Annotated in this window: 215 protein-coding genes, 2 tRNA genes, 1 other RNA gene, 3 pseudogenes and 1 other annotated feature (1 of these 222 running past the window's edge); of the genes and pseudogenes, 96 read left to right on the top strand and 125 right to left on the bottom strand. The window is 56.3% G+C overall.

All coding sequences use genetic code 11. The features are described 5' to 3' along the window. Both M2433_RS06235 and M2433_RS06230 read left to right on the top strand, forming a co-directional pair. A protein-coding gene (locus M2433_RS06235) for an ABC transporter ATP-binding protein (RefSeq protein ID WP_429053488.1) crosses the window boundary here: on the top strand, positions 1-299 show its 3' portion. Its footprint begins 538 nt before the window's first position; 299 of the gene's 837 nt are visible here — the last part of the coding sequence; the start codon falls outside the window, past its left edge; it ends in the stop codon at positions 297-299. Then, positions 286-990, top strand: coding sequence for an ABC transporter ATP-binding protein (locus M2433_RS06230; protein ID WP_429053489.1), 705 nt, complete (start codon positions 286-288; stop codon positions 988-990). Before M2433_RS06235 ends, M2433_RS06230 begins: the two co-directional genes overlap by 14 nt. 69 nt (positions 991-1,059) lie before the next feature. Here the strand turns inward: M2433_RS06230 and M2433_RS06225 are convergent, their stop codons facing one another. The 4 genes from M2433_RS06225 to budA form a co-directional block, all read right to left on the bottom strand. After that, positions 1,060-1,533: a cold-shock protein gene (locus tag M2433_RS06225; protein WP_109081117.1), complete on the bottom strand. Its 474-nt coding sequence runs from the start codon at positions 1,531-1,533 to the stop codon at positions 1,060-1,062. Between the two features lie 131 nt (positions 1,534-1,664). Continuing rightward, positions 1,665-2,435 carry a (S)-acetoin forming diacetyl reductase gene (locus M2433_RS06220; protein WP_429053490.1) on the bottom strand — a complete coding sequence of 257 codons (771 nt, stop codon included), beginning with the start codon at positions 2,433-2,435 and terminating at the stop codon, positions 1,665-1,667. 20 nt (positions 2,436-2,455) lie between these two features. Beyond that, positions 2,456-4,177 carry an acetolactate synthase AlsS gene (gene alsS / locus M2433_RS06215; protein ID WP_429075879.1) on the bottom strand — a complete coding sequence of 574 codons (1,722 nt, stop codon included), beginning with the start codon at positions 4,175-4,177 and terminating at the stop codon, positions 2,456-2,458. Next, positions 4,149-4,928 (bottom strand): acetolactate decarboxylase, encoded by a 780-nt coding sequence (gene budA / locus M2433_RS06210; protein WP_411777061.1) that lies wholly within the window; start codon positions 4,926-4,928, stop codon positions 4,149-4,151. The genes alsS and budA overlap by 29 nt, the downstream gene beginning before the upstream one ends. Positions 4,929-5,033: 105 nt before the next feature. On the opposite strand from budA, the gene M2433_RS06205 reads away from it, so the two are divergent. The 10 genes from M2433_RS06205 to M2433_RS06160 all read left to right on the top strand — a co-directional run bounded on the left by M2433_RS06205 (position 5,034) and on the right by M2433_RS06160 (position 13,560). Next, a complete protein-coding gene (locus M2433_RS06205; RefSeq protein ID WP_429053493.1) occupies positions 5,034-5,915 on the top strand; it encodes a LysR family transcriptional regulator in 882 nt (293 codons plus the stop codon). Positions 5,916-6,112: 197 nt separating this feature from the next. Beyond that, positions 6,113-6,703, top strand: coding sequence for a hypothetical protein (locus tag M2433_RS06200; RefSeq protein ID WP_429053494.1), 591 nt, complete (start codon positions 6,113-6,115; stop codon positions 6,701-6,703). Positions 6,704-6,718: 15 nt separating this feature from the next. Beyond that, on the top strand, positions 6,719-7,195 hold the full coding sequence (locus M2433_RS06195; protein ID WP_116341321.1) for a GNAT family N-acetyltransferase: 477 nt from the start codon (positions 6,719-6,721) through the stop codon (positions 7,193-7,195). A gap of 153 nt (positions 7,196-7,348) precedes the next feature. Continuing rightward, complete coding sequence (locus M2433_RS06190) at positions 7,349-8,206, top strand: MurR/RpiR family transcriptional regulator (RefSeq protein WP_429053495.1); 858 nt, start codon at positions 7,349-7,351, stop codon at positions 8,204-8,206. Between the two features lie 128 nt (positions 8,207-8,334). Then, entirely contained in the window at positions 8,335-9,663 is a 1,329-nt protein-coding gene (locus M2433_RS06185; RefSeq protein WP_429053496.1) for an aspartate aminotransferase family protein, read from the top strand. Next, on the top strand, positions 9,660-10,214 hold the full coding sequence (locus M2433_RS06180) for a carboxymuconolactone decarboxylase family protein (RefSeq protein WP_429053497.1): 555 nt from the start codon (positions 9,660-9,662) through the stop codon (positions 10,212-10,214). Before M2433_RS06185 ends, M2433_RS06180 begins: the two co-directional genes overlap by 4 nt. 125 nt (positions 10,215-10,339) lie before the next feature. Next, on the top strand, positions 10,340-11,092 hold the full coding sequence (gene glnH / locus M2433_RS06175; protein ID WP_429053499.1) for a glutamine ABC transporter substrate-binding protein GlnH: 753 nt from the start codon (positions 10,340-10,342) through the stop codon (positions 11,090-11,092). A gap of 51 nt (positions 11,093-11,143) precedes the next feature. Next, positions 11,144-11,800: a glutamine ABC transporter permease GlnP gene (gene glnP / locus M2433_RS06170; protein WP_234084123.1), complete on the top strand. Its 657-nt coding sequence runs from the start codon at positions 11,144-11,146 to the stop codon at positions 11,798-11,800. Between the two features lie 2 nt (positions 11,801-11,802). Continuing rightward, entirely contained in the window at positions 11,803-12,525 is a 723-nt protein-coding gene (gene glnQ / locus M2433_RS06165) for a glutamine ABC transporter ATP-binding protein GlnQ (RefSeq protein ID WP_220119980.1), read from the top strand. Between the two features lie 21 nt (positions 12,526-12,546). Continuing rightward, positions 12,547-13,560, top strand: a complete 1,014-nt coding sequence (locus M2433_RS06160; protein ID WP_429053500.1) for a C45 family autoproteolytic acyltransferase/hydolase — start codon at positions 12,547-12,549, stop codon at positions 13,558-13,560. On the opposite strand, the gene gstA is transcribed toward M2433_RS06160, so the two are convergent. Continuing rightward, the gene (gene gstA / locus M2433_RS06155) at positions 13,554-14,159 is read right to left on the bottom strand and encodes a glutathione transferase GstA (protein ID WP_153907816.1); all 606 of its coding nucleotides are present in this window, start codon (positions 14,157-14,159) and stop codon (positions 13,554-13,556) included. The two genes, M2433_RS06160 and gstA, sit on opposite strands and share 7 nt — an antisense overlap. 120 nt (positions 14,160-14,279) lie before the next feature. Between gstA and M2433_RS06150 the strand changes: the two genes are divergently transcribed. From M2433_RS06150 to M2433_RS06135, 4 genes and pseudogenes are all read left to right on the top strand, one after another. Beyond that, on the top strand, positions 14,280-15,164 hold the full coding sequence (locus M2433_RS06150; RefSeq protein ID WP_429053501.1) for a LysR family transcriptional regulator: 885 nt from the start codon (positions 14,280-14,282) through the stop codon (positions 15,162-15,164). Between the two features lie 442 nt (positions 15,165-15,606). After that, the gene (locus M2433_RS06145) at positions 15,607-16,062 is read left to right on the top strand and encodes a hypothetical protein (protein ID WP_429053502.1); all 456 of its coding nucleotides are present in this window, start codon (positions 15,607-15,609) and stop codon (positions 16,060-16,062) included. 488 nt (positions 16,063-16,550) lie between these two features. Next, a complete protein-coding gene (locus M2433_RS06140; RefSeq protein WP_429053503.1) occupies positions 16,551-18,368 on the top strand; it encodes an ATP-dependent nuclease in 1,818 nt (605 codons plus the stop codon). Between the two features lie 364 nt (positions 18,369-18,732). Beyond that, positions 18,733-18,905, top strand: a pseudogene (locus M2433_RS06135) (type II toxin-antitoxin system HigB family toxin); the annotation flags it as partial. A gap of 242 nt (positions 18,906-19,147) precedes the next feature. Here the strand turns inward: M2433_RS06135 and M2433_RS06130 are convergent. The 8 genes from M2433_RS06130 to M2433_RS06095 form a co-directional block, all read right to left on the bottom strand. Beyond that, positions 19,148-19,534, bottom strand: a complete 387-nt coding sequence (locus tag M2433_RS06130; RefSeq protein WP_429053504.1) for a hypothetical protein — start codon at positions 19,532-19,534, stop codon at positions 19,148-19,150. A 23-nt stretch (positions 19,535-19,557) separates the two neighbouring features. Further along, positions 19,558-20,079 (bottom strand): SMI1/KNR4 family protein, encoded by a 522-nt coding sequence (locus M2433_RS06125; RefSeq protein WP_429053505.1) that lies wholly within the window; start codon positions 20,077-20,079, stop codon positions 19,558-19,560. A gap of 130 nt (positions 20,080-20,209) precedes the next feature. Beyond that, positions 20,210-20,740, bottom strand: a complete 531-nt coding sequence (locus M2433_RS06120; protein ID WP_429053506.1) for an SMI1/KNR4 family protein — start codon at positions 20,738-20,740, stop codon at positions 20,210-20,212. 2 nt (positions 20,741-20,742) lie between these two features. Continuing rightward, on the bottom strand, positions 20,743-24,990 hold the full coding sequence (locus M2433_RS06115; protein ID WP_429053507.1) for an RHS repeat-associated core domain-containing protein: 4,248 nt from the start codon (positions 24,988-24,990) through the stop codon (positions 20,743-20,745). 17 nt (positions 24,991-25,007) lie between these two features. Continuing rightward, positions 25,008-25,445 (bottom strand): DcrB-related protein, encoded by a 438-nt coding sequence (locus tag M2433_RS06110; RefSeq protein ID WP_047347183.1) that lies wholly within the window; start codon positions 25,443-25,445, stop codon positions 25,008-25,010. 72 nt (positions 25,446-25,517) lie between these two features. Continuing rightward, positions 25,518-26,381 (bottom strand): efflux RND transporter periplasmic adaptor subunit, encoded by an 864-nt coding sequence (locus tag M2433_RS06105; RefSeq protein ID WP_429053508.1) that lies wholly within the window; start codon positions 26,379-26,381, stop codon positions 25,518-25,520. Further along, positions 26,378-26,593, bottom strand: a complete 216-nt coding sequence (locus M2433_RS06100) for a DUF1656 domain-containing protein (protein WP_429053509.1) — start codon at positions 26,591-26,593, stop codon at positions 26,378-26,380. Before M2433_RS06100 ends, M2433_RS06105 begins: the two co-directional genes overlap by 4 nt. Continuing rightward, positions 26,586-28,547 carry an FUSC family protein gene (locus M2433_RS06095; protein ID WP_429053510.1) on the bottom strand — a complete coding sequence of 654 codons (1,962 nt, stop codon included), beginning with the start codon at positions 28,545-28,547 and terminating at the stop codon, positions 26,586-26,588. The genes M2433_RS06100 and M2433_RS06095 overlap by 8 nt, the downstream gene beginning before the upstream one ends. Before the next feature lie 79 nt (positions 28,548-28,626). Between M2433_RS06095 and M2433_RS06090 the strand changes: the two genes are divergently transcribed. The 4 genes from M2433_RS06090 (at position 28,627) to M2433_RS06075 (ending at position 31,165) form a co-directional block, all read left to right on the top strand. Further along, complete coding sequence (locus M2433_RS06090) at positions 28,627-29,418, top strand: AraC family transcriptional regulator (RefSeq protein ID WP_429053512.1); 792 nt, start codon at positions 28,627-28,629, stop codon at positions 29,416-29,418. 457 nt (positions 29,419-29,875) lie between these two features. Then, positions 29,876-30,367 carry an Hcp family type VI secretion system effector gene (locus M2433_RS06085; RefSeq protein WP_429053513.1) on the top strand — a complete coding sequence of 164 codons (492 nt, stop codon included), beginning with the start codon at positions 29,876-29,878 and terminating at the stop codon, positions 30,365-30,367. Between the two features lie 10 nt (positions 30,368-30,377). After that, the gene (locus M2433_RS06080) at positions 30,378-30,734 is read left to right on the top strand and encodes a tlde1 domain-containing protein (protein ID WP_320386163.1); all 357 of its coding nucleotides are present in this window, start codon (positions 30,378-30,380) and stop codon (positions 30,732-30,734) included. Continuing rightward, complete coding sequence (locus tag M2433_RS06075) at positions 30,731-31,165, top strand: hypothetical protein (protein ID WP_429053515.1); 435 nt, start codon at positions 30,731-30,733, stop codon at positions 31,163-31,165. Before M2433_RS06080 ends, M2433_RS06075 begins: the two co-directional genes overlap by 4 nt. Before the next feature lie 51 nt (positions 31,166-31,216). Here the strand turns inward: M2433_RS06075 and M2433_RS06070 are convergent, their stop codons facing one another. Further along, positions 31,217-32,107 carry an oxidoreductase gene (locus tag M2433_RS06070; protein ID WP_429053517.1) on the bottom strand — a complete coding sequence of 297 codons (891 nt, stop codon included), beginning with the start codon at positions 32,105-32,107 and terminating at the stop codon, positions 31,217-31,219. A gap of 105 nt (positions 32,108-32,212) precedes the next feature. Here M2433_RS06070 and M2433_RS06065 point away from each other — a divergent pair, with 105 nt between their 5' ends. Then, positions 32,213-33,334 (top strand): YbdK family carboxylate-amine ligase, encoded by a 1,122-nt coding sequence (locus tag M2433_RS06065; protein WP_029741715.1) that lies wholly within the window; start codon positions 32,213-32,215, stop codon positions 33,332-33,334. Here M2433_RS06065 and M2433_RS06060 read toward each other — a convergent pair. The 3 genes from M2433_RS06060 to M2433_RS06050 all read right to left on the bottom strand — a co-directional run bounded on the left by M2433_RS06060 (position 33,285) and on the right by M2433_RS06050 (position 40,313). Further along, positions 33,285-36,419 (bottom strand): efflux RND transporter permease subunit, encoded by a 3,135-nt coding sequence (locus M2433_RS06060; protein ID WP_429053518.1) that lies wholly within the window; start codon positions 36,417-36,419, stop codon positions 33,285-33,287. The genes M2433_RS06065 and M2433_RS06060 overlap by 50 nt on opposite strands. A 9-nt stretch (positions 36,420-36,428) precedes the next feature. After that, positions 36,429-37,493: an efflux RND transporter periplasmic adaptor subunit gene (locus M2433_RS06055; protein ID WP_429053520.1), complete on the bottom strand. Its 1,065-nt coding sequence runs from the start codon at positions 37,491-37,493 to the stop codon at positions 36,429-36,431. 111 nt (positions 37,494-37,604) lie between these two features. Next, positions 37,605-40,313, bottom strand: coding sequence for a cation-transporting P-type ATPase (locus tag M2433_RS06050; RefSeq protein WP_429053522.1), 2,709 nt, complete (start codon positions 40,311-40,313; stop codon positions 37,605-37,607). Positions 40,314-40,792: 479 nt separating this feature from the next. Here M2433_RS06050 and M2433_RS06045 point away from each other — a divergent pair, with 479 nt between their 5' ends. Next, positions 40,793-41,041, top strand: coding sequence for a DUF1158 domain-containing protein (locus M2433_RS06045; protein ID WP_429053524.1), 249 nt, complete (start codon positions 40,793-40,795; stop codon positions 41,039-41,041). Here the strand turns inward: M2433_RS06045 and M2433_RS06040 are convergent. Next, positions 41,027-42,595, bottom strand: coding sequence for an alpha/beta hydrolase-fold protein (locus M2433_RS06040; protein WP_429053526.1), 1,569 nt, complete (start codon positions 42,593-42,595; stop codon positions 41,027-41,029). The two genes, M2433_RS06045 and M2433_RS06040, sit on opposite strands and share 15 nt — an antisense overlap. Positions 42,596-42,718: 123 nt before the next feature. Between M2433_RS06040 and M2433_RS06035 the strand changes: the two genes are divergently transcribed. Beyond that, positions 42,719-44,863, top strand: coding sequence for a TonB-dependent siderophore receptor (locus tag M2433_RS06035; protein ID WP_429053528.1), 2,145 nt, complete (start codon positions 42,719-42,721; stop codon positions 44,861-44,863). A 106-nt stretch (positions 44,864-44,969) separates the two neighbouring features. Here M2433_RS06035 and M2433_RS06030 read toward each other — a convergent pair whose 3' ends face one another. Continuing rightward, positions 44,970-45,311: a RamA family antibiotic efflux transcriptional regulator gene (locus M2433_RS06030; protein WP_429053817.1), complete on the bottom strand. Its 342-nt coding sequence runs from the start codon at positions 45,309-45,311 to the stop codon at positions 44,970-44,972. 32 nt (positions 45,312-45,343) lie between these two features. Continuing rightward, positions 45,344-46,447: an MBL fold metallo-hydrolase gene (locus M2433_RS06025; protein ID WP_429053530.1), complete on the bottom strand. Its 1,104-nt coding sequence runs from the start codon at positions 46,445-46,447 to the stop codon at positions 45,344-45,346. A 189-nt stretch (positions 46,448-46,636) separates the two neighbouring features. Between M2433_RS06025 and M2433_RS06020 the strand changes: the two genes are divergently transcribed. The 3 genes from M2433_RS06020 to nfsB all read left to right on the top strand — a co-directional run bounded on the left by M2433_RS06020 (position 46,637) and on the right by nfsB (position 48,359). Next, positions 46,637-47,227: a TetR/AcrR family transcriptional regulator gene (locus M2433_RS06020; RefSeq protein ID WP_429053531.1), complete on the top strand. Its 591-nt coding sequence runs from the start codon at positions 46,637-46,639 to the stop codon at positions 47,225-47,227. Further along, positions 47,217-47,585, top strand: a complete 369-nt coding sequence (locus tag M2433_RS06015) for an MmcQ/YjbR family DNA-binding protein (protein ID WP_429053533.1) — start codon at positions 47,217-47,219, stop codon at positions 47,583-47,585. Before M2433_RS06020 ends, M2433_RS06015 begins: the two co-directional genes overlap by 11 nt. A gap of 120 nt (positions 47,586-47,705) precedes the next feature. After that, complete coding sequence (gene nfsB, locus M2433_RS06010) at positions 47,706-48,359, top strand: oxygen-insensitive NAD(P)H nitroreductase (protein WP_108415769.1); 654 nt, start codon at positions 47,706-47,708, stop codon at positions 48,357-48,359. 36 nt (positions 48,360-48,395) lie between these two features. Here nfsB and M2433_RS06005 read toward each other — a convergent pair whose 3' ends face one another. From M2433_RS06005 to M2433_RS05995, 3 genes are all read right to left on the bottom strand, one after another. Further along, positions 48,396-48,683: a helix-turn-helix domain-containing protein gene (locus M2433_RS06005; protein ID WP_089599386.1), complete on the bottom strand. Its 288-nt coding sequence runs from the start codon at positions 48,681-48,683 to the stop codon at positions 48,396-48,398. Next, complete coding sequence (locus tag M2433_RS06000) at positions 48,664-48,993, bottom strand: type II toxin-antitoxin system RelE/ParE family toxin (RefSeq protein ID WP_429053535.1); 330 nt, start codon at positions 48,991-48,993, stop codon at positions 48,664-48,666. Before M2433_RS06000 ends, M2433_RS06005 begins: the two co-directional genes overlap by 20 nt. Before the next feature lie 138 nt (positions 48,994-49,131). Then, the gene (locus tag M2433_RS05995) at positions 49,132-50,001 is read right to left on the bottom strand and encodes a helix-turn-helix transcriptional regulator (protein WP_429053538.1); all 870 of its coding nucleotides are present in this window, start codon (positions 49,999-50,001) and stop codon (positions 49,132-49,134) included. 107 nt (positions 50,002-50,108) lie between these two features. Between M2433_RS05995 and M2433_RS05990 the strand changes: the two genes are divergently transcribed. Together M2433_RS05990 and M2433_RS05985 are read left to right on the top strand one after the other, a co-directional pair. After that, the gene (locus M2433_RS05990; RefSeq protein WP_429053541.1) at positions 50,109-51,545 is read left to right on the top strand and encodes an MFS transporter; all 1,437 of its coding nucleotides are present in this window, start codon (positions 50,109-50,111) and stop codon (positions 51,543-51,545) included. Positions 51,546-51,610: 65 nt separating this feature from the next. After that, entirely contained in the window at positions 51,611-52,855 is a 1,245-nt protein-coding gene (locus M2433_RS05985) for a mechanosensitive ion channel family protein (RefSeq protein ID WP_429053544.1), read from the top strand. On the opposite strand, the gene M2433_RS05980 is transcribed toward M2433_RS05985, so the two are convergent. The 8 genes from M2433_RS05980 to M2433_RS05945 form a co-directional block, all read right to left on the bottom strand. Next, positions 52,856-53,827: a LacI family DNA-binding transcriptional regulator gene (locus tag M2433_RS05980; RefSeq protein WP_429053546.1), complete on the bottom strand. Its 972-nt coding sequence runs from the start codon at positions 53,825-53,827 to the stop codon at positions 52,856-52,858. A 75-nt stretch (positions 53,828-53,902) separates the two neighbouring features. After that, entirely contained in the window at positions 53,903-55,045 is a 1,143-nt protein-coding gene (locus M2433_RS05975) for a Gfo/Idh/MocA family protein (RefSeq protein WP_429053547.1), read from the bottom strand. Beyond that, positions 55,038-56,063 (bottom strand): sugar phosphate isomerase/epimerase family protein, encoded by a 1,026-nt coding sequence (locus M2433_RS05970; protein ID WP_429053548.1) that lies wholly within the window; start codon positions 56,061-56,063, stop codon positions 55,038-55,040. The genes M2433_RS05975 and M2433_RS05970 overlap by 8 nt, the downstream gene beginning before the upstream one ends. 9 nt (positions 56,064-56,072) lie before the next feature. Next, on the bottom strand, positions 56,073-57,317 hold the full coding sequence (locus M2433_RS05965) for an MFS transporter (RefSeq protein WP_429053550.1): 1,245 nt from the start codon (positions 57,315-57,317) through the stop codon (positions 56,073-56,075). 258 nt (positions 57,318-57,575) lie between these two features. Further along, positions 57,576-58,961: a phenylalanine transporter gene (pheP, locus tag M2433_RS05960; protein WP_429053551.1), complete on the bottom strand. Its 1,386-nt coding sequence runs from the start codon at positions 58,959-58,961 to the stop codon at positions 57,576-57,578. A gap of 103 nt (positions 58,962-59,064) precedes the next feature. Continuing rightward, positions 59,065-61,251: a TonB-dependent receptor gene (locus M2433_RS05955; protein ID WP_429053553.1), complete on the bottom strand. Its 2,187-nt coding sequence runs from the start codon at positions 61,249-61,251 to the stop codon at positions 59,065-59,067. A 165-nt stretch (positions 61,252-61,416) separates the two neighbouring features. Continuing rightward, the gene (locus M2433_RS05950; protein WP_429053555.1) at positions 61,417-61,881 is read right to left on the bottom strand and encodes a hypothetical protein; all 465 of its coding nucleotides are present in this window, start codon (positions 61,879-61,881) and stop codon (positions 61,417-61,419) included. Next, complete coding sequence (locus M2433_RS05945; RefSeq protein ID WP_429053557.1) at positions 61,868-62,659, bottom strand: winged helix-turn-helix domain-containing protein; 792 nt, start codon at positions 62,657-62,659, stop codon at positions 61,868-61,870. Before M2433_RS05945 ends, M2433_RS05950 begins: the two co-directional genes overlap by 14 nt. Positions 62,660-63,229: 570 nt before the next feature. On the opposite strand from M2433_RS05945, the gene M2433_RS05940 reads away from it, so the two are divergent. The 3 genes from M2433_RS05940 (at position 63,230) to M2433_RS05930 (ending at position 66,653) form a co-directional block, all read left to right on the top strand. Then, on the top strand, positions 63,230-63,670 hold the full coding sequence (locus M2433_RS05940) for a winged helix-turn-helix domain-containing protein (protein WP_429053560.1): 441 nt from the start codon (positions 63,230-63,232) through the stop codon (positions 63,668-63,670). A 128-nt stretch (positions 63,671-63,798) separates the two neighbouring features. Beyond that, positions 63,799-65,736 carry a methyl-accepting chemotaxis protein gene (locus M2433_RS05935; protein ID WP_429053562.1) on the top strand — a complete coding sequence of 646 codons (1,938 nt, stop codon included), beginning with the start codon at positions 63,799-63,801 and terminating at the stop codon, positions 65,734-65,736. Positions 65,737-65,789: 53 nt separating this feature from the next. After that, on the top strand, positions 65,790-66,653 hold the full coding sequence (locus M2433_RS05930) for an EAL domain-containing protein (RefSeq protein WP_429053564.1): 864 nt from the start codon (positions 65,790-65,792) through the stop codon (positions 66,651-66,653). Between the two features lie 2 nt (positions 66,654-66,655). On the opposite strand, the gene yahO is transcribed toward M2433_RS05930, so the two are convergent. The 7 genes from yahO to M2433_RS05895 all read right to left on the bottom strand — a co-directional run bounded on the left by yahO (position 66,656) and on the right by M2433_RS05895 (position 72,424). Continuing rightward, complete coding sequence (yahO, locus tag M2433_RS05925) at positions 66,656-66,931, bottom strand: DUF1471 family periplasmic protein YahO (protein ID WP_023310654.1); 276 nt, start codon at positions 66,929-66,931, stop codon at positions 66,656-66,658. Positions 66,932-67,079: 148 nt separating this feature from the next. Continuing rightward, on the bottom strand, positions 67,080-68,111 hold the full coding sequence (locus tag M2433_RS05920; RefSeq protein WP_429053565.1) for an ABC transporter ATP-binding protein: 1,032 nt from the start codon (positions 68,109-68,111) through the stop codon (positions 67,080-67,082). 1 nt (position 68,112) lies between these two features. Beyond that, positions 68,113-69,687 carry an ABC transporter permease gene (locus M2433_RS05915; RefSeq protein ID WP_429053568.1) on the bottom strand — a complete coding sequence of 525 codons (1,575 nt, stop codon included), beginning with the start codon at positions 69,685-69,687 and terminating at the stop codon, positions 68,113-68,115. A 24-nt stretch (positions 69,688-69,711) separates the two neighbouring features. Continuing rightward, complete coding sequence (locus M2433_RS05910) at positions 69,712-70,728, bottom strand: iron ABC transporter substrate-binding protein (protein ID WP_063429326.1); 1,017 nt, start codon at positions 70,726-70,728, stop codon at positions 69,712-69,714. Between the two features lie 356 nt (positions 70,729-71,084). Beyond that, positions 71,085-71,915 (bottom strand): CPBP family intramembrane glutamic endopeptidase, encoded by an 831-nt coding sequence (locus tag M2433_RS05905; RefSeq protein ID WP_429053570.1) that lies wholly within the window; start codon positions 71,913-71,915, stop codon positions 71,085-71,087. 79 nt (positions 71,916-71,994) lie between these two features. Continuing rightward, positions 71,995-72,070: transfer RNA gene (locus M2433_RS05900), tRNA-Thr, on the bottom strand. Between the two features lie 277 nt (positions 72,071-72,347). Then, positions 72,348-72,424, bottom strand: a tRNA-Arg gene (locus tag M2433_RS05895). Positions 72,425-72,703: 279 nt separating this feature from the next. Between M2433_RS05895 and M2433_RS05890 the strand changes: the two genes are divergently transcribed. The 3 genes from M2433_RS05890 (at position 72,704) to fimZ (ending at position 75,588) form a co-directional block, all read left to right on the top strand. Next, positions 72,704-73,402: an EAL domain-containing protein gene (locus tag M2433_RS05890; RefSeq protein WP_429053572.1), complete on the top strand. Its 699-nt coding sequence runs from the start codon at positions 72,704-72,706 to the stop codon at positions 73,400-73,402. 24 nt (positions 73,403-73,426) lie between these two features. Continuing rightward, positions 73,427-74,143 (top strand): helix-turn-helix transcriptional regulator, encoded by a 717-nt coding sequence (locus M2433_RS05885; protein ID WP_429053574.1) that lies wholly within the window; start codon positions 73,427-73,429, stop codon positions 74,141-74,143. Between the two features lie 812 nt (positions 74,144-74,955). Next, complete coding sequence (fimZ, locus tag M2433_RS05880) at positions 74,956-75,588, top strand: fimbria biosynthesis transcriptional regulator FimZ (RefSeq protein WP_429053575.1); 633 nt, start codon at positions 74,956-74,958, stop codon at positions 75,586-75,588. Between the two features lie 51 nt (positions 75,589-75,639). Here the strand turns inward: fimZ and sfmF are convergent, their stop codons facing one another. From sfmF to fimA, 6 genes are all read right to left on the bottom strand, one after another. Then, a complete protein-coding gene (sfmF, locus tag M2433_RS05875) occupies positions 75,640-76,164 on the bottom strand; it encodes a fimbria assembly protein (protein ID WP_429053577.1) in 525 nt (174 codons plus the stop codon). A 9-nt stretch (positions 76,165-76,173) separates the two neighbouring features. After that, positions 76,174-77,178, bottom strand: coding sequence for a type 1 fimbria D-mannose specific adhesin FimH (gene fimH, locus M2433_RS05870; protein WP_262804942.1), 1,005 nt, complete (start codon positions 77,176-77,178; stop codon positions 76,174-76,176). Between the two features lie 13 nt (positions 77,179-77,191). Then, positions 77,192-79,756: a fimbrial biogenesis usher protein gene (locus M2433_RS05865; protein WP_429053580.1), complete on the bottom strand. Its 2,565-nt coding sequence runs from the start codon at positions 79,754-79,756 to the stop codon at positions 77,192-77,194. A 14-nt stretch (positions 79,757-79,770) separates the two neighbouring features. After that, complete coding sequence (gene fimC / locus M2433_RS05860; RefSeq protein WP_429053582.1) at positions 79,771-80,463, bottom strand: type 1 fimbria chaperone FimC; 693 nt, start codon at positions 80,461-80,463, stop codon at positions 79,771-79,773. Between the two features lie 34 nt (positions 80,464-80,497). Further along, positions 80,498-81,043 (bottom strand): type 1 fimbrial protein subunit FimI, encoded by a 546-nt coding sequence (gene fimI / locus M2433_RS05855; protein WP_429053583.1) that lies wholly within the window; start codon positions 81,041-81,043, stop codon positions 80,498-80,500. 68 nt (positions 81,044-81,111) lie between these two features. Further along, a complete protein-coding gene (gene fimA / locus M2433_RS05850; protein ID WP_429053584.1) occupies positions 81,112-81,675 on the bottom strand; it encodes a type 1 fimbrial major subunit FimA in 564 nt (187 codons plus the stop codon). Positions 81,676-81,985: 310 nt separating this feature from the next. On the opposite strand from fimA, the gene folD reads away from it, so the two are divergent. The 5 genes from folD to M2433_RS05825 all read left to right on the top strand — a co-directional run bounded on the left by folD (position 81,986) and on the right by M2433_RS05825 (position 86,490). Further along, entirely contained in the window at positions 81,986-82,852 is an 867-nt protein-coding gene (gene folD / locus M2433_RS05845) for a bifunctional methylenetetrahydrofolate dehydrogenase/methenyltetrahydrofolate cyclohydrolase FolD (RefSeq protein ID WP_008499332.1), read from the top strand. A gap of 1 nt (position 82,853) precedes the next feature. Then, positions 82,854-83,066 carry a ribosome-associated protein YbcJ gene (gene ybcJ, locus M2433_RS05840; protein WP_010428256.1) on the top strand — a complete coding sequence of 71 codons (213 nt, stop codon included), beginning with the start codon at positions 82,854-82,856 and terminating at the stop codon, positions 83,064-83,066. Between the two features lie 226 nt (positions 83,067-83,292). Then, positions 83,293-84,792 carry a PTS transporter subunit EIIC gene (locus M2433_RS05835; protein ID WP_429053586.1) on the top strand — a complete coding sequence of 500 codons (1,500 nt, stop codon included), beginning with the start codon at positions 83,293-83,295 and terminating at the stop codon, positions 84,790-84,792. A gap of 86 nt (positions 84,793-84,878) precedes the next feature. Beyond that, positions 84,879-85,895 (top strand): Mal regulon transcriptional regulator MalI, encoded by a 1,017-nt coding sequence (gene malI / locus M2433_RS05830; RefSeq protein WP_429053588.1) that lies wholly within the window; start codon positions 84,879-84,881, stop codon positions 85,893-85,895. Positions 85,896-85,968: 73 nt separating this feature from the next. Then, positions 85,969-86,490, top strand: coding sequence for a metal-dependent hydrolase (locus M2433_RS05825; protein ID WP_429053589.1), 522 nt, complete (start codon positions 85,969-85,971; stop codon positions 86,488-86,490). Between the two features lie 92 nt (positions 86,491-86,582). Here M2433_RS05825 and cysS read toward each other — a convergent pair whose 3' ends face one another. Continuing rightward, positions 86,583-87,968, bottom strand: coding sequence for a cysteine--tRNA ligase (gene cysS / locus M2433_RS05820; RefSeq protein WP_429053590.1), 1,386 nt, complete (start codon positions 87,966-87,968; stop codon positions 86,583-86,585). A 174-nt stretch (positions 87,969-88,142) separates the two neighbouring features. Between cysS and ppiB the strand changes: the two genes are divergently transcribed. From ppiB to mnmH, 6 genes are all read left to right on the top strand, one after another. Next, a complete protein-coding gene (ppiB, locus tag M2433_RS05815; protein ID WP_010428247.1) occupies positions 88,143-88,637 on the top strand; it encodes a peptidylprolyl isomerase B in 495 nt (164 codons plus the stop codon). 3 nt (positions 88,638-88,640) lie between these two features. After that, complete coding sequence (gene lpxH, locus M2433_RS05810) at positions 88,641-89,363, top strand: UDP-2,3-diacylglucosamine diphosphatase (protein ID WP_429053591.1); 723 nt, start codon at positions 88,641-88,643, stop codon at positions 89,361-89,363. 139 nt (positions 89,364-89,502) lie between these two features. Further along, a complete protein-coding gene (locus M2433_RS05805) occupies positions 89,503-89,712 on the top strand; it encodes a YdgH/BhsA/McbA-like domain containing protein (RefSeq protein WP_429053592.1) in 210 nt (69 codons plus the stop codon). 171 nt (positions 89,713-89,883) lie between these two features. Further along, positions 89,884-90,393, top strand: coding sequence for a 5-(carboxyamino)imidazole ribonucleotide mutase (purE, locus tag M2433_RS05800; RefSeq protein ID WP_006809824.1), 510 nt, complete (start codon positions 89,884-89,886; stop codon positions 90,391-90,393). Continuing rightward, on the top strand, positions 90,390-91,457 hold the full coding sequence (gene purK, locus M2433_RS05795; protein WP_252000664.1) for a 5-(carboxyamino)imidazole ribonucleotide synthase: 1,068 nt from the start codon (positions 90,390-90,392) through the stop codon (positions 91,455-91,457). The genes purE and purK overlap by 4 nt, the downstream gene beginning before the upstream one ends. An 85-nt stretch (positions 91,458-91,542) precedes the next feature. Continuing rightward, positions 91,543-92,613 carry a tRNA 2-selenouridine(34) synthase MnmH gene (gene mnmH / locus M2433_RS05790; protein WP_429053594.1) on the top strand — a complete coding sequence of 357 codons (1,071 nt, stop codon included), beginning with the start codon at positions 91,543-91,545 and terminating at the stop codon, positions 92,611-92,613. A 93-nt stretch (positions 92,614-92,706) separates the two neighbouring features. Here mnmH and M2433_RS05785 read toward each other — a convergent pair whose 3' ends face one another. The 3 genes from M2433_RS05785 to ybbA all read right to left on the bottom strand — a co-directional run bounded on the left by M2433_RS05785 (position 92,707) and on the right by ybbA (position 97,133). Beyond that, complete coding sequence (locus M2433_RS05785; RefSeq protein ID WP_429053596.1) at positions 92,707-93,852, bottom strand: porin; 1,146 nt, start codon at positions 93,850-93,852, stop codon at positions 92,707-92,709. A gap of 183 nt (positions 93,853-94,035) precedes the next feature. Then, positions 94,036-96,450 (bottom strand): putative ABC transporter permease subunit YbbP, encoded by a 2,415-nt coding sequence (gene ybbP, locus M2433_RS05780; RefSeq protein WP_429053597.1) that lies wholly within the window; start codon positions 96,448-96,450, stop codon positions 94,036-94,038. Then, positions 96,447-97,133, bottom strand: coding sequence for a putative ABC transporter ATP-binding protein YbbA (ybbA, locus tag M2433_RS05775; protein ID WP_023617272.1), 687 nt, complete (start codon positions 97,131-97,133; stop codon positions 96,447-96,449). The genes ybbP and ybbA overlap by 4 nt, the downstream gene beginning before the upstream one ends. Here ybbA and tesA point away from each other — a divergent pair. Genes tesA through M2433_RS05760 form a run of 3 tightly spaced genes read left to right on the top strand, consistent with a single transcriptional unit; the run spans position 97,104 to position 99,439 of the window. Continuing rightward, positions 97,104-97,727 (top strand): multifunctional acyl-CoA thioesterase I/protease I/lysophospholipase L1, encoded by a 624-nt coding sequence (gene tesA / locus M2433_RS05770; protein ID WP_429053818.1) that lies wholly within the window; start codon positions 97,104-97,106, stop codon positions 97,725-97,727. The genes ybbA and tesA overlap by 30 nt on opposite strands. A 28-nt stretch (positions 97,728-97,755) precedes the next feature. Next, positions 97,756-98,526, top strand: coding sequence for an SDR family oxidoreductase (locus M2433_RS05765; RefSeq protein ID WP_429053598.1), 771 nt, complete (start codon positions 97,756-97,758; stop codon positions 98,524-98,526). 58 nt (positions 98,527-98,584) lie between these two features. Beyond that, entirely contained in the window at positions 98,585-99,439 is an 855-nt protein-coding gene (locus M2433_RS05760) for a co-chaperone YbbN (RefSeq protein ID WP_063955349.1), read from the top strand. 50 nt (positions 99,440-99,489) lie between these two features. Here M2433_RS05760 and fetB read toward each other — a convergent pair whose 3' ends face one another. Continuing rightward, complete coding sequence (fetB, locus tag M2433_RS05755) at positions 99,490-100,272, bottom strand: iron efflux ABC transporter permease subunit FetB (RefSeq protein ID WP_059311183.1); 783 nt, start codon at positions 100,270-100,272, stop codon at positions 99,490-99,492. Next, positions 100,265-100,936: an iron efflux ABC transporter ATP-binding subunit FetA gene (fetA, locus tag M2433_RS05750; RefSeq protein WP_059311184.1), complete on the bottom strand. Its 672-nt coding sequence runs from the start codon at positions 100,934-100,936 to the stop codon at positions 100,265-100,267. Before fetA ends, fetB begins: the two co-directional genes overlap by 8 nt. A 143-nt stretch (positions 100,937-101,079) precedes the next feature. On the opposite strand from fetA, the gene M2433_RS05745 reads away from it, so the two are divergent. The 3 genes from M2433_RS05745 to M2433_RS05735 are packed head-to-tail and all read left to right on the top strand — an operon-like array spanning position 101,080 to position 103,339. After that, positions 101,080-101,931, top strand: a complete 852-nt coding sequence (locus tag M2433_RS05745; protein WP_429053600.1) for a hypothetical protein — start codon at positions 101,080-101,082, stop codon at positions 101,929-101,931. Between the two features lie 44 nt (positions 101,932-101,975). After that, a complete protein-coding gene (locus M2433_RS05740; protein ID WP_047347235.1) occupies positions 101,976-102,890 on the top strand; it encodes an SPFH domain-containing protein in 915 nt (304 codons plus the stop codon). Next, a complete protein-coding gene (locus tag M2433_RS05735; RefSeq protein ID WP_063429295.1) occupies positions 102,887-103,339 on the top strand; it encodes an NfeD family protein in 453 nt (150 codons plus the stop codon). The genes M2433_RS05740 and M2433_RS05735 overlap by 4 nt, the downstream gene beginning before the upstream one ends. Here M2433_RS05735 and cueR read toward each other — a convergent pair. Then, positions 103,336-103,746 (bottom strand): Cu(I)-responsive transcriptional regulator, encoded by a 411-nt coding sequence (gene cueR / locus M2433_RS05730; RefSeq protein ID WP_063429293.1) that lies wholly within the window; start codon positions 103,744-103,746, stop codon positions 103,336-103,338. The genes M2433_RS05735 and cueR overlap by 4 nt on opposite strands. A 108-nt stretch (positions 103,747-103,854) precedes the next feature. On the opposite strand from cueR, the gene copA reads away from it, so the two are divergent. The 3 genes from copA to ybaK all read left to right on the top strand — a co-directional run bounded on the left by copA (position 103,855) and on the right by ybaK (position 107,877). Then, positions 103,855-106,353, top strand: a complete 2,499-nt coding sequence (gene copA / locus M2433_RS05725) for a copper-exporting P-type ATPase CopA (protein ID WP_429053602.1) — start codon at positions 103,855-103,857, stop codon at positions 106,351-106,353. Positions 106,354-106,403: 50 nt separating this feature from the next. Beyond that, entirely contained in the window at positions 106,404-107,198 is a 795-nt protein-coding gene (locus M2433_RS05720) for a TraB/GumN family protein (RefSeq protein WP_429053604.1), read from the top strand. A 199-nt stretch (positions 107,199-107,397) separates the two neighbouring features. Further along, positions 107,398-107,877 carry a Cys-tRNA(Pro)/Cys-tRNA(Cys) deacylase YbaK gene (ybaK, locus tag M2433_RS05715; protein WP_429053605.1) on the top strand — a complete coding sequence of 160 codons (480 nt, stop codon included), beginning with the start codon at positions 107,398-107,400 and terminating at the stop codon, positions 107,875-107,877. Positions 107,878-108,054: 177 nt separating this feature from the next. Here the strand turns inward: ybaK and ushA are convergent, their stop codons facing one another. Continuing rightward, a complete protein-coding gene (gene ushA, locus M2433_RS05710; RefSeq protein WP_429053607.1) occupies positions 108,055-109,707 on the bottom strand; it encodes a bifunctional UDP-sugar hydrolase/5'-nucleotidase UshA in 1,653 nt (550 codons plus the stop codon). Between the two features lie 169 nt (positions 109,708-109,876). Here ushA and M2433_RS05705 point away from each other — a divergent pair, with 169 nt between their 5' ends. Beyond that, on the top strand, positions 109,877-111,097 hold the full coding sequence (locus tag M2433_RS05705; RefSeq protein WP_429053610.1) for an MFS transporter: 1,221 nt from the start codon (positions 109,877-109,879) through the stop codon (positions 111,095-111,097). 229 nt (positions 111,098-111,326) lie between these two features. Next, positions 111,327-113,003, top strand: a complete 1,677-nt coding sequence (gene ybaL, locus M2433_RS05700) for a YbaL family putative K(+) efflux transporter (protein ID WP_429053613.1) — start codon at positions 111,327-111,329, stop codon at positions 113,001-113,003. A gap of 106 nt (positions 113,004-113,109) precedes the next feature. Here the strand turns inward: ybaL and M2433_RS05695 are convergent, their stop codons facing one another. From M2433_RS05695 to M2433_RS05655, 9 genes are all read right to left on the bottom strand, one after another. After that, positions 113,110-114,414, bottom strand: coding sequence for an inosine/guanosine kinase (locus M2433_RS05695; RefSeq protein WP_047347244.1), 1,305 nt, complete (start codon positions 114,412-114,414; stop codon positions 113,110-113,112). A gap of 62 nt (positions 114,415-114,476) precedes the next feature. Next, positions 114,477-115,439, bottom strand: a complete 963-nt coding sequence (gene hemH / locus M2433_RS05690) for a ferrochelatase (protein WP_063429283.1) — start codon at positions 115,437-115,439, stop codon at positions 114,477-114,479. A 125-nt stretch (positions 115,440-115,564) separates the two neighbouring features. Beyond that, positions 115,565-116,209 (bottom strand): adenylate kinase, encoded by a 645-nt coding sequence (adk, locus tag M2433_RS05685; RefSeq protein WP_006809841.1) that lies wholly within the window; start codon positions 116,207-116,209, stop codon positions 115,565-115,567. Positions 116,210-116,405: 196 nt separating this feature from the next. Beyond that, complete coding sequence (htpG, locus tag M2433_RS05680) at positions 116,406-118,280, bottom strand: molecular chaperone HtpG (RefSeq protein ID WP_429053617.1); 1,875 nt, start codon at positions 118,278-118,280, stop codon at positions 116,406-116,408. 110 nt (positions 118,281-118,390) lie between these two features. Then, entirely contained in the window at positions 118,391-118,996 is a 606-nt protein-coding gene (recR, locus tag M2433_RS05675) for a recombination mediator RecR (protein WP_008499298.1), read from the bottom strand. Then, on the bottom strand, positions 118,996-119,328 hold the full coding sequence (locus tag M2433_RS05670; RefSeq protein ID WP_003858972.1) for a YbaB/EbfC family nucleoid-associated protein: 333 nt from the start codon (positions 119,326-119,328) through the stop codon (positions 118,996-118,998). The genes recR and M2433_RS05670 overlap by 1 nt, the downstream gene beginning before the upstream one ends. 54 nt (positions 119,329-119,382) lie before the next feature. Then, positions 119,383-121,308, bottom strand: a complete 1,926-nt coding sequence (dnaX, locus tag M2433_RS05665; protein ID WP_429053621.1) for a DNA polymerase III subunit gamma/tau — start codon at positions 121,306-121,308, stop codon at positions 119,383-119,385. After that, positions 119,989-120,053: a sequence feature (DnaX frameshifting element), on the bottom strand. Its footprint overlaps the gene before it by 65 nt. An 88-nt stretch (positions 121,309-121,396) precedes the next feature. Further along, a complete protein-coding gene (apt, locus tag M2433_RS05660) occupies positions 121,397-121,948 on the bottom strand; it encodes an adenine phosphoribosyltransferase (RefSeq protein ID WP_429053622.1) in 552 nt (183 codons plus the stop codon). A 151-nt stretch (positions 121,949-122,099) separates the two neighbouring features. Then, entirely contained in the window at positions 122,100-122,477 is a 378-nt protein-coding gene (locus M2433_RS05655) for a DUF454 family protein (protein ID WP_429053624.1), read from the bottom strand. 50 nt (positions 122,478-122,527) lie between these two features. On the opposite strand from M2433_RS05655, the gene priC reads away from it, so the two are divergent. Together priC and rsmS are read left to right on the top strand one after the other, a co-directional pair. Next, entirely contained in the window at positions 122,528-123,055 is a 528-nt protein-coding gene (gene priC, locus M2433_RS05650) for a primosomal replication protein N'' (RefSeq protein ID WP_047347248.1), read from the top strand. A 14-nt stretch (positions 123,056-123,069) separates the two neighbouring features. After that, a pseudogene (rsmS, locus tag M2433_RS05645) lies at positions 123,070-123,268 on the top strand (pleiotropic regulatory protein RsmS). Positions 123,269-123,278: 10 nt separating this feature from the next. Here rsmS and mscK read toward each other — a convergent pair. Both mscK and acrR read right to left on the bottom strand, forming a co-directional pair. Further along, on the bottom strand, positions 123,279-126,626 hold the full coding sequence (mscK, locus tag M2433_RS05640; RefSeq protein WP_429053627.1) for a mechanosensitive channel MscK: 3,348 nt from the start codon (positions 126,624-126,626) through the stop codon (positions 123,279-123,281). 112 nt (positions 126,627-126,738) lie between these two features. Next, positions 126,739-127,392, bottom strand: a complete 654-nt coding sequence (gene acrR / locus M2433_RS05635) for a multidrug efflux transporter transcriptional repressor AcrR (protein WP_429053630.1) — start codon at positions 127,390-127,392, stop codon at positions 126,739-126,741. A gap of 140 nt (positions 127,393-127,532) precedes the next feature. Between acrR and acrA the strand changes: the two genes are divergently transcribed. From acrA to M2433_RS05605, 6 genes are all read left to right on the top strand, one after another. Beyond that, entirely contained in the window at positions 127,533-128,726 is a 1,194-nt protein-coding gene (gene acrA, locus M2433_RS05630; RefSeq protein WP_023310601.1) for a multidrug efflux RND transporter periplasmic adaptor subunit AcrA, read from the top strand. 22 nt (positions 128,727-128,748) lie between these two features. Further along, complete coding sequence (gene acrB / locus M2433_RS05625) at positions 128,749-131,895, top strand: multidrug efflux RND transporter permease subunit AcrB (protein ID WP_429053632.1); 3,147 nt, start codon at positions 128,749-128,751, stop codon at positions 131,893-131,895. Positions 131,896-132,405: 510 nt separating this feature from the next. Further along, the gene (gene tomB, locus M2433_RS05620; RefSeq protein ID WP_008499288.1) at positions 132,406-132,780 is read left to right on the top strand and encodes an Hha toxicity modulator TomB; all 375 of its coding nucleotides are present in this window, start codon (positions 132,406-132,408) and stop codon (positions 132,778-132,780) included. A 27-nt stretch (positions 132,781-132,807) separates the two neighbouring features. Then, a complete protein-coding gene (locus M2433_RS05615) occupies positions 132,808-133,026 on the top strand; it encodes an HHA domain-containing protein (RefSeq protein WP_008499287.1) in 219 nt (72 codons plus the stop codon). Between the two features lie 208 nt (positions 133,027-133,234). After that, positions 133,235-133,786, top strand: coding sequence for a maltose O-acetyltransferase (maa, locus tag M2433_RS05610; RefSeq protein ID WP_429053635.1), 552 nt, complete (start codon positions 133,235-133,237; stop codon positions 133,784-133,786). Positions 133,787-133,904: 118 nt separating this feature from the next. Then, positions 133,905-134,372 (top strand): YlaC family protein, encoded by a 468-nt coding sequence (locus tag M2433_RS05605; protein ID WP_047347255.1) that lies wholly within the window; start codon positions 133,905-133,907, stop codon positions 134,370-134,372. Here the strand turns inward: M2433_RS05605 and M2433_RS05600 are convergent. Further along, complete coding sequence (locus tag M2433_RS05600) at positions 134,344-135,804, bottom strand: PLP-dependent aminotransferase family protein (RefSeq protein ID WP_429053637.1); 1,461 nt, start codon at positions 135,802-135,804, stop codon at positions 134,344-134,346. The two genes, M2433_RS05605 and M2433_RS05600, sit on opposite strands and share 29 nt — an antisense overlap. Before the next feature lie 101 nt (positions 135,805-135,905). Here M2433_RS05600 and M2433_RS05595 point away from each other — a divergent pair, with 101 nt between their 5' ends. Next, positions 135,906-136,616 carry a GNAT family N-acetyltransferase gene (locus M2433_RS05595; RefSeq protein ID WP_429053639.1) on the top strand — a complete coding sequence of 237 codons (711 nt, stop codon included), beginning with the start codon at positions 135,906-135,908 and terminating at the stop codon, positions 136,614-136,616. On the opposite strand, the gene ykgO is transcribed toward M2433_RS05595, so the two are convergent. Then, complete coding sequence (gene ykgO / locus M2433_RS05590; RefSeq protein ID WP_003859006.1) at positions 136,613-136,753, bottom strand: type B 50S ribosomal protein L36; 141 nt, start codon at positions 136,751-136,753, stop codon at positions 136,613-136,615. The genes M2433_RS05595 and ykgO overlap by 4 nt on opposite strands. 2 nt (positions 136,754-136,755) lie before the next feature. Next, the gene (locus M2433_RS05585) at positions 136,756-137,016 is read right to left on the bottom strand and encodes a type B 50S ribosomal protein L31 (protein WP_047347258.1); all 261 of its coding nucleotides are present in this window, start codon (positions 137,014-137,016) and stop codon (positions 136,756-136,758) included. Positions 137,017-137,235: 219 nt separating this feature from the next. Here M2433_RS05585 and M2433_RS05580 point away from each other — a divergent pair, with 219 nt between their 5' ends. Continuing rightward, entirely contained in the window at positions 137,236-138,801 is a 1,566-nt protein-coding gene (locus M2433_RS05580) for an EAL domain-containing protein (protein ID WP_429053644.1), read from the top strand. Here the strand turns inward: M2433_RS05580 and M2433_RS05575 are convergent. After that, complete coding sequence (locus tag M2433_RS05575; protein ID WP_024906840.1) at positions 138,794-139,066, bottom strand: metal/formaldehyde-sensitive transcriptional repressor; 273 nt, start codon at positions 139,064-139,066, stop codon at positions 138,794-138,796. The genes M2433_RS05580 and M2433_RS05575 overlap by 8 nt on opposite strands. Before the next feature lie 135 nt (positions 139,067-139,201). Between M2433_RS05575 and M2433_RS05570 the strand changes: the two genes are divergently transcribed. Further along, positions 139,202-140,020 (top strand): nickel/cobalt efflux protein RcnA, encoded by an 819-nt coding sequence (locus M2433_RS05570; protein WP_429053646.1) that lies wholly within the window; start codon positions 139,202-139,204, stop codon positions 140,018-140,020. A gap of 35 nt (positions 140,021-140,055) precedes the next feature. On the opposite strand, the gene M2433_RS05565 is transcribed toward M2433_RS05570, so the two are convergent. From M2433_RS05565 to M2433_RS05555, 3 genes are all read right to left on the bottom strand, one after another. After that, positions 140,056-143,148, bottom strand: coding sequence for a beta-galactosidase (locus tag M2433_RS05565; RefSeq protein WP_429053649.1), 3,093 nt, complete (start codon positions 143,146-143,148; stop codon positions 140,056-140,058). A gap of 103 nt (positions 143,149-143,251) precedes the next feature. Next, complete coding sequence (locus tag M2433_RS05560) at positions 143,252-144,322, bottom strand: LacI family DNA-binding transcriptional regulator (protein WP_429053652.1); 1,071 nt, start codon at positions 144,320-144,322, stop codon at positions 143,252-143,254. Between the two features lie 76 nt (positions 144,323-144,398). Then, complete coding sequence (locus M2433_RS05555; RefSeq protein ID WP_429053654.1) at positions 144,399-145,010, bottom strand: YczE/YyaS/YitT family protein; 612 nt, start codon at positions 145,008-145,010, stop codon at positions 144,399-144,401. 86 nt (positions 145,011-145,096) lie between these two features. Between M2433_RS05555 and M2433_RS05550 the strand changes: the two genes are divergently transcribed. Then, positions 145,097-146,518 carry a PLP-dependent aminotransferase family protein gene (locus tag M2433_RS05550; RefSeq protein ID WP_429053656.1) on the top strand — a complete coding sequence of 474 codons (1,422 nt, stop codon included), beginning with the start codon at positions 145,097-145,099 and terminating at the stop codon, positions 146,516-146,518. An 84-nt stretch (positions 146,519-146,602) separates the two neighbouring features. On the opposite strand, the gene M2433_RS05545 is transcribed toward M2433_RS05550, so the two are convergent. From M2433_RS05545 to ffs, 3 genes are all read right to left on the bottom strand, one after another. Beyond that, complete coding sequence (locus tag M2433_RS05545) at positions 146,603-146,818, bottom strand: hypothetical protein (RefSeq protein WP_008503298.1); 216 nt, start codon at positions 146,816-146,818, stop codon at positions 146,603-146,605. Then, a complete protein-coding gene (locus M2433_RS05540; RefSeq protein ID WP_059311203.1) occupies positions 146,815-147,066 on the bottom strand; it encodes a hypothetical protein in 252 nt (83 codons plus the stop codon). The genes M2433_RS05545 and M2433_RS05540 overlap by 4 nt, the downstream gene beginning before the upstream one ends. A gap of 261 nt (positions 147,067-147,327) precedes the next feature. Next, positions 147,328-147,424, bottom strand: an RNA gene (ffs, locus tag M2433_RS05535) — signal recognition particle sRNA small type. Between the two features lie 84 nt (positions 147,425-147,508). Between ffs and M2433_RS05530 the strand changes: the two are divergent. Continuing rightward, positions 147,509-147,906 (top strand): annotated as a pseudogene (locus M2433_RS05530) (MGMT family protein). 35 nt (positions 147,907-147,941) lie between these two features. On the opposite strand, the gene M2433_RS05525 reads toward M2433_RS05530, so the two are convergent. Next, the gene (locus M2433_RS05525; protein ID WP_029741632.1) at positions 147,942-148,469 is read right to left on the bottom strand and encodes a YbaY family lipoprotein; all 528 of its coding nucleotides are present in this window, start codon (positions 148,467-148,469) and stop codon (positions 147,942-147,944) included. A 203-nt stretch (positions 148,470-148,672) separates the two neighbouring features. Here M2433_RS05525 and tesB point away from each other — a divergent pair, with 203 nt between their 5' ends. Then, entirely contained in the window at positions 148,673-149,533 is an 861-nt protein-coding gene (tesB, locus tag M2433_RS05520) for an acyl-CoA thioesterase II (protein WP_047347265.1), read from the top strand. Positions 149,534-149,612: 79 nt separating this feature from the next. Here tesB and amtB read toward each other — a convergent pair whose 3' ends face one another. From amtB to M2433_RS05495, 5 genes are all read right to left on the bottom strand, one after another. Next, positions 149,613-150,902 carry an ammonium transporter AmtB gene (gene amtB / locus M2433_RS05515; protein ID WP_429053659.1) on the bottom strand — a complete coding sequence of 430 codons (1,290 nt, stop codon included), beginning with the start codon at positions 150,900-150,902 and terminating at the stop codon, positions 149,613-149,615. A 35-nt stretch (positions 150,903-150,937) separates the two neighbouring features. Next, a complete protein-coding gene (glnK, locus tag M2433_RS05510) occupies positions 150,938-151,276 on the bottom strand; it encodes a P-II family nitrogen regulator (protein WP_008503304.1) in 339 nt (112 codons plus the stop codon). Positions 151,277-151,496: 220 nt separating this feature from the next. Then, complete coding sequence (locus M2433_RS05505; RefSeq protein ID WP_429053662.1) at positions 151,497-153,278, bottom strand: SmdB family multidrug efflux ABC transporter permease/ATP-binding protein; 1,782 nt, start codon at positions 153,276-153,278, stop codon at positions 151,497-151,499. After that, the gene (locus M2433_RS05500) at positions 153,271-155,025 is read right to left on the bottom strand and encodes a SmdA family multidrug ABC transporter permease/ATP-binding protein (RefSeq protein WP_429053664.1); all 1,755 of its coding nucleotides are present in this window, start codon (positions 155,023-155,025) and stop codon (positions 153,271-153,273) included. Before M2433_RS05500 ends, M2433_RS05505 begins: the two co-directional genes overlap by 8 nt. Before the next feature lie 30 nt (positions 155,026-155,055). Further along, positions 155,056-155,514, bottom strand: a complete 459-nt coding sequence (locus M2433_RS05495) for an Lrp/AsnC family transcriptional regulator (RefSeq protein WP_047347269.1) — start codon at positions 155,512-155,514, stop codon at positions 155,056-155,058. 115 nt (positions 155,515-155,629) lie between these two features. Between M2433_RS05495 and M2433_RS05490 the strand changes: the two genes are divergently transcribed. After that, positions 155,630-156,676, top strand: coding sequence for a PLP-dependent cysteine synthase family protein (locus M2433_RS05490; RefSeq protein WP_429053666.1), 1,047 nt, complete (start codon positions 155,630-155,632; stop codon positions 156,674-156,676). A gap of 40 nt (positions 156,677-156,716) precedes the next feature. On the opposite strand, the gene cof is transcribed toward M2433_RS05490, so the two are convergent. Then, a complete protein-coding gene (cof, locus tag M2433_RS05485; RefSeq protein ID WP_429053669.1) occupies positions 156,717-157,535 on the bottom strand; it encodes an HMP-PP phosphatase in 819 nt (272 codons plus the stop codon). A gap of 101 nt (positions 157,536-157,636) precedes the next feature. Here cof and M2433_RS05480 point away from each other — a divergent pair, with 101 nt between their 5' ends. Both M2433_RS05480 and queC read left to right on the top strand, forming a co-directional pair. After that, positions 157,637-159,337, top strand: a complete 1,701-nt coding sequence (locus M2433_RS05480) for an SgrR family transcriptional regulator (RefSeq protein ID WP_429053671.1) — start codon at positions 157,637-157,639, stop codon at positions 159,335-159,337. 66 nt (positions 159,338-159,403) lie between these two features. Continuing rightward, positions 159,404-160,099 (top strand): 7-cyano-7-deazaguanine synthase QueC, encoded by a 696-nt coding sequence (gene queC, locus M2433_RS05475; RefSeq protein ID WP_032646166.1) that lies wholly within the window; start codon positions 159,404-159,406, stop codon positions 160,097-160,099. 2 nt (positions 160,100-160,101) lie between these two features. Here queC and M2433_RS05470 read toward each other — a convergent pair whose 3' ends face one another. From M2433_RS05470 to bolA, 11 genes are all read right to left on the bottom strand, one after another. Next, on the bottom strand, positions 160,102-160,431 hold the full coding sequence (locus M2433_RS05470; RefSeq protein WP_050511259.1) for an addiction module antidote protein: 330 nt from the start codon (positions 160,429-160,431) through the stop codon (positions 160,102-160,104). Next, positions 160,418-160,771, bottom strand: a complete 354-nt coding sequence (locus M2433_RS05465) for a type II toxin-antitoxin system RelE/ParE family toxin (protein WP_429053672.1) — start codon at positions 160,769-160,771, stop codon at positions 160,418-160,420. The genes M2433_RS05470 and M2433_RS05465 overlap by 14 nt, the downstream gene beginning before the upstream one ends. 48 nt (positions 160,772-160,819) lie before the next feature. Then, positions 160,820-161,218, bottom strand: a complete 399-nt coding sequence (locus tag M2433_RS05460) for a YbgC/FadM family acyl-CoA thioesterase (RefSeq protein WP_047347276.1) — start codon at positions 161,216-161,218, stop codon at positions 160,820-160,822. A gap of 99 nt (positions 161,219-161,317) precedes the next feature. Next, positions 161,318-161,698: a helix-hairpin-helix domain-containing protein gene (locus tag M2433_RS05455; protein ID WP_429053675.1), complete on the bottom strand. Its 381-nt coding sequence runs from the start codon at positions 161,696-161,698 to the stop codon at positions 161,318-161,320. A gap of 148 nt (positions 161,699-161,846) precedes the next feature. Next, a complete protein-coding gene (gene ppiD, locus M2433_RS05450; RefSeq protein ID WP_429053677.1) occupies positions 161,847-163,718 on the bottom strand; it encodes a peptidylprolyl isomerase in 1,872 nt (623 codons plus the stop codon). 212 nt (positions 163,719-163,930) lie between these two features. After that, the gene (hupB, locus tag M2433_RS05445; protein ID WP_002444653.1) at positions 163,931-164,203 is read right to left on the bottom strand and encodes a nucleoid-associated protein HU-beta; all 273 of its coding nucleotides are present in this window, start codon (positions 164,201-164,203) and stop codon (positions 163,931-163,933) included. A 210-nt stretch (positions 164,204-164,413) separates the two neighbouring features. Continuing rightward, entirely contained in the window at positions 164,414-166,768 is a 2,355-nt protein-coding gene (gene lon, locus M2433_RS05440; protein WP_023334706.1) for an endopeptidase La, read from the bottom strand. A gap of 182 nt (positions 166,769-166,950) precedes the next feature. Then, complete coding sequence (gene clpX / locus M2433_RS05435; protein WP_024906819.1) at positions 166,951-168,225, bottom strand: ATP-dependent protease ATP-binding subunit ClpX; 1,275 nt, start codon at positions 168,223-168,225, stop codon at positions 166,951-166,953. A gap of 127 nt (positions 168,226-168,352) precedes the next feature. Then, positions 168,353-168,976, bottom strand: coding sequence for an ATP-dependent Clp endopeptidase proteolytic subunit ClpP (clpP, locus tag M2433_RS05430; RefSeq protein WP_010428105.1), 624 nt, complete (start codon positions 168,974-168,976; stop codon positions 168,353-168,355). A 260-nt stretch (positions 168,977-169,236) separates the two neighbouring features. Further along, positions 169,237-170,535 carry a trigger factor gene (gene tig / locus M2433_RS05425; RefSeq protein ID WP_429053687.1) on the bottom strand — a complete coding sequence of 433 codons (1,299 nt, stop codon included), beginning with the start codon at positions 170,533-170,535 and terminating at the stop codon, positions 169,237-169,239. A 330-nt stretch (positions 170,536-170,865) separates the two neighbouring features. Further along, positions 170,866-171,183: a transcriptional regulator BolA gene (gene bolA / locus M2433_RS05420; protein WP_013095855.1), complete on the bottom strand. Its 318-nt coding sequence runs from the start codon at positions 171,181-171,183 to the stop codon at positions 170,866-170,868. Between the two features lie 302 nt (positions 171,184-171,485). On the opposite strand from bolA, the gene M2433_RS05415 reads away from it, so the two are divergent. From M2433_RS05415 to M2433_RS05380, 8 genes are all read left to right on the top strand, one after another. Then, positions 171,486-172,064, top strand: a complete 579-nt coding sequence (locus M2433_RS05415; RefSeq protein ID WP_023310568.1) for a lipoprotein — start codon at positions 171,486-171,488, stop codon at positions 172,062-172,064. Positions 172,065-172,110: 46 nt separating this feature from the next. Next, positions 172,111-173,586 (top strand): muropeptide MFS transporter AmpG, encoded by a 1,476-nt coding sequence (gene ampG / locus M2433_RS05410; protein WP_429053690.1) that lies wholly within the window; start codon positions 172,111-172,113, stop codon positions 173,584-173,586. A 478-nt stretch (positions 173,587-174,064) separates the two neighbouring features. Further along, positions 174,065-175,012, top strand: coding sequence for a cytochrome o ubiquinol oxidase subunit II (cyoA, locus tag M2433_RS05405; protein ID WP_014882770.1), 948 nt, complete (start codon positions 174,065-174,067; stop codon positions 175,010-175,012). 16 nt (positions 175,013-175,028) lie between these two features. Next, a complete protein-coding gene (cyoB, locus tag M2433_RS05400; protein ID WP_014168864.1) occupies positions 175,029-177,020 on the top strand; it encodes a cytochrome o ubiquinol oxidase subunit I in 1,992 nt (663 codons plus the stop codon). Beyond that, the gene (locus M2433_RS05395; protein ID WP_047347281.1) at positions 177,010-177,624 is read left to right on the top strand and encodes a cytochrome o ubiquinol oxidase subunit III; all 615 of its coding nucleotides are present in this window, start codon (positions 177,010-177,012) and stop codon (positions 177,622-177,624) included. Before cyoB ends, M2433_RS05395 begins: the two co-directional genes overlap by 11 nt. Then, positions 177,624-177,950 (top strand): cytochrome o ubiquinol oxidase subunit IV, encoded by a 327-nt coding sequence (locus tag M2433_RS05390; RefSeq protein WP_006176899.1) that lies wholly within the window; start codon positions 177,624-177,626, stop codon positions 177,948-177,950. Before M2433_RS05395 ends, M2433_RS05390 begins: the two co-directional genes overlap by 1 nt. An 11-nt stretch (positions 177,951-177,961) precedes the next feature. After that, a complete protein-coding gene (gene cyoE / locus M2433_RS05385; RefSeq protein ID WP_013095848.1) occupies positions 177,962-178,849 on the top strand; it encodes a heme o synthase in 888 nt (295 codons plus the stop codon). Positions 178,850-178,998: 149 nt separating this feature from the next. Further along, positions 178,999-180,360, top strand: a complete 1,362-nt coding sequence (locus M2433_RS05380) for an MFS transporter (RefSeq protein WP_429053693.1) — start codon at positions 178,999-179,001, stop codon at positions 180,358-180,360. A 32-nt stretch (positions 180,361-180,392) separates the two neighbouring features. Here the strand turns inward: M2433_RS05380 and M2433_RS05375 are convergent, their stop codons facing one another. Beyond that, positions 180,393-180,884: a YajQ family cyclic di-GMP-binding protein gene (locus M2433_RS05375; RefSeq protein ID WP_023334701.1), complete on the bottom strand. Its 492-nt coding sequence runs from the start codon at positions 180,882-180,884 to the stop codon at positions 180,393-180,395. 121 nt (positions 180,885-181,005) lie between these two features. On the opposite strand from M2433_RS05375, the gene panE reads away from it, so the two are divergent. Together panE and yajL are read left to right on the top strand one after the other, a co-directional pair. Then, a complete protein-coding gene (gene panE, locus M2433_RS05370) occupies positions 181,006-181,917 on the top strand; it encodes a 2-dehydropantoate 2-reductase (protein WP_047347283.1) in 912 nt (303 codons plus the stop codon). Further along, complete coding sequence (gene yajL, locus M2433_RS05365) at positions 181,880-182,470, top strand: protein deglycase YajL (RefSeq protein ID WP_059310520.1); 591 nt, start codon at positions 181,880-181,882, stop codon at positions 182,468-182,470. Before panE ends, yajL begins: the two co-directional genes overlap by 38 nt. 124 nt (positions 182,471-182,594) lie before the next feature. Here yajL and thiI read toward each other — a convergent pair whose 3' ends face one another. Continuing rightward, positions 182,595-184,043 carry a tRNA uracil 4-sulfurtransferase ThiI gene (gene thiI, locus M2433_RS05360; RefSeq protein WP_047347285.1) on the bottom strand — a complete coding sequence of 483 codons (1,449 nt, stop codon included), beginning with the start codon at positions 184,041-184,043 and terminating at the stop codon, positions 182,595-182,597. A 191-nt stretch (positions 184,044-184,234) separates the two neighbouring features. Between thiI and xseB the strand changes: the two genes are divergently transcribed. The 4 genes from xseB (at position 184,235) to M2433_RS05340 (ending at position 188,300) form a co-directional block, all read left to right on the top strand. Then, complete coding sequence (gene xseB, locus M2433_RS05355) at positions 184,235-184,477, top strand: exodeoxyribonuclease VII small subunit (protein WP_008503331.1); 243 nt, start codon at positions 184,235-184,237, stop codon at positions 184,475-184,477. Further along, the gene (gene ispA / locus M2433_RS05350) at positions 184,478-185,377 is read left to right on the top strand and encodes a (2E,6E)-farnesyl diphosphate synthase (protein WP_429053695.1); all 900 of its coding nucleotides are present in this window, start codon (positions 184,478-184,480) and stop codon (positions 185,375-185,377) included. 24 nt (positions 185,378-185,401) lie between these two features. Beyond that, entirely contained in the window at positions 185,402-187,264 is a 1,863-nt protein-coding gene (dxs, locus tag M2433_RS05345; protein ID WP_429053696.1) for a 1-deoxy-D-xylulose-5-phosphate synthase, read from the top strand. 61 nt (positions 187,265-187,325) lie between these two features. After that, complete coding sequence (locus M2433_RS05340; RefSeq protein ID WP_429053697.1) at positions 187,326-188,300, top strand: aldo/keto reductase; 975 nt, start codon at positions 187,326-187,328, stop codon at positions 188,298-188,300. Between the two features lie 74 nt (positions 188,301-188,374). On the opposite strand, the gene thiL is transcribed toward M2433_RS05340, so the two are convergent. From thiL to nrdR, 5 genes are all read right to left on the bottom strand, one after another. Then, positions 188,375-189,346: a thiamine-phosphate kinase gene (gene thiL, locus M2433_RS05335; protein WP_116341632.1), complete on the bottom strand. Its 972-nt coding sequence runs from the start codon at positions 189,344-189,346 to the stop codon at positions 188,375-188,377. A 77-nt stretch (positions 189,347-189,423) separates the two neighbouring features. Continuing rightward, the gene (gene nusB / locus M2433_RS05330) at positions 189,424-189,843 is read right to left on the bottom strand and encodes a transcription antitermination factor NusB (protein WP_006809908.1); all 420 of its coding nucleotides are present in this window, start codon (positions 189,841-189,843) and stop codon (positions 189,424-189,426) included. 21 nt (positions 189,844-189,864) lie between these two features. After that, positions 189,865-190,335, bottom strand: coding sequence for a 6,7-dimethyl-8-ribityllumazine synthase (gene ribH, locus M2433_RS05325; protein WP_006176874.1), 471 nt, complete (start codon positions 190,333-190,335; stop codon positions 189,865-189,867). An 87-nt stretch (positions 190,336-190,422) separates the two neighbouring features. Beyond that, a complete protein-coding gene (ribD, locus tag M2433_RS05320) occupies positions 190,423-191,526 on the bottom strand; it encodes a bifunctional diaminohydroxyphosphoribosylaminopyrimidine deaminase/5-amino-6-(5-phosphoribosylamino)uracil reductase RibD (protein ID WP_429053701.1) in 1,104 nt (367 codons plus the stop codon). Between the two features lie 4 nt (positions 191,527-191,530). Beyond that, positions 191,531-191,980 (bottom strand): transcriptional regulator NrdR, encoded by a 450-nt coding sequence (nrdR, locus tag M2433_RS05315; protein WP_006176872.1) that lies wholly within the window; start codon positions 191,978-191,980, stop codon positions 191,531-191,533. A gap of 152 nt (positions 191,981-192,132) precedes the next feature. Here nrdR and M2433_RS05310 point away from each other — a divergent pair, with 152 nt between their 5' ends. Beyond that, the gene (locus M2433_RS05310; protein WP_429053703.1) at positions 192,133-192,672 is read left to right on the top strand and encodes a DUF3251 domain-containing protein; all 540 of its coding nucleotides are present in this window, start codon (positions 192,133-192,135) and stop codon (positions 192,670-192,672) included. Between the two features lie 270 nt (positions 192,673-192,942). Next, entirely contained in the window at positions 192,943-193,827 is an 885-nt protein-coding gene (locus tag M2433_RS05305; protein WP_025756198.1) for a nucleoside-specific channel-forming protein Tsx, read from the top strand. Between the two features lie 119 nt (positions 193,828-193,946). Here the strand turns inward: M2433_RS05305 and M2433_RS05300 are convergent, their stop codons facing one another. The 7 genes from M2433_RS05300 to queA all read right to left on the bottom strand — a co-directional run bounded on the left by M2433_RS05300 (position 193,947) and on the right by queA (position 200,615). Continuing rightward, a complete protein-coding gene (locus M2433_RS05300) occupies positions 193,947-194,627 on the bottom strand; it encodes a helix-turn-helix transcriptional regulator (protein WP_429053706.1) in 681 nt (226 codons plus the stop codon). Positions 194,628-194,641: 14 nt separating this feature from the next. Next, positions 194,642-195,007 carry a VOC family protein gene (locus M2433_RS05295; RefSeq protein WP_429053707.1) on the bottom strand — a complete coding sequence of 122 codons (366 nt, stop codon included), beginning with the start codon at positions 195,005-195,007 and terminating at the stop codon, positions 194,642-194,644. A gap of 142 nt (positions 195,008-195,149) precedes the next feature. Then, complete coding sequence (gene secF / locus M2433_RS05290; RefSeq protein ID WP_063429239.1) at positions 195,150-196,121, bottom strand: protein translocase subunit SecF; 972 nt, start codon at positions 196,119-196,121, stop codon at positions 195,150-195,152. A gap of 10 nt (positions 196,122-196,131) precedes the next feature. Beyond that, positions 196,132-197,979 (bottom strand): protein translocase subunit SecD, encoded by a 1,848-nt coding sequence (gene secD, locus M2433_RS05285; RefSeq protein WP_063429237.1) that lies wholly within the window; start codon positions 197,977-197,979, stop codon positions 196,132-196,134. A gap of 27 nt (positions 197,980-198,006) precedes the next feature. Beyond that, the gene (yajC, locus tag M2433_RS05280; RefSeq protein WP_042320789.1) at positions 198,007-198,339 is read right to left on the bottom strand and encodes a preprotein translocase subunit YajC; all 333 of its coding nucleotides are present in this window, start codon (positions 198,337-198,339) and stop codon (positions 198,007-198,009) included. Positions 198,340-198,361: 22 nt separating this feature from the next. Then, positions 198,362-199,489 (bottom strand): tRNA guanosine(34) transglycosylase Tgt, encoded by a 1,128-nt coding sequence (gene tgt / locus M2433_RS05275; protein ID WP_047347295.1) that lies wholly within the window; start codon positions 199,487-199,489, stop codon positions 198,362-198,364. Between the two features lie 55 nt (positions 199,490-199,544). Next, positions 199,545-200,615, bottom strand: coding sequence for a tRNA preQ1(34) S-adenosylmethionine ribosyltransferase-isomerase QueA (gene queA, locus M2433_RS05270; RefSeq protein ID WP_237845945.1), 1,071 nt, complete (start codon positions 200,613-200,615; stop codon positions 199,545-199,547). 92 nt (positions 200,616-200,707) lie between these two features. On the opposite strand from queA, the gene acpH reads away from it, so the two are divergent. Next, on the top strand, positions 200,708-201,289 hold the full coding sequence (gene acpH / locus M2433_RS05265) for an ACP phosphodiesterase (protein ID WP_429053711.1): 582 nt from the start codon (positions 200,708-200,710) through the stop codon (positions 201,287-201,289). A 127-nt stretch (positions 201,290-201,416) separates the two neighbouring features. Further along, the gene (locus M2433_RS05260; RefSeq protein ID WP_010428037.1) at positions 201,417-202,019 is read left to right on the top strand and encodes a peroxiredoxin C; all 603 of its coding nucleotides are present in this window, start codon (positions 201,417-201,419) and stop codon (positions 202,017-202,019) included. 43 nt (positions 202,020-202,062) lie between these two features. Here the strand turns inward: M2433_RS05260 and M2433_RS05255 are convergent, their stop codons facing one another. The 7 genes from M2433_RS05255 to phoB all read right to left on the bottom strand — a co-directional run bounded on the left by M2433_RS05255 (position 202,063) and on the right by phoB (position 213,300). After that, a complete protein-coding gene (locus M2433_RS05255) occupies positions 202,063-203,448 on the bottom strand; it encodes a DUF3999 domain-containing protein (protein WP_429053713.1) in 1,386 nt (461 codons plus the stop codon). Then, the gene (locus M2433_RS05250; protein ID WP_429053716.1) at positions 203,445-206,060 is read right to left on the bottom strand and encodes a DUF2339 domain-containing protein; all 2,616 of its coding nucleotides are present in this window, start codon (positions 206,058-206,060) and stop codon (positions 203,445-203,447) included. Before M2433_RS05250 ends, M2433_RS05255 begins: the two co-directional genes overlap by 4 nt. A 91-nt stretch (positions 206,061-206,151) precedes the next feature. After that, a complete protein-coding gene (malZ, locus tag M2433_RS05245; protein WP_429053719.1) occupies positions 206,152-207,969 on the bottom strand; it encodes a maltodextrin glucosidase in 1,818 nt (605 codons plus the stop codon). A 140-nt stretch (positions 207,970-208,109) separates the two neighbouring features. Beyond that, entirely contained in the window at positions 208,110-209,483 is a 1,374-nt protein-coding gene (gene proY / locus M2433_RS05240) for a proline-specific permease ProY (protein WP_429053721.1), read from the bottom strand. A gap of 81 nt (positions 209,484-209,564) precedes the next feature. Then, positions 209,565-210,884: a branched-chain amino acid transporter carrier protein BrnQ gene (brnQ, locus tag M2433_RS05235; protein WP_047347302.1), complete on the bottom strand. Its 1,320-nt coding sequence runs from the start codon at positions 210,882-210,884 to the stop codon at positions 209,565-209,567. Between the two features lie 409 nt (positions 210,885-211,293). After that, on the bottom strand, positions 211,294-212,589 hold the full coding sequence (gene phoR, locus M2433_RS05230) for a phosphate regulon sensor histidine kinase PhoR (RefSeq protein ID WP_429053723.1): 1,296 nt from the start codon (positions 212,587-212,589) through the stop codon (positions 211,294-211,296). Between the two features lie 21 nt (positions 212,590-212,610). Further along, a complete protein-coding gene (phoB, locus tag M2433_RS05225; protein WP_008503265.1) occupies positions 212,611-213,300 on the bottom strand; it encodes a phosphate response regulator transcription factor PhoB in 690 nt (229 codons plus the stop codon). A 187-nt stretch (positions 213,301-213,487) separates the two neighbouring features. Here phoB and sbcD point away from each other — a divergent pair, with 187 nt between their 5' ends. Continuing rightward, positions 213,488-214,693, top strand: coding sequence for an exonuclease subunit SbcD (sbcD, locus tag M2433_RS05220; RefSeq protein WP_429053725.1), 1,206 nt, complete (start codon positions 213,488-213,490; stop codon positions 214,691-214,693). Beyond that, the gene (gene sbcC / locus M2433_RS05215) at positions 214,690-217,821 is read left to right on the top strand and encodes an exonuclease subunit SbcC (protein ID WP_429053727.1); all 3,132 of its coding nucleotides are present in this window, start codon (positions 214,690-214,692) and stop codon (positions 217,819-217,821) included. The genes sbcD and sbcC overlap by 4 nt, the downstream gene beginning before the upstream one ends. Before the next feature lie 96 nt (positions 217,822-217,917). Here the strand turns inward: sbcC and mak are convergent, their stop codons facing one another. Continuing rightward, complete coding sequence (gene mak / locus M2433_RS05210; protein WP_429053728.1) at positions 217,918-218,823, bottom strand: fructokinase; 906 nt, start codon at positions 218,821-218,823, stop codon at positions 217,918-217,920. A 123-nt stretch (positions 218,824-218,946) separates the two neighbouring features. On the opposite strand from mak, the gene rdgC reads away from it, so the two are divergent. Continuing rightward, positions 218,947-219,861: a recombination-associated protein RdgC gene (rdgC, locus tag M2433_RS05205; RefSeq protein ID WP_023310540.1), complete on the top strand. Its 915-nt coding sequence runs from the start codon at positions 218,947-218,949 to the stop codon at positions 219,859-219,861. Positions 219,862-219,906: 45 nt separating this feature from the next. Here rdgC and ppnP read toward each other — a convergent pair whose 3' ends face one another. From ppnP to M2433_RS05180, 5 genes are all read right to left on the bottom strand, one after another. Beyond that, positions 219,907-220,194 (bottom strand): pyrimidine/purine nucleoside phosphorylase, encoded by a 288-nt coding sequence (gene ppnP, locus M2433_RS05200; protein WP_008503270.1) that lies wholly within the window; start codon positions 220,192-220,194, stop codon positions 219,907-219,909. Between the two features lie 71 nt (positions 220,195-220,265). Next, entirely contained in the window at positions 220,266-220,943 is a 678-nt protein-coding gene (locus M2433_RS05195) for an AroM family protein (RefSeq protein WP_023334676.1), read from the bottom strand. A gap of 237 nt (positions 220,944-221,180) precedes the next feature. Next, complete coding sequence (gene yaiA / locus M2433_RS05190; protein ID WP_032638425.1) at positions 221,181-221,372, bottom strand: protein YaiA; 192 nt, start codon at positions 221,370-221,372, stop codon at positions 221,181-221,183. Positions 221,373-221,416: 44 nt separating this feature from the next. Beyond that, the gene (gene aroL, locus M2433_RS05185) at positions 221,417-221,941 is read right to left on the bottom strand and encodes a shikimate kinase AroL (RefSeq protein ID WP_047347308.1); all 525 of its coding nucleotides are present in this window, start codon (positions 221,939-221,941) and stop codon (positions 221,417-221,419) included. 144 nt (positions 221,942-222,085) lie between these two features. Next, positions 222,086-222,544 carry a YaiI/YqxD family protein gene (locus M2433_RS05180; RefSeq protein ID WP_047347309.1) on the bottom strand — a complete coding sequence of 153 codons (459 nt, stop codon included), beginning with the start codon at positions 222,542-222,544 and terminating at the stop codon, positions 222,086-222,088. Between the two features lie 97 nt (positions 222,545-222,641). Here M2433_RS05180 and proC point away from each other — a divergent pair, with 97 nt between their 5' ends. Then, entirely contained in the window at positions 222,642-223,451 is an 810-nt protein-coding gene (gene proC, locus M2433_RS05175; RefSeq protein ID WP_111963440.1) for a pyrroline-5-carboxylate reductase, read from the top strand. A 16-nt stretch (positions 223,452-223,467) separates the two neighbouring features. Here the strand turns inward: proC and adrA are convergent, their stop codons facing one another. The 6 genes from adrA to M2433_RS05145 all read right to left on the bottom strand — a co-directional run bounded on the left by adrA (position 223,468) and on the right by M2433_RS05145 (position 229,134). Next, a complete protein-coding gene (gene adrA / locus M2433_RS05170; RefSeq protein ID WP_429053732.1) occupies positions 223,468-224,571 on the bottom strand; it encodes a diguanylate cyclase AdrA in 1,104 nt (367 codons plus the stop codon). A gap of 102 nt (positions 224,572-224,673) precedes the next feature. Continuing rightward, positions 224,674-224,994, bottom strand: coding sequence for a phosphate starvation-inducible protein PsiF (psiF, locus tag M2433_RS05165; protein ID WP_047347312.1), 321 nt, complete (start codon positions 224,992-224,994; stop codon positions 224,674-224,676). Between the two features lie 89 nt (positions 224,995-225,083). Beyond that, positions 225,084-226,499, bottom strand: a complete 1,416-nt coding sequence (gene phoA, locus M2433_RS05160) for an alkaline phosphatase (protein ID WP_429053734.1) — start codon at positions 226,497-226,499, stop codon at positions 225,084-225,086. Between the two features lie 99 nt (positions 226,500-226,598). Continuing rightward, complete coding sequence (gene iraP, locus M2433_RS05155) at positions 226,599-226,859, bottom strand: anti-adapter protein IraP (RefSeq protein ID WP_024906786.1); 261 nt, start codon at positions 226,857-226,859, stop codon at positions 226,599-226,601. A 208-nt stretch (positions 226,860-227,067) separates the two neighbouring features. Continuing rightward, positions 227,068-228,282 carry a multidrug efflux MFS transporter gene (locus M2433_RS05150; RefSeq protein ID WP_429053737.1) on the bottom strand — a complete coding sequence of 405 codons (1,215 nt, stop codon included), beginning with the start codon at positions 228,280-228,282 and terminating at the stop codon, positions 227,068-227,070. 168 nt (positions 228,283-228,450) lie between these two features. Continuing rightward, positions 228,451-229,134, bottom strand: a complete 684-nt coding sequence (locus tag M2433_RS05145; protein WP_429053739.1) for an extensin family protein — start codon at positions 229,132-229,134, stop codon at positions 228,451-228,453. 103 nt (positions 229,135-229,237) lie between these two features. Between M2433_RS05145 and ddlA the strand changes: the two genes are divergently transcribed. Beyond that, complete coding sequence (gene ddlA, locus M2433_RS05140; RefSeq protein ID WP_429053741.1) at positions 229,238-230,338, top strand: D-alanine--D-alanine ligase; 1,101 nt, start codon at positions 229,238-229,240, stop codon at positions 230,336-230,338. Here ddlA and M2433_RS05135 read toward each other — a convergent pair. Then, on the bottom strand, positions 230,335-230,562 hold the full coding sequence (locus M2433_RS05135; RefSeq protein ID WP_429053742.1) for a DUF2754 family protein: 228 nt from the start codon (positions 230,560-230,562) through the stop codon (positions 230,335-230,337). The genes ddlA and M2433_RS05135 overlap by 4 nt on opposite strands. Between the last annotated feature and the right edge of the window lie 124 nt (positions 230,563-230,686).

Here is a 230,686-nt window from a genome sequence, read left to right as displayed (position 1 = left end):
ACGCCCGCCTGCGCAACCAGATCCTCGAACTGCTGGTGCAGCAGTGCGAAGAACGCCAGATGGCGATGCTGCTCATCAGCCACGATCTGCCGCTGGTGGCGGAGCACTGCGACCGCGTGCTGGTGATGTATCAGGGCGAAAAGGTCGATGAGATGGCGGCAAGCCAGCTCCCGCAGGCGACGCATCCGTACACGCGCACCCTGTGGACCTGCCGTCCGAACGTCAGTACCTATGGACAGATGCTGCCGACGCTGGACCGCTCGCAGCCGTGGAAGGAGGTGAACAATGGCTCTCGTTGACGTAAACCAGCTCCAGGTGAGCTTCGGGGAGAAAACGGCGGTCTCCGCCGCCAGCTTTGCTATTGAGAAAGGCGAGACCTTCAGCCTGATCGGTGAATCCGGCTGCGGGAAATCAACACTTCTGCGCGTGCTGGCGGGGCTGCAGCGCGAGTGGAACGGCCGTATTTCGATCCTGGGAGAAGCGTTACGGCCAGGACGACGTTTTGAAGGCGAGCTTCGCCGCAACGTGCAGATGGTGTTTCAGGATCCGTGGGCCTCTTTGCACCCGAACCACACCGTTGCGCGCACCCTGTCAGAGCCGTTAAACATCCACGGTGAAACTCAGGTTGCCGAAAAGGTGGCAGATGCGCTGCGGCAGGTGGGGCTTTCCGCCGACGCGGGTAAACGTTATCCGCATCAGCTTTCCGGCGGCCAGCGCCAGCGCGTTGCCATTGCCCGCGCGCTGCTGCTGCGCCCGCAGCTACTCCTGCTGGACGAGCCCACTTCGGCGCTGGATATGTCGGTGCAGGCGGAGATCCTTAACCTGCTCAACCGCCTGAAAGTCGAGCACGGCATGACCTATCTGCTGGTGAGCCACGACGCGGACGTGGTTGCGCATATGTCCGACCGGGCAGCGTTTATGGCGCACGGGGAGATCCAGCGTGTGTTTGACCGGGAGGCGATGTTAAGGGGCGAGCACAGGATGGGATAAACCGTGTGGCGGCGAGCGCCGCACGGGTTTGGTAGGCCGGGTAAGGCGCAGCCGCCACCCGGCAAAAATTCACTTCAGCAGCTTCACCGTGGCATCGATGTCGATCTCATCTTCGGTGAAGATCAGCGTCGTATTCTGGAAGGTGGTGATCGCCAGCTTCTTCACCGAACGCGTTTCGCCCGGCTTTTTATCGGACTTCGGCTTGATGCTATTCATCAGTAGCCCGACCGACAGCACCGCGTTCTCTTTGTCGATTTTGGCATCAACCGGCTCTTCTTCGCTGAACACCACGAAGGATTTGATCGAGGTGAGCTTCACGCGCTCGCCCGCAATATAGAGGTGCTTGCTTTCGGGGATCACCTTCACCGCGTAGGCGGAAAGGCCTTTATTGTTGGTGGTTGGCTCGAAGGTCACCGCGGCATCTTTCTTAATCAGATCGGGGTTCGCGACCTTAATCACATGAAAATAGCGGTTATCGCCGTTTTCATCTTTGATAAATCCAAAGCCTTTATCTTTAAACCACGTTGTGATTGTACCGTTCATCGCTGTTACCGCCTGTCAGATCGTAATGACTAAAGTTTTGCAGCGCGCAGTGTAATGCACAATGGCGGAGGAGACAAAAAAAAGCCCCTGCACGGGGGCAGGGGAAAACTCATGTCAGAGCTTATTAGTATTTAGTTGAACACCATTCCACCGTCGATCAATAAGGACTGGCCGGTCATATAGTCAGAGTCTGGCCCGGCGAGGTATGAAACGCAGGCGGCGACGTCTTCCGGCTCGGACAGGCGGCCAAGCGTAATACGTTTGGCAAAGGTTTCGGTCCCGTAGCCGAGCGGTTTACCCGCCGCCTCGGACACCTGACGGTCGATCTCCGCCCACATCGGCGTTTTGACGATGCCCGGGCAGTAGGCGTTAACGGTGATCCCCAGCGGCGCGAGATCCCGCGCGGCGGTCTGGGTTAAGCCGCGCACCGCGAACTTGCTGGAACTGTAGACGGCCAGCTCCGGGTTACCGGTGTGTCCCGCCTGGGAGCAGGCGTTGATGATCTTGCCGCCGTGCCCCTCTTTACGAAACGCGTCAATTGCGGCCTGAATGCCCCAGATCACCCCTTTCACGTTGATGTTGTAGACCTTGTCGACAATCTCCGGCGTGATGGATTCGATGGGCGTAGACGGCGCAACCCCGGCGTTGTTAACGATCACGTCGAAGCCGCCCAGCGCGGTACGCGCTTTCTCCACCGCCGCAAACACCTGCTCGCGGTCAGAAACATCGACCTTCACGGCGACGGCGTTGCCGCCGTTGCGGATGATTTCGTCGGCAACGGCTCTCGCCGTCGCGTCGTTATAGTCGGCGATGGCGACGGCAAAGCCGTCCTTCACCAGGCGAAGCGCAATCGCTTTACCAATCCCCTGGCCTGAGCCCGTTACGAGAGCAACTTTTTGCATTTCTCTGTCCTTATATTGATTCACAAAATCTGGCTGAGATGGAGCTGGCCCATCAGCAGCGGGTTATCGCTGTAGTCGACGGGAATGGCCACCACGGCGGGGCCGTCGACATCCATTGCCGCGCGCAGCGTCGGCTCGAGCGCCTCGGCGCTCTCCACGGCAAAGCCCTTCGCGCCGAACGCGTCGGCATACACTTTGAAATCGACCGGGCCGAACTCGACGCCGGAAAGACGCTGGTATTTTTTTTCTTCCTGAATCGCCACCATGTTGTAGCCGTTATCCACCCAGATGATGTGCAGCACGTTGGCGTTGAGGCGCACCGCGGTTTCCAGCTCCATGCTCGACTGCAGGAAGCCGCCGTCGCCGGAGACGGACACCACTTTGCGCCCCGGATTCACCAGCCACGCGCCGATCGCCCACGGCAGCGCGACGCCCATGGTCTGCTGACCGTTGGAGATCATCACCTGACGCGCCCGGAAGCTGTAGAGGTAGCGGGCGATCCAGATGTGGAAGCTGCCCATGTCCACGGTGAGCGTTACGTCGTTATTCACGATGTCCTGCATGGCGCGCACGATGCGCAGCGGATGCAGGGCAAACTGGTTGAGCGACGCGCCACGTCGGTCGAGCAGATCGCGCTGATGCTGGCGATCGACCAGAATCTCTGATGCCCGCTGGCTCAGCTCCAGCTTACGATCGATGCGGTTAGCGAGCAGGTTCAGGGTTTCGGCGATGTCCCCCACCAGCTCCAGATCCGGCACGTAGTTACGTTCTTCATAGGCGGGCAGCACGTCAATGTGCACCAGCGTGGCGTCGCCGCTGTTCCACATGGACGGCTCGTACTCCACCGGGCTGTAACCGATGCAGATAATCAGGTCCGCCAGGTGCAGCAGCCGGTCGCCCGCCTGGTTATTGAACAGGCCGACGCGTCCGGCGAAGCGGGTGAAGTGCTCCTGGTTTACCGCCCCGGCGGCCTGATAGGTGCTGGTCACCGGAATGCGGCTTTTCTCCAGCAGCGTGCGCAGCGCGGCGCTGTTCGCGGGCTGGCTGGCCATCAGGCCGAGTAAGATAACCGGATTTTTGGCGTTCTCGATAAGTTTCGCCACGTCGTTAATGGCGGATTCCGGCGCCGGGCCCATCAGCGCCGGGCCGCTGGCGGGTAAAATCGCCCCCGTCGCGGGCTGGTCGACAATATCCTGCGGCAGGCTGACGAACGCGCCCCCCGGCCTGCCGTGCTCGGCGGCGCGAAACGCGTTCGATACCACCTCGGCAATCGCGTCCGGCGAGCTGACTTCTACAGCGTATTTGGTGACCGGGCTGAACATGGCGACGGTGTCCATGCTCTGGTGCACCAGCTTGGCTTTATCCGCCCGCTTCACCGCCCCGCCCAGCGCCACCACTGGGTCGCCCTCGCTGTTGGCGGTGGCGATGCCGGTGATCAGGTTGGAACAGCCCGGCCCGGAGGTGACCAGTGCGACCCCGGCCTTGCCGGTCAGCCGCCCTACCGCCGCCGCCATAAACGCCGCGTTAGCCTCGTGGCGCACCGGGATGATCTCGATGGAGGAGTCCAGCAGGGAGTCAAAGACCTTGTCGATTTTCGCACCCGGGATGCCGAACACCTGCTTCACGCCCTGCGCTTCCAGCTGGCCGACAACCATATCGGCGCCGTGCGCCCACTGACGTGACTGTTTCTCACTGTTCACGGTAGTTCTCCTGTTAATTTTCGACGGAACGGATCGCTGCATCAAGATTGCTGGGGTGAAGGTTGGCCTGTAAAAACGCGCTGTCGGCGGGCAGGTCAATCATGAGCTTGTGAATTTCACCGAAGGTGAGCACGCCGCTCTCCAGCTGGTAGTCGAGCAGATGTCCCCCGCCCTGACGGTCATCGGTGATGAAATGCTCGTGATAGCCCGCCACGTTGATGCCCTGCATATGCTGCGGCGTGCGGAACCCGACCAGCACCCCTTCGCGCTGGTTAAAGCGGAACACCGGCTGGTCGTCCAGCACGTCGGTCATCGCGCGGTACGGCGGCGTCTGGCGCGGCACGGTGCGGGTGTGGGCATGGCGGAAGTTGCCGTCGATGCGCAGCGCGCAGAACAGGTTGTCGGAGGGGATTTGCTGGTCGATCGCGTCGTGGATCTGCTGACGGCTGACCGGCGCATTGAAGGTTATCCTGTACTGCGGCTGGAACCAGGTCATCACCGCGAACGGCGTTTTCTGCTCCGGCTTCGCCGCCCGGGCGCTGCCGTCGGCGCGCAGCTGGTACACTTTGCTGCTGAAGGCAATCATTTCGCCGTCCAGCTCGTTGAAGGTGCCCAGACCAAAATCACCGTGTGCCAACAGATCGGCGATGGTGGTCTCCCCCTCGTACACGCCGCTTAGCAGGGCGCTCATTAGCGATGTCTGATAGATCACGCTGTCAGGATGCTGGGCGGAGAACCCGCGCAGGGTCTCGCACAAGCTGGCCTCACAGTCGCAGGCAGATGAATGCATCATCACGCTCGTCCTCTTCAACTTTATTTAGAAAGGTTAAATAAATGTTGACCCGATTCAGCAGAGAGTTCCAATATAGAATCCATGGTGGTTTGAGACGTTTTTGATATGGAACTTCGTTATCTGCGGTATTTTGTCGCGGTTGCACGCGAGCGACACTTCACCAGGGCGGCCGAAGCGCTGGGTATTTCACAGCCTCCTCTGAGTCAGCAGATCAAACGGCTCGAAGAGGAAGTGGGCACGCCGCTGTTCAGACGCCTGACGCGGGGCGTGGAGCTGACCGAAGCGGGAGAAGCCTTCTACGAGGACGCCTGCAAGATCCTGGCGCTGAGCGACGCCGCGCTGGAGAAAGCCCGCGGCATCGCGCGCGGGCTGAACGGCAGCCTGTCGATTGGGATTACCAGCTCCGACGCTTTTCATCCCAAAATTTTCGCGCTGATCCGTCAGTTTCAGGTGCAGAACATGGCGGTGCAGGTTCACCAGGTGGAAGCCAATATGTCGTCGCTGACGACGATGCTGGCGGAGGGGGAACTGGATATTGCCTTCGTGCGCCTGCCGTGTGAGAGCAGCAAGGCGTTCGAGTTAAAAGTCCTCGACCGGGAGCCGATGGTGGTGGCGCTGCATCGCGACCATCCGCTGGCGACGTGCGATTCGCTGGCGTTAGAGCAGCTTCGGGATACGCCGGTGGTGCTGTTCCCGCAGGAGGTCGCGCCGGGGCTATACGAACGGGTTCACGGCTGCTGCGAACGGGCCGGGATTGACGTGCAGCACGCGCTGCAGTCGTCACAGCTTTCATCCTCCCTGAGCATGGTTTCCGCCGGCGGCGGCTTCGCGCTGGTGCCGAAGTCGATGGCGGCCATTTCTCCGCCGAATGTCACCTACCACGCGCTAAGCTCACCGGAGCTTTATACCGATATCGCGCTCTGCTGGCGACGCTTTGAACGCTCGCGGACGGTGAAGCGGTTTCTGGCGATGATGAGCGAGGGGTGACGGCGCAGCGCTGCTGGTTTGTAGGCCGGGTAAGGCGTAGCCGCCACCCGGCAAGTCAGCCTTTGTTGTCAAATCACGGGATCCTGGAACGGTAAAGGTCTTACTGATGCACGCTTCGGTACTACGCTTTCCTGGTAATTGTCTGCCGCAAACCATCTGTTACTCTGGCAGGACTCAAAGGATGACAAGGAAGAGGAATGCTGAACCCCGGCTTCGTTACCCGCAAAGCGCTTGCTCAGTGGCAGGATGTTCCCGCTTTTCTCCCCCAGTTCCAGTTTCATGAAAAACACCGAGCGGTCATTCATACCGCGCATCCTGAAAATATTCTGCCGTTGATTGCAAACTTTGACGTCCGGCAAGATGCCGTGATTCGTCGACTGATGGCTTTACGGCAATTACCGCAAAAATTACTACGTAATCAGCAGGCTGACTCAATCAGCAACTTTGGCCTGCACAGTTTTACCCTGTTGAAAAACTCTGCATCAGAACTCTGCTATGGCTTAAAAGGACAATTCTGGCGGACTAATTTCGGTCTGGAAAACGCACCGGACGCCATGGCTTTTCAGTCGCCAGCCGCGCCGGGTAGCGCGACATTGCTGCTGCGCTACCAGGTAACGGAACTGGCGCCAGGTCAACATGAACTCTGTACGGAAACCTTCGTCTATTGTCCGGACAAACGTACTCAACTCAAAATGGCAGCCTACTGGCTGGCAATACGGGCCGGGAGCGGCTGGATCCGTAAAAGGACGCTGAAAGCGGTTAAGTCGAATATTGAAGGGCTGGAATGAGCGAGGAGCGAAGCTATGCTTCACAGAAAACCCTATCAGGTTTCAGAGAAATACGAATGCTATAAGAATAACTATCTGGTGAGTACAGACAGAGAAAAGCTTGATGTACAGGCTATTCATCAATATCTGACGAGGTCAACCTGGGCAAAAGGCATTCACCTGGACATTGTTTCTGCCTCAATAGAAAACAGTCTTAACTTTGGCCTTTATCATAATGAACACCAGATTGGTTTCGCGCGTCTGATAACAGATTATGCGACCTTCGCCTACCTTTGCGATGTCTATATCCTTGAAGAACATCAGGGCAAAGGGCTTGGAAGATGGGTTATGGAATGCATACATCATCACCCTGTGTTTGAGCAGCTTCGCAGGATCATGTTATTTACCACGACTGCACCCTGGCTCTATGAAAAATTTGGCTACGAGCCCGTTAACAGAAAAAACTATGCATGGACGATTACGCGGCCTGATATCTATTTGAATGAAAAATAGCCTGACTGATAATCCCTGTTCAGCTCCCCGTTGACTTATTGACTCTGTGTTTTCATCATCCGTTTCCGGGACAACGCGAACCCGTTCGGTCTGTGAAGATCGAACGTACGCTAACGACAGCAGCGCTAACCTTAAAGAGCGGGACTATTTGCTATGAATCCAAGGGAAAATATTGTCAGTACATTCAGCGAGTTGTCTGCAGAATTACAGCGTGCTGCCGAGTTCTCGCTACAGAATACCAATCAATTGGTTGTGCTATCAATGCGTGCCTTCGCCAGTGAAGCCGGTGTAAAACCCGCCACGTTGCTGCGGTTGGCGCAGCGATTGGGTTACAACGGCTGGGGTGAACTCAAGGACGCTTTCATTGATGAACTCGGGCTGCGCAATGATACATATGTCTCCAAAGCCGAGAAACTGATCGCCAAAGGCACTCAGCCGCAGCTGTATGAAGAGGTATTTCAGGCACATCAGAGAAATTTGGCTTTTACACAGCATGAAAACCATCAGGCCATGGAGCAGGCTGTATCGCTGTTGGACGCGGCCGAGAATGTCTATATTTGCGGCTTCCGGGCCAGTTTCCCTATCGCATGGTCGCTGTTTTATGTCTATCGACTGTTCAATCGGCAAGTCTCGCTCATTGATGGGCTGGCGAGCAATATCGAGGTGTTCACCCGCGAATTAACAGCACAAGATTGCCTGTTACTCACCAGCTTTGCGCCCTATTCACGTGAGTCGCTCGATGTCCTGCGCGCGGCTCAGCAGGCGGGCGTGACAATCGTCGCCATCACGGATTCTCCCGTCTCGCCATTAGCACAGGCCGCCGACTGCACGCTGCTGTTCTCTATCGACAGCCCGTCGTTTTTCCCTTCTGTGGTGTCTGGCATGGGCCTCGCCGAGTGTTTACTGGCGATGCTGGTCGCGCGCCATGGTCGGGACGCAGTGAATAAAATCGAAAATGCTGAACGCTATCTTAATGACTCTGGCGCCTATGTGGCGCCCGGAAAACCCTGAAAAATGATTCATATGCATCTGGCATAAGAAAACAGAATGCACTTGTATCAAAAATGAAATTGACGTGATACAAATGGATCCTGCAAGATGCGCTTCATTAGCACAGCGTATTCAGGAGCAAGACCAGCATGAGCCATATTATTCACCGCAGTCTACGCAACACGCCTGCCGTGGCGGTACGCGCCCAGGGGGCGTACATTTTCGATGCACAGGGAAAACAGTATCTGGATGCCTGCGGTGGCGCCGCCGTGTCCTGTTTAGGTCACGCGCATCCTGACGTGCTGGCTGCGATGCATCGCCAGATCGATCAACTGGCCTATGCCCATACCAGTTTTTTTACCAGCGACACCGTTGAACAGCTTGCTGAACAGTTGACGCGTACGGCGCCAGGCGATCTTAACTATGCTTATTTCGTTTCGGGCGGTTCGGAAGCGGTCGAAACCGCGCTCAAGCTGGCGCGTCAGTATTTTGTTGAGATCGGCCAGCCGTCGCGCACCAAATTTATCGCCCGTAAACAGAGCTATCATGGCAATACCCTTGGGGCGCTCGCAGTGGGAGGCAACGAATGGCGCCGCCGCCAGTTTGCTCCCTTGTTGATCGACGTGATCCGCGTTTCGGCCTGCAATGAGTATCGCGACCGCCGCGCAGACGAAACCCAGCAGCAATACACCACGCGTCTGCTCAACGAGCTGGAGCAGGCTATCATTGAGGCCGGTCCCGACACCATTATTGGTTTCTGTGCAGAAACCGTGGTAGGGGCCACCACTGGCGCCTCCCCGCCTACCCCGGGCTATCTTAAAGGTGTACGCAACCTGTGTGATAAATACGGCATCCTCTATATCGCGGATGAAGTCATGTGTGGCATGGGACGCACCGGCACATTGCACGCCTTTGAACAGGATGATGTGGTGCCGGATTTGGTGACGATCGCGAAGGGGCTGGGAGGCGGCTATCAGCCGATTGGCGCAGTATTAGCGAGCGAGAAGATTGTCTCAGCCCTGCAGGCCGGTAGCGGTCTGTTCCAGCACGGGCACACCTACATTTGTCACGCGACCGCCGCTTCCGCAGCCCTGGCAGTGCAGCAGGTGATTGCGCGCGATAATTTGCTGCAGGCGGTTAAGCAACAGGGGGCTTACCTGCACAACGCATTGCGTGAGGTACTGGGGGAATTACCGCACGTCGGTGATACGCGTGGACGCGGCTTGTTTGCCGGCGTTGAGCTGGTACGCGATAAAGCCAGCAAAACCCCCTTCGATCCTGCCCTGAAGCTGCATGCAGCAATCAAAGCAAACTGTATGTCACGTGGGCTGATGGTCTATCCAATGGGTGGAACAATTGACGGGCAATATGGCGACCATATCCTGATCGCGCCACCGTTTATTGTCACGCCTGGCCAGCTCGACTTTGTGGTGGAGACGCTGAACACCGTGATTCGCGAAGAGACCAGCAGATTATGATCAATCGTTTACCGCCGCTGGCGGAACATGAGTGGGACGACCAACAGCGTACTTTGGCCGAAGAGATAATCAACGGGCCCCGCGGTGCGCTGCTGCCCCCTTTCGAGCCGCTGCTGCGCAGCCCAGAGCTGATGGCCCATGCACAACGCATGGGAGAATACCTGCGTTATCGCAGCGCGCTGGGACAGCGCCTGTCGGAACTGGCGATTTTGATGACCGCGCGGCACTGGTCGCAGCCTGTAGAGTGGGCGATTCATGCGCCGATAGCGCGTGAGAGGGGTATTTCTGCTGCGGCGGTGCAGGCGATTAATGAAAAACGTCTTCCAGAGGATCTGCAGCCGGATGAATGGGTGATTTATCACTTTTGTAAGGAGTTACATGAGCAGCAGAAGGTCAGCGATGCCACCTGGCAGCACGCTATCGCGCTGTGGGGCGAGAAAGGCGTGGTAGATCTGATCGGAATCAATGGTTATTACAGTTTTCTCTCAATGATGATGAACGGCGCACAGACGCCGGTACCCGACACCTGGGATGAGATTATTTCCGCATAAGTTTTCGCTTTAAATTTGGCGCATGAAAGTGCGCCCTGCATATCAACGTTTTATTTTCCCACCCCGCCGATGTATTTCGCCGGGTGACATTCATGCACGCTACTTCACTGACGCCGAGGGTTATTATGTCCGGATTATTGACTAAATTAAAAGTTACGTTAGCGCTGGTCGCTTGCTCCGCCAGTTTTGTGGCACAAGCGCAGGATAAATTAACGGTTGGCGTTGATACCGCGTTTGTCCCCTTTGAATTTAAACAAGGCGATAAATACGTCGGCTTCGATATTGATTTGTGGGATGCCATCGCTAAAAAAATGAATGTCAGCTACGAATTACGCCCGATGGACTTCGGCGGGCTAATTCCGGGGTTGCAATCACGGAATCTGGATGTCGCCATGGCGGGCATTACAATAACCGACGCGCGTAAACAGGTCGTCGATTTCAGCGACGGTTATTATGATGCTGATTTATTAATGGCGGTTAAAAGCAGCGACAATACCATTACTAAATTCAGCGATTTAGCAGGAAAGAAAGTAGGATTAAAGCAGGGAACGGCGGCGGCCAGCTTTATGAAAAGCAAATATAAGGCGAATTATGTCGAATTCCCGAATATTGATAACGCCTATCTTGATTTGCAGGCAGGTAACCTTGACGCCGTGGTGCATGATTCCCCCAACGTGCTCTATTACGTAAAAACGGCAGGTGATGGAAAAGTGAAATCAACCGGCGAAACTGACAGCATTCTGCCGCAGCAGTACGGCTTTGCGATGCAGAAAAACAGCAATCTGACGCCAAAGATCAACGCAGCGCTGCAGGCGTTACGTGCAGACGGAACTTACAGCAAGATTTACGTGAAGTGGTTTGCTAAACAGCCAAAATAATCCCGCCAGGTCGGAACGATCCGACCTCGTTGCATCTTAACGGGTAACATGATGAATTTCGACAGTAAATATATTTGGGAGTCCCTGCCGCTGTTGTTGCAAGGGCTACAGCTGACGCTGGTTATTTCACTATCAGGTTTATTGGGTGGTTTTGTTATTGGCCTGCTGGCGGGAACCTGCCGGGCGCTCGGAGGGAAAATATCAAAGACAGTCTCGTTAATCTTTGTCGAGTTAATCCGCGGAACGCCTATTATGGTGCAAGTGATGTTTATTTACTTCGCACTCCCCATGGTGCTACCGATTCATATCGACCCGGTAACCGCGGCCATTACGACCATTGTGATTAACTCGGGTGCCTATATTGCAGAAATCACCCGAGGGGCGATCCTCTCAATTAATAAAGGATTTAGAGAGGCCAGCCTGGCAATGGGATTATCCCAACGCAGCACGCTATGGCATGTCATTATGCCGCTGGCATTGCGCCGTATGATCCCGGCGTTAGGTAATCAGTGGATTATCAGTATTAAAGACACCTCGCTGTTTATTGTGATTGGTGTAGCGGAATTGACTCGTCAGGGGCAAGAAATTATTGCCGGTAATTTTCGCGCGCTGGAAGTCTGGACCGCCGTGGCAATGATCTACCTGCTGGTGACGCTGTGCCTGAGTTTCTTGCTGAAGCAACTGGAGAAGAGGATCCATATTTTATGAGCATGGTTGAGTTTAGCGCAGTGTCGAAAAATTTCGGCGCCACTCAGGTGCTGCACGACATCAATTTAAAAATTGACGCCGGCGAAGTGGTGGTGATCATCGGCCCTTCCGGGTCGGGTAAGTCGACGCTGCTGCGCTGCATTAATAAGCTGGAGGAAATTTCCTCCGGCACGCTGCTGGTAGCGGGAATGCATCTTACCGATCCTCACGCTAACGAGTGTGATATCCGCCGTGAAGCCGGGATGGTGTTTCAGCAGTTCCATCTGTTTCCCCATCTGACGGCGCTGGAGAATGTGATGTTTGGTCCGGTTCGCGTACGCAAACAGAGCAAAGCTGCCGCGCGGGAACAGGCACTCGCGTTACTGGACCGCGTTGGCTTACGCGAACGCGCCAGCCACTACCCATCAGAGCTCTCTGGCGGTCAGCAGCAACGCGTGGCCATTGCCAGAGCTCTGGCGGTGAAACCGAAAATGATGCTGTTCGATGAGCCGACCTCAGCGCTGGACCCCGAATTACGGCATGAGGTACTGAAAGTCATGCGCTCGCTGGCCGAAGAAGGCATGACCATGGTGATTGTGACCCATGAAATCGGCTTCGCCCGCGATGTGGCATCGCGGCTAATCTTTATTGATGGCGGCACCATTGCCGAAGATGGTCCACCTGATATGCTGCTGAATAGCAGTCCCAATCCACGCCTGAAAGAATTTTTGCAACACGTATCCTGAACAGAAGTGAATGATAACACTATGAAAAAAATCGACATTCGTGGTTCCGCTTTTGCAGTAGGTCAGGCGCTTGGCGCGTTCGGCCGCGAAGCCTGGCATGCAAAACTGACGCAAACGGCGTTGTGGCAAACCGTTACCGCCATGAAAGACGCAGAACAGACCCGGAGCATGCGCTCGCTGGTCCAGTCTCAGTATCCCCTTATCTGGCAGGAACTGGAGGGATTAGCCGAGGGTCTGGAAGCACCGTTTGATGAGGTGTTTGCCTGGAACTGCCGCGGCGATCTGGTGCGCTCGACCTCTGACGGCTGTACCACAGTAGCGGGAAGCACCGCTGAGGGAGAGCTGATTATTGCGCATAATGAAGACGGTTTCCCACAGCTTCGGCATGACTGCGCCATCGTCAGCATTACCCCGGATGACGGCCTGGCGTTTACCAGTTTTGCCTACCCGGGATCGATTTGCGGACATACCTTCGCCGTAAACGAAAAGGGCGTGGTGAATACGGTGAATAACATACGCGCTTTGCACCGTCCACGCGGCATACCGCGTCAGGTATTAGCCCGCGCCGCGCTGAATGCCGCCACGCTTGCTGAAGCCATCTCCATCCTGACGACCGAGCCACGCGCCGGTGCATTTCACCATACGGTGGGACAAATGGGAGACAGCCGACTGTTTAGCGTGGAGGCTACGGGAACAGGCTGTTCCGTTATGCCGCTGCGGGAGGTTTTCGCCCATGCTAATCACCTTATCCACCCTCAGCTTGATGCGGTTGAGCAGGTGATCACTGACAGCTCCCGGTCACGCCAGCAGCGGCTAAACGCCTGGCTGGAGACGCAATCTCACCTTGATGGTGCGGCAGCACTGGGTATTCTTTCAGACCAGCATGATCCCGCGCTCCCGATTTATCGTCTCTCGCCACAGGACCCGGATGAAGAGAACACGCTGGCCACTGCCGTCTTTACCCTGAGCACGTCGGACATAAAATGGCAGATATTCACTCACGATCGGCAAAAACCCGCTTTAGCGTCTTACTGAGTCGCTTCCGCAACTAATGCGGCCTGCACCGCTGGACGGGCACTGATTTTTTCCCTGTATTCCAGCAACGCAGGCCAGGGGCTCAGCTCAATGGCGAAGAACCTGGCCCACCCCAGCACGGTGAAAAGATAGGCATCTGCCACGCTGAATGACGCTCCCGTCAGATAAGCGCTTGTGGAGAGCGTCTCCTGAAGAAAATCGAACCGCCTGAACAGCTTCTCGCGAAAAATAGTTTTGACCTCTTCGGGCAGCGCGCGGTTGAAAAGAGGTGCCGATCCGGCGTGTATTTCACTGGTGATAAAGTTAAGCCATTCCTGAAGCCGTACCCGCTCCCAGCTATCTGCTCGCGGTGCCAGCCCCCTCTCCGGCTTGAGGTCCGCGAGGTACTGCAAAATCGCTGGCCCTTCGGTCAGTATTTTCCCGTCATTCAACTCAAGCGCAGCGACATACCCTTTAGGGTTAATGGTCAGGAAGTCGCGCCCGTCAGCGGTAAGCTTGCTCCTGTTGTCCACTTTAACCAGTTCAAACTCAATCGCCAGTTCGCGAAGCACGATATGGGGTGAGAGTGAACAGGTGTCCGGGGCGTAATAGAGTTTCATAATCTCTCCGTTAAAGCGGCTAAGTGATAAAGATTCGGTTTGCCTACACTGTGCTTAAAGCCTCTCTCACTGTAAAATTAATGATTCATAAATTATCTATTAGCTGAGCTACTGATACCAATGATGAATCTTTTGCACTGGCGCTTACTGGTTGCAGTGGCCGATGCCAGTAATATTTCGCGTGCCGCTGAAGAGGTTGGCATGACGCAGTCGGGTGCCAGCCAGGCGATCGCCCAGTTAGAGGCCTCATTAGGATTTGCGGTATTCACGCGTGAGCGTCGGCACATCGGCGTAACTGCCCTGGGTGAGCGGGTTGTTAAAGAAGCAAGAAGTATGCTGGCGCGGCTGGACGCCATCCGCGTACTGGCGGATGAGAGCCGGGGGCTGAATGGCGGGCGCATTCGTCTAGCCAGCTTTCCTTCGGTGACATCCACATTTTTGCCAGGACTGCTGCGGGAATTTAAGCGGCTGCATCCTGAAATCGAGGTGGTTGTACTGGAAGGGACGGACCAGGAAGTCGAGGAATGGATTGCAGCAGATACGGTTGATCTGGGCGTGGTCATGAACCCTACTCCCGGACGCGCTGAAGCGATCTTAGGACAAGATGCGTGGGTCGCGGTGCTGCCGGCCAGTCACCACCAGGCTCGTTATGCACGCGCACGCGGCATCACCCTTGAGGAACTGGCAGACCAGCCTTTTGTACTCGCTACAGGCGGTTGTGCCGTTAATGGAAAAAGCCTGATGGAACAGGCAGGCTTGCGGTTGTCTGACGTACGCGTGACCGTCCGCGACTGGATCAGCGCCTGCCTGCTGGTACGCGAAGGCATGGGCGTCGCGCTTATACCCGAATCCGCCCTGCCGGGTGAATTACGCGGTTTGTGCGTCGTGCCCGTGATGCCTTCGCTGTGCCGGGAGTTTGGGGTGGTTTGTTCGCAGGCGGGCAAATCTTCCCGCGCGACGCAGGCGTTATTAGAAGGGTTGAGCAAAATGAAAAGGTCTGCGTAAGGAGTTACGGCGGTGCAAACTGTGCCCGGCGGCGCTGCGCTTGCGCGGGCCTACGGTTCGTGTCGCGGGGAGGTGTAGTGTTAGGTTTTGTAGGCCGGGTAAGGCGTAGCCGCCACCCGGCAATGCCCTTCTGGAAGCCGCCTCGCAAAGCTGCAAGCAACCTTATGTAATTCAGGGGCATCTCTTTTCATCCTTTTTTCGCCGCCGTAAAGTGCCTGCGTTGCGGCACATCCGTAACCGGGCGTAGGAACCCGTTTAACATGACTCGGCAATTATTTTTGTCGCGACAGCGCTCATCCCGTTAAAATACGGTCGCGCTGGCGGAGCAACCGAAAGGTTGGCCGTTTTGTCATGTGCGGCATTCCTACCTCCGTCAGCGCTACCACCCATGAGCGTAGGAACTTATGTGGTGGTCTGGATTTTTTTTGAAAAGGAATACTACATGACAACTATCCCTACCCTGACTTACGCACTTTCTGAGGAAAGCGCTGTTTATCACCTTCTCCACCTGCAACTTCCCGATTCTGCGGATCTCTTCGAGTTGGCTGACGCCTGCACTGCGTATGTGAGCGTGCTGGTGGAAACTGACGATGCGGTGACGTTTGCCACGCTCTGTGAGCGATTGCTGGCTGCGCTGAAGCGGCTGCGGGAATGCTGCGATGACGAACTACCTTCGTATCTGGTTGAACAATTGATTGCAGGGGAAAAGATGACCTCCTGCGTGCCGGACTGCTGGCAGGAGACGACGCTGCAAGTAGACTATGCCGTAGCGTTAACGCTGGCGGTGATGGACGGGACACTGCCTGCGGGCGTGGCGAAAGAACTCACCGGGCTACTGCATGATATGGTCTGGCTGCTGGCTGAGTTTGTGAAGGAGCCGTATATTTCGGCGCATTGAGGCGGGTGATGGGAGGCCGGAGTTCTGCTGGATAAGAAGCAGGATTTCGGCCTTACGCAAAGTACAGCGCTGTTTGTTGAATGTCCGTTAAGAGCGAAGAGCCGACATGCGGAAGCGTGGGCTATGTATGAAAGTTAATCACGAAGTAACTAAACTCTATTATTGCGGTGATGAAGTCAAATGTGATTGCACTGATAGTAGGATTGGTTTTGCAGTAATTTAAATGCGGTGTGGGAAGATTGATTTTATCGCATATGATTGAAAGCATTCGGTACCGAAAAATCGCGAGCTAGGTATTGGGCTGGGAGAACCTATAAGGGTATAGCTTATTCTACATGACACTAGAAATCGAATTCGTAGCATATTGCACAATAATTGCAGCATTTAATAAAATCGCACACACATCACACTTTTAAGAGATTCCCGAGCGTCGATTCAAAGAATATGTTAATGAGGTAACTCCCTTTTTATCTAAACACAGCTAAAATATGAAACTAATTCGCATTGACATTCAAAATTTTAGAGGCATATCTTCTGCTTCAATCAATCTTGAGAATTTTACAACTTTAATTGGTTCAAATAACATTGGAAAATCGACAATACTTAAAGCAATTAAAATTCTTGTTGATACGACCAACCCCACCTCTGAAGATTGGCCATTCCGTACAGCAAGTAATGATGAGATGATCATCACCGGTACGTTTTATGATATTCAAGACTCTGAAATATCGAAGCCCGCAATATCTAATTTAATTCATGATGGTAAATTAAAAATTCGAGTCAAGACCAAATGGGATTATGATAATGAATGTATGGGCGTTCCTTCTTATGAAGCTTATTATAATAAAGAAAGCATAGAGGATTTCACGACATCAATCGTTGCAGCAAGATCTATCCCATGGCTTTTGGATATTATCCGCGAACTTGATTGCAATAACAGCAAAGCCTACAAAGAAATGCAAAATGATGTTATTGGCATAATTAAAGAACGACACCCTGAAAAAGTCACATCTGATTTGTGTTGGACGTCAGATGGTATTAATTTTAAAAATAGCTTACAACAAGCATTACCACACGTTCTATACATCCCTGCATGCTTTAAAATTGAAGATGATCTTAAATCTCAAAAAGGCACTCCGTTTGGATTTTTATTTTCAAATAGAGTATATCCTGTTTTACAGGCTGATTCATCATTCGAACAATATACATCCTCACTTGACCAGTTACATAAAAAAATGAAAGGTGAATTGGATGGCGAGCTTATCGAAGGACTTCAGGAGTTAATGGAATCAATTACTGATTCACTTAACCAAGTTATGGATCTGAAATCCAAAGTAAAATTGAGCCTCACTGATATAGATATTAATGCTGCATTGATGAAAGCAGCGACGTTAGTTATTGAAGATAAATTAGAAACTCAACTTGAGTATCAGGGAAGTGGGGTTCAAAGGGCTCTGGCATATGCACTTTTAGAATCTAATGCATTGTTCGAAGTGACTGAATCTCGAAGGTCTACTATAATTTTATACGAAGAACCAGAGTTATACATCCACCCGCATCTAATGAGATTATTAAGAGATAAACTTAGAGATAAATCTTCAAATTCCTCTTATCAAGTTATCGTCAGTACTCACTCACCTTTTTTAATTGATATCGCTGAAAATCCATCATCCCTAAAACTCATAAAAGATAATAATGAGGGTGCAAGGACGGTTCATGAAATTGATGATTCAATTTTCCATGTAGGTGAAGAATATGATGAAAGGGAAATGCTTAGAGCAGCATTAGATTTTCATCCGACTGTATGTGAAGCATTTTTTGCCAAACGAGTTGTTGTTGTCGAAGGTGACACCGAAGTTGCCATACTTAGATTTTCATCTGAGTTATGCGATAAATTAGGGATAAGTAAGGATTTAATTAAAGATACAACTATAGTCTCCGCAGGAGGAAAGTGGACGATACTAGCTATAGCAAGAATTTTATCCAAGCTGAGTATTCCTTTCAAAGTTGTCCATGACACCGACCGCAAAGGAATGACAGAAGAGCAAATTGCAAATATTTCTGCTATTAATGCTTTTCGAGCAAATGACAAAATTAGAGATATCGTTGGTGATGCTAATGTATTTCGTGTAAATGACACATTTGAACATCTGCTATGGGACCCTGTGATTGATGGCAATGCTCCATCTGAAGGAGGAAAACCCTTCAATGCATGGAAAAGGGTTCGCTCTTATATTGATGGTTCTATTGCTTTAAACCCAATCTGCGAGGGTAAACTACGATCTGTTCTTCAATTTATCTACTAATAATTGTAGGTACAGTTATCGCATGCCGGTATTTTTACCGGCATGCACTGTAGCAATATGCTCAGTATTCGAAAGTTTGTTTTATCTGAGCACTTAAGCAGCATGATGAGAATGGATAGTTTTATGAGCAGGTGTATGTATCCCAGCAAAAAGAACCATCAACTTTTAGAGTCTCTGGCACTCCAACTTCCGCTGTTGGAACAAAGCGGACATTTCTTTCACAGTCACCTCATAAAGTGTTCGCACACATTAAATGAGCGCCTTCATCACGAGCAAATGAACACTGCACTCCATCAATGTTTCTACATTATCAACCCACCAACCATCACCTATAATGTTCCCTGTCTGGAAACAAGGGGCAAGGATGCACGTAGTCTCAAGAGCGCCTTTCGATACAGCCACCAGACAATTTCCTAATCAAGCACCCGCTCTGGACGATCTTTACCGGGTACTAAAAAAGGAACACTATCCATCACCAGATGACATGCGAAAGCGCTTTCCCAGCATGGATCGGATGAAATCTAGGAAAAATGGTGGTCATTGATTTATCGCTGGCATCGATTAAATGCATATCCTTAGCGAGAAGATCATCAAGATAAAAAGGTTGTTAGAACCAGTAATGTCACCACTGCTCTAGTCACGAAGATGTTACCTCGTGTCAGGGGGATCCAGGTTTCATTCGGTTGTAAATATAAGTACGGCAGAGCCCGGCATCCTGCAGCAGGCGGTAGTCCTGCCACAGGAATAGGTCTACCCGATCGGATAGACATAATTAAATTTTATAAAAATGCTGTTTCGCCACTACCAATTTTCTTCACTTCAAGCCCTTTAAATTTGATGCCAATCCCATGATCCTCATCTAAACTGGTCGAGAACATGAACCCAAATTCATTGTCCTCATCAGGGGAAAGATAAACTTTCAGCAAAATCAAGTCTTTTGCATCCGCACCATAAATACGCTTGCTATATGTCTGGGTTTCAGTTGCGATTTTCTCGGAAAAATATTTCTGTTCCTTAATAAGAAAATCGATGTCTTTTTTCATTTTTTCATCGATAGAATAAAATTCAAGGTTTATGCACTGGACGAGAGAAGGACCAAATGCCGATAATACAAAATCGACTGAAATACCTTCATCATCTTCATAAAATTCCATATCCACTGGCATTGAAAAACCTCTTTCATGATGAATCACAGATCAATAGTTAGATTCATTCCTGAGCCAAATGATGACTCACAAATTCTCTCGTAAAAATCAGTAAATCCATTACTAATTCTATAAATATTTCCGAACTCATTTTGCTCAGCGATATAAAACTTTTGGATATCATACTCTGCATGTAGATGAGTTCTATCCCAATAATACACACCATGGCTTTTACTGCCATTTAATATAAGGTAAAAGTTACCTCCAGGATCACCGCCAATGATTAATTTATCATCAATAAAATCAAGTTCATTTAAAAAACACTCATTTTGACGAAAAATGTCGTGATTAGGGTTTTTCATATTTATTCCAAAAAGGGCATAAAAAGCTATAACCCCTTCATCGACACCTTCGTACTCCAGTTCACAAAAATCTGGAGATTTTACAACAAAACCATTTTTCAACCTGAGAAATTCTTTATAATCTTCTGGCAAACCGACTTTAAATTTTGCCTCCAAAATTCTAATTTCATCTTTTGTGTTGGGTTTACCGCATGAAATAGGCATAAGCTATCCTTAGTATATAACTCCTTGATGTTAGATAATCCACCTCAAAAAAAATCAAACTACAATTAATTTTTACATACATAATTTAATTATAGCAATAAAGTCGGGAAAAATATCCCGACTTCTTATTTCAAATGCTTTCGAACTTGATAACAGATGGGGGAAAATCATCAGGGAATGATTTACATCTAATTTTATTTTTTAATAATCCCTCAAGAAAATCAGTTAGCCCACCATCAAAATACTCAACTTCTGGTGATCGTGCTGCAATAATAGCAACGGTCCATAACTCACTATTATCTTTAGAATTTACCACCCAGAATAGATAATCCCCATTATCGGTAACTCCTAACGGAATCAACCCATTATCCTTGGGATACAGTTGGAAATTATAATAATCCTTATCTGACGCAATCAGATAATTAAGGTCTTCCAAAATAAATTTATACTGTTCAAAAAAATTGACATCTTCATTTTTACTAAATGGGTTAAAAATAACAATAAAGTCCGCAATACGACCTGAACCATACTCATTTATAAACTCAATATAATCAGAGGGGAAAGGTAAACCATCCTCAATCTGTGGCCATTTCATTCCCTTCCCCGAATCCGAAGGGGCGACAGGTGCTGCTAATATTGTAATCAGTTTATTTATTGACATATTTACATTCCTGGAGGATTAAGTACTGTGACATGTTCGAAGAACCCTCCAGTCCCCTCTGCTTTAATTGTAATTCCAGCAGGAATTCTGGAAGGACCATGATAAATAGGAGTTATATTCAAATCAATAGTTTCCCCCTGCTCTAATGCTTTCCTTATTCGACCTTCAACAGCACTCATTACAGGTGTGTTAGCTGGGCGCTGCTGGATAGTTACTAGGTTTCGTACATCATCCCCAGAGCCACCTAATTGACGACCAAGCAAATGTCCTCGAGCTCGATTAGAGCCAGCACCAGTAATAAATCCAGGTGGTTGAATATTAGGATTTGCATGCGTTCCAGTATTTATATGAGTCGCATTTAATCGGGCTTGAACGCCTGTTGGACGACCTAAATTATCCAGTTCACCATATTTGATACCACAATTTTTTAACCCCAGCGGATCGATCCAAGTGAGGGGATTCGGCGCATACTGATAAAGGTTCCACCCACCATTCAGCCCAATCGGGTCCTGCACAATAAACCGCCCGACCTGCGGGTCGTAGTAGCGGAACAGGTTATAGTGCAGTCCCGTTTCACCGTCAGCGTACTGCCCGGCATAGCGCAGCGGCTGGTGTGCCATCGCCGAGCAATTCACAAGCCGTGAGAACCCTTCGCTCTGGTGGCGTACCTCGCCAAAGCTGCCGTACTGGCCGCTCCAGCGCACCGCGCCGCGCTCGTCGGTCACTTCCAGCGGCGCGCCGTTCAGGTCGGTGTTGAACCAGTAAATCTCACCGCTGCTCTGGTCACGAAGGTGATCCACCCGCGCCAGCGGGCTCCAGGCTTCATTCGGGTCGTATACATACGTGCTGCACAGCCCGCTCTCCTGCTGCTCCTGCAGCAGGCGGTAGCCCTGCCACAGGAAGCGGGTGTTGGTAGTGCCGTGCGTCGTGGTGACGATTTTGCGCGTGCGGCGGCCCAGCGCGTCGTAGTGATAGCGCGCCTCAAAACGTCCTTCCGGCCCGGTTCCCCGGGCGGATACCAGACGGTTCTCAGCGTCATACGCATAATGCTGCTCATACAGCCCGTTGCGGCGGCTGACCAAGTTGCCCCAGTGGTCGTATTTCATAAACAGCGCCTGCCAGTGCTGCAGGCGGTTATCCGTGACCGGTACCGCATCGTCATTGGCGGCGAGGTTGTCCGCGGCGTCGTAGCTGAACTGCGCGCGGCTGTGCCCCTGTCGGGCCTCGTAGTGCTTCAGCAGACGCCCTTCGGCGTCGTAGCCATAGTCCACCTCACCGCGCAGGGTGTCACTGACGCCGGAAAGCTCACCGCGCGCGGTGTAGCGATACAGGCGTTCCAGTAGCGCCTGCTCCGGCAGGGTCACGTCCGTGCTCACTTCGCTGCGCTGCAGGGTGCGTCTGCCGAGACTGTCATAATGACGGAGCTGCTCGCGCGCGCCCTGGGTGCGGCGCACCTCGCGGTGCAGGCGGTCGCGGGTGAACTCGGTCACCAGCTGCTGCCCGAAGCGGATGGCGCTGACGTGGCCGGAGCCGTAGTGCAGCCAGGCCAGCTTTTGCTCGCCGGGCAGGGTCAGGCCGGTCAGGTTGCTCAGGGCATCCCATTCGTAGCCCACCTCGCCGTTAATGCCGGACTCGCTCAGCACGCGCCCGGCGGCATCGTGGCGGTAAGCGATCTCATCGCTTTCGATACCCAGGGCAACGCCTTCGGCGGTTGGCGTGCGGCGGATGCGGGTGATCTGGCCGCTCAGGTCTCGGAAGTAGCGGTACTCCGCGTGGCGCTGAGTGCGCCCGATCAGCAACCCGCTGTCGTCATAGCTGAACTGCTGGACGCGACGGGCAATGCCGCCGTCGGCGGCAGGCCGGCCGTTTTCTTCGAGCGCGCAGAGGAACCCTCGTGCGTCCCATTCCATATGGCGCACGGTCTCGTCCGGGCGCGTTTCGCTGAGCGGGCGACCCACGGCGTCGTAGGTGAAGCGGTATTCCGCCCCGTTGCCGTTATCGAGTCGCAGCAGGTTACCGCGCGGGTCGTAGCGCCACTGGCGCACGCGGCCAATACGGTCGGTAAGGCTGACCGGGAGGCCGAGCGCGTTATAGGCCCAGCTTACCTCGCTTTCCAGCGGGTCGCGCCAGCCCGTGAGCTGGCCGCGTTCGTTCCACACCAGCGACTCGCGGCTGCCATCCGGATGGATCACGGCGCTCAGCAGCCCGGCACGGCTCCACTCCCGGCGCGTGATATTCCCTTCCGCATCCTCGCTGGCAATCAGTTGCCCGAAGCGGTCGTAGGTGAAGCGGGTGACGCTGCCGGAGCAGTCGGTGCGCTGCGTCAGCAGCCCCTGGTGGTTCCAGACCAGACGCACCACGCCGCCGATGGCGTCGGTAATGCTCTCCGGCAGATTTTCTTCATCGTCGGGATAGCGATACGCGGTAGTGCTACCGGCCGGATCCGTTTCCGACAGCAGGCGACCGCGAAGGTCGTACATGGCCTGCGCAGATGTGCCGTCCGGGTAGACCGTGCGGGTGATGCGGTCGGTCAGGCGATGCCAGTGATACTCCGTGCGGCGGCCCGCCGGGTCCGTCTCGCTGGTCATGCGGCCGTATTTGTCCCACGTGCTGCGGCGCATTGCGCCGCCCGGCAGTATGACGTCGCAGAGCTCGCCGTCGCGGTAAACAAACGTCGTCTGGCGACCGTCGTAATCCGTGAAGCGCGCGACGTTGTCGTCGTCATCCACCAGCCAGTGCGCCTGCGCGCCGTCTTCGCGGGTCGCGCGGCGGGTGCCGTTGTCAAAATCGTATTCGAACGTCAGCTGTTCGCCGCCGCTGTGGCGGAAGCCGACCACGCGCGGCAGGCCGTCAATCTCCCGCCAGCGATATTCGCTCAGCAGGCCGTTGGCGTCCTCGTGGGCGCTCATCAGCCCGTCCTGCCAGCTGAAGCGTCGGCGCACGCTACCGCCCCGGCCGGTCACGGAGACCAGCTGGCGTTGTTCATCATAAGCGTAACTGACCAGGCAGATCTCGTCATCCAGCCAGGCGCCGAGGAGCCTGTCACGGTCGTAGCGGCAGACCACGCATTGGCCCGCGCTGTCGGTCAGGGCATGCAGGGTATTATCCGCATTCCACTCGAAGAGGATATCGTTGCCGCAGGGTTCAGAGATGCGCTGGAGCAGCGACGGGGCATCATCCTTAAGCGGCGCATAGTGCCAGCGCTCGCCGCTAACGTCATACACCGACCAGCTGTCGTCCTGGTGATGTTCAAGCCAGTTTTTTTCGCTTTCGCAGTAGGTGCGCAGCCCTTTCGGGACCTTCGGGAAGGCGACGTAATCGCCGGACGGCGCGCGCCACACCAGACCGTCCTGAAACGTCTCCAGGCGGCTTTCCCAGAACAGGCTCCAGCCGCGGCCCAGCACGCTGTCGCCGGGGTTGCCGCTGCGCCAGTAGCGCTGCCAGCGCACCGGCAGACGGGAAGGCAGGACGAAGTCCAGCTCATCATCCCCGCTGAGAAACTTCTGTCCGCTGACGATATCCACCGGGCGGGCGATGATCCCTGCGGCCGCCACACCTGTCATCAGCGTGCCGGCGCGACAGGCGATACGGGCCAGCTTGTTGATGCCGGGGATTTTGCCCAGCAGCTTTGAGAGCGCCCCGACTTTGCCAGCGGCACCGCCCCACCCGCCGAGCAGGCCGGCGAACAGCAGGGTTAGATCGGAGACTTTGTAGAGCCACTCGGGCACTTCAGACTGAATGGGCAGGGTTTGCTGCGGGTCGCCGCCGATAATGACGTTGTCCGAACCGGTCATCACCTTCGCGTCGCAGGTGGTGCGATCCCCGATGCGGGAGGCAGGCTGGCTGTTAATGGAGACGCGCTTAGAGCCTTCGGCCATCTGCTGCGAGCCGTCGTCAGAACAGTCGACGGTGCTATCGGTGGCAAGCGCGGCGGGTTTACCGTTGATAAACACGTTGGGCGAGCCGGAGGTGATGACGCCTTTCTTCGTCATGCTGGATGCCCCGGCGTCCGCGATGCTGTCCCGGGCGGCGGTTGCCAGCTCCCCGGTGTAATACCCCACGGCCAGGCTGGCACCGACGAGCAGGACGCCCACGCCAAGACAGGATGCGCCGAGACCGGCAATAAACATGGCCCCCGCCAGAATGCCCCCGGCGGCGGCAATCAGGCCACCGACAATCGTTCCGGCAATCATCCCGGCCAGCGCACCGGAGTGGCCGATATCATCACCAACGCGTGCTGCTTCAAACATAACAACGGTCCCTGAAGTTAATGGTGGAAGCGGAAGCTCCTGAGAAGATCGCCAAACAGCGCACCGTCGGCATCGCCCAGCGCGCGGGTGCAGGTCATGGTGAACACCAGAATGTTATCGCCGTCGACGTTAAACACGGCCTGCTGCTGCCAGATGCGTTTCCCGTCGCGCAGGTAGCTGGCATGGACGGTTTCACCCTGTGAAAGGCCGTCGCCCAGCGTCGCGGCGCTGCGCTCACCCTGCTTCCAGCCCTTGATGTGTTTTGCCATCAGGGCGAGCTGGCGATCGATATACGCGGCAAGCGCCTCGCCGGGGTTGAGGGCATCGCGAGAGATGTTGAACGCTGGCGCGTCCGCAGCGGGCGGCGCGAATACGTTGACGGTACGATCCTGATAACCCTCAGGAACGTTGATCAGTCCTTCACTGAACAGGCACTGCGAATGTTGTTCTGACATTGAGCGGGTCCCACCACATATTTTCAGAAGCGGTAAGTTTCGCATATGTGTTTAAGGCTGACTATCCCCAGATTATTGCCCCACCGACACGCTCGCCGACAGACCCGCCACCAGTTCAATCCCCTGCGGCAGCGTGTCGATATGAATGCGCACCGGCACGCGCTGCGCCAGCCGCACCCAGCTGAAGGTAGGCTCGACGTCGGGCAGCCCCAGCCCGCCCGTCTCATCATTGCTGTCTCCAATCCCATGCCCAATGCTCTCCACGTGACCCGTGATGACAGGCTCATACCCCATCAGCACAACCTGCGCGGCATCCCCGACGTGAATATGGCGCAGCCTGGTCTCCTCGAAGTACCCCACCACCCAGAAGCTGTGGGCATCGACGATGGCAACCTTTGTTTCCCCCGCCGTCGCGTAGTCTCCGGGGCGAAGCCGCAGGTGCGTGACGTACCCCGAAACCGGCGCACGGACGGTGGCGTGCGCCAGATTAAGCTCAGCCAGATCCAGCGCGGCCAGCGCACCGTGATAGTTGGCCGCCGCGACGTTCGCCGCGCTGCCGGTTTGCTGCAGATCTTCGCTGGAGATGGCGTTTTTAATCAGCGTGCGTCGCCGGGCCGCATCCTGGCGCATCAGCATTTCATGGCGTTTCGACTCGACGTCCGCCTGCGCGCTGACCACCGCCAGCTTAAGCCAGCGCGGATCGATGGTGTAGAGCACATCGCCCCGGTTCACCCACTGATTATCCCGCACGGCCACGCTGATGACCGGCCCGGAGACGTCCGGCGCAATCTGCACCACGTCCGCCCGCACGCGGCCGTCTCGGGTCCACGGCGTTTGGGCGTAGTGTTTCCACATCATAAACGCCAGAAGCGTGGCAGCTGCGGCCGCGCTTAACGTCAACGCATAGCGAGTCAGTAAAGAGAGCAGTGATTTCATGACAATAACCCCAACGCGGTCAGGCCCTGCATCAGCAGGAAAAAGGTGACAATCCAGGTGGAAACGTCCAGCAGCGGGCGAAACGGCAGGTGCCGGTAGAGCCTGCTGAGAGAGAAAAGCGCCACGAGGCCCAGCGTGCAGACCAGCGCCGCGAGGGCGACCATCAGCAGCCCCGGAATAAAAACGCCGCCGATATTGAGATCGTTAACCATGGTCTGGCTCCCGTAATGCACAGTGCAGATCCAACAGCCTGAAGACAAACTGGCGCGTATGTTCATCTGCCGCAGGCAGGTGCCGCTCGATGATGTCGGCGATGCGTTCGCGCAAGGGGCTGCTGTCTTCAGTTGCAATCTGATGAAAAAGCCCGGAGACCTCCCTGCCGGGCGGTGTTTCATCGCGGCGTAAATGCATAACCGAAAGCCCCAGACGCAGCGCGTGCAGCAGCCGGTCAAGAGCCTGCTCTGGCGCATGTTCACTCCTCTGCAAACGCGGCAGCAGCAGAGCGGTGCGGTCCATCATCAGGTTTATCCAGTGCGTTTCATCAACCCGCAGCGTGCCCTTCACGCTGCGGCGAATGTCGCGCTGGCACAGGCTCAGCAGGCGCGCGATGGCGGCGTCCGCCTGCACGGTTTGCAGCAGGCTCATGCTGACGACGGCGAAGCCGGTGGCGGCAAAGAGCGCAATGGCGGTGTTGGCCGCTACGGCGAAGTTTCCGCTGTAGCGCGCGCCCATCTCGCACAGAATGGGCAGCGTCAGGGTGATCCCCATCGCCATAAACGTGGTGGGCGGACGCGCCTGAAGCGACCCGGCCAGCAGATACGCCGGGGCAAGCACCGCCACCAGCACCGGGAAATCGCTCACCTGCGGCAGCAGCGCAAAGCTGTAGAGCAGGCTAATCAGCACGCCCCAGAATGAGCCAACGATGTACTTCACGATATGCGGTGCCGGGGTGTCGAAGCTGCCAAACAGCGTGCAGCAGACGCCGAGTATCGACACAGCCGTTGCGCCGTCCGGCCACGCAGAGAAGATCCAGACCAGGCATCCGCTCAGGATAATGGTGAAAGCCCCCAGCGCCGTGCGGGCTGCAGTAAGAGGATCCCGGTGGAACACGTAGCCTTTTGCCGCACGGGTTGGTACCTCCCCGAAGACCGGCTTCGCGTGGCGAATGGCCCCGGAAAGGCGCTCGCACTGCTGCAGAAGAGCGATAGCCTCCGAGAGGTAGCGGATAAAACTGACCTGCAGCGCGTCGTCAAACGTCTGCGCCTGCGCGGCATATCGCGCGATGAGCTGCGCGCTGCGGTGCCTAAGCGCCTCGCCGCCGCGGCTGCCGCCTTCAGCGGCAAGCCAGGCCTGAACGTCCTCCAGCAACGTCTGCACGTCGGCGGGCAGGGTTCCGATCGCCGGCAGGCGGTCGTGTAATTCACAGTTGACGATAACGAGCCGAGCCAGCCGATCGTGAATCGCTTTTCTGGCCTGCCGCACCGGGGCTGAGAGGGCAAAATCGTACGGAATATGGTGGCTGATGCCCTGCAGGAACTGCAGCGCCAGGGCCAGATGCAGCGGGCCGGAAGCCGCGTCGGGTTTGCCCGCTAAGGTATCCGCCACCCGCCCGCGCGCGGCCCGTAGCGTCCAGGATAGCTTAGCGTTGAACTGGCCCGATACCCGCGCGGGCAGCACGTAGCGGTGGATCAGCGCCGCGCAGAAAATCCCAATCGCGATCTCCTGCACGCGGACAATGGCGACGTTGAAGATGCCGCCGGGATCGGACACCGCCGGAAAGCCAATCAGGCTCGCGGTGTAGCCCGCCAGCACGAAGGCGTACGCCCGGGGCGTGCGCTCCAGCAGGGAGAGCCATAGGCAGAACGCGATCCAGCCCGTCAGTACAACGCTGCACAGGATCGGCGTATTGGCGAAGGTGGGCACAATCAGAACGGTCGCGCTGGCCCCGACAACCGTACCGGCCAGCCGGTAGAGGCTTCTGCTGAGCGATGCCCCCACCGACGTCTGCGACACGATGTAAACCGTAATAATCGCCCACGAGGGACGTTCGAGGCCGATCGACAGGGCGAGGTAATACGCGAGCATCGCCGCGGCAAAACTCTTCGCGGCGTAGATCAGCGCCCCCGCGTCGTTTCGCAGCGCGGGGTGAGAGAACATGTTTTTCATGCCGGGATTATTACCGGCTTGCAGACCTGCTTAAATACTTTATTCTGTCAAAAAATACCTAAATGTTGCCAGAATCGTGATGCCCCAACTTGCTCATACGCTGTATGACCCTGACTCTAGCGCCTCGCCTGCCGTGGCGCGTCATCTGGACTTCGTGGACTACGCCGCGGAAGTGCCGGTACACACCCACCGCAAGGGGCAGCTGATTATTGCCCGCTTCGGCGCGGTCAGCTGTTATGCGGAAAACGATATCTGGATCGTGCCGCCGGACTGCGCCGTCTGGATCCCGGGCGGGATCCCGCACAGCGCGAAAGCGACCTGGAACGCGCACCTGAACTATCTGTTTATTGAGCCCGGCGCGGCAGCGCTGCCGGAGACGTGTTGCACGCTGGCAATCTCGCCGTTGATTAAGGAGCTGGTCGATCGACTGACGCATGAGGGCGTTGATTATCCCCCCGACGGCCACGTCGCCAGGCTGACCCGGGTGACGCTGGACGAGCTCGCCAGCATGCCCCAGCAGAAGCTGAGCCTGCCGGTCTCAGCCGACCCGAAAATTCGCGCCATGGCCGACGCGCTGGTCAGCCGTCCGGAGGACAGAAGCACCCTGAAGGCGTGGGCGAAGCGGCTGGCCCTCAGCGAACGTTCTTTTGCGCGGCTGATGCAGCGCGAAACGGGGCTAAGCTTCGGGCGGTGGCGCCAGCAGCTGCATTTGATTATTGCCCTGCGGGAGCTGGCAAGCGGCGTGCCCGTCCAGAACGTGGCGACAACGCTCGGGTACGAATCCGTGAATGCGTTTATCACCATGTTCAGAAAAGCGATGGGCAGCACGCCCGCGCACTACTTTGCCGAACGGAAAAACAGCGGCCGTTAGCCCGGCGGGGTACGATCTTAGCCAGGATTCCTCCGCGCTTATTGCGGCCATTTAAACACCAGCAAAAGGATTTCAGCTCTCCCGCTTTAACCGTTTTCACAGCTGTCGCTACTTGCTGGCGGGTATTCTGACGAGCTATCAGGAGCTATTAATTAACTCATAAATCGTCAAATTGATGTAGCCCTAATAACAGTTCAACTATTTATTACACTTGCAATCATTATTCACTTAATCAAATTTTAAGTTAACCCACGATATTAATCATTAATACTTTATCCATTTCCAAACTGTAAGATCCCATCCTTTCTTAATATTCATCAACGAAACCGCAGATTTTTTTATATCCATGTCGTACAAAAATTGACGAGCAACTTTGGAAGCGCTAGCGTTGCAATAGTTACATAACCCACTAACCCAAAAGGGTTTTTCAGAATTTCCTTAAATGGAGTTTATACAAATGGCTATTCCCGCTTATTTATGGCTTAAAGATGATGGCGGTGCCGATATAAAAGGCTCTGTCGATATATATGGTCGTGAAGGAAGTATCGAGATAATCGGACTGAATCACGGCGTGGCGCAACCAACCGACAAGCATAACGGCAAGGCAACCAGTCTACGCGTCCATTCTCCCTATTCTTTCGATAAAGAGATAGACGCCTCCAGCCCCTATTTGTACAAGGCTGTCAGCACAGGTCAAAAGTTTAAATCCGCAGAGGTCAAATTTTATCACATCAATGATGCAGGACAGGAAGTGGAATATTTTTCCACCTGCATGGAGGGCGTGACGATCGTGAGTGTCTGTCCAATGATGCTTGACGTCAAAGACCCTGACTATGAGAAACATAACCATCTTGAGCTGGTGGAACTGCTGTATGAAAAAATTACCTGGCGCTATGTCGACGGTAACATCGTGCATTCAGATAGCTGGAACGACCGCAAGACGGCATAAGGATAACGTTATGGGATGGAAGTATGAGCAGTCTACCGGCAAGATGTATAAAGACGGCAAATTAATTGAGACCGGATATTCAGGTGCTCTGACAAATAAAAATAACCCGGACCGTCAGCATGTGAAAGGACTGGGGCCACTGCCTCGCGGGACGTATAAAATCGCGGGTCATTCGAATTCTAAAGGACCGATAACCATCATTCTTGAGCAAACCTCGGGCGAAAGTTTTGGTCGCTCAGAATTTCGCATTCATGGTGACCACAAGTATGGTCCCGCCGGTTTTGCATCCGAGGGATGCATCATTCTCTCACCGTCAACGAGGCGTAAGATCCTTCGCGACGGCGGCAAGCTAGAGGTTGTACGATGAAATACCCGATCGTACTGCTGCTATCTGCTTTTATAGCCCCGGCATTCGCTGGCGCAACTGACTGGTCTTCTGCACTTAAGGGAATCGCCTCAGGTGATGCACACTGGATTGAGCAAGCCCCGGCGCTGTCTGCCGTGGCTGATGGGGATCAGGCGCAGCGGCTAGAAGATGCCCTGGCCGCTGCGCTCACAACAAACACGGACGCCACGCTAAAAACGCTCCGCACCATTGACGCTGGAAAATGGCCGCACATGGTAGGCAGCGATATCGTCTGTACCCCGCCTTTAGAGAAATCACCCACAGAAATCGACGCGTTCTATCAACTCACACGCCAGGCGCTACTGGAAACCGTAGACGGTGCTCGGTGCCTCTGGATTCTGGAGTCCACAATGGAAGAGTTAAAAGCAGACAAAGCCCGTCAGCCTAAGTAAGAGTCACCCGGCGCACAACGGCCGGGTCTTTTCATCGCTCCAGACCGTATCTCACCCCGGCCCCTCGCTCCCCGCCGCCAGCAGCGGCACCACCACGTCGCTGATGGGTACCGCAATACCGTGTTTGCGGCCGTAGCGCTGGATCACGCCGTTGCGGATATCCCACTCCATCGGGCGATCGGCCTGACGGTCGGCAAGGATCGACGTGCCCAGGTCCTCAGGCGCGCGCTGGAAGTTCGCCAGAATCTCCTGGGCCACAGCATCGTCCAGCTTCGCCCCTTCGGCGCGGGCGACGGCAAGCCCCTCGCGCAGATAGGCCAGCGAAAGTTCGCTGACATCCTCACGTCTGAACATCCCGGCGCGGCGGTTAGCCAGCACCATCAGCCCGGCAACCGCGTTTTGCAGCAGCTTGCGCCAGGCGACGCTCGCGAAATCTTCCGAGAGCTCAACCGCGCAGCGCGTATCGCGAAGCGCCTCCACTACCCGCTGCGCCTGCGGCACGTCCGGCAGCGTCAGGCGCGGTTTGGCACGCAGCCACACGGAGGCATCCGGCTCGCGCTGCGCCGGGAACCAGACCACCGACGGCAGCACCGTCGCGCCGTTGACCCACGGCTCCAGCTGGGCTTTCTGCTCCACGCCGTTTTGCAGCGCGCAGACCACGGTGTGTTCATCGCACAGAGCCCGCAGCCACCCGGCGCTGTCGGCATTTTGCGTCGTTTTTACCGCCACAAACACCAGATCGGCGGGGCGCGTGATGGCGGACGGATCGGTTAATACCGGCCCCGGCACCACCGTTTCACCCTCGTCGTAGCGTAAACGCAGTTCAGGATGCGCGGTACGTCCGCAGAGCTGCGGCGTACGACCAGCCTCGTGCAGCACTGCGGCAATGGTGGTACCAATTGCACCCGGTCCAAGCAGCGCTATGGTTGGATAGTCAGACATGAGTCACTCCCCTTTTCGCTAAGCCTGCTAACAGTTATACCACCCTGAAAAGTGAGCGCCACGTCGTTGTCTATACTCAACACACAACAGACAACGGAGTGCGCCATGCCTTTACCTGATTTCAAATCCTCTGAACCTTTTACCCTCGGCATCGAACTTGAGCTGCAGGTGGTTAACCCGCCGGGGTACGATCTCAGCCAGGACTCCTCCGCGCTTATCGCCGCCGTCAAAGACGACATCAAAGGCGGCGAGGTCAAACACGACATCACCGAAAGCATGCTCGAAATCGCCACCGGCGTGTGCCAGAACATCGACCAGGCGGCCGCGCAGTTCTCGGTGATGCAGCAGAGCATCCTGCGCGCCGCGGCGGAGCAGCATATCCAGATCTGCGGCGGCGGGACGCATCCGTTCCAGAAGTGGCAGCGGCAGGAGGTGTGCGACGACGAGCGCTATAACGTCACGCTGGAGCGCTTTGGCTACCTGATTTTGCAGGCAACGGTGTTCGGCCAGCACGTCCACGTCGGCTGTCGGACCGGGGATGACGCCATCTACCTGCTGCACGGCCTGTCGCGCTTTGTCCCGCACTTTATCGCCCTGGCCGCGGCCTCACCTTACATGCAGGGCACGGACACGAAGTTCTCCTCGTCGCGGCTTAACATTTTTTCAGGGTTCCCCGATAACGGCCAGATGCCGTGGGTCAACAGCTGGCAGGAGTTCGAGGGGCTGTTCCGCCGCCTGAGTTCGACCAGCATGATCGACAGCATTAAAGATTTGCACTGGGACATCCGCCCCAGCCCGCACTTCGGTACCGTGGAGGTGCGGGTGATGGATACGCCGCTGACGCTCGGCCACGCGATTAACATCGCAGGACTGATTCAGGCGACGTCCCACTGGCTGCTGACCGCGCGGCCGTATAAGCATCAGGAGAAGGATTTCCTGCTGTATCGCTTTAACCGTTTTCAGGCGTGTCGTTATGGATTAGAGGGCATTCTGACTGACGTGCATACCGGCGAGCACAAGACCGTGGCGGAGGATATCGCCTGGCTGCTGGAGCAGGTTGCGCCGTCGGCCGAAAAGCTCGGCGCGACGAGCGCAATCAATGAAATTGCCCTGCTGTTAAAGCAGGGCAAGAGCGAGGCGCAGCGCATGCGGGAGTTTATCGCCGACGGCGGCTCGCTTATTTCTCTGGTTCAGAAACACTGCGAGCTGTGGGCGACGAGTCCGTAAGGCCGTGGCCCCACTCGCGCAGGCGCTGGAACAGCACGAACAGCGCGGGGATGAAGATAATCCCCACCACCGTGGCCACCAGCATGCCGCTGAACACCGTGGTGCCGATGATGCGGCGGCTCTGGGCTCCCGCCCCGGTCGCCAGCATCATGGGCAATACGCCGATAATGAACGACACGGCGGTCATCATCACCGCGCGGAAGCGGCGCGAGGCCCCTTCCCGCGCGGCATCGACAATCGCCATCCCGTCCATGCGCCGCGCGCGGGCAAACTCCACGATCAGGATCGCGTTCTTGGCGGCGAGGGCTATCAATAGCACCAGACCTATCTGCACGTACACGTCGTTGGCGTATCCCGCCAACCACAGCCAGACCAGCGCCCCGCCGATGGCGAACAGCACCGAGAGCATCACGCTCGCCGGTAGCGTCCAGCTCTCGTACTGGGCGACGAGGAATAGCCACGCCATGACCACCGCCGCCAGCACGATCCACATCGCCTGGTTGCCGGTCTGCTGCTCCTGATACGACATGCCGCTCCAGGCATAGTCGTACCCGGCTGGCAGGTTTTCCGCCAGAATCTCGCCCATCGCCGCCATCGCGGTGCTGCTGCTCACACCGTCCGCCGCCGAGCCGCTCACCGACACCGACGGGAACTGGTTGTACTGCTGCAGGAACGGCGCGCCGACGGTCGGCGTAATGGTGACCAGGTTGCTCAGGCGCACTCGCTCACCGCTGTTGCTGCGCACGTACAGTTCGCTAATCTGCCCGGCGCGCTCGCGCCACTGCATCTCGTTCTGCATGACGACGTGGTAAACGCGGTTATTCACGCTGAAATCCCCGGCGCGCGTGCCGCCAAAGGCCGTTTGCAGGCTGCTGAAGATACGCGACACCGGCACGTCGAGACGGGCGGCGCGCTCGCGGTCAACGGTCAGCGTCAGCTGCGGCACGTTGCTGCTCCAGGTGGTGAACACGCGGTTCAGCTGCGGGTGCTGGTTGGCTTTCGCGAGCACCTCACGCGTCACGCGCTCCAGATCCGCCGGGCTCTGCCCCGCCTGCGCCTGAATGCGCAGGTCAAAGCCGGAGGCGTTGCCCAGCCCCGGCAGCGTCGGCGGCGCGAAGGTCATAATGGTCGCTTCCGGCAGGACCAGCAGCTGGCGCTGCAGGGTGCCCATCACCTCATCCAGCGGCGGACGTTCGCTCCAGTCTTTGAGCATGATGGAGATAAACCCGCCGTTGGAGGCGCTGGTACCGTTGAGAATGTTAAACCCGGAGACCTGAATCACGTCCTCCACCGCCGGGTTTTTGGCGATTAATTCGCGCGCCGTGGTCATCACCGCCTCGGTACGCTCCAGCGAGGCTGCTTCCGGCAGCTGGACGCTGGCGAAGAAGTAGCCCTGGTCTTCCTGCGGCAGGAAGCCTTTAGGCATCGACGTAAAGCTGAACGCCACCACGGCCGCCGCGCCTGCGGTGGCCAGCAGCGCCAGCCACGGGCGCAGGTTTAAAACGTTCACGATGCGGGTGTAGAAACCGCGCGTGGCGTCCAGCCCGCGGTTAAAGGCGCGATAGAGTGCCGCAGGTTTCTCCGGGCGCGGACGCAGCAGCATCGCGCACAGCGCGGGCGTCAGGGTCAGCGCCACCAGGCTTGAAAGCGTCACGGCGGTCGAGAGCGTCACCGCGAACTGGCGATAAAGCTCGCCGACAATCCCCGGCAACAGCGCCACCGGCACAAACACCGCCAGCAGCACCAGCGTCGTCGCAATGACCGGCCCGGCAATCTGGCGCAGCGCCAGCGCGGTCGCCGCCGTGCGGCTCTGCCCTTCCGCCATCAGCGTTTCGACGCTCTCCACCACCACGATGGCGTCATCCACCACCATGGTGAGTGCCAGAATAATGGCGAACAGGCTGAGGGTGTTGGCGGAGTAACCGAGCGTGTAGAGCACCGCAAAGGTGCCCACCAGCGACACCGGAATGGCGAGCGCGACGATCAGCGTTGCGCGCCAGCTTTGCAGGAACAGGGAAACCACCACCACGACCGCCAGCATGGTCAGCGCCAGGGAGACGCCGATCTCTTTGATCGTCGCCGCGACAAAGGTAGTGGTGTCGAATTTCACCTCATAGACCAGGTCGTCCGGGAAGCGCGTCGAGAGGCGCTCCAGCTCCGCGCGCACCGCGTCGGCCACGCGTAGGGCGTTGGCGGACGGCGTCGGGTAGATGCCGAGGTAGGCGGAGTCGTGCCCGTTCAGCTGCGCGCCGGAGCTGTAGCTGCGCGAGCCGAGTTCAATGGTGGCGACGTCCTTCAAGCGCACCAGTTGGCCCATCTCACCCGCGCGGATGATGATGTCGGCAAAGTCTTCGGCCTGGCTTAAGCGCCCCAGCCCGTTAATGGTCAGGGTCTGCTGCTGGCCGTTAAACACCGGCGGCGTGCCGACCTGGCCTGCCGCCCCCTGCACATTCTGCTCGCGCAGCGCCTGCGCCACGTCATCGGTCGTGACGTTCAGGGCGTTCATGCGGTCCGGACGCAGCCAGATGCGCATGCTGTAGTCGCGCGCGCCGAACATCTGTACCTGCCCGACGCCCGGCAGGCGAGACAGCGCCTCGCGCACCTGGGTGCTGGCGTAGTTGCTGACGAACAGCGGCGTGTGGGTGTTATTCGGTGAGTAAAGACTTACCCCCATCATCAGGTTGGTGGCCCGCTTGCGTACCTGCACGCCGTTTTGCTGCGCCTCGGTCGGCAGCTGCGCCACGGCCTGCGCCACGCGGTTCTGCACGTCGATGGCGGCAAGGTCCGGATCGGTACCCGCCGCAAAGGTAATGTTCAGGCTGTAGGTGCCTTCGTCCGAGCTGGTGGACTCCATGTAGAGCATGTGATCCACGCCGTTTAGCTGGGTCTCCAGCGGCGTGGCGATGGCCTCCGCCACGTCAGCCGAGCTGGCGCCGGGCCATGACGCTGACACATTCACGACCGGCGGCGTGATCTGCGGGTACTGCTCTACCGGAATAATCCTCAGCGCGATGGCCCCCAGCAGGGTGATGACCAGCGCAATGACCATCGCGAAGCGCGGGCGTTTGATGAAAAACGTCAGCATGATGGCTCCTTAATTCAGTATCTGGACGGCAGCGCCGGGCTGCACGCGCTGCGCGCCGTCAGTGATTGCTCGCTCACCGGGCTTCACGCCGGAGGTAACCTGGAACTGCTGGCCAATCTGTCCGGCGACCTTCAGCGGGCGCATTTCGGCTTTGCCGTCGGCGTTAACCACCCAGGCAAAGAACCCGGCGCCGTTCTGCTGTACCGCGGCGGCGGGCAGGGTCAGAACCGACTGCTCGCTTGCCGGGCGCAGGGTCACGTTCACGTTGCCGCCGGGCAGGAGCTGATGGCGCGGGTTGGCAAACTCGGCGCGCAGCATCACGCTGGCGGTGCGCGGGTCGATGCGGTTATCCACCGACGTCAGCTCACCGCTGACGCGCTGGCCGTTGCTGTCAATTAACGCCTGCCAGGCCTGCTTCATGGCGCTGATATCCGCATGCTGTCCGGCTTTGGTGGCAAACGCCCCCTCTTCCAGCGCAAAGGCGATGCGGATCGGATCGAGCTGGACCACCTCCACCAAAACGCCGCTCGCCGGATTGACCAGACTGCCGACGTGGAAGCTGCTGTGCCCCACGCGTCCGTCAATCGGCGAGGCGATGCGGGTGTAGTTCAGGGTGACGCTGCGGGTGTCGAGACGGGCTTTCGCCTGCTCCAGCGCGGCGCTGGCGACGTCCCGCTGCATGCGGGCGTTATCCACGTCGTGACGGCTGATGGCGTTGCTGCTGCCCAGGCTTTCAAAGCGGGAAAGCTGCTGCTGCGCCTGACGCAGCGTGGCTTCGGCGCTTCTCACCTCGGCCTGCGCCAGGCGCAGGGCGGCGCGCGGCTCGGCGTCGTCCAGCTCGAACAGCACGTCGCCCTTTTTCACGTACTGCCCGTCGCGGAAGTGGATTTTCGTTATCACGCCTTCCGTGCGGGCGCGCAGCTCAACGGTGTGAATCGCTTCGATGCGGCCCGGGATCTGACGCTCCGCGGCGTGGGCGGTCTGCTCCACGGCGGCGACGCGGACGGGAATGGCGGCAGCGAATGCGGGTTGCAGGGTGCAGGCGAGGAGCGCGAACAGGAGTGGGAATTTCATGGGAGTACCTCAGTATTTTCCCCTCACCCTAACCCTCTCCCCAGAGGGGAGAGGGAACTTGAACACCCTCTCCCCTTTGGGGAGAGGGCAGGGTGAGGGGTAAGGTTTTCGTTATGCAGCCTTACGGAACCTGCGGGTCAGTCGCTTCTCGATTTCGACGACGAAGAACATCACGCCCGCCACCGCCAGAGTCACGAACCAGTAGCGCAGCGGCAGCGCTTCGGTGCCGAACAGCATCTGCATAAACGGCAGGTAGATAATGGCCGCCTGGAGCAGGAACAGCACGCCCGTCACCAGCCAGATACCTTTGTTCGCCAGCAGGCCGCGGTTCAGGGAGAACCCTTCGGTGTTGCGGCAGTTAATCATGTACACCCACTGGGCGCAGACCAGCATCTGCAGCAGCACGGTGCGGATGAACTCCGCGCTGTGGCCGCGCGGGGCGAGCCAGGCTTCCAGCGCAAAGGCGGCGATGGCAATCATGGTGCCGACAAAGGCCACGCGCCAGACGGCGTAGGCGTCCATCACGTGCTGCCCGGTCTGACGCGGCGGACGGCGCATGATGTTGCGCTCGGCGGCTTCAAAGGCCAGGCCGAAGGAGAGCGTGGCGGAGGTCGCCATGTTCATCCACAGAATCAGCACCGGCGTCAGCGGAATGATGTTCCCCGCCAGCAGCGCAATCACAATCAGCAGCCCCTGCGCGAGGTTGGTCGGCATGATAAAGAGGATGGTCTTCTTCAGGTTGTCATAAACGCGACGCCCCTCTTTCACCGCGCTGGCGATGGTGGCGAAGTTATCGTCCGTCAGGACCATGTCCGCCGCCTCTTTGGTCACTTCCGTGCCTTTGATGCCCATCGCGATGCCCACGTCCGCCTGACGCAGCGCCGGGGCATCGTTCACGCCGTCACCGGTCATGCCGACGATTTCACCTTTATCCTGCAGCGCTTTCACCAGGCGCAGCTTATGCTCCGGGCTGGTGCGGGCGAAGATGTCATACTTCACCGCCGCGTCCGCCAGCTCGGCGTCGTCCATTTTCTCCAGCTGGTAGCCGGTCACCGCCTGCTCGCTATTGGTGATCCCCAGCATCTGGCCGATGCTCATCGCCGTCTGCGGGTGATCCCCGGTGATCATCTTCACGCGGATCCCCGCCTGCTGGCAGGCGCTAATCGCGTCAATCGCTTCCGGACGCGGCGGATCCATCATCCCGGCGATACCGAGGAAGATCAGGCCGTGGCTCAGGTCGTCGTGCGTCAGCTCCTGCTCGCCGTTCGCTGGCTTAAACGCCGCGGCAACCATGCGCAGCCCCTGACGCGCATAGCGCTCCATTTCAGCTTCCCAGTACGCGTGGTTAAAGGCTTCCGCGCCGTGACGGGTCTGCTGCTGCGCGCACAGGGCGAAAATGACGTCCGGCGCGCCGGTAATCAGGATCTGCTCCTCACCGTCAATCTGATAGTGGGTGCTCATGTACTTGTACTGCGAGTCGAACGGGATCTTGTTAACCAGGGTGGTCATGACCGGCTCAAGGTTGGCCTTCGCCGCCAGCACCTTCAGCGCCCCCTCGGTTGGCCCACCGGTGATGCCCCACAGGCCGCGCTCGTCCTGAATCAGCTGGCTGTCGTTACACAGGTCGATGGTGCGCAGGTACTGCTCCAGCACGGTGCCCGGCTGGATCTGCACCGGCTCGTCGCTGCCTTCGAGGTAAATGTTGCCCACCGGCTCGTAGCTGTTGCCGTCCACGCGGTAGCAGGTGTCTGCGGTGATGATGGCTTTAACCGTCATTTCGTTCATGGTCAGGGTGCCGGTTTTATCCGAGCAGACCACGGTCATCGCGCCCAGGGTTTCAACCGTTGGCAGCTTGCGGATAATCGCCCGCTTACGCGCCATCGCCTGCACGCCCAGGGAGAGGATGATGGAGATAATCGCCGGCAGACCTTCCGGTACGGACGCCACCGCCAGGCTAATCAGGGAGAGCAGCAGCTCGCCCATTGGAATTTCGCGGAACACCAGGCTGAAGACAAACAGCGCGGCCATCATGGCGAGGATAATGGCGAAGATCGCTTTGCCCAGCTTGTCCATCTGCACCAGCAGCGGCGTGCGGTGCTTTTCAATGCCCGCCATCATCTGGTTGATGTGGCCGAGTTCCGTATCCTTACCGGTCGCGGTGACCACGCCAACGCCGCCCCCCGCGCTCACGGTGGTTCCGGAGAAGACCATATTGGTGCGGTCGCCCAGCGGCAGTTCGCCGCTCAGCGGATTCGTGTGCTTATCCACCACGGTGGATTCACCGGTCAGAATCGCCTCTTCCACGCGTAAATTATGCGCTTCGATTAGACGCATATCCGCCGGAATACGATCCCCCGCGCGTAATACAATAATATCGCCCGGAACTATTTCAGTTGTGGGTATCGTTTCGTGGCTGCCGTTACGAATAACGCGCGCCTCGCTGGAGAGCATATTGCGAATACTCTTCAGGGATTTTTCCGCGTTACTTTCCTGAATATGGCCAATTAAGGCATTGATTACCGCAACGCCCAGAATAACCAGCGTATCAACCCAGTGGCCCATTACTGCCGTTAATACGGCGGCGGCCAGCAGGACATAAATCAGCACATCATTAAAATGGGCCAAAAAACGCAGCCAGGCGGGTTTACCTTTTTTCTCCGGCAGCGCATTCGGACCTGATTTTTGCAGACGCGCCTGCGCCTCTGTGCGGTCCAGGCCGCTGGCCTGGCTCTGCGCGTGAGCGAGCACCTGCTCTACGGTCTGCTGGTATGCCAGCCCGCCGGAAGGCGGCATGTTTGGGGATAATTTTTTTTCGGTCATCGTATTTTTCCTTCAATATCCGGTGAACAGAAGCCTGAATTCCTTTCTGGCTTAAATAAATTCATTTTTAAGTCTTGCGGGTAAAATTGATCTACCGCAATATAATGACTTCTCGGTTATTCAAAACTGATTAAAACTATTTCGATGACCTGATTTTTACAAAATATTTCTAAACCAACGCTAAACGAGGGGGAACCATGTTTGGTATTTATCGCGGACGACGCCTGGCGTTATACATTGTCGCAGCCATTGTTATTGCCACGTTAATTGGATATAGCACCTACACGTTTGTAAAATTATTTTCCTGATACGGACATTTATTTACATAACGCGATATTAATATGAACACCGGGTCGTATAGTGTTATTTATTCGCAGTAATAATGTCTTTGTTTTATTCAAAATGGCCAGCGGGGCTGATATTGCTTTACGTTACAGAATGCCGGACAATGACATTTTTAACTGACGATTAACATTACAATGAAACACCCGTTAGAATCGCTGCTTACGGCGGGAGGCATTTTATTGCTGGCCCTGCTCTCCTGCCTGCTGTTACCCGCGCCGTCGCTGGGTCTGGTGCTGGCGCAGAAACTGATGACGACCTTTCACATGGTCGATCTGAACCAGCTTTACACCATTCTGTTTTGCCTGTGGTTTTTGGCACTCGGCGCCATCGAATTCTTTATCCTGCGTTTCGTCTGGCGCCGCTGGTTTTCACTGGCGTCGTAAGCCGGTGAAGTCACGCATGCCGTGGATCAGCGCTTCACACCAGGCCGCGTAGTCGTGACCGCTGGATGAGGGATGGAAGCTGACGCGATACCCTTTCTCCCTCAACGCCTGTTCGAAATCCTGCGTAGTGCGATAAATGCCCCCGCCCGGCCCCGTGGTTTCAAACTTTCCGGCCTGCAGCCAGAAGCGCACCGGATATGGCGGCGACTGAGTATATTGCCGCGTCAGCCAGCCGGGAGCCTCCCCTTTCGGTGCCCACCAGTACGAACCTGAAAGACTCAGCACGTTACCAAACAGGCGCGGATAGCGCAGCGCGACCCATGACGACGCGATTCCCCCGTAGCTCGACCCCGCTAGCACCGTTTTCTGCCGCTGCATCGCGATGCCCTGCCCGCGCAGCCACGGCAGCAGTTCATGCGCCATAAAGTCGGCGAAATCCGGGTTCGGCGGCAGCTCGTTGCCGCGTCGGGCGTGATCGAGGCTGTCGATAAACACCACGTTAATCGGCGGAAGATGATGGCGGGCGATCAGACCGTCCAGCACGTTAGCGAAATGGTACTCGTCCTGATAAATCTGCCCGTCAAAGAGGATGAGCGTCCAGCGTGCAGGCTGTGCGCCGCGCGGTTTATAGATCATCACCTGGCGGGAATTACCGAGGATATTGCTCGTGATGCTCTGGCGGCTTAATAACCCGTGGACCAGCGGCTGGGCCGTGGCCTGCACGGAGCAATAGCGTGCCGGGCTGAGATCGAGCAGCGAATAGCGGTTCCAGCGATCCGTCTTTTGTTCACCAAAGGTATTCGGGTTGAGCGGATCGGCCTGGGCGCTCACCAGGATCGCGCGACGTTGATCGCGTGAGGACCCCTCGACGATCGGCACATCGGGCGCGAGCTTGTACTGCATCACCGTGTCAGCGGGCACCACATAGCTGCGGAACCAGACGTCGCTGTTGGCCAGGCGGAACAGCGGGTCGTGATCCCCCGCCGGTGAGCCGAGAATAAAGACGTTATCCCGCGCGCCGCGCCATAGGAAGGTGACGCGCTTATGTTCTGCGTCTACCGGCTCCACCATCGGCGTTCCCTGCCGAATCTGCGTCTGCCAGAACGCGTCGGTACTCCCTCCGGCAGCAATCTCTTTTGCCAGCGCCTGAAGCGTCGGGCTTTCAGGTGCAAGCCTCTGTACGCGCGGTAGCGCAGATGTCTCTTTCATCCGCCACTGAAAACGCCAGGGTTTACCCGCTTCGCCGTGCAGGACCAGCGAGGTGCTCTGCTTTTCCGGCAGGGCAAAAAGCAGCGTGTGTTCGCCATCGGCGGGCCCATTTTCAACCAACGTACGAATGCGGCGGTTTTGCCCGTCCAGCAGGCGGGCATCCGTTACGCCATGCAGCGTGGCGGAGACATAATTTTCAGCAAGCTCTGGCAGCATAAAACAGACTTCACCGCTGGCATCAAACTTCCCCTGGACGTCTCCCTGCCGGGAAGAGTGTTCGCAGGTTGCCGCCACCGCAGGCAGCACACCTATCCCGAGTAATAATCCGCTCCATACCCTCTTCATTACCGCTTGTTCCCTGACGAAATTTGTTATCAACGCTAATGCAAATGGTAATAATTTGCAATATCATCTAACGCGTTTTAACGGTGTTTTTATGGCGATAGCAACCAAGGATGAGTAGAAAAAATGTTTAAAAATAATAAGATAATGCAGCTGTGGCTGCTGAGTCTGGCGACGACCAGCGTAGCGGCTCAGGCCGAGAATAGAGAAGAAACCATAACGGTGACGCAGAGCGTGAGTGAAGACCCCACCGCCCCGGTAAAAGGGATTGTGGCAACCCAAACGCTCTCCGCCACCAAGACCCGCGCGGAGATCGTGAAAACGCCGCAGTCGGTATCGGTGATCACCCGCGATCAGATGAACATGCAGGACGTGACGTCCGTATCGCAGGCGCTTCGCTACTCGGCGGGCGTGTTTACCGAGTACCGCGGCTCGTCGAACCGTAACGACGAGGTGTTCGTGCGCGGTTTTAGCTATGTGCCGAAATTCCTCGACGGCCTGAGCTTCGGCGCGACAGCCTCGTCCCAGACGGGTACGATTGACCCGTGGTTACTGGAGCGCGTGGAGCTGGTGCGTGGCCCGGCGTCGGTGCTGTTTGGTCAGGTCAACCCTGGCGGGTTAATCAGCATGACCAGCAAACGGCCGACCGCGGAATCCATCCATAACGTGCAGTTCCGCACCGGCAATAACGATCTGGCAGAAGGCGCGTTTGATTTCGGCGGCAAGCTGAGCGACGACGGCCGCGTGCTTTATCGCGTCAACGGTATCGCCCGTACCCAGCATAATCAGGTGGATGATTATAAAGAGACGCGGATGGCGATCGCGCCTGCTATCACCTGGTACCCGAACGATCAGACCCGCTTTACGCTGCTGACCAGCTACCAGAAGGATCCGGATGCGGGCTACCGCAACTTCCTGCCCGCCTACGGCACGGTCAAAAGCGTCGACGGGAAATACATCCCGCGCGACTTTAACGTCAGCGATCCGAATTACAACCAGTCCTGGCGCGAGCAGACGACGATCGGCTACGAGCTGGAACATCAGTTCGCCGACGACCTCACCTTCCGCCAGAACGCGCGTTACGCCAGCATCAAACAAAAATACCGTTACCTCGTTTACGCCAGCAGCGCGGCCAACAGCACGGTATTGACGCGACGCGCGCAGCATGAAGAGCGCACCACCAACGAATTTGGCCTGGATAACCAGCTTGAGTATCTGCTGGAGACCGGCAGCGTCAGCCACACCCTGCTCGGCGGGTTCGACTACAAGACCAGCAAAGATAAACAGCTGCTGGAACGCGGGAGCGGTTCACAGTATGACCTCGACTGGACGAACCCGGTGTACGGCGTGAACGTGGATGAAAGCACCTTCAAAACGGCCACCGACGAGCAGCAAAATCTCGACCAGATGGGGCTGTATTTGCAGGATCAAATGAGCTGGAACAGCTGGGAATGGCTGGTCTCCGGGCGCTACGACTGGAGCGAAGTGCGAACTCACGACTTCACCGACGGCAGCTTAACCCAGCAGAACGACAGCAAGTTCACCTGGCGAACCGGCCTGCTGTACGCGTTCGATTCTGGCCTGTCGCCGTACCTCAGCTACAGCACCTCGTTTGAACCGAACCTGCAAACCAACCGCGCGCCGGGCGTTGCCCCCTTCAAGCCAACCACCGGGGAGCAGACCGAGATTGGCCTGAAGTATCAGCCGGTCGACAGTACGCTGATGACCCTCGCGCTGTACGATTTAACCCAGGACAACGTGGCGACCTACAACAGCGCCGAAGGCTGGTTCGAGAACGCGGGTAAAGTGCGTTCGAAAGGCGTTGAGGCGGAAATCCACTCCACGCTGATGGACAACATCAACCTGATTGGCTCATACACCTACACCGATGCGAAAACAAAAAGCACGACGGTGGCGGGAACAGAAGGCAAAACGCCGGCGCGTATTCCGGCGCATATGGCATCGGCGTTTGCCAGCTATACCGTTCCGGGCGGCGCGCTGAAGAGCCTGACCGCTGGCGTGGGGATGCGTTACATCGGTACCAGCTACGGCGATGCGAAGAATACCTTCAAGGTGCCGTCGGTGGATCTGTATGACGCGATGCTGAGCTACGATCTCGGCGAGTTGAACCACAGCCTGAAAGGGACGAGCGTGCAGTTCAACGTCAATAACGTGGCGGACACGAAATATGTTGCGTCGTGCGCAAGCGATACGGCGTGCTTCTACGGGATTGGCCGAACGGTGACGGCGACGGTGAATTATCGGTGGTAAACAGGGTGCGGTCTGGCCCCTCACCCTAACCCTCTCCCCAACGGGGAGAGGGGACGATTACACCCTCGCCCCGTTGGGGAGAGGGCCGGGGTGAGGGGAATTTCTTTCAATGCGCCCGACTGTGGTTCTCTTTACGATACGCGCCTGGCGGCTGGTTGAACGTGCGGGTGAAGATGCGGGTAAACGTCTGCTGCGAGTCAAACCCGTAGCGCAGGCAGATCTCATACACGCGCTCGTCCGACTCACGCAGATCCCGCGCCGCCAGCAGCAGCTTGCGTTCACGGATATAGCGTCCCAGACTCTCCCCTTTGTACTGCATAAACAACCGCTGCAGGTGCCACTTCGAGTAACCCGCGTGGCGGGCAATCTCTTCTATACGTAATGGCTGATGCAGGTTGTCGTCGATCCATTCGACAATAGTGTCGATGACTTGAGCGGAAATGGTCATACTGCTCTCCCCCTCTGCTTCTTGCTTAAACATTATTCCCACCACGCGCGAAATGCCTGAGTGGTATCACTCACCCGGACGGGCTCGCCCAGCTCCGGCGTCAGCAGCCGATAATTTTTGTCCTTGCTGGCTTTGGCCAGCTGGATCAGCGGGTCGTTCCAGGCGTGTTTCGCCAGCACGAAGCGTCCGTTATGTCCGGGCACCACGGCTTTCGCGCGAAGATCCGCCGACGCCTGCGCCGTTTCCTCCGGCAGCATGTGGATGTACTTCCAGTCCTGGTCGTACTGGCCGTTTTCCATAATGGCCAGGTCAACCTCGCCAAACTGCTCGCCGATGGCCTTAAAGTGCGGGCCATAACCGGAATCCCCGCTGTAGTAAACTTTCTGCTCAGGCGTGACGAACATAAAGCTGCCCCACAGGGTCCGATCGCGTTTGATACCGCGCCCCGAAAAGTGGCGCGCCGGCAGAACATGCACCGTCAGCTCATCGCTGATGCGCACCGACTGGTTCCAGTCGCGTTCGTCGATAATGTCGGGGTTCATCCCCCAGTAGCGCAGATGGGATCCGACACCCAGCGGCGTCACCACTCGCTTCACCTTCGGCAGCAGCGCCCTGATGGTGGCGTAGTCAAGATGATCGTAGTGATCGTGCGAGATAATCAGCAGGTCGATCTCCGGCATGCTTTCAGCGCGCCACGGATACTCGCCGGCAAAGGCCTTATTGAGGAACGAGAATGGCGCGGCGTAGTTGCTGAGCACCGGGTCAATCAGAATGCGTTTACCCGCGAGCTGCAGGTACCACGAGGAGTGACCGAGCCACACCAGGGTGTCCTGCTCCAGCGGCAGGCTCGCAAGATCGGTTTTTACCAGCGGCAGCGGCTGCGCCGGTCGTGCGTTTTCGGTTTTTTTGGTCAGAAATTCCCACGTCGCGACCAGCATGTTTTTGTCGCCGTTATAACCCGGCGTCGGCAGCGTATTGTGGAATTTCCCTTCGCGATACTGCGGGGAGGCCTCCACTTCGGTGAGCTGCTCGCCCTGCGGCGGCTGGCCAAATCCGGCATTCAGAACACAGGGTAAACTTGCAGCTGAAGCAATAATCATGATTAACACCACGCAGATGAAGAGAGGTTTTTTCATATCCTGACCCGAAAACGCGCCCCATCCGATAGTTTGCGCGGGGTAAACTTGATTATGAGTGAGTAAGCACTCATTATAGATATGATGATAAAGTCGTCAAGACGTTTTCGATCTTTGACATTCCGCGTTGCAGCGTGTCAAAGCACGTGTTTCAATCGGGGTTTTTACAATTGACAGGAGGAAAATTTAGTGGCACGTCCGAAGAGTGAAGATAAAAAACAGGCCTTACTGGAAGCCGCAACGGTGGCATTTGCACAGTCAGGTATTGCCGCCTCAACGGCGTTAATTGCCCGTAACGCGGGCGTCGCCGAAGGCACCCTGTTTCGCTACTTTGCTACCAAAGACGATCTGCTAAATGCCCTCTACCTGCACCTGAAGCAGGACCTCTGCCAGGCGATGCTGTCAAACCTGGATCGTAGCCTTACCACGCCGAAAGAGCACACGCGCAACATCTGGAACAGCTACGTTGACTGGGGGATCAAAAACCCTCTTGCGCACGCCGCGATTCGCCAGCTTGGCGTCAGCGAGAAGATCAACGCCGAGACGGAACAGGCCGTGAAAGAGATGTTCCCCGAGCTGCATGAGCTCTGCCGCCGCTCGGTGCGCCCGGTATTTATGTCGGATGAATTTAAAACGTTCGGCGATGCGCTTTTCTTATCGCTGGCCGAATCCACGATGGAATTTGCTACCCGCGATCCTTCCCGCGCCGTTGATTTTAAAGCGCTCGGTTTTGATGTGATGTGGCGCGGTCTTGCGTATGAGGGCGCCAATGGAGAGTAAAGCCTTACAGGATCACGCCATGCGCGTGGCCCTGGAGCTGCCGTTCACCGAACACTGCTGGCCGTTTGGGCCGGAGTTTGATGTCTTCAAAGTGGGCGGGAAAATTTTCATGATTGTGGCGGTCGCGCACAGGCGGCCGCACGTCAGCCTGAAGTCAGACCCGGAGAAATCTCTGCTTAATCAGCAGATCTATCGCGGGATAGAGCCGGGCTACCATCTGAGTAAAAAGCACTGGATTTCCCTTTACGGCACTGACGACGTGACGCCGGAGCTGGTAACCGACCTCATCAATGATTCCTGGAATCTGGTGGTGGATAAGCTGCCCAAAAAAGACCAGAAATGGATTAGGCCAGTCTGATTGTTCGTCTGAGACGAACAGAGTAAGCGCTCGAAATGCACTTATCTTTTTCCGCGTCCCGCTGTAATCTGCTCACCTTTCGCGCCCGCACGCGGGCGAATTTCATCACCAGGAGTTGTTATGGATATCATTTCTGTCGCCCTGAAACGCCACTCAACCAAGGCGTTCGACCCAGCCAAAAAACTGACCGCTGAAGAAGCGGAAAAAATCAAAACCCTGCTGCAGTACAGCCCGTCCAGCACCAACTCCCAGCCGTGGCACTTTATCGTGGCCAGCACCGAGGAAGGTAAAGCGCGCGTGGCGAAATCCGCTGCGGGCACCTATGTGTTCAACGAACGCAAAATGCTGGATGCTTCTCACGTGGTGGTGTTCTGCGCGAAAACCGCGATGGACGATGCCTGGCTTGAGCGCGTTGTCGATCAGGAAGAGGCCGATGGCCGTTTCAACACGCCGGAAGCCAAAGCCGCCAACAATAAAGGCCGCCACTACTTCGCCGACATGCACCGCGTGGATCTGAAAGATGACGATCAGTGGATGGCGAAGCAGGTTTACCTGAACGTCGGCAACTTCCTGCTGGGCGTTGGCGCACTGGGTCTGGACGCGGTGCCGATTGAAGGCTTTGACGCGGCGATCCTCGACGAAGAGTTTGGTCTGAAAGAGAAAGGCTTCACCAGCCTGGTGGTAGTGCCGGTTGGGCATCACAGCGTGGAAGATTTCAACGCCACGCTGCCGAAGTCCCGCCTGCCGCTGAGCACGATTGTGACCGAGTGCTGATCGCTACAGGCGCGCCCGTTACCGGCGTGCCTGTTTTCAATAGAGCGTAATCTGCGGGTGTTTAACCCCACACACCAGTGCATAACGCGTTAAGGTATCAAGACTCGCCCGGGTTATATTCGCTTCCATTCTTGATACGGTGGGTGCGCTGACGCCCATTCGCTCCGCCACCTGCGCGCGCGTCAGACCGGCCTGGTTTCGCCATTGCGCCAACATTTCGCGCAAGCGCTCTTTTCGTTCTTCAGCATCAAAAGAGGCCTGTACCTCTGAATTGCTTAACAGCTCAGATCGGAGTTCATCCCAGTCAATAATCTTCTTGCTCATCCAACATCTCCTGTTGTCGCTTCAGTGCCAGACGAAGTTCAGCAGAGGGCGTTTTTTGCGTTTTCTTGATAAACACTCGCAGCAGAAAAATTGTCTTTTCCCGCTGATAAACGTAAATCCCCCGAGAATGGATCAGCCCGACGGTTCTGATTTCGAACAAACCATGCGGTAAGGGTTTGCTGTCAGGTTCCCGCAGTGCTGTCGGGTTAGCGCGTAATTTATCAAGCTGTCGAATCAGCTTCGCCTGTACCCCAGCAGGCAGTGAGAGAATCTCTCCCCTGACCGCCTCATGAACAATAAGTCTGAACACGGTTTTTCATCCCTGATGATATTAGCATATAAGGCAATTTGCATTAAAGGCTAATTTAGCCTTTCATGTTTACCTTACCTGCTCTTAGCAAACATCACCGGATCAGCATTAACTCCCTGAAAGCCCCTCGCAAAAAACTTATTTTCCCTGCGCCGCCAGCCATGCCATCGCTCGCTCTCCCGCTTCATCCACCGGCAGATAAACCAGCAGCCGAGACCCGTTTCGCGGCGCGGAGTACCAGTACATCTGCTGCAGCGTAAACTCCCCCAGCTCAGGATGGGTAAACAGCTTGATCTGATTTTCCACGCCGCGCACGTCGTTGCGCTGGTGCCACAGGGTTTTGAACTCTTCCGATACCGCAAAGAAGCGCGCCAGCTTCGCTTCCCAAAGCGGGTCGCCCCGGTGTTCGGCCATCGCCGCCCGGAAGTAGGAGACAAATATCGGCAGCACGTCGTCACGCCTGCCGAGACGCGCGCGCCACGCCGGATGCGTGAGGAACAGATAAATACAGTTGCGGTCTTCCGGCGGGATCTCATTGAAATCAACGCCCATCAGGTGGCCGAAGCTGTCGTTCCACGCCACGATGTCGAAGTTCGGTTTCTGGATGCTGGCGGGTTTCGGCATCAAGGTATCCAGCAGGCGGCGCGTGCCTTCGCTGATGCCCTCGCAGCAGACCGCCTGCGGCGCTTCACCCGGCGGCAACCCGGCCAGCACAAACAGGTGTCGGGCTTCGGTTGGGGTACACTGAAGCGCTTTTGCCACGGCGGCCATCACCGCGCTGGACGGGTTGACGTCCCTGCCCTGCTCAAGCCAGGTGTACCAGGTCACGCCCACATCTGCGAGCATCGCCACCTCTTCCCGGCGCAGGCCCGGCGTACGGCGCCGACCGCTGCGCGGCAGGCCGAGACGCTGGGGGTCGAGGCTTTCACGCCGCGCGCGCAAAAATGCACCCAGCTGTTTTCGGGTGTCGTCCTGACGTAAGGCAACCGGTTCAGACATCAAGGCCATAAATCCCCCTGCATGGTAGTGCCAGTACCAGTATAAGCAAGAACTGGTACCCGTTTATTAGATGGTTGATGCTACGACCATCTGTTGAATGACGCAATGGAGTTACCATGAATACGTCAGTTGTTTCACCGGGTCGCGCAGGCCTGATACTGCTGTTAACCGGCCAGATGCTGCCGATGATTGATACCTCAATCACCAACGTGGCGCTGGACGCTATCACCCATTCACTGCACGCCACCGCCACCGAACTGGAGCTGATCGTCGCCCTCTACGGCGTGGCCTTTGCCGTCTGCCTCGCCCTCGGCAGCAAGCTCGGGGATAATTTTGGCCGTCGTCGGCTGTTTATGTGGGGCGTGGGGATCTTTGGCCTGACCTCGCTGCTGTGCGGCATGGCAGGGAACATCGAACAGCTGCTGGCCGCGCGCATCGTTCAGGGCGCGGGAGCCGCGCTTATCATGCCGCAAATTCTTGCCACGCTGCACGTAACGCTGAAAGGCACCGCTCATGCGAAAGCCATTAGCCTGTTTGGCGGCATCGGCGGAATTGCATTTATCGTCGGGCAAATGGGCGGCGGCTGGCTGGTGTCGGCGGATATCGCCGGGCTGGGCTGGCGTAACGCCTTCTTTATCAACGTGCCGATTTGTCTGGTGGTGCTGGCGCTGAGCCGCCGTTTCGTACCGGAAACCCGTCGCGAGACGCCTTCCCGCATCGACTGGGCAGGCACCGTGATGCTGGCCATCATGCTTTGCTGCCTGCTGTTCCCGATGGCGCTTGGCCCACAGTGGCACTGGTCCTGGCCGCTGAAGGCGATGCTTCTCGCCCTAATCCCACTGGCCTGGCTGATGGCGCTGAATGCGCGCAAAAAAGAGCGTGATAATGCCCACCCGCTGATCCCGCCGCGCCTGCTTGCACTTCGCAGCGTTCGCTTTGGCGTACTGATTGCGATGCTCTTTTTCAGCGTCTGGTCCGGGTTTATGTTTTGCATGGCGCTCACCATGCAGAGCGGTCTGGGGATGGCGCCGTGGCAGTCCGGGAACAGCTTTATTGCGCTGGGCGTGACCTACTTTATTTCCGCGTGGTTCGCGCCGCGTCTGATTGCCCGCTACAGCACCAGCACCATTCTGCTGACGGGTCTGGCGATCCAGATTATCGGCCTGCTGGCGCTGATGGCGACATTCCGGCTGTGGGGTATGAACAACACCGCGCTGACGCTGGCACCCGCCACCGGGCTGGTGGGCTACGGCCAGGCGCTGATCGTGAACAGCTTCTACCGCATCGGCATGCGCGATATTCAGCCTGACGACGCGGGGGCCGCGAGCGCTATTCTCAGCACGCTGCAGCAGGCCGCGCTGGGCCTTGGCCCGGCTATTTTTGGCGCGGTTTTGCTGCACGCGCTGCAACACCATCACGGGGATTACACCCAGGCGGTGAACGTCTTCCTGATGGTGGAAACGGTCATGATGGTGGTGCTGGCCCTGGCGACGCTGCGCATGCGCCATCGCCTGTGCCTGCCGGCAGTGAAGGTCTGTCAGGCCGCCAAATAGGCCCGTGAATTTGCATAATAGATCCGCAGCCGCCATTATGGGGCTGCATCAATACAGGAGACGTTATGCAGGAATTAATTGCTCAGGTTGAAGAGTTAGGCATTGAAATTAATCACACCACCTCTTTAGTGATTATCTTTGGTATTATTTTTCTTACCGCCATCATCGTTCATTTTATTCTGCACAAAGTGGTGCTGCGGGCTTTTGAAAAGCGCGCGCAGGCCAGCAGCCATTTATGGCTGCAGATTATTACCCAGAATAAATTATTTCACCGTCTGGCCTTCACCCTTCAGGGGATAATCGTCAACGTTCAGGCGGTACTGTGGCTGCAAAAAGGCAGCGAAGCGGCGGAAATTCTCACCACCTGCGCGAAGCTGTGGGTTATGGTGTATGCCCTGCTTTCCTTCTTCTCGCTGCTGGACGTGATTTTCAATCTGTCGCAGAAAATGGCGACCGCCTCGCAGCTGCCGCTGAAGGGGATCTTCCAGGGCATTAAGCTGGTGAGCGCCATTCTGGTAGGGATTTTGATTATCTCCCTGCTGATCGGCCAGTCTCCGGCGATTCTGATAAGCGGCCTGGGCGCCATGGCGGCGGTATTAATGCTGGTCTTCAAAGACCCGATACTGGGGCTTGTCGCCGGGATTCAGCTCTCCGCCAACGATATGCTCAAGCTTGGCGACTGGCTGGAGATGCCGAAATACGGCGCCAACGGCACGGTGACGGACATCGGCCTGACCACCGTAAAAGTGCGTAATTTTGATAACACCATCACCACCATCCCGACGTGGGCGCTGGTCTCCGACGCCTTTATCAACTGGAGCGGCATGTCGGCGTCCGGCGGTCGACGCATTAAGCGCAGCCTGAATATCGATACCACCAGCATTCATTTTCTCGACGAGCAGGAGCAGCAGAAGCTGATTCAGGCAAAGCTGCTGAAGCCTTATCTGGCCGCGCGTCATGAGGAGATTAACCTGTGGAATCAGCAGAACGGTGAAGGGGAATCGATATTAAACCTGCGCAAGATGACCAATATCGGCACCTTCCGCGCCTACCTGAATGAATATCTGCGCAACCACCCGCGCATTCGCAAAGATATGACGCTGATGGTGCGCCAGCTCGCGCCTGACGCGAATGGTTTACCGATTGAAATATATGCCTTCACCAATACGGTTGTCTGGGCGGAATATGAGGAGATTCAGGCGGACATCTTCGACCATATTTTTGCGGTGGTGGATGAATTCGGCCTGCGCATTCACCAGTCGCCAACCGGGAACGATATTCGCTCCCTGACGGGCGCTGTCGCCAGATAATCAGGCGCTGGCGCGGGAAATAAAGCGCCAGTCCATCATCACTCTTTCCGTGGGCGCATCCGGGTTGTCGATCTTATTTAAGAGCAGATCGACCGCCTTGCGCCCGATATCCCGCGACGGCTGCTCGATGGTGGTGAGCGAAATCATGTCCGCCAGCTCGGTGCCGTCAAACCCCACGACCGCGATCTCCTCCGGCACCCGCAGCTCTGCCTGCTGAATGGCGCGTAAGGCTCCCGCCGCCAGCGTGTCGGAAACGGCAAATACCGCGTCCGGCGGGTTTTCCTTCAGCAGATTTTGCATGGCGGCCATCCCGGCGCGGGAGCTGAGATCGCTCGCGTACTCCACCGCCTGATACGCCAGGTCTTTAAGGTGGATCACGCTCTTGTAGCCGCGCTCGCGCAGCCGGGCGTATTTATAGCTGAGGTCGTGGTTGATCATCGCGATACGCGTGCGGCCGCTCTCGGCCAGCTGGCTGACGGCATGCTGCGACGCATCGACGTCGTTAATCCCCACGCAGGAAACCGTCCCGGCGTCGGCGTATTCGGCGCACTGCACCCACGGGGCGGACCCTATCAGCGCGGCCAGTTCCGGGAGCTTCGAAAAGGCGTCCATGGTGATAATGCCGTCGACGATCTTGCCTGAAAGCAGGCTTAAGCCCGAGCGGGAACGTTCGATATCCGAGCCAGAGTTGCAGAGCAGAATGCGGTAGCCGTTTTTCTCAGCCTCTTCTTCGATACCTTTCACCACCTCGGCGCAGAACGGGTTGGCAATGTTCGAGACCATCACCAGAATCATATAGCTGCGGGCGGTGCGCAGCTGGCGCGCCAGCAGGTTAGGCTGGTAGTTGCTCTCCTGGATCGCCTGCAGGACGCGCTCGCGATTTTTCGCCTTCACGGTGTCGCTGTTGTTGAGCACGCGGGAAACCGTCGCCACGGAGACCCCGGCCAGCTGAGCGATTTTCTGAATTGACATAGCGACGACACATCCTGCGGTTAGCGTTTTGTGCAGGCTACCATAAATTCGTTGCCCGGCGAACCGGGCAACGCGTCAATACGCCACGCGCACCCAGCGCTGCTGCTGATGGCTTTTCACTATTGCATCAATGATATACATCACGTTTGCGCCGTCGTAGAAGGTGGCAAACGCGGGCCGATCCGGCATCGCGCTCGCCTGCACGGCGCGGTAGAACTGCGCCATCATGTTTTTAAAGGCGTCCGGCCAGCCTTCGATATGCCCGCCGGGGAAGTGGGCGCTGTCGGCCACGTCAGGGTTCATCAGGCTCGGGTCGTCGGTGAGCGTCTGGTTTGCCCGCGCGCGATGGCCGATCCACAGCCGCTGCGGGTTCTCCTGATCCCACGCCACCGACCGCTCGCTGCCGTTGATCTCAAACGCCAGGCGGTTTTTGCGCCCGGCGCTCACCTGCGAGACGCTGAAGCTGCCTTTGCTGCCGTCGTCGAAGCGGAACAGCACAGAGCCGAAGTCTTCCGTGGTGACCGGTTTGTCCTCATAGCGGGCGTGCTCGTCATGCACGAAGGTCTGATTTCCAGCCACGTTAGCCTTGCGCGTCGGCCAGACGATGGCGAGGTCGGCCATCACCTCGATGATGCGCCGGCCGGTGACAAACTGCACCGTGTCGCACCAGTGGGAGCCAATATCCGCCACCGCGCGCGACGCACCGCCCAGCGCGGCATCCACCCGCCAGTTGTAGTCGGTTTCCAGCAGCATCCAGTCCTGCAGATAGCTGCCGTGCGCGGCAAACACCCGTCCGATATCGCCCGCGCGCATCATGCTCGCCGCCTGGCGCACCATTGCAAACTGGCGATAGACAAAGCTCACGCCGTGCACCACGCCCGCCCCCTCTGCCAGCGCCACCAGCTCGCGCGCCTCGTCCGGGGTCATGCACAGCGGCTTCTCGGAAAAGACGTGCTTTCCCGCGCCCAGGATCTGGCGGTTAATCTCCGCGTGCAGATGGTTTGGCGTGCAGTTGTGCACCACGTGCAGATCGGGATGGGCGAGCAGTTCCTCCACGCTGGCGTAGGCGTGCGGGACGTTAAGCCGACGCGCTTTTTCCTGCGCCTGTGCCCGCGTGCTGTCGCACAGCGCGACGACCTGGACAAAACCCAGCCGCCTGAGCGCCTCGATATGCGCCGGGCCGATAAACCCGCTGCCGATAATCCCGACGTTAATCATGCTTGCCTCCTGCCGCGAAGTCGTCAAACGCGCGCCCGGAGACCGGGATAATGTGGCGGCGGATAAACTCGCTGCCTTCCCTCGCGCCGGTTTCGCCGTCCTTCAGGCAGCACTCCCACTCCAGCACCGCCCAGCCGTCATAGTCGTACTGGGTCAGCTTGCTGAAAATGCCCTTAAAGTCGATCTGCCCGTCACCGAGCGAGCGGAAGCGTCCGGCGCGGTTGATCCACGGCTGGTAGCCGCCGTAGACGCCGCTGCGCCCGCTGGGGCGGAACTCGGCATCCTTCACGTGAAACGCCTTGATGCGCGAATGGTAGATGTCGATAAAGGTCAGGTAGTCCATCTGCTGCAGCAGCATGTGGCTTGGGTCAAAAAGGATGTTACAGCGAGGATGGTTATCTACCCGCGCCAGAAAACGCTCGAAGGTCACGCCGTCGTGCAGATCTTCCCCCGGATGCAGCTCAAAGCAAACGTCCACACCCTGCTCGTCGAACGCATCCAGAATCGGCCGCCAGCGGGCTGCCAGCTCCCCGAATGCATCCTGAAAACGCTGCTCGTTATGCGGCGGCCACGGGTAGAAAAACGGCCATGCCAGCGAGCCTGAGAAGGTCGCGTGCGCTTTCAGGCCCAATCTGGCCGAGGCAACCGCCGCCTGCCTCAGCTTATCCGTCGCCCACGCCCGTCGCGCCGCATCGTTGCCGCGCACGGCGGCGGGCGCGAAGTGGTCAAACGCGTCGCTGTAGACCGGGTTTACCGCCACAAGCTGCCCCTCCAGATGGGTCGACAGCTCGCTGATGACCAGCCCGTGCGCGGCCAGCTTGCCGGTAATGTCATCGCAGTAGATCTGGCTCTCTGCCGCTTTTTCGACATCAAAAATGTGCGGATGATTGCAGGGGATCTGCACCGCTTTATAGCCCTTCCCGGCTGCCCACCCGGCCAGCCCGTCGAGCGAGTTGAACGGCGCTTCCCCGCCAATAAACTGTGACAGAAAAATGCCGGGTCCTTTCATCGTCCTCATACCACCTCCTTAACGTTGCGCCTTGTCATCGTCATACCTGAACGTGAGAAGGAAAATCAGCGCGATCGCCGCGGCTGCCACCGCCGGGATCCACCAGAATGTCACCCACGCCTGCGGCACGGTTTGCCCCGCCACCAGACGGTTATAAAGCGCGCCCGAAATCTGCGAGCCGAGCAGCATGCCGATGCCGTAGGTGAACATCACGATCATGCTCTGCGCCTGGCCTTTCACCTTTTCACCGGCTACGCGGTCGGTATAGATAAAGCCCACCACAAAGAAGAAGTCATAGCACACGCCGTGCAGCAGAATGCCGATATAGAGCAGGAAGCGCCCCTCTTCGCTCACGCCCAGCGCGAACATGGCGTAACGGACGAACCACGCCAGCATGCCAATCAGCAGCATGACTTTCACGCCCAGGCGGCGGAACAGCAGCGGGATCACCAGCATGAAGAAGATCTCGGACATCTGCCCGAAGGACATGGCGGTGCTGACGTCGGCAATCCCGGCATCCGCCAGGTATGAGGCGGTATAGGCGTAGTAGGTGCCCAACGGGACGGAGATCAGCATCGCGCAGACGGAGAAGACGAAGAAGTGGCGGGTTTTGAGCAGCGCAAAGGCATCCGCGCAGAAGAGATCGCGCACCTTAACCGGCAGGCCTTTCGCCGGGGCTGGCGTGTGCGGCAGCGTCAGGCTGTAAAGCGCCAGCAGCACGGAACTGGCGGCCGCCACCTGGAAAATGGTCACGCTGGACGCCACGCCGGTCACGCCGATGAAAATGCCCGCGACGATCCAGCCGATGGTGCCGAACACGCGCACCACCGGGAAGGTTTTATCCACGTTCGCCAGGCTGTGAAACGCGATGTTGTTGGTTAACGCCAGCGTCGGCATATAGCAGAGCGTGTAGCCAAACAGCAGGCCGATCAGCAGTGCGCCGTTCTCGGCAATTAGCGCCCCCGGCACGAACCAGAGGATCGCTGCGCCCGCCAGATGCATTACCGCCATCACCTTCTGCGAGGCGAAGAAGCGGTCCACCAGCATCCCGAGCACGAACGGCGAGAGAATAGACGCAATGGGTCCGGCGGAGAAGGCATCGCCAATCAGCAAAGACATGTTGTGCTGGGTCATCACCAGGCCGAGCGTAACCGACCAGCTACCCCAGATAAAAAACTGCAGAAACATCATCAGCGACAGCCGCGGCACCAGCAGCCGGTGCTGCGCTATCGCCTTTCCACTACTTTCAGTTGTTGACACCATGATGAGCCTCACCCAGAAAAAGTAATCGATTACAAAACGGTTCAAATAAAAAGTAATCGATTACAAAATAAAGATCCTGTAGATCGAAACAGATTTGGGAGGAGGGTCACGATAAAGGTGGAGTGATACTTTGTAGGCCCGGTAAGCGTAGCGCCACCGGGCGTGAAGGCAGGTGGGGTCTGGTGCCCTCACCCCGGCCTTCTCCCACAGGGAGAGGGTGCAAACACTAAAAACGGCAACCAGGTTGCCGTTTTGCTTTTACCTTCTCGAGAGCTTAAATGCAATAAACAGGAATACTACCCACACCGGCAGCAGCATCGCTGACAGGCGCATCTCATCCATGGTGCACATCAGCACCAGAATCAGCCCGAGGAAAGCGATACAGAGATAGTTGCCCGCCGGGTAGAGCAGCGCCTTGAACTGCGTCTCGCGCCCCTTGCGGCGCATCGCGGCGCGAAAGCGCAGGTGCGCCAGGCAGATCATGATCCAGTTCAGCAGCAGCGTGGCGACAACCAGCGCCATCAGCAGGCCAAAGGCCTGTTTCGGCAACAGGTAGTTGATCAGCACCACCAGAGAGGTAATCGCGCCGGAAAGGAACAGCGAGTTGACCGGCACGCCGCGGCGGCTGACGCGGGTGAGGAACTTCGGCGCGTTGCCCTGTACGGAGAGACCAAACAGCATGCGGCTGTTAGAGTAGACCCCGCTGTTATAGACCGACAGTGACGCGACCAGGATAACGAAATTCAGCGCAGAAGCGACCACGTTGCTGTTCAGATCGTGGAAAATCATCACGAACGGGCTGCTGTCGGATTTCACTTCCACCCACGGATAGAGCGCCAGCAGCACGACCAGCGAGCCGATGTAGAACAGCAGGATACGGTACACCACCTGGTTAACCGCTTTTGGAATGCTTTTGTGCGGGTCGCGCGCTTCGGCGGCGGTAATGCCAATCAGCTCCAGCCCACCGAAGGAGAACATGATCACCGCCAGGGAGAGGATCAGCCCTTTCCAGCCGGTGGCGAGGAAGCCGCCGTGCTGCCAAAGATTGTCGATCGTCGCGCGCTCGCCGCCGTGGCCGGAAAACAGCAGCCACAAACCAAAGCCGATCATGCCGATAATTGCCAGCACTTTGATGAGCGCAAACCAGAATTCGGTTTCACCGTACAGGCGCACGTTTACAAGGTTAATGGCGTTAATAATGATGAAGAAGGCCGCCGCCCAGATCCACGTCGGGACATCCGGCAGCCAGTACTGCATGTAGATGCCTGCGGCGGTCAGCTCCGCCATCCCTACCAGCACGAACATGACCCAGTAGTTCCAGCCGGACAGGAAGCCTGCAAACGGGCCCCAGTATTTATAAGCAAAGTGCGCGAAGGAGCCTGAAACCGGCTCTTCGACGACCATCTCACCAAGCTGGCGCATGATCAGGAAGGCGATAACCCCGGCGATACCGTAACCCAGCAGAACCGCCGGGCCAGCCATCTGAATGGCGGGGCCGATGCCGAGAAACAGCCCGGTCCCGATCGCGCCGCCAAGGGCAATTAACTGAATATGTCGATTTTGCAAACCACGTTGCAGCGTCGGATTCTGATCCGACGAGGCTTCAGCGCTACCATGGCCTGAAGCGGATGACGCGTCTTTCACGTCCTACCCCTGTCTCTTTTTTAGAAGGGGCACGTTTTAACACTTCATGCTGGAGGTAGCAAGGGATTGGGGCATCCCTGCCCCGGATAACGAGATGGAACGCTTAGAACTCGTAGCCAACCGAGACCTTAAAGGTCCGCGGTTCACCCTGAGTGATGTAGGTACCGGAATCGTCCACGCTGGCCCAGTAGTTTTCGTTGGTCACGTTGTCGATGCCCGCGCGAACCGTCATCTGGTTTTCATTGCGGTTCACCGCGAAGCGATAGCGCATGCCCAGATCCAGCGTGGTGTAGCTGTCGAGCTTTTTGCTGTTCGCGAGGTCAGCATACTGCGTGCCGGAGTGGTTCACGCGCGCGGTCGCGGTCAGGCCGTCGATCGGTTTAATGTCATATTCCGCACCCAGCACGGCGTAGAAGTTCGGGACGCCGATCGCGTCATTACCCTGGTTGAGACCGTTGTTGGTTTTGGTCAGCTCTGCCTGTAGCCAGGTGGCGCTGGCGTTGAGGCGCATCCCCAGCATCGGCTCGCCGAACACATTCAGCTCAACGCCGCGGTTGCGCTGCTCGGCGTCCAGGCCGTAATGCTTCGTCTGGCTGTCGAGAATAGCGGACGGCATTTTGATTTCGAACAGCGCCAGAGAGCCGCCCACGCGGCCGAAGTCGGCCTTCACGCCCACTTCATTCTGCTTAGAGTGAACGATACCGGTGCTCTGGCCGTAGTTAGTGGCGGTGTCAGGCGCGTTTTTGCCCGGCTGCAGCGCTTCGGTATGGTTAGCATAGAGGGAGATTTGATCCCATGGCTTGTAGACCACGCCGTAGGTTGGCATCCAGCGGCTGCCGTCGAAGCCGTCCGCGTCGTTTTCCGCACCGGTAATTTTGTTATACCCGCGGATGACCACCTTCTGGTGGCGCGCCCCGGCGGTGAACAGCAGCTTATCGTCCAGTACGCCCAGCGTATCGCTCAGCAGCCAGCCCTGGGTGCGGGTGCGTCCGCTGGTCAGCGGATCGCTGTACTTTCCGCCAGAGCCGTTGAAGTTGCTGCTGTCAGGCATATCGACGCCGGTATTGTGGTAGATGTTGGTCGTCGGGTTATCCTTCGCTGCCGACATTTTCCACGCGATTTTTTCGTTTTTCGTCATCGCCGAATAGCCGACGTTCACCTTATGGGACACGAAGCCGGTCGTAAAATTACCGCGAATGCCCGCCATCCCGCTAACGGCGTCGCTGATGCGGTTGGTGTCGAGGCGGCTGACCGTCGCCTTACCGCTCTTATCGACCAGCTTCGGTGCGCTGTAGGTACCTTCCTCGTGCGCGTGCTGCGCCCCCAGCCCGGTATAGATCGTCCAGCCGTCGCTGATGTCGTACTCGCTGCGCCACATCCCGAACTCGTTTTCGATATTGCTGTAGGCCCACTTCTGCGAGATGTTGCGATCGTTTTTCGGCGGCTCGGGCACGAAGTCCACTGCCGAAATATTGACGCTGGTCGGGCTGCCGTGGAAGGTTTTCTTCTGATAGCCGAGATCCAGCGAGGTGCGCAAGCGGTCGCCCTTATAATCGAGACCGGTGGAGAGCAGCGTGGTGCGGCGGCGATCGTTCGGTATGCCGGTTTCCCCTTCGCGGTGCACCAGGTTCACCCGCGCGCCAAACTGGTCGCTGTCGCCATAGCGACGGCCCGCATCCAGCGTGGTGCCAATCTGAGAATCCGATGTGTAGTCGATCCCGACTTTCGCCTGCGGGAGTTCGCCCGCGTGTTTTGGCTCAAGGTTGATCATTCCGCCCACGCCGGAGCTCGCCGCGCCGTTCATCAGGGCGTTTGCCCCTTTGAAGATCTCAATGCGATCGACCATCTGGGCATCCACCACCTGGCGCGGCAGGACGCCGGACAGGCCGCCAAAGGTCATGTCGTCGCCGTCAAACTTCAGGCCGCGGATGCGGTACGTTTCCGCGCTGTTGCCGTAGCCCTGAACGAACTGTACGCCCGCGTCGTTGGCAACAACGTCCGCAATGGTTTTCGCCTGCTGGTCTTCCACCAGCTTCGAGGTGTAGCTGATGATGTTGAACGGCACATCCATGGCGTTCTGCTGGCCGAGCATCCCCATACGCCCGCCGTTCGCGACCTGTCCGTCAAGGAAGGCCGGCACTGGCTGGTCGCCGCCGGGTTTAAAATCGCCGGCGGGTGCAGACTGCACAACAATGGTGTCTTCTTTTTTTCCATCCGCCGCGTAAGCGGAATGTGTCACCGCGCCAACGGCGAGCGCCAGCAGCGTTTTATGTAATTTGGTGTTGTTCATCGTTAACTCATTCGAAAGTGCGCGCAAAAATGGCCCGTTGCCGGACCTTAAAAGTATTGGTTACAATGCAAATGAGAACTATACGCATTATCTTTGAATGTTCAAGCATTAGCATACTTCACCCCCAGGTGAGAATAGGGGGCAAGAAGATGGAGGCACTCTCTTTCAGCTTTTTGAACAGTAAAACGCTGGCGAATTTCCGAAGCTAAACAGGTAGCCAGAAGCGTTCACCGGAACAATGCCAAGACTGATACCGCGGTCGCGATAATAGAAAAAATCGGGAATATAATGACGAAAGGGTTCATCTTTTTTGGGTAGCGCGTTCGTCTCGCTGGAAACCAAAATGACCCGATCCTCCTCATACCAATATTTAAAGTTAATCTTGTTGCTAATGATAAGAGGTTGCTGACCTGCCTGACTATATTCACCGGTTGAATCGTACGCGCCCGAGCCATGATGAAAAGAAAAGGTCATGAGAGAATCGACCCTTGAATCGCCATCGACTATCGTCAAATGACTCTCGCAGGTAAAATTATTTCGCTGATAATGAAGGTGGGCTGTATAGAATAAAGGTGCAGCAATAGTCAGAGTAATAATCGCCCAGCGTACAACCTGACTATTCAGCTTCATGATATTGCTCCAGGTACATGATGGAATCACAGCGCGCACCGGCAACGTTGGGTAGCCTGTCACACACAAGTACCGAAATACCATTCTGAAAACGATTTAGCGTCATCAGAGCAACGCCCCCGGGACTACACTGAACGGGATAACGTTTGTCCAGGCCTGTGTAAATACGCTGGCTTTTATTCTTATCATGCCAGGACGAATAGACATCACAGCCGTTGATTTTGCCAATGGAAAGATATTCTTCCAGCCCAGCGCTCCGGGCGTTAATTTCATGAATGAGCGCCAGACAAGAAAGAATAAATAATAAACCCGCCAGAGCCCCGGCGATTTTACTGCGAAAAAAAAGAACACCATGATTAACCGAAGGTGAACATTCGCGCCCGGCATCAGGGAACGTTTCAACAGGCTCTAAGGCCGCGGGCGTAATAAAATCGTCGAGCGTCCCCGCCTGAATATGAGCGACCGACTTAAACCCCTCCTTGGGCACCGTCTGGACCATATTTTCTGCCAGACCAACCGTCTTTAGCGCTTTACGAATAGAGGCAATGGTCTGATAAAGCGCATTAGTTGTAACAACAGCGCCCTGCTTTTCCCATACAGCAGCAAAAAGGTCACGTTGTGACATCACCTGACCATTGTGTTCGAGCAGCTGCAGCAGGCACTCGCTAACGGGAGCATGTAAGACGACGGCACGCTCGGGATAATTGGCCAGCAGATAAAGCCGGCGCTTTTCCGGCTCGAAAAGTACCGAGTGATTAATCAGGAAAACGGGTTTCATGACGCGCCTGCGGCGAGAGGAGTACGATAAAGTGCATTCATCATTGGTATGTTTTCGCGTCCGTTTACTTTTTCTGATTCATATTTTAAGCAATAATTATCAAGCAGTTAGAAACACAGACCGCTTTTGCGAACCGGATTCGCCCCTGCGGTAACCCCCGCCTGTTCAGTATAAATCATATAACTTCATTCCTCTTTTTTACTGAAAAATCCTAATCTCATACTCATCTGGCCGCCCCTTACGAGGCTTGAGGTTGCGCGGAGCATCCAGAATGAAAAACTGAAATTTTCCTAAAATTCGCGTTTTAATGTTGAGCTATCGTTGGATTATCGAAATTTAGAATGAAACCAAACAAATGAATTAACTTTAAGAATTTTATGCCGAAAATATTACTTTAATCGACTATTGCGCCATGCCGGGGTGATGTACAACCGGTTTCTCATAGCGCACAGGGATGTGTATTGGAAAGCATTCATAGCAGCCATATAATCCACCACATAAACGGTATGGATTCTCTCAGCGCTTATATGTAGTGATGCATGTTCGTCTTCATTTATATGGGTTTTAGTTATGGGTTATCGTCTATACGGATTTATGATCGGTAATGACATTCATTTCGATATTACCAATCGGAGGCTGTATCGGCTTACCGGCAGTCTTAATGATAACAGCATCGCTTTTGCATCAATTTATTTCAATGAAACGATGCTAAGACTTTTTTTATATTTGATGATTAATGGTCGAAGAGCGCCCATTCCGAAAGAAGAGTTGTTTGAAGAAATCTGGGAGGCCCATAACCTGAGCCCTTCCACACAGCGATTATGGCAGGTCCTGCACAATCTCAAGAATAAGCTGAAGCTTTTAGGCTTACCCGACGATTTTATTCGCAATATTAAAGGGTGCGGTTACATTATTACTTATCAGAATGTAATCCCCGTTTATTACAGGATAAGTGAACTCCCCGCTCATCCTGTTAAAAAAGAGGAGAAGACAGATACCCTGAGTGAGTGATGTCAACTCAGGTGTTTGCCCTGAGCGCTGGTGCGCGAGGGGCTTTTTTTTCCCTCCTGTTCAAGAAACATTTTCCGTTAATGATTTTAAAGCACTGTGAGTCGGCCCCGCTGACGCTGGAATTATATATGAGCATAATTAACCGCTTTACCGATTTAAAAGTGAGTAAGAAATTATTCTTTGGTTTTTTTACCGTTCTGCTCGTGACGATTATTATTCTGGGGGCCGGGTTGTTTGGCCTGACCAGCATCCAGGATAAGGTTGAAAAGAACGGACATACGACAGCGCTCTTTAACGCGCTGTCGCAGGTCCGCCTGGGCCGAACCAATTTTCAATATACGCTCGATCCAAAGTTCCTCGACCAGATCAATGCGGGTACCCAGCGCATGCAGGGCATTGTTTCTGAGATGGAAACCTTCAACTGGTCGCCAGAAGGGAAAAAAGCCCTCGACGATACGGCAAATGCCGTCACGAGCTATATAGCCACGCTGGTTCCGTTTACCCAATCGCTTTCAGAAAAGAAACTCAGCGAACAAAAACTGAATACACAGAGGCTATGCGATAACTCAGAACTGGCGTCAAAACTTAGCCGAAACGGCAGCCTTGATGCCCAGCATTCGCTTATCGCTGCTCAGATCGCGTTTATCATGAGCGATATTGATTCACAGGTCACCCTTTACAAAGCGCACCCGACGGAGGCGTTAATTCGGGAGATCCTGACGCGTATTGAGACAGCGAGGGCTTACACGGGGCAGTTACTCGCCGTTGCGTCTGAAGACCAAAAAGCCTGGCTGCAGTCCGGCCTCAACACGATTAATAACGTGGCCGAAGCAATGTCGAATTATAAAACCGTCTGGACACAGCAGGCTGCCCTCTCCGATACCTTAACCGGAAAGGCATCGGCCCTGACGCATGCCATTCAGATGCTATTTGACATGCAGCAGAAAAAAGTTGCCGATACGGTAGATAGCGTACAGATACAGATGGCCATCGTCGCCGCGATTGGGATTGCGCTCGGTATCCTTATGGCAATGGGTATTACCCTTTCCATCACCCGTCCGCTGAATGAGACCCTGCGCGTAGCGGAGCAGATCGCCAGCGGAGACCTGACAAGCACGCTGACCAGCACCCGCCGCGATGAGCCCGGACTGTTGATGCAGGCTGTCGCCACCATGAACGCCAATCTTAAGAACATCATTAATGACGTTCGCGATGGCGTGGAGAGCGTCGCGCGCTCTTCTACTGAAATTGCGGCTGGCAATATGGATCTGTCGGCGCGAACCGAGCAGCAGTCTGCTGCCGTTGTCGAAACCGCCGCCAGCATGGAAGAGTTGACCTCTACCGTGGCGCACAACGCGGAAAACGCTACTCACGCCAGGCAGTTAGCCGATGAAGCGGCGCAAAACGCCACCGAGGGAAGCCAGATTTCACTGCAGGTGATTGATACCATGAAAAATGTGCGCAGCAGTTCGCACCGTATTTCTGAGATCACCACCGTGATTAACAGCATTGCCTTCCAGACCAATATCCTGGCGCTGAACGCCGCCGTTGAAGCTGCCCGCGCGGGCGACCAGGGTAAGGGCTTCGCCGTGGTCGCCGCGGAAGTCCGAACGCTTGCCCAGCGCAGCGCGCAGTCGGCGAAGGAGATTGAAAACCTGATCAACGAGTCCGTATCGCATGTAGACACCGGGTTTAGCCTGGTTGAAAGCGCCGGCGATGCGATGACAAAAATCGAAACATCCGTGGCGCAAGTTCGCGACATCATGAATGAAATTGCTGCCGCCACTGAAGAACAGAGCCGCGGCATTTCCCAGATTGCACAGGCAATGGCAGAAATGGACACCACCACCCAGCAGAACGCAGCCCTGGTGGAAGAGTCGTCGGCGGCGGCGAGCTCACTGGAAGATCAGGCTGTACAGCTGGAAAAGGTGGTATCGGTTTTTCGCGTCTCCAAAGAGAGCGCCCCACGCGCTGAAAAACATCGTTCACACGGCGCGAGTATTGCCACCGTCGTTGCGATGAAGCGTCCCACACATAACGACCAGGATGACTGGGTCAAATTCTGATGACTGCCGTGCGGTAGTCCCCATGGCTACCGCACGCTAAAGGACTCGCGAGAATGACAACACCTAAACGCCCCCCTGGATTCCTCTCCGGCATACGCTCACTGATGACGCCGTTTTTCGCACACGTCACGGCAAGAACGCTGGTTGAGGCTATCGCTCAGCACCAGATCGTGCCGGTTTATCAGCCCTTTTACGACAGCCAGACGGGGCGGATGGCGGGAATTGAGGTACTCGCCAGATGGAAACACCCGCTTTACGGCAACGTCGCGCCGGATACCTTCATTCCCCTCGCGGAGAAGCACAGCCTCATTGCTATGCTGACGCATCATCTGATTCAGCAGGTCATCACCGATCTTCAGCACCAGATCCATCTTTTTCCTGAGGGGCTTTACGTCAGCCTGAACCTGAGCCCCTCTAACTGTCTCGATCCCGATTTTGAATCAGACACCGTGGCGCTTTTACAAAAGCTTGCCACCCGCCATGTGCGGCTGATAATCGAGATTACTGAAAAACACCCGCTGCATGTCACACCGCAGTTAAGCGAGTGGTTTGCCGCGCTGCGGCGATTGCCCATTTCCCTTGCGCTGGACGACTTTGGAACAGGGTATTCCAATCTTGCCTATATCCACGCTCTGGATCCTGAGTACATCAAAATAGACAGGCTGTTTGTCAGCCAGATAGGAGAACATGGCGATACACGTCTTATGGAGAGCCTGATTGAATTGGCTAAAAAGATGGATCTGCGTATTATCGCCGAGGGTGTTGAAACTCAACATCAGGCGGACTATCTACGGCTCAACAGGTGTGATTTCTTACAGGGATACTACTTCTGCCGTCCGGTTCAGGCTGATGAGCTCATCAGGATAGCTAACCAGGAGGAGCGAACAACCACCCCAACCGAGGGGTGGCTGCAATGACATTATTTTTTCTTGTAAATATTGGCCGTACCGTGAATTTTATTGTTGGTGTTCCCGGAAGTGAGCACCAGGACATCCGCGCCTTTTTTATCGGCTTTCTCAATCAGTTCTTTTTTTGCATCATCAACCGATACCTCATTCGAGGTGTTTACCGTACCGATTTTTTTATACTGAGACGCAACTTTCTTGAACTCGCTTTTAGTCAGCAGCTGTGCAGCAAAAGCATTGGTCGTAAACAGTAACGCCGTTCCCAACAAAATAGCAGTCGTCTTTTTCATAACCTTTTTCCTTGAGATTAATCAGCAACTACAAAAAACCTCACTCGTATGGTGAGGTTTTATGAGCATGGTAGAGAATCTCAGGAAATGCCATACGCTCTGGAAAATTCTTTTATAACAACCCGTTGCACGAAATTACTAACGAATATTAAGAATATTCGAATACCCGCGCGGTGCCAGCAATATCAATGCGTACCGCGGCGCCCGGGTTCCAGCCAGGCTGGCTTACGGTCTTCAGAATCACGGGCTGTTGCTCCCCGGCTAACGCAAGGGTGAGCGTCGACAGCTGGCCGGTGAAGTCCACGTCAAGAATCGAGATCGAGCTTTCATGCGCGGCACATGCCGTCACGCTCAGCTGCTCCGGTCGTAGCATCACTCTGCCCTGCCCTGTCGCATGGGCGTTATCCGTAGGCACCTCGCCCAGCGCGCACACGGCGTAGCCCGCGCTGAGCTCTGCCGGCAGGATCAGCGCATCGCCAAGAAACAGCGCCGTCTCTTCGTCAACGGGACGGGTGTAGACGTCATAAGGCGTCCCGACCTGGGTGAAGCGCCCGGAGCGCATGACCGCGACCTGCGTGGCAAAGGACAACGCTTCGTTCTGATCGTGGGTGACCAGAATCGAGGCCACGCCCGCTTCAGCCAGCAGATCGGCCGTGGCTTTACGGGTCATGGCGCGCAGGCCGGTGTCCAGCGCCGAGAAAGGTTCATCCAGCAGCATCAGTGAAGGACGCTGGGCCAGCGCGCGGGCAAGGGCCACGCGCTGCTGCTGTCCGCCGGAAATCTCATGGGGCCAGTGCGTCGCGAGCTGCCTGTCCAAAGAGACCATCTCCATCAGCGCCTCAACGCGCTGGCGCTTCTCGTGGCGGGTACCGTCCAGCCCCCAGGCAATGTTGTCTGCCACATTGAGGTGCGGGAACAGCGCGCCCTCCTGAGGAACAAAACCGATCCGGCGCAGGTGGGCGGGGACAAAGTTGTTTTCATCAAACAGCGTTCTCCCCTGCATGACAATGCGCCCCGTGTCGGGCGTTTCAAAGCCGGCAAGAATACGCAGCAGCGTGGTTTTACCCGACCCGGATGGCCCGACAATTGCCGTCCTGCTTCCCGGCGCAACGCTCAGGTTTAAGCTGTCGAGCACCTGCACGTCAGAAAACGATTTTGAAATGGCGGTTAATTCAAGCATGTCATAGCCCTGCAATTTTCTTCGACTGCATATAGAGAATGGCGGTCAGCGGGAGTGAAATCAGGATCATCAGCATCGCGTATGGCGCGGCAGCCACATAGTCAATTTCACTGGTCAGCGCCCAGAATCCGGTAGAGAGCGTGCGCGTTCCCAGCGGAGAGAGCAGCAGGGTGGCGGTCAACTCGTTGCTGACGCCGAGGAAAACCAGCGCGGCTCCCGCCGCCGCACCCGGCGCGGCCAGCCGCATCGTGACGCTCCAGAGCGCCTTCGCCGGCGTGCTGCCCAGGCTACGTGCCACGTTTTCCAGCTCGACCGGCGCCTGCGCAATCCCCGCCCGCAGGTTGATGAGCGCACGGGGCATAAACATCAGCAGGTAGGCAAGGAACAGGGTAATTTCCGTCTGGTAAATGGGGCGGGCGTAATGAATGGTGACGGTGACCAGGGCGAGCGCCGTGACAATCCCCGGCAGCGAGCTGGTGATATAGATGCACCCTTCCAGCATCCGGAAGATGCGGTGCGGGTAGCGAATACCGAGCCAGGCGATGGGGATCACGCACGCGGTCGTCAGCAGGGCTCCGCCCACGCCGAGCATCAGCGTCTGGCGCAGAGAGTGCCAGAGATCGGCGCTCATCCAGTTTTGCACGCCGCCGAGCCAAATCCAGCGGCACAGAACAATTAACGGCACGCCCAGCGCCAGCACGATCAGCACGATGAAAAACAGCTGGCCCAGCGCGGCGGCCGCAGGCTTCAGCGGCCAGCGTTTTTGCTCGCGCGCGGCCCCGGCGCCAATGCGCGCGTAGCGTGCCTTTCCGCGCGTCACGCCTTCCAGCACCAGGATAGCCAGGCAACACAGGGCCAGCACGCCCGCCAGCATATTCGCTGCCGGGCCGCTGAAGGTTGACTGGAACTGGTCATAAATCGCCGTGGTGAAGGTATCAAAGCGGATCATCACGTACAGGCCATATTCCGCCAGCAGGTGCAGCGCCACCAGCAGCGCGCCGCCGCAGATAGCCAGCTTGAGCTGCGGTAACACCACGCGGAAAAAGATCCGCCACGGCGGCGTGCCGAGCGACGCGGCCACATCCTCAAGCGTCGGGTCAAGGCGGCGCAGCACCGCCGCAACCGGCATATAGATAAACGGATAGTAGGCAAGAACGGAGAGGAACACGCCCGCGGAAAGCCCGTGCATCGACGGGACAACGCTCACCCAGGCATAGCTTTGCACAAACGCGGGGATCGCCAGCGGGGCGACCGCCAGCGCAGACCAGATCCCCCGCCCGGCAAGCTGCGTGCGCTCGGTAAGCCAGGCTATGGCCACGCCCGTTACGATACAGAGCGGCACAGCTATAGCCGTCAGCCACAGCGTGTTGCTGAGCAGCTCGGCCACGCGCGGGCGGAACACCAGCGCCTTAATGGTTTCCCAGCCTGTCTCAATGCCAATGGCAATGATAAAACCCAGAGGCAGAAGCGCCATCAATGAAAACAATACAGCTAACGCAACCATCGTCAGCGCAGGACGCCTGCGGGCAGGCTCCTGCACTCTGTTTTTTCCGATGTCGAGACTCAGACCAGACATAAGACGTTCACTTCACTCTCAGGATCACAGCAGGCCGGCCTGCGTCATCAGCTCGATAACTTTTTTACTGTTGAGCGATGAAGGTTCAACTTTCGGCGCATCAAGATCCTTCAGCGGAACCAGTTTCGGGTTTGAGGCCGCGTTCACGCCCACAGCGTATTCAAAGGCATTGTTGGTACGCAGGCTTTCCTGACCTTCTTTACCGGTAATGTATTTGATGAAGGCCTGCGCCTGCGCTTTGTGTTTGCTGGACGCCAGCACGCCGCCGCCAGAGAGGCTAACAAACGCGCCCGGATCCTGGTGTTTGAAGTAGTAGAGTTGGGTGTTTTTGCTGTTTTCGCCCGTTTTGGACTGATCGACAAAGCGGTAGTAGTGATAAATCACGCCGCCATCAATCTGGCCGGCATTGACCGCTTTCATCACGGTGCTGTTGCCTTTATAGGCAACGAAATTGGCTTTCATCGCCTTGAGCCATTCCAGGGTAGCCTGCTCGCCTTTCAGGGCCAGCATTGCGCTCACGATGGCCTGGAAATCCGCGCCTGACGGTGATGCCGCCCAGCGGCCTTTCCACTCGGGTTTTGCCAGGTCCATCAGCGATTTAGGCAGCTGCTGTTCGCTCAGTTTTTCCGGGTTATAGACAAACACCGTGCTGCGGGCAGCGATGCCGATCCAGCGACCGTGCGCCGGACGATATTCCGCCGGTACCTGCTTCAGGGTGTCTGCATCCAGCGGCGCAAACAGGTTGGCATTATCCACCAGCACCATCGACGGCGAGTTCTCGGTCAGGAAGACGTCCGCCGGGGATGCGCTGCCTTCCTGAACCAGCTGGTTACCCAGCTCGCTGTCATCGCCGTTACGCAAAGTCACTTTGATGCCGGTTTCTTTGGTAAAACCGTCAACCCACGACTTCACCAGGTTTTCATGCTGCGCGTTATAGACAACGATACCTTCGCTGTTATCGGCAGCAACCGACTGTGTGGAAAGGAAAAGTGATGAAGACAACAAGGCAAGCGAGAAGCAGGACAGCAGGCGAGAATTCATGAACATATCCTTAATAGACCAACGGGAGTAACTACTCATAGCTTTGTGGGACAGGATTAAAGCATACAACAACGCTAATGATAATTAGTATCAATCGAGTTTAAACGTAAAAGTGTAAAATTTCTTTATTACGGAGTTTGAAATGATAAAAATCCAGTTTTTAATCCGGGATAATATTTAGATTAAGAAAACCTTAAGCCTGCCCGCAATGAAATTCATTAGCCGTCTATTCATTCTGACGCGAAGTGAAATTTGTTATTCACGCGCCCGGTATATATAAAAAAGCCCCGATATTTCGGGGCTTTTTATGTTTATCCAGAGGCAGCCAAATTATTAGGCTACTATTTAAAAACGCATCACACCGCCGCGTGAGGGGCATACATCGGATAGGTGAAGAACAATAAATGCACGCAGTTCAGCCCAAAATGGAATAACGTTGCTACCCAGAGCCTTCCGCTCCACATCCACGCCAGGCCGTAAATAATGCCGGAGAGGCTGGCAAAAATAATCAGCAGTAAACCGCCGCTATAATGCATCAGCCCAAAAATGACTGAGGCAATCAACAGCGCGGCAACAGGATGAATAATCCGGGACAAGCGCTGCTGCAGGTAGCCTCTGAACAAGGCTTCCTCGGCCAAAGAGACGAAGAAAATATTCGCAAGGGCAAATTGAGCGAACCATTCTGGCGCATGCGGCTCAATTCTCAGCCCGCCCAACGCCACAGCCAGAAGTAACAGCGCGGGTATCGCAAGAACCAATATTCCCCAGCCGATCTTACCCGCTTTATAGAGGGGTTTGGCTACAAATAGCGTTGGCATGCACGTAATTAAAAAGAACGGCACCACCGCCTTGTCCATATTAAAGTACATACTGAACGGTATGCTTTGCGGACCAACAACCACGGCATCCAGCACTTTGGGGTTATGGAAGCCCGGGAGCACATGCATAACCAGGGCAACGGCGATGGCCACGCACAGGCCTTCGACCAGATAAGTATATTTATTATTTTTATTACGTAGCCATTCAACAACAGACCAGCCAATAACGATTGATGCGATCACCAGCAGCGCCGGGGCGTCAAGAATGCCCTGTTTCCAGCCAAGAAACGCCGTTAACCCCAGCATCAGGTAAGCCAGGCTTTTATTAAGGGAAAGTGCGGCAAGCGAAGTTGCGAGTAGATACCACATATTTGTCCTTCATGAACGGTATGTACAACAGTGAAAAGGCATGTCGTGCCGGAGGCATACTGCGGGAAAGCCATAAATATGGTGCCGACTACCGGAATCGAACTGGTGACCTACTGATTACAAGTCAGTTGCTCTACCTACTGAGCTAAGTCGGCGTTGGTCCGCCACCGGAGCCTCGAACCCCGTACTACAACATCCTGGTTGTCGCTCTTCCCGATGAGCTAGTGGCGGTATGGTGGCCCTGGCGGGAACTACGCCAATGACCGGTCGATGGCGGAACAAACGTTCTCACCGACAGGCTCCTGGGCCGGGTGCAGAATGATACACATCTGGAATTAACCATGCAAATCCGACGGTTAAAATCAGGCACAGGGATTGGTAGCGCTTGGTCGGTCAGGGGAAAAAAGGGCGGGATTACGCGCTGAGACTAAATGGCACGCCCTGTAGGATTCGAACCTACGACCTACGGCTTAGAAGGCCGTTGCTCTATCCAACTGAGCTAAGGGCGCACTGAGAAGAGTGTACTTCGCGGTGGTGAAACGCGAAGAATTATACGGTCAATGGCAGGTGAGTCAATGCCTTTTCCGTTTTCTGGCCTGATTAGGGCTAGTTGATTGTAAATATGGCTGTTTTTTCTCCATCCCCCCGCTTTTCTCCCGTACAATTTCGTGCTGCGAAAAGGCTTAGTTGCATTTAAGTAACGCCTGCTGTTTTCCTGTACGTCAGCTCGTCACACTAGAGCCTGGTATCCCGGCCGCCTGGAGGCTGACAGACAACAGGACAATGGAGTGAGAGCGCAAAACCCGATAGATTCGCCCCCCCGGTTACAGTACGTTTCTCAGGACATCGTCGGCATTAAGCTTGAGCCCATCGTCGCCCTCGCCTCCTTGCGCCAGGTGGGTGTAGAGGTTCTCAGCGTCCTTTCCGAGCCGCGGCACAGTGAAGGCTTTTTCTGCGATCGGTCTGCAGACTGGTCGATTAGACTGCTTGAAGCACAGCTTGCCGCGTTAAAAAATACGCCGCGCGGCCATAACCTTTTTATTAATCTGCCGATAACCGTCCTGACGGAGCCTGCGTCTTTTCAGCGACTTATCAGGTTGCCAGCCGCGCCGCTCAATATTGAGATTATCGACCCCGCGGCTTTTTTGGCGCTGTCCGCCGAGCAGAAACAGCGCGCCATTCAGAATCTGCTGCTGCTCAGAAAACAGGGACACGCAATCTGGCTGGATGACGTGGATGATGTCTTAGTGCAGTCGTTGTTAGCCTGCCGACTCCCGTTAAGCGGCATCAAAATAGATAAGGAAGCATTCTGGCGTTTACGCGATACCCCTGCGCTGAGGCAACTGGTTTCCCTTTGCTTTCAGCTTGCCGGAAAAGTGCTTATCGAAGGTATTGAGACTGAACGCGATCGCACCTGGGCACTGCAGGCAGGCGCCGATCTCGGCCAGGGGTATTACTGGCCGTCCTGGACATGGCCGGAGGATTAAAACGCCATTTCCAGGAGGGAGGCCATGCGAATGACAGTGCGCCGTTACCGGCGGCGGCGTACGGGAAGTGATGCACTGGGATTTACGCACTCACCTTTCGCTCCCCCCTTTTTCGACCGGCTCGAATTTTTGAGCCAGTCCATCAGCCAGCCCCGCAAAACAGACGCCCCGTTTATCATTCTGGTGACGGAGGATCACTTCCTGCGCACCGGTTTTCTCAACGGCCAGTTTCCCCTGAGCAGCTGCTGCGACTTTGCCACGCTGGACGACGCCCTTGTCGCCCAGACGCAGTGGCCATCAGCCCGTCTGGTCGTGGATATTGAAAGCCGGTCCACGGGGCTGCTGGAAAAACTGGATCAGTTGAGAAGGCATAGCCTTTTCCCGCCTTTTCTGACGCCCTGGCTGCTCGTCCGGGCCGATAATTACGACACCCGCCTCTTCTGCAAAGCGGCAGGGCCCTTTCATGTCCTCGAACGTCAGCTGAACGCCGCAGCGCTCCAGCACAGCCTGCTGGACATCAGCCCCCCGCTGGGTTCCAACAAGGACTGGTTCTCCCGCAACGAATGGCCCATCCTGCAGGAGCTATCACGGGGCAGGACATTGCGCCAGATTGCCCTGATGCAGAATCGTCCCTACAGCCGCATTATTTATCGCCTCAGCTGCATCCTGCTGAAATTGGGGCTCAGCCATCGTCAGGAATTGCTGCACCTTCTTAATAACCTTTCAGATTGCACGTTTTAACGCACGCCCTAACCCCTTATTTCCTAAAGAGGTTTAGGAAATTACTTACCATTCACGTTGCAAAAATGTTAATTATTAACAATAAAATCGAATTTATAACTATTCCTAATTTACGGGCGCGAACCTTGTGAAATGCCACAAATTGAATGAACGGCAGCACTTTCCTCCATCCGTTAAGTGAATGCAGATAGCGTTAACAAGATGATAATGATGTAAAAACAAGCAGCTTAGCGAGTTCCCCTGGGAGCAAAAAGCGAAGCGGACAGCATGTTCTCCTGTGCAGCAGACGCTGTTCTCCAGGTCAACCGGAGCACTTTCAGATGAAGGCCTGCCGGCCTGCGAGGGCAATTTTTCACCTGTCCGCCGCGGAGTCGCCCCCTGAAATGAGGCGTATTTTTATTAACAACTGATCAACATACAGAGATATCTGTTATTTTTTGTTATTACATAAAGATGAAAAAATGCGGTAAATGGGATAACAGGATATTTCCGCTAATTTTAAAATAATAGCGATTCAGATCCAGAACATAATACAAACCCATAAGCGGAGATTAATTTACAGGGTTTTCGGAAAAAACTTACCCTGTATAATAAGATGCGTACCAAATCTGAATAAGAAAAACCTTTTTGCCAACACCAGCCAAATGAGATGACCGCGCTGAGGCATAGTTCTTTTCATTACGTAAACAAGGATGCTTTCGCTCTTTCCAGGGAAATACTACGGTATAGGGATCTGCACATTATATCCTTCCGGCATTTCGAGAGTTTTACCAAACTCTGCATAACGCTTTTAACAATCTGAGGCATTAAAAATGAAACCGGCATCCGTTATCATTATGGACGAACATCCTATCGTCAGAATGTCGATAGAAGTCCTGCTACAGAAAAATAAAAATATCGCAGTCAAGCTTAAGTCTGGCGATAGCCATGAAGTCCTTGACTGTATCCGCAATCACCCTATCGATCTGGTGATCCTTGACATTGAACTCACAGGCACGGATGCCTTTGATTTACTTAAGAGAATCAGAAACTTAAACAAGAGCATTAAGGTTCTGTTCCTCTCGTCTAAATCAGAGATATTTTACGCAGGTCGCGCCATTCGCGCCGGGGCAAATGGTTTTGTCAGTAAAAGAAAAGATTTAGGTGAGATCTACAACGCCGTAGAGATGATCCTGATGGGCTATTCTTTTTTCCCGTCGGAAACGTTGAACTTTATAAACCATTTGGGTTCAGGGAAAGGAATGGCAACCGATATGCCATTATCGAATCGCGAGGTCACGGTATTACGGTATCTGGCGAATGGATTATCCAATAAGGAAATTGCTGAGCAGCTACTATTAAGCAACAAGACCATTAGCGCGCATAAATCCAATATTTATTCCAAGCTGGGTGTGCAAAGCATCGTGGAATTAATTGATTACGCCAAAGCGCACGAACTGCTATAACCTGAATTCACTCCCTGCAGCTTAGCTGAGCTTCAGGGAGTGCGGTCAGTGCTAATTATAATTAATCATGAAGGTGGCATCTGCATCAGCCCGACCGGGCTGAGGGTCATCGGCAGTGGCGATATAATTGGCATAAAACGACAACGTTGCATTCCCCTGTGCATCAACCGAAACCGGCTGGCTGGCCTGCTGGAGAGCCAGACGCGTTTTATCCGCATCCCTGATCTCCACCGCGACACGGCTTGCTGTACTGGCGTCATTCAGCGCCAGCAAACCGTTATTGCTGCCGTCGGCTTTACCCGAAAACGTAATGGACGCTGCCCCCGGGGGGCAGCCGGTCAGCTTCAGCGTAAACGGCATGGGCTGCGTGCGGCTCCCGGTGGAGCCGAGCTGTTTCGTGGGCCAGGTGCCCAGCGTGACGGTCTTGTCGCTATCGCTGCCCTCCGCGACGCAGGTGAAATCGACAATGTTGCCGGACATCTGAATGTTGATCTCGCCCAGCGCTGTGGCTGACCACGCGTTTGCCTGAAGCATCGCCATGGCCACCGCAGTGAAATGTCCTTTCCAGTTCCGCATCTCTCCCCCTTAATCGTAATCCACGCGAAGATAGCCGCGAGAGGTGAAGCGGCCTTCTGCGGGTTTATTCCCCGTAATGCTCACCGGCCATACCCGAATCCCTACCTGCGCCTGCGCGCTGTCGTCCAGGCGGAACGGTATTTTGCTGTTCAGGTTGTTAGGCGTCAGAGGAGCCCCGCTGTCGTTCGCCACCACAAAACCCAGATCGGGGTTATCGGAGATCAAGGCGTTGCCAGAGACTTTTTCCGCCTCGATGCGCATCGTCAGATAAGCGTTGGCCTCCACGTTCGTACATTTAATCGCAATGGTTTTGCTCTGCGGTGAGACTTTCTGAGGACGATTACCGGCACCCGCCTGGCTGAACAGCGATGCGCCAATATCGCCAAAATCAAACTCCACGACCTGCCCGGCATTTATCGCGCAGCTCTGTGGTACCTGAATGGTTCCGCTATAGCTGATGGTATACACCGGCGTATTCAGCGGGTCAGATGCCGTGGTCGTCACATACACCCGAAACATGGTTTGCTGAGGGATCACCACCATATTGATAAACCGCCGCGTGACTCTCAGGCGGAAGACCAGCTTCGAGTCGGTAACCGGAAACGCCTTGTTGTTCGGAACGTTAGGGTGCTGCCCCATCTGGATATAGTTGGCTGGCGGGTAGAACGTACCCGCGAAGTCATCGTGGATCTGCATTGCGCCATCCAGGTAGTCGTTCAGCTGGACATACTTATAGCTATCAATCACCGTCGTTACCGGCAGACTGGTGACGTAGCTACGCATCGTCGACTTCCCGCTAGTTCCTTTGGGGCAGATAGCATTTACGCCGACCAGCCCGGACTTTTGCGCAAGGGTCACTATTTGCCCCGGTTTGTTGTTGGAGCTGTTAAAAACGTTTGAGAGATCGTAGGAGATATCCTTCGCCACGCCAGTGGAGTTCTGGCAAACCGTTGCCCATGCGGGCATCGCGCTGCATAGCAGCGCAAAGCTCATTACGTTGCGTAAAATGCGCATCTTTGGAACCTCGTTAACGATCACAGCTTGCCCCCGCCATGGTAATGGCCTGGTTCTGGCTTTCAGGTGACAAGCGATAGTGCGCGCGACACTGGGACTGTGCCCCGTCGCCCCACTGGATCAGCAGTTCGCCTTCCAGCGGCAGCCCACTCAGGTAAATTTGTCCGTCATCCCCCACCATGCTGGTCACGCCGCTTTGGGTTTCACGGACCACCGCGCCGAACGGCACGGGCTGGTTGCCGCGCATCACCGTCAGCAGGGCGCGCACGCCAATGCGGGTATCAAAGCTGGCGCGCACCAGCGCGCCTTTGGTCGGCACCACGCTGCTCACGTTATTTTCGATATCGGTGTTGTTGCTCATGGTGTTGGTATCCAGCGCCACGCGGTTATAGCGATAGACGGTGGCATACGGCATCACCGCATAGCCTCGCCAGTCGGTTCTTACGCCGGTCTGGTTTTCAACGCTGACGCCTGATGCCCCCGGGGCTTTGATCAGCACGTTGGTGTCGCCCAGCGGCTGGCTGAAGGTCACGCCGTCAGCATGGCCGACCACCCCGCCGGAGAGCTGCCAGTTGAGATCGTGCTGATCGCGGCTGTAGTTGTAGCCCACGCCCAGCGTGCCGTAGGTTGCCTGCCAGTTGGCGCTGGCGCTCCCGCTTGAGCCGTTGGTGCTGGTGTGTCCCTGGGTCACGCTGTAGTTCAGGTTGCGATCCTCCAGCAGCGTGCCGCTGACCCCGGTTTGCCAGCTTGTGTCGCCATCGCTGTTTCGGCTGGCGGATGCCGTGGCGTAGGCCCTGTCGATGGCGCTGTCGCGGCGATAGCCCTGGCGGGTAAAGAGGCTGAACGGCACGGAGACGTTAAACGACGCGATCCGGTCAGTACCGTCGATCCCGACGGATTTGTTCCACGACCACGAAACGGAGTAGTTAACCCCCTTCACGCCCCCCGCATACCCCAGCTGATACCAGAGGTTCGTCTCGTCCGTTCCCCAGTAGGTCTGCTCGCTGCCGGAGATGTACACCGAGCCGTAATCCCCCAGCGACTGAGAAACGTTGAGCTGGAAGCGGCCTTTTTTATTCCACGTCAGGTTGTGATAGCTCTGCACGTCCGGCACATCGTTATCGTTCTGGCTGTCGGCATACTGATAGCCTTCCATCGAGCGCCAGGCGACATCGTCCAGGGTATAAAACCCTTTTGTGGAGTAGCGGTAGCCCAGCAGCTGGAAGTTGGTGCCGAAGCCGTTAAGGGATTTCGCGTAGAGGAAGCGCAGAGACTGCCCTTCATGTTTGCTGTCGTCCGCGAGCTGGCTGCGGGCATGGGTGATATCAAGCGAGACCGCGCCCCAGTCGCCGAGGTTTTTACCGGCCCCGATGGCCACCGCGGTATAGCGTGACGCCAGCTGCGTCCCGCCGTAGAGCGTATAGCCGTTGGCAAGGCCGGTAATCAGGGTACCCTGGGTGAAGAACGGCGTATCCTGATCGCTGTTGCCGCTGCGGTAATCCCCCGCGACGAGGTCGTACTTCCAGCGCCCTTCACGCTGCAGGAGCGGCACGGTGGAGTACGGCACGGTATAGCGCTGCGGGGAGCCGTCTTTCTCTTCGACCGTCACCTCAAGGTCGCCGCTTGAGGAGGTCGGGTTGAGATCGGTAATGGCAAATGCGCCCGGCTGCACGTAGCTTTGATAGATAACGTAGCCGTTCTGACGCACCACCACTTTGGCGGGCGTCCGGGCGATCCCGCGCACGGTCGGTGCGTAGCCCTGCAGGCTATCCGGATACATGCTGTCCGACGAGAAGAGCCGACCGCCGCGAAAGCCCACGCTGTCGAAAACGTCATTTCCGGTATTGCTGTCGCCCAGCACCAGTTCACTTTTCAGCGGAATAACGGTGCGCTGCGCCCAGGTGCCAATATTCTGCCACTCGCTGTGCCGCTGCCCGTTATTCTGCGTGTAGCGCCACGCGCCGTTGTTACGTAAACGCCAGGCGCCGTAGTTAAGCCCGCTCTGCAGGTTCAGGTAGTAGCTGTCGTCCTCGCTTCCCCGGTTGCCCGTGAAGCTGTAGTTCACCAGTGCGGCGGGGATGCCTTCATCCCACTGTTCAGGCGGAATGTAGCCCCGGGCGCTGTTCTGCAACGCCACCTGCGGCAGGCTGACGTTCAAACGCTGCGAGGCAAAGTTGAACACCGTTTCGCTGCCGGGAATGGCCGTGGCCAGCGGAACGCAGGTCTCGCCCTGCACGTTAGCCAGCTCGGGAAACGCCGCGGCATTGACGCCAAAGCGATCGAGCATCGCGCGGGTAATACACGGCGACAACCCACCCGCCACGGGCGGCGTGTTCTCGGCCTGCTCAAAGCGCACGTCCTGGGTACCGATAAACTCATCGTTACGCCAGATATCCACGCGATAAACGCCGGGTGCCTGCTGGTGCCCTTGTTCAAAACGCGACAAATCCGCCACGCTGGCGGCGTCGTCGGACAGGAAGGCCGGGTTGAAATAGCTTTCGCTCCAGCCAGCCTGCGGCCAGAGCGCCGCCATCAGCGCCAGTGCAACCGGGCAGTAACGTCCCTGGTGGTTTTTCATCGCCCTGACTCTGTTCACAGGTTAACGCTACGCGCCGGCGTGATAGCACCGTAGTCATTCACGCTCTGCCAGGAAAGCGTGCCGCCGGCACCGGCTGGCAGCACCTGCTGCGCCGAGCTTTTCGGTGCAACCATCAGGTTATCCAGCGTCTGCCCGCCCAGCTTCAGATTGACCAGAGTGATGTAATACGGAGACGCGTTGCTGACTTTAAGATGGTTGCCGGCACGCTCAAACCGCAGCTGGGAAAGCGCCTCTTCCGGCTGCATCGCCAGGTTGTTCGGGCGCACAAACAGCTTGATGCGCGAGAGAATCGCCAGCTGCAGCACGTTATTGTTTTCGGTTTTGGCTTTGTTTACTGACGGGATCGCTTTTACGTTCATGTAAAAGAGCGATTCGCGATCGGCAGGCAGTACAGGGCCGGCGTAAATAATACGCAGCGTGTTTTCGCTGTCCGGCTCGCTCACAAACAATGGCGGGGTAACGGCAAAGGTTTTTTCTTTTTGCCCGTTCGCATTTTCGATCCACGCGTTAATTAAATAGCGTTCTTGTTTGTTGCTGTTGGTAATCGCCAGCGACGTTTGCTTCGCGTCGGCCGGGTAAATAACGCGCGTGGCCCCCAGCGCAATACCGCCGGACGCATTCGCGCATGCAGAAACCATCATTAAAATAAACGATAAAAAAAGTCCTGGTTTAATTAGGGTATTCATCACAACCGTACCTTTAATATTGTGTTCGCAGGTGTTATGGATAAATCAGCGTAAACCAGACATCCGACTGAATTCTGCCTGGCTCGAGGTGTTCGGAAATAGCCCGATAGCGGGCGCTAAAATGGAACGCCAGCTCGCGGGTATCGACCGGTAGCCAGCTGACGGCCGTGGCATTCGGGATAATCTGACGCTGCTGTTCGTCAAAGAGCGCCAGTCCAACGCCGCTGCTGACAGGTGTTTCACCCGGTCGCGATGTCGCCAGAAAGACCTGCGGATCTTCTGCGGGCGTGACGCCCTGAAACTGGATCCCTACGGTGCGCGAGACATCAACGCTGCAGTCCAGCAGCCGCACGGTGAAAGGCACATTTACGGTGGAAAAGCTGCCCACACCGGAAAATGAATTGGTTCGGTACTGCCCCATGTCGATGCGCATATTCTGGCTGTCCGGCGCCACGGCGCAGCCGCCGTTCACCAGCTCACCTCTGAGATGCACTTTGCCGCCTTCGATCACCACGGTATGCGCCGATACCGGGCCAGCCATCGCAAGCGTTAACAGCAGTAGTGTTCCGGTCCTTGTCATCCTTCGTTCCTGGCATTTGCGTATGACGGGCCTCATCCGTGAGGCCTGAACATCCCTGTGCGGAGGAATTACTCGTACTTCATTACGAAGGTGGCGTCAGCGTTTGCCTGGCCTGGCTCGGTGGTCGCAGCCGTTGATTTATAACGCGCGGTGAACTTCAGGGTGTTAGTCCCTTCGATCAGCGTCTGCGCGGCAGAGAAGGTTGCACCGTCCGGCGTCAGAACGCTGGATTTGCTGTCGAGGATCTCGATACCTACGCCCTTCGCGGTGTTGTCGTTGCTGCCGGAGGACACTGCCAGCAGAGTTTTGTCGGTTGGGTCGATCTGACCGGTGAACGCAACGGCTGCGGTTTTCGCTACCAGCGGATCGCAATCGTTCAGTTCAATGTTGAATGGAATATTGGAGGTGGTGTCGCCCACTTTAGTGAATTTCGCGGTACGATACTGACCCAGATTAACGGTCTGCTCGGAAGAATCAGTATTTACTGAACAAGCAGCATTAACCAGCTCACCTTTAAAATGTACGGTACCGCCATTTACGGAAACCGGGGTAGCAGGGTCTGCTGCATTTGCGGCACCCGAAACCAGGGCCAACGTAGCAATAACAGTAGAAGCAATGTTGCTGAGTTTCATGTCTATTCCTTTAAAATGTAAATAACCCTTCCCGCGAATAATCGGGAATAAGAAATACGTTCAATTGGTTAATTGAAAGCTTATTTCGGAGGAGACAAAGTAGCTCAGGACGCGTTTTTTAAATATGTCAAAACGCTGCCATTTCGCCAGGTCACATCCTAATCCCGCCTAAGAAATTGACCACCCGTTAAGAAGGGTTTTTGCGTCTCACTGATAAAAACGCGTAAAGGGTGACTGACAGCGGCGCTCGCTTCTGACAAAATACAGGCAATCCCCCCTTTCAAACGTTACAGACGGAATCTTCTCTCTGATGGCAGCAAAGATTATTGACGGTAAAACGATTGCGCAGCAGGTGCGCTCTGAGGTCGCGGAAAAAGTGAAGGCGCGTAAAGCCGCCGGAAAACGCGCCCCCGGGCTGGCCGTTGTGCTGGTTGGCAGCAACCCGGCATCGCAGATTTATGTCGGCAGCAAGCGCAAAGCGTGTGAAGAGGTCGGCTTCGTCTCCCGCTCTTACGATTTGCCGGAAACCACCAGCGAGGCAGAACTGCTGGAACTTATTGACACCCTGAATGCCGATAAAGAGATCGACGGTATTCTGGTTCAGCTGCCGCTGCCGGCAGGTATCGACAACGTGAAGGTGCTGGAGCGTATCGCACCGGATAAAGACGTTGACGGTTTCCACCCGTACAACGTTGGCCGCCTGTGCCAGCGCGCGCCGCGTCTGCGTCCGTGCACGCCGCGCGGTATCGTGACGCTGCTGGAGCGTTATAATATCGACACCTATGGCCTGAACGCCGTGGTTATCGGCGCGTCCAACATCGTGGGCCGTCCGATGAGCATGGAGCTGCTGCTGGCCGGCTGCACCACCACCGTTACCCACCGCTTCACCAAAAACCTGCGTCATCACGTAGAAAATGCCGATCTGCTGATCGTCGCGGTCGGTAAGCCGGGCTTTATTCCAGGCGAATGGATTAAAGAGGGTGCAATTGTCGTGGACGTCGGAATTAACCGTCTGGAAAACGGCAAAGTGGTCGGCGACGTGGTGTACGAAGATGCCGCGGCTCGCGCCTCTTACATCACGCCGGTACCGGGCGGCGTAGGCCCGATGACCGTAGCAACACTGATTCAGAATACGTTGCAGGCATGCGAAGAATATCACGACGTAGAGGACGCGTAAGATGGCGACTTTTTCATTAGGTAAACATCCGCACGTTGAGCTGTGCGATCTGCTGAAGCTGGAAGGCTGGAGCGAAAGCGGCGCGCAGGCGAAAATTGTTATCGCCGACGGGCGAGTAAAAGTCGACGGCGCGGTAGAAACGCGCAAGCGCTGCAAAATTGTTGCGGGCCAGACCGTGAGCTTTGAAGGTCAGAGCGTGACCGTTACGGCCTGAGTCCCCTCACCCTAACCCTCTCCCACAGGGAGAGGGGATAAAAATCCCCTCACACCCATCACGGTTATTTATCGATCAACTTCAAATAATCACTATTTCCTCTGTTGAAAAGTGAAAATTCGGTTGCGCGTTTTTCACTCTTTGCCCACGATAAGTAGAACGTTCTACTAAAACGTTCTACTTACAATAACAGCGCTAAAAAAAGCGCTACTCGGGGGAAATCAGCATGAGTCTGATATCAGGGTTTGTTAAATCGCTGTCTAAGTTATCGATGATTGGTCGCGCCTTAATGCTGCCAATTTCACTGCTTCCCGCTGCGGGCCTGCTGCTGGCCTTCGGCGATAAGTTTCATCTACCGCTGATGATGAACGCGGGCGGGGTGATCTTTGATAACCTGCCGATGCTGTTTGCCATTGGCTCTGCCGTGGGTTTGGCGTCGGAATCCGGCATTGCGGCGCTCTCTGCGGCGGTCTCGGTGTTTGTCACCAATATCACCATCAGTACGGTGCTGAGCATCACGCCGGAAATGGCCTCTCAGGGCGGAAAATACGCCATGGTCGTCGGCATCCCGACGCTGCAAATGGGCGTCTTCGGCGGCCTGATCTGCGGTATTCTCGCGGCCTGGTGCTATAACCGCTTCCACACCATGCAGCTGCCGGAATTCCTGGGCTTCTTCTCCGGCAAGCGCTTCGTGGCGATTGCAACGGCGTTCCTCTCATTCCTGATGGGGCTGCTGCTGCCGTACGTCTGGCAGCATATTCAGGCCGGTATCGACGCGCTCTCCGTGGTGGTTAACGGCGATAACCAGGCGGCGTCGACCTTTATCTTCGGTCTGGTGGAGCGCGCGCTGATCCCGCTCGGTCTGCACCATATCTGGTACCCATCTTTCTGGTATTCGTTCGGGGATTACACTACCCAGGCCGGCCAGATTATCCACGGCGACCAGACCATCTGGTTCAAGATGCTGGAAGAGGGGGTGAAATCCTTCAGCAGCGACACCTATCAGAACGCCGGTAAGTTCATGCAGGGTGAATTCCCGCTGATGCTGTTCGCGCTGCCCGCCGCGTGCCTGGCGATGTATCACGAAGCCCATACGAAGAATAAAAAAATCGCGGCCGGTATTCTGTTCTCCGCGGCGCTCACCTGCTTCCTGACGGGGATCACCGAACCGGTTGAGTTTACCTTTATCTTCGTGGCGCCGATTCTCTACGTCTTTAACGCCATCATGGCGGGTCTGGCGTACATGACCATGTATCTGCTGCATGCGCATATCGCCAAGTCGTTCTCTGCAGGCTTTATCGACTACCTGTCATTCGGGATCCTGCCGTCCTTCAACGGCTACCAGACCAACTTCCTGAATGCCATTATCATCGGCATTCCAATGGGCCTGATCTATTACTTCACGTTCCGCTTTGTGATCCGCCGCTTCGACGTGAAAACGCCAGGCCGCACGGAAGTCACCGCTAACGCGGATGAGAAGTCTGATTCCGAGCTCGCAACCGAGATCATCACCCTGCTGGGCGGGGCGCATAACATCGACTCCGTCGGCTCCTGCATCACCCGCCTGCGCCTGGAAGTGGCAAAAAGCGAGGCGGTAGACAGAGATGGCCTGAACGGGCTCGGCGCGCGCGGCGTGGTCTTCGTCGGCGACAACGGTATTCAGGTGATTTTCGGTGCCAGAGCACAGTTTATCGCCCAGACCATGTCCACCATGATCGGCAAATAATAAGATGCCTGAACGACGCGTCTCCTGTACGCTGGGAGACGCATTGTCGTATCTGGCTGATAATCGGTTAAATTCAGGGAGCGGTTTTGAAGAAAGTCAGCATTATTGATGTCGCAAAGCACGCGGGCGTTTCGGTCTCAACCGTCTCGCTGGTGCTGCGCCAGAAAGGGAAAATCTCAGAGGCCACGATCGGGAAGGTCAACGCTGCCATCAATACGCTGGGCTATGTTCATAACGTCGCCGCTGCCAACCTCCGCGCCAACACCTCCAACCTGATTGGTCTGATCCTCCGCGACTTTAGCGACAGCTTCTCCATCAGGGTGATGGCAAGCATCGTCCAGGAGCTGGAAAAACAGGGATATATGGTTTTTCTCGGCCAGCCGCAGAACGACGCCGATCATCTCGAGCGCTGCCTGCTGTCGTTTAAGCAGCAGGGCGTTGCCGGGGTTATCTATCTGGCCTCGGACACCCGCACGTCCACCCTGCCGGAACAGATTCGCCGCTGCCCGCTGCCGCTGGTGGTGGTCTCTCAGTCCCTGCTGGATGAAAAATGCAACCTCGTGATGCGCGATAATCGCCAGGCGGCAAATCTGGCGGTGCGTTATCTTATCGAGCGCGGCCACCGCAATATCGCCTACATTGGCGGGCGTGAAGGCTGCCTTATCCGCGAGCAGCGCCTGCTCGGCTTTCGCAGCGCGATGACGCAAAACGGCCTGGTCTGGCGCGATGAATTCTCGCCGGCCTGCAGCGATGACACGCTGGCCGCGGGTTTCGCCACCCGCCAGCTGCTGGAAAAAAACAACACCATTACCGCCCTGCTCTGCCACTCGCCGGATGCGATGATCGGCTCCATCTCCGGTATTCATCAGGTCGGACGTACTGTGGGTAAAGATGTGTTTCTGACGCAGCAGGTCGCGCTGGTCGGTTTCGAAGATATGCTGCACGTTAACCTCACCTCGCCGTCATTTACCTACGTCTCGTCCGCCAGCGAAGAGACGGGGCGTCAGGCGGCCGGGCTGATTATTCGCACGCTGAAGGAGCCGACGCTGCAAACGCAGCGTATTACGCTCTCCGGGCAGCTTATCGCGCGCGAGTCGGCGTAAAATCAGAATTTCGCACGGGTCTTTTAGCGCAAGATGACTGCTATATTTCCATGATTTGCCATGGATAATCACAATGCCTACCGTCATTACACACGCTGCTGTTCCCCTTTGCCTGGGCTTAGGTCTGGGAACAAAAGTTGTTCCTCCCCGCCTGCTGTTCGCCGGAATTGTCCTCGCCATGCTGCCGGACGCCGACGTGCTGGCGTTTAAGTTCGGCGTCGCTTACGGCAACGTTTTCGGCCATCGCGGCTTTACCCACTCCCTGCTGTTTGCCTTTGTGGTGCCGATACTTTGCGTGCTGATTGGCCGACGATGGTTCCGGGCGAGCCTGACCCGGTGCTGGCTGTTTTTAACCGTGTCATTGCTGTCGCACAGCCTGCTGGACTCAATAACAACGGGCGGGAAAGGCGTCGGCTGGCTGTGGCCGTGGTCAGATGAACGCTTCTTTGCGCCGTGGCAGGTGATTAAGGTCGCGCCGTTTGCGCTGTCACGCTACACCACGCCGTACGGGCACCAGGTCATTCTCTCTGAACTGATGTGGGTGTGGCTGCCGGGTGTGGTGGTGATGGGGTTGCTGTGGTGGAGGCGGAGGTAAAAGCAAAACGGCAACTCTCGTTGCCGTTTTTGGTGTTTGCACCCTCTCCCTGTGGGAGAGGGCTGGGGTGAGGGCATCAGCGCGCACCAGACTTACTTACGGCGCCAGGTGGTTCCCTGCGGGCCGTCTTCCAGAATGATCCCCATCTCGGTCAGACGGTTACGCGCCGCATCTGCCGCCGCCCAGTCTTTCGCCTGACGCGCTTCCAGACGCGCTTTGATTAACGCTTCAATTTCCGCCACTTCGCCGTCGTCCGCCTGCGCACCGCTCTGCAGGAACGCGTCCGGCTCCTGCTCCAGCAGGCCAAGCACGGAAGAGAGCTTACGCAGGTGCGCCGCCAGCGCATTCGCCGCGGCCATATCCTCTGACTTCAGGCGGTTCACTTCGCGGGCCATGTCGAACAGCACGGAGTACGCTTCCGGGGTGTTGAAGTCATCGTTCATCACCTCAACAAAGCGCGCTTCGAACGCCTCGCCGCCAGCGGCAGGAACAGACCTGTCGGTTCCGCGCAGCGCGGTGTACAGACGCTCCAGCGCCGAGCGCGCCTGCTTGAGGTTCTCTTCGCTGTAGTTCAGCTGGCTGCGATAGTGGCCGGACATCAGGAAGTAGCGCACGGTTTCCGCGTCGTAATACTTCAGCACGTCGCGCACGGTGAAGAAGTTGCCCAGCGATTTGGACATTTTCTCGCGGTCAACCATCACCATCCCGGAGTGCATCCAGTAATTCACGTATTCGCCGCCGTGGGCACAGGTGGACTGCGCGATTTCGTTTTCGTGATGCGGGAACATCAGGTCTGAACCGCCGCCGTGGATGTCGAAGTGTTTGCCCAGCTGTTTGCAGTTCATCGCCGAGCATTCAATGTGCCAGCCCGGGCGGCCTTCGCCCCACGGGGATGGCCAGCTTGGTTCGCCCTCTTTGGACATCTTCCACAGCACGAAGTCCATCGGGTTGCGCTTCACGTCAACCACGTCAACGCGCGCGCCGGCCTGGAGCTGGTCCAGATCCTGGCGGGAAAGCGAACCGTAGGTAGGGTCGGTCGGCACCGAGAACATCACGTCACCGTTGTCCGCCACATAGGCGTGACCGCGCGCGATCAGCTTTTCGGTGATGTCGATAATTTCGTGAATATGGTGGGTGGCGCGCGGCTCGCTGTCCGGACGCAGAATATTCAGGGCGTCGAAATCTTTGTGCATCTCCACGATCATACGATCGACCAGCGCCACAAAGCTCTCGCCGTTCTCATTAGCGCGCTTGATGATTTTATCGTCGATGTCGGTGATGTTACGCACGTATTTCAGGTTGTACCCCAGAAAACGCAGGTAGCGCGAAACCACGTCGAAGGCGACAAAGGTACGGCCATGGCCAATGTGACAGAGATCGTAAACCGTAATACCACACACGTACATGCCGACTTCCCCGGCATGGATAGGTTTAAATTCCTCTTTTTGGCGCGTCATTGTATTAAAGATTTTTAACATCGAAGATTCCATGTAAACACGTGTGTGGTTGAAAACCGGGTATTCTACCCGTAATTCAAACCCGAAGCAGCACACAATGCAAGGTGATCGCATCCTGTGGTTATGCTATAACAAGCCCCTATATATGACCCGAACGCGGGTCGACGTACCACAATAACGGAACAGGATGCAAAAATGGTTACTTTCCACACTAATCATGGCGATATCGTAATCAAAACCTTTGATGACAAAGCGCCTGAAACAGTTAAAAACTTCCTGGACTACTGCCGCGAAGGTTTCTACAACAACACCATCTTCCACCGTGTGATCAACGGCTTTATGATCCAGGGCGGCGGTTTTGAACCTGGCATGAACCAGAAAGAAACCAAAGAAGCGATCAAAAACGAAGCGAACAACGGTCTGAAAAACACCCGCGGTACGCTGGCGATGGCCCGTACTCAGGCGCCTCACTCTGCAACCGCGCAGTTCTTCATCAACGTGGCTGACAACGACTTCCTGAACTTCTCCGGCGAAAGCCTGCAGGGTTGGGGCTACTGCGTATTCGCAGAAGTGGTTGAAGGCATGGACGTGGTTGACAAGATCAAAGCCGTCTCTACCGGCCGCAGCGGTATGCACCAGGACGTTCCTAAAGAAGACGTTGTGATTACAAGCGTGACCGTCAGCGAGTAATTCGTGGCGACACTCTTTATTGCAGATCTGCATCTGCAAACGGAAGAACCGGCGATCGTCGCCGGTTTTCTGCGTTTTTTACGCGGTGAAGCGAAAAGCGCCGATGCGCTGTACATCCTGGGCGATCTCTTTGAAGCCTGGATCGGCGACGACGACCCTAATCCGCTGCACCGTGAAATGGCTGCGGCCATAAAAGCGCTGGTTGATTCTGGCGTCCCCTGTTATTTCATTCACGGCAACCGCGATTTCCTGCTCGGCAAGCGCTACGCCCGCGAAAGCGGTATGACGCTGCTGCCGGAAGAACAGGTGCTCGACCTCTACGGCCGCAAGATCCTGATCATGCACGGCGACACGCTCTGCACCGACGATACCGGCTACCTGGCGTTTCGCGCCAAAGTCCACACCCCGTGGATCCAAACGCTGTTCCTGGCCCTGCCGCTGTTCATCCGCAACCGCATCGCTGCCAGAATGCGTGCGGGCAGTAAAGCCGCCAACAGCAGCAAATCCATGACCATCATGGACGTTAACCCGCAGGCGGTTGTCAACGTCATGGAAAAGCACCGCGTCCAGTGGCTCATTCACGGCCATACCCATCGTCCTGACGTGCATTCCCTTATCGCCAACGGCAAGCCCGCGCACCGCGTGGTATTGGGCGCCTGGCACAGCGAAGGATCGATGGTCAAAGTCACGCCCGAAGGCGTCGAGCTGATCGCTTTCCCGTTTTAATCCTCGCGCAAAATTCATTCAATTTAATTGAATGATATCGGCAAATTGTTTCGATTTTAATCAGCCCATGGTCGGTCTATTATTTATCACATCAGGGCAACATGCCCTATCCCAGATAAATTACTTAAGGAATACGACCATGAAATCCATCAAAACTTTCGTTGCAGTTGCCGCATTTTCTCTGGCTTCTTTCGGTGCTTTCGCTCAGAGCGTCAGCGCAACCGGTTCAACCCTTGACCGCGCAGAAGCGAAAATCGCCGCTCAGGCCGCTGAACAGGGTGCCTCTTATAAAATCACCAGCGCACAGTTCAACAACCGCGTGCACATGACCGCAGAACTGACCAAATAATGATTGCCGCACAACGAAAACAGACCGCCAGAATGCGGTCTGTTTTGTTATGAATGAATGGCAACAACGGCTCACCTTTTAACCGCGCAACCGTTTTCCTTGCCCGTATAACATGCTATTCTCTGTGCCCTCGAAAGCAGTGTGTTTCGCACCACAGGAGTTTTAAGACGCATGTCTTCCCGCAATAATCCGGCGCGTGTCGCCATCGTGATGGGGTCCAAAAGCGACTGGGCTACCATGCAGTTCGCCGCCGAAATCTTTGAAATCCTGAATGTTCCGCACCACGTAGAAGTGGTCTCCGCACACCGTACACCGGACAAACTGTTCAGCTTCGCCGAAAGCGCCGAAGAGAACGGTTATGAGGTGATTATTGCCGGTGCGGGCGGCGCAGCACATCTGCCAGGCATGATTGCCGCCAAAACGCTGGTGCCGGTTCTCGGCGTCCCGGTACAAAGCGCCGCGTTAAGCGGTGTTGATAGCCTCTACTCCATCGTTCAGATGCCGCGCGGTATTCCGGTCGGCACGCTGGCGATTGGCAAAGCGGGTGCGGCAAACGCCGCCCTGCTGGCAGCCCAAATCCTGGCGACTCACGATAAAGACCTGCACCAGCGTCTGGCCGAATGGCGTAAAGCCCAGACCGACGAGGTGCTGGACAATCCAGACCCGCGGGGTGCGGCATGAAGCAGGTTTGCGTCCTCGGTAACGGCCAGCTGGGCCGCATGCTGCGCCAGGCAGGTGAACCGCTGGGTATTGCCGTCTGGCCCGTCGGGCTGGATGCTGAACCTGAAGCCGTGCCGTTCCACCAGAGCGTGATCACCGCCGAGATCGAACGCTGGCCGGAGACGGCCCTGACACGCGAGCTGGCGCGTCACAACGCCTTTGTTAACCGCGATGTGTTCCCAATTATTGCTGACCGCCTGACGCAAAAGCAGCTGTTCGACAAGCTCGGCCTCGCGACCGCGCCGTGGCAGCTCCTGTCCGATAAAAGCGAGTGGAATGACGTCTTCGCGATGCTGGGCGACCTGGCAATCGTGAAGCGCCGCGTGGGTGGCTACGACGGCCGCGGCCAGTGGCGTCTGCGCGCGAACGACACCGCCGAGCTGCCGGATGACTGCTACGGCGAATGCATCGTTGAGCAGGGCATCAACTTCAGCGGTGAAGTGTCGCTGGTTGGCGCGCGCGGGCACGATGGCCGCACGGTGTTTTACCCTCTGACGCATAACCTGCATCAGGACGGTATCCTGCGCACCAGCGTGGCCTTCCCGCACGCCAATGCCGACCAGCAGGCGCAGGCGGAGGATATGCTCTCTGCCATCATGCACGAACTGGGTTATGTAGGCGTCATGGCGATGGAGTGCTTTATCACCCCGTCCGGTCTGCTGATCAACGAACTCGCGCCGCGCGTGCACAACAGCGGCCACTGGACGCAAAACGGTGCGTCCATCAGCCAGTTCGAACTCCATCTGCGCGCCATTACCGACCTGCCGCTGCCCCAGCCGGTGGTGAACAGCCCGTCGGTGATGATCAACCTGATCGGTACCGATCTGAACTACGACTGGCTGAAGCTGCCGCTGGTGCACCTGCACTGGTATGACAAAGAGGTTCGCGCGGGTCGTAAAGTGGGTCACCTGAACCTGAACGACAGCGACACGGACCGCCTGAGCGCCACGCTGGAAGCGATGATCCCTCTCCTGCCGCCGGAATATGCGAGCGGCATTGTCTGGGCACAATCAAAGCTTAAATAGCGCTCCCTCCGCCGGGGAGTTGACCTCCTCTTTCCCCGGCGTACAATTCCCGCCCATTGCTGCTTAGCTTTTTTCTGGAATACCCATGAACGATGGAACGGACTATCGCGCGATCCTCGCGTCCGATACCCCTTTAATCGACGTTCGCGCGCCGATCGAATTTGCCCAGGGCGCGATGCCCGCTGCCCTTAACCTGCCGCTGATGAACGACGACGAACGCGCCGCCGTGGGCACCTGCTATAAACGCCAGGGCCCCGAGGCCGCGCTGGCGCTCGGCCACAGTCTGGTAAAGGGTGAGACGCGCGATGCGCGCATCAACGCCTGGCGCGAAGCCTGCCTTGCCCATCCTGAGGGTTTTCTCTGCTGCGCGCGCGGCGGCCAGCGCTCGCATATCTCCCAGGCCTGGCTGAAAGAGGCGGGTGTCGATTACCCGCTGATCCGCGGCGGCTATAAGGCCCTGCGTCAGGCGGCGATTCAGGCGACCATCGAGCAGTCGCAAAAACCGATGGTGCTCATCGGCGGCTGTACCGGAAACGGTAAAACGCTGCTGGTGAAGCAGCACGCGCAGGGAATCGATCTGGAAGGGCTGGCGCACCATCGCGGTTCGTCGTTTGGTCGCACCCTCACGCCACAGCTTTCCCAGGCAAGCTTTGAAAATCACCTTGCCGTTGAGCTGCTGAAAAAAGATGCCGCGCGCTGGGTGCTGGAAGACGAGGGCCGGATGATTGGCTCCAACCACCTGCCGGAATGCCTGCGCGACCGCATGACTGAAGCCCCTATCGTCGTGGTGGAGGACCCGTTTGACATTCGTCTTGAGCGCCTGCGCGAAGAGTATTTCGACCATATGTGGGCGGACTTTTCTGCCGCATACGGCGAGGAAGCGGGCTGGAATGAGTACAGCGGGTACCTGCACCACGGCCTGTTCGCCATTCGCCGCCGTCTGGGGCTGCAGCGGTATGCAGAATTCACCGCGCTGTTAGATTCCGCGCTGCTGGAACAGCAACGCTCTGGCAGCACGAACGCACACTTCAGCTGGCTTGCGCCGCTGCTGAAGGACTATTACGACCCGATGTACGGCTATCAGCTGGAGAAGAAAGCGGAGAAGATTGTGTATCGCGGGACGTTTGAAGAAATTGCTGAGTGGCTTGATCGCTGAAAAAGAAAGCCGGGTAGCGGCTACGCCTTACCCGGCCTAGAAGTTCTATCCGTCTGTTCCCTCTCCCCTTCAGGGAGAGGGTTAGGGTGAGGGTTAGAAGTCGTAACGCAGACGCACCAGGTTCATGTCGCCCAGGTTGTCGGTGCTGGAGGTGAACACGTGTTCGTAATCCACGCGGAAACCGTAGTCCAGCTGGAAGCTGATACCCACGCCGTTGTCGATGCGCTGGTAGTTACGGCCGTTCACGTACTCAATACGGTCGCCCATGAAGTAAGGCTGGATGGATTTAACCGCGTACTGACCAATTGGGAATTTGTAACCGGCGAAGTATTCAATACCCCACGCGTCACCGGCAAAGTAGTCGTTTACAGACACTTTTTTGGTGGTCAGGAAGTTCTGATACCAGCCGCCGCCTGCGGAGAAGGTCCAGTTATCCGGCGTCCAGCTCAGCGCGGTACCGAGGATGTTCTGGTCGTAGGTTTTGCTGTCGCCGTTGTCCGGGTTACGCATATCCGCACGGGTGTAGTTCCACGCGGCGCCCCAGGTCAGATCGGTGGTCAGGTGGTAATCCAGACCCAGTGAACCGCCGCCTTTACGCTTGTAGCGCAGGCCGTTGCCCGGCAGGTATTCGCTGTCTTCAAACAGGTAGGATGCATAGATATCGGCATCGCCCACGGTTTTCTTATATTTCAGCATCTGGCGTGAACGATAAGAACCGTCGTAGTCGCCGTTGATCCCGTTACCTGGCGCCTGACCAATCATGTCATAGTCCCAGATATCGGTTTTCACGCCAACCACATCATAGTAAACGCTGTTCTGTTGACCGAAGGTCAGCGTACCCCAGGTGTCGCTCTTCAGACCGGTGTAGAGCATACGACGCGTGGTGTCGTGCGCACCTTCGGCGTAGTGGTGATCCCAGTCAAACTGTGCGGGAATGTTCACACCCAGCTCGTAGTAGCTGATCCAGCTGATGTCATCAAACAGGTAGTAATCTGCTGCGAAACGGAAACGGGTGCCGCCGTCGAAGCCGTTACGCTTGTAGCTGTTTTTACCGTCGTCGCCGGTCATGTTCTGGAACTGAGGACGGATGCTGCCGCCAACGGTGAAGTTCAGGCGGCTCAGCGGGTTACCCGCCTGAGGATCTTGTTTAAGAACGGTGATTTCCGCCTGAGAAGCGAAGGACGTGAATGCCACTGCCGCGCCGATCGTTGCCGCCAGCGCTGATTTTTTTATAGTCATTATTTTTCCTTAATAGACACGCTGCTAAATATTTAGCTGGTGAATATTAACTGGAAATAATCGGCCTGTGTGGGCGGGTTTTTAATGTTTTGTGCTACTAAATGAGTGGGTATTATCACTTTGTGCTATTTAAACATTGCGTGCCGGTATTAAAAACCGGCACGCAATTATCACAGGGCTAAATCAACTCGCAAACTGACGGAACAGGGCTTTGCCCTTTAACAGCCGCGTGCCGAGCCAGCCTCCGCAAAGGGAAAGCAGCACCGCGCCGCACAGAGGCAGTATTAACCAAAGGCGCCAGTCAGGCTCCCACGGGAAGTCGAACACTTTTGTCTGCAACACCGCCAGCGCCGTCTCTGCGCCAATGGCCGCCACCAGACCGGCCACCAGCCCCAGCAGCGCAAACTCGCTCCAGAGCGTCATTCGCAGCAGCCGCTTACCGGCCCCCAGCGTGCGGTAGACCACCAGTTCCTGATGCCGCTGGCGCATGCCCACCTGCACCTGGGCCAGCAGTAGCAGCACGCCGCAGATTGTCACCAGCACCACCATCACCTCCAGCGCGCGGCTCACCTGCTCCAGCACCTGCCCCACCTGTTTCAGGATCGCGCCGATGTCCAGCAGGCTGACCGTCGGGAACTCCCGGTTCAGCTGGGTCAGCATGCCGTTGCCGTTTTCCCAGCGGAAGCTGGTGAGCCAGCTCTGCGGCTGACCGTCCAGCGCCCCCGGCGGGAAGATAAAGAAGAAGTTCGGCCGCAGGCTCTCCCAGTCTACCTTGCGCAGGCTGGTCACTTTGGCGCTGAAGTCCTGCGTATCGCCGGTAAACGTCACGCGATCCCCGAGCTTCACGTTCAGGCGCGTCGCCAGCCCCTCTTCCATCGACACCTCTCCCGCTTTCGGCGGCCAGGTGCCGGCGGTAATCGGGTTGTGATCCGGGCGTTTCTCCTGCCAGGTCAGGTTCAGCTCGCGGTTAAGCGACTCGTCCTTGCTCCCCTCCGTTGGCTGGCCGTTGATCTGCGTCAGCCGCGCGCGAACGATGGGATAGAACGACTCCGGAATAATATGATGCTCGGACAGGAAGCCCTTCAGCGGCGTGACCTGCTCAGGGGCGATATTGATCAGGAAATAGTTCGGGCTTTCCGGCGGCAGCTGCTGCTGCCAGCGGTCGAGCAGATCGCCGCGCAGCACCAGCAGCAGGGCCAGCAGCATAAACGACAGCGAAAAGGCCGAAAGCTGGCTCAGCGTAGACCAGGGCTGGTGCAGCAGGCGGTTGACCGCCAGGCGTACGGGCAGGGATTTTACCGTCAGTCGCTTCAGGACGTTGAGCAGTATCCAGCCCAGCACGCCGCACAGCAGCGCCAGCACAACCGCTCCGGCCAGCACCGCCCACAGCAGCGTGCTGCCCCCCATCAGCCAGGCCAGCAGCCCCACCGCCACCGCAATAATTACTGGAAGGTAGACCTTCAGCGGCCAGACGTTCGCCACCACATCGTTGCGGAGCACGCGCAGCGGCTGCGTAGCGAGCAGCAGACGGTAGGGCCGTAGCCCCACCAGCACCGAGATCACCGTCATCGCGCCCATCGCCCACAGCCACGGCCAGAGGCTGGCCGGCGGCAATGCGGCCGGGAGTACCGGCTTCAGCATCACCATCAGCAGCTTTTCAAACAGCAGCCCCATTATCCCGCCGGTCAGCGCGGACAGCATCAGCAGCATCAGCCACTGGCCGACAATCAGCTTGCGCAGCTGCGCCCTGCCCGCCCCCAGGGTTTTGAGGATCGCCACCAGGTCGTAGCGGCTGCGGCAGTAGTGCCCCATCGCCACGGCCACCGCCGCCACAGCGAGCAGCAGGGTTAACAGTGCCGACAGCAGCAGGAACTGCTGAGAACGTTCAAGAGATTTGCCGAGCGCCCCTTCGTCCTGCTCCAGCCCGTACCAGCGGTGCTCCGGCTTGAGCTGCGGCAGGAGCCATTTTTCATACGCATCAAGCTGGGCAGGCGTGCCGCCAAACTTATAGCGCCAGGTGACGCGGCTGCCCGGCTGTACCGCATGGGTTGCCGCAACATCCGCGGTGTTCATCAGCAGGCGTGGCGCAAGCTGGAAGGGGTTAAAGCCGGAATCGGGCTCCTGCACCACTTCCCCGGCGATTTTCAATGTCGCGTCACCCACGTCGATACTGTCGCCGGTTTTCAGATTCAGGAGCGCCATCAGCCGCGGGGCCAGCAGCACCGTGCCGGGCTCTGGCTTCAGCCCGGGCGGACTGGTCTGCAGTTCGCCGTACATCGGGTAGATATCATCGACGGCTTTAACGCTCGCCAGCTGCGGCGTGTCGCCCGCGAAGGTCATCGTCTGGAAGGTAATCTGTTCTCCCACCTTCAGCCCCAGCGTGCGCGCCTCGTCAATCCAGCCCGGCGAAACGGCGCGCGAGCTTTGCAGCGCCCGGTCTCCCGCCATAAACTCCCGGCTCTGCTGGCTGAGCCCTTTTTCCATCCGGTCACTGACGCTGCCGAGCGCCAGCACGCAGGCCACCGCCAGGCTTAACGCCAGCCAGACAATCAGCAGCGACGGCGAGCGCCACTCGCGCCAGAACCAGCGGGTAATCATGCCTCCTCCTGAAGAATACCGTTGACCAGCCGCAGGCGACGGTCGCAGCGGGCGGCGAGCTGCGGATCGTGGGTCACGAGGATCAGCGTGGTACCGTGCTCGCGGTTGAGCGAAAACAGCAGGTCGGCAATCCGGTCTCCGGTTTTACGGTCAAGGTTACCGGTGGGCTCATCGGCAAACAGCACTTCCGGGCGGCCGTTAAACGCCCGCGCCAGCGCCACGCGCTGCTGCTCACCGCCAGAAAGCTGCGCGGGAAGATGGTCGAGACGTTTACCCAGGCCGAGCTGTTCCAGCAGCGCCTTCGCGTGAGCGCGGCTTTCACGGCTATTTTCCCCGCGCAGAAGCGCCGGGAGTTCGACGTTTTCCAGCGCGTTCAGGGTCGGAATCAGCATAAAGGATTGAAAAACAAAACCAACGTGACGCGCGCGCAGCGCGGCCCGCGCCTCTTCATCAAGCTGATGCAGCGGTTGCCCAACCAGGTGGACTTCGCCGCTGCTGCCGTCGTCCAGACCGGCCAAAATTGCCAGCAGCGTAGACTTACCGGAACCGGACTCGCCAATCAGCGCGATGGTTTCAGCGCGTTTGACAACGAGTTCAACTCCAGTAAGGATGGAAAGCTCGTGTTCCCCCTGACCGACGGACTTCTTAAGATGATGAACTTCAACACTGTTTTCCGCTGGCATTTGCCCTTCCTGTTTTTGATTCTGATGACCTTCCGCGCGGCGGCAGCGGACACGTTACTGGTTCTCGGCGACAGCCTGAGCGCAGGCTATCGCATGGCGGCCAGCGCGGCCTGGCCCGCCCTGCTTAATGAAAAATGGCAGAGCAAGACGTCGGTTATCAACGCCAGCATCAGCGGCGATACCTCTCAGCAGGGTTTATCGCGCCTGCCTGCGCTGCTCAAACAGCATCAGCCGCGCTGGGTGCTGGTTGAGCTTGGCGGTAATGACGGCCTGCGCGGTTTCCAGCCTCAGCAAACGGAGCAAACGCTGCGCACCATTTTGCAGGACATCAGGGTGGCAAACGCTCAGCCGCTGCTGATGCAAATTCGCCTGCCCGCCAACTACGGTCGTCGGTATAATGAAGCCTTTAGCGCGATCTACCCTAAGCTTGCCAAAGAGTTTGATATTCCGCTGCTGCCATTTTTCATGGAAGAGGTCTATCTCAAACCCCAGTGGATGCAAGACGACGGCATCCACCCCAATCGCGATGCTCAGCCGTTTATTGCCGACTGGATGGCAACGCGGCTGGCTCCTTTAGTTAAACATGACTCCTGATTAAGCGGAGATCCTGACAGGTAAAGTTATGCAAAAATCGGTCTTAATTACAGGATGTTCCAGTGGAATCGGCCTTGAAAGCGCGCTTGAACTAAAGCGCCAGGGATTTCGGGTCCTGGCGGCCTGCCGCAAACCCGACGATGTCGAACGCATGAACGGGCTGGGCTTTACCGGCGTGCTGCTGGATGTGGACTCGCCGGAGAGCGTTGAGCGCGCCGCCGATGAGGTCATCGCGCTGACCGACAATCGTCTGTACGGGCTCTTTAACAATGCCGGTTACGGCGTGTATGGTCCGCTGGATACGCTCTCCCGCGAAACGCTGGAGAAGCAGTTTTCGACCAACTTCTTCGGCGTACATCAGCTCACCATGCGTCTGCTCCCCGCGATGCTGCCGCACGGTGAAGGGCGCATCGTGATGACATCGTCGGTGATGGGGCTGATATCAACCCCAGGACGCGGCGCCTACGCCGCCAGCAAATATGCGCTGGAGGCCTGGTCCGACGCCCTGCGCATGGAGCTGCGCCACAGCGGCATTAAGGTTAGCCTGATTGAACCCGGCCCGATCCGCACCCGCTTTACCGATAACGTGAACCAGACGCAGGCGGATAAACCGGTCGAGAACCCCGGCATTGCCGCACGATTTACCCTCGGGCCCGAAGCGGTTGTTGCCAAAGTGCGCCATGCTTTTGAGAGTGAACACCCTAAAATTCGCTATCCGGTCACGCTGGTCACCCACGCCGTAGGCTGGTTAAAACGCCTGCTGCCGGGCCGGATAATGGACAAAATTTTACACGGTTGAGTTGAAGCGACGTCGCGCATCCCCATGTAAAGAACAAACCGACAAAAGAGAAAGCCGCATGTCCGTACAGAATATCGTCAATATTACTGAAGCAAACCTGCAACAGACCCTTGAACAGTCGATGACCAAACCGGTGCTGTTCTACTTCTGGTCTGAACGCAGCCAACACTGTCTGCAGCTGACGCCGGTACTGGAAAGCCTTGCCGCCCAGTACAACGGTCAGTTCATTCTCGCTAAGCTGGACTGTGACGCAGAGCCAATGGTCGCGTCTCAGTTTGGCCTGCGCGCCATTCCCACCGTCTATCTGTTCCAGAACGGCCAGCCCGTTGACGGCTTCCAGGGGCCGCAGCCGGAAGAGGCAATCCGTGCCCTGCTGGACAAAGTGCTGCCGCGCGAAGAGGAGCTGAAAGCGCAGGAAGGCATGGCGCTGATGCAGGAAGGCAAATATGACGAGGCGCTGCCGCTGCTCAAAGAGGCGTGGCAGCTGTCGAATCAGAACAGCCAGATTGGCCTGCTGCTGGCGGAAACGCAGATCGCCCTGCACCGTTCAGAAGATGCGGAAGCCGTACTCAAGACCGTTCCGCTGCAGGACCAGGACACCCGTTACCAGGGCCTGGTCGCGCAGATTGAGCTGCTGAAGCAGGCCGCGGACACCCCGGAGATTCAGCAACTGCAGCAGCAGGTTGCCGAAAACCCGGCCGACGCCGCGCTGGCAAGCCAGCTGGCGCTGCAGCTGCACCAGGTGGGCCGCAACGAAGAGGCGCTGGAGCTGCTGTTTAGCCATTTGCAAAAGGACCTCGCTGCCGCAGACGGCCAGGCGCGCAAGATGTTCCAGGAGATCCTCGCCGCGCTGGGCACCGGCGACGCGCTGGCGTCGAAGTACCGTCGTCAGCTGTACGCGTTGCTCTACTAACAAAAAAATGCCCGGTGGCGCTAACGCTTACCGGGCCTACAAAAGACGGTTTATTCCGACTTTTTCAACTGCGTCACCACCAGCTGGTGGCGCGCGTTGTAGAACTTCCGGTAGGTCAGGTAGCAGGCAATGATGGTTGACAGGCTTGCCGTGGAGAGCAGCATAAACGTCACCATGATCTGATACTTAATCGCTTTTACCGGATCGATACCCGCAAAAATCAGCCCCGACATCATGCCCGGCAGGCTTACCAGCCCAACCGTTTTGGCTGAATCTACCGTTGGGATCAGCGATGAACGAATGCTTTCACGAATCAGCCGCGCCGAGGCCACTTTTGGCGTGGCCCCCAGGCTTAGTTTCTCCTGCAGCTGCTGCTGTTCGCTGCTGAAACGCTGGCCAAGGTTGTTATAACAGAGCCCAACGGCCACCATGGCGTTCCCCGCAATCATCCCGGAGATAGGGATAACCTGCATCGGCGTAAATTCAATCGAGCCGGAGAGCACCAGCACCGCCAGCGTAAGCGCCGTCCCGGTGGTAATCGCGATAAACGATGAGATAAACGCCTTATCAATGTATTTACTGCGTTTTTGCGCATTCCACGCCGCGTTAAAGCAGATAAAGAGCACCATCAGCAGCGTCAGGACCGCGTGGTTGACGTTGAAAATGTACTTCAGCACATAGCCGACGATGATGAGCTGAATCACCGCGCGGCAGATACTCCACACAATATCTTTTTCCAGCCCTAGCTTTTCCCGGTAGCTGACCACAATCGCAATCAGCACCAGCACCATCGAAAACGCCAGGGATTCGTTGGTAATATTATGCTCACCCACGGTTTGCCTCCTGCATTTTTCCGCCGTGCGGCTGAAGCGTAATCACGTCATCCGCATGGGTTATTTCGCTGGCGTCGTGCGTCACCCACAACACGGCAATATTCTGCTCGCGGACGTAACGATGAATAATCTCGTTAACGTTGCGTTTGTTGGCGTCATCGAGCGCGCTGGTAATTTCATCCAGCAGCAACACCTTGGGTAAAAACTGCAGGTTGCGGATCAGCGAGACGCGCTGCTTTTCTCCGCCCGACAGCGCATTAATGGATTTGGTTAACGTCTCCTCCGAAAGGCCAAAGCGAGTCAGATCGCGGGTGAATTTTTCCGGCTCCGGCGTTTTTTGACGGATTTGCCACGGAAATATCAGGTTGTCATAAACCGTATCGCCAAAAAGCGCGGGGGTTTGCACACAATAGGAAACCTGCTGGCGATAGCTTTCCGGTGAAAGTGACGCAATATCCTGGCCTTCAAACAGAATGGTGCCCTCTGTGGGGCTGAGCAAGGAGGCCACAATCTTGAGCAGCGTGCTTTTACCGCAGCCTGAAGGGCCCGTTATTAATTTAAACTCGCCCGGCGACAGGCAAAACTCGACGTGCTGAAGGATGGTGTTTTCCCCGACACGAAATCCGACATCCCTGAGATGTATTAAGTTTTTTTTATCGTTCATTGCGCTTCCGTTAACCGCTTTTTGTCATAACCGCCTGTAGCATAATCCTTTCGTGCGCACAGAGCGAATAGCCTCACGCTAAAGCAAGTGTTAAACTTTTTGTTTGTCATTTGTCACCACCATCACTACAGGAAGTATGCAGCATGGCACACATCTTTTATGAGTTCCCTTCCCTGAAGCCTGGTGTTCCTGATGTCGAAACATTAATGGAAGTCATCAAATCTTCGGAACTCACGCGTTTTGTCATTGGTGCAGAGGTGGTCGATTTTGTTAAGAAGGCGCTCATCGTGAACACCACGATCGGCAGTTTCAAAAATTGCTATTTCGCCTTCGACAACGGGACACACTTCCTTGAATTTGACGGCAAAGGAAAATCAAAGCGTTTTACTGAGGTACCCGACTGGTTCGTCTCTCCGGCTGAATTTTCTCGCACCCAGTGGCTTATCAACCACGACCTTGCGGATGTGAAAGCGACCCAATTCATTGACGTTCTGATGTCCTACCCGCTGAAAGCCCGCCGCGCGCATTGCAATTTGCTATTTGGGCTGGAGCTGGAAAAAGTGAACGCGGTACCGGCCACGGCGTCTGCGGCAGGTAAAATCGGCAATAAAAACGGTAAAACCACCAAGCCCCGCGTTACCGACCTGGGATCGTTTGAGCTGTTCAGCCAGTTCTTTGCGCGCATGAAAACCGCCGTGATGGCCGATGAGTTCCCCACCCTGCAGGTCCTGACGGGAATGGATAACCTGGCAAAAGCGCCGCACAGCTTAAAGCAGGGTATCCGAACGTGGTTCAAAGCCATCGCCGGCGACCTTCCCCCCAACAACAAGCGCGTTGAGGCGGGGAATGCCGTACTGTTCTGCGCCCCCATTCGCGAACAGATCCAGCATATCGAAGCGCTGGGGCTGGAGAATTACTACCTGGGATTATCCAAAGCCATCGCGAAGGCGGGTGATGGATTCATCTCTGACTTTACCTATACTTACGAGCAATAAACACACACTTTCACTCGTCACAGCATGCAAAACAGGAGGTTTTTATGCTTATCGTTATTCCCGTCCTTATTTTCGTTGCGCTGGTTATCGTGGGCGCAGGCGTCAAAATTGTCCCACAGGGCTATCAGTGGACCGTCGAGCGTTTCGGCCGCTATACCAATACGCTCCAGCCTGGCCTAAGCCTTATTGTTCCGTTCATGGACAGAATCGGCCGTAAGATCAATATGATGGAACAGGTGCTGGATATTCCTTCTCAGGAAGTGATCTCGAAGGATAACGCCAACGTCACCATTGACGCCGTCTGCTTTATTCAGGTGATTGACGCGCCGAAAGCGGCCTATGAGGTGAGCAACCTGGAGCTGGCGATCGTCAACCTGACGATGACCAACATCCGTACCGTGCTGGGCTCGATGGAGCTGGACGAGATGCTTTCCCAGCGCGACAGCATCAATACCCGCCTGCTGCATATTGTCGATGAGGCAACGAACCCGTGGGGGATCAAGGTCACCCGTATTGAAATCCGCGACGTGCGCCCGCCGGCGGAGCTGATTGCCTCCATGAACGCGCAGATGAAGGCCGAGCGAACCAAGCGCGCCTACATTCTGGAAGCCGAAGGGGTGCGTCAGGCTGAGATCCTCAAAGCGGAAGGGGAAAAACAGTCGCAGATCCTGAAAGCGGAAGGCGATCGTCAGTCCGCGTTTTTGCAGGCGGAAGCGCGTGAACGTTCAGCCGAGGCGGAAGCCCGCGCCACCCAGATGGTGTCTGAGGCGATTGCCGCCGGTGATATCCAGGCCGTGAACTACTTTGTCGCGCAAAAATATACCGACGCGCTGAAAGAGATCGGCTCCGCGAACAACAGCAAAGTGGTGATGATGCCGCTGGAGGCCAGCAGCCTGATGGGCTCTATCGCCGGTATTGCCGAGCTTATCAAAGACAGCGGAAACGAGCGTAAAAAATGATTGAGCTCATCGTCGCACATCCTCACGCTTTCTGGCTAAGCCTCGGGGGTTTACTGCTGGCCGCTGAGATGCTGGGCGGCAATGGCTACCTGCTCTGGAGCGGTGTCGCCGCGGTCATTACCGGGCTGCTCGTGTGGATTTTGCCGCTTGACTGGGCGTGGCAGGGCGCGTTGTTTGCCGTGCTGACGCTGGTGGCCGCGTGGCTGTGGTGGCGCTGGCTTAACCGACGGGTTAGCGAGCAGAAGCCGGTGGACGCGCATCTCAACCAGCGCGGACAGCAGATTGTCGGCCAGCGGTTTACGCTCGACGCCGCGCTGGTAAACGGACGGGGACATATGCGCGTGGGCGACAGCTCTTGGCCGGTGGTCGCCGACGACGACCTCAGCGCCGGAACGCGGGTTGAGGTCATTGCGGTGGAAGGCATTACCCTGCGGGTTAAAGCCTGCTAAGCAGAAGCCTTACGATGACAGCAGCCGGCAAGATTATCGATAATCGGGCAGTCGGCGCTGTCATCCCCCGGACAGGATTCCGCGAGCTGTAGCAGCTGTTTGCGCATCGCCTGCAGCTCGGTGATATGGCGTTCAATCTCGGCCACTTTTTCCAGGGTGCGTTTTTTCACGTCTGCACTGTGACGCTTCGGATCGTTGAACAGGTTAACCAGCTCGCCGCACTCTTCCAGATTAAAACCGACCTGTCTTGCCTGGCGCAGCAGCGTCAGTTCATCCAGATGCAGCTGCGTGTAGCTGCGGTAGCCGTTTTCACTGCGCAGCGGCGGCGTCACCAGCCCCTTCTCTTCATAAAAGCGAATCGCTTTGCTGGTTAAACCGGTTTTTTTTGCCACATCGCTAATATTCACATTTCCCCCTTGACCTTCCCCTTGATGGAAGGTTTAACCTTCATAACAGTTAGTGAAAAGCGTTACTCCGGTCAACAACTGACCAAAATATTATACGGGAGTTTTGTTATGTCTCACACTATTGACCTGACGCTGGACGGCCTTTCCTGCGGCCACTGCGTCAAACGCGTTAAAGAAAGTCTGGAACAGCGTCCTGATGTTGAAAGCGCTGAAGTGAGTATCGATCGTGCCGCCGTCACCGGCAGCGCCAGCGCGGATGCGCTGATTGATACCATCAAGCAGGCCGGCTACGGGGCGGCGCTAAGCCACCCAAAGGCTAAACCGCTGGCAGAGTCATCATCCCCGTCGGAAGCGCTGACAGCGGCCACTCCTGAGCTTCCGGCAGCTGATGATATTGATGACAGCCAACAGCTGCTGATCAACGGCATGAGCTGCGCCAGCTGCGTCTCCCGGGTACAAAACGCCTTGCAGGCGGTACCGGGCGTCGCGCAGGCACGGGTCAACCTCGCGGAGCGCACTGCGCTGGTGATGGGCAGCGCCTCCGCAGCAGAATTAGTACAGGCCGTTGAAAAAGCGGGCTACGGGGCGGAGGCCATCGAAGATGACGCCGAACGCCGCGAGCGCCAGCAGGAAACGGCTATCGCCACCATGAAGCGCTTCCGCTGGCAGGCGATTGTCGCCCTGCTGGTAGGTATTCCGGTGATGGTGTGGGGGATGATCGGTGACAACATGATGGTCACCGACGACAACCGCACGCTGTGGCTGGTGATTGGCGTCATTACCCTGGGCGTGATGATCTTCGCGGGCGGTCATTTCTATACCAGCGCCTGGAAGAGCCTGAAAAACCGCACCGCGACGATGGATACGCTGGTCGCCCTCGGCACGGGTGCGGCATGGCTGTACTCCATGAGCGTGAACGTCTGGCCCCAGTGGTTCCCGATGGAAGCGCGACATCTCTATTATGAAGCGAGCGCCATGATTATCGGCCTGATCAACTTAGGCCATATGCTGGAAGCCCGCGCCCGCCAGCGCTCCTCGAAAGCGCTGGAAAGATTGCTCGATTTAACCCCGCCAACCGCGCGCGTGGTCACGGACGCAGGGGAAAAGAGCGTTCCGCTGGCCGAGGTTCAGCCCGGCATGACGCTGCGCCTGACCACGGGCGATCGCGTTCCCGTTGACGGTCAGATAACGCAGGGCGAAGCCTGGCTGGATGAAGCGATGCTGACCGGCGAGCCCATTCCCCAGCAGAAATCAGACGGCGACGCCGTTCATGCAGGAACGGTGGTACAGGACGGCAGCGTGCTGTTCACCGCCAGCGCCGTCGGCAGCCACACTACGCTGTCGCGCATTATTCGCATGGTACGCCAGGCGCAGAGCAGCAAGCCGGAAATTGGCCAGCTCGCTGACAGAATTTCCGCCATTTTTGTGCCGGTGGTGGTCGCCATTGCCCTGCTGAGCGCGGCGATCTGGTACGTTTTCGGCCCCGCCCCGCAGATTGTTTATACCCTGGTGATCGCCACCACGGTGCTGATCATCGCCTGTCCGTGCGCCCTGGGCCTCGCGACGCCGATGTCGATTATCTCCGGCGTAGGCCGCGCGGCCGAGTTTGGCGTGCTGGTGCGGGACGCGGACGCGCTGCAGCGGGCCAGCACGCTCGACACGCTGGTGTTTGATAAAACCGGCACGCTGACCGAAGGCAAACCGCAGGTGGTGGCCGTCACGACCGCAGGCATTGCCGAAGCGGACGCGCTGCGGCTTGCCGCCGCGCTGGAGCAAGGCTCAAGCCATCCGCTGGCGCGCGCCATCCTTGATAAAGCACATGATACTGCCCTGCCGCAGGTCAGCAGCTTCCGTACACGGCGCGGGCTCGGCGTCAGCGGTGAGGCAGAAGGCCACGCGCTGCTGCTGGGCAACCAGGCATTGCTTAATGAAAACGGTATTGATACCTCCGCGCTGGAGAGCGAGCTGAAAGCGCAGGCGTCGCAGGGCGCCACGCCGGTTCTCCTTGCGGTAGATGGCAAAGCCGCCGCGCTGCTGGCCGTTCGCGATCCGCTGCGCCAGGACAGCGTGGATGCCCTGGCGCGTCTGCACCGCGCGGGCTATCGCCTGGTGATGCTGACCGGGGATAACCCGACCACCGCCAACGCCATCGCGAAAGAAGCCGGAATTGATGAGGTCATTGCGGGCGTACTGCCGGACGGTAAAGCAGACGCTATCAAGAAACTGCAAAGTCAGGGTCGTCAGGTGGCGATGGTCGGCGACGGCATCAACGATGCCCCGGCGCTGGCCCAGGCGGACGTGGGGATTGCCATGGGCGGCGGGAGCGACGTGGCCATTGAAACCGCCGCCATTACGCTGATGCGCCACAGCCTGATGGGCGTTGCCGACGCGCTGGCCATTTCGAAAGCCACGTTGCGCAACATGAAGCAGAACCTGCTGGGGGCGTTTATCTATAACTCGCTCGGTATCCCGATTGCTGCCGGCATTTTGTGGCCGCTGACCGGCACGCTGCTTAACCCGGTGGTCGCGGGCGCGGCGATGGCGCTCTCCTCCATCACCGTAGTGAGCAACGCCAACCGGCTGCTGCGCTTTAAACCGAAAGATTGAACCTTGTACTCGTACGCGCTAGCATGAACCTTTCCATTCATGGAGCGCGTATGGGTCTGTTTAATCGTATAAAAACATCGTTTCGCGCCCTCTTTCCTCGCCGTTACGCCTGGCCGGGCCTGGATATTTCCCTCCCCGGCGGGCAACACCTGCACCTGGTGGGAAGCATTCATATGGGCACGCAGGATATGTCACCCCTGCCGCCCGCGCTGGTTAAACTGCTGAAACGCGCCGATGCGCTGGTCGTTGAGGCGGACATTTCGGGCCATGAGTCGCCGTTTGCCGGGCTGGAGAGCGATCTCACGCTGGCGGAACGCCTGGATGAAACCCAGCTTGCGGAACTGACGCGCGTCGCCGATGAAACGGGCGTCTCGCTCTCCATGATTGACACCCTGCCGCTCTGGCAAATCGCGATGGTGCTGCAGGCTACGCAGGCACAGCGTCTGGGCCTGCGCGGTGATTACGGCATTGATTACCAGCTGCTGAACGTGGCAAGGGCACGCCGTCTGCCCATCATCGAGCTGGAAGGGACGGACAGCCAGATTGCGCTTCTGCGGCAGCTTCCCGACGACGGCCTAATGCTGCTGGACGATACGCTGACTCACTGGCACACCAACGCGCGCCTGCTGCAGACCATGATCGGCTGGTGGCTGGATGCGCCGCCTGCGGACGGTAAGCTGACCTTGCCGTCGACGTTCAGCGAATCGTTATATGATGTGCTGATGAACGCGCGCAACAAAGCCTGGCGGGAGACGCTGCATGCTCTGCCTGCGGGGCATTACGTGGTGGCGGTTGGGGCGTTACATTTGTACGGAGAAGGGAACTTGCCGTCGTTGCTGAAATAAAAAAATGGCCAATATTTCTATTGGCCCGTCAAAGAGGAATTTCATCGTTTTTATTATGCCGAAGGAGACCTTCGGTTGAGCCGATTGTCGCTCAAAGTGACCATCACTGCCAATACTATTGCGCAAGATGGTGCTATTTTTTAGACAAACGTCAGGCGTATGCTGTTGGCATGATTTGTCTGTCGTAAGAAGGATAGCTATGACTCCCGCCGTTAAATTACTCGAAAAAAACAACATTTCCTTCCGGATCCACACGTACGATCACGATCCGAATGAAACCAACTTTGGCGATGAAGTGGTGCGCAAGCTGGGCCTGAACGCGGACCAGGTTTATAAAACGCTGCTGGTTGCGGTAAATGGCGACATGAAACACCTCGCCGTCGCGGTCACTCCGGTGGCGGGACAGCTGGATCTGAAGAAAGTCGCCAAAGCCCTGGGGGCGAAGAAGGTGGATATGGCCGATCCGATGGTTGCGCAACGCACCACGGGCTACCTGGTGGGCGGGATCAGCCCGCTCGGGCAGAAAAAACGCCTGCCGACGCTGATTGATTCCCCTTCACAGGAGTTTGAAACCATCTTTATATCCGGCGGCAAACGCGGGCTGGATATTGAACTGGCCGCGGGCGATCTGGCGAAAATGCTGGACGCGAAGTTTGCGGATATTGCCCGCCGGGAGTAAAAGAAAAAGCCGGGTGGCGGCTGCGAGGTAAAAGCAAAACGGTAACAGGCGTTACCGTTTTTTGTGTTCGCGCCCTCTCCCGGTGGGCTGAGGGTTCCCCACAAAATAATGCCTGCACGGATGCCCCCCCTCTCCCACCGGGAGAGGGTTGGGGTGAGGGCATCAGGCCGCACAACGCTACTGCCAGCTCACCTCACCTTTCGGCTCATACGCATTCACGTCAATCGGCGAATTCTGCTCGATGAACTGCTTCAGCACTTCCGCATCAATAAAGCCGGTATTCACGTAGCCCGGTTTATTATCAATATGCGGATAGCCGTCACCGCCGGTGGCGTTGAAACTTAAGGTCGCCAGACGGTAGGTTTTGACAGGGTCGACCGGTTCGCCTTTGATCTTAAGATCGTTAAGCTTGCCGTCTTTCGCCACAAAGCTGACGTTGGCAAACTGCGGGTAAGCCCCGGAATCCGGCTTCATCTGCGCCACGGCGGTCAGATAGTCAATGACCTCTTTCCCGCTCATGTCGGCATAGACCACCAGGTTACCGAACGGCTGCACCTTCAGGACATCTTTATAGGTAATGTTTCCGCCTTCGATAGAGTCACGAATGCCGCCGCCGCTCATCACGCCGAAGTCAGCGCCGGTACGCGCCATTTGTGCCGCCAGAACCAGGTGGCCCATGTTGGTCTGCACGAAGCGAACCTTACTGCGGTCCCCTTCCAGACGACCGTTCAGCGTGCCGATTTTCACGTCCAGCTGCGCCTTGCCTTTGTTCTGGAACGGCGTCAGCAGGGAGAGCATCTGCTGGTTTTCTGGAATCTCTGGTGTATAAAGTACGCGCTCACTTTTCCCGTCAGGGTACGTAACCTTTTTCTTCAGGTTAACCGGAATGAGCTGGTAATGGACCAGCTTCATCTCACCGTTACGGAACTCGAAGTCCGCGCGGCCCACGTATTTGCCCCACTCGTGCGCCTGGACAATCCAGATACCGTTCTGACGGTCTGGCGCGCACGGCGTGCCCGGCACGTAATCCACCTGCTTTTTGTTCTCCGAGGCCATACACACCGGATCTTGTGAGTGACCACCCACAATCATCGCCAGCGAGCCCGCAGGCAGGCTGCGCGCCATCTCCACGTCGCCGGGCGCGTTAGAGCCGTGCTCGCCGTTGTCGTAATGCCCCATGTGCGTGGCGGCAATGATCACGTCCGGCTTCTCGTTTTGCTGCAGCTCCTGAATCACCAGCTTCGCTTCGTCTGCCGGTTTGCGGAATTCGATATCGGTAAAGAACTCGGGGTTACCAATTTTCGCCGTATCGTCGGTGGTTAAGCCAATGACCGCGATTTTCAGATCCTGACGCTTAAACAGCGCCCACGGTTTAAACAGGCGCTCGCCGGTGCTTTTCTGGTAAATATTGGCAGAGAGGAGCGGGAATTTGGCCCATTTTTCCTGCTGACGCAGCACGCTCAGCGGGTTGTCAAACTCATGGTTACCGACGGCCATCGCGTCGTAGCCAATCAGGTTCATGCCGCGAAAATCGGGCTCGGCGTCCTGTAAGTCGGATTCCGGCACGCCGGTATTGATATCGCCGCCCGACAGCAACAGCACGCTGCCGCCCTGGGCTGCCACCTCTTTGCGAATGCTGTCCACCAGCGTTTTTTGTGCCGACAGGCCATATTCGCCGTATTCACTGCGCCAGAAGTGACCGTGGTGATCGTTAGTATGCAGAATGGTGATTTTATAGGTTTTGTCTTTTTCATACGCCTGCGCGGGCAGGCTTACCAGGCCCCATGCGGCGATGAGCGCCAGCGCGACGCCCCGCTTCATTAACTTCATCTTCTCTCTCCCTGACCAATAGACAAAGGCAAAAATTACAGTGACTAACAAGAATAGACAAATAAGTTTTCAGAATTGCGACTTTCTTCAAATGTCCCGGGCGGGTATGTTAGTCGGATAATAATTACACCCTGCATTTCTAATAACTAAAGACGTGGTAATTCTCTCTATGGCAATCAGTGAATCAACCCAGCCCGTTCCGGGCGCGCCGGCGTCGCCGCCAGCATCGCGCACCTCCTTTAAAGTATTAGGCGCAATCAGCCTCTCGCACCTGCTCAACGACATGATCCAGTCGTTGATTCTGGCCATTTATCCGCTGCTGCAGTCCGAGTTCTCCCTCACCTTCGTGCAGATCGGGATGATCACCCTGACCTTCCAGCTGGCCTCCTCGCTGCTGCAGCCGGTGGTGGGCTACTGGACGGACAAATACCCGATGCCGTGGTCGCTGCCGATAGGCATGTGCTTTACCTTAAGCGGGCTGGTGCTGCTGGCCATGGCGGGGAGCTTTGAGGCCGTGCTGGTTGCTGCCGCGCTGGTGGGCACCGGCTCGTCCGTTTTCCACCCTGAGTCTTCCCGCGTGGCGCGTATGGCCTCTGGCGGGCGTCACGGTCTGGCGCAGTCGCTCTTCCAGGTAGGCGGTAACTTTGGTAGCTCCCTGGGCCCGCTGCTGGCCGCGGTGATTATTGCCCCTTACGGCAAAGGCAACGTGGCATGGTTTGTCCTGGCCGCGCTGCTGGCCATTGTCGTGCTGGCGCAGATCAGCCGCTGGTATGCCGCTCAGCATCGGGTGAACAAAGGTAAACCTAAAGCGAAGGTTATCAATCCCCTTCCGCGCAATAAGGTTATCCTGGCGGTTTCCGTGCTGCTGGTGCTGATTTTCTCGAAATACTTCTATATGGCGAGCATCAGCAGCTATTACACCTTTTACCTGATGCAAAAATTCGGATTATCGGTACAGAATGCCCAGATTCACCTGTTTGCCTTCCTGTTCGCCGTCGCGGCCGGCACGGTCATTGGCGGGCCCGTGGGGGATAAGATTGGGCGTAAATACGTTATTTGGGGCTCTATCCTCGGCGTCGCGCCGTTTACCCTTATTTTGCCGTACGCCAGCCTTGAATGGACGGGAATTTTAACCGTCATCATTGGTTTTATCCTCGCATCCGCCTTTTCCGCCATTCTGGTCTATGCCCAGGAGCTGCTGCCAGGACGTATCGGTATGGTTTCCGGGCTCTTTTTCGGCTTCGCCTTCGGCATGGGTGGGCTTGGTGCCGCGGTGTTAGGGATGGTTGCGGATCACACCAGCATCTTCCTGGTTTATAAAATCTGCGCTTTCCTGCCACTTCTTGGGATGTTGACCATATTCTTGCCTGATAACCGCCACAAAGCGTAAATAACAGGTAGCCAAAGTTTAACTTTGGCTACCTGATACCCTGATGCCATAAGGGTTTCTTCTTCATCTCCTCTCTGAATTTATCAAAATGCGCTTTTTTGGGTGCATATTGCTGTTTTATTCAAAATTCAACAATTATTCATAAACACAAGAGTAAAAATTGTCATAAACTATTACTCGGTTTTTTGGTTTTCACCAAAAAGGAACACCCACAACGAAAGGAGACGGAATGCACCACGCCACACCGCTTATCACCACCATTGTTGGTGGACTTGTGCTCGCTTTTATCCTCGGCATGATTGCTAATAAACTGCGTATTTCTCCTCTTGTCGGCTATCTGTTAGCGGGCGTACTGGCGGGACCGTTTACGCCAGGCTTCGTTGCGGATACCAAACTGGCCCCTGAACTGGCGGAATTGGGCGTGATTCTGCTGATGTTTGGCGTCGGCCTGCATTTTTCTCTGAAGGATTTGATGGCGGTAAAGTCGATTGCCATACCCGGAGCTATCGCCCAGATAGGGGTGGCGACGCTGCTGGGGATGGCGCTTTCGGCCTTACTGGGCTGGTCGTTAATGACCGGCATCGTATTTGGGCTGTGTCTCTCAACCGCCAGTACCGTGGTGCTGCTGCGTGCGCTTGAAGAGAGACAGCTGATCGACAGCCAGCGCGGGCAGATCGCGATAGGCTGGCTGATCGTTGAAGACCTGGTTATGGTGCTGACGCTGGTGCTGCTGCCTGCCGTCGCCGGCATGATGGAAAAAGACAATGTCGGCTTCGCCTCGCTGGCGCTGGATATGAGCATCACCATCGGGAAAGTGGTGGCGTTTATCGCCATCATGATGCTGGTGGGCCGCCGTCTGGTACCGTGGATCATGTCACGCAGCGCGGCGACCGGCTCACGCGAGCTGTTTACCCTCTCCGTGCTGGCGCTGGCGCTCGGTATCGCGTTTGGTGCCGTTGAGCTGTTTGACGTCTCCTTTGCCCTGGGCGCGTTCTTCGCCGGAATGGTGCTGAACGAATCCGAGCTGAGCCACCGCGCGGCGCACGATACCCTGCCGCTGCGCGACGCCTTTGCCGTGCTGTTCTTCGTCTCCGTCGGGATGCTGTTTGATCCGATGGTATTGATTCACCAGCCGCTGGCCGTGCTGGGCACGCTGGCGATCATTATCTTTGGTAAGTCGCTCGCCGCCTTCTTCCTGGTGCGAATGTTCGGTCACTCCCCGCGTACGGCGTTGACCATCGCCGCCAGCCTGGCGCAGATTGGCGAGTTCGCCTTTATTCTGGCCGGTCTGGGCATGGCCCTGAACCTGCTGCCGCAGGCCGGGCAAAACCTGGTGCTGGCGGGCGCAATCCTGTCGATTATGCTGAACCCGGTGCTGTTTGCCCTGCTGGAAAAATACCTCGATAAAACCGAAACGCTGGAAGAGCAGACCCTGGAAGAGGCTATTGAAGAAGAGAAGCAGATCCCGGTGGATATTTGCAACCACGCCCTGCTGGTCGGCTTTGGCCGCGTGGGCAGCCTGCTCGGCGAGAAGCTGATGGCACAGGGCATTCCGCTGGTGGTGATTGAAACGTCGCGCTCCCGCGTCGACGAGCTGCGCGAGCGCGGCATTCGGGCGGTGCTGGGCAACGCGGCGAACGAAGAGATCATGAACCTTGCGCATCTGGACTGCGCGCGCTGGCTGCTGCTGACCATACCAAACGGCTATGAAGCGGGTGAGATTGTGGCCTCCGCGCGCGCGAAGTGCCCAAATATTGAGATTATTGCCCGGGCGCATTATGACGACGAGGTGGAATATATCACCGAGCGCGGCGCGAATAAGGTGGTGATGGGCGAGCGTGAGATTGCGAACACGATGCTGACGCTACTGGAGAATCCGCCGGTTGAAGAAGGGGTGACGGGCTAAGCGTTGTGCGGCCTGGTCCCCTCACCCCAGCCCTCTCCCCATAGGGGAGAGGGTGTTCAAGTTCCCTCTCCCCTATGGGGAGAGGGTTAGGGTGAGGGGTTTTCTTTTACCTGTCCCAGTAAGCCTCTTCGAGGCTGTCTTCCCGTTCCGGCAGGCCACGCGTTAAGCGCGGTGAGTGCTGGTTCAGCACCTGGTAGCTCACGCGGTTCGCGTATTTGCACACCTGCGCCAGCGACGAATAGGTGAGCCAGCTGAACTTGTGCTTGCTGGAGTTCGGTACGTTGGTTTTGTGGTAGGCATTGGCGGTAATGTCGTGCAGCAGCGCGGCCAGCGCGCCGTCGCCCGCGCCGTTGGTATTCATGATCTTCTCCGGTCCGCCCATGTATGGCGCGATGTGAGAGTAGATCCGCAGTGGGTTGATGCAGTCCTGATGGCGCATACCGCGGCTGAATTCGTACTGGTTGAACTCGGCAATCGCGCCAGGCAGCAGCGGGTGCTGGGTTTTGCGTTTGCTCTCTTCTTCCGTAAAGCCTGCCATGTACAGACCGACAGGGCCGGCGGTGCAGAGCACCAGGTCCACCCAGTCCAGCGCTTTGTCAGACGCCAGCAGCGGATCGCTTTCGCCGGTCAACGCTTCCGCCTCTTCTTCGTTCATCGCCAGAATGGAGACGTGCTCTTTCAGGAAAGCCTGCCACCACTCGGGGTTATCGGCAATCACGAATTTGGTGCCCAGCGTCAGAACGACGGGTACGTTGTATTTCTTCGCGTACTCAATCGCCTTCATGGTTGCGTCGGGCATCGGCTCGCCCGGCTTGCAGCGCACCAGGTAGGAGGTCAGCACCAGCGCCGAGGCGCCTGCGATCACCTCTTCCGGGATGCTCTCGGCGCGCAGCTTGTTCATATGCCCCGGGCTGATGGCAAAGGTGCGCTCGCCGGACTCTCCGATAAGCGTAAAGCAGCGGCCAATGGGCCCGTCGACGCCCTGAAGGTAGTTCAGATCGGTGCGGCTGGAGGTGTTGCACAAATAGCGGTAGGCGTAGCCGCCAATTTCAATATTGCTGCACATCACGCCGAGCAGGACCGAGCGGTCGTCGGCCAGCACGGAGTAGTTGTGCATGGTATTGCCGATGGTGCCACCGGCGAACTGATGGGTGATCAGATTTTCACGCACCAGCTCCTGATAGAGCGCTTCGGCAACGTCGTCTTCGATCACCAGCGAGTGTCCGGCGCTCAGACCGTAACGGGCGACAAACGCATCATCCACTTTCGCTTCAATGTCCACCAGCGTCTGGTCGATACCGACGACCCATGCCGCGCTGGTTTCATTTTCTGGCTGGATTTGCTGCAGGAGCGGATCGCGGGCATCAACGGGGAAGTAGTGTTTAGATTTACGTTTACCGGGAAATTTCATGGTCTGAACTGTGCAAAGAATAGAGGCCGGGAATGGTAGCACAAACCCGGCCCGCAGTGCGATCAGCGGCTGTTTGTCACCAGCGAGACCATCATGTCGATATGCTCGGGCGAGTCGTTAAGTGCCGGAATGTACTCGTACTTCTCACCGCCGGCCTCAAGGAAGAACTCCCGGTTTTGCACCGCGATCTCCTCCAGCGTTTCCAGACAGTCTGCCGAGAAGCCCGGTGACATCACCTGAATGTGCTTCACGCCCTTCTCGCCCAGCATTTTAAGGGTCTCATCGGTGTACGGCGTCAGCCACGGCTCGCGACCGAAGCGCGACTGGAAGGTCATCATCACCTTCTCCGGCGGCAGGCCGAGGGCGGAAACCAGCTCGCGGGTGGTATCGCGGCAGCGCTGCGGGTAATCATCCCCTTCGTTGGCGAAACGCTGCGGGATCCCGTGATAGGAGAGCAGCAGCAGATCCGGCTCGCCGTGTTTTTCAAACGACGCGCGCGCGCTGTTGGCAAGCGCCTTGATGTAGAGATCGTTATCCGCATAATCGCGAATAAAGGTCACGCCCGGTATACGGCGGCGGGTCGCCAGAATGCGCGCCAGTTCATCCCAGACGGCAGCCACCGTCGAGCAGGAGTATTGCGGGTAGAGCGCCAGCACGACGATGTGGTCCACGCCCTGCGCCAGCAGGGATTCCACCGCGCTTTTCAGGGACGGTTTCCCATAACTCATGCCGAGCGCGACGGGCATATCCGGCAGGCGGGCAGCCAGCGCTTTTTCCTGGCGACGGCTGTAGACCATCAGCGGAGAGCCCTCTTCCATCCAGACGGACTGATAGAGTTTGGCGACGCGCGGAGAGCGGATCGGCAGAATGACGCCACGCAGCAGCGGCCACCACAGCAGCCGCGGAAAATCCACGACGCGCGTGTCGCTTAAAAATTGTCGCAGGTAGCGTTTTACCGCGTCTGATGTAGGTGCTTCTGGAGTGCCCAGATTGGCAAGCAGGATGCCGGTTTTCGCCTGACTCATTCACGCCTCTTAACCATTTGAATGGTTGTCAATTGTAGCGGAAATGCGTTTAAACGGAACCCATTGCTGTAATAGGTAAGATGAGAATATTTCTCACCCGGAGAACCCGGGTGAGAGTGGTGCAATTAGCCGAGGATTTTTTCCAGCTCTGCACGCACGTCAGCCACGGCTTTGGTGCCGTCAACTTTGGCGTATTTCGTGTTGCCCGCCTGCGCTTCTTTGGTGTAGTAACCGATCAGCGGCGCGGTCATCTGATGGTATTCCACCAGGCGTTTACGCACGGTCTCTTCCTGGTCGTCTTTACGGGTGGTCAGCTCTTCGCCGGTCACGTCGTCTTTACCTTCAACCTTAGGTGGGTTGAATTTGATGTGGTAAACGCGGCCAGAGGCAGCGTGTACGCGACGGCCAACGATGCGGTCAACGATCAGTTCGTCCGGTACGTCGAACTCCAGAACGTAGTCCACGTTGATGCCCGCTTCTTTCATGGCATCAGCCTGAGGAATGGTGCGCGGGAAACCGTCCAGCAGGAAACCGTTACGGCAGTCTTCCTGAGCAATGCGCTCTTTGACCAGAGCAATAACCAGCTCGTCGGTCACCAGCTTGCCTGCGTCCATGATGTCTTTCGCTTGTTTGCCCAGCTCGGAGCCAGATTTAACAGCGGCGCGCAGCATGTCACCGGTGGAGATTTGCGGAATACCGTATTTCTCCATGATGAACTGAGCCTGAGTTCCTTTACCCGCGCCCGGAGCGCCAAGCAGAATAATACGCATTGCGAAAATCCCCTCAAATGTCGTTTCAATTTTTCAAAAGCGCTAAACAATACCACCAGAACGGGTGCGGCTCAAGGAAGGCGGGAAGGCTGAAACGGTTAACGGGGGGAGATTATTTGGGTTAGTGCGATTGATTCCCCCTCACCCTAACCCTCTCCCCTATGGGGAGAGGGCAGGGTGAGGGGTAGGTGTTTATTTACGCCAGCAGCAGCGCATTCACACGTTTAATGAAGAGGTTGGGATCTTCCAGCGTGCCGCGTTCGGCCAGCAGAGACTGGTCCAGCAGCAGCTCAACCCACTCGGCAAAGCGGGCTTCGTCCTGGGTATCTGCCGCGCGTTTCACCAGAGGATGATCCGGGTTCAGCTCAAAGATATATTTCACTTCCGGCACCGCCTGGCCCGCAGCAGCGAACAGCTTCGCCATCTGGGTGCTCATTTCGTCGGCATCGGTGGTGACAATAGCCGGAGTATCGGTCAGACGGTGGGTGAAACGCACTTCCTTCACGCGCTCGCCCAGCAGCGTTTTCACGCGCTCAACGAATGGCTCCAGCGCCTTCTCGGCTTCTTTCGCGCTTTCGTCCACTTCATCCGCCAGCTTGTCGATGGACTCGTCCGCCTTAGCGACAGACTGGAACGCCTTACCGTCGAACTCGGTCAGGTAGTTCATCATCCACTCGTCGATGCGGTCAGAAAGCAGCAGCACTTCGATGCCTTTCTTGCGCAACAGCTCGAGGTGCGGGCTGCTCTTCGCCGCCGCGTAGCTGTCGGCGGTGATGTAGTAGATCTTTTCCTGCCCTTCTTTCATGCGCGAGACGTACTCTTCCAGCGACACGGTCTGTGCGGAGGAGTCGGTATGCGTAGAGGCGAAGCGCAGCAGTCTGGCGATCGTTTCGACGTTCGCGGTGTCTTCCGCCGGGCCTTCTTTCAGCACCAGGCCGAACTGTTTCCAGAAGGTCTGATATTTTTCCGCATCGTCTTTCGCCAGTTTTTCCAGCATCTGCAGCGCACGTTTGGTCAGGGCGTTGCGCAAGTTACGGGTGACGGTGCTGTCCTGCAGAATTTCGCGGGAGACGTTCAGCGGCAGATCGTTGGAATCTATCAGGCCGCGCACAAAGCGCAGGTAGTTCGGCATGAACTGCTCGGCGTCGTCCATGATGAAGACGCGCTGGACGTACAGCTTCAGTCCGTGCTTGTGATCGCGGTTCCACATGTCCCACGGTGCCTGTGCCGGAATGTACAGCAGGCTGGTGTACTCCTGCTTACCTTCAACGCGGTTGTGGCTCCAGGTCAGCGGGTCGGTAAAGTCGTGGGCGATGTGCTTGTAGAATTCGTTGTACTCGTCGTCTTTGATCTCAGACTTGTTGCGCGTCCACAGCGCCTGCGCCTTGTTGATTTTCTCCCAGGAGACCACGGTTTCACCGTCTTTCTCTTCCTGTTTCTCAATCTCTACCGGCAGCGCGATATGGTCGGAATACTTGCTGATGATGGAGCGTACGCGCCAGTCGTTCAGGAAATCGTCTTCCCCTTCACGCAGGTGCAGGGTAATTTCGGTCCCGCGATCCGCTTTGGTAATATCATCAACGGTGTATTCGCCTTCCCCTTTGGATTCCCACAGCACGCCGTTTTCCGCGCTGTCGCCCGCGGCGCGGGTGCGCACGGTGACTTTATCCGCCACGATGAACGCCGAGTAGAAACCGACGCCGAACTGGCCGATCAGCTGGCTGTCTTTCGCCTGGTCAGAGCCCATGGACTCAAGGAACGCTTTGGTACCGGATTTCGCGATGGTTCCGAGGTGGTCGATCACCTCGTCGCGGTTCATCCCAATGCCGTTATCGGCGATGGTCAGGGTGCGGTTCTCTTTATTAAACGAGACGCGCACGCGCAGCTCGCCGTCGCCTTCGTACAGATCCGGGTTAGACAGCGCGCGGAAGCGCAGCTTGTCCGCCGCATCCGAGGCGTTGGAAATCAGCTCGCGCAGGAAAATTTCTTTGTTGGAATACAGGGAATGGATCATCAGGTGCAGAAGCTGTTTTACTTCTGACTGGAAACCACGGGTTTCTTGTCCTTTCATCTATGTCGACCTCAACAATGCCATTTAATGGGGTTTTAAAACGTTGAGTGAGAGATGGGGATAAGGGGAGAAATTTTCAAGCGGAGGCCGCACGTGCAGCCTCCGTTTGGTCAGAAAATAATCTTGTGACGTCCGGCCAGAGAGTGGGACAGCGTGGTGCCGTCCACCATTTCCAGCTCCCCGCCCACCGGCACGCCGTGGGCGATGCGGCTGGCGTCAACGCCATACTGCGAGCACAGCTCGGCGATGTAGTTGGCGGTGGCTTCCCCTTCCACCGTAGGGTTGGTGGCGAGGATCACCTCTTTGATCGTTTCGGACTCAAGACGCTGTTCAAGGCGGTCAAGACCGATATCGTCCGGGCCAATACCGTCCAGCGGGGAGAGATGCCCCATCAGCACGAAATAGCGGCCAGAAAACTGCCCGGTTTGTTCGATGGCGTAGATGTCCGCAGGACTCTCCACCACGCAAATCTGACCGTTTTCCTGGCGACGCGGGTTCGTACAGATGTTACAAACATCCTGCTCGGTGAAGGTACGGCAATCCGCACAGTGACCAATTTCTGACATGGCGCGGGTTAAAGCCTGCGCCAGGCGCATCCCGCCGCTGCGGTCGCGCTGCAATAGCGTAAACGCCATGCGCTGCGCCGACTTCGGGCCAACGCCCGGCAGGCAGCGCAGTGCTTCCATTAACTGCGTGAGCAGCGGACTGGTTTGCATCAGAATGGCATCTTGAAGCCAGGCGGCAGTTGCATACCGCTGGAAACAGAGGCCATTTTCTCTTTCTGAGTTTCGTCGATACGGCGCGCAGCATCGTTAAACGCGGCGGCAACCAGATCTTCCAGCATCTCTTTGTCGTCTTCGAGCAGGCTCGGGTCGATTTCAACGCGACGGCAGTTGTGCGCACCGTTGATGGTCACTTTGACCAGACCGGCACCGGACTCACCCGTGACTTCCAGCTGAGCGATCTCTTCCTGCATCTTCTGCATTTTTTCCTGCATCTGCTGAGCCTGCTTCATCAGGCCACCCAGACCGCCTTTTCCACCAAACATAGGCTTCTCTCTTCTTTCACGTTTAAGGATTACAACCGTAAGTCAGACTCACGATCAAATGGGGCGAATACTCTCTTCATCCAGATCGGCGTCGAAGAACCGGCGCAGGGTCTGAATGTTGTTATCCGCAATAATCGCCTCGCGCGCCTGCGCGAGCTTCTCTTCATAAATGGCCTGACGCCACTCCAGCGGCGTTTTCACTGCCGGATTATCATCTTCAATGATAGTCAATTCAACCGGTGAACCCTGTAAAGCGGCCAGCGCCTCGGCCAGCGCCTTTTGCGCACCGGGTGAATTCAGGTGGCGTTGACCCGGACGCAGGTGTAAACGCACCTGATTGCCGTCCTGCTCTTTCCAGGCATTCAGCGCGACCTGCTCCACCAGCTTCGGCAGCTGGAGTTTGCTGACCTCGGCGGCCCAGGCGTCGCGCGCAATAGACTCTTCGGCAAGCTTCGCGGAAAGCTCCGGCGTTTTCTCATGCTCCAGCGCCTTTTTCAGCGCCTTGGGCGTGGCGACCTCTTCCTTCACCGTTTCGATGATGGTGGTCGCCTTCCAGCGGTAAGCCTCTTCTTTCACCGGGGCTTTCTGCTCGAGCGCGGACGGCGCAGGGCGCGACTGTACGCGCTCCGTCACCGAGGCCAGTCGTTCAAGCGCGGCGTTGTTCACCGGCCGCGCTCTTCCTGGCGCTGCCGGTTCACTCTTTTTTGGTTTGGTTACTCCCTGCGCACGCTGCAGCTGGCTGCGTGCGGCAAGCACCGAACTGGTGGCATCCGACAGCGGCACGTTTTGCGGCGGCGGCGTCGGCTGCGAGGGTACCTGCTGCGGCGACATCACCGCCGTGGGTGCGACCGGCGCGAAAGACTGCCGCGGCACTTCAGGCTCCGGCAACGGCATACGCGGATGGAACGCCAGCGCGCGCAGCAGCGTCATTTCAACGCCCATCCGGGGATCCGGCGCGAACGGTAACTCTTTACGGCCAATCAGCAGCGTCTGGTAATAAAGCTGCACGTCGGCAGGCGGCACGGTGCGGGCAAGTTCACGCATCCGCTGTTCAATGGCGGCCATATCCGCGCCAATCGCCGACGGAGAAAGCTGCAGCATCGCCACGCGGTGCAGCAGGCTGAGCATCTCAACCAGCAGCCCTTCCCATTCAATACCCCGGGCCGCGGCCGCATTCACCTGCGACATCACGCGCTCCCCGTTGGCGGCAATCATCGCTTCGATAAGCGAAAGCGCCTGATCGTCATCCAGCGTACCGAGCATGGTGCTGACCGCTTCGGTGGAGAGTTTGCCGTCACCGCTGGCAATCGCCTGATCGGTTAGACTGAGCGCATCGCGCAGGCTACCGTCCGCCGCGCGGGCCAGCAGCTGCAGGGCGCGCGGTTCGTGGACAATTTTCTCTTCATCAAGAATATGCTCAAGCTGCGCGCGGATCTGCTCAACGTCCAGCGCCTTCAGGTGGAACTGCAGGCAGCGCGACAGGATCGTGACCGGCAGCTTTTGCGGATCGGTGGTCGCCAGCAGGAACTTCACGTGCGCGGGCGGCTCTTCCAGCGTTTTCAGCAGGGCGTTGAAGCTATGACGCGACAGCATGTGCACTTCATCGATCAGGTAGACCTTGAAGCGGCCGCGCGCCGGGGCGTACTGCACGTTATCGAGCAGATCGCGAGTGTCTTCCACTTTGGTGCGCGAGGCGGCATCGATTTCGATCAGATCGACAAAACGCCCCTGCTCGATCTCGCGGCAGTTATCGCACACGCCGCAGGGCGTAGCGGTGATCCCGGTTTCGCAGTTAAGACCTTTCGCCAGCAGACGGGCAATAGAGGTCTTACCGACGCCGCGGGTGCCGGAGAAAAGATAAGCGTGATGGATGCGACCTAGCGACAAGCCGTTCGCCAGGGCCGTCAGCACATGCTCCTGACCGACAACGTCAGCAAAGGTTTGTGGTCGCCATTTACGGGCTAACACCTGATAACTCATGGGCAGGCTCTGCAACGCTGGAAGGTGAATTTATGGAGGGGAATGCTATCACAACCTCACCCATTGAGCGAGGTTGTGAAAACCGGGATTAATGACCCGGGAAAGGCACCAGGCTGTAGCTGGTAATGCCCTGTTTTTCCAGGCGCTGTTCACCGCCGAGATCGAACAGGTTGATGATGAAGGCCGCGTCGCTCACTTCACCACCCAGACGACGGATCAGCTTCACGGTCGCTTCGATAGTCCCGCCGGTTGCCAGCAGATCGTCAACCACCAGCACTTTGTCGCCCGGCTTGATCGCATCAACGTGGATTTCCAGCTGATCGGTGCCGTACTCCAGCTCGTAGCTCTCCGCGATGGTTTCACGCGGCAGTTTGCGCGGTTTACGCACCGGCACAAAACCCACGCCCATTGCCAGCGCAACCGGTGCGCCAAACAGGAAGCCACGGGCTTCGGTACCTACTACTTTGGTGATCCCGGCGTTTTTATAACGCTCTACCAGCAGTTCAATGCTGAGCGCGTACGCTTTCGGGTCTTCCAGCAAGCTGGTGACATCACGGAAAAGAATGCCAGGCTTTGGATAGTCCTGGATGCTTTTGATGCTGTTTTTCAGATATTCAAGCTGCTGTGCAGTTGCGGTCATCGGTTTGTGCCTAAATGAAACAGTGTTACTCACGGCGCGCGACGAGTCGGTAAAGGTAACAATTGTTTAACCTTTAACCAGGCGCACCAGTGCTCGAAAACGGTCGAATTTACTGGCTGCGCGTGATAATTGCAACAGCCATGATGAGGCTTCAGTGCTTTTGTTGCTTTTCATCAACCACGGGGATCCGCCACATGAAGATAAGCAGACAGGTGAGAATGCCCAGCAGCAGGATCCGCACCCACATCATTTTCACCATCCATAATGAAATTGCGAAGGTGATGATGATTACCGCGATCGCGCGCGGCTTCGCGCCAGGCGGCATGGCCCGGTGTTTTTGCCAGTGACGCAGATAGCCGCCAAACCATGAGCGGTAGAGCAGCCAGTGGTGAAAACGCGGTGACGAACGGGCGAAGCACCAGGCCGCCAGGAGGATAAACGGCGTGGTCGGCAGCAAGGGCAAAACGACGCCCAGCGTGCCAAGCACTACCGCAAGCCAGCCAATGATGATTAAAATAGTACGCTGCATAATGCGAATCGTTATCAAACTGAACGGCTACTTTACCACTGGAGAGCGTCTTGAAAACAGACTTGCTTCTGGAGATGCTGCAAAAACAGCTGACCACCCTGCGAGCCGAGGCCACCCCTCTGCTGGGGCACGCCACGCTGAAGCCGCGCTTTGACCGGCAGCTTTTTCGCACCCGCAGCACGGTAATCGAGGATTATATCGCTGAAGCGCAGACCCATCTCGACGAGCTTCGCCATGCCGTTGAGCGTGAACAGCACGAACAGGTGACGTGGCTTGCGGAGCATCTCACTGAGCAGATCACCGCTCTGCACCGCGAAATTGCCGCCTGGCCGCTGCGCGCCTGGGACAGCGCCTCGCCGGGCCTTGCCAAATGGCAGCGCAAGCGGCTGGAGAACCAGGAGTTTGAACGCCGGCTGTTTGAGATGAAGCGCGAACGCGAAGTGCGGCTGAACAACAGCGAAACGCTGGAAGAGCAGCAGCTATTGATGCGCGAGATTAGCGCGCTCGAAGGACGCATCGTCCGCTGCCGTCAGGCGCTGGACGAGATTGAACGCGTCATTGAACGTTTGACCCGTTAACAGGAGCCCGACTCATGTCACTGGAAAATGCACCCGATGAGGTCAAACTGGCCGTCGATTTGATTATGCTGCTGGAGAATCATGAGATCCCCGCCGAGACGGTGCTTAAAGCGCTGGAGATTGTGCGGCGGGATTTTGAGGGGAAATTACCCTCACCCCAGCCCTCTCCCTGAGGGAGAGGGAGAAAATCGTTCCCTCGCCCCTGAGGGCTGAGGGAAATAGATTAGGCAGGAGTGGGATCGTCACCCTTAATCTCACGCTTCACTTCCGTATGCTCATCGCCTTTCTCGTTGCGCAGGTGAACCTCAAGCTGGTTAAAGGCGATATTAATATCGTTTTCACGACACAGGCGATCGATAGAACGGTTCAGTTCATCCACCGTGTAGCTACGATCGCGCAGCTCGCGCACGTATAAACGCAGCTCGTGATCCAGCGTGCTCGGCCCAAACGTGGTGAAGAAGACCGCCGGGGCAGGATCGTGCATCACTTTCGGATGTTCTGACGCCGCCTTCAGCAGCACCTCTTTCACCTTCTCCAGATCCGATCCATAGGCGACGCCCAGGCGGATCACCACGCGCGTTACCGTATCGGAGAGCGACCAGTTGATCAGACGCTCGGTCACAAACGCTTTGTTCGGGATGATCACCTCTTTGCGATCGAAGTCGGTGATGGTGGTGGCACGAATACGGATCTTGCTGACCGTACCGGAGAAGGTGCCGATGGTGACGGTATCGCCGATACGTACCGGACGTTCAAAGAGAATGATCAGGCCGGACACAAAGTTACCGAAGATCTCCTGCAGGCCAAAACCAAGACCGACCGAGAGGGCGGCCGCCAGCCACTGGAGTTTATCCCAGGAGACGCCAAGCGAGCCAAAGACCGTCATCGCACCGGCAATGATGATGACGTAGTTGAGGATCGTGGTAATAGCGTACGATGCCCCCTGACGCAGGTTCAGACGCGACAGGACCAGCACTTCCAGCAGGCCTGGCAGGTTGCGAATCAGCGCCCAGGCCACGACCGACGACACCAGTGCAAACAGCAGGCTACCCATGGTCACGCTTTTCATGACCGCCGCGCCGGCTTCAGTTCCGTTGTATTGCCAGAGGGTAATACTGTCGAGATAGGCGAAAACGGTAATAAGATCGGACCAGATAGCCCAGAACATCACGGCAAACAGGGCAATCATCACCAGCATGGTGATACGCAGCGTCTGCTGGTTAACCTGCTCCAGCGCGATGGTCGGCTCTTCCTGTGGCTCTGCCCCTTCGGCCCCCTCTTTCACCTGATGCTGACGACGCGCGATGGCGCGGCGATAGGCAATGCGGCGCGCTGCCACGCTCAGGCCGCGCAGCACGGTCTGATAGAGCAGGTTCCAGACGATCACCAGATAGACCGTTTCAATCCAGCGTCCGGACAGGCGCAGCGTGGTATAGAAGTAGCCCGTTGCCGTGAGCACCATCAGCGCCAGCGGAATGATCGCCAGTACCGTCACGGTGGCCAGACGAATATTGTGGGACTCTTTATCACGCCAGCTGTCGCGGCACATCGGCCACATCAGGATAGCAATCAGCAGCAGGTTCAGCAGAATGACCAGCTGGCCCAGCACGTCATCCATCAGATGCAGCGGGGAAAGTTCTGAGACAACCGACCAGAAGTGCAGCGGCAGGAGCGCCAGGCTGATGCGTACAATCTGACGACGCCAGTGGCTGGTCAGCTGTGCAGGCATGTTGAAATGGCGCACGGCCACGCCGTCTTTTTCCAGTACCTTCCAGCAGACGCCGAACACCAGCCAGAACAACGCCAGTTTTTTACTGAACGCCCACAGCAAATCGCTGACGTTGAGCTGCATCGTGAGCAGAATCAGGCCCACCGCCAGAATAATCAGGCACACCGGCAGGGCGCGAATGAGATCGATCAGAATCGCTTTTGGCGTATGGAGCTGGCTGTCGTTTCGCAACTGCCCCACTTCGGACGCCAGCTTCGCCTGGTATTTTTTAAGCCAGCCCAGACGCCAGCGGATCAGGCCCGCAATCAGCAGCAGCGGTAACCCCGCCAGCAGGGCAATCGTCACCGCGGGCCAGGCTTTCTCCCAGTTCACGGTAATTTTCATGCTCTTGATCTGCGTTTTCAGCGTTTCGGGGAAAGATTTAATCCAGTCCCAGTCCATCGGTTTATTGCTGTTTACCCAGAAGATCTGCTGGGTCAGGATCTCCTGCAGACTTTTCGAAACGCTCACCAGCTGCTGCTGGTTGATCTGCAGGTTAATGGCCATCATCAGCTGGTTGCCCAGCTGTTTGTTGAGCTGGTCCAGCAGCTCGCGACGCATGTCAACGACCTGGAGCAGCGCGTCGTGCACTTCCGGGTTCACGTCGCTGGAGTGCCCCTCTTCAATTTTGGCGACAAAGGCATCGCTCTGGAAAAGGGCGTCGCGCTGCTGGTTGACGTCAAATTGTTCAAGACGTAAATCCGCAATGCGGTTGGTCATGTCTTCCAGCTCATCGGCGGACGGTAGCGTCTGCTGCTGCTGGTAGAGTATACGCGACAGCAGAAGGCTGCCTTTCAGGACCGCTATCTGCTCTTTGATATTGCGTTCAGCCTGCAGCGCGCGGTCCAGCCAGTTTTTGACTTTGATATTTTGCTGAACCAGCGAGTTGCCGCTTTCCGTCGCCACGATCAGGCGCTGGCTAAGCTGATGGTTAGCCTCGAGCTCCTGCTTCACCAGCGGATTGGCCTGAATGCGGGCGGTTTCGTCAGGCGATACGGCCTCCTGAGCGGTTTTTTCCGTCAGCGTCAGGCGCTTGCTGTTAACCGCCTCCTGCAACAGCTGGAGCTGGTGTTCCAGGCGATTAATGTTCGCGTTGACGTAATCACGCTGTTTCTGCAGCGTATCCTGCAGCACCGTATTCCCTTCCAGGCTTTTACGCTGCTGTTCGATTTGCGCGTTGAGCAACGTCTGCTGAACCAGCAACAGCGTTTGCTGCGTTGGACGCAGCGTGCCTTCCCCCACCGTCGTGCCGTTCAGGCGGTTGCGGATTTGCTGCAGCTGCTGAGACGCGGCGTACATCAGGTTTTGCACGCGCTCGGGCTGGGTCTGCAGGGAGACAAGCTGGCTGTTATACGTTGCGAGGTCGGACTGGGCGGTTTGCAGGTCGTCGAGTAACTGCGCGACGCGCGACTCCAGCTGGCGAAGGGAGAGCGTCGAGAGCGTCTTGCGCGTTTCGTCGTCGTTATCCACGTCGCTCAGGGCATTCAGCGATTCCGTCGCTTTGCGCATGTTTTCTGGGGCCTGCGCCACCTTCTGGCGAAGCTGCGTGGTTTCTGCTTTAACGCGGTCAATTTTATCGAGCGTTTCCAGCGTTTCCGTCAAATCCTGCTGGATAAGCTTATCCTGCGCAGAGAGATCTTTTTGCTTGTTGAGCGTATCGAGCTGCGACTGAACATCGCTGCGCGAGGGAATGTCATTGCTGTTGTCGGCGCGGGCCCAGGTCAGCGGCGCCGTGGCGAAGAAAAACAGCATCGCAAAGAGCAATGCAAAAACAGGATGTTGCGAGCGATTGATGGGCAGCATAGTTGTGAGTGATGTCAGAAGACGACCGAAAATAGTCCGGCGTGAAGAATATCACGCTCGCCTGAAGCAGAATAGCGCGAACGTGAGCCTCTGAGATAAATCCTGGAACCGCTCAGGCAGTCAGCGAAGATGCGTCACCGCGCAGCGTCGGGCAGAGCTGTAGCATTTCCAGTAGAATCGCCACGTAGCTGCGGGCTTCCTCTTTCAGGTCAAAGGATTGGGGGGCAAACAGCCAGTTTTCCATCAGGCCAGAAATGTAGCTGCGCATCAGGATAGCCGCCCGGCGGGTCAAAAGATTAGCCGGTAACAGGTTTGCCTGCATGCACTGGTTGAGGTTCTGTTCAATGCGGTCATAGCTCTCCAGGCTAAGGCTACGTTGCGCCTGCTGCACCACCGCCATTTCGCCAACGAACTCGCATTTATGAAAGATAATTTCCATCATTAATCTGCGACGTTCTTCAACTACCGTCGCTTCAAGGATATATACTAATATTTCTCTCAATACTGAGAGTGGATCGTCGGGGAATTTTGCCCGATACTCACTCTCGAGATCGCTAATGCTGGACTCTGAAAGCTCCCAGATTTCACTGAACAGATCTGACTTGTCTTTAAAATGCCAGTAAATCGCACCCCGCGTTACACCGGCAGCCTGAGCAATCTGCGCCAGCGAGGTTGACGAAACACCTTGCTGAGAAAACAAACGTATTGCCACATCCAGAATGTGTTGTCGGGTTTCCAGCGCTTGTTGTTTGGTTTTTCGTGCCATAGGTGCGTGAATTTACAGGAGTCAGATTTACATACATTTGTGAATGTATGTACCATAGCATGACGATAATATAAACGCAGCAATGGGTTTTAGACTCAGGACCCTTGATCAATTTGAAATCGGACACTCGAGGTTTACATATGAACAAAAACAGAGGGTTAACGCCTCTGGCGGTCGTTCTGATGCTCTCAGGCAGCTTAGCGCTAACAGGATGTGACGACAAACCGGCTCAACAAGGAGCTCAGCAGGCGCCAGAAGTAGGCGTCGTGACGCTCAAATCTGAACCTCTACAAATCACCACCGAATTACCAGGCCGCACAAATGCGTACCGCATTGCGGAAGTTCGTCCTCAGGTTAGCGGCATTATCCTGAAACGTAACTTTACCGAAGGCGGTGATGTGAAGGCCGGTGAGTCTCTGTATCAGATTGATCCAGCAACCTATCAGGCATCATATGAAAGCGCCAAAGGTGACCTGGCAAAAGCACAGGCCGCGGCCAAAATTGCCCAGCTGACGCTGAACCGCTATCAAAAACTGCTTGGTACTAAATACATCAGCCAACAGGATTACGATACAGCCCTGGCGGATGCCCAGCAGGCTAACGCGGCCGTCGTGGCAGCCAAAGCGGCAGTCGAAACCGCCCGCATTAACCTGGCCTATACCAAAGTGACCTCCCCTATTAGCGGTCGTATTGGTAAGTCTTCCGTCACGGAAGGGGCACTGGTGCAGAACGGTCAGACCACTGCGCTGGCGACCGTACAGCAGCTTGATCCGATCTACGTCGACGTGACGCAGTCCAGCAATGATTTCCTGCGCCTGAAACAGGAGCTGGCTAACGGCACCCTGAAACAGGAAAACGGCAAAGCCAAAGTGGAGCTGATTACCAACGACGGTATCAAGTTCCCGCAGGAAGGTACGCTGGAATTCTCTGACGTGACGGTTGACCAGACCACCGGTTCCATCACCTTACGTGCGATTTTCCCGAACCCTGACAAAAATCTGCTGCCAGGTATGTTTGTTCGCGCGCGTCTGGAAGAAGGCACGAATCCAACCGCCCTTCTGGTTCCACAGCAGGGTGTGACCCGTACGCCACGCGGCGATGCGAGCGCACTGGTTGTTGGGGCAGATGACAAAGTCGAAACCCGCAATATCACCGCAACCCAGGCGATTGGCGATAAATGGCTGGTGACGGAAGGTCTGAAAGATGGCGATCGCGTGATTGTTACTGGTTTGCAAAAAGTTCGTCCTGGCGCGCAGGTTAAAGCACAGGAAGTGAAATCTGACGATAAACAACAAGCTTCGGCCGCTGGCCAGTCAGAACAAACCAAGTCTTAACTTAAACAGGAGCCGTTAAGACATGCCTAATTTCTTTATCGATCGCCCCATATTTGCATGGGTGATCGCCATTATCATCATGCTGGCCGGGGGACTTGCGATCCTGAAGCTGCCTGTAGCGCAATATCCAACGATTGCGCCACCGGCGGTGACAATTTCCGCAACCTACCCGGGGGCTGATGCGAAAACGGTGCAGGACACCGTCACTCAGGTTATCGAACAGAACATGAACGGTATCGATAACCTGATGTACATGTCCTCAAACAGTGACTCTACCGGTACAGTTCAGATCACCCTGACCTTCCAGTCAGGTACTGACGCTGACATTGCGCAGGTTCAGGTGCAGAACAAACTGCAGCTGGCGATGCCTTTGCTGCCGCAGGAAGTACAACAGCAGGGCGTGAGCGTCGAGAAATCGTCCAGTAGCTTCCTGATGGTTGTCGGCGTTATTAACACCAACGGCACCATGACGCAGGAGGATATTTCCGACTACGTGGGCGCCAATATGAAGGACGCTATCAGCCGTACTTCCGGTGTGGGTGACGTGCAGCTGTTCGGTTCCCAGTACGCGATGCGTATCTGGATGGACCCGAACAAACTGAACAACTTCCAGCTGACGCCGGTTGACGTGATCAGCGCGATTAAAGCGCAGAACGCCCAGGTGGCAGCCGGTCAGTTAGGCGGTACGCCGCCGGTGAAAGGCCAGCAGCTTAACGCCTCAATCATCGCGCAGACCCGTCTGACCTCGGCCGATGAGTTCAGCAAAATTCTGCTGAAGGTGAATCAGGACGGTTCGCAGGTTCGCCTGCGCGACGTGGCAAAAGTGGAACTGGGCGGTGAGAACTACGACATCATCGCGAAGTATAACGGCAAGCCGGCTTCCGGTCTGGGTATCAAACTGGCAACAGGCGCTAACGCCCTGGACACCGCCACGGCTATCCGTGCAGAACTGAAGAGAATGGAACCTTTCTTCCCGTCAGGTCTGAAAATCGTTTACCCGTATGACACCACGCCGTTCGTCAAAATCTCGATTCATGAAGTGGTTAAAACGCTGGTCGAGGCGATCATCCTGGTATTCCTGGTGATGTACCTGTTCCTGCAAAACTTCCGCGCAACGCTTATCCCAACGATTGCCGTGCCGGTGGTATTGCTCGGGACCTTCGCGATCCTGTCGATATTTGGCTACTCGATAAACACCCTGACGATGTTCGGGATGGTGCTCGCCATCGGCCTGCTGGTGGATGATGCCATCGTGGTGGTAGAGAACGTCGAGCGCGTCATGGCGGAGGAAGGTCTGCCGCCGAAGGAAGCGACTCGTAAATCAATGGGTCAGATTCAGGGCGCGCTGGTCGGTATCGCGATGGTACTGTCTGCGGTATTTATCCCGATGGCCTTCTTCGGTGGCTCCACCGGTGCGATTTACCGTCAGTTCTCCATCACCATCGTTTCTGCGATGGCGCTGTCGGTACTGGTGGCGTTGATCCTGACGCCAGCCCTGTGTGCCACCATGCTGAAGCCGATTCAGAAAGGCGGCCATGGCGAGCATAAAGGGTTCTTCGGCTGGTTTAACCGCATGTTTGATAAGAGCACGCACCACTACACCGACAGCGTAGGCAACATCCTGCGCAGCACCGGTCGTTATCTGCTGCTCTATATCATCATCGTAGTGGGCATGGCTTACCTGTTTGTTCGTCTGCCAAGCTCCTTCCTGCCAGACGAAGACCAGGGCGTGTTCCTGAGTATGGCCCAGCTTCCGGCGGGTGCGTCGCAAGAGCGTACCCAGAAAGTGCTGGATGAGATGACCGATTACTACCTCACCAAAGAGAAAGCCAACGTTGAGTCCGTGTTTGCGGTTAACGGCTTTGGCTTTGCGGGTCGCGGTCAGAACACCGGTATTGCCTTCGTCTCTCTGAAAGACTGGTCTGAACGTCCAGGCAAAGAGAACAAGGTCGAAGCCATCACCGGCCGTGCAATGGGCACCTTCTCGCAGATTAAAGATGCGATGGTCTTCGCCTTTAACCTGCCAGCGATTGTTGAACTGGGTACCGCGACCGGCTTCGACTTCCAGCTGATTGACCAGGGCGGTCTGGGTCACGAAAAACTGACGCAGGCGCGTAACCAGCTGTTTGGCGAAGTCGCTAAGCACCCTGACCTGCTGGTCGGCGTGCGTCCAAACGGCCTGGAAGATACGCCGCAGTACAAAATCGACATCGATCAGGAGAAAGCCCAGGCGTTGGGCGTGTCCATCAGTGACATCAATACCACGCTGGGCGCGGCCTGGGGCGGTAGCTACGTAAACGACTTCATCGACCGCGGTCGTGTGAAGAAAGTGTACGTGATGTCAGAGGCGCAGTACCGTATGTTGCCGAACGATATTAACAACTGGTTCGTGCGCGGCAGCAATGGTCAGATGGTTCCGTTCTCGGCGTTCTCAACGTCACGCTGGGAATACGGTTCACCGCGTCTGGAACGCTATAACGGTCTGCCGTCTATGGAGATCCTGGGTCAGGCAGCGCCGGGCCGAAGCACCGGTGAAGCCATGAACCTGATGGAAGAGCTGGCGAGCAAGCTGCCTTCGGGTATCGGCTATGACTGGACCGGTATGTCCTATCAGGAACGTCTGTCCGGTAACCAGGCCCCTGCCCTGTACGCCATTTCACTGATTGTGGTCTTCCTGTGTCTGGCGGCACTGTACGAGAGCTGGTCGATTCCGTTCTCCGTAATGCTGGTGGTTCCACTCGGGGTTATCGGTGCGCTGCTTGCGGCAACGTTCCGTGGACTGACCAACGACGTTTACTTCCAGGTAGGCCTGCTGACAACCATTGGCCTGTCGGCGAAGAACGCGATACTTATCGTTGAATTCGCCAAAGATCTGATGGAGAAAGAAGGCAAAGGCCTGATTGAGGCGACGCTTGAGGCGGTTCGTATGCGTCTGCGCCCAATCCTGATGACGTCACTGGCGTTTATCCTCGGCGTACTGCCGCTGGTTATCAGCTCTGGTGCGGGTTCCGGTGCGCAGAACGCGGTAGGTACAGGCGTTATGGGCGGTATGATCACCGCGACCGTACTGGCTATCTTCTTCGTACCGGTGTTCTTCGTGGTGGTTCGCCGCCGCTTTAGCCGTAAGAATGAAGATATTGAGCACAGTCATTCGGTAAAACCTCACTGATACCGGTTTCACATGATAAAAAGGCCGCATTAGCGGCCTTTTTCATTTTCAGAAAAAATCATAAATTACGCTTATTGTGGTTTTATTTATTTTCTGCCATCTTAATTAGACATATCATAATTAACTGATAACTTAATCGGTGAATTCAGGATTTTTTTAATTTCATTTCTCCGCTTAAGCTATTAGGAATATTCCTAATAAGAAGTTCAAACAAAGAAAAGTCCGAATCAGAACTTTTCTCATCGTTTAAGCTAAGCTAATGAAACGTAAGGAAGCGATAAAAATCCATTGTTAATTTGGATAAAAAGTTCAGTCCTGGACGAACAATTGCCTGTACGCTCGCAGTCTGCGGTTTTATTTGTAATTTTTCGTAATAGCGCGATGAAATCTTGAAGCGAGTGGCTTATAGTTAGAGTTATCAGGAACACAGCACCCGTGCGGCTAAGTATGTTGTATCCATCCCGACATTGATGTTCGGTGAGTAAGAAATCACTCAGAAGGGGATGCGCTATGGACGAGTACTCGCCAAAAAGGCATGATATCGCGCAGTTGAAATTTCTCTGCGAATCCTTGTACCATGACTGCCTTGCCAATCTTGATGAAAGTAACCATGGCTGGGTAAACGACCCAACGTCTGCCATCAATTTACAGTTGAATGAGCTGATAGAGCATATCGCAACCTTCGCACTTAATTATAAAATTAAGTACAATGAAGATAATAAGCTCATTGAGCAAATTGATGAATACCTGGACGACACCTTTATGTTGTTCAGCAGTTACGGCATTAACGCCCAGGATTTGCAAAAATGGCGTAAATCGGGAAACCGGCTATTCCGCTGTTTCGTCAACGTGAGCAGAGCTAACCCGGTTAGTCTTTCCTGTTAAAATTATTACAATTACTAAGGTGAATTTATGTCTGATAAACCACTCACAAAGATCGATTATTTGATGCGCTTGCGACGTTGTCAGTCAATTGACACGCTCGAGCGCGTCATTGAAAAGAATAAATACGAGCTTTCTGATAATGAACTGGCGGTATTTTATTCAGCCGCTGACCATCGTCTTGCTGAGCTGACAATGAATAAGCTGTACGACAAAATCCCTACTTCTGTGTGGAAATTTGTCCGTTAATGTTTGAAGGGTGTCTGTAGAGTTCTACGCCACGTTATAAGCTGTATATACCTATCCCGTTATGCTCCCTGTGCCCAGGCCAGGTTTCCGTGTAAAACGTGTTCTTCAGCAACAATGTTGTGACGCTAGTCACATCGGCTTTCCGGGAACGTTCCCCTTCTGGCCTGTTACGATTACCCTGCGGTTATGACATCCAGAGAGGTTTCTCATGAGCGTAGAAAAACAGAAGATGATTGCCGGTGAACATTACCGTCCCGGTGATGAAACATTACGGGCTGACCGACTTCGGGCCCGCCATCTGGTTTACCGCTATAACCACACCGCGCCTGATGAAAAAACAGAACGCCAGAACATTCTGGCGGAGCTTCTGGGGCAAAGCGAAGGGGCTTATATAGAACCGAGCTTCCGCTGCGACTATGGATATAACATTTATCTGGGTAAAAACTTTTACGCTAACTTCGATTGCGTGATGCTGGATGTCTGTCCTGTTCATATTGGCGACAACTGCATGCTCGCGCCAGGTGTGCATATTTATACGGCCACCCATCCGCTGGATGCGGAGGAACGTAATAGCGGCGTGGAGTTTGGAAAACCCGTCACCATTGGTAATAATGTGTGGATTGGTGGCCGGGCGGTCATTAACCCTGGCGTCACTATCGGTGATAACGTGGTGGTCGCCTCCGGTGCCGTCGTGACGAAAGACGTCCCGGCAAACGTCGTCGTTGGCGGCAATCCGGCAAAAATCATCAAAACGCTGTGAGGTTCCGGGGGAGTCAACTGTTATGGTCTTTTAGCGCCAGACTGTTACTTTTTTCAGCCTGATGGCTCCCCTAAAATTGGCAGACACCCTGTATTGTCAACTCTCATGAAGGCAAATAATGACCGAGATACAGCGCCTGCTTACCGCCACCATCGACGATCTTAACCTCCGCGAAAAGCGCGATAATCGCCCGCGCTTTAGCATTAGCTTTATTCGCAAACATCCCGGACTGTTTGTCGCAATGTATGCCGCCTGGCTGGCGACGCTTATTGTGATGCTGAAGTCCGAAACGCTGGTGGACTCCGTCTGGCTGCTCGTTGTGCTGTTTGTTGTCTTTAACGCCTTTTTCTTTTTCGACGTGAATCCGCGCTACCGTTACGAAGATATCGACGTCCTCGATTTCCGGGTCTGCTACAACGGCGAATGGTACAACACGCGTTACGTGCCTGCGGATCTTATCGAGAGCATCATGCACTCGCCGGCAGTTGAAACCGAGCAAAAAGAGAAGCTGCAGAAAATGGTCTCCACCAAAGGCCAGCTCTCTTTCTATGACGTCTTTACCCTTTCCCGCCCTGCTGCTGCGTAATTAACGCCTGCAGGCGTCGGATCCCCGGCGCAAACTGAGAAGCAGAGGTATTGCCGTAGCCTAAAACCAGACCGGTTTGCCCCTGCTTCGACTCCAGGTAATACCCGCTCAGTGCAGCAGGTGCCAGCTGAAACGCCCTCGCCTTCTCCACCAGCCCCCGGTCGTCAATGCCGTCTATCGCCAGCGTCAGATGCATCCCGCCTTCGCCCGCCAAAATGCGGTGCGGCGTATGCAGCTCCGCGCCCAGCACCTCCCGCAGCTGGCGGTAACGCTTACGATAGAGCCGACGCATGGCAGCAAGATGGCGGGCATAGTGACCTTCTTCAATGAACAGCGCCAGGGTACGCTGCTCAGCACGATGTCCACCGCGCAGCAGCGAGCCGATGGCCGGGCGCGCCGCTTTTGCCAGCGCTGGCGGCAGAACCATGAACCCCATTCTGAGCGACGGAAACAGCGTTTTACTGAACGTCCCCAGATAGACAACGGGCGCGTTGGCGACCATCCCCAGCATGGCCGGCACCGGCTCACCGGTATAGCGGAACTCGCTGTCGTAGTCGTCCTCAATAATCCAGGCGTTATGCTGTCTGGCCAGCTCCAGTAATGCCAGGCGCCGCCGTGCACTGAGCACGCTCCCGTAAGGGTACTGGTGTGAAGGCGAGGTAAAAATCAGCGAGGGTGAAGGTGCATTCTGCCCTTCCCAGCACATCCCCTCGTCATCAACCGGTATTCCCGTCATTTTCAGGCCGGTTTTAACAAACGCGCTCTTTGCCCCGCTATACCCGGGGTTTTCTACCCATGCGACATCGCCTGGCTCACTCAACAGCATCGTGCACAGGTTAACGCCCTCAAGCGCCCCTTCCGTTATCACAATCTGGCTGGCGTCGCAGTCAATGCCGCGGGACAGAGCCAGGTGCCGGGCAATCGCAGCCCGCAGCGATGGCTCGCCGGCCGGGTCGCCATACCCTAACAGGGCATATCCCTCCTCCCGCATCACGCGATCGTACAATCGCCGCCACAGCGGCAGAGGAAAATAGTTGATGGCCGGCGTTCCTGGGGTAAACGCCAGAACCGGCGTGTCCCGGATCACCTGCGCAGGCAGCAGGCCGACCCGTCTGGCAAGTTTGATGGCAGGGTCTGGCAATGTCCGGGCGACAGCGCGGTGAGCGAGCTGCGCCACCCGCGTGCCCTGGCGGTTACGCTGCAAATACCCTTCAAGCGTGAGCTGGTCCAGCGCTGCATTAACGGTATTGCGGGAAAGGGAGAGCTGCTGAGCCAGCGTTCGCGAACCGGAAAGCTGGCTGCCGGAGCGAAGCCTTCCGCACAGTATGGCCTCCCGCAGAGCGAGATAGAGCGCGCGCTGGAGCGTCTCTTCCCCACGTTTTTTCAGGGCTGCATTGAGCAAGGTATAAAATTCATCACCCGGTATATTCATCTCACCTCCTCGTGGCACCATCAAAACATAGCCTGGTGGTTCTTTTTTAGGAACCAGCGATTCACTAGTCTGAAGCTCTTTTCAACGTCACGGAAATTAAGATGAAGACATTCAATCAGTTCGGACAGCCAGTGGGCGAACCCCTTCACGACTGGCAACCTCGCCAGCATCCGTCCCGAGTGGTACTTCAGGGTCGCTATTGTCGACTTGAGCCGCTGCGCGTGGAGCATGCCGACGCGCTGTTCTCCGCGTATTCCCTGGCCGAAGATACCCGCAGCTGGACGTGGCTACTGCGCGAGCCCGATGCCACCGCTGAGGAATTTGCCGGATGGGTGGCGAGCGTGAGTGAGTTATCCGATCCCATTCACTTTACCGTTATCGATAACCAGACCCAATCTCCGGTCGGGACGCTTTCCCTGATGCGGATCGATCCCAAAAACGGCGTCGTGGAAGTGGGGCACGTTCACTTTTCTCCGCTGTTAAGCCGCACGCCCATGTCGACAGAAGCGCAATATCTGCTGATGCGGTATGCGTTCGATACCCTTGGCTACCGGCGCTATGAATGGAAGTGCAATAGCCTGAACGAGCCTTCCCGCAAAGCGGCACTGCGTCTGGGCTTTCAGTTTGAGGGGCGTTTTCGCCAGGCGCTGGTCATAAAAGGTCATAACCGGGATACCGACTGGTTTTCGATTCTCGACAAAGAGTGGCCGGCGCTGGCAAGCGCCTTTGAAAGCTGGCTTGCCACCGACAATTTTACTGCCGATGGCAAACAGAAAAGATCCCTGGAGAGCTGGCGAGAAACGCGCGTTTAGCGTCTTTTTTTACGTCCCTGAACCGCCTTAAAGCGCGGGTTGGATTTGCAAATCACGTATAAGCGTCCCTTGCGTTTGACTATCTGGCAGTCCGGGTGACGCTGTTTTGCACTGCGTAATGAGTTAAGTACCTGCATGGTTAGCCCCGCTTCGCATTGAGAAAGCCGCCAAAACGCTTGCGGAAGCGCGCCGTGCTGCCATCCGTGGAGAAAGTTTTCTGCTTACCGGTATAAAACGGGTGCGATTTTGACGAGACGTCGATGGTGATGTACGGATACGTTTCGCCGTCGAGTTCAATTTCGCGCTCGGTCTTAATGGTTGAGCCCACTTTAAAATATTCATTGGCGCTGGTGTCGTGGAAGACCACGGTACGATAAGCGGGATGGATATTTGGTTTCATCATAAACCCTTTATGTTTTGTTATAACATAACAAAATAATATCCAGGCTCGTCTGAAAAAACAACCCCTCTCTCCTGATGATATTTTCGGGTTTACCTGAGATAAAATAATAGCCAGGCCAACCGCGTGCTATAACTATATCATTTCGCGGTAAAATCTTTCTCTTCAGGCAGGGAACTCAGTGCCCAGGAACGGGTATACGAGGAAGGAAACGACAGCATGAAAACTCGACATCTGGTCAGTCTGGTGACTGGCGTACTTATCTTTTCCGTGCTGGTTCCCATTTGCCTCAGCATCTGGCTGGCCCATCGTCAGGCGGAAGATAAATTTGTCGATGCGCTGGATAACTATGCCTCACGCGTGCTGGTACGAACCGACAGGGTCGTGGAGCAGGCAAAAGAAGCGCTCAATCACCTGGAGGCGTTTGAGGGCGTGCCGTGTAGCCCTCTGCAGTTAAGAGAGATGCGCCGCGTCGCTTTCTCGTGGCGATATGTCCAGGAAGTGATTTATATCGATAACCTTCAACCGCTCTGCTCCTCCCTGGAGCAAACCAGCCATGCAGCCCCTTTCCCGCCGCCGATGCGCATTACCGAAGATGGCTACAGCGCATGGCTGACCACGCAAAACGATCTTGGGTTTAACCGCTACATGGCCGTGCTGGGAAAAGGTCATTATCTTGTCATGGTCGATCCAGCCTCACTGGTGGATGTGATCCCTTTCGGTGAGATAGCGATTGACGCCGCCCTGGTAGGAAGTACTACCCACCGCATATTCGCCAGCAGCAATAAACTCGATCCGCATATCCGCGACACGATCGAGGGTCATGAAGTGAGAAGCGTCCAGTATGACGGCTCAATGTACGTCATGAAGCCCGTCCCTGAGCTGGGTTTTACCGTCGTGACATGGGCGACGCTGAAGCCGCTGGCTGAAACCTGGCACCGGCAGCTGCTGCTATGGCTGCCCTTTGGCATCCTGATGAGCCTGCTTGCCGCGCTCTTTGTCCTGCGGATCCTGCGCCGCATCCAGTCGCCTCGCAATCGCCTTCTTGACGCCATTAACAGTCGCGATTTTGTGGTTCACTATCAGCCCATCGTGGCGCTGTGCAGCGGAAAAATCGTGGGCGCAGAGGCGCTGACGCGCTGGCCACAGCCGGACGGAAGCAGCCTTTCACCAGATATCTTTGTGCCGCTTGCTGAGCAAACGGGGCTCATCACGCAGCTGACGCAGTTAGTCATCGAAAAAGTGTTTGAAGATATGGGCAGCTGGCTGCACCTTCACGACGATCAGCACATCTCTATCAACCTCGCGCCCGCCGATTTGACCTCCGACACGCTGCCGCCTCTGCTGAGCCAGTTGCTGAATAAGTGGAAGGTCCATCCCAAACAGATCGCCCTTGAGTTAACCGAGCGCGGCTTTGCCGATCCTCAGGTTAGCGCACCGGCTATCGCCGCTTTCCGTCGCGCGGGCCACCCCATCTATATTGATGATTTCGGTACAGGTTATTCCAGCCTGAGCTATCTGCAGGATCTGGATGTCGACACGCTCAAAATTGATAAATCGTTCGTGGACGCGCTGGAGTATAAAAACGTGACGCCGCACATTATTGAAATGGCGAAGTCACTGAAGCTGGCAATGGTGGCGGAGGGAGTCGAAACGGCAGGACAGCTCGCCTGGCTGCACCGACACGGCGTGCAGTATGGGCAGGGGTGGTACTACAGCAAAGCGCTGCCCAAAACGGAATTTATTCTTTGGGCTGAAAATAACCTCGAAACGCACTCTACTTAAGATAGGATTTGATCACCTGCAGCACTACGCCAAGATCGGCTTCACGCTGCGCTTCTTCAGGCTCTTTCACCACGTGATCGGTTAAATGCCCTTCGATCACCTGCATCATCATGCCGTTGACCGCCCCGCGGATCGCCGCCAGCTGCTGTAACACCTCGGCGCATTCGTGATCGCTATTCAGCATTTTCTCCAGAGCGTTACTTTGCCCCTGAATTTTCTTCAGGCGAGTCAATAACATTTTCTTGTCGCGGACGGTATGTGACATCTCTGCATCTCCTTTCTTTTTGGCTTTGAAAGCATATCACGCTCTACTCCCCCTGAGTATTTTTCTACTGGGGGGTAGTATTACCCTACTGGGGGGGAGTAGTATCAGGGCACGCTTTCCACTTCGGAATTTCCCATGAACGATTTTGCTTCACTCCTGCAGCAGGGCAATGCCTGGCTGTTTGTGCCCAGCGCTATTCTGCTCGGTGCATTACATGGCCTGGAGCCGGGCCACTCAAAAACGATGATGGCCGCCTTTATCGTGGCTATCCGCGGCACGCTGAAACAGGCGGTACTGCTTGGTCTGGCGGCAACGCTTTCCCATACGGCGGTGGTGTGGATTATTGCCATGGCAGGATTATGGTTTGGTCGGGGCTGGGATGCGCATACCTCAGAACCATGGTTCCAGCTTATCTCGGGAGTGTTGATCGTCCTGATCGCCCTGTGGATGGCGTGGCGCACCTGGAAAGAGAGCCAGCCGCACGATCATCATCACGATCATGACCATGATCACCATCACGATCATCATCATGACCACGACCACCATCACGACCACCTGCTGGTTGAAGAGGAGTGGCAGGACGCACACCAGCGCGCGCACGCGCAGGATATTAACCGACGTTTCAACGGTCAAAACGTCACCACCGGTCAGATCGCGATGTTTGGCCTGACCGGCGGGCTTATTCCCTGCCCAGCGTCCATCACAGTACTGCTCATCTGCCTGCAGCTTAAGCATTTTGCCCTCGGCGCTACGCTGGTATTCAGCTTCAGTATTGGTCTGGCGATTACCCTGGTTGCTTCCGGCGCGATTGCCGCCTTAAGCCTCAAGCATGCGACAAAACGCTGGCCCGGGTTTAGCGAATTTTCCCGCAACGCGCCGTGGATCTCAGCGGCGCTGATTATCATGGTAGGAATTTACATGAGCCTGCATGGCCTGAGCGGAATTCTGGCGTAAGCATGCGGCCACGTCGTGTGGCCGCATCTCAATGGTCAGTTAAGGCGCTGCTGCCAGCTGAAGGTATAACGCAGCTGGCGTGTCTGGAGGATAAATTCCGGCGAGACGCTGGGGCTCCAGGAGTCGTCGCCGCCCACGCCCATATGGAACGCGTCGAGGTTGAGCCAACATCCCGGCTCTTCCCGCAACAGATGATGATGGCTTGTCTCACGCAGCTGCTGCTGGCCGTAGCGGCTCGCTGAGAAATGGAACGCGCCATTCAGCTGATGCGCGCCCAGCACAAGTTCCCGGGTATCGCAGCGCAAACCATTTTCCGTCGGGAAGATATACGGCGTATGCATGGCCTCCAGAGGCAATGTCCAGCGCCCCTGCTCTGCCGCCAGCTTTCTGTCCGGGTAGTTTTCATGCGGTCCCAGCCCCAGCCAGTGAACGTTTTCCGGCGTTTCGGCAAGATGAACGCTCAGGCCAACGCGCGCGGGCTCGGGGATATCAGACGCAACATCAACCTGAATATCCCCGTGCAGCCTCCCCTGGTCGTCCACCCGCCAGACTTTACGGCTCAGAAACAGCGCTTTGCCGTGATACTCCCCGACGTGCAGGGTGGTCACCACCACCTCGCCCGCGTGCTGCTCTGCCTCACAGTGCAGAACGCGCAAGGTGTAATCGTACATGCCCGCCGCTTTCCAGCGCTCAACCCACGCGTTCGGATCGATCTGCGTCGCTTCACTCACGCCAATGTCGTTATCCAGCGGTGCGCGGCTTACGTTATCCGTCACCGGTGCGAGCAATGTTTCAACTCCCACGCGCCACCATTGCGTCAGGTTGCCCGAGGTGCGATCGAACTGCCAGCGCTGTTGACGATGCGTGACCTCCAGCATGCGCTCGTTTTGCGTCAAAACCGGCGGCTCGCCCGCAGGCGCTGGCGGCGCAATAAAGAGCGGAGCCGGAAGCGGCCACTGCTCCCATGCGCAGCGATGGTTAGCCGGTGACCACGGCGTTGCCCGCGGCTGGCGGACTTCAACGTTCAGCCAGGCCTCTCCCGGTTCAGCCGTCATCTCTGGCAGGGCAATCTCCAGACGCAGAGTACCTTCAGGCGCCATCGCGAGCGTCACCTCGCCTGAGGCCAGCGTTTCCTCGTCGCGGGCAACTGTCCATCTGAGCACTTCGTTATCGGTGCGGCGGAACAGATAGCCGCTTTGTACCTCTATCACCAGCGGAGACGTGCTCACCCGGGTGAAGGTAAAAAACTGCTGCGCGCGTTGCGCTTCGTACAGCGCCGGGTGCGGCGTGCGGTCGGGGAAGACCAGGCCATTGAGGCAGAACTGCCGATCGTTCGGTTTATCGCCAAAATCCCCGCCGTAGGCCCAGAACGCGTTGCCATTTTCGTCTTTCTTCGTCAAAGCCTGATCGACCCAGTCCCAGACAAACCCTCCCTGCAGGCGAGGATGGCTGCGAAACGCCTGCCAGTATTTCGCGAACCCACCAAAGCTGTTACCCATCGCGTGGGCATATTCGCAGAGGATCAGCGGGCGCGTTTCGTCCGGCATGCCGATCCACTTCTTGATTGACCATTTCGGCACCGCCGGAAAAGGCTGATCCTGATCGACACGGGCGTACATCGGGCAGACGATATCGGTCGCCGCCGTATTTGCCCCTCCGCCTTCATATTGTACCGGGCGCGTCGGATCCGTGGACTTTACCCAGCGGTACAATGCATCGTGGTTTGCGCCGTGGCCAGACTCATTGCCCAATGACCAGATGATGATTGAGGGGTGATTACGATCGCGCTGCACCATGCGGGTCACGCGCTCGCTCATGGCGGGCAGCCAGCGCGGATCGTCAGCAAGGCGGCTCATTGGCACCATGCCGTGGGTTTCGATATTGGCCTCGTCAACGACGTACAGCCCGTAGCGATCGCAAAGCCGGTACCACAGCGGATGGTTCGGGTAGTGTGAGCAGCGAACGGCGTTGAAGTTGTGCTGCTTCATGATTTCGATATCGCGACGCATTGTCGCTTCGTCCATCACCTGGCCGTTTTCCGGATGATGCTCGTGCCGGTTAACCCCGCGGATCAGCAGCGGTCTACCGTTCAGCTTCAGCAGGCCGTTGCTGATTTCAACCCGGCGGAAGCCTACATCGCACGCCTCAATCTCCAGCACTTCCCCCTGCGGGTTAAGCAGCGCAATCGTCAGGCGATACAGCTCCGGCGTTTCTGCACTCCAGAGCGCAGGGGCCTCAACGGGGATCGTTACCGTTAAGCGCTCGGCCCAGCTGCCGCGTTCGTCAACAATGGCCGACCCAGGACGCTGGACTACGCTGGCGCATTTCTCCCCCTTGCGCCACAGGGTAAAGGCCACTTCACACGCCGAAAATTGTGCCCCCTGCAGGGAAACGTCAACCTTCAGCGTCGCGCGGTCCAGCTCCGCATTCAGATCTGTCACGACGTAATAATCGGCAATCTGCGTCTCGGGTTTATGCAGCAGCGTCACATCGCGGAAAATGCCGCTCATGCGCCACATGTCCTGATCTTCCAGATAACTGCCGTCGCACCAGCGCAATACCATGACCGCCATGCGGTTCTGCCCGGGGCGCAATACTGTCGAAAGGTCAAATTCGGCAGGCAGCCGACTGTCCTGGGAATAGCCTATCCACTCTCCGTTGCACCACAGATGAAACGCCGAGTTCACGCCGTCAAAGATAATGCGGGTTTGCCCGGCCTGTAACCAGGCGTCCTCTACGTCAAATGTGAGCGAGTAACAGCCGGTAGGGTTTTCTTGCGGCACAAAAGGCGGGTTAACGGGTATGGGATAGGTCACATTGGTGTAGATGGGCGTATCGAACCCCTGCATCTGCCAGTTAGACGGCACGGGTATCGCAACGGCATCGGCGCAATCTTCGATTACCCATACCTGAGGAACCTGCTCGGGTGCAGCAAAAAAACTGAATCTCCACACCCCGTTAAGACTATGCCTGCTGGCGGATCCGGCGTCGTCCCGGGCGGATTGTTCATTACGCCAGCTGTGTAACGGCGCATGTGCGGCCAGGCGGTTCCACTGGGTAACCCCCGGATTTTCCCAGTCTCGTCGGGCCAGGATGGCGCTGAGGGTCAGCGATGGGGTATTGGACATATTAACCTCTTTGCGAAGCGCTCACAATTTTGATTAACATGCCCTGGCGCTCTGCGACGGTAAAGCGTTCGATCGCGGGGTAGCGAGTCAGATCACAAAAGTCCTATTTGCGGGCAAGCTGCTCGGCCATCAGCGCCAGGCTTCTGAGCTGCCGGGCCAGCTCCTCTCGCTCGGCCTGCCGGGGAGCATGACGCGCGCTGGAATGTCGCGTAACCAGCGTAACCGGCAGCTGAACCTGCCAGCACGCGTCGTCCCCGGTGGGCGCCAGCAGCCACTCCACGCTGCGTTCACCCGCGTCGCGAAAGGCCTGACGAATGGTCGTCAGCGGAGGGGAAAACCAGGCGCTGTCAGCCGTATCGTCGAACCCGACCACGGATATCTGGCCGGGAACCGCGATTCCTTTTTCCGCACAGGCACGCATCACCCCGAGCGCCATTTGATCGTTCGCCACCAGAATCGCATCCGGTAATACCGCCCCAGACAGCAGCAGATGCCCCTTCTCATATCCGCAGGCCGCGCTCCAGTCACCGAAGGCAACCGCAGCGGCGTCAAGACCCGCGCGTGCCAGGGCGGCTTTCCAGCCCGCCAGACGCGCCCGCGCAGAAACCGAGCTTTCCGGCCCGCTCAGCAGGGCAATGCGCTGATGCCCCAGGGAAAGCAGATGCTCAACGCCCAGACGCGCGCCCTGTTCAGCGTTAAACACAAGGCTGTTTACCTGCGCTGAGGGCGATACATCAAGGAACAGCACCGGGACAGGCGACGCCAGCGCCCTGAGCTGTTCGGCATGTTCATCGTCAAGCGGAACATTCACCAGCAGGGCTTCTACGCGCTGCGCCAGCAGCGCCTGAAGCGCGGCCTGACACTGCTGCGGCTGCTCTACCATGGAAATGAGGACGCTTGCCCCCTTTTCGGCCGCACGCGATTTTACCGCTGAGACAATTTGCGAAGGCGCATGCAGGGCCAGATCGGTGGTGATGAACCCCAGCGTGCGGGTGCGTTTGCCCGCCAGCTGCTGCGCGCGAAGGTTAGGAACGTAGTGCAGCTCCGCCATCGCCTGCTGCACCTTTTCCCGCGTGCGGGCAGACACATGTTCCGCGTCGTTAATGACGCGGGAGACGGTCTGATAAGAAACCCCCGCAAGGAGGGCAACATCATAGAGTGTGATAGCTTTCATGCATTCTGGCATCGCGTGTTTCGGAGTTCCTATTCTGGCACAGCGACGCCATTAAAACATGTGAGCGCTTCGTAATTTAGACAACCCGCTCCGGCTGAGGAATTTCCGCAATGCGCGGCTTCTGGCGGAACCAGGGCAGACAGAGCTGAATAAGCGGACCAATGGTCAGAGCATACAATACGGTCCCCACCCCAAACGTGCCGCCAAGCACGCACCCAATCAGCAGGACGGACACCTCAATCGAGGTACGCACGCTGCGAATAGACCATCCCAGCCGGGCATGAATGCCGGTCATCAGGCCGTCGCGCGGACCAGGCCCGAAACCGGCACCGATGTACATGCTGGTCGCAATCGCGTTCATCACGATGCCTCCGACCAGCAGCGTGATTCGAAGGGGCAAGGAACTCAGTTCAGGGATAAGCGCCATGCTGACGTCCGCCGCCAGACCGATACAAATCACGTTGCTGATCGTGCCCAGCCCCGGCATCTGACGCAGTGGGATCCACAGCAGCAGTACCGCAGCACCGACTAAAATGATCACCGTCCCGATGCTCATCCCCAGCTGCATCCCCACCCCAAGGTGGAAAACATCCCACGGATCGACGCCCAAATCGGAGCGAATAAACATCGCGGTGGAAAGGCCATACAGCCCTAAACCGACATAAAGTTGTAGCAGACGACGTACCATTTTTATCTTCTCCAGTGAACCAGTCTTTCATCCTGACCTAAAATGGCATTATGATTAATGTCCAGTTTTCAAATAGTGGACTGCATATGTCATCACGCCGCTTCGGAAGCCAGTCTCTGATACGCCTTTTAGGCCACTGGCAGCAAACTTCGTCCCGCACTCCGCTCTGGCGTCAGCTGGCCGATGCATTGCGTCTGTTAATCCTTGATGGCCGGCTGGCGCTCAATACGCGGCTGCCGGGCGAGCGTGAGCTGGCCTCTGCCCTGGACGTAAGCCGGACCACCGTCAGCAGCGCCCTCGCCCATCTGCGTGAAGAGGGTTACCTGGAAAGCCGTCACGGCAGCGGGTCGCGCGTGATCCTCCCGGACACGCGCGCCGTTCCCACCCTTTCAGCAGCGAGTGCCGCGCTGGATCTCTCCACTGCCGCACTGAATGCCGGGCCGGAGATCCACCAGGCGTATACCCATGCGCTTACGGCCATTACGCAGCACCTTTCGCTGACGGGCTACGATCAGCTTGGGCTGCCGGCGCTGCGGGAGGCCATCGCCGCGCGCTATACCGCGCGCGGTCTACCCACCCGCGCGGAGGAAGTGATGGTCGTCAATGGCGCCGTCAGCGGCTTTGCGCTGGTGCTGCGGATGATGACCGGGCCGGGGGATCGCGTCGTGGTTGACCATCCCACCTACCCGCTGGCGATTGCCGCCATTCAGGGGGCGCAGTGTCGGCCCGTGGGTGTGTCGCTGCCGGAGACCGGCTGGGATACGGACGGCTTCGCGGCAATGCTTGCCCAGACCGCGCCGCGGCTGGCGTATCTGATGCCAGATTTCCATAACCCAACCGGGCGATGCATGGATATCGCGACCCGTCAGGCCATCACCGATATTGCTGCGCAAACCCGTACGGCGCTGGTGGTGGATGAGACGATGGTGGATCTCTGGTTTGACTCGCCTCCCCCGCCGCCGCTGGCCTCCTTTAACCCGCAGGCCACCGTCATTACGTTAGGCTCTGCGGGAAAAAGCTTTTGGGGAGGGCTGCGTCTTGGCTGGATCCGCGCCTCCTCGCGTACTATCGCCACGCTCGCCCAGACGCGAGACACCCTGGATTTAGGATCGCCGCTGCTGGAACAGCTGGCGATGCTGTGGCTCATGAATAACAGCGAGACGTTTCTGCCCGCGCGCCGGAAGATGCTGGCGGAACGACGCGATCGGTGCGGTGAACTGTTGCGCGAACATTTTCCGGAGTGGACGTTCCATGAAGCGGAGGGCGGGCTCTCTTACTGGATAGAACTCCCGGGCATGCTGGCGACTCAGCTTGCCGCGCGGGCTGAAATTCTGGGGATTAATCTGGGGACCGGGACGCGCTTTGGTTTATCTGGCGCGTTTGACCGCTATTTACGGATGCCCTTCTCGCTCGAACCGACAGAGCTTGAGCAGGCGCTGCTGAGGATCAAACCGCTATGGCTTGCTTTGAATAAAAACGTGCCATCGGTAAAACGCAGCGTGATTTAATATTGAAAAGTTTGAAGGCGATCATAAAAAAATAAAAACTGCTGACTGTCACGGAGGCAGTCAGCAGTTTTCACCGTTCAGAAGTTAATGCTGAGCAGGAATAGGAAAACCTTTTAGTGAAATAACAAAGTTTTCACCATCTTTCTTTATTTTTGCGCCGGTATCACACCAGTCAGACGCAATACGAAAGAACTCATCACTTCCGACATTCCAGCCAAGACGTACATGCTTCACGTAGCCTGAACGCAACAGATCGCAGGCTTCTTTGTAGTCGCTGGCAGTTGACAGTTGTTGTTTCATTTTCTCTTCTTCAGAAGTTTACGTAGAGCTTTGATTTCTTTAGGAGTAAAAGGAGAAACGCTCTCTTCTTCCGTATGCTGATTATCAATATCCTCTTCCGATACTCCCGCCTCTTCTACTGCTTCAAACGCCAGCAGCAGCAGTTTCTCTGTCGTCACGCTTAAATTCTCGTTATTGTCTTCCGCATAGTGGCGAAGTCTTTCTTTTAGCGCGTCATTGATCTTAACGTTTAATACCGCTGTAGCCATGTTTGTCACTTCCCTTCGGAATAAGTACTTTATTTAATACACGAAGTTAACAATGTTATCCAGATATATATTTTTTTGAATTATGGTAGAAAATAGACATCCGAATATAAAATGCCAGTCTATTATTACAAGTTTATGACAGTAATATTTCAAAGCGATGAAATATATATTACACGATATAAGCTTAATCTTATTGTGGAATAACGCTAAAGGAAGGGTAAAAAACAAGGAAGAAGGTATGAGTCCAGAAATGGGTGGGGGCCCTGCCAGCTACATCCCGGCACACACGTCGTCTGCCCTGGCTGCTTCCTTCCGGACCTGACCTGGTGAACAGAGTAGCGTTGCGGGAGAACCAACAGAGCCCCCATTGAGAGCGTTGATAACCAACGCGCTGGCGCATTATCCCTATGCTAACGCCCAATTGCAAGCTGCCAGGAACCGGATGCTGGTTTCTTGCGCAAACAGGCGCAGCAATCATCACGATCTTCGTTTACCATGGCTCTCCAGAACATCCCCACAGGTGAAGGTATGGACGAGCACGACTCCTTTCCACAGCGCGTATGGCAAATCGTGGCTTCAATCCCTGAAGGCTATGTCACCACCTATGGTGAAGTCGCACGCCTGGCCGGTTCTCCGCGAGCGGCGCGACAGGTCGGCGGCGTTTTGAAACGGCTACCGGAAGGAAGCACGTTGCCCTGGCATCGGGTGGTGAATCGACATGGCGCCATCTCGCTCACCGGACCGGATCTCCAGCGTCAGCGACAGGCGTTACTTTCAGAAGGGGTGCAGGTGTCGGGGTCGGGTCAGATCGATTTGCAGAAGTACCGCTGGGTGTATTGATCCCCCTCTCCCGGAGGAGAGGGGAAACACAATCATTACATCTGAGTCGGTGGGGTTGGCAGGGACGGCTGGTTGGTCTGCGGCGCGACCGGCACTTCGGTCTGCTGCACAGGGACCAGGTTCAGATCGACTTTTGTCCCACCGTTGTTGATCGCTTCCTGGACCGTATCGGTGATAAACACCAGCTTACCGTTGATCGTTACTGCTGCACTCAGCAGGATACGGGCATTTGGCTGTACGTCCGACGGGTTATACGGCAATACGAAGCTAAACGGCGCCTGCTTGCCTTCAGTACGGACGGCGCGCTGAGCCACAACCTTCGATGGCGCGTCGGCCAGGGAAGCATCAGACAGCGTCACCGTTAATACCGCATCCGGCGGTAACGCGACTTTCTGTTTAATCCAGATGGTACCGGACACGTTAGGCTGCTGAATGGATTGCTGTGAAAGGGTATTAATCCCGTTCGGATCGGCTGCTGGTACAGGCACCTGGGCGCTCTTACCGGCACAGGCGGACAACGCCACCGCAATAGCTACACCACTTAGCATGGGCACGAGTTTCATTGAAGTCTCCTTATCATCAATGCACCAGCGGGATCGATCCCATCCGATGTCGTTTCAATCACATAACGTATACAAGTGTGGCACAAATCACTGATTAATGCCTGAAATCATCCCGATATTCAGATTATTCTACCCATCGGACCACTTTCATTTCTGCGTTATACTCTGCCTATCTTTCGCTACGGCGTTTATTGAGGACAACTATGAGTCAGGCACTGAACAATCTGCTGACATTATTGAATCTGGAAAAAATTGAGGAAGGACTCTTTCGCGGACAGAGCGAAGATTTAGGCTTACGCCAGGTCTTCGGCGGGCAAGTCGTTGGACAAGCGCTGTACGCAGCAAAGGAGACTGTCCCGGCAGACCGTCTGGTGCACTCATTCCACAGCTACTTCTTACGCCCCGGCGACAGCGCAAAACCGATAGTCTATGACGTTGAAGTCCTGAGAGATGGCAACAGCTTCAGCGCGCGCCGCGTCGCGGCTATCCAGAACGGTAAGCCGATCTTTTACATGACGGCCTCTTTCCAGGCGCCGGAACCCGGCTACGAGCATCAGAAAGTGATGCCCCCGGCACCGTCGCCAGACGAGCTCAAATCAGAGACCGATATCGCCCGCGCGCTGGCGCATCTGCTTCCGCCGCAGGTCAAAGAGAAGTTTCTCTGCGATAAGCCGCTTGAAATCCGCCCCGTCGAGTTCCACAACCCAATGAAAGGCCACACCGCGGAACCGAAGCGCCAGGTCTGGATTCGGGCGAACGGTACGGTGTCTGAGGACTTCCACGTGCATCAGTATCTGCTGGGCTATGCGTCAGATTTCAACTTCCTGCCGGTGGCGCTGCAGCCGCACGGCGTCGGGTTCCTCGAAAAAGGGATGCAGGTCGCAACAATCGACCACTCCATGTGGTTCCACCGTCCGTTCAACATGAACGAGTGGCTGCTCTACAGCGTGGAGAGTACGTCGGCATCAAGCGCGCGCGGCTTTGTGCGTGGAGAGTTTTATACGCAGGATGGCGTGCTGGTCGCCTCGACGGTGCAGGAAGGGGTGATGCGTAATAGAGGTTGATGTTGCCCTCACCCTCTCCCACGGGGAGAGGGAACAAACACTAAAAACGGCAACCAAAGGTTGCCGTTTTGCTTTTACCTTAGGCGTTATACGCATTCTCGCCGTGGCTGTTGACGTCCAGACCTTCGCGTTCCTGCTCTTCCGGTACGCGCAGCCCAACCGTCATATCCGCCAGTTTGTAGCCAATGAAAGCGACAACGGCAGACCACACCACGGTGACAGCAATACTTTCCAGCTGCACCAGCACCTGATGGGCCATGGTGACGCCTTCTGCGTAGCCCACGCCACCCAGCGATTTCGCTGCAAAGATACCGGTCATGATACAGCCGACGATGCCGCACACGCCGTGCACGCCAAACACATCGCAAGGGTCATCAACGCTCAGAATACGTTTCAGCGCCGTCACGCCCCACAGCCCCGCCAGACCCGACACCAGGCCGACCAGCAGCGCGCCACCCACACCAACATAACCACACGCTGGAGTGATACCGACCAGACCGGCAATCGCCCCAGAACAGGCACCCAGCAGAGAAGGTTTACCGCGTACCGCCCACTCGCCAAAGACCCAGGAGAGGATTGCACCCGCCGTGGCCACAACGGTATTCACAAAGGCCAGCGCGGCGATTTCGTTCGCGGCACTCGCTGAGCCGGCGTTGAAGCCAAACCAGCCGAAGTAGAGGATCGCGGTACCGGTAAAGACCATCGGCAGGTTGTGCGGCTTGAATGCTTCTTTACCGAAGCCCACGCGTTTGCCAATCAGGTATGCGCCAACCAGGCCCGCTACCGCGGCGTTGATGTGCACAACGGTACCGCCCGCGAAGTCCAGCGCGCCGTGCGTGGCCAGCAGACCGCCACCCCAGACCATGTGCGCAATCGGCACATAGGAGAGCGTCAGCCAGACCACCACGAAGATCAGGACCGCTGAGAAACGAATACGCTCGGCGAGCGCGCCCACAATCAGCCCGACGGTAATACAGGCGAACGAGCCCTGGAAAGCAACGTGAATATACTGGTAGAAGCTGCCCATCAGCGCGGTCAGCTCAATATTTTTCAGCATCACCCAGTCGAAGTTACCAAAGAACGCGTTGCCGGTACCGAAAGCCAGCGAGTAACCGTAAACCACCCACAGCACGCAGACCAGCGCGAACGTTACGGCAACCTGCGTCAGCATGGAGAGAACGTTTTTGCCACGGATTAGGCCGCCGTAGAACAGCGCAATGCCCGGAATGGACATGAACAGCACCAGCGCGGTGCTGATCATCATAAAGGCGTTATCGGCTTTGTCTGCCACCGCAGGTGCAGCAGCCAGCGCCAGGCCCGGCAGCAGCGCCAGCGAACCCAGACCCGTTTTAAGTGTTGCTATCTTCATTTTCTCGATCCCTATCACTGTGTGCCAGGCGTTAATTACAGTGCCGCTTCGTCAGATTCGCCGGTACGGATGCGAATGACGCGCTGCAGTTCGGCAACGAAAATTTTGCCGTCGCCAATTTTGCCGGTATAAGCCGCTTTGCTAATGACATCAATGACTTCATCAAGCTGATCGTCAGCAATCGCGACATCAATTTTTACTTTTGGCAGAAAGTTAACGCTGTATTCCGCCCCGCGATAAAGCTCGGCATGACCCTTCTGACGACCAAAGCCTTTCACTTCGGTGACAGTCAGTCCCTGAATACCCATTGAAGACAACGCTTCACGCACGTCTTCGAGTTTGAATGGTTTGATTACAACCGTAACCAGCTTCATAGATCCCCTCCAGTCAGAATTCGGTAATGGCCGCAGCTAACGCAGAAGGTATTGCAAGGGGTGTGCCAGAAATGAAAACCAGGGGGAATAGCGGTGCAATGAGCGTTACGCGCGCCTGATAAACGCACCGGCGAAAAAAAACGCACCATGCCGGTGCAGGGTGCGTTTCAGTTTTGCACCAACAGGAATGACTGTTAGCGCAGCGCCTCATTTTAGTGCATCAGGCGCTAAGCGACTCTTCGTCGCGCACGCTAGCTGCCAGCTCTTCGCCCGCCAGCTGCAGCTGATACATTTGCCAGTAGCGCCCTTTTGCTTCCAGCAGTTCGCGGTGCGTACCGCGCTCAACAGCCTGTCCCCTATGCAGAACCAGAATAGTGTCCGCATCGACGATGGTCGAAAGTCGGTGGGCAATCACCACCAGCGTCGTATGGTCGCGGACGGCGGCCAGCGCCTGCTGGATGGCCTGCTCGGTGCCAGAGTCAATGCTGGCCGTGGCTTCATCCAGAATCAGTATCTGCGGCGTTTCAATGAGCACCCGCGCCAGCGCCAGGAGCTGTTTTTGTCCGACGGAGAGATTGTTCCCCTGCTCGCCCAGTTTCGTATTGATCCCATCGCTAAACCCGCGCGCCAGCTCTGCCAGCTGCACTTTTTCCAGCACGTCCCAGACCTGCTCCTGTGAGTAGTCTCGCCCCAGGGTCACGTTGGCGTAGAAGGTATCGGCCAGCACGACCGGATCCTGCTGCACCATCGCAACGCCTTTGCGTAACACTCCGTGGCTGAGCGCCGCGAGCGGGCGTCCGTCGAGGCGGATTTCACCCCGGCTGACCGGGTAATACCCCATTAACAGGCTCGCAAGCGTGCTCTTACCGCTGCCGGTATGCCCCACCAGCGCCACGAACCCGCGTGAAGGGACATCAAGCGTGATGTCCTGCAGCACCAGTTGGTCGTCGCGATAGGCAAACGAGACGTTATCAAAGGCAATGGCCCCGCTTTGCAGAGGACGCTCGTCGTCGCCGTAGGTCTGACGCGGCCTGTCCATCAGCTCGAACACGCGCTCCCCTGCCACCACGGCCTGCTGGAGCATCGACTGCTGTGTCGTCAGCTCAATCAGGGGTTCGTTAAGGCGGCCAAGGTAGCTGATGAAAGCGTATAAAACGCCAACCTCGATGGTTCCTCGTGTGGTCAGGCCAAAGAGCATCAGCAGCCCGCAAAGCACCAGCGCGGAGAAGAGGCTCAGCAGCGGGCGTAACAGGAAACCATCAAGCCGCAGGGTCTGCATGCGCGCCATATAGTGCGAACGGCTGGCTTCGCCCATCCGCTCGCCAAAACGCGCCTGCTGGCGGAACTGCTGGATGACGCTCATACCGTTGATCACTTCGTTGAAGCCATCATTGATGTCGGCCAGGTAGGTGCGCACCCGACGGACAATCGGCGTGCTGTAGCGTTGATAGATAACCATCACGATCAGCACCGCCGGGAAGATAGTGATTGCCACCAGCGCCATGCGCCAGTCGAGGCTGAACATCGCCACCAGCATCGCGCCAATCAGCGCTGCGCTGCGCAGCACGGTCGCCACCACGGTGACGTACAGATCGCGGATCACCTCCGTATCGTTGGTCACTCGCGAAATCACCTGCCCGACCGGCTGAGTATCAAACTCGCTCAGCGGCTGGCGAAGCGCGGCGTCCATCACGTCCGTGCGCAGCTGCTGCACAACGCCCACGGCTGCGCGGTTAAAGAGCAGCGACTGGGCATAGTGCAGCCCTGCCGCCGTTAACTGTAGCCCAACGTAGGCCACGCCTAAGCCTGCGACCAGCCCCCACGGCAGATAGCTTTTAGCGACCATGTTGTCGATAAAGTAGCTGATGAGCAGCGGGCCGCTGACTTCGGCAATCGCCGCAATCCACAGCAGAAGCACGGCAACCGAAAGCGGTTTACGCCATGGCGAACCGTAGGCCAGAAGGCGTTTGAGCGTCGGCCACATTGTTCCGAGCTTACGCATGAGTCGCCTCCTCATCCAGCGCCGCTTCAAGCTGCTGATAGCGATACATATCCCGATACCAGCCCGGCTGCTCCGCAAGCGTTTCGTGCTGCCCGCGCTGGGCAACATGCCCGTGCTGCAATACCAGAATTTCGCTGGCTTCGGTAAGCGCTGACAGACGGTGGGCGCTGATAATCACCGTGCGTCCGTCGCCCCACTGCCGCAGGTTATGCAGGATCTGGTGTTCGGTACGGCCATCCACGGCGGAAAGCGCATCGTCCAGGATCAGGATTTCCGCATTCAGCAACAGCGCGCGGGCAATGGAGATACGCTGTTTTTGCCCGCCGGACAGCATGACGCCCCGCTCTCCAACTTCCGTATCGTAGCCCTGCGGCAGGCGCAAAATATCATCATGTACGCTGGCTAACCGCGCCACATGCTCTATCTCTTCCTGCGTTGCCGACGGACGCCCGAGGGCAATGTTGTTCGCCACGGTGTCCGAAAACAGAAACGGCGTCTGGCTCACCACCGCCAGACGACCTCGCCACTCATCCAGCACCAGCCGGGTCAGGGGAATATCGTGGAAGCGAATATCGCCCTGCGTGACGTCAAAGTGGCGCTGGAGCAGCGAGAGCACGGTACTTTTTCCGGCGCCCGTCGGGCCGCAGATGCCGAGCATCTGGCCTGGCTGAAGCGTAAAGCTGACGTTCTCCAGTACCGGATGTTCCGTTTGCGGATAGACGAACTGACGGATGTCGACTTTCATGACGCCGCGCCCTTCCGGTACCGCTTCGCTCCCGTCATTGACCACTGGCGCTTCGGCCAGCATGGCGCGAATGCGGCTATAGGCGGCGCTGCCGCGCTCCACGATGTTAAACATCCAGGCCAGCGCCAGCATCGGCCAGATCATCAGCCCCAGATACATCGCAAAGCTGGTCAGTTGCCCCAGGGTCAACGCGCCCTGCACCACCATCCAGCTTCCGCCGCCAATCGCCAGCAGGTTTGCCATGCCAATCGCGATATAAATCGTCGGGTCAAAACGGGCGTCAATACGCGCGACGCGCATGTTCTTCGCTCCCGTGTCCGCGGCATCGGCCGCAAACAGAGCGGATTGTCGGTCTTCCAGGCCAAACGCTTTAATCATACGGATGCTGGTCATGCTCTCCTGCGTGCGGTCGTTCAGGGAAGAAAACGCCGCCTGGGCAAGCTTAAAGCGTTCGTGCAGCTGTTCGCCGTAGCGATTGATCGCCAGCGCCATCAGCGGCATCGGCAGCAGGGCAAGCAGGGTCAACTGCCAGCTGATCTGCGTGGACATGACGATCAGCACCGCGCAGCCCATCACCAGCGAGTCCACCAGCGTCAGCACCCCTTCTCCGGCGGCAAAGACCACGCGATCGACGTCGTTAGTGGCGCGCGCGATAAGATCCCCGGTACGATGGCGCAGATAAAATTCGGGATGCTGCCGGCTCAGCTGGCGGTAAAAATCCTCACGCAGCTCAACGGCCAGCTGATAGGACGCGCCAAACAGCAGCACGCGCCAGACGTAGCGCAGCAGATAAACAATGACGGCCGTCAGCACCAGCGTGCCAACCCACATCAACACCCGTGCGGTGGTGTAATGCTGTTCGGTGACGCCATCCACGACGTATCCCACCACTTTCGGCGGGATCAGCTGCAGGATGGCAATGATAATAAGCAGGAATACAGCGCCGAGGTAGCGTTGCCACTCCCGACGAAAGTACCAGCTTAATTGGGCAAATAATCGCACGCGGTTTGTTCCTGAAGGTATTTTACGAAGTTATTCAATAGGTAATGCTGTGGTGTATTTAATCTGTTCCATGGCGAAGCTCGAGGTGACGTCCGATAATCCCGGTACGCTGTTCACCAGCCGCTTGTAGAAATCATCATAGCGCTTCATGTCTGCGACCTGAACGCGCATCAGGTAGTCGTACTCGCCGGCCATACGCCAGAAGCCGAGCACCTCTGGCATTTCGGACACCTGCGTGACAAAGCGGCTATACCACTCGCTGCTGTGATGCTGAGTTTTTATCAGGACAAATGCCGTTAACCCAAGCCCCAGTTTTTCGGGATCTAATAACGCGACGCGTCCCAGCAGAATACCGTCATCCTCAAGCTTCTTGAGGCGCTTCCAGCACGGCGTGGTGGTCAGATTAACGGCATCTGCTAACGCCTGCAAAGAGAGGGTGCAGTCACTTTGCAGTAATGAAAGGAGCTTGCGGTCAATTTTATCTAGCATACCCACCTCGCAGAGAAAATTTTTCTCCCTTCATTCTATTTTAAAGGCCAGATAGCAACAATTTTTTCTGTGCTTTTCGCTATCCTAGGCACAAAATGACAAACGGATAACTACGATGAATAGCACCTGGGTTAAACATGCGATCAGCGAAATCAATGCTGACTATCAGCGCTCGGCAGATACGCACCTGATTCGCCTTTCCCTGCCGGGATTTGACGGTATTGAGCTCTATCTGAAAGATGAAAGCACCCATCCTACCGGCAGCCTGAAGCATCGCCTGGCACGCTCACTGTTTTTATACGGTTTATGTAACGGCTGGATTAAAGAAGGCACCACTGTCATTGAATCCTCATCCGGTTCAACGGCGGTGTCCGAAGCCTATTTTGCTCGCCTGCTGGGCCTGCCGTTTATCGCGGTGATGCCTTCCTGCACTGCCAGACGCAAAATCGAACAGATCGAATTTTACGGCGGTCGCTGCCACTTTGTGGAAAGCGCCTGTGAAATCTACGCCGCTTCCGAAATGCTGGCCCGCGAGCTCAACGGCCACTATATGGACCAGTTTACCTTCGCCGAACGCGCGACGGACTGGCGCGGCAATAACAACATTGCCGACAGTATCTTCCGCCAGATGACCCACGAACCGCATCCGGTTCCGTCGTACATTGTGATGAGCGCCGGGACGGGCGGCACGTCAGCCACTATTGGACGCTACATTCGCTGTCAGGGCTATGATACCCAGCTGATGGTGGTTGATCCGCAGAACTCCGTATTCCTCGACTACTGGCAAAACCGCGATGCCGGCCTGCGCAGCCCGGTGGGCAGCAAAATTGAAGGGATTGGCCGCCCGCGCGTGGAACCGTCGTTCATTCCGGACGTGGTGGATGAGATGATGCGCGTGCCGGATGCCGCAAGCGTGGCAACGGCGCACTGGCTGGAAACACAGCTGGGCCGTAAAGTCGGCGCGTCAACGGGTACTAATATGTGGGGCGCACTGCAGCTTGCCGCACGCATGCGCGAAGAGGGCCGCACCGGCTCCATCGTTACGCTGCTGTGCGACAGCGGCGAGCGCTACCTTGAGACCTATTACAATGCGGAGTGGGTGCAGGCCAACATCGGCGATATCGCCCCGTGGAAAGCCCGGATTGCAGAGCTGCTGAAATAAAAAAAGCCAGACCGAGGTCTGGCTTGCTGGAAGGGTCTCACTATTCGGGGGAATATGGGAGGTTGTTGTTGTCCAGCCAATGCGTCAAAAAATGGGACACCGCTTCGTTACCGCAGTGCCCAATAACCGGCAGATGGGGAAGTTCTGCTTTTAGCTGCGCCATCGCATTCCCCATAATCAGACCGCGGCCGACGCTGCCCAGCATCTCCCGGTCGTTCATGGCGTCGCCAAACGCCATGCAGTCCTGCAGCGTTAAGCCCAGGTGGTCGCTCAGTACCGCCAGGGCGGAACCTTTGTTACAGCCCACCGGCAGCACTTCCAGACAATCCACCGCCGAGAAGGTCAGGTGCGCCCGATTACCCAGCGCCTCATTCAGCTGAATGCGTAAGCGACAGAGATCGTCGTGATCGCCGCAGAAGCAGATCTTGGTCACCGCATGGGCGGGGATCCGACGCAGATCGACAAGCTGGTATTTAAAACCGCTGTAGACATGGGCATGCAGCAGTTCAGGTATTTCACGCCCGGTAAACCAGCCCCCATCGTTAAAGACGTGGATGCTGGCCTGCGTGTCCCAGGTGCTGTGCAGCACGATATCCGCCACTTCCGGGTTGAGATCCTGACGGTGCAGCACATCGCCTTCTACAGAATGAATTCGCGTCCCGTTGCCCGTGATCAGAAAGGCGTCGAGGGAAAACGCGCCCAGCAGATGACGCATTTCCAGCACATGACGCCCGGTAGCAAACGTCAGGGTGACATCACGCTCGCGCAGACGCTTCAGCGTGTTCAGGGTTTTCTCCCCCAAACGGTGATCCGGCATTAACAGCGTGCCGTCCATATCAAATGCAGCGAGCCGAGCCATGATTACTCCCGAAATGCGATGCGATTAACTTGTGCATCAGTATCGTGTGAGATATACGGAAGTAATAGTGAATAGATGATAATTATTGTTCCGGGTTTCTCATGCGCCAGCTTAATCGACTTAATCAGTATCACCGCCTCTGGCAGCCGTCCGAGGGTGCGACGCAGCAGGTCACCATCAGCGAGCTGGCCGCCCGCTGTTTCTGTAGCGAGCGGCATGTTCGAACGCTGCTGCGTCAGGCCCAGGAAGCAGGCTGGCTAAGCTGGCGAGCGCAGTCTGGTCGCGGTAAACGAGGTGAACTGACGTTCCATGTCACCCCAGAGTCGCTGCGCAATGCGATGATGGAAGAGGCGTTAGAGCGTGGACAGCAGCACAACGCGCTTGAGCTGGCCCAGCTTGCACCAGACGCGCTGCGGTCATTGCTGCATCCATTTCTGGGCGGACAGTGGCAAAACGACACGCCGACGCTGCGCATCCCCTATTACCGCTCGCTGGATCCGCTTCATCCGGGTTTTCTGCCCGGTCGGGCGGAACAGCATCTGGCAGGACAGATTTTTTCCGGACTGACGCGTTTTCACGGCAGCTCCAGTGAGCCCACGGGCGATCTCGCCCATCACTGGGAGGTCTCGGAGGATGGCCTGCTCTGGCATTTTTATATTCGATCCACCCTGCACTGGCATAACGGCGATAAGGTCGAAACCGGACAGCTTCAGCAGAGCCTGACCGCGCTTTTTGCCCTGCCCGCCCTGCGTAAGCTGTTCCAGAGCGTCTTACGCGTTGACGTCACTCACCCTCAGTGTCTGACATTTACCTTGCACCAGCCGGATTACTGGCTGGCACACCGTCTGGCCACCTACTGCAGCCGTCTTGCCCATCCCGAACAGCCCATGACGGGCAGCGGGCCCTTCAGACTCAGCGTGTATGAACCTGACCTGGTTCGTCTGGAAAGCCACGAACAGTACCATCTCAGCCATCCGCTGCTTAAGGCTATCGAATACTGGATCACGCCAACGCTGTTTGACTACGGGCTGGGTACCAGCTGTCGTCATCCGGTGCAGATTGCCATTGGCGAGCCGGATGAACTTGAGAGCCTGCGCCTGGTCACCAACAGCACCAGTCTGGGCTTTTGCTATCTCACCCTGAAGCAAAGCCCGCGCCTGAATGAAATGCAGGCGCGGCGGCTCATCAATATCATTCATCTCTCATCGCTTCTGCATACGCTTGGCCTAAACGAAGGGCTGATTAACCCAACAGAGGAGTTACTGCCCGGCTGGGCGATCCCCCAGTGGCCGGATTTAACGCATGTCCCTCTGCCGAAGAAATTAACCCTGATTTACCATTTGCCGGTTGAGTTACACACGATGGCCCGACAGCTCAAACAGTACCTTGCACAACTGGGCTGCGCGCTTACGGTTATCTTTTACGATGCGAAAACCTGGGATGGATGCCAGCAACTGGCGGACGCAGACATGATGATGGGCGACAGGCTGATTGGCGAAGCCCCGGAATACACGCTTGAGCAGTGGCTGCGCTGTGATCCTCTCTGGCCACACCTGCTGAGCGCGCCTCAATACGCTCATCTGCAGGCCACCCTGGATGCGGTACAGACTCAGGCCGATGAACAGGATCGACATGCTGGCCTGAAAGCCATTTTTAGCCAGCTTATGGAAAACGCGGTCATTACACCGCTGTTTAACTACCAGTATCAAATCAGCGCCCCGCCGGGGGTCAACGGCATTCGCCTTAATACCCGCGGCTGGTTTGATTTTACCGAAGCCTGGCTGCCCGCCCCCAAATCGTGAAGAAGCTGGTCGCCGTCGTGGTCAGGCGGTAACATAACGCTTTTACCGTAACTGTTGAGATGATTTATGAAACGTGCCGTCGTCGTGTTCAGCGGAGGACAAGACTCTACTACCTGCCTGGTCCAGGCCCTTCATCAGTATGATGAAGTTCACTGTGTCACTTTCGATTATGGTCAGCGTCATCGCGCTGAAATCGACGTCGCCCGTGAACTGGCCCTGAAACTGGGCGCACGCGCGCACAAGGTACTGGATGTTACGCTGTTAAATGAGCTGGCCGTGAGCAGCCTCACCCGCGACAGCATTCCCGTCCCGGACTACGAACCCGATGCCAGCGGCATTCCGAACACCTTCGTGCCGGGCCGTAATATCCTCTTCCTGACCCTGACGGCTATTTACGCCTACCAGGTAAAAGCCGAAGCGGTGATAACCGGCGTATGTGAGACAGACTTCTCCGGTTACCCGGACTGTCGCGACGAGTTTGTGAAAGCGTTAAACCACGCCGTCAATCTGGGGATGGCGAAAGAGACGCGCTTTGAAACCCCTCTGATGTGGCTGGATAAAGCAGAAACCTGGGCGCTGGCGGACTACTGGGGCAAGCTGGATTTGGTTCGCAGCGAAACCCTCACCTGCTATAACGGCATCAAAGGCGACGGCTGCGGCCAGTGCGCCGCCTGTAACCTGCGCGCTAACGGGCTGAATCATTATCTTGCCGATAAAGTCGGCGTGATGGCCGCGATGCAGAAAAAAACCGGGCTTAAATAGGGCTATTTAACCGTGCTGTCGAACAGTTTTACGCCGGCAGCACGCGTGACTTTCATTAGCGTCGTCAGCGTTGGGTTGCCGTTGTCAGACAAGGTTCGGTATAGCTGCTGACGGGAAAGACCTGCTTTGGTAGAAATTTCTCCGATACCGCCTCGCGCTTCGATGACCTGACGGAGTGCAATGAGATAGGCAGGGATCCCCTGGTCTTCATAGATCTCTTCCAGGGCTGTTTGCAGATAACGCTGAGCGTAGGAAGGATTCTCTCGCAGCATTTTCACAACAGCATCATGGTGGCTAACAGAGCTCGAATATTTTCGTTCAGCGGCGCTCATTGGAATGTCCTTTTGTTTGATGATCTTTCCAGTAATCTATTGCCAGTTTGATATCTGCTTTTTGGCTCTTCTTGTCACCACCGATCAGTAACAATAAAACCTGCCGATTCTCTACTGAAAAATAGATTCTGTAGCCGGGGCCACTGTCGACTCGCATCTCCCAAACACCTTCCCTGAGATACCTGTAATCGCCAAAATTACGTTTTATCGCACGGTTAATCCGCATAAGGATCCGGAAAACCATATCCGGATCCTTTCGATTCATTCTGGCTACCCACTCCTCGAACGGAATTTTTCCGTCACGGGTTCGGTAACGTTCAACAACGTAGTCCCTGTCCATTATTCTATCCCTGAAAAGCCCCTTTGTCTTTTATAAAAGACAAAATTTCTAAGCGATCATCAGCTCCAGCTTTTCCCGCAACTCCCCTTCAAGCGGCAGTGCCTTCTGGGTTTTTAGATCGATACAGACAAAGGTGATCAGCGCATCAGCCACCACCTGTCCTTCTGGATCGAGCGTCACCACCTGGCTTAACACCCCACTTTTGCCACTTAGCTGCTGTACCTGACTGGTCACGGTGAGCACATCACCCAGTACGGCCGGACGGCGGTAGTTGATGTTGATATTGACGACCACGAACGCGATGTTGTGCGCGGTCAGCCACTGAAAGCTTTCGCTATTTTCGAGCCCGTCCCAGCGCGCTTCTTCAAGAAACTCAAGATAGCGGGCATTGTTCACGTGCTGGTAAACGTCGAGGTGAAAACCGCGTACTTTGATTTTTGTCTGCATAGCGCAATAGCCTTTACTGTTATTGTAGGATTAGAGGTCATAACTGGTATGACCTCTTTATCCTGGCAAATTATCGCTGCAGTGCAAGTAAATGTGAGATTACAACGTCAGGTGTGAGAGGTTGCGCTCAACCAGCGCGCTGCCCATACCCGGAACCTGTTTGAGATCGTCGACAGTTTTGAAAGGTCCGTACTCTTCGCGGTAGCTGACGATGGCCTGCGCTTTTTTCAGGCCAACGCCATTCATCGCGCGGGCCAGGTCCTCTGCAGAGGCCGAATTGATACTCACCCGCGTACCGTCATCATCCGCGTTTTTACCGGCGTCAGTCGCTTTGGTTTGCCCGTGCACCGGCGCGGCTGCGTCGGTCTTGCTCTGTACCGTCTGTGGTTTGGCGGCAGGTGTCGCCGCCAGCACGCCAGCGCTCATCCCGGTGGTGGCAATAGCCAGCGTAATTAACAGTGCTTTGATTCCACGTTTCATGCTGTTATCTCCTTGTTTGTTGACAGCCACGTCACGATAGCCGCCGGAAAAAACAGACACAAACAGCAGATTGCAGAAATGGAAAAGGCCGCGAAAGCGGCCTTTAGTTTTTGCAGAGCGTTACGAAATTCTGCGAGCAGATACGTAATTATTGCTGCTGAGTTATCACGTCACCCAGCTTAATTTTGGCTTCTTTACGCAGGTTGCTCATCATGGCTTCGAAAGCAATCTGGGCATTGTTCTGGGTAATGCCCTGAACCATCGCTTTCTTCTGCGCTTCTGGCAGGGTGCCGGCTTTCACTTCATCCAGCGCCAGCAGAATGACGTTACCCTGCATATCGGTGGTGGTGCCGAAGCTTGGTTTATCTTTTGCCGGCAGGTTCAGACCAAACGCCGCCTGACTGACAGGATCCTGACCGGTACGGCTCAGCGTTTTCGCCTCACCGAAGCTCAGGCCCGCCGCTTTCAGCGCGTCCTCTTTACCTGCTTTCAGATCAGCCAGAATCTTCTCAGCATCCAGCTTCGCCTGCTGTTCCGCTTTGTTGTGCTTAACCTGAGCGACAACCAGATCCTTCACTTCCGCCAGCGGTTTGACCGCTTCAGGCTTGTGCTCGCTGACGCGCAGAACGAACGCACGATCGCCATCGACGGTAATGATGTCAGAGTTGCTGCCTGGCGTGCCGTTTTCGCCGACCAGACCACCGTTAAAGATGGCATCAGAAACCGGTTTGAAGTTCAGCTCTTCCGGCAGATTGTCACGGCCAAACCAGCCCGTCTCAACCGCTTTCACTCCAGCCGCCTGCTCTGCACCCGCCAGAGATTCGTTGTCGTTGCTGGCAGCATCGCTCACTTTCTGCTGCAGCGCGTAGTAGGCATCCAGCGCTTTTTCCTGCTTCACTTTCGCTGCGATATCATCACGAACCTCAGCCAGAGGCTTGGTTTTTGCAGCAATGATGTCGTCCAGACGGACAACCAGGAACCCAACGGAGGATTTGATAACGCCAGACAGCTGGCCTTTGTCTTTCAGACCGGCATTTTTCAGCTCATCCGGCGTGGTTGCCTCTTCCAGCCAGCCCATATCACCGCCGTTTTTCGCGGAGATAATATCGGTGGATTTCGCTTTCGCAACGGTCGCGAAATCAGCGCCTTTGTTCAGCTCATCCAGTACCGCTTTGGCATCAGCCTCGGTTTTGGTCTGAATCACGCTGTAGCGGTTACGCTGCGGCTGAGTGAACTGATCCTGATGCTGATCGTAGTAAGACTGGATTTCCGCGTCAGACGCGCTTTCCTGCAGCGCAGCCGCATCCAGCTTGATATAGCTCACGCGGAACTGTTCTGGAGAAACAAAAGTATTCTTGTTCTGCTCGTACCAGGCGTTAACGTCAGCGTCGCTTACCTGCTGTTTTGCCGCCAGGGCATTCACATCAATCGTCGCTTCACGTACAACGCGCTGCTGCGCCACCAGCGCGGCCAGTTCATCCGTTTCACCTTTGAGCATGAAATCAGTGCCCACAACGGCATTGATGAGCTGCTGGGTGGTCAGTTGATTACGCAGCGCCTGAGCGTATTGATCGGCAGTCATGCCCATCTGGTTGACGATGCTGTTGTAGCGCGCGTTGTCGAATTTACCGTTAGACTGGAAGGCTTGCGTGGAGAAGATAGCTTTTTTCACCTGCTCATCGCTGATGCCAAGGCCCAGTTTTTTGGCATACTGATCCAGCAGCGCTTCGTCGATGAGACGGTTCAGTGTCTGTTGGCGCAGGGTCTTCATGTACCCTTCATTCGCCGCCAGTTCAGAGAATTGGTCGCCCAGCTGTTGCTGCATACGGTTACGTTCACCGGCAAAAGCATTCTCGAACTGACCACGGCTGATTTCCTGGCCATTCACTTTTGCGGCATAGTTCGCGCCACCGCCAATAAGGTAACTGCTCACGCCGGTCAATATGAACGACACGATAATGATACCGAAAATAATCTTGAGCACGAGACTGTTAGCAGCCGTGCGTAAGCTGTCCATCATGGTGTAACAACACTCCGCTGTAGGTGACTGGTTACCTGACGCTGACGGAAAATCCTGCCCGTCGCGCGTGAAGGCGTATTGTGACAAGAAAACGGGGCGATTGTCAGCCCACAACTCGCATAAACTCGCACAAATCAGGTCTGGACAAACAAAAAAGGCACATCAGAAGATGCGCCCTTGTACTATACGGCTTCCCTGAGACGGGAAAGCAATCAGTTTACTGCGTCTTTCAGCGCTTTACCTGCACGGAAACCCGGCACTTTAGCGGCAGCAATGGTGATCTCTTTACCGGTCTGAGGGTTGCGGCCAGTACGGGCAGCACGCTCTTTAACAGCAAAAGTACCGAAGCCTACCAGTGCAACGTCGTCCCCAGCCTGCAGAGATTCAGTAACAGAAGCAATTAATGCATCTAACGCACGTCCAGCTGCAGCTTTAGAAATATCAGCACCAGCAGCAATTTTGTCAATCAGTTGAGATTTATTCACTGTTCTCTTCCTCTCTTTATAATTTATATCGCGCCTGAATCCTTCACAACGCGACCGCGCAGCAGTTATATCAGGCCTGCCATGACCTTACAACACCCGTTGTTGATGGCTGACCTAATCAGCAATCTAAATTAGCTATACAAAAAAAGGCTGGCAAGTGCGAAATGACTTACCAGCCTTGTTTTTATTGACGCTCTTTGCGCGAGGTCACTATTTTGCGGTTACAACCTGCATTCCGGACGGTTCATTCTGCAATGCGAGACTAAGAACTTCCTCAATTCGCTTCACAGGATGGATCTGCAGATCGGCAATCACGTTGTCCGGAATCTCTTCCAGATCGCGTTTGTTTTCGTAAGGGATCAATACGGTTTTGATCCCACCGCGATGTGCCGCCAGCAGTTTTTCTTTTAAGCCACCAATCGGCAGAACCTGACCACGCAGCGTAATTTCGCCGGTCATCGCCACGTCGGCGCGTACCGGGTTACCGGTCAGACAAGAAACCAGAGCGGTACACATGGCAATACCCGCGCTTGGACCATCTTTCGGCGTCGCCCCTTCAGGTACGTGCACGTGGATGTCGCGTTTTTCGTAGAAATCCGGGTTAATCCCCAGTTTTTCCGCGCGCGCGCGCACCACGGTCAGAGCCGCCTGAATGGATTCCTGCATCACTTCACCCAAAGAACCGGTGTAGGTCAGCTTGCCTTTACCCGGTACACAGGCGGTTTCGATGGTCAGCAGATCGCCACCCACTTCCGTCCATGCCAGGCCGGTCACCTGACCAACGCGGTTTTCGTTGTCCGCGCGACCATAGTCGAAACGCTGAACGCCGAGATAGGCATGCAGATTGTCGCCGTTGATCACAATGTGTTTCAGGCTCTTATCCAGCAGCAGCTGTTTCACCGCTTTACGGCACAGTTTAGAGATTTCACGCTCAAGGCTGCGCACGCCCGCTTCACGGGTGTAGTAGCGGATGATGCCAATAATCGCGCTGTCCTCTACGGTCAGCTCGTTGGCTTTCAGCGCGTTACGCTCAATCTGTTTCGGCAGCAGGTGCTGCTTAGCAATGTTCAGCTTCTCATCTTCGGTATAACCGGAGAGGCGGATCACTTCCATACGATCCAGCAGCGGGGCCGGAATGTTCATGGAGTTCGACGTCGCAACAAACATGACGTCACTCAGGTCGTAATCCACTTCCAGGTAGTGATCGCTGAACGCTACGTTCTGTTCTGGATCAAGCACTTCCAGCAGAGCCGAGGCCGGATCGCCACGCATGTCCGACGACATTTTGTCGATCTCATCGAGCAGGAACAGCGGGTTTTTAACGCCCACTTTAGCCATCTTCTGGATCAGTTTACCCGGCATAGAACCGATGTAGGTACGGCGGTGACCGCGGATTTCCGCTTCATCGCGTACGCCACCCAGCGCCATACGAATGTACTTACGTCCGGTCGCTTTGGCGATAGACTGACCCAGAGAGGTTTTACCCACCCCCGGCGGCCCCACCAGGCACAGAATTGGGCCCTTAATTTTGTTCACACGGCTTTGTACCGCGAGGTACTCAAGAATGCGGTCTTTCACGCGTTCCAGGCCGTAGTGGTCGGTATCGAGGATTTCCTGCGCCTGACGCAGGTCTTTTTTGACCTTGCTGCGGGCGTTCCACGGAACCTGCACCATCCACTCAATGTAGCCGCGGACAACGGTCGCTTCAGCCGACATTGGAGACATCATTTTCAGCTTCTGCAGTTCAGCTTCCGCTTTCTCTTTCGCCTCTTTCGGCATCTTCGCCGCGTCGATCTTGCGCTTCAGCGCTTCGTTTTCGTCCGGCGCGTCGTCCATCTCACCGAGTTCTTTCTGAATGGCTTTCATTTGCTCATTCAGATAGTACTCACGCTGAGATTTCTCCATCTGCTTTTTCACGCGGTTGCGAATACGCTTCTCAACCTGCAGCAGATCGATTTCAGACTCCATCATCGCCATCAGGTATTCCAGACGTTCGTTAACGTCGGACATTTCCAGCACGGACTGTTTGTCAGCCAGCTTCAGCGGCATATGGGCAGCGATGGTGTCCGCCAGACGCGCAGGATCGTCGATGCTGTTCAGCGACGTCAGCACTTCTGGTGGGATTTTCTTATTCAGCTTGATATAGCCTTCAAACTGGCTAATCGCGGTGCGAACCAGCACTTCCTGTTCGCGCTCATCAAGTTCAGGCGAATCAAGGTACTCTGCCTTCGCAGAGAAGTGTTCGCCGTCGTCTGACAAAGTGGTAATACGCGCACGCTGCAGGCCTTCTACCAGCACCTTGACGGTGCCGTCAGGCAGCTTCAGCATCTGCAAAATAGAGGCCACGGTCCCGACGGTGAAAAGATCGTTTACACCCGGCTCATCCGTTGATGCTTCTTTCTGCGCCACCAGCATGATTTTTTTATCATGATCCATAGCAGCTTCGAGGCAACGGATAGATTTTTCCCGCCCTACAAATAAGGGTATGACCATGTGCGGATAAACCACCACATCGCGCAACGGCAATACGGGGATTTCAATGCGTTCAGAACGCTCAGGATTCATAGAGCTCTCTCTTAGTTAGTGTCCGCCAGGTAAGCTGGTCATGTCACTGTGCTTCACATAACCATTAACATGTATCCAGTATATGGGGATGTTTCCCACACATTCAACGCTATGAATAAGGAAAAAGTAAAGGGGAGATAAAATCCCCCCTTTTTGATTAACTGCTTGTATGATTTGGTGAATTATTCGCCAGATGCCTGCTGTGCTTCCGGTTTACCGTAAATCAGCAGCGGCTTGGTTTGACCGCTAATGACGGACTCGTCAATCACCACTTTCTCAACGTCTTCCATCGATGGCAGATCGTACATGGTGTCGAGCAGCGCCGCTTCAACGATAGAACGCAGGCCGCGCGCGCCGGTTTTGCGAATCATTGCTTTTTTGGCAATGGCATCCAGCGCTTCGTCACGGAATTCCAGGTCAACGCCTTCCAGATTGAACAGCGCCTGATACTGCTTGGTCAGCGCATTTTTCGGCTCTTTCAGGATCTGGATCAGCGCGTCTTCACTCAGTTCATTCAGCGTTGCCACAACCGGCAGACGGCCGATGAATTCAGGGATCAGACCAAATTTGATCAGATCTTCTGGTTCAACCTGAGACAGGAGCTCGCCTTCGTTCGGTTTTTCGGACGTTGATTTCACCGTTGCGCCAAAACCAATGCCGGAGCCGGTTTCAACACGGTGGGAGATGACTTTATCCAGGCCGGCAAACGCACCACCACAGATAAACAGGATCTTGGAGGTATCAACCTGCAGGAACTCCTGCTGCGGATGTTTACGACCACCCTGCGGCGGAACGGCAGCAACCGTACCTTCGATCAGCTTCAGCAGTGCCTGCTGTACGCCTTCACCCGATACGTCGCGGGTGATGGACGGGTTGTCTGATTTACGCGAGATCTTGTCGATCTCATCGATGTAGACAATCCCGCGCTGGGCTTTCTGCACGTCGTAATCGCACTTCTGCAGCAGTTTCTGGATGATGTTTTCGACGTCCTCACCCACATAACCGGCTTCGGTCAGGGTGGTGGCATCCGCCATGGTGAACGGAACATCCAGCAGGCGAGCCAGGGTTTCAGCCAGCAGCGTTTTACCGGAACCGGTTGGGCCGATCAGCAGAATGTTACTTTTACCCAGTTCTACACCATTGCTGGTATCGCCGTTACGCAGACGTTTGTAGTGGTTGTATACCGCTACTGCCAGTACTTTCTTGGCCTGTTCCTGGCCGATGACGTAGTCGTCAAGGTGATGACGAATTTCATGCGGCGTTGGCAGCGCGCTACGCTCACGGTGTGGCGCAACTTCTTTAATCTCTTCGCGAATGATGTCGTTACATAAATCGACACATTCGTCGCAGATATACACGGACGGCCCGGCAATCAGTTTACGCACTTCATGCTGGCTTTTGCCGCAAAAAGAGCAGTACAGCAGTTTGCCCGAACCATCTTTGCGTTTATCTGTCATGAGTCCAAACCTCTTTTTAAGTTCTTTGTGCCGCACATGACGACGCAAATGCCATTCTAAGACGCAAGCTGCTCTCAGGCAGAGTGCCGCCCTACCTTAGTATAGCGGCACACTCGCGTCGCGGGCATCAATTACGATGGGTCAACACGGAGTCGACTAAGCCGTACTCAACTGCCTCTGGAGCAGAGAGGAAGCGATCGCGCTCGGTATCGCGCTCGATCTGCTCAAGTGGTTGACCCGTATGCTGCGCCATAAGTTCATTCATGCGCGCTTTTACTTTCAGAATTTCGCGGGCGTGGATTTCAATATCCGTCGCCTGCCCCTGGTAACCGCCCAGCGGCTGGTGAATCATCACGCGGGAATTAGGCAAGCAGAAACGCTTCCCTTTAGCCCCTGCCGTTAACAGGAACGCGCCCATCGATGCAGCCTGACCCATACAGATAGTGCTTACATCCGGCTTGATGAATTGCATGGTGTCATAAATGGACATACCTGCTGTAATCACGCCACCCGGGGAGTTAATGTACAGGTAAATGTCTTTTTCCGGGTTTTCCGCTTCCAGAAACAGCATCTGCGCCACGATCAGGTTAGCCATGTGGTCTTCCACCTGGCCTGTCAGAAAGATAACGCGTTCCTTGAGCAGACGGGAATAGATATCAAAAGAACGCTCACCGCGTGAGGTCTGTTCAATAACCATTGGCACCAGAGCCATATGGGGTGCAAAGTTATCTCGTTCGCCACTGTATGACATTTCCGTCTCCTGGATCAAAATTGAAAACACCTGCTGTACTGATTGTAACCTTACGGACGGATTATCAGCCAGTCTCATTCATCATGATTACGTACTTATGGGGTTCACATTGCCCTATTTCAAGCATAACAATCTTTTGTTGTTACGCTAACACCGAAAGGGCGTTTTAGCACTCTTCCTGGGCTAAAGCTGCGATAAAAAAAACCCGCTGCCGCAAGGCAACGGGTTTCCTGTTCAAACTTTAAACCGTTGGGGCGAAATTACGCCTGCTGGTTCATCAGTTCGTTGAAAGAGGTCGCTTTTTCGGTCACTTTCGCTTTCGCCAGTACCGCTTCAACAGCCTGCTCTTCCAGGGCAACATTGCGCATGTTGTCCATCAGCTCTTTGTTCTTACCGTAGAACTCGATCACTTCTGATGGATCTTCGTAGGCAGAAGCCATCTCTTCGATCAGGCCCTTCACACGTTCTTCGTCAGCTTTCAGCTCGTGGGTACGAATGACTTCGCCCAGCAGCAGGCCAACAACAACGCGGCGTTTAGCCTGCTCTTCGAACAGCTCGCGCGGCAGTTCCATCGCTTGCTGCTGGTTGCCACCGAAACGCTGTGCAGCCTGACGGCGCAGCACGTCGATTTCGCTGTCGATCAGGGCAGCTGGAACGTCGATTTCGTTGGCTTTAACCAGACCGTCGATCGCCTGAGATTTAACACGGTTACGCACAGCGCCGTTCAGCTCGCGCTCCATGTTTTTACGCACTTCGGTACGCAGGCCCGCAACAGAACCATCTTCCACGCCGAAACGCTTGATGAATTCTTCAGTCAGTTCTGGCAGTTCGCGCTCTTCAACTTTCTTCAGGTTGATGACGAACTTGGCTGCTTTCCCTTTCAGGTTTTCAGCGTGGTACTCTTCAGGGAAGGTCACGTCGATGGTGAATTCTTCGCCCGCTTTGTGGCCTTTGATACCGTCTTCGAAGCCTGGGATCATACGACCCTGGCCCATTGCCAGTACGAAGTCAGACGCTTTGCCGCCTTCGAACTCTTCGCCGTCTACAGAACCGGTGAAGTCAATAGTTACACGGTCTTCCGCGTCAACAGCGCCTTCTTTCTCTTTCCAGTTAGCCTGCTGCTTGCGCAGGGTATCCAGCATGCCGTCAACGTCTTCGTCAGTCACGGAAACTACTGGTTTTTCAACTTCAATAGATTCCAGACCTTTCAGCTCAACTTCCGGGTACACTTCGAACTCTACGGAGTAGGTGAAGTCTTCGCCCAGCTTGTATTCGCCTGGAACGTAGTTCGGCGCGCCGGCCGGATTGATTTTTTCTTTGATGATCGCATCGATAAAGTTGCGGCTCATCAGTTCACCCAGCACATCCTGACGCACGGAAGCGCCATAACGCTGAGCAACAACATTCATTGGTACTTTGCCCTTACGGAAGCCGTCAATACGTACTTTTTTTGCTACGTTGACCAGCTCGCTTTTCACAGCAGTTTCGATGCTGTCAGCAGCGATAGTAATCGTTACACGGCGGCCAAGGCCTTGAGTGGTTTCAACTGAAACTTGCATCTTGTTACCTCAAAAAAATCACAGTGCTCGGTCAACTCTGAATCTGTCTGTTATACCGGGATGCTCTCTTAGTGCAGATTCACATTCCCTGTCGCCAGAATCATCCCGAAGACATTCAATAAGACGCGGCATTATAGCGGCATCACTTAGGTGAGTCGAGAACGGTTGGGGCATGTTGCTGCGGCTTTTTTCACACTTTAAGGCTATTTTTAGCCTTAAAATCGCTCCATCCGCTCAAAACTCAGACAAAACAAAACGGCCCGGAGGCCGTTTTGAGGAAATCTGCTAGCAACATACTGGAAAAGCTCCAGCCGTTGCAAATCCGATTTATCAGGCGATGGTGCCTGCACCGCGACAAGGCGGTGACGCAAAAACCGTATCCTGCAAACCTTCCCATTCCTTAATGGTATAAGTATGCAATGCCAGGGCATGTACGGTTGTGGAGAGTTCTTCCGTCAAGGTGCTGTAGATCAAGCGGTGTCGGTTCAGGAAACGTTCTCCCGTGAAGCGATCGCTAACCAGAACCACTTTGAAGTGGCTTTCAGAACCTGCCGGCACGTTATGACGATAGCTTTCGTCGACGACTTCGAGGAACACAGGGTTGAACGCTGCCCTTAATTTATCTTCTATCTGCTCACGTATCATCATGAAATTACTCCTCCGACAACGCCAGGATGTCACCCATCCCTTTAAATGTTAGCCGCTTTTACCGTTTCCATTACATCAAGACAACAAATATTTAGCTTTCATCTGATTTTCTCATTCAAAGGAATGAAGTTCACTAAGAGGCTCATACCTTTTGTCATTCCCGTGAGGAGAAAAAGGGTGAGCTGGTCAGTTTTCAGACAAGACGATGAATTTACATGCGTTGACCACTTCCCCTGACCGTTGGCGATGTTATGATGGCGGCAATTTTTCTCTCTATGCTTACGATTCGTGAGAACCTTAAAATGTTAAAAAAACTCTTCTTTCCATTGGTAGCCCTTTTTATGCTGGCAGGCTGTGCTACCCCGCCTACCACCATTGATGTCTCACCAAAAATTACCCTGCCTCAGCAGGACCCAAGCCTGATGGGCGTCACCGTGAGCATTAACGGTGCCGATCAGCGTCAGGATCAGGCGCTGGCAAAAGTGACCCGCGATAACCAGCAGGTTACGCTTACCGCGTCCCGCGATCTGCGCTTCCTGCTTCAGGAAGTGCTGGAGAAACAGATGACGGCTCGCGGCTATATGATTGGCCCAAGCGGCGCGGTCGATCTGCAGATCATCGTGAACAACCTGTACGCTGACGTTTCCCAGGGGAACGTGCGCTACAACATCGCGACCAAAGCCGATATCGCCATTATTGCTACCGCGAAGAATGGCAACAAGATGACCAAAAACTACCGCGCGAGCTACTCCGTTGAAGGTGCTTTCCAGGCCTCTAACCAGAACATTGCTAACGCCGTGAACAGCGTGCTGACCGATACCATCGCCGATATGGCGCAGGACACCAGCATTCACGACTTCATCAAGCAAAACGCGCGTTAATCCTGCTAACTGACCCGGTATATCGCCGGGTCAGTTTTATAAGAACATGTCCAGTCATTACTTACGCATTTTCCAGCAACCGAAATCAGCCATTCTGCTGATCCTCGGCTTTGCCTCGGGTTTACCCCTCGCGCTCACTTCCGGCACGCTTCAGGCGTGGATGACGGTCGAGAACATCGATCTTAAAACCATTGGCTTCTTCTCGCTTGTTGGTCAGGCCTATGTCTTTAAGTTCCTGTGGTCGCCGGTCATGGATCGCTACACCCCGCCTTTCCTGGGGCGTCGCCGCGGCTGGTTAGTGATGACTCAGATCCTGCTGCTGCTGGCCATTGCGGCGATGGGTTTTCTTGAGCCCACCACACAGCTACGCTGGATGGCCGCACTCGCAGTGGTGATTGCCTTCTGTTCCGCTTCGCAGGATATCGTGTTTGACGCCTGGAAGACGGACGTTCTACCTGCGGAAGAGCGCGGTGCCGGTGCGGCGATCAGCGTGCTGGGCTATCGCCTCGGGATGCTGGTCTCAGGCGGACTGGCTCTGTGGCTGGCCGACCGTTATCTCGGCTGGCAGGGCATGTACTGGCTGATGGCAGCCCTGCTTATCCCCTGCATTATCGCTACGCTATTTGCACCCGAACCGAGTGATATCATCCCGGTCCCCCGCTCGCTGGAGCAAGCTGTCGCCGAACCGCTGCGCGACTTCTTTGGTCGCAACAACGCCTGGCTAATCCTGCTGCTTATCGTCCTTTATAAGCTGGGCGATGCCTTTGCAATGAGCCTGACCACCACCTTCCTGATCCGGGGCGTCGGTTTTGATGCCGGTGAAGTGGGCGTGGTGAATAAAACGCTGGGGCTGTTTGCGACCATCGTCGGCGCGCTCTACGGCGGCGTATTGATGCAGCGCCTGACGCTGTTCCGCGCGCTGCTGATCTTCGGCATCCTGCAAGGCGCCTCAAACGCAGGCTACTGGCTGCTGTCGGTTACCGATAAACATACGATCAGCATGGCCGCCGCGGTGTTCTTTGAAAATCTCTGTGGCGGTATGGGAACGGCGGCATTTGTCGCCCTGCTGATGACCCTGTGCAACAAGTCGTTTTCCGCCACGCAGTTCGCTCTGCTTTCGGCGCTCTCCGCCGTTGGCCGCGTCTACGTGGGCCCGATTGCCGGCTGGTTTGTTGAAGCTCACGGGTGGCCTACGTTTTATCTCTTCTCGGTCGTCGCTGCCGTGCCGGGGATTATATTGTTGCTGGTCTGCCGTCAGACGCTGGAATATACCCAGCGAACAGAACACTTTATGCCGCGTACCGAATATCATCGCGCCTACCGTTTTGCCTTACGTCTGTTAATGGTGGGCTGCTTTGCGCTGGCTCTCTGGCTGGTCGTGCTCATTATTAATGCCAGCACGTCACTGGCGCTCCCTCTGGAAACCCTGCTGCTGGACGCAGGCGCCCTGCTGGCCGTCGCGGGGATCCTGACCGGGGGCCTGCTCGATTTCATGGCGTTGCGTAAAACGCAGATGACCTGAAGAGAAATGCGAAAGGTTATTTCCCGTTGTAATCACTAACCGAAATTATAACGGCGAAATAGCCGACAACCGCTAAAAAAAATATTTGTTGTTTTGTGCGGGATAGGATTTGGAAATTATTAGCTCCTTTTCCAAAACGCTATTTTCCATTAAACGATTCAGCAGAGGAGAGTTTGATTTTTCGTTTTTTAGATGTCTTTTTATTGATAATTAATTGTTAATTTTTTGTTTATTTTCAACAATGGTTATACCAATTGCCCCTTTTAAGGTATGCTTGGGGGTCCTTTCGTTATAAAGCCCACGCCATGCGGCTTCGGTCATAAAGACCGACATAATTTGCAACACTTGTGACACGTGCGGCAGAACCCGGTAACACCTTCCTGACACAGGCCTAATGATGTTTACAGTAATGTAACCTTCCCGTAAAATGCCCGCACACTTTAAACGCCACCAGACTCCGTGGAATTGAGGTCGTTAAATGAGACTCGGGAAATACAATAAAAGTTTGGGATGGTTGTCATTATTCGCGGGCACTGTATTACTCAGTGGCTGCGATTCTGCACTACTAGACCCCAAAGGACAGATTGGACTGGAACAACGTTCACTGATATTGACGGCTTTTGGCCTGATGTTGATTGTGGTTATTCCTGCCATTTTGATGGCTGTTGGTTTCGCCTGGAAGTATCGTGCGAGCAATAAAGATGCGAAGTATAGCCCTAACTGGTCACACTCCAATAAAGTGGAAGCTGTGGTCTGGACGGTACCTATTCTGATCATCCTGTTCCTTGCCGTACTGACCTGGAAAACCACTCACGCACTTGAGCCAAGCAAACCGCTGGTTCACGATGAGAAACCTATTACCATTGAAGTGGTCTCCATGGACTGGAAATGGTTCTTCATCTATCCAGAGCAGGGTATTGCTACCGTGAATGAAATCGCCTTCCCGGCGAACACTCCGGTTCAGTTCAAAGTGACCTCCAACTCCGTAATGAACTCCTTCTTCATCCCACGTCTGGGTAGCCAGATTTACGCGATGGCCGGTATGCAGACTAACCTGCACCTGATCGCAAATGAAGCAGGCACCTATGATGGTATCTCCGCCAGCTATAGCGGCCCGGGCTTCTCAGGTATGAAGTTCAAAGCTATTGCAACGCCAGACCGTGCCGCTTTCGACCAGTGGGTTGAAAAAGCGAAGCAGTCTCCAAACACCATGTCTGACATGGCGGCGTTCGAAAAAGTGGCTGCACCAAGCGAATATAACAAGGTGGAGTACTTCTCTAACGTGAAACCTGATTTGTTCAAAGACGTTATTGGCAAATTTATGGATCACGGCAAGAGCATGGACATGACCCAGCCTGAAGGCGAGCACAGCGCGCACGAAGGTATGGAAGGCATGGACATGAGCCACGCGGAAACCGCTCACTAAGGGGCCGAGGAAGAAAATGTTCGGAAAATTGACACTGGATGCAGTGCCCTACCATGAACCGATTATCGTGGTTACGGTGGCTGCAATTATCATCGGTGGCGCGGCCTTACTGGCCTTAATCACTTACTTCGGTAAGTGGAGCTACCTGTGGAACGAGTGGCTGACTTCGGTTGACCACAAAAAACTCGGTATCATGTACTGCATCGTCGGTATCGTCATGTTAATTCGTGGCTTTGCGGATGCGATCATGATGCGTAGCCAGCAGGCACTCGCTTCTGCGGGTGAAGCCGGCTTCTTGCCACCGCACCACTACGATCAGATCTTTACCGCCCACGGCGTTATCATGATCTTCTTCGTGGCGATGCCGCTGGTTATCGGTCTGATGAACGTTGTCGTTCCGCTGCAAATCGGCGCGCGCGACGTGGCGTTCCCGTTCCTGAACAACCTGAGCTTCTGGTTCACGGTTGTCGGCGTGATCCTGGTTAACCTGTCACTGGGTGTGGGCGAATTCGCGCAGACCGGCTGGCTGGCTTACCCACCGCTGTCAGGAATTGAGTACAGCCCGGGCGTTGGCGTCGACTACTGGATTTGGGCGCTTCAGCTCTCCGGTGTCGGTACTACCCTGACCGGTATCAACTTCTTTGTGACCATTATCAAGATGCGTGCCCCAGGCATGACCATGTTCAAGATGCCGGTATTTACCTGGGCATCTCTGTGCGCCAACATCCTGATTATTGCCTCCTTCCCAATTCTGACCGTCACCATCGCGCTGCTGACCCTGGACCGCTACCTGGGCACCCATTTCTTCACGAATGATATGGGTGGCAACATGATGATGTACATCAACCTGATTTGGGCCTGGGGTCACCCGGAAGTGTACATTCTGGTTCTGCCTGTTTTCGGCGTGTTTTCCGAAATCGCGGCAACCTTCTCGCGTAAACGTCTGTTTGGTTACACCTCTCTGGTGTGGGCAACCGTGTGTATTACCGTTCTGTCGTTCATCGTTTGGCTGCACCACTTCTTCACCATGGGTGCGGGCGCGAACGTAAACGCCTTCTTCGGTATTACCACCATGATTATCGCAATCCCTACCGGGGTTAAGATCTTCAACTGGCTGTTCACCATGTACCAGGGCCGTATCGTGTTCCACTCAGCAATGCTGTGGACCATCGGCTTCATCGTCACCTTCTCCGTAGGTGGGATGACCGGCGTACTGCTGGCGGTACCGGGTGCTGACTTCGTTCTGCACAACAGTCTGTTCCTGATTGCGCACTTCCATAACGTTATCATCGGTGGCGTAGTCTTCGGCTGCTTCGCTGGCGTAACCTACTGGTGGCCAAAAGCGTTCGGCTTCACGCTGAACGAAAAATGGGGTAAACGCGCGTTCTGGTTCTGGATCATCGGCTTCTTCGTGGCATTTATGCCGCTGTACGTGCTGGGCTTCATGGGTATGACCCGTCGTCTGAGCCAGCAGATCGATCCGCAGTTCCACCCAATGCTGATGGTTGCAGCGGGCGGTGCCGTGCTGATTGCCTGTGGTATCGCGTCCCAGCTGATTCAGTTCTACGTGTCTATTCGCGACCGCGACCAGAACCGTGACCTGACCGGTGACCCATGGGGTGGCCGTACGCTGGAGTGGGCGACCTCTTCTCCACCTCCTTTCTATAACTTTGCCATTGTGCCGCAGGTTCATGAGCGCGACGCATTCTGGGAAATGAAAGAAAAAGGTGAAGCGTACAAGCAACCTGCTCATTACGAAGAGATCCACATGCCGAAAAACAGCGGTGCGGGCATTGTCATTGCCGCGTTCGCTACGGTATTTGGTTTCGCAATGATCTGGCACATCTGGTGGATGGCGATTGTTGGCTTCGCCGGCATCGTAATCAGCTGGATTGTGAAGAGCTTTGACGAGGACGTGGACTACTACGTACCAGTCCGTGAAGTTGAGAAGCTGGAAAATCAGCATTTCGACGAGATTTCTAAAGCGGGGCTGAAAAATGGCAACTGATACTCTGGCGCACTCGACTGCCCACGCGCATGAACATGCGCACCACGATACAGGACCGACCAAAGTCTTCGGTTTCTGGATCTACCTGATGAGCGACTGCATTCTGTTCTGCTGTCTGTTCGCGACCTATGCCGTTCTGGTGAACGGCACGGCGGGCGGCCCGGCTGGCAAGGACATCTTTGAACTGCCGTTCGTTCTGGTTGAAACCGCACTGCTGTTATTCAGCTCCATTACCTACGGCATGGCGGCTATCGCCATGTACAAAAACAACAAGAGCCAGGTGGTTTCCTGGCTGGCGTTGACCTGGTTGTTTGGTGCTGGATTTATCGGGATGGAAATCTATGAATTCCATCACCTGATCATGGAAGGCTTCGGCCCGGACCGCAGTGGCTTCCTGTCCGCGTTCTTCGCGCTGGTAGGTACCCACGGTCTGCACGTAACCTCTGGTCTGATCTGGATGGCGGTACTGATGTTCCAGGTATCCCGTCGCGGCCTGACCAGCACTAACCGTACCCGTATCATGTGCCTGAGTCTGTTCTGGCACTTCCTGGACGTGGTGTGGATCTGTGTGTTCTCTGTTGTATATCTGATGGGGGCGATGTAATGAGTCATTCAAACGATCATGGCGCTTCCCACGGTAGCGTAAAAACCTACATGACAGGTTTCATCCTGTCGATCATCCTGACGGTGATCCCGTTCTGGATGGTGATGAGCGGCTCTGCGTCTAAACCGGTTATTCTGGGTGCAATCCTGGTGACAGCGGTGATTCAGATTCTGGTGCATCTGGTTTGCTTCCTGCACATGAACACCAAGTCCGATGAAGGCTGGAACATGACGGCTTTCATCTTTACCGTGATTATCATCGCTATCCTGGTAGTCGGTTCCATCTGGATTATGTGGAACCTCAACTACAACATGATGGTTCACTAAGAGCGGCGAGTATGTTTAAGCAATACCTGCAAGTAACGAAACCAGGCATCATCTTTGGCAACCTGATCTCCGTGATCGGAGGGTTCCTGCTGGCCTCCAAAGGCAGCATTGATTACACCCTCTTTATTTACACGCTGGTCGGTGTTTCACTGGTTGTTGCGTCCGGTTGTGTATTTAACAACTACATCGACATGGATATCGACAAGAAGATGGAAAGGACCAAAAATCGGGTGCTGGTAAAAGGCCTGATCGCCCCTTCCGTCTCGCTGGTGTACGCCACCTTGCTGGGTATTGCTGGCTTTATGCTGCTGTGGTTTGGTGCTAACCCGCTGGCCTGCTGGCTGGGGGTGATGGGGTTCGTGGTTTATGTGGGCGTTTACAGCCTGTATATGAAGCGTCACTCCGTCTACGGCACGCTGATTGGTTCTCTCTCCGGCGCTGCACCGCCGGTGATTGGCTACTGCGCGGTCACGAACGAGTTCGACAGCGGTGCGCTGATTCTGCTGGCTATCTTTAGCCTGTGGCAGATGCCGCACTCTTATGCCATCGCGATTTTCCGCTTCAAGGATTATCAGGCAGCGAACATCCCGGTTCTGCCGGTCGTGAAAGGCATTTCCGTTGCTAAAAACCACATCACGCTGTACATCATCGCCTTTGCTGTTGCAACGCTGATGCTCTCTCTCGGCGGTTACGCTGGATACAAATATCTGGCGGTAGCGGCTGCGGTGAGCGTCTGGTGGCTCGGTATGGCGCTGCGCGGTTACAAAGTGGAAGATGACAAAGTCTGGGCGCGCAAACTGTTTGTGTTCTCGATTGTCGCCATCACCTCTCTGTCCGTGATGATGTCCGTGGACTTCATGGTGCCGGATTCACACAACCTGCTGACTTACGTCTGGTAAGCCACAACAGGTGAATAAAGGGGTGCTTCGGCACCCTTTTTTATTCACTGAATCTATTAATAACGCATGTAATATTTGTTAAATAACCCTTTATTTACCCCGCCCCTTCCCCGCACTACACTATGGCCTGCTTTTGAACTGAGGTGGTAATGAACGATTATAAAATGACGCCAGGCGAGCTTCGCGCGACCTGGGGCTTAGGGACTGTCTTCTCGCTACGGATGCTAGGCATGTTTATGGTCCTGCCTGTTCTGACCACGTACGGTATGGCGCTGCAGGGAGCCAGCGAGGCGCTGATTGGCCTGGCCATTGGCATTTACGGGCTGGCGCAGGCGGTATTCCAGATCCCATTTGGCCTGCTCTCTGACCGGGTGGGTCGAAAGCCGCTGATCGTCGGCGGGCTGCTGGTCTTTGTCCTCGGGAGCGTCATTGCCGCCCTCTCCCACTCCATCTGGGGCATTATTCTCGGCCGCGCTCTCCAGGGCTCCGGCGCGATTGCCGCCGCGGTGATGGCGCTGCTGTCAGACTTAACCCGCGAGCAGAACCGCACTAAAGCGATGGCCTTCATCGGCGTGAGCTTTGGCGTCACCTTTGCGATTGCGATGGTGCTCGGCCCCATTATCACCCATGCGCTTGGCCTGCACGCCCTGTTCTGGATGATTGCCGTGCTGGCGACCCTCGGGATTGCCTTAACCCTGTGGGTGGTGCCGGACAGCAAAAACCACGTCCTCAACCGTGAATCGGGGATGGTAAAAGGCTGCTTCAGCAAAGTGATTGTTGAACCACGCCTGCTGAAGCTCAATTTTGGCATTATGTGTCTGCACATCCTGCTGATGTCGACCTTTGTCGCCCTGCCCGGCCAGCTTGCCGCTGCGGGCTTCCCGGCGTCAGAGCACTGGAAAATTTATCTGGTCACGATGCTAATTTCGTTTGTCTCCGTCGTGCCGTTTATCATTTACGCCGAAGTGAAGCGCAAAATGAAGCGCGTCTTCGTGGGCTGCGTGGCAGTCCTGCTGATTGCCGAGATCGTGCTCTGGGGTTCCGGCCCGCACTTCTGGGAACTGATTGCCGGCGTGCAGCTCTTCTTCCTGGCCTTTAACCTGATGGAGGCCCTGCTCCCGTCGCTGATCAGCAAAGAGTCCCCCGCCGGTTACAAAGGCACGGCAATGGGCATTTACTCCACCAGCCAGTTTCTCGGCGTGGCGATCGGCGGCTCGCTTGGCGGCTGGGTGGACGGTCTGTTTGATTCGCAAACCGTGTTTCTTGCAGGCGCGCTGCTGGCGACAGTCTGGCTGCTGGTTGCCAGCACCATGAAAGAGCCGCGCTACGTGAGCAGCCTGCGGGTAGAAATCCCGGACGATGTGGAAATTAGCGATGCGCTGAAGCAGCGTCTGGAAGCAAAAGAGGGCGTGACCGAGGTGCTTATTGTGCCGGAAGAACGCAGCGCTTACGTCAAAATAGACAGCAAAATGACCAACCGCTTTGAGGTCGAACAGACGCTCAAAGCCTAAAAAAAAGCCCGGTTAAACCGGGCTTTTTTACGTTAATCGCGGAAGTTTTTAAACTGGAACGGTTGTCCCAGATCGCCGCCGCGCACCAGCGCCATCACCGACTGCAGGTCATCACGGGACTTGCCGGTGACGCGAATTTCTTCACCCTGGATCTGCGCCTGCACCTTCAGCTTGCTGTCTTTGATGAGCTTAACGATCTTCTTCTGCACCGCGCTCTCAATGCCCTGCTTCAGCTTGGCTTCAACAAACCAGTTTTTACCGCTGTGCACAAACTCTTCCGGAACATCCAGAGACGTCCCTTCAATGCCGCGTTTTAACAGCTTGGCGCGCAGAATGTCGAGCAGCTGATTCACCTGGAAATCAGACTCGCTCAGCACCTTAATAGTCTTATTTGCATCGTTCAGCTCAAACGACGCCTCAACGCCACGAAAATCGAAACGTGACTCAACTTCGCGGGTTGCGTTCTCAACGCCGTTGCGAACTTCCTGGATATCAACTTCGGAAACAATATCGAAAGATGGCATCTTTTCTTCTCCCTTCACTTTTGTTGCGTTGCATAATACCCGCTACGAGGCATAACTCAACAGAAGCTTAGCTGTATAATTAAGCTGTAACACCTGGCGCAGTTGCAGGTGAGGAGGAACAATGAAAATTACAGTGCTCGGATGCGGAGCGCTTGGCCAACTGTGGCTGACCGCGCTGTGCAAGCACGGACATGAGGTTCAGGGCTGGCTGCGCGTGCCCCAGCCCTATTGCAGCGTGAACCTGATTGGTGAAGACGGAAGCATCTTTAACGAATCGCTCACCGCCAACGATCCTGATTTCCTGGCGCAAAGCGACCTTTTGCTGGTGACGCTCAAGGCGTGGCAGGTCTCAGACGCGGTGAAAACACTGGCCGCGCAACTCCCCCCCACTTCCCCCATACTGCTGCTGCATAACGGCATGGGGACGCTCGATGAGCTGAAAAGCGTCCCTCAGCCCCTGCTGATGGCGACGACCACTCACGCCGCCCGCCGCGACGGCAACATCATCGTGCATGTCGCCAGCGGCGTGACGCATATTGGCCCCGCCAGAACGCAGGATGGGGACTACAGTTATCTTGCCGATGTCCTGCAGAAGGTGTTGCCGGACGTGGCCTGGCATAACCATATTCGTCCTCAGCTCTGGCGCAAGCTGGCCGTAAACTGCGTGATTAATCCGCTGACGGCGCTGTGGGACTGTCCAAACGGGGAGCTAAAAAATCATCCGCAGGACGTTGCGACGCTGTGTGCGGAAGTCGCGGCGGTCGTTGAGCGGGAAGGCCTGCATACCTCAGCGGACGATTTACGCTGTTATGTCGAGCAGGTTATTGAGAGTACCGCAGAAAACATCTCCTCGATGTTGCAGGACGTTCGGGCATTACGCCACACGGAGATCGACTACATTACCGGCTATCTGCTAAAACGCGCCCGCGCGCACGGTATCGCCGTGCCGGAAAACGCCCGTCTGTATGACCTGGTTAAACGTAAGGAGAGTGAATATGAGCGCGTCGGCACTGATCTGCCTCGCCCCTGGTAGCGAAGAGACAGAAGCGGTCACCACCATTGATTTAATGGTGCGCGGCGGCATCACCGTGACAACCGCCAGCGTCGCCAGCGACGGTAATCTGGCCGTCACCTGCTCGCGCGGGGTGAAGCTCCTCGCGGATGCCCCGCTTGTGCAGGTGGCGGACGGGGATTACGACATCATCGTCCTGCCGGGTGGCCTGAAAGGCGCAGAGTATTTTCGCGACAGCCCGCTGCTGGTTGAGACCGTGCGTCAGTTCCACTTGTCCGGTCGGATCGTCGCAGCCATCTGCGCCGCCGCCGGCACGGTTCTGGTTCCGCATGACATCTTCCCCATCGGCAACATGACCGGCTTCCCGGGGCTGAAAGAGACCATTCCGGAAGACCAGTGGGTGGATAAACGCGTGGTCTGGGATCCGCGCGTCAACCTGCTGACCAGCCAGGGGCCAGGCACCGCGATTGATTTTGGCTTAAAGATTATTGACCTGCTGGTCGGGCGTGAAAAAGCGTACGAAGTGGCGTCATCGCTGGTGATGCCGGCGGGGATTTATAATTATTACGAATAAAAAGCCGGGTGGCGTTAGGTAAAAGCAAAACGGCAACCTCAGGTTGCCGTTTTTAATGTTTGCGCCCTCTCCCCGTGGGAGAGGGTCGGGGTGAGGGCATCAGGCCGCACTCCCCCGCAAGAAACTACGGGCGATACACCTTCACATTCGCAAAGCCCTGCTCGCGCAGATACAGCGCCTGCAGGCGGCTCATCACCCCGCGCTCGCACCACAGCAGATACGTTTTGCTCTTGTCGAGATCGCCAAATTTCGTGCTCAGCTTGTAGAACGGCAGAGAAACCACCTCAACGCCTTCGACGTTCAGCGGGCTGGCATCCTGTTCATCGATAGAACGAATATCCACAATTACATCGCTGGCACCAAAACCGCTGACGGTTTCAACTTCAACCACTTCCTGTTCGGTCTGCTGGGCAATCTCACGGATATCAATGTTGGAGGCTTCCTCCACCACTTTGTCCAGGATGGCAAAATCGAAGTTCTCTTCTTCCGCTTCAATCTTCGCCTTCACCGCTTTAACGGTCGGGCTTTTTGAGATCACGCCGCAGTATTCCGGCATGGTGCGGGCAAAATCTTCGGTGCCGATTTCGCGGGCCAGATCGATGATGTGCTCTTTGTCGTGGGAGATCAGCGGACGCAGGATCAGGGTATCAGACACGTTGTCGATCAGACGCAGGTTGGTCAGCGTCTGGCTGGAGACCTGGCCCAGCGCTTCGCCGGTGACCAGCGCCTGCACGCCGTAGCGCTCAGCCACTTTGGACGCCGCGCGCACCATCATGCGCTTCAGGATAACGCCCATCTGGCCGTCGTCCACTTTCTCAAGGATTTCGCCGACCACAGGTTCGAAGTTGATCGCCACAAAACGCACGCGGTGGGAGCTGCCGAAGCGGTTCCACAGGTAATGCGCCACCTGACGAACGCCGATTTCGTGCGCCGCGCCGCCCAGGTTGAAGAAGCAGTAGTGCACGCGGCAGCCGCGACGCATCAGCATATAGCTGGAGACGCCGGAGTCGAAGCCGCCGGAGATCAGAGACAGAACATCTTCCTGCGTCCCGATCGGGAAGCCGCCGATGCCTTCATAGCGCCCTTTCACCAGCAGCAGGCGATCGTTTTCGATCTCCAGATTGACGGTCACGTCCGGGTTGGTCAGACGCACGCGCGCAGACTCGACGTGCTGGTTAAGACCGCCGCCAACGTAACGTTCCACTTCAATGGAGCTAAACTCGTGCTTACCGCGACGCTTCACGCGTACGCAGAAGGTTTTGCCTTCGATCTGGTCGCGGTACTGAACCAGCGCTTTCTCGAAGATGTCGTGCATATCGCTGAACGGGACGTCTTCCACTTCCAGAATATGGTGGATCCCCGGAATACGGGTCAGGGCGTCGCGAATATCCTGACGTTTGTTTTCGTCTTTGGCGCGCACTTCCACGTGGTCCCAGTGGCGCACCACGGCGAGGGTCTCGTCGTAGTGCTTTAATACGTTACGAATGTTCCCGGTGAGAATTTTAATAAAGCGCAAACGCACAGATTGGCTTTTGATGGTGATTTCAGGGAACAATTTAATGATAAACTTCATGGCGGCAATGTTTCTTAGGCAAGCGTATTAAGGCTTGTAATGGAAAAGAGTACAGCAGCCCACACCCGTGGCTGCATCCAGGCGCGCAAGTATACCACCATCGCGCCGCTCCTGTGCACATTGCGCGTTATTTGATAATTGCCCTGAGTCCGTTACCATGTCGGGGCGAAGAATATAAGAGTCAATTCACTATGCCGAAGAAGAACGACGCACCGGCCAGTTTTGAAACTGCGCTGAGTGAACTGGAGCAAATTGTCACCCGCCTTGAGAGCGGCGATCTCCCGCTGGAAGAGGCGCTCAACGAATTCGAGCGCGGCGTGCAGCTGGCGCGCCAGGGGCAGGTCAAACTGCAGCAGGCCGAACAGCGCGTGCAGATCCTGCTTTCCGACAGCGAAGACGCGAAAACCACGCCATTCACACCGGACGCCGAGTAAATGGATTTTGCCAACGAGCTTCAGGCGCGCGTCGTGCGCGCCAACGACGCCCTGCGCCGTTTTATTGCGCCACAGCCTTTTCAGAACACTCCACTGGTTGAAGCCATGCACTATGGCGCACTCTTGGGTGGAAAGCGCCTGCGCCCGTTTCTGGTCTACGCCACAGGCAATATGTTTGGCATCAGCGATAACACGCTGGACGCTCCGGCAGCCGCCGTTGAGTGCATCCATGCCTACTCGCTGATCCACGATGATTTACCGGCAATGGACGACGACGATTTGCGTCGGGGTCAACCGACCTGCCATATCAAGTTTGGCGAGGCGAATGCCATTCTGGCGGGTGATGCCCTGCAAACGCTGGCCTTCTCGATTCTAAGCGACGCGCCGATGGCTGAAGTGGCTGACCGCGACCGCCTGGCGATGATCTCCGAACTGGCAAAGGCCAGCGGCGTGGCCGGCATGTGCGGCGGCCAGGCCCTGGATCTGGACGCGGAAGGACGTCAGGTTAATCTGGAACAGCTGGAGCGTATTCATCGCCATAAAACCGGAGCGCTGATTCGTTCAGCCGTACGCCTGGGCGCGCTGAGCGCGGGTGAGCAAGGGCGCAAAGCCCTGCCGATTCTGGACAGATACGCAGAAAGTATCGGTCTGGCGTTCCAGGTTCAGGATGACATTCTGGATGTGGTGGGCGATACTGCAACATTGGGAAAACGTCAGGGTGCGGACCAGCAGCTTGGCAAAAGTACCTACCCCGCCCTGCTGGGCCTTGAGCAAGCCCAACGTAAAGCCCGGGATCTAATAGACGATGCCCGCCAGTCTCTGAATCAGCTGGCCGCGCAATCGCTGGATACCTCGGCACTGGAAGCGCTAGCGGACTATATAATCCAGCGTGATAAATAAACACACTATCTCGATGAGCCTTTGATGAGTTTTGATATTGCCAAATACCCGACACTGGCGTTAGTTGACTCCACCCAGGAGTTACGTCTGTTGCCGAAAGAGAGCCTGCCGAAGCTGTGCGACGAGCTGCGTCGCTACCTGCTCGACAGCGTTAGCCGCTCCAGCGGCCATTTCGCCTCCGGGCTTGGCACGGTTGAGCTGACCGTGGCGCTGCATTACGTCTATAACACGCCGTTCGATCAGCTGATCTGGGACGTAGGGCACCAGGCATATCCGCACAAAATTCTGACCGGACGTCGCGATAAAATTGGCACCATTCGACAGAAAGGCGGCCTGCACCCCTTCCCGTGGCGCGGTGAGAGCGAATATGACGTATTGAGCGTCGGCCACTCCTCCACCTCCATTTCAGCGGGCATCGGTATTGCCGTTGCCGCCGAAAAAGAGAACAAACAGCGCCGCACCGTCTGCGTGATTGGCGACGGTGCTATCACCGCCGGTATGGCCTTTGAGGCTATGAACCACGCGGGCGACATTAAGCCGGACATGCTGGTTATCCTTAACGATAACGAAATGTCGATTTCCGAAAATGTCGGCGCCCTGAACAACCATCTGGCTCAGCTGCTTTCCGGCAAGCTTTACTCCTCGCTGCGCGAAGGCGGCAAGAAAGTCTTCTCCGGCGTACCGCCGATCAAAGAGCTGCTCAAGCGCACCGAAGAGCACATCAAAGGCATGGTCGTGCCGGGTACCCTGTTTGAAGAGCTGGGCTTCAACTATATCGGCCCGGTTGACGGCCATGACGTGCTGGGTCTGGTGACCACGCTCAAGAACATGCGCGACCTGAAAGGACCGCAGTTCCTGCACATCATGACCAAAAAAGGGCGTGGCTACGAACCGGCGGAAAAAGATCCAATTACCTTCCACGCGGTACCGAAATTTGATCCGTCCAGCGGCTGTCTGCCCAAAAGCAGCGGCGGCATGCCGAGCTATTCAAAAATCTTTGGCGACTGGCTGTGCGAAACCGCGGCCAAAGACAACAAGCTGATGGCGGTCACCCCGGCCATGCGTGAAGGCTCCGGCATGGTGGAGTTCTCTAAAAAATACCCTGACCAGTATTTCGACGTGGCCATTGCCGAGCAGCACGCGGTGACGTTTGCAGCGGGTCTGGCCATTGGCGGCTATAAGCCGGTTGTCGCTATCTATTCTACCTTCCTGCAGCGCGCCTACGATCAGGTGATCCACGACGTGGCTATTCAGAAGCTGCCGGTGCTGTTTGCTATCGATCGCGCGGGCATTGTCGGTGCAGACGGCCAGACGCACCAGGGCGCGTTTGACCTGTCGTTCCTGCGCTGTATTCCCGATATGGTTGTCATGACGCCAAGCGACGAGAACGAATGTCGTCAGATGCTGTTTACCGGCTACCACTATCAGGATGGTCCAAGCGCCGTTCGCTACCCGCGCGGTAATGCGGTGGGCGTTGAGCTGGAGCCGCTGGAAAAACTGGCGATCGGTAAAGGCCTGGTGAAGCGTCGCGGTGAGAAAGTGGCGATCCTGAACTTCGGTACGCTGATGCCGGAGGCCGCGAAAGTGGCTGAAATGCTGAATGCCACCCTGGTGGATATGCGCTTTGTGAAGCCGCTCGATGAGTCCCTGATCCTGAGTATGGCGGAAAGCCACGACGTGCTGGTCACGCTGGAAGAAAACGCCATTATGGGCGGTGCGGGAAGCGGCGTGAACGAGGTGCTGATGGCAAACCGTAAAGCCGTTCCGGTGCTGAACCTCGGCCTGCCGGATCATTTTATTCCTCAGGGTACCCAGGACGAAGCCCGCGCGGCAGTTGGCCTGGACGCGGCCGGTATCGAAGCCAAAATCCGCAGCTGGCTGGACTAATCCCTCCCCTTTTCCGCTCCTGCTATGCTTAAACCTGGTGTTTAAACAGCAGGAGCGGACCGTGCAATACACTACATTAGGAAAAACCGACCTCAAGGTTTCCCGGCTTTGTCTGGGATGCATGACCTTTGGCGAACCCGATCGGGGAAATCACGCCTGGACGCTGCCGGAAGAGAGCAGCCGTCCAATTATCAAACGCGCCATCGAGGGCGGCATTAACTTCTTTGACACCGCCAACAGCTACTCCGATGGCAGCAGCGAGGAGATTGTGGGTCGCGCCCTGCGTGATTTTGCTCGTCGTGATGAAATCGTGGTCGCCACCAAGGTGTACTACCCGGTGGGCGACCTGCCTCAGGGCCTTTCTCGCGCGCAAATCCTGCGTTCAATTGATGACAGCCTCAGACGGTTGAACATGGATTACGTCGATCTGCTGCAAATTCACCGCTGGGATTACAACACGCCGATCGAGGAGACGCTTGAAGCGCTCAACGACGTCGTAAAGGCCGGTAAAGCGCGCTACATCGGCGCGTCGTCTATGCACGCGTCGCAGTTTGCACAGACGCTGGACCTCCAGGCGCAGCACGGCTGGGCGCGCTTTGTCACCATGCAGGATCACTACAATCTGATCTATCGTGAAGAAGAGCGAGAGATGTTGCCGCTGTGCCATCAGGAGGGCGTGGCGGTGATCCCGTGGAGCCCGCTCGCCCGCGGCCGGCTGACCCGCCCGTGGGGAGAAACCACGGCCCGCCTGGTATCGGATGAAGTGGGAAAAAACCTGTACGAAGGAACAGAGGCCAGCGATGCGCTAATTGCCGAACGCCTAGCCGGGATCGCCGACGATACCGGAGCAACCCGCGCCCAGGTGGCGCTGGCGTGGCTGCTGGGGAAACGCGGCGTCGCGGCACCGATTATCGGCACATCCCGGGAAGAGCAGCTTGATGAACTGCTGAATGCGGTGGATATCACGCTGACGCCGGAGCAGATTGCCGAGCTGGAGACGCCGTATCAGCAGCATCCGGTGGTGGGGTTTAAGTAATACCTCTTCTAAACCTTATAATCCGTAGGCCGGGTAAGGCATAGCCGCCACCCGGCAATACAGAGCGCACAAACTTACGCGAAGTGATCGTACCCTTTCCAGTCCAGCGTCACAGGCGCACCGTCTTTCACAAACTTCAGCCCTTCGCTTTCCGGCATGATCTGACCGATGCAGGTAAATTTCGCGCCGAGATGCGCTAACGCGACATCCAGCGTCCCACGGTTCAGTTCCGGCACGGTAAAGCACAGCTCATAATCTTCGCCACCGGAGAGCGCCCAGCGCAGGGCCTGCTCAGGCTCCACATGGCGAAGCAGTTGCTCTGACAGCGGGAACAGGTCCAGGTCAACGCGTGCGCCGACGCCGCTGGCCTTCAAAATATGGCCGAGGTCTGAGATGAGACCGTCAGAGAGATCGATAGCCGAGCTTGCCCGCTCGCGCAGCGCCTGACCGTGCAGAATACGCGGCGTCGGGCGCAGATGGCGTTTCACCAGATATGCCGCATCGTCAGCGTCCTTCACGGTTAAGCGATCCTGCAGAATCGCCAGCCCTGCCGCGCTGTCGCCTGGCGTACCGGTCACGTAGATCCAGTCGCCGGGTTTTGCGCCTGAGCGCTTCAGCGCGCGACCGAGCGGCACATAGCCGTGGATCGCCAGCGTCATCGACAGCGGCCCGGCAGTGGTATCGCCGCCAATCAGCTGCATATCGTAGTAGTTGAGCTGCTCGAACAGCGCATCGCTGAAGGCTTCAAGCCAGGCTTCATCCACCTCAGGCAGCGTCAGTGCCAGCGTCAGCCACGCGGGATCGGCGCCCATTGCCGCCAGATCGCTCACGTTCACCGCCAGCGCTTTATACGCCAGATCGGCAGGATCGATATCCGGTAAAAAATGACGTCCGCACACTAAGGTGTCGGTGCTGATTGCCAGCGTCTGTTTTTCGGGAATATTGAGAAGTGCACAGTCATCGCCAATGCCGGTTTCAACATCAAGACGAGAGGTTCTGACACGGTCGAAATAACGGGCAATCAGGGAGAATTCGCCGCATGCCATACGTTATGCCTCAGCAAATAAAAGAAAAAACCGGAGCCGCACTGCCCGTCAGGCAACGCAGGACTCCGGTTTGCGGATCACTTTTTGTGGGGACGGATCGCAGGTGCTGCTTTATCAAGTACGCCGTTTACAAACTTGTGGCTGTCTTCAGCGCCGAAGGTTTTCGCCAGTTCGATCGCTTCGTTGATGGCCACTTTATACGGCACATCATCACGTTTAGACAGCTCAAACAGCGCGATACGCAACACTGCTTTTTCTACCTGACCCAGCTCTTCGAGCAGACGGGACAGGTAAGGTTTCATCAGACCATCGAGATACGCGCTATTAGTCGCCACTCCCGACAGCAGTTCACGGAAGTACAGAACGTCAACGTCTTTCACGTCCTGTTCTGACAGGAACTGGTACTCAACATCAGCGATGTCGTTCTGGGACAACTGCCAGGAGTAAAGTGCCTGGACGGCACATTCACGGGCGCGGCGACGAGCAGCAGGTTTCACGGAATTCCCCTTACAAAAAAATCAGGCCTTGATGGCTTTCAATACATTAATCATTTCAAGCGCGGTCAGTGCAGCTTCTGCACCTTTGTTACCGGCTTTAGTGCCAGCACGTTCGATGGCTTGTTCAATACTTTCAGTGGTCAGCACGCCGAACGCGACAGGAATTTCAGCGTCCTGTGCAACGTGTGCCAGACCGTTGCTTGCACCGCCCGCAACGTATTCGAAGTGCGCAGTGCCGCCACGAATAACGGTACCCAGTGCAATCACCGCGTCGTATTTACCGGTTTTCGCCAGCGCGCCCGCTGCCAGTGGCAGTTCGTAAGCACCTGGAACCCAAACAACGGTAATATTGTCATCTTTAACCTGGCCGATACGTTTCAGGGCGTCAATGGCACCTTCCAGCAGGCTGTCATTGATGAAGTTGTTGAAACGCGCAATGGTGATGGCGACGCGAGCGTCCGGGGTAGCTACAGCAGCTTCAATAATGTTCATACTCTTCCTTTACGGGTTCATTTGGCCCCGCAGGGGGGCGGATTTTATCATAATACTTTGCGCACTGCTTCCCTATTTCGGGAGCAATTACGCTGTCGTTAAGTGGAGGCAGACATCCGGACCCACCGGACGAATCTCGCTAAATTTGAGTTGTGGTGCTTCGGCCAGTTTTTCAAGGCCGGGCAGCACAAACAGGCCGCGCGCGTCGTGCCCTAACAGTTTAGGCGCAACGTAAACAATCAGTTCATCCACCAGCCCGGCCTGTAAGAGCGCACCGGCGAGGGTTGGCCCCGCTTCGACCCAGATGCTGTTCACCTGCTGCTTGCCGAGCAGCATCATCAGCACCACGAGATCCAGATGGCCGTTATGCTCCGGCACCATAATACTGCGCACGCCTTCCGGCCATTCGCGCGTATCTTCCTTCGTGCGGGCAATCCAGGTTTCACCCGGCTGCTGCACGATGCGGTGCTCCGGCGTCACGCGGTTCTGGCTATCAATAATAATACGCAGCGGCTGACGCAGGTTTTCCTGAGGATAGAGCGCCTGGGTATCGGCATTCAGTTCGTCCCAGCGCACGGTCATGGCCGGATCGTCAGCCAGAACGGTTTCACTGCTGGTGAGGATAGCATGGCTTTGCGCACGCAGACGTTGCACATCGCGCCTTGCCTGAGGCGAAGTTACCCACTGGCTCTCGCCGCTTGCCATCGCCGTGCGTCCATCCAGCGAGGCGCCCAGCTTAAGCTGGATATAGGGGAACCCCGTGCGCATACGCTTCAGGAAGCCTTTGTTAATCGCTTCCGCGTCCTGCATCATTAGCCCATGGCTGACGTCAATGCCTTCCTGCTGGAGTCGATACAGACCGCGTCCAGCCACCTGCGGATTCGGGTCCTGCATCGAGGCGACCACGCGTGAAACACCGGCGGCAATCAGCGCTTCGCAGCACGGCGGCGTACGCCCGTGATGGCTGCAGGGCTCAAGCGTAACGTAGGCCGTGGCGCCGCGCGCCTTCTCGCCAGCCATGCGCAGCGCATGAACCTCAGCATGCGGCTCGCCTGCACGATAGTGAAACCCCTCCCCCACGATCTCGCCATCTTTAACGATCACGCACCCGACGTTTGGGTTGGGATGGGTAGTAAAACGACCGCGCTGCGCCAGCTTCATGGCGCGCGCCATGTACATCTCATCGTGCATGAGCTTAATCCTGTAAGCGGGCGATCTCTTCGCCAAACTCTTTGATATCTTCGAAACTGCGGTAGACAGAGGCGAAGCGGATATAGGCGACCTTATCAAGCTTTTTCAGCTGTTCCATCACCAGGTTGCCGATCATCTTGCTCGGCACCTCGCGCTCACCTAAGCCACGAAGATGAGACTTGATGTGGTTTAACGCCATTTCGACATCGTCTGCGCTGACGGGCCGTTTTTCGAGAGCTTTCAGCATTCCGCTGCGCAGCTTTTCTTCATTGAACGGCTCGCGCACGTCGTTACTTTTTACCACGCGCGGCATTACCAGCTCTGCAACCTCAAAGGTCGTGAAACGCTCGTTGCACACCAGACACTGCCGACGACGGCGGACGGATGACCCCTCGCCCACAAGACGAGAGTCGATGACTTTGGTATCCACAGCGGAGCAGAATGGGCAATGCATACGGTATCCCTGTTATCCGGTTAACTGATTTTCATTTTACCCTGATCTGGCCTGACAACAAAGGAAGAGCTTTTTGAGATAAAGGATCTATGTCTGACACAATGATGCTGGCTATCATTAGAGCGATCCGTTATTTCAAGGAAATAAACGCAATGACAAGACGTTACCTGAAAATTTTGCTGGTGGGGAGCCTCTTCACCCTTAGCGCCTGTGCACAGCAAACCGAAGTCCGTCAAATGAAACAGAGCGTGAATACGCTCAATACGGCGTTGGACAAACTGAACAAAGAAACGGTGAAGATCACCCAGCAAAACGCGCTGAACGCCAAATCCAGCAGCGGGGTTTATCTGCTGCCGGGCGCGAACACGCCTGCGCGCCTGAACAGCCAGGTCGGCACGCTGAAAATGTCGCTGGTGAACGTGGCGGCGAATGCCGATGGTACGCGCGCAACATTACGTATCCAGGGCGAATCCAACGATCCGCTTCCAGCCTTCAGCGGTACCGTGGAGTGGGGACAGATCCAGGGCACCACGGAGAATTACCAGGAAGTGAACGTGAAGAACCAGCTGTTCACCGCCCCGGCCAGCACGCTGGCCCCAAGCGATGTTGATATCCCGCTACAGCTGAGTGGGCTCACCCCAGAACAGCTGGGCTTTATCCGCATTCACGACATTCAACCCGCCGCGCAGTAATCCCATCCTCTTAAGCGGAGTGAAATGTCACTCCGCTAACATTTACATTTCGTATGGATTGGCAACATAAATGATTGCCGCTACAATCCCGGCCGTTTAAAGTACGCAAACGTGAACGCAATCGATTACGCGTGTGAGAGATATGTGAAACAACACATATTTTTGTGAGCAGGGATTCCTATAATAGGCACCGCAGAAACACGAAATATTTAGAAACGCAATTCGCGCATTTTTCACTCCCGGAAGGGAATTTCAATCAGTGGCATGATTATGAAAAAAACATTACTCGCAGCTGGCGCCGTGCTGGCACTGTCCTCCTCTTTCACTGTTAACGCAGCGGAAAACGACAAACCGCAATACCTCTCCGACTGGTGGCACCAGAGCGTTAACGTGGTTGGCAGCTACCACACCCGCTTCGGACCTCAGATCCGTAACGATACCTACCTGGAATATGAAGCGTTCGCCAAGAAAGACTGGTTTGATTTCTATGGCTATATGGATGCGCCGGTCTTCTTCGGTGGTAACACCGACGCGAAAGGTATCTGGAACCATGGTTCCCCGCTGTTCATGGAAATTGAACCACGCTTCTCTATTGATAAGTTGACCGGAACCAGCCTGGCGTTTGGTCCGTTCAAAGAGTGGTACTTCGCGAACAACTACATCTACGACATGGGCCGCAACAAGTCCGGTCGCCAGAGCACCTGGTACATGGGTCTGGGTACGGACATCGATACCGGCCTGCCAATGAGCCTGTCTCTGAACGTGTACGCTAAGTACCAGTGGCAGAACTACGGTGCCGCGAACGAAAACGAGTGGGATGGCTACCGTTTCAAAGTGAAATACTTTGTGCCAATTACCCAGCTGTGGGGCGGCAACCTGAGCTACATCGGCTTCACCAACTTTGACTGGGGTTCAGATCTGGGCGACAACGACTTCCGCGACCTGAACGGTAAGAAAGCGCGCACCAACGATTCCATCGCCTCCAGCCACATCCTGGCGCTGAACTACGATCACTGGCACTACTCTGTTGTAGCGCGTTACTGGCACAACGGTGGCCAGTGGAACGACGACGCGAGCCTGAACTTCGGCAATGGCGACTTCAGCGTCCGTTCTACCGGCTGGGGTGGTTACCTGGTTGTGGGTTATAACTTCTAACCAGTGCGAGATTGTGCGGGCGAGTGCCCTCACTCCTTCCCTCTCCCACGGGAGAGGGCGCAAACACAAAAAAACGGCAACATCGTTGCCGTTTTGCTTTTACCTCGCCACCCGGCTTTTTACTGCCTCACCTTGCGCAAAAAATCAGCCAAAGACCTGTCCGCACTCTCGCTAAACCGCCTCTCTGTAGTCACAATATTGAGGCATCTGTCGAGCCGGAAACAGCGATAGTCATCGCGCCGTTCGCACCACGCCGCCAGCAGCCAGCGCTCACCCCAGAAGAACAGCCCCAGCGGCTGAACCTCACGCTTAGAGAGCTGTCCGGCTTCATCACGGTAATGCAGCGCCAGCACGCGCTGGGCGGAAATCGCCTGATGAAACATGTCAAAATGGCTGCGGGAGTGGCTTTGCATGCAAAAGTCCGGGGCGTAGATACGCGCCTGTTCCGCCTTTCGCCGACTCTCCTCCGGCAGGATAGCCAGCACCTTTTCCTGCGCCGACTCCAGCTCGCGCGACAGCGACTCACCTCCCCAGGTTTTGAGCAGGCGAATCGCGACGATCAGCGCCTCTGACTCCCTGTTTGTCAGCATCAGCGGCGGCAGGTCAAAACCCGACATCAGCCGGTATCCGCTTCCCGCCTCACCTTCCACCGGCACGCCGGAAAGTGAAAGGTCGCGGATATCGCGGTAGACCGTGCGCTCGGACACGCCAAGCCGTTCCGCCAGATGCGCTGCCGTTGTCAGACGCCTGCCCCGCAGGATCTGCACAATCTGGAACAAACGGTCAGCGCGTCGGGTCATATCGTATTCCGCTCTCAGGCAGGTTGATGGAGGCCTACGCGATTACCTTCGCTGTCGGTAAACAGAGCGATAGTGCCAATGCCGCGCGGCAATTCCAGCGGCCCGAATACGCACTCGCCGCCTGCGGTAACGATGCGATCGAGCGTGGCCGCCAGATTGTCAGTATGCAGGTAGATAATAGCGCCTTCATGAGACGGTACAATGCCCTCAAATTTCGCCAGCGCCCCGCCGGTACCCGGGTCCTCATGCGGGAAAACGGCCAGTTCAGCGCAGTCCATCTTCTCGCGTTTTAACGAAACCTGCATTATTGGCTCATAAAAATTAATCGCGCGATCCATATCCGTGACCGGGATTTCAAACCAGTTAATTACGGTTTTCATACATCCTCCTGACTGTTGTTTGGGTTCGAAAAGAGTCTACGACAGGGCTCCTGACAGCATACTGTCAGGAGTGTTTGTCAGGAGCAGATAAAAAAAATCCCGGTCAACAGACCGGGATTTCGATAACGCGCTAAACGTCGCCTTACGGCAGAATGGACGGCTGATCCGCCCCTTCTTTCTCGACTTTCTGCTGGAGCAGGTGCTCGCGCTTCATGCCGAGTTTCAGTGCCAGAGCGGACGCGACGTAGATAGACGACGCCGTACCGATGGTGACACCAATCAGCATGGTCAGCGAGAAGCCTTCCAGTACCGGGCCACCGAAGAGATACAGCATCAGGATAACCATCAAGGTCGTTCCGGATGTGATCAAGGTACGGTGCAACGTCTGGGTCAACGACACGTTAAAGATTTCGTACGGCGTACCGCGACGGATCTTACGGAAGTTTTCACGAATACGGTCAGATACCACGATACTGTCGTTCAGCGAGTAACCGATAACGGACATCAGGGATGCCACAATCGTCAGGTCAATCTCAATGTGGAACAGCGACAGTACCCCCATGGTGATCACCACGTCGTGCGCCAGAGCGATAACCACACCTGCCGCCAGGCGCCACTCGAAGCGGAAGCCAACGTAGATCAGGATGGAGATCAGCGCCACCATCAGCGCCATCGCACCGGTTTGCGCCAGATCCGCGCCCACGCTCGGGCCGACAAACTCAATACGCTTCACCGCCGCATTCTGGCTGGTCGATTCGTTGATGACCTTCAGAACCTTGCTACCCAGCTCCTGGCTGCCGTTGGCATCGTGTACCGGAGGCATACGCACCATGATATCGCGGCTGCTGCCGAAGTTCTGCAGCAGCGGCTCTTCAAAGCCCGCTTTCTGCAGCGATTCGCGCATCTGGTCCATATCGATCGGTTTTTCCAGGGAAATTTCAATTACCGTACCGCCGGTAAAATCGAGACCCCAGTTAAAGCCTTTCACGCCCATAATGACGATGGACAGAATCAGCAGAAAACCTGAAATGCCGAAGGCCCAGTAGTCCCAGCGCATAAAGTCCCAGACTTTACGGCCGTGGTTTAATTGTTCAACAGTATATTCCTGTGCCACAACGCACTCCTCAGATAGACAGCTTTTTGACGCGCTTGCCGCCGTACAGCAGGTTCACGATGGCACGGGTGCCGACAATAGCGGTAAACATCGACGTTGCAACACCGATACCGGTGGTAATCGCAAAGCCTTTGATAGCGCCAGTACCCACTGCATACAGGATAAGAACCTTAATCAGTGTTGTTACGTTCGCATCGAAGATGGAGCTGAACGCCCCTTTGTAGCCTTCCTCAATCGCCTGTTGCACAGAGCGACCGTTACTCAACTCTTCTTTGATACGTTCGTTTATCAGTACGTTGGCGTCGACCGCCACCGCAAGGGTCAGAACGATACCCGCAATACCCGGCATGGTCAGCGTCGCCCCCGGCAGCAGGGACATGATGCCGATGATCAGCACCAGGTTAGCCAGCAGCGCGGACGTCGCGATCAGACCAAACTTCTTATAGAAGAAGATCATGAACAGGATAGAGACCACCAGACCGGCCAGACACGCTTCCAGACCCTGCTGGATGTTTTGCATACCCAGAGTAGGACCAATGGTACGTTCTTCAACAATCTGAATTGGCGCAATCAGCGCACCGGCACGCAGCAGCAGAGAGAGCTGACGCGCTTCGTTCGGGTTGTTAATACCGGTAATACGGAAGCTGTTACCCAGACGAGACTGGATGTTAGCGATGTTAATCACCTCTTCCTCTTTCACCAGCACCGCACGACCGTTTGCATCTTTCTTACCGCTGTCTTTGTACTCCACGAACAGGGTCGCCATCGGTTTGCCGATGTTGTCCTTGGTGAAGTTGGACATGATGTTACCACCCGCGCTATCGAGCGAGATGTTAACCTGCGGCTGGTTGTATTCATCCTGGCTGGAAGTGGAGTCGGTGATATGGTCACCGGTCAGGATCACGCGTTTGTACAGCACAACCGGCTGACCTTCGCGGGTCTGTTTCACTTCGGAGTCACCCGGAATACGGCCTGCGGCAGCGGCGGACTGATCGACATTGGTGTTAACCAGACGGAATTCCAGAGTCGCGGTTGCACCCAGAATCTCTTTCGCACGTGCGGTATCCTGGATACCCGGCAGTTCTACCACGATACGGTCAGCACCCTGACGCTGTACCAGCGGCTCAGCCACGCCAAGCTGGTTTACACGGTTACGCAGAATGTTGATGTTCTGCTGAACGGCGTATTCACGCGCTTCGCTCAGACGCGCATCCGTCATCACCGCACGCAGCTGGTTGCTGCCCTGAGAGGTAATCACCAGATCGCGGTGACGCTGAGACAGGTAAGTTACAGCCTGGTCGCGCGCCGCGCTGTCGCGGAACGTGATGCTCAAGCCGTAGTTATCTTCTTTACGCACGGTAGTGTACGCAATGCCTTTCTCACGCAGATCGCTGCGCAGGCTGTCGATGTTCTGTTCCTGCAGCTTGCCGAGCGCGGTATCCATATCCACTTCCATCAGGAAGTGAACGCCGCCACGCAGGTCAAGACCCAGTTTCATTGGCTCTGCGTTCAGAGCAGCCAGCCAACGCGGGGTTGCAGGAGCAAGGTTAAGCGCCACGACGTATTTATCACCCAGCACGCCCATCAGCGCTTCACGAGCGCGGAGCTGCGTGTCGGTGGTGTCGAAGCGAGCAAGAATAGCGCCCTCTTCCAGTGCCACAGACTTAGCGGTAATTTTTTCTTCTTGTAACGTTTTCTGGACCTGGATCAGCGTTTGCTCACTGGCGGCGACACCGCGCGCGCCAGTGATTTGAACGGCCGGATCCTCACCATACAGGTTGGGAAGTGCGTACAGCAGGCCGACGAGAATCACGACGACCAGCATGATGTACTTCCACAAAGGATAACGGTTTAACACGGCAGTTCCCTTTGGGAAAAGTTGGGATTACAGCGCCTTCATGGTGCCTTTCGGCAGAACGGCAGCTACGAAGTCACGTTTGATAACCACTTCAGTGGTGTCATTCAGGGCGATAGCAATGTAGCCGCTTTCCGCTACTTTGGTCACGCGACCCACCAGGCCACCGTTGGTCAGTACTTCATCGCCTTTCGCGATAGAGTTCATCAGGTTTTTGTGCTCTTTGGTGCGCTTCTGCTGTGGACGCAGGATCATGAAGTAGAAGATCAGACCGAACACAACCAGCATCAGAATCAGAGACATCGGGCTACCCTGAGAAGGCGCGCCAGTTGCTGCTACCGCATCAGAAATAAAAAAGCTCATTCAAATTCCCTCATTATTAAAATTAATCAACGTTCAAAGGTGGGACATCCCGGCCCTGACGTTGGTAGAAATCGGTCACGAAGCTCTCTAATTTACCCTCTTCGATAGCCTTACGTAAACCAGCCATTAAGCGCTGATAATAACGAAGATTATGAATGGTATTGAGACGCGCACCTAAAATCTCGTTGCAACGATCGAGATGATGCAGATACGCGCGAGAATAATTGCGACAGGTATAGCAATCGCACTCGGCGTCGAGCGGACTGGTGTCACTTTTATGCTTCGCGTTACGGATTTTCACCACGCCATCGGTAACAAACAGATGACCGTTACGCGCGTTGCGGGTTGGCATAACGCAGTCGAACATATCGATGCCGCGGCGTACGCCTTCAACCAGATCTTCTGGTTTACCCACGCCCATCAGGTAACGAGGTTTATCTGCCGGGATTTGCGGGCAAACATGTTCCAGAATACGGTGCATGTCTTCCTTCGGTTCACCCACAGCCAAACCGCCGACAGCGTAGCCATCAAAACCTATCTCTACCAGACCTTTAACAGAGATATCGCGTAAATCTTCGTAAACGCTGCCCTGAATAATGCCGAACAGGGCATTTTTGTTCTGCAGGGAGTCAAAACGATCGCGGCTACGCTTCGCCCAACGTAGAGACATCTCCATAGAGCGTTTCGCGTAGTCCCAGTCGGCCGGGTATGGCGTACATTCGTCGAAGATCATCACGATGTCAGAGCCGAGGTCGTACTGAATCTCCATCGATTTTTCTGGATCGAGGAAAATAGGATCGCCGTTGATCGGGTTACGGAAGTGCACGCCCTGCTCGGTGATCTTGCGGATATCCCCCAGGCTGAAGACCTGGAAACCGCCGGAATCGGTCAGGATGGGGCCTTTCCACTGCATAAAATCATGGAGATCGCCGTGAAGCTTCATGATCTCCTGACCCGGACGCAGCCACAGGTGGAAGGTGTTACCGAGGATGATCTGCGCGCCAGTGGCTTCAACTTCTTCCGGCGTCATCCCTTTGACGGTGCCGTAGGTACCCACAGGCATAAACGCGGGGGTTTCCACCACGCCGCGATCAAACACCAGGCGACCGCGACGCGCGCGGCCATCGGTGGTATCGAGTTCAAATTTCATTTTCTTTCCTCTGTGCCGGAAAAACAGTCCGACACATTATTCTGGTGCCGCGGACTTATTCCCCGACACGCTCATTCAAAGCCAGCGGATTGTACGTGATAAACATCGCGTCCCCGTAGCTAAAAAAGCGATATTTTTGTTCTACCGCAGACTTGTAGGCGTTCATCGTATGCTGATAACCGGCAAACGCGGAAACCAGCATAATCAGCGTCGATTCAGGCAGATGGAAGTTGGTCACCAGTGCATCAATGACTTTGTACTGATAGCCCGGGTAGATAAAGATCTGCGTATCGCCAAAGAACGGCTCGATAAGATCGCTTTTGGCGGCCTGCGCGGCGCTCTCAAGCGAACGCACGGAAGTTGTGCCCACAGCAATCACGCGGCTACCGCGGCCTTTCGCCGCCAGCACCGCATCCACAACCTCTTGCGGTACTTCGGCGTATTCAGAGTGCATGATGTGGTCTTCAATGCTGTCCACGCGCACCGGCTGGAAGGTGCCTGCACCGACATGCAGCGTCACAAACGCCATCTCTACGCCCTTCGCGCGCAGTTTCTCCAGCAGCGGCTCATCAAAGTGCAGGCCCGCGGTTGGTGCGGCTACGGCACCCGGCCTCTGGCTGTAGACGGTCTGATACAGCTCGCGGTCGGCCTCTTCGTCCGGACGCTCAATGTACGGCGGCAGCGGCATATGGCCGATGGCGTTCAGGATATCGAGCACCGTGCGCTCGTCGTCAAACGCCACCTCAAACAGCGCGTCGTGACGCGCGGTCATGGTCGCTTTGATGCTCTCGTCATCGCCCAGCAGCAGTTCAGCGCCCGGCTTCGGCGCTTTGGAGGCGCGAATATGTGCCAGAATACGTTTATCATCGAGCATACGTTCGACCAGCACTTCAATCTTGCCGCCGCTGGCTTTACGGCCAAACAGGCGCGCCGGGATCACGCGGGTGTTGTTAAAGACCAGCAGATCGCCAGGGTTGAGCTTGTCGAGCAAATCGGTGAAAGTACCGTGCGTCAGCTCGCCCGTTGGCCCATCCAGTGACAGTAAGCGACAGCTGCTGCGCTCAGGCATGGGATAGTGAGCAATCAGGGATTCAGGTAGTTCAAAGGAGAAATCGGCGACGCGCATGACGTATACTCGTGACTTAAAAACAGGCGGCATAGTCTAGTGCTCACACTCTTTTGCTGCAACAACTAGCCGCCCCCGGACAAATAAAACGCATGAATTTTCTCGCTCACCTGCATCTCGCACACCTCGCTGACAGCTCCCTTTCCGGCAATTTGCTGGCCGATTTTGTACGCGGCAACCCCGCAGAAGCGTATTCCCCTGAGGTTGTCGACGGAATTTTTATGCACCGCCGCATCGACGTGCTGACCGATAACCTGCCGGAAGTGACGGAAGCCAAAGCGTGGTTTCGCCCTGAAACCCGCCGCGTTGCGCCGATCACGCTTGATGTGATGTGGGATCACTTCCTGTCGCGCCACTGGGAACAGCTGTCGCCGGAGATGCCGCTGCCCGAATTTGTGCGCTATGCCCATCAGCAGGTGTCGATTATTTTACCGGACTCACCGCCGCGATTTGTAAATCTGAATAACTACCTGTGGTCGGAACGCTGGCTTGAGCGCTATCGCGAAATGGATTTCATCCAGAACGTGCTGAATGGGATGGCAAGCCGCCGCCCTCGGCTTGATGCGCTGCGCGACTCCTGGTATGACCTGGATGAGCATTACGAGGCGCTGGAAACGCGTTTCTGGCAGTTTTACCCGCGCATGATGACCCAGGCGAAAAACAAACAGCTGTAACAGAATTCACATTGATAGGTAAAAGCTGGCGGAACGATTGTCACCACCTCTTTGTCTTATCCATGAACACTCTCTATACTGGCCCGCGTTGCGTTCCAAATAACCTTAGTATCTACAGGAGAATCATATGGTTCTGGTAACTCGTCCGGCTCCGGATTTTACAGCTGCAGCAGTTCTGGGCAACGGTGAAATCGTTGAAAACTTCAACTTCAAACAGCACACCAACGGTAAAGCGACCGTTCTGTTCTTCTGGCCAATGGACTTCACTTTCGTTTGCCCGTCTGAGCTGATCGCGTTCGACAAACGTTATGAAGAATTCCAGAAGCGTGGCGTGGAAGTGGTTGGCGTCTCCTTCGACTCTGAATTTGTACACAACGCATGGCGTAACACCCCTGTCGAAAATGGCGGCATCGGTGCGGTGAAATACGCAATGGTTGCGGACATCAAACGCGAAATCCAGCAGGCTTACGGTATCGAACATCCGGACGCTGGCGTTGCCCTGCGTGGTTCTTTCCTGATCGACGCAAACGGCATCGTTCGTCACCAGGTTGTGAACGATCTGCCGCTGGGTCGTAACATCGACGAAATGCTGCGCATGGTTGACGCGCTGCAGTTCCACGAAGAACACGGTGAAGTGTGCCCGGCTCAGTGGGAAAAAGGAAAAGAAGGTATGAACGCGTCTCCAGACGGCGTGGCTAAATACCTGTCCGAGAACGTATCCAGCCTGTAATCGGCACGGTTTACGAAAAAGGCCCGCTTCTGCGGGCCTTTTTTTATGCCTTACGCTGCGTCTCTCGCCAGATGCGCCAGGCCATGCCCGCCAGCAGAACCACGCCCGCAATCAGCACGCCCCACACCAGCAGCGTGTTCATCCTGCTCTCCCGCTCGGCCGCGGAGGTGGCGGTCAGACGCCCTTCGCCGCCTAACGCGACATTATCCTGAACGTCAGCCTGCGGCAGGTTTGCCACATCATAGGTTTTACGCAGGTCGACAGGGATCAGCATGTCGGGCTCCACGCTGGCAGGCTTTGCCGCGCCGTTGCCCCAGGCGAGCACGTACGGCGCTTTCCCCTGCGCGTTGAACACGAGGTCATAGCGGTCGCGATGCCCCGTGACGCCCGGCGGGTATTCTGGCAAACGCGCATTCAGCGTCGTGATTTTTACCGCCTGCACCAGGCTCCCATTAAGCGAAACCGGTGGAGACGTTTTCCCCTCCAGACGGTAAAGAACCTCTTTTTTCAGGGGGTGCCATGCGTCTTTTTCGGTACTCCGCCACGCTATCTCCACGGGAAGAACGCCGTCGCCATTCAGTGAAATGCTGACAGCAGTGAGGGGCTGCGGTCGCGCCCAGTGCCACTGCGCTTCACTTGTCGATAACGATTCCCCTTCGCCTTCCAGGTTCACCTCTTCCGGGGCCGCCTGCGCGGATGCGCTAATTGCGTTTACGCCGGTCAGGGTTATCCCCTGGCTTTTTGTATTCAGCACCACCATGAGATAGCGATTCGCATCGGGAGATAAAACCGTATCGGTATCGATCCGATCGAGCTTAAGGCGATCCTGGCCGCTGACAACGTCCAGCAGGGGCATATCCTCGCGCAGGGTATACCAGCGCTTAAGATCCTCGCTGTAATAAACCGACGCCGTTCCCTGCCACGACGTCTGAGGGGTATTCCAGAGCAGCTGCAGTTGGGACAGGCTTATCTCGCCCGTCACCTGCTCCGGCAAGGTCAGCAGATAATGTTGCCCGGCTGCGGCGGCTTTTTGCCCCTCAAGCACAATTTCCACGCCGTTTCCGGAACGAAGCAGGATCTTATCGCTATCACCACCGCCTCGCGAAGACGCAAGTGGCGAGGCGTCCAGAGGAAAGAGGCGCAGCGCCGTGGATTGCACAGGCGCCTGCGGACGCGTCGCGATGAGCAGGCTGAAGGGAACCGGCTCGCCCGACTGATTAAAGACGCGGACATCGTGCAACTCTGGTGACGTGCTCTGCTCATAGACGGCGAGCGGGAGCGCGACCCGATACCACTGGGAAGGGACAGACGTATCCAGGGAGCGACCAAAGGCATAATCCCGCGGCGATTCCGTTTGTGCCTCGTCGCAAAGCGCCGGGCCGGAAAGCGCCAGCAGCGCGGTACACGCTACCGCTTTCATCCATTTCATTTTTCATCTCCTGTCTTGGGCGGCAGCGGCGAGAAATATCCCACGATCAGTACCAGTATCGCCACGCCGATAAACGCCACCGCGCGCGACAATCCACCTCCGCCCGCGCTGTCTACCAGCATCAGTTTAACCATCACCACGCCCAGCAGCGCCGCGCCACAGAGCCACTCCTGCCGGGAAGCCCGACGGGTGGCATGGATCATGACCACCAGCGCGCTTAGCATCCAGAACAGGGCAAAACAGGTCTGGACAAGCCGCGAATCCCACAGCGATTCTATATTCCAGGCCACGTCGCCGTACCAGGCCAGCGCGCGCATTAACGCACCGTTAAGCCACCAGAAGCCAAACGCCATGAGCGCGACGGCGGGCCACGGACGGGCTTGCGAATGCAGCACAGGGTAGTAGCGCTCCACCGCGCGATAAAAGATGACCAGCCCCAGCAGCGCGAACGCGGCACCTTCCTCAAGCGGGTTCACCAGCGGCAGCCATGTCTGGCGATAGACCACACCGTCCTGGAAATTGGTCACGACCAGCAATACCAGCAGCGCCGCGACGGCAGGGATCGGTGCCAGACAGGCGTAAAGCGCGGGCCATTCCCGGAACGGCCACCCGCGACGCCGTACCGCGGCAGAGAGTGCCATAATCAAACCGCCACCTGCTGCCATCGCCGGCCCACTGCCCCAGGCTGCCATTCCCCACGGCAGCGAACGGGTAAACCAGTAAAGCTCGGCGGCCAGCGCCAGTAAAATCATCCAGAACAGCGACAGATGCAACCCCATCGCGAGGCGCGGCAGGAGCCTTTTACCGTCGCGCCACAGCAGCATCAGCGCGGCAGGAAGCGCAACGCACCAGGCCAGATTTGCCCAGCCGGCGGCAAAGACCTGCTGATGCCAGAGCTGATAACCCACCATCAGCAGCATCAGCGGCCACAGCAGCCATTTGCTGGCATCCAGCTCCCGCCACGCAAGGCGAGCGGCAGCCTGACGCCAGCCCCAGACCGAGACGGCCGAGAGCGCCATCACGCCTGCCAGAACGGATAATTCCTGCTTCAGCATCAGCTGCGACGCCCCCATCAGCGCCACTATCCAGAACAGCAGCCCGCCGGCCAGCAGCGCCCAACTGACCGGCAGAACGATTTTCCGCCACAGCCAGGCCGCAGCCAGCCAGCAAAGGCTGAGTACGGCGAAGATAAGCAGCAGGCTCAGCGACGAAACGCCGTTCAGTTGCGCCCACAGCGCGCTACCCAGCGCCAGCACCAGCAGCGCCGTCCCGCTATAGCTCATGCGCCGCTGCTGCTGTTGCACACCCAGCCAGAGGATGCCCAGCCCCTCCAGCGCCCAGGCCATCGCCGTCCAGCGCGCCGACAGCGCCAGTGGAATGGCGAGCGTGGCAAACCCGCCGCCGATCGCCAGCGCCGCCATGACCAGCGGTCGCCCGATTGTGGGGTAGCGCCGCAGCGCGAGGAACGCCAGCGAGAGGTAAAACGCACCGTACCCCAGCGCGCTGAGCGCCGGGCCGTAGGTCCAGTGCTGAGTCATGCCGTACTGCATCCCAAAACCAACCAGCGGCGGGGCAAACAGCAGTACGCCGTCAACAATCTGCTTCCCTTTCTCCTGCGCCCGCAGCGACAGCGCCACGCTCAGCACGCCGAAGATCAGCGTATTGGCAATCAGGAACAGCTGGCAGACCCCATAGTCTTCAGGCCGATAGTCGTTCAGCCCCCACAGACCGCCGACGCCGAACGTAAACAGCAGTCCGAGCAGATTCAGCTCGCGCCAGTGCTGCCAGATGCTGATCGCGAGAATGCCGATGGAAAGCAGGAGATAGAAAGAGAACAGCGCGACAAAGCTGCCGCCACCGGTAGACAAGAGCAGCGGCGCAAGATACCCGCCGAGGCTCGCCAGCATGGCAAGGCTCAGCGCCTTCTGCAGCACCGCCAGCCCGACGCTCGCCGCGCAAATGACCACCAGCAGCGCAAAGGCCAGCGTCATCGGCAACATCTGCCAGAGCCGGAAGGCGCCAAAGACGGTCAGATAGAGAATGCCTGTCGCCCCGCCCTGGAGAATCAGCGAATAGACGCGCTGTTTGTGCCGCAGCCGCCACCCGAGGACCAGCAGGACCATAGCAAACAGCGCCGTCGCGGCCAGGCGAAGCTCAAGCGGGAACAGGGAGTGTTCGACGGTATAGCGCAGCAGGAAAGAGAGACCGAGGAAGAGCAGCAGGATGCCCAGCTTCGCCAGCGGATTGCCCTGCATGAACCAGCGCACCAGCGACGTCAGCATGCCGCCAAAGGCAGAAGGCTGTTTTGCCGCGGGCGCAGAAGCCGGAGCGGGTGCTGCCGCGGCAGCGGGAATATCCGAACGCCAGGGGTCGACAGGCGCGGGGACGTCCTCAGCCACCGGCTGGGCCACTGCCGGCGGCGCGGCGGCCTGTTCAGGCGCCGGCGCTTTCTCCGCGACGCCGCGCTGCTCGAGCGCCTCAATGCGCTGGCGCAGCCGGGCAATCTCCTGTCTGGCCGCCGTGCTTCGGTTAAAGCCGATAACCGCAAGCACCGGCGCAACGCCCAGCGCAAAAACCAGGAACAAACAGCCAAGGATGTAGAGCTCGTCCATGTTTCCACCTTCACCGTAAACGATCCGTTAAGATTGACACAAATAGTTGCATTTGCGCCATCTTAAAAGGTGAAAACCCTTCCGCCCGCGATTAACTGGCGAACCACACCGCAGCGGAGATCGCCGGAAGCGTGAGCACGCCGTCCTGGAACGTCGCTTTGCCCTCTTTGCTCTTCCACAATTTCTCCGCCAGCAGCGGTGAATCCTCCAGCACCACCTCGCAGGCCTCGCCCCGGTTAATCGCCACCAGCACGCGCTGCTGATTATAGACACGGACAAAGACCACCACGTTATCGTGGGCGTACACCACCTGGCAGCCGCCGTAGCGCAGGGCGAGACTCTGCTTACGCAGCTTCGCCAGCCGCTGGTACAGGCTGAACAGCACCTTGTCCTGCTTTTCTGGCGCCCACGGGAAGGTTTTACGGCAGAACGGATCGTTGTTGCCGTCCAGCCCGACCTCATCTCCGTAGTAGATGCACGGTACGCCCGGCCAGGTGAAGAGCCAGGTGACCGCCAGCGGCAGACGCGCGACGTCCTTGCCGAGCAGAGACTTAAAGCGCGCGGTATCGTGGCTATCGAGCTGGTTAAACATCCGCAGCTGCTGCTGATGCGACAGGCCTGCGCGATAGTTCTCCATCCACGCCATGCAGGTTTCCGCGTCGATATGGTTCGGATCGTAGGAGATATCGGTGTTGGCGAGGAATCCCCACAGCGGGAAGGTAAAGCCGCGATAGTTCATCGCCGCATCTTCCGCGTCATTTTGCAGCCACTGGCGCGCGTCGCCAAAGTGTTCGCCAAAGACAAACGCCCCCGGCTGGGCCGATTTCGCGGATCGCGTAATCCCGGCGACGTGCTGAAGGTTATTTCGCGCGCCGCCCGCTTCCCCCAGCATATGCACCACGTCCAGGCGCCAGCCGTCCATATTCCACGGTGCCTTCAGCCAGTAGCGGACAATACTGTCTTCGCCGCCGTAGATTTCATTCACGAGCGTTGGCGACTGGAAATCCAGCTTCGGCAGGCTGGCGTAACCCAGCCAGTCCAGCGCGCGGCCCTCGTCGTTAAAGCTGTACCAGTCGCGCTGCGGCGAGTCCGGGTTATGGCATGCCCCGCCCATTGACTGGTTATGACGGTCAAACCAGGCGTGTGAATCTCCGCTGTGGTTGAACACGCCGTCCAGAATGAGGCGCATGCCTTCATTTTGGGTGTTCTTACGCAGGCGCAGCAGCGCCTCGTCACCGCCAAACTGTTCGTCAACGTGACGATAATCCTGCGTATCGTATTTGTGCACGCTTGGGGCTTTAAACACCGGGTTCAGGTAGAGCGCCGTCACGCCAAGCTTTTTCAGGTACGGCAGTTTTTCGCTGATACCGTCGAGATCGCCGCCGTAAAAGGTCGAGCCGCCGGCCTGCGCGGTTAGCGGCTCATCCCACTCTTTCAGAATAATGTCGTGGCCTGCCGCGTGGTGGTAATAAACCTTATCCTGCTGTGCGGTGCGCTTTTCGCTGCGGGCAAAGCGGTCCGGGAAGATCTGGTAAAAGATCTGCTCGTTAACCCACTGCGGGCCGTTATCCGGGTAATCAACGGCAAACTGCTCCAGCCGTGCGGGCGGAAAACGGCTAAACCCCTGCGGGGTAAACCACAGCTGGCGGTCATTCCACAGCAGCTTGAAGCCGTAGCGGCGACGCGGCTGTCCGCTATTCAGGTCGATATTCGCCCGCCACGCCGTGATCCCCGGCTGCGGCTGGCTGCGCTGCTTGTGCATTTTCAGCGACGTTTCTTCGTTATCCACTTCGGCGCGGAGCGTCACGCGTTCAGGCTGGTTTTCCCCCGCCAGCCAGAGCGTAATCACAAGGTTGTCTTTGTTTTGCTTAACAAATGGGGCAACCGGAAGGTGCCAGGCATTTAACATCACGAATCCCCTTTGATGAAATTGACGTCACCTTGCCACAGGGTGGTTAAGGATAGCTCATCACGATCGGGATTATTGGGGGAGGAGAACGGAGGAGGAGGCAAAAATACCCTCTCCCATTGGGAGAGGGGAAAAGGATGTTACTGTGCTTCCGCCATCTGACGGTCACGGCGGCATTTAAACATCCAGCCCACCAGCAGCAGCACGATCCACGCACAGCCCACGTACAGGGAAATACGGGTGTCCGGGTGGTAGCCAATCAGGCCAATGATGAACACCAGGAAGATCAGCCCGACGACGGTCGTTGCGACGCCGCCCGGGACTTTGAACTTCAGCGCTTTCGCCTCTTCCGGCGACAGGCGGCGGCGGAACGCAATCTGCGACAGCAGGATCATGATCCACACCCAGACGGTTGCGAAGGTCGCCAGGGACGCAATCACCAGGAAGACGTTCTCCGGCATGATGTAGTTCAGGTAAACCGAGAACAGCAGCGCAACGGTCATGACCACGACGGTCACCCACGGCGTGCCGCGACGCGACGTTTTGGCAAACACCTTCGGCGCACTGCCCTGCTCCGCCATGCCGTGCAGCATACGGCCCACGCCAAAGACGTCACTGTTGATTGCCGAGAGCGACGCGGTGAGCACCACAAAGTTCAGAATACTGGCCGCAAACGCAATGCCCATATGCTGGAAGGTCAGCACAAACGGGCTACCGTTGGTGCCCACCTGATTCCATGGGTAGATGGACATAATCACGAACAGCGTACCCACGTAGAACACCAGAATACGCATCGGCACGGAGTTGATGGCGCGCGGAATGGATTTCTCCGGATCTTTCGCTTCACCGGCGGTAATACCGATAATTTCGATACCGCCGTAGGCGAACATGACCATCTGAAGCGACATGACCATGCCGAGCCAGCCGTTGCTGAAGAAGCCACCGTTGCTCCAGAGGTTATGGATGCCGGTCGGCTGCCCGCCGTTGCCAATACCCCAGATGATGATGCCGAAACCGGCCACAATCATGATGATAATGGTGGCGACCTTGAAGAAGGAGAACCAGAACTCCAGCTCGCCGAACACCTTCACGCTCATCAGGTTGACGGCGCAAATGATCAGCACCACGCTCAGGACCCAAATCCAGTGCGGCACCGCCGGGAACCAGACGCCCATGTAGATGCCAAACGCCGTCACGTCGGCGATCGCCACAATCAGGATTTCAAAACAGTAGGTCCAGCCGGTGATAAACCCGGCCAGCGGGCCAAGGTTTTCCTGCGCGTAGCGGGAGAATGAGCTGGCGGACGGGTTGTGAACAGACATTTCACCGAGGGCGCGCATGATGATATACGCCGCCACGCCGCCGATGATGTAGGCCAGCAGAACGCTGGGACCGGCCATTTTAATGGCATCTGCCGAGCCATAAAAAAGACCGGTACCGATAGCAGAGCCCAGCGCCATAAAGCGGATGTGGCGCGTGCTCAGTCCACGTTTAAGTTTGTTAGTGCTTTCCATTTAAATCTTGCCATTCAACACGAAAAAAACAAAAAACCACGGGGCCTTAAGCCCCGTGGTTAAACAGTTTGTTGCCGTTGATTAATGGGCGTTAGATGCAACCTGACGCCCTGCGGCACGGTCCCAGATAATCGCCAGAACCAGTGCAACAACGGTAGGCATCAGCCAGGCCAGACCCTGCTCGGACAGCGGCAGACGCTGTGTCCATGCAGGCAGTATTCCTGCGAATGCTGATGCTTTAATGCCGTCAAGGATACCAAAAATCAGGCTGATAAACATGGCTGGCGCAATAATTCGTGAGGAGTTGTTCCACCACGGGCGGGTGAAGCTCAGCACCACCAGCACGATACACGGCGGATAAATCGCCGTCAGCACCGGAATAGAGACCTGAATCAGGTGGCTCAACCCGAGGTTGGACACCGCCATGGAGAAGATACCGAGAATAAACACCAGAGTGCGGTATGAGAGCGGCAGATACTGCGCAAAGAACTCTGCACAGGCGCAGGTCAGGCCCACTGCGGTTACCAGGCACGCCAGGAAGATGAGCGCCGCCAGCAGCATACTGCCCGCACCACCGAAGGTGTGCTGGACGTAGGCGTGGAGGATAGCCGCACCGTTCGCGTTCTGGTCAACCAGCATGGCGCTATCGGAGCCCAGGCGGAACAGCGCCAGATACAGCAGCGTCAGCCCCACGCCGGCCATCAGGCCAGCCCAGATGGTATAGCGGGTCAGCAGGCGCGCTTCGGTCACACCGCGGGAACGCGCGGCGTTAACGATAACGATACCAAACACCATGGCGCCCAGCGTATCCATCGTCAAATAGCCGTTCACGAAGCCGTTAGAGAATGCGGCGTTCTTATAGGCGTCCATCGCGTCGCTAATCGGGCCGGCAGGCCAGACAATGGCGGCCACCGCCAGGACGATCAGCGCCACAATTTTCAGCGGAGCCAGGAAGTTGCCCACGGTATCCAGCAGCTTGCCCGGATAGAGTGAAACCAGAATCACGATCGCGAAATAAATCAGGCTGTAGATAAACAGCGGCATCGCGCCGTCACCGGTCAGGGGGGCAATACCCACTTCGAAGGAAACGGTAGCCGTACGCGGGGTTGCGAACAGCGGGCCTACGGCCAGATAGCAGACGGTTGCCAGCAGAACACCCGCCACTTTGCCAATTGGGGTACTGAGGCTATCCACGCCGCCGCCGACTTTCGCCAGCGCGACGACGGTCAGTACCGGTAGACCCACGGCAGTAATCAGGAAACCAAACGCGGCGGTCCAGACGTGTTCACCCGCCTGTAAGCCAACCATTGGAGGAAAAATGATGTTGCCTGCGCCAACGAACAGCGCAAATGTCATAAAGCCCAGCGCGATGATGTCACGCGATTTTAAGTGATGGGTCATAAAACCTTACTGCCTGTGGATGTGGTGTTGAAAACATTGCGATTTCCGGTTTCCCTGACGGGACGATACAGCCGAAAATTTACTCAATTTCAGCGGGAAATGCTCCCGTCCTGGCGTGGAGAAGAATAGTTTTTCGATTTACCACGCAAATACAGTCGGTCTGACAGTATCTGGGGGGCAATTTAAACGCTTATAACGTTTAAAGGCAAGGAGGGATCGTAAAACCAGAACAATATGCCATTATGAAAATACGAACCAGCACAATACGCTATTTATAAGAAAAACCCATGGCTAATCATGCGAACAAAAAACAGCCAGCCGTATAAAATTCAGCCGCGTTTCGCTTGACTGCAAAGCAAACGGGCCAGCTGACGCTGACCCGTGGAAAGGTAAAATGACACACCTGCTATCAGGCGATCTTTTTGGCAATTAATCGTTCCGGGATAACGAAGCTGAAACGGGTTCCCTTACCCAGCGTACTCTGGATTTCGAGACGGCTTTCATGGTGATTCACCGCGTGCTTAACAATCGCCAGCCCCAGGCCGCTTCCTCCCGTCTGCCGCGATCGCGCTTTATCCACGCGGTAGAAACGCTCGGTCAGACGCGGAATATGCTCCGGTGCGATACCCGGCCCGTTGTCCTCCACGCTAAATTCGGCTCCCGTTGGGCTGTGGTGCCAGCGCACCAGGATTTCCGTCCCTTCCGGCGTATGATTCACCGCGTTATACACCAGGTTGGAGATGGCGCTGCGCAGTTCATCTTCACTGCCCAGCACCTTCAGCGCGCTGTCGACCTCAAAGGTCAGGTGGTGCTTTTTGTGGCTTAACGTCTGCGCTTCACGCTCCACTACCCGCAGCATCATTGGCACATCGATGGTGTCATTCAGCGCAAGCGTGGGTGCCGCTTCAATCTTCGACAGCGTCAGCAACTGCTTCACCAGGCCTTCCATACGGTGCGTTTGCTCGCGCATGGTGTGCAGCGCTTTTTCACGCGGCGCCCCTTCAAGCGTTTGCTCCTGCATCATCTCCAGGTAGCCCTCAAGCACGGTCAACGGGGTTCGTAATTCGTGGCTGACGTTCGCAAAGAAGTTGCGGCGCGCCCCTTCCAGCTGGTGCATCTGGGTGACATCGCGCGCTACCATCAGCCACTGCTTATCGCTGTAGGGCATCACGCGGATTTCCAGATGGCGACCGTTATTGAGCTTCAGATTGTGCGGACGGGTAAAATCACGCTTTTTCAGGTACAGCGTGAACTCGGGATAACGCAGGAGGTTGAGGATATTCTGACCATTATCGTCCGGCCAGCGCAGGCCCAGCAGCTGTTGCGCCAGGCCGTTACACCAGAAGATGGTCCCTTCTTCGGTGGTCAGAATGACGGCATCCGGCAGCGATTCCGCACCGCTGCGAAAACGCTTAATCAGGCTTCCCAGCTCGCGGCGGCGCTTTTTATTACGCATCTGCATCTGATGCAGACCGTACAGCAGCGGTTCCCAGCTGCCGCTTCCCGGCGGCGGCGTCATGCTTCGGTCAACCCACAGCCACCAGGAGAGGCGCAGCAGGTTCCAGAAATGCCAGATCAGCAGCCCGGTGACGGACGCCAGCAGAAACCACGGCAGATGTCCAAGAAAGGCCCCCAGAATGAAGGCCGGAATACAGCATAAGATCAGTTCAAAGACGAGCCTTTTCCATGACAGACGTTCCAGCACGCGTCACACTCCTGTCATTGTTCAGAAACGGGTAGAAAAACGATAACCCGTGCCGCGGACCGTCTGCACCATGCGATCGTGGCCGCTCAGTTCCAGCGCTTTTCGCAGGCGGCGGATATGGACGTCAACCGTCCGGTCTTCGACATACACGTTAGTTCCCCAGACGTTATTCAGCAACTGCTCGCGGCTGTAAACGCGTTCCGGGTGTGTCATAAAGAAGTGCAGAAGCTTAAATTCGGTAGGCCCCATGTCGAGGGGATTTTCACCGGTCATCACGCGGTGTGAGGTGGGGTCAAGGCTGAGTCCCTGCATCTCTATCACCTCTTCCACCGCCATCGGCGAAATACGGCGCATCACGGCTTTAATGCGGGCCACCAGCTCTTTCGGTGAAAACGGTTTGGTAATGTAATCGTCCGCGCCGGTCTCCAGACCGCGCACGCGATCCTCTTCTTCTCCGCGCGCCGTGAGCATCACCACCGGTATGTCGCGGGTCAGCGCTTCGCGCTTCAGGTGTTTGATAAACTGCAGTCCGGAACCGCCGGGCAACATCCAGTCCAGCAGAATCAGATCGGGCCAGGGTTCATTTAGCTGGTTCACTGCGCTGTCATAATCTTCCGCTTCAACCGGCTGGAAGCCATTTTGCTCGAGCACGAAGCACACCATTTCACGAATTGGAGCTTCATCTTCTACGACCAGAATACGTCTCGCCATACTTTGCCCTGTCTTATTTTATTTAAGTTACAAGTTTGTAATTCGGCGCCATTATGCGTCAGATTTATGACAGATTTATGAAAAACAGTACCACGATAGCGGGCAAACCGTTGTTTTATTACAACGGTTATTTTCCCTTCTCTGAAGGTTTATAATCCCGCTTTCTCTTTTTTGCCACGGATCAGCTATGCGCATACTTCACACCTCGGACTGGCATCTGGGTCAAAATTTTTACAGCAAAAGCCGTGCGGCTGAACATGAAGCGTTCCTGGGCTGGCTGCTGGAAACGGCCCGGACGCACGAGGTGGACGCGATTATTGTAGCGGGTGACATCTTTGATACCGGTTCTCCTCCAAGCTATGCGCGTGAACTGTATAACCGCTTCGTGGTGAATCTCCAGCAAACCGGCTGTCATCTGGTGATTGTCGCCGGCAACCATGATTCCGTCGCAACGCTCAATGAATCTCGCGACATCCTGGCATTTCTTAATACCACCGTCGTCGCCAGCGCCGGGCACGCCCCGCAGATCCTGAAAAAACGCGATGGTACGCCGGGCGCGGTGCTGTGCCCGATACCGTTTTTACGTCCGCGGGACATCGTGCAAAGCCAGGCGGGGCTGTCGGGGGCGGAAAAACAGCAACATTTATTACAGGCCATCACCGACTATTATCACCAGCAGCACGCCGAAGCCTGCGCCCTGCGCGGCGAGCAGCCGATTCCGGTGATTGCGACCGGACACCTCACCACCGTCGGGGCCAGTAAAAGTGACGCCGTACGTGACATCTATATCGGCACGCTGGACGCCTTTCCGGCGCAAAACTTCCCGCCAGCCGACTACATCGCGCTCGGGCATATCCACCGCGCGCAGGTTATCGGCGGCTGCGAGCACATCCGCTACTGCGGATCGCCCCTTTCGCTCAGCTTCGATGAAACGGGCAAAGCCAAGTCCGTGCATCTGGTGAGCTTCTCCGACGGAAAACTTCACGCCGTCGAGACGCTGGAGGTGCCGGTCACCCAGCCGCTGGCGGTGCTGAAAGGCGATCTTGACGCCATTACCGCCCAGCTTGAGCAGTGGCGCGGCGCGGCGCTTAACCCTCCCGTCTGGCTGGATATCGAAATCACCACCGATGACTACCTGCACGATATGCAGCGAAAAATCCAGGCGCTGACCGAAGATTTGCCGGTTGAGGTGTTGCTGGTGCGCCGCAGCCGCGAGCAGCGCGAGAACATTCTGCTCAGCGCCCGGCGCGAAACCCTCAGCGAGCTGAGGGTAGAAGAGGTGTTCGAACGCAGGCTCTCGCAGGAGGAGATAGACGACGCGAAGCGCGCAAGGCTTAGCGAGCTGTTCACCCATACCCTGCATGCGCTCAATGATGAGGACGAAAACGCATGAAAATTTTGAGCCTGCGCCTGAAAAACCTTAACTCCCTCAAGGGCGAGTGGAAAATTGATTTTACCGCTGAACCCTTTGCCAGCAACGGGCTGTTTGCCATAACCGGCGCGACCGGAGCAGGCAAAACCACCCTGCTCGACGCCATCTGCCTGGCGCTTTATCACGAAACCCCACGCCTGCAGAAAGTCTCTCAGGCACAAAACGACCTGATGACGCGCGACACCGCCGAGTGTCTGGCCGAAGTGGAGTTTGAGGTGAAAGGCACGGCCTATCGCGCCTTCTGGAGCCAGAACCGGGCGCGCAATCAGCCGGACGGCAACCTGCAGGCACCGCGCGTGGAGCTGGCGCGCTGCGAGGATGGCAAAATCCTGGCCGACAAAGTGACGGATAAGCTGGAGCAAACCGCTGAGCTCACCGGGCTGGACTACGGGCGTTTTACCCGCTCCATGCTGCTCTCTCAGGGGCAATTTGCCGCTTTCCTCAATGCCAGACCGAGCGATCGCGCAGAACTGCTGGAAGAGCTGACCGGCACCGAGATCTACGGCCAGATTTCCGCCATGGTATTTGAGAAACATAAAGCAGCCCGCAGCATGCTTGAAAAGTGCGAGGCACAGGCTGCGGGCGTCGTGCTGCTGAGCGAAGAGCAACAGCAGCAGTTACAGCAAAGTTTGCAGGCACTTACTGACGAAGAGAAAACCCTGCTGGTACAGCAGCAAAGCCAACAGAAAGATTTTCAGTGGCTTACGCGCCATGATGAGCTTGTACGCGAGCATCAGCGCGTCACCGCGATGCAGCAGCAGGCGCAGCAGGCGCTGACGGACGCAGCGCCTGAGCTGGCAAAACTCCAGCTTGCCCAGCCCGCCGCCCAGCTTCGGCCGCTTTGGGAGCACCAGCAGGAGCAAACCGCGCGCCTGACGCAAACGCTGCAGCGAATTGTCGAAGTGAATACTCGCTTACAAGATAAAACCGCGCTGCGCGCACGGATCCGCAACGCCGCACTGCGTAACCACGAGCAGCTCCAGACCGAACTGACGGCGCTGGCGAAATGGCTTGCGGAGCATGAGCGTTATCGCCTGCTGGGCCAGGAGATTGCCGGCTGGCGCGCGCAGTTCTCGCAGTTGACCCGTGATAAAACGCACATCGCCACGCTTGCCGTACGGGTTGCTGAGCTACGCCAAAAGCTGGCCGGACTACCGGAAAATGCGCTGACGCTGACGGCGGATGAGGTCAGCGCGGCCATGGAACAGCAGTCCCGGTCACGCACGCTGCGCCAGCGGCTAACGTCGCTGCAGGCCCGCTATCTACCGCTGCAAAAGCGCCTGCTTCAGAACGCGGAAAGTCTGCAAAAAGCGCAGGCGGAACAGGGTAAGCTCAATGAAACGCTGGCGCTGCGCCGCCAGCAGTACAAAGAGAAAAACCAGCATTATCTGGACCTGAAAGCCCTGTGCGAAACCGAAGCGACGATCAAAAAGCTGGAACATTATCGTTCGCAGCTTGAGGCGGGCAAACCCTGCCCACTGTGCGGCGCAAGCGAACATCCCGCCGTGGAGACATACCGGTCGCTTGAACTGACGGAAAACCAGCGCCGCCGCGATGCCCTGGAAAAAGAGGTCGCCTCACTCAAAGAGGAAGGCCTGCTGGTGCTGGGGCAGGTTAACGCCCTGACGCAGCAGATCCAGCGTGAGACAGACGAAGCGCAGACCCTGGTTCAGGAAGAGCAAGCACTCACTAAAGAGTGGCAGGAAGCCTGCGCGTCCCTGAATATCGCATTGAATATTCAGGAAGATATCGCTCCATGGATGAACGAGCAGGAACGCTACGAGCACCAGCTTTATCAGCTCAGCCAGCGTCTGACCCTGCAAAATCAGCTGAACGAGCAGGAAGTGCAGGAACGACAGTATCAGCAGCAGTTGGCCACCACGTGCCAGGCGCTGGAACACGCCCTGCTCTCGCTATCGCTTAACGTACCTGAAGATGGTAATGAAGCCGCCTGGCTGCACGCCCGTGAGGTCGAGTTCGCGCAGTGGCAGGAGAAGCAAACGCAGCAGGCCGTGCTTCAGGAACGTATGAACGCCCTGAAGCCGCTGCTCGACACGCTTCCGGTCACGAATGGTGAAGAAGCCGAACCGGCTATTCCTGACGACTGGCGCGCCATCCACGACGAATGCGTGTCGCTGCAAAGCCAGCTTACCGCGCAGCAGCAGCAGGAAGCGCTGGAGCAAGAGCGCCTGCAGCAGTCGCAGAGGCAATTCACCGCGGCGCTCTCAGCCAGCTGCTTTGCCGACCGGGACGCGTTTCTTGCCGCGCTGCTGGATGAACCGACGCTTCGTCACCTCGAACAGCTGAAACAGTCGCTGGAAAACCAGCTGCAGCAGGCCGCGGCGCTGTGCGGACAAGCTCAACAACAGCTGCAGTCTCACCTGGCGCTGCAACCGGAATCGCTCGACGCCGACGCGCCCACTCTACAAATCCAGCTGCAGCAGCTGGCGCAGCGGCTTCGGGAGAACACCACCCATCAGGGCGAGATCCGTCAGCAGCTTAAGCAGGACAGCGATAACCGGCAGCACCAGCTGGCCCTGATGCAGCAAATTGAAGAGGCCGCGCGTCTGGCTGACGACTGGGGATACCTGAACGCGCTTATCGGTTCCAGCACCGGCGACAAGTTCCGCAAGTTCGCTCAGGGGCTGACGCTGGACAATCTTGTCTGGCTCGCCAACCAGCAGCTTAACCGTCTTCACGGGCGCTATCTGCTACAGCGTAAGGCCAGCGACGCGCTGGAGCTGGAAGTGGTCGATACCTGGCAGGCGGATGCGGTTCGCGATACCCGCACGCTCTCCGGCGGCGAGAGCTTCCTGGTCAGCCTGGCGCTGGCGCTGGCGCTTTCCGATCTGGTGAGTCACAAAACGCGGATCGATTCGCTGTTCCTCGATGAAGGGTTCGGCACGCTCGACAGCGAAACGCTGGATACCGCGCTGGATGCGCTCGACGCGCTGAACGCCACCGGGAAAACCATTGGCGTGATCAGCCACGTTGAGGCGATGAAGGAGCGCATTCCGGTGCAGATCAAAGTGAAGAAGATTAACGGGCTGGGGTACAGCAGGCTGGACAGGGAGTTTGCGGTGGATTAAATGGGGGACGGTGCGGTCTGGTGCCCTCACCCTGGCCCTCTCCCATGGGAGAGGGAACAAACATCAAAAACAGCAACTTGCGTTGCTGTTTTGCTTTTATTGCGGCCACAGCCACGCCGCGCCGCGCACGCCGCTGGAGTCACCGTGGACGGCTTTACGGATTGGGGTTTCACACTCGCCGCCGAAGACCCACTGTTTCACCAGGTTCGGCACCGTGGCGTACAGCCTGTCAACGTTGCTCATGCCGCCGCCCAGCACAATCACGTCCGGATCGAGAATATTCACCACGTGCGCCAGGGATTTCGCCAGACGCATTTCGTAGCGGCTCAGGGCCAGCTCGGCCACCGGATCCTGCTCTTCGACCAGCCGCACGATCTCGTTGCCCTTGAGCGGCTGGCCGCTCAGACGATGGTAATCGGTCGCAAAACCGGTGCCGGAGATAAACGTCTCTATACAGCCTTGTTTACCGCAGTAGCACGGAACGTCGGTGCGGTATTTCAGTTCGTCTTCATCCATCCACGGCAGTGGGTTATGTCCCCACTCGCCCGCGGTGCCGTTACCGCCGATATGGGCGCGCCCGCCGAACGCCACGCCCGCGCCGCAGCCGGTGCCGATGATCACGGCAAACACGGTCTGAGCGCCCGCTGCCGCGCCGTCGATGGCCTCTGAGACCGCCAGGCAGTTGGCGTCGTTGGCCAGCCGGACTTCCCGGTTCAGGCGCGCGCTTAAATCTTTATCAAAAGGCTGGCCGTTGAGCCAGGTCGAGTTGGCGTTTTTAACCACCCCGGTATACGGCGAGATTGACCCCGGGATCCCCATCCCGACGCTGCCGGTTTGTCCTGTCGCTTGCTCTGCCATCTCGACCAGCCGGGCAATCGTCTCGATAGTCTGGTGATAATCATCGCGCGGCGTAGGCAGACGGTGGCGGAACAGCTGTTCCCCCTGCTCGCTCAACGCGATGACTTCTGTTTTGGTGCCGCCCAGATCAATCCCAATACGCACAAGACTCTCCTCATTATTTTGATTATCAACAGAGTAGAAGCACGCTTCCCGATTAGCAATGCAAGCGATGCGACAATTCGTTATCATGCCCGCTGATTTAACGACAAGGCCGTGGAAATTATCATGCTGTGGTTCAAAAATTTGATGGTTTACCGTCTCAGCCGCGACGTTTCGCTGCGTGCAGAAGAGATGGAAAAACAGTTAGCCGCTTATACCTTTTCCCCTTGCGGTAGCCAGGATATGGCAAAAACCGGTTGGGTTCCGCCAATGGGTTCTCAAAGCGATGCACTGACCCACGCCAGCAGCACGGGTCAAATCATCGTCTGCGCCCGTAAAGAAGAGAAAATACTGCCTACGCCGGTGGTTAAGCAGGCGCTCGAAGCGAAAATTTTCAAGCTGGAAGCCGAGCAGGGCCGCAAGCTGAAAAAAACCGAAAAAGATTCGCTGAAAGATGAAGTTCTGCATTCACTGCTGCCGCGCGCCTTCAGCCGCTTCAGCCAGACCATGATGTGGATCGATACCGTTAACGGACTGATCATGGTGGACTGCGCCAGCGCGAAAAAAGCGGAAGATACGCTGGCCCTGCTGCGTAAAAGTATCGGCTCTTTACCGGTCGTTCCGCTGGCGCTGGAAACGCCAATTGAGCTCACGTTGACCGAATGGGTACGCAGCGGCGCTGCGGCACAGGGTTTCCAGATCCTTGATGAAGCCGAACTGAAAGCGTTGCTGGAAGACGGCGGCGTGATCCGCGCGAAAAAACAGGATCTGGTGAGCGACGAGATCGCGGTACACATTGAAGCGGGTAAAGTGGTCACCAAACTGGCGCTCGACTGGCAGCAGCGCATTCAGTTCGTGATGTGCGACGACGGCTCCGTGAAGCGTCTGAAGTTCTGCGACGAGCTGCGCGATCAGAACGAGGATATCGACAGGGAAGATTACGCTCAGCGCTTTGACGCGGACTTCATCCTGATGACCGGCGAGCTGGCCGCGTTGATTCAGAATCTGGTGGAAGGTCTCGGCGGCGAAGCGCAGAGATAATCTGCCTCACCCTAACCCTCTCCCCAATGGGGAGAGGGAAAAAAATCATTTCAGATAGCGGCACAGATAAGAGGTAGGTTCAGCAACCTGCAAATGGAACTCGCTGTGGCCAGGTACGTTGAAAACTTGCCCGGCGGCGTAGACTTTCCATTCCGTTTCACCCGGCAGCAACACGTTCAGCGCGCCGCTCACCACCGTCATTTCTTCGGCTTCCGCCGTGCCAAAGGTGTATTCCCCTTCAGCCATTACGCCAACGCTGGCGCGGCCAGTGCTGCTGCTGGTAAAACCAATGGATTTCACTTTACCGGAAAAGTATTCGTTACTCTGAAGCATGAACTGGCCCTTATATTTTTAGATAAAAATTCACTATAGGGGCCATGCTCATCACCTGTCACGCAAAATCATTACATCAGAAGCTCCGAGGCCAGGCGCGCCATCAGAACGTTGGATAACAGTACGGGCACATCCAGCGCCTTTTGCAGCAAATCGCGATGGTGCTGGTGGAAACCCAGACAGTCCAGGATCAACACATCAGCCCCTCTCTCCAGCAGTTCCTTTCCGGCGGCAATGAGTTTGGCCTCACTGTCCCAGAACGGATTTGCCAGCGCGTACAAGGGGACTTTTTCGAGCACCTGCCATTTCGCCTCCTGGTTGTCCATGAGCTCCTCGATAGGGACAATCACCCCAACCTGATGGCCATCGACGATGGAGGCTACCAGCGGCGGTATGATCCGCATCGGCTCCAGTAAAATCGCATTGCGCGCCGTGAGTCCTTTAATGGGCGCGGTGCTCATCAGCAAAATAACGTCATAACCTTGATTATCGAGCACTTCTATTACGCCCTGCAGCGAGCGCTCGATTTTCTGGCGTGACACATGCGCCAGTTTACCGTCGCTTAATAACGTCGCCAGGGGATCCTCCCCCGCCTCTACAGCGTAGTCTTCCATGACCTCTTCCCGACTCATCTTCCCCAGCAGGCTGAGGTGCGTTATCTGTTGTTCAGATACGTGCTCGGTTAAGAGCGGTAACACTTCGCTTACAGGGACCACACCAATGGTGAGGATCGCCAACGTTGCCTTCATCTTTATCGCCTTCCATTACTCCAACATCGTGCACACAGGTACAGGCTCACTACGCTGCACAGTTCATTTTTTCAACAAAACAGCACCAAGCGTAGCAGGCGATCCCGACATCGAAATGTAAAGATCGCCTGCCGATACCGGAGTTACTTGTAATAACTAAATATTAACTCCTGCTTAACTTTCTCGGTGAGTAAAAAGTGTGATACAGGCACGATATTGGAGCGTTTAGGAAAACGGTCAGGTTTTATCGGGATCTTCGTAGCGCCGTTTCGCATCCAGCGCTTCCTGTTCAGTCTCGTGTTCACTGATCAGCGAGTCCGGTTTTGGGTGATCGGCACGCAGTTGATACCAGGTCACGGTGTGACCCGTCTGGCCTTTTTCAACGGTAACAATGCGCGCTTCACGCGGATAGGGAGGTCTGGTTGGCATAGCTCATCCTTTTTTTATGTCTGAGCTATAAGTATAGACGCCGGTTAGCTTGCACAAGCCAAACGCAGGGCGGTAATAATCTGAATCACAACGTCTTCGGGAGACGCCGATGCATCCACCACGTGGTGAGCCGCTTCGCGGTATAACGCATCGCGTTCGGCCAGCACTTCACTCACCTCTTCGCTAAGCGGTCTGGAGGTCAGCGCGGGGCGTTGCCCCTCTTCAGGAAACGCTTCCAGACGCCCGACCAGCGCCGACACCGGCGCGCTGAGATAAATCACAATCCCCTTTTCGCGCATAAAGTGACGATTACACTCCGCCAGAACGATGCCTCCGCCGGTCGCAATTACGGCTGACGGCGTGGTGACCGCTTTCAGCGCGGCCGTTTCGCGTGCGCGAAAGCTCTCCCACCCTTCCTGCTCAACAATGTCGGCGATGGTTTTTCCGGCCTCGGTTTGTAGCCAGTGGTCGGTGTCAACAAACTGGCGATGACACACGCGTGCCAGCTCCAGGCCAACGGTGGTTTTCCCACAGCCGCGGGGGCCAACTAAAAAGATGGGTTGGGTCATAGCCAGGTGTTCCCCTTGATGCCGGATGGCTGAAGAGTGTAAAGAAATAATTGCAGAAGATGTTGCGATTACTTTACTGCAAAGCGGTACGGGATGACAACCCTGTGGAGGCCACACTGTACCACAAATTGACAATAATTATCATTACGCAGTGCGGCGCTTCACTTCCAGCAGCCATTTATCCAGTTCGGCAGCGAACTGCTGACGGTCGCGCTGGGACAGGCTGTCCGGTCCACCTGTCTGCACGCCGCTGGCCCGCATCGTATCCATAAAATCGCGCATGGTGAGCTTCTCGCGAATGGTCGAAGGCGAGTAACGTTCACCGCGCGGGTTGAGCGCCGCCGCCCCTTTCTCCAGCACTTCAGCAGCCAGCGGAATATCCGCCGTGATCACCAGATCTTCTGCACTGCACAGGCGCACAATTTCGTTATCCGCCACGTCGAACCCGGCCGGAACGCGCAAAGAGCGGATGAACCGCGAAGGCGGTACGCGAATATTCTGGTTCGCCACCAGCGTCATCGGCATCTGGACGCGCTCGGCGGCGCGAAACAAAATCTCTTTAATCACATTCGGACACGCGTCCGCATCAACCCAAATCGCCATATTGTCTCCCCATAATGAGTCTGCCGACTATTGTCGCCTGCATTTCGTTGTTAAGCTATCAATCAGAGAAAACAACGCATAATGACGGAGAATCGTGATGGACAAGAAAATCGGGTTTATCGGCTGCGGTAACATGGGCAAAGCCATCCTGGGCGGTCTGATCGCTAGCGGGCAGGTGCTACCGGGTCAGATTTGGGTCTATACCCCGTCACCGGACAAGGTCGCCGCGCTGCGCGATCAATACGGGATCAACGCCGCCGAAAGCGCGCAGGAAGTGGCCCAGGTCGCCGATATCGTCTTTGGTGCCGTCAAGCCAAACATCATGATCAAAGTCCTGAGCGATATCACCTCCAGCCTGAACAAAGAGACGCTGGTCGTGTCGATTGCCGCTGGCGTCACGCTCGATCAGCTGGCCCGCGCGCTGGGTCACGACCGTAAAATCGTCCGCGCCATGCCTAATACCCCCTCGCTGGTCAACGCCGGCATGACCTCCGTGACGCCTAACGCACTGGTGACCTCAGAAGAAGTGGCCGATGTGCTGAACATTTTCCGCTGCTTCGGTGAGGCGGAAGTGATTGCCGAATCGATGATCCATCCGGTGGTCGGCGTCAGTGGTTCTGCGCCTGCGTACGTCTTCATGTTTTTAGAAGCGATGGCCGACGCCGCCGTGCTTGGCGGTATGCCGCGTGCGCAGGCGTATAAGTTCGCCGCGCAGGCCGTCATGGGCTCCGCCAAAATGGTGCTGGAGACCGGCAAACACCCTGGTGAACTGAAAGATATGGTCTGCTCACCGGGCGGTACCACCATCGAAGCGGTGCGGGTGCTTGAAGAGCGCGGCTTCCGCTCGGCGGTCATTGAAGCGATGGCAAAATGCATGGAAAAATCAGAGAAGCTGAGTAAATCCTGATCGTCCCAGCCGGGCGTCAGGCAGCCACTTCTGTGCGGCTGCGCCCGGCATTTTTCGCCCTGTACAGCGCCACGTCAGCCGCCTTCAGCCATTCCCGATAATGCCCAAACTGCGGCCCCCAGGGGGCAACGCCCACGCTTATGCGCAGCGCTTCTTTTGGCGCGCACGGTAGCGACAGTTTCTCCAGCCGCTCGTGCACCCGTGACATTACGGCGATGGCGCTTTCCGCCGCGGTCTGCGACATAATCACCGCAAATTCATCCCCGCCAAACCGGCCGATGGCATCACCTGAACGCACCGACATCTGTAGCTGGCGCGTAATGGCGATGATCGCCTCGTCGCCCACATCATGCCCCCAGGTATCGTTGATGTTTTTAAAGTGATCGATATCAATCAGCAGTATCGTGGCGGTGATGTGGCTGCGTCGGCACTGCTCAAATTCATTTCGCAGCAGCATTTCCCAGTGCCGGCGATTAAAGACCCCGGTCATTCCGTCGCGGGTGCTCATCATTTCCAGCCGCCGCTTATGCTCAGCAAGCCTGACGGCCGTTCGGTGGCTGAGCCAGGCAAAGAGCATGGGATAAAGCACGAGTACGGGAAGCGTGAAGCCCCACTCCACAGGATCGGGGCTGAAGACAGTCCCCCTCCCGAAGAATGGCAACGTCACCAGCGCAGAGAGCAGGGTCAACATTATCCCCGGGATAAACAGACGGCAGCCGCCGGAACCCATCATATTCATCCCCACCATCATCACCAGCGCTGCGGTAGGTAACGCATTCATCCCCATCACGCCGATCCAGAGCCCGGCAATAATGGCATCGATCTTAAGATTGAAGATTTCCTGCTGATGAGGGGACGTGGCGCGGCAGGATAACTGCCAGGCGAAATGAGGCCAAATGAACGACCACCCCACCAGTAAAAGCCACCAGCCGCCGGGTAAAAAATGAGTGACCAGCATTCCGGCGATGGGGAAAAACATTGCCGCCAGCCCGGCAGCGCGTGCCAGCCGAACTCGCCGGGCAAACTGAATGCCGGCGCGGTGAGGGTCATCCTGAGAAAGGGTTAAACTCCACTCTTCCCGAATGCGCTTTTTGTTGTAATAGGTTTCATCATTCATCATTTTTGGGAATATTCTGAAACATTTTCCCAAATTATAGAGAGGGGGTCTGCGGGGAAAGTATGAAATTTCGGGTGAGCCGCCGGCGCTACTCACCCGATAGGACTACACTTTTTTCTTCAGGCAGGCACTCATGAACTTGCTGCGATCGTCCCCTTTCAGGGACTGCTCGGTTGCCTTCGCATTACACTCGCGCATTTTTTGCTGCTGCGGCGTCAGGCTTTTTTCAGCGGGTTTCGAGGCGCCATTTTTGAGGCAGTCGCTCATGTAGGTCTTACGGGCGTCCCCCTTCAGGCTCTGAGACGTCGCCTGTTGATTACACGTAGTCATACGCTGCTGTTGCGGCGTTAACGTTTTCTCTTCCGCGTTCGCCGATGCGACCATGAACAGGCCAGAGAGCAGAGTAACCAGTAATGTTGTTTTCATTGCACCATCCTTTTGTGAACATTCCCTGTAAGTCTGGTTCGTGACGGGAAAAAAACCACCCGGCAGATGTGATTTCCGCCGGGGTTTTATCATTTAAGGCCCAGCGCCGCCTTCATGGTGTAGAACAGATCCGTTTGATCGGTCAGGCCCACTACGTTTGCCGCATGCGGGCCATAAGCTGCAATGCGCAGCTGGGTGCCCGTGTGCTCCATGGACTCTTCTTCAGAGTTGCCATAGCTCAGCACCATGACGGCGCCATCTTTAGTGTTCAGCGCCTGCGTCAGGCCCGGCGCTTTGGTATCAGCCGGGATGATCTGGCTGGCGTGCGCATGGTCCGCGGTGACGATCACCAGGGTGTTACCGTCTTTTTTCGCGAAGGCCAGCGCCTTCTGCACCGCTTCGTCCAGATCGACCGTTTCGCCAATCTGGCCGCACGGATTGGCAGCATGATCCTGTTTATCGATCGACGCGCCCTCCACCTGCAGGAAGAACCCTTTTTCGCTCTTACTCAGCAGAGAGATCGCTTTATCGGTCATCGCCGCCAGCGTCGGTACGCTGTCAGTGCGTTTCGGGTTAGGCGTACAGGTTACGGCTGGCTTATCGATATTGCCGTGATATGAGGCTTTTGGTCCTTCCCAGCGCACGGGCATGTTGCCGTCGGAGAACAGCCCCAGCAGCGGCTTGTCCTGGCTCGCCTCGGTTATTGCCGCCAGAGAACTGGCATCACTCACCAGCTGATAGCCGCGGGCCTGCGCCTGCTCGCGCAGCGTTTTGCCCTGCCACTCGCCCGCCGTCGCGGCTTCCGCGAAGGTTTTCGCGCCGCCGCCCAGCGTCACGTCAGGGCGCGCGTTCAGCAGCTGTTCCGTAATCGATCCCTTGCCGCCTTTTTCCAGCGCGTTCGTTGGGCATTTTTCGCTGGTCACGGACGGGCCGTAGCATTTACGTGAGGTCACGTGTGCCACCAGCGCCGCAGGCGTTGCGTCCTGAAGCTCAGCGGTAGAGACGTTGCCGGTCGCCAGCCCCGCCGCTTTTGCCATCTCGAGAAGGGTTTGATGATCTTTTTCGTGAATATCCACGCCCAGCGCGCCGTTATAGGTTTTCACGCCAGTGGACCACGCCGTGGCGGAGGCCGCTGAATCCGTTACGTAATCCGGTTTGCCGGTTTTTTTATCCAGCGCGTAATGGGTATATTGTCCGGTCAGCGGTAATGCGTCGATGCCTTTAAAAAAGCCGCCCGCACCCTCAGCATAATTTCGCGCCGCCGTGATTTCGGAATCACCCATTCCATCGCCAATAAGCAGAATAATGTTTTTTGCCGGTTTCTCATTCAGCGAAGCGCGAATAGCGGCGGTTTGATCTTCCGACAATCTGCGTGCGCCGCCAGGCTCGGTGATATCCCCTTTTGCGGCACGATTATCCAGCACGCTGGTTTGGGCTGTGTCCGCATAAATGGCCGGGGTAATTAACAGGGGAAGTAATGCGATGAAAAGTGCGCTCTGTTTCAATTTATTTTCTCCATGTACAAATACATAAAAATAAAAACAGAGCGACTATAGGCATCCTGCATGACAATTCTATGACACGTCGTTACGTTCTGTGACGGTTTAGCTGCGCGGATGCCTTAACAGCTTCTTTACGTACTGGTGGAGCATCTCCGCATCCTCAACCGGCACCTGCGATTCAGGCCTGACGCTGTCCAGCGCGCCTTCCACACTCTCAATTAACGCCTGTTGATCGGTTTTCGCCATCTGTCGCAGCAGCGCGGTGACCACAATTTCCAGCGCTTCGACCTGGGCGACCAGCTCTTTTGACTCTTCTTCCTTTTGTGCAAGCTTAACCAGCAATTCAGCAATGAGATTTTTCATCGTGCTATTTCCTTATCAGTTTTTTCTGAAGTTAGCATTCTGAATCCGTTATGCAAAGAGAAGAAATATATTATGGTATGCAAAAGTGATGCAGGAACGAAATTAAATGTCTTTAGCCATGAGCGAAACGTTTTTCTATAAAAAATGCCGCATTTTGTTATATAAAAATGCGGCTACCATAAGAATATATAATACATCAGCGAAACGGTTATCTCCCTGATTTCGCCTCCGCCATTTGCCTGCGGCGACGCAGCGCAATAGCCAGCTGGATAATATTGATTAAAACGACAATTGCCGTGGCAGCAAATACCCAACGAAAACCGGCCATTGCGGAAACGGAAGCGCCAATAAGCGGACCGGCAACATTCCCCAAATACATAAATGACTGGTTATATCCAAAAATACGCCCTGTCACCTGGTCGCTGGAATATTTAACCAGCAGGGTCTGTACCGCAGGCAACATTGCGCCATCGGCAAAGCCGAGCAGAAAACGCAGTACGCCAAGCTGAAGCGGAGAGGTGACAAACGACATGGCGAAAAAGAGCACCACGGCAAAGATCAGCGTTGCCATCAGAATGCGCGCCGTGCCAATCCTGTCACCCAGTTTTCCAAGACGCGGCGCGGAAATTAGCGCGGATACGCCCGGCACGGCGGCAATCATGCCGCTCAGAAACGCGATATTGTTACTCTCCGGCTCCATCGACTTAATAAACAGCGCCAGAATCGGACCAACCGAACCGTTACAAAGCTGGATAACCATGGTGGTCACGAACAGGCTGATCATCAGCCCCGGATAAGGCAGCGAGGCGAAAACGGCCCTGCCGCTGAGGCGTTCAGATTTACTGATAACGGGGCGGCCTCCCTCTTTGATAAGAAAGAGCGTCACCAGAAAACTGACCACCAGCAGGATCGCGGTGATGATAAATACCGCGCGCAGCCCGACGTGGTCCGCCAGAAAGCCTCCCAGCAGCGGGCCACCGATGACGCCGCTTATCTGCGCCGTGGAGAGCGTGCTTAGCGCCCAGCCGCTGCGCTCGCGGGGTACCTGAGAGGCGACCAGCGCCATGGCGTTGGGAATATACCCGGACGTCAGTCCCATCACCGCTCTCAGGAAAAAGAGCTGCCAGACGTTGGTGGCAAAGGCCTGCAGCAGAATGGCGATCGCCATCCCGAGTGAGGCGCGCAGCAGCATCAGCTTCCGGCCCTTCCGGTCGGCCAGGCTGCCCCACATCGGTGACACAATGGCGGACACCAGAAACGTGACGCTGAACGTCAGACCGGACCACATGGAAAGTGCTTCATGAGAGGTCACACCCAGCTGTGAAACGTATAGCGGCAGGAACGGCAAGATCTGGCTGATGGCAAGCCCGGTAAAGAAGCAACCGAACCAGACCGAGATGAGATTTACTTTCCAGGATTCCATAAAGAAATAGTCTTCATTTTTAGGCGAATTCGCAGACAGATTAGCAAGTTACGCGTGGTGACGTCGCACCAGAGATGCGGCCTGAATGACTTTGGTGTTTTATCTTCCCAGTCATCATATTTGTGAAATAAGTCACAAATCATCCATTTTTTGGCGGAATATTATGCTTCAGCGGCAGAGTCCGAACCCGCGCATTCCCAGATGAAAATGGTTGGCATGCGCCGCGTTATATTCTGGCCCCAGACCGTTCCCGTAGTAGCCACAGCTTGCCGCCAGCATTGCCTTTAGCCATGGCTGCGCGTTGGCAGCCTTCCAGCCGTTCAGCACCGTGACGCGTTCACCGTTCGTCAGCCGAAAGGCGGCGATATCCAGCGCCTCTGCCGTGGCATGTTCACTGCGTCGCGCGTCAGGGCGGTGGTAAATATTGCGGCAGGCATAGCTGCCGAGGTGGTCGATTCGCGCCAGGTCACTGCCCATATAGCGTTTTGTCAGCGGCCGGGCCTGCTGGCTGATAAACAGCGCAGAGCTGAGCGCCAGCGGACAGCTGGCAAGAAAACTGCCGTTAAGGCTGACCGGGCCGAAGCTACGCACGCGCACGACATTGTTAAGCGGACACGCCCCGCCGCTGTCAGCCACCGGCTGGGTGCGGATAAGATCTCTTTGGTTAGCCTGGGATAACAGGCTGGCGCACGCCTCGGGGGTTAAACGCCGAAGCTTATACTGGGTGATTCGGCCAGGCGGGTCGTCAAGCGTCAGCGGGATGAAAGGGTTGTAGTGAGGCGGCAACCAGCGGTAACCCACCGTTGCGATGGCCACAATAATCAAAACGGTCAGCAGCGTTTTTCCTTTCACACTCCCCCCTCAACATTCCCCAAAATAGTATGGCAGAAGGTCGCGAAACCCGCCGGGCATCGTGGTATGTTATTGGCTTTTCGTCAGACTGGAAGAGAGTGAGATGGCTAAGCAGCGCGTAGGTATTGTCTTTGGGGGAAAATCAGCGGAGCACGAAGTTTCATTGCAATCGGCCAAAAATATCGTTGATGCGATCGATAAAAGCCGTTTCGACGTCGTGCTGCTGGGCATTGATAAACAGGGTCAGTGGCACGTTAACGATGCCAGCCAGTATCTGCTTAATGCCCACGATCCGGCACACATCGCCCTTAATCCATCGGAAATTAGCGTCGCGACCGTACCCGGCGTGGTGAAAGGGCAGCTCATCGACGCAGGAAATGCACAGGCTCTCGCCCAGATTGACGTTGTCTTCCCAATCGTACATGGCACCCTGGGCGAAGATGGTTCCCTGCAGGGAATGCTGCGCATGGCCAACCTGCCGTTCGTCGGTTCGGACGTCCTCGGCTCCGCCGCCTGCATGGACAAAGACGTCACCAAGCGCCTGCTGCGCGATGCCGGGCTGAATGTTGCGCCGTTCGTCACCCTGACCCGCGCCAACCGCGACAAGCACGGCTTCGCGCAGATCAGCGAACAGCTGGGACTGCCGCTGTTTGTGAAGCCTGCAAACCAGGGCTCCTCCGTGGGCGTCAGCAAAGTGACAAGCGAAGCACAGTTCACCGAGGCCGTCCGCCAGGCGTTTGAGTTCGACCATAAAGTGGTGGTTGAGCAGGGTATCAAAGGCCGTGAAATTGAATGCGCCGTACTGGGCAACGATTTCCCACAGGCGAGCACCTGCGGCGAAGTGGTCTTAAACAGCGACTTCTACTCGTACGACACCAAATACATTGATGACAAAGGCGCTCAGGTTGTCGTTCCTGCGGATATCGATCCAGCAATCAACGATATGATCCGGGCGATCGCCATTCGCGCCTATCAGACGCTCGGCTGCTGCGGCATGGCGCGGGTCGATGTGTTCCTGACGCCGGAAAACGACGTGGTGATCAATGAAATCAACACGCTGCCGGGGTTCACCAACATCAGCATGTATCCGAAACTGTGGCAGGCGAGCGGGCTGGGCTACTCGGAGCTGATCACCCGCCTGATTGAACTGGCGCTGGAGCGTCACGCCGCCGACGGCGCGCTTAAAAGCTCCGTAAACGGTTAATCGGCTCGCTTCGCCGCTTCCGCCGTCGTCTCTTCAGAACGACGGCGGATAATCAAACCCGCCAGCCAGAAACTGATTACCCAGGTCACCAGCCCGACGGCATACGTTTGCCACCCTTTTGCTTCAAACCCCAGCAGGCCCACGACGCCGTTCAGAATAAAGATAAGCCCGATAGCAAAGGCGTAGTAGTGCCAGTCACGGCGTAGTTTGGACGTGAGCTTCATAACAACTCCGGCAGGAAAAAAAGATATCCTCTCACAGATTTATGGCCAGGTCTGCGGCAGATACGGAAATTCTGAAACGCGACGCAATTTCACTTAAGTGACAAAATTGTGATGTGCTGCAGAA

Source organism: Enterobacter sp. AC1 (assembly GCF_050434705.1).
Taxonomy (GTDB): Bacteria; Pseudomonadota; Gammaproteobacteria; order Enterobacterales; family Enterobacteriaceae; genus Enterobacter; species Enterobacter cloacae_L.
This window is presented reverse-complemented; position numbering and strand designations above follow the sequence as displayed.

Excerpts from the sequence above, each read along its gene's own strand:
- M2433_RS06230 (WP_429053489.1), top strand. The coding sequence starts at position 286 with ATGGCTCTCGTTGACGTAAACCAGCTCCAGGTGAGCTTCGGGGAGAAA.
- M2433_RS06225 (WP_109081117.1), bottom strand. The coding sequence starts at position 1,533 with ATGAACGGTACAATCACAACGTGGTTTAAAGATAAAGGCTTTGGATTT.
- M2433_RS06220 (WP_429053490.1), bottom strand. The coding sequence starts at position 2,435 with ATGCAAAAAGTTGCTCTCGTAACGGGCTCAGGCCAGGGGATTGGTAAA.
- alsS (WP_429075879.1), bottom strand. The coding sequence starts at position 4,177 with ATGCAGCGATCCGTTCCGTCGAAAATTAACAGGAGAACTACCGTGAAC.
- budA (WP_411777061.1), bottom strand. The coding sequence starts at position 4,928 with ATGATGCATTCATCTGCCTGCGACTGTGAGGCCAGCTTGTGCGAGACC.
- M2433_RS06205 (WP_429053493.1), top strand. The coding sequence starts at position 5,034 with ATGGAACTTCGTTATCTGCGGTATTTTGTCGCGGTTGCACGCGAGCGA.
- M2433_RS06200 (WP_429053494.1), top strand. The coding sequence starts at position 6,113 with ATGCTGAACCCCGGCTTCGTTACCCGCAAAGCGCTTGCTCAGTGGCAG.
- M2433_RS06195 (WP_116341321.1), top strand. The coding sequence starts at position 6,719 with ATGCTTCACAGAAAACCCTATCAGGTTTCAGAGAAATACGAATGCTAT.
- M2433_RS06190 (WP_429053495.1), top strand. The coding sequence starts at position 7,349 with ATGAATCCAAGGGAAAATATTGTCAGTACATTCAGCGAGTTGTCTGCA.
- M2433_RS06185 (WP_429053496.1), top strand. The coding sequence starts at position 8,335 with ATGAGCCATATTATTCACCGCAGTCTACGCAACACGCCTGCCGTGGCG.
- M2433_RS06180 (WP_429053497.1), top strand. The coding sequence starts at position 9,660 with ATGATCAATCGTTTACCGCCGCTGGCGGAACATGAGTGGGACGACCAA.
- glnH (WP_429053499.1), top strand. The coding sequence starts at position 10,340 with ATGTCCGGATTATTGACTAAATTAAAAGTTACGTTAGCGCTGGTCGCT.
- glnP (WP_234084123.1), top strand. The coding sequence starts at position 11,144 with ATGAATTTCGACAGTAAATATATTTGGGAGTCCCTGCCGCTGTTGTTG.
- glnQ (WP_220119980.1), top strand. The coding sequence starts at position 11,803 with ATGGTTGAGTTTAGCGCAGTGTCGAAAAATTTCGGCGCCACTCAGGTG.
- M2433_RS06160 (WP_429053500.1), top strand. The coding sequence starts at position 12,547 with ATGAAAAAAATCGACATTCGTGGTTCCGCTTTTGCAGTAGGTCAGGCG.
- gstA (WP_153907816.1), bottom strand. The coding sequence starts at position 14,159 with ATGAAACTCTATTACGCCCCGGACACCTGTTCACTCTCACCCCATATC.
- M2433_RS06150 (WP_429053501.1), top strand. The coding sequence starts at position 14,280 with ATGATGAATCTTTTGCACTGGCGCTTACTGGTTGCAGTGGCCGATGCC.
- M2433_RS06145 (WP_429053502.1), top strand. The coding sequence starts at position 15,607 with ATGACAACTATCCCTACCCTGACTTACGCACTTTCTGAGGAAAGCGCT.
- M2433_RS06140 (WP_429053503.1), top strand. The coding sequence starts at position 16,551 with ATGAAACTAATTCGCATTGACATTCAAAATTTTAGAGGCATATCTTCT.
- M2433_RS06130 (WP_429053504.1), bottom strand. The coding sequence starts at position 19,534 with ATGCCAGTGGATATGGAATTTTATGAAGATGATGAAGGTATTTCAGTC.
- M2433_RS06125 (WP_429053505.1), bottom strand. The coding sequence starts at position 20,079 with ATGCCTATTTCATGCGGTAAACCCAACACAAAAGATGAAATTAGAATT.
- M2433_RS06120 (WP_429053506.1), bottom strand. The coding sequence starts at position 20,740 with ATGTCAATAAATAAACTGATTACAATATTAGCAGCACCTGTCGCCCCT.
- M2433_RS06115 (WP_429053507.1), bottom strand. The coding sequence starts at position 24,990 with ATGTTTGAAGCAGCACGCGTTGGTGATGATATCGGCCACTCCGGTGCG.
- M2433_RS06110 (WP_047347183.1), bottom strand. The coding sequence starts at position 25,445 with ATGTCAGAACAACATTCGCAGTGCCTGTTCAGTGAAGGACTGATCAAC.
- M2433_RS06105 (WP_429053508.1), bottom strand. The coding sequence starts at position 26,381 with ATGAAATCACTGCTCTCTTTACTGACTCGCTATGCGTTGACGTTAAGC.
- M2433_RS06100 (WP_429053509.1), bottom strand. The coding sequence starts at position 26,593 with ATGGTTAACGATCTCAATATCGGCGGCGTTTTTATTCCGGGGCTGCTG.
- M2433_RS06095 (WP_429053510.1), bottom strand. The coding sequence starts at position 28,547 with ATGAAAAACATGTTCTCTCACCCCGCGCTGCGAAACGACGCGGGGGCG.
- M2433_RS06090 (WP_429053512.1), top strand. The coding sequence starts at position 28,627 with ATGCCCCAACTTGCTCATACGCTGTATGACCCTGACTCTAGCGCCTCG.
- M2433_RS06085 (WP_429053513.1), top strand. The coding sequence starts at position 29,876 with ATGGCTATTCCCGCTTATTTATGGCTTAAAGATGATGGCGGTGCCGAT.
- M2433_RS06080 (WP_320386163.1), top strand. The coding sequence starts at position 30,378 with ATGGGATGGAAGTATGAGCAGTCTACCGGCAAGATGTATAAAGACGGC.
- M2433_RS06075 (WP_429053515.1), top strand. The coding sequence starts at position 30,731 with ATGAAATACCCGATCGTACTGCTGCTATCTGCTTTTATAGCCCCGGCA.
- M2433_RS06070 (WP_429053517.1), bottom strand. The coding sequence starts at position 32,107 with ATGTCTGACTATCCAACCATAGCGCTGCTTGGACCGGGTGCAATTGGT.
- M2433_RS06065 (WP_029741715.1), top strand. The coding sequence starts at position 32,213 with ATGCCTTTACCTGATTTCAAATCCTCTGAACCTTTTACCCTCGGCATC.
- M2433_RS06060 (WP_429053518.1), bottom strand. The coding sequence starts at position 36,419 with ATGCTGACGTTTTTCATCAAACGCCCGCGCTTCGCGATGGTCATTGCG.
- M2433_RS06055 (WP_429053520.1), bottom strand. The coding sequence starts at position 37,493 with ATGAAATTCCCACTCCTGTTCGCGCTCCTCGCCTGCACCCTGCAACCC.
- M2433_RS06050 (WP_429053522.1), bottom strand. The coding sequence starts at position 40,313 with ATGACCGAAAAAAAATTATCCCCAAACATGCCGCCTTCCGGCGGGCTG.
- M2433_RS06045 (WP_429053524.1), top strand. The coding sequence starts at position 40,793 with ATGAAACACCCGTTAGAATCGCTGCTTACGGCGGGAGGCATTTTATTG.
- M2433_RS06040 (WP_429053526.1), bottom strand. The coding sequence starts at position 42,595 with ATGAAGAGGGTATGGAGCGGATTATTACTCGGGATAGGTGTGCTGCCT.
- M2433_RS06035 (WP_429053528.1), top strand. The coding sequence starts at position 42,719 with ATGTTTAAAAATAATAAGATAATGCAGCTGTGGCTGCTGAGTCTGGCG.
- M2433_RS06030 (WP_429053817.1), bottom strand. The coding sequence starts at position 45,311 with ATGACCATTTCCGCTCAAGTCATCGACACTATTGTCGAATGGATCGAC.
- M2433_RS06025 (WP_429053530.1), bottom strand. The coding sequence starts at position 46,447 with ATGAAAAAACCTCTCTTCATCTGCGTGGTGTTAATCATGATTATTGCT.
- M2433_RS06015 (WP_429053533.1), top strand. The coding sequence starts at position 47,217 with ATGGAGAGTAAAGCCTTACAGGATCACGCCATGCGCGTGGCCCTGGAG.
- nfsB (WP_108415769.1), top strand. The coding sequence starts at position 47,706 with ATGGATATCATTTCTGTCGCCCTGAAACGCCACTCAACCAAGGCGTTC.
- M2433_RS06005 (WP_089599386.1), bottom strand. The coding sequence starts at position 48,683 with ATGAGCAAGAAGATTATTGACTGGGATGAACTCCGATCTGAGCTGTTA.
- M2433_RS05995 (WP_429053538.1), bottom strand. The coding sequence starts at position 50,001 with ATGGCCTTGATGTCTGAACCGGTTGCCTTACGTCAGGACGACACCCGA.
- M2433_RS05990 (WP_429053541.1), top strand. The coding sequence starts at position 50,109 with ATGAATACGTCAGTTGTTTCACCGGGTCGCGCAGGCCTGATACTGCTG.
- M2433_RS05985 (WP_429053544.1), top strand. The coding sequence starts at position 51,611 with ATGCAGGAATTAATTGCTCAGGTTGAAGAGTTAGGCATTGAAATTAAT.
- M2433_RS05980 (WP_429053546.1), bottom strand. The coding sequence starts at position 53,827 with ATGTCAATTCAGAAAATCGCTCAGCTGGCCGGGGTCTCCGTGGCGACG.
- M2433_RS05975 (WP_429053547.1), bottom strand. The coding sequence starts at position 55,045 with ATGATTAACGTCGGGATTATCGGCAGCGGGTTTATCGGCCCGGCGCAT.
- M2433_RS05970 (WP_429053548.1), bottom strand. The coding sequence starts at position 56,063 with ATGAGGACGATGAAAGGACCCGGCATTTTTCTGTCACAGTTTATTGGC.
- M2433_RS05965 (WP_429053550.1), bottom strand. The coding sequence starts at position 57,317 with ATGGTGTCAACAACTGAAAGTAGTGGAAAGGCGATAGCGCAGCACCGG.
- M2433_RS05955 (WP_429053553.1), bottom strand. The coding sequence starts at position 61,251 with ATGAACAACACCAAATTACATAAAACGCTGCTGGCGCTCGCCGTTGGC.
- M2433_RS05950 (WP_429053555.1), bottom strand. The coding sequence starts at position 61,881 with ATGAAGCTGAATAGTCAGGTTGTACGCTGGGCGATTATTACTCTGACT.
- M2433_RS05945 (WP_429053557.1), bottom strand. The coding sequence starts at position 62,659 with ATGAAACCCGTTTTCCTGATTAATCACTCGGTACTTTTCGAGCCGGAA.
- M2433_RS05940 (WP_429053560.1), top strand. The coding sequence starts at position 63,230 with ATGGGTTATCGTCTATACGGATTTATGATCGGTAATGACATTCATTTC.
- M2433_RS05935 (WP_429053562.1), top strand. The coding sequence starts at position 63,799 with ATGAGCATAATTAACCGCTTTACCGATTTAAAAGTGAGTAAGAAATTA.
- M2433_RS05930 (WP_429053564.1), top strand. The coding sequence starts at position 65,790 with ATGACAACACCTAAACGCCCCCCTGGATTCCTCTCCGGCATACGCTCA.
- yahO (WP_023310654.1), bottom strand. The coding sequence starts at position 66,931 with ATGAAAAAGACGACTGCTATTTTGTTGGGAACGGCGTTACTGTTTACG.
- M2433_RS05920 (WP_429053565.1), bottom strand. The coding sequence starts at position 68,111 with ATGCTTGAATTAACCGCCATTTCAAAATCGTTTTCTGACGTGCAGGTG.
- M2433_RS05915 (WP_429053568.1), bottom strand. The coding sequence starts at position 69,687 with ATGTCTGGTCTGAGTCTCGACATCGGAAAAAACAGAGTGCAGGAGCCT.
- M2433_RS05910 (WP_063429326.1), bottom strand. The coding sequence starts at position 70,728 with ATGAATTCTCGCCTGCTGTCCTGCTTCTCGCTTGCCTTGTTGTCTTCA.
- M2433_RS05905 (WP_429053570.1), bottom strand. The coding sequence starts at position 71,915 with ATGTGGTATCTACTCGCAACTTCGCTTGCCGCACTTTCCCTTAATAAA.
- M2433_RS05885 (WP_429053574.1), top strand. The coding sequence starts at position 73,427 with ATGCGAATGACAGTGCGCCGTTACCGGCGGCGGCGTACGGGAAGTGAT.
- fimZ (WP_429053575.1), top strand. The coding sequence starts at position 74,956 with ATGAAACCGGCATCCGTTATCATTATGGACGAACATCCTATCGTCAGA.
- sfmF (WP_429053577.1), bottom strand. The coding sequence starts at position 76,164 with ATGCGGAACTGGAAAGGACATTTCACTGCGGTGGCCATGGCGATGCTT.
- fimH (WP_262804942.1), bottom strand. The coding sequence starts at position 77,178 with ATGCGCATTTTACGCAACGTAATGAGCTTTGCGCTGCTATGCAGCGCG.
- M2433_RS05865 (WP_429053580.1), bottom strand. The coding sequence starts at position 79,756 with ATGAAAAACCACCAGGGACGTTACTGCCCGGTTGCACTGGCGCTGATG.
- fimC (WP_429053582.1), bottom strand. The coding sequence starts at position 80,463 with ATGAATACCCTAATTAAACCAGGACTTTTTTTATCGTTTATTTTAATG.
- fimI (WP_429053583.1), bottom strand. The coding sequence starts at position 81,043 with ATGACAAGGACCGGAACACTACTGCTGTTAACGCTTGCGATGGCTGGC.
- fimA (WP_429053584.1), bottom strand. The coding sequence starts at position 81,675 with ATGAAACTCAGCAACATTGCTTCTACTGTTATTGCTACGTTGGCCCTG.
- folD (WP_008499332.1), top strand. The coding sequence starts at position 81,986 with ATGGCAGCAAAGATTATTGACGGTAAAACGATTGCGCAGCAGGTGCGC.
- ybcJ (WP_010428256.1), top strand. The coding sequence starts at position 82,854 with ATGGCGACTTTTTCATTAGGTAAACATCCGCACGTTGAGCTGTGCGAT.
- M2433_RS05835 (WP_429053586.1), top strand. The coding sequence starts at position 83,293 with ATGAGTCTGATATCAGGGTTTGTTAAATCGCTGTCTAAGTTATCGATG.
- M2433_RS05825 (WP_429053589.1), top strand. The coding sequence starts at position 85,969 with ATGCCTACCGTCATTACACACGCTGCTGTTCCCCTTTGCCTGGGCTTA.
- cysS (WP_429053590.1), bottom strand. The coding sequence starts at position 87,968 with ATGTTAAAAATCTTTAATACAATGACGCGCCAAAAAGAGGAATTTAAA.
- ppiB (WP_010428247.1), top strand. The coding sequence starts at position 88,143 with ATGGTTACTTTCCACACTAATCATGGCGATATCGTAATCAAAACCTTT.
- M2433_RS05805 (WP_429053592.1), top strand. The coding sequence starts at position 89,503 with ATGAAATCCATCAAAACTTTCGTTGCAGTTGCCGCATTTTCTCTGGCT.
- purE (WP_006809824.1), top strand. The coding sequence starts at position 89,884 with ATGTCTTCCCGCAATAATCCGGCGCGTGTCGCCATCGTGATGGGGTCC.
- purK (WP_252000664.1), top strand. The coding sequence starts at position 90,390 with ATGAAGCAGGTTTGCGTCCTCGGTAACGGCCAGCTGGGCCGCATGCTG.
- mnmH (WP_429053594.1), top strand. The coding sequence starts at position 91,543 with ATGAACGATGGAACGGACTATCGCGCGATCCTCGCGTCCGATACCCCT.
- M2433_RS05785 (WP_429053596.1), bottom strand. The coding sequence starts at position 93,852 with ATGACTATAAAAAAATCAGCGCTGGCGGCAACGATCGGCGCGGCAGTG.
- ybbP (WP_429053597.1), bottom strand. The coding sequence starts at position 96,450 with ATGATTACCCGCTGGTTCTGGCGCGAGTGGCGCTCGCCGTCGCTGCTG.
- tesA (WP_429053818.1), top strand. The coding sequence starts at position 97,104 with ATGAACTTCAACACTGTTTTCCGCTGGCATTTGCCCTTCCTGTTTTTG.
- ybbA (WP_023617272.1), bottom strand. The coding sequence starts at position 97,133 with ATGCCAGCGGAAAACAGTGTTGAAGTTCATCATCTTAAGAAGTCCGTC.
- M2433_RS05765 (WP_429053598.1), top strand. The coding sequence starts at position 97,756 with ATGCAAAAATCGGTCTTAATTACAGGATGTTCCAGTGGAATCGGCCTT.
- M2433_RS05760 (WP_063955349.1), top strand. The coding sequence starts at position 98,585 with ATGTCCGTACAGAATATCGTCAATATTACTGAAGCAAACCTGCAACAG.
- fetA (WP_059311184.1), bottom strand. The coding sequence starts at position 100,936 with ATGAACGATAAAAAAAACTTAATACATCTCAGGGATGTCGGATTTCGT.
- M2433_RS05745 (WP_429053600.1), top strand. The coding sequence starts at position 101,080 with ATGGCACACATCTTTTATGAGTTCCCTTCCCTGAAGCCTGGTGTTCCT.
- M2433_RS05740 (WP_047347235.1), top strand. The coding sequence starts at position 101,976 with ATGCTTATCGTTATTCCCGTCCTTATTTTCGTTGCGCTGGTTATCGTG.
- M2433_RS05735 (WP_063429295.1), top strand. The coding sequence starts at position 102,887 with ATGATTGAGCTCATCGTCGCACATCCTCACGCTTTCTGGCTAAGCCTC.
- copA (WP_429053602.1), top strand. The coding sequence starts at position 103,855 with ATGTCTCACACTATTGACCTGACGCTGGACGGCCTTTCCTGCGGCCAC.
- M2433_RS05720 (WP_429053604.1), top strand. The coding sequence starts at position 106,404 with ATGGGTCTGTTTAATCGTATAAAAACATCGTTTCGCGCCCTCTTTCCT.
- ybaK (WP_429053605.1), top strand. The coding sequence starts at position 107,398 with ATGACTCCCGCCGTTAAATTACTCGAAAAAAACAACATTTCCTTCCGG.
- ushA (WP_429053607.1), bottom strand. The coding sequence starts at position 109,707 with ATGAAGTTAATGAAGCGGGGCGTCGCGCTGGCGCTCATCGCCGCATGG.
- M2433_RS05705 (WP_429053610.1), top strand. The coding sequence starts at position 109,877 with ATGGCAATCAGTGAATCAACCCAGCCCGTTCCGGGCGCGCCGGCGTCG.
- ybaL (WP_429053613.1), top strand. The coding sequence starts at position 111,327 with ATGCACCACGCCACACCGCTTATCACCACCATTGTTGGTGGACTTGTG.
- M2433_RS05695 (WP_047347244.1), bottom strand. The coding sequence starts at position 114,414 with ATGAAATTTCCCGGTAAACGTAAATCTAAACACTACTTCCCCGTTGAT.
- hemH (WP_063429283.1), bottom strand. The coding sequence starts at position 115,439 with ATGAGTCAGGCGAAAACCGGCATCCTGCTTGCCAATCTGGGCACTCCA.
- adk (WP_006809841.1), bottom strand. The coding sequence starts at position 116,209 with ATGCGTATTATTCTGCTTGGCGCTCCGGGCGCGGGTAAAGGAACTCAG.
- htpG (WP_429053617.1), bottom strand. The coding sequence starts at position 118,280 with ATGAAAGGACAAGAAACCCGTGGTTTCCAGTCAGAAGTAAAACAGCTT.
- recR (WP_008499298.1), bottom strand. The coding sequence starts at position 118,996 with ATGCAAACCAGTCCGCTGCTCACGCAGTTAATGGAAGCACTGCGCTGC.
- M2433_RS05670 (WP_003858972.1), bottom strand. The coding sequence starts at position 119,328 with ATGTTTGGTGGAAAAGGCGGTCTGGGTGGCCTGATGAAGCAGGCTCAG.
- dnaX (WP_429053621.1), bottom strand. The coding sequence starts at position 121,308 with ATGAGTTATCAGGTGTTAGCCCGTAAATGGCGACCACAAACCTTTGCT.
- apt (WP_429053622.1), bottom strand. The coding sequence starts at position 121,948 with ATGACCGCAACTGCACAGCAGCTTGAATATCTGAAAAACAGCATCAAA.
- M2433_RS05655 (WP_429053624.1), bottom strand. The coding sequence starts at position 122,477 with ATGCAGCGTACTATTTTAATCATCATTGGCTGGCTTGCGGTAGTGCTT.
- mscK (WP_429053627.1), bottom strand. The coding sequence starts at position 126,626 with ATGCTGCCCATCAATCGCTCGCAACATCCTGTTTTTGCATTGCTCTTT.
- acrR (WP_429053630.1), bottom strand. The coding sequence starts at position 127,392 with ATGGCACGAAAAACCAAACAACAAGCGCTGGAAACCCGACAACACATT.
- acrA (WP_023310601.1), top strand. The coding sequence starts at position 127,533 with ATGAACAAAAACAGAGGGTTAACGCCTCTGGCGGTCGTTCTGATGCTC.
- acrB (WP_429053632.1), top strand. The coding sequence starts at position 128,749 with ATGCCTAATTTCTTTATCGATCGCCCCATATTTGCATGGGTGATCGCC.
- tomB (WP_008499288.1), top strand. The coding sequence starts at position 132,406 with ATGGACGAGTACTCGCCAAAAAGGCATGATATCGCGCAGTTGAAATTT.
- M2433_RS05615 (WP_008499287.1), top strand. The coding sequence starts at position 132,808 with ATGTCTGATAAACCACTCACAAAGATCGATTATTTGATGCGCTTGCGA.
- maa (WP_429053635.1), top strand. The coding sequence starts at position 133,235 with ATGAGCGTAGAAAAACAGAAGATGATTGCCGGTGAACATTACCGTCCC.
- M2433_RS05605 (WP_047347255.1), top strand. The coding sequence starts at position 133,905 with ATGACCGAGATACAGCGCCTGCTTACCGCCACCATCGACGATCTTAAC.
- M2433_RS05600 (WP_429053637.1), bottom strand. The coding sequence starts at position 135,804 with ATGAATATACCGGGTGATGAATTTTATACCTTGCTCAATGCAGCCCTG.
- M2433_RS05595 (WP_429053639.1), top strand. The coding sequence starts at position 135,906 with ATGAAGACATTCAATCAGTTCGGACAGCCAGTGGGCGAACCCCTTCAC.
- ykgO (WP_003859006.1), bottom strand. The coding sequence starts at position 136,753 with ATGCAGGTACTTAACTCATTACGCAGTGCAAAACAGCGTCACCCGGAC.
- M2433_RS05585 (WP_047347258.1), bottom strand. The coding sequence starts at position 137,016 with ATGAAACCAAATATCCATCCCGCTTATCGTACCGTGGTCTTCCACGAC.
- M2433_RS05580 (WP_429053644.1), top strand. The coding sequence starts at position 137,236 with ATGAAAACTCGACATCTGGTCAGTCTGGTGACTGGCGTACTTATCTTT.
- M2433_RS05575 (WP_024906840.1), bottom strand. The coding sequence starts at position 139,066 with ATGTCACATACCGTCCGCGACAAGAAAATGTTATTGACTCGCCTGAAG.
- M2433_RS05570 (WP_429053646.1), top strand. The coding sequence starts at position 139,202 with ATGAACGATTTTGCTTCACTCCTGCAGCAGGGCAATGCCTGGCTGTTT.
- M2433_RS05565 (WP_429053649.1), bottom strand. The coding sequence starts at position 143,148 with ATGTCCAATACCCCATCGCTGACCCTCAGCGCCATCCTGGCCCGACGA.
- M2433_RS05560 (WP_429053652.1), bottom strand. The coding sequence starts at position 144,322 with ATGAAAGCTATCACACTCTATGATGTTGCCCTCCTTGCGGGGGTTTCT.
- M2433_RS05555 (WP_429053654.1), bottom strand. The coding sequence starts at position 145,010 with ATGGTACGTCGTCTGCTACAACTTTATGTCGGTTTAGGGCTGTATGGC.
- M2433_RS05550 (WP_429053656.1), top strand. The coding sequence starts at position 145,097 with ATGTCATCACGCCGCTTCGGAAGCCAGTCTCTGATACGCCTTTTAGGC.
- M2433_RS05545 (WP_008503298.1), bottom strand. The coding sequence starts at position 146,818 with ATGAAACAACAACTGTCAACTGCCAGCGACTACAAAGAAGCCTGCGAT.
- M2433_RS05540 (WP_059311203.1), bottom strand. The coding sequence starts at position 147,066 with ATGGCTACAGCGGTATTAAACGTTAAGATCAATGACGCGCTAAAAGAA.
- M2433_RS05525 (WP_029741632.1), bottom strand. The coding sequence starts at position 148,469 with ATGAAACTCGTGCCCATGCTAAGTGGTGTAGCTATTGCGGTGGCGTTG.
- tesB (WP_047347265.1), top strand. The coding sequence starts at position 148,673 with ATGAGTCAGGCACTGAACAATCTGCTGACATTATTGAATCTGGAAAAA.
- amtB (WP_429053659.1), bottom strand. The coding sequence starts at position 150,902 with ATGAAGATAGCAACACTTAAAACGGGTCTGGGTTCGCTGGCGCTGCTG.
- glnK (WP_008503304.1), bottom strand. The coding sequence starts at position 151,276 with ATGAAGCTGGTTACGGTTGTAATCAAACCATTCAAACTCGAAGACGTG.
- M2433_RS05505 (WP_429053662.1), bottom strand. The coding sequence starts at position 153,278 with ATGCGTAAGCTCGGAACAATGTGGCCGACGCTCAAACGCCTTCTGGCC.
- M2433_RS05495 (WP_047347269.1), bottom strand. The coding sequence starts at position 155,514 with ATGCTAGATAAAATTGACCGCAAGCTCCTTTCATTACTGCAAAGTGAC.
- M2433_RS05490 (WP_429053666.1), top strand. The coding sequence starts at position 155,630 with ATGAATAGCACCTGGGTTAAACATGCGATCAGCGAAATCAATGCTGAC.
- cof (WP_429053669.1), bottom strand. The coding sequence starts at position 157,535 with ATGGCTCGGCTCGCTGCATTTGATATGGACGGCACGCTGTTAATGCCG.
- M2433_RS05480 (WP_429053671.1), top strand. The coding sequence starts at position 157,637 with ATGCGCCAGCTTAATCGACTTAATCAGTATCACCGCCTCTGGCAGCCG.
- queC (WP_032646166.1), top strand. The coding sequence starts at position 159,404 with ATGAAACGTGCCGTCGTCGTGTTCAGCGGAGGACAAGACTCTACTACC.
- M2433_RS05470 (WP_050511259.1), bottom strand. The coding sequence starts at position 160,431 with ATGAGCGCCGCTGAACGAAAATATTCGAGCTCTGTTAGCCACCATGAT.
- M2433_RS05465 (WP_429053672.1), bottom strand. The coding sequence starts at position 160,771 with ATGGACAGGGACTACGTTGTTGAACGTTACCGAACCCGTGACGGAAAA.
- M2433_RS05460 (WP_047347276.1), bottom strand. The coding sequence starts at position 161,218 with ATGCAGACAAAAATCAAAGTACGCGGTTTTCACCTCGACGTTTACCAG.
- M2433_RS05455 (WP_429053675.1), bottom strand. The coding sequence starts at position 161,698 with ATGAAACGTGGAATCAAAGCACTGTTAATTACGCTGGCTATTGCCACC.
- ppiD (WP_429053677.1), bottom strand. The coding sequence starts at position 163,718 with ATGATGGACAGCTTACGCACGGCTGCTAACAGTCTCGTGCTCAAGATT.
- lon (WP_023334706.1), bottom strand. The coding sequence starts at position 166,768 with ATGAATCCTGAGCGTTCTGAACGCATTGAAATCCCCGTATTGCCGTTG.
- clpX (WP_024906819.1), bottom strand. The coding sequence starts at position 168,225 with ATGACAGATAAACGCAAAGATGGTTCGGGCAAACTGCTGTACTGCTCT.
- clpP (WP_010428105.1), bottom strand. The coding sequence starts at position 168,976 with ATGTCATACAGTGGCGAACGAGATAACTTTGCACCCCATATGGCTCTG.
- tig (WP_429053687.1), bottom strand. The coding sequence starts at position 170,535 with ATGCAAGTTTCAGTTGAAACCACTCAAGGCCTTGGCCGCCGTGTAACG.
- bolA (WP_013095855.1), bottom strand. The coding sequence starts at position 171,183 with ATGATGATACGTGAGCAGATAGAAGATAAATTAAGGGCAGCGTTCAAC.
- M2433_RS05415 (WP_023310568.1), top strand. The coding sequence starts at position 171,486 with ATGTTAAAAAAACTCTTCTTTCCATTGGTAGCCCTTTTTATGCTGGCA.
- ampG (WP_429053690.1), top strand. The coding sequence starts at position 172,111 with ATGTCCAGTCATTACTTACGCATTTTCCAGCAACCGAAATCAGCCATT.
- cyoA (WP_014882770.1), top strand. The coding sequence starts at position 174,065 with ATGAGACTCGGGAAATACAATAAAAGTTTGGGATGGTTGTCATTATTC.
- cyoB (WP_014168864.1), top strand. The coding sequence starts at position 175,029 with ATGTTCGGAAAATTGACACTGGATGCAGTGCCCTACCATGAACCGATT.
- M2433_RS05395 (WP_047347281.1), top strand. The coding sequence starts at position 177,010 with ATGGCAACTGATACTCTGGCGCACTCGACTGCCCACGCGCATGAACAT.
- M2433_RS05390 (WP_006176899.1), top strand. The coding sequence starts at position 177,624 with ATGAGTCATTCAAACGATCATGGCGCTTCCCACGGTAGCGTAAAAACC.
- cyoE (WP_013095848.1), top strand. The coding sequence starts at position 177,962 with ATGTTTAAGCAATACCTGCAAGTAACGAAACCAGGCATCATCTTTGGC.
- M2433_RS05380 (WP_429053693.1), top strand. The coding sequence starts at position 178,999 with ATGAACGATTATAAAATGACGCCAGGCGAGCTTCGCGCGACCTGGGGC.
- M2433_RS05375 (WP_023334701.1), bottom strand. The coding sequence starts at position 180,884 with ATGCCATCTTTCGATATTGTTTCCGAAGTTGATATCCAGGAAGTTCGC.
- panE (WP_047347283.1), top strand. The coding sequence starts at position 181,006 with ATGAAAATTACAGTGCTCGGATGCGGAGCGCTTGGCCAACTGTGGCTG.
- yajL (WP_059310520.1), top strand. The coding sequence starts at position 181,880 with ATGAGCGCGTCGGCACTGATCTGCCTCGCCCCTGGTAGCGAAGAGACA.
- thiI (WP_047347285.1), bottom strand. The coding sequence starts at position 184,043 with ATGAAGTTTATCATTAAATTGTTCCCTGAAATCACCATCAAAAGCCAA.
- xseB (WP_008503331.1), top strand. The coding sequence starts at position 184,235 with ATGCCGAAGAAGAACGACGCACCGGCCAGTTTTGAAACTGCGCTGAGT.
- ispA (WP_429053695.1), top strand. The coding sequence starts at position 184,478 with ATGGATTTTGCCAACGAGCTTCAGGCGCGCGTCGTGCGCGCCAACGAC.
- dxs (WP_429053696.1), top strand. The coding sequence starts at position 185,402 with ATGAGTTTTGATATTGCCAAATACCCGACACTGGCGTTAGTTGACTCC.
- thiL (WP_116341632.1), bottom strand. The coding sequence starts at position 189,346 with ATGGCATGCGGCGAATTCTCCCTGATTGCCCGTTATTTCGACCGTGTC.
- ribH (WP_006176874.1), bottom strand. The coding sequence starts at position 190,335 with ATGAACATTATTGAAGCTGCTGTAGCTACCCCGGACGCTCGCGTCGCC.
- ribD (WP_429053701.1), bottom strand. The coding sequence starts at position 191,526 with ATGCACGATGAGATGTACATGGCGCGCGCCATGAAGCTGGCGCAGCGC.
- nrdR (WP_006176872.1), bottom strand. The coding sequence starts at position 191,980 with ATGCATTGCCCATTCTGCTCCGCTGTGGATACCAAAGTCATCGACTCT.
- M2433_RS05310 (WP_429053703.1), top strand. The coding sequence starts at position 192,133 with ATGACAAGACGTTACCTGAAAATTTTGCTGGTGGGGAGCCTCTTCACC.
- M2433_RS05305 (WP_025756198.1), top strand. The coding sequence starts at position 192,943 with ATGAAAAAAACATTACTCGCAGCTGGCGCCGTGCTGGCACTGTCCTCC.
- M2433_RS05300 (WP_429053706.1), bottom strand. The coding sequence starts at position 194,627 with ATGACCCGACGCGCTGACCGTTTGTTCCAGATTGTGCAGATCCTGCGG.
- M2433_RS05295 (WP_429053707.1), bottom strand. The coding sequence starts at position 195,007 with ATGAAAACCGTAATTAACTGGTTTGAAATCCCGGTCACGGATATGGAT.
- yajC (WP_042320789.1), bottom strand. The coding sequence starts at position 198,339 with ATGAGCTTTTTTATTTCTGATGCGGTAGCAGCAACTGGCGCGCCTTCT.
- tgt (WP_047347295.1), bottom strand. The coding sequence starts at position 199,489 with ATGAAATTTGAACTCGATACCACCGATGGCCGCGCGCGTCGCGGTCGC.
- queA (WP_237845945.1), bottom strand. The coding sequence starts at position 200,615 with ATGCGCGTCGCCGATTTCTCCTTTGAACTACCTGAATCCCTGATTGCT.
- acpH (WP_429053711.1), top strand. The coding sequence starts at position 200,708 with ATGAATTTTCTCGCTCACCTGCATCTCGCACACCTCGCTGACAGCTCC.
- M2433_RS05260 (WP_010428037.1), top strand. The coding sequence starts at position 201,417 with ATGGTTCTGGTAACTCGTCCGGCTCCGGATTTTACAGCTGCAGCAGTT.
- M2433_RS05255 (WP_429053713.1), bottom strand. The coding sequence starts at position 203,448 with ATGAAATGGATGAAAGCGGTAGCGTGTACCGCGCTGCTGGCGCTTTCC.
- M2433_RS05250 (WP_429053716.1), bottom strand. The coding sequence starts at position 206,060 with ATGGACGAGCTCTACATCCTTGGCTGTTTGTTCCTGGTTTTTGCGCTG.
- malZ (WP_429053719.1), bottom strand. The coding sequence starts at position 207,969 with ATGTTAAATGCCTGGCACCTTCCGGTTGCCCCATTTGTTAAGCAAAAC.
- proY (WP_429053721.1), bottom strand. The coding sequence starts at position 209,483 with ATGGAAAGCACTAACAAACTTAAACGTGGACTGAGCACGCGCCACATC.
- brnQ (WP_047347302.1), bottom strand. The coding sequence starts at position 210,884 with ATGACCCATCACTTAAAATCGCGTGACATCATCGCGCTGGGCTTTATG.
- phoB (WP_008503265.1), bottom strand. The coding sequence starts at position 213,300 with ATGGCGAGACGTATTCTGGTCGTAGAAGATGAAGCTCCAATTCGTGAA.
- sbcD (WP_429053725.1), top strand. The coding sequence starts at position 213,488 with ATGCGCATACTTCACACCTCGGACTGGCATCTGGGTCAAAATTTTTAC.
- sbcC (WP_429053727.1), top strand. The coding sequence starts at position 214,690 with ATGAAAATTTTGAGCCTGCGCCTGAAAAACCTTAACTCCCTCAAGGGC.
- rdgC (WP_023310540.1), top strand. The coding sequence starts at position 218,947 with ATGCTGTGGTTCAAAAATTTGATGGTTTACCGTCTCAGCCGCGACGTT.
- ppnP (WP_008503270.1), bottom strand. The coding sequence starts at position 220,194 with ATGCTTCAGAGTAACGAATACTTTTCCGGTAAAGTGAAATCCATTGGT.
- M2433_RS05195 (WP_023334676.1), bottom strand. The coding sequence starts at position 220,943 with ATGAAGGCAACGTTGGCGATCCTCACCATTGGTGTGGTCCCTGTAAGC.
- yaiA (WP_032638425.1), bottom strand. The coding sequence starts at position 221,372 with ATGCCAACCAGACCTCCCTATCCGCGTGAAGCGCGCATTGTTACCGTT.
- aroL (WP_047347308.1), bottom strand. The coding sequence starts at position 221,941 with ATGACCCAACCCATCTTTTTAGTTGGCCCCCGCGGCTGTGGGAAAACC.
- M2433_RS05180 (WP_047347309.1), bottom strand. The coding sequence starts at position 222,544 with ATGGCGATTTGGGTTGATGCGGACGCGTGTCCGAATGTGATTAAAGAG.
- proC (WP_111963440.1), top strand. The coding sequence starts at position 222,642 with ATGGACAAGAAAATCGGGTTTATCGGCTGCGGTAACATGGGCAAAGCC.
- adrA (WP_429053732.1), bottom strand. The coding sequence starts at position 224,571 with ATGATGAATGATGAAACCTATTACAACAAAAAGCGCATTCGGGAAGAG.
- psiF (WP_047347312.1), bottom strand. The coding sequence starts at position 224,994 with ATGAAAACAACATTACTGGTTACTCTGCTCTCTGGCCTGTTCATGGTC.
- iraP (WP_024906786.1), bottom strand. The coding sequence starts at position 226,859 with ATGAAAAATCTCATTGCTGAATTGCTGGTTAAGCTTGCACAAAAGGAA.
- M2433_RS05150 (WP_429053737.1), bottom strand. The coding sequence starts at position 228,282 with ATGGAATCCTGGAAAGTAAATCTCATCTCGGTCTGGTTCGGTTGCTTC.
- ddlA (WP_429053741.1), top strand. The coding sequence starts at position 229,238 with ATGGCTAAGCAGCGCGTAGGTATTGTCTTTGGGGGAAAATCAGCGGAG.
- M2433_RS05135 (WP_429053742.1), bottom strand. The coding sequence starts at position 230,562 with ATGAAGCTCACGTCCAAACTACGCCGTGACTGGCACTACTACGCCTTT.